General features: G+C 67.3%; 216 protein-coding genes, 1 tRNA gene and 1 pseudogene (2 of these 218 cut by a window edge). 118 read left to right on the top strand and 100 right to left on the bottom strand.

Going from position 1 to position 225,898, the window contains the following annotated elements:
- The 8 genes from RALTA_RS13015 to RALTA_RS12980 all read left to right on the top strand — a co-directional run.
- On the top strand, positions 1-294 hold the 3' portion of the coding sequence (locus RALTA_RS13015) for a DUF4123 domain-containing protein (RefSeq protein WP_012353904.1). Its footprint begins 210 nt before the window's first position; 294 of the gene's 504 nt are visible here — the last part of the coding sequence; its start codon lies beyond the left edge, outside the window; its stop codon occupies positions 292-294.
- Positions 278-625: a hypothetical protein gene (locus tag RALTA_RS13010; protein ID WP_012353903.1), complete on the top strand. Its 348-nt coding sequence runs from the start codon at positions 278-280 to the stop codon at positions 623-625. Before RALTA_RS13015 ends, RALTA_RS13010 begins: the two co-directional genes overlap by 17 nt.
- Positions 625-1,218, top strand: a complete 594-nt coding sequence (locus RALTA_RS29080; RefSeq protein WP_041232201.1) for a restriction endonuclease fold toxin 5 domain-containing protein — start codon at positions 625-627, stop codon at positions 1,216-1,218. Before RALTA_RS13010 ends, RALTA_RS29080 begins: the two co-directional genes overlap by 1 nt.
- A complete protein-coding gene (locus RALTA_RS13000) occupies positions 1,215-1,940 on the top strand; it encodes an Imm52 family immunity protein (RefSeq protein WP_012353901.1) in 726 nt (241 codons plus the stop codon). The genes RALTA_RS29080 and RALTA_RS13000 overlap by 4 nt, the downstream gene beginning before the upstream one ends.
- Positions 1,941-2,268: 328 nt before the next feature.
- Positions 2,269-3,207 (top strand): LysR family transcriptional regulator, encoded by a 939-nt coding sequence (locus RALTA_RS12995; RefSeq protein ID WP_012353899.1) that lies wholly within the window; start codon positions 2,269-2,271, stop codon positions 3,205-3,207.
- Positions 3,208-3,267: 60 nt separating this feature from the next.
- A complete protein-coding gene (locus tag RALTA_RS12990; RefSeq protein ID WP_012353898.1) occupies positions 3,268-4,233 on the top strand; it encodes a Bug family tripartite tricarboxylate transporter substrate binding protein in 966 nt (321 codons plus the stop codon).
- 59 nt (positions 4,234-4,292) lie between these two features.
- Positions 4,293-5,537, top strand: coding sequence for a CaiB/BaiF CoA transferase family protein (locus tag RALTA_RS12985; protein ID WP_041232381.1), 1,245 nt, complete (start codon positions 4,293-4,295; stop codon positions 5,535-5,537).
- On the top strand, positions 5,534-6,337 hold the full coding sequence (locus tag RALTA_RS12980) for an enoyl-CoA hydratase/isomerase family protein (RefSeq protein WP_012353896.1): 804 nt from the start codon (positions 5,534-5,536) through the stop codon (positions 6,335-6,337). The genes RALTA_RS12985 and RALTA_RS12980 overlap by 4 nt, the downstream gene beginning before the upstream one ends.
- Positions 6,338-6,428: 91 nt before the next feature.
- Here the strand turns inward: RALTA_RS12980 and RALTA_RS12975 are convergent, their stop codons facing one another.
- Both RALTA_RS12975 and RALTA_RS12970 read right to left on the bottom strand, forming a co-directional pair.
- Entirely contained in the window at positions 6,429-6,938 is a 510-nt protein-coding gene (locus RALTA_RS12975; protein ID WP_012353895.1) for a GNAT family N-acetyltransferase, read from the bottom strand.
- 110 nt (positions 6,939-7,048) lie between these two features.
- Complete coding sequence (locus RALTA_RS12970) at positions 7,049-8,575, bottom strand: M30 family zinc metallopeptidase (protein ID WP_050976458.1); 1,527 nt, start codon at positions 8,573-8,575, stop codon at positions 7,049-7,051.
- 310 nt (positions 8,576-8,885) lie between these two features.
- Here RALTA_RS12970 and RALTA_RS30785 point away from each other — a divergent pair.
- Positions 8,886-9,191, top strand: a pseudogene (locus tag RALTA_RS30785) (methyl-accepting chemotaxis protein); the annotation flags it as partial.
- 215 nt (positions 9,192-9,406) lie between these two features.
- On the opposite strand, the gene RALTA_RS12960 reads toward RALTA_RS30785, so the two are convergent.
- Positions 9,407-10,399, bottom strand: coding sequence for a Bug family tripartite tricarboxylate transporter substrate binding protein (locus tag RALTA_RS12960; RefSeq protein ID WP_012353893.1), 993 nt, complete (start codon positions 10,397-10,399; stop codon positions 9,407-9,409).
- A gap of 278 nt (positions 10,400-10,677) precedes the next feature.
- Here RALTA_RS12960 and RALTA_RS12955 point away from each other — a divergent pair, with 278 nt between their 5' ends.
- Complete coding sequence (locus RALTA_RS12955; protein ID WP_012353892.1) at positions 10,678-11,121, top strand: thioesterase family protein; 444 nt, start codon at positions 10,678-10,680, stop codon at positions 11,119-11,121.
- A 54-nt stretch (positions 11,122-11,175) separates the two neighbouring features.
- Here RALTA_RS12955 and RALTA_RS12950 read toward each other — a convergent pair whose 3' ends face one another.
- A complete protein-coding gene (locus RALTA_RS12950) occupies positions 11,176-12,075 on the bottom strand; it encodes a recombination-associated protein RdgC (RefSeq protein ID WP_012353891.1) in 900 nt (299 codons plus the stop codon).
- A 109-nt stretch (positions 12,076-12,184) separates the two neighbouring features.
- Entirely contained in the window at positions 12,185-12,763 is a 579-nt protein-coding gene (locus RALTA_RS12945) for a BPSL1445 family SYLF domain-containing lipoprotein (protein WP_012353890.1), read from the bottom strand.
- 200 nt (positions 12,764-12,963) lie between these two features.
- On the opposite strand from RALTA_RS12945, the gene RALTA_RS12940 reads away from it, so the two are divergent.
- On the top strand, positions 12,964-13,380 hold the full coding sequence (locus tag RALTA_RS12940; protein ID WP_012353889.1) for a hypothetical protein: 417 nt from the start codon (positions 12,964-12,966) through the stop codon (positions 13,378-13,380).
- A gap of 16 nt (positions 13,381-13,396) precedes the next feature.
- Here RALTA_RS12940 and RALTA_RS12935 read toward each other — a convergent pair whose 3' ends face one another.
- From RALTA_RS12935 to RALTA_RS12925, 3 genes are all read right to left on the bottom strand, one after another.
- A complete protein-coding gene (locus RALTA_RS12935; RefSeq protein ID WP_012353888.1) occupies positions 13,397-14,230 on the bottom strand; it encodes an aldo/keto reductase in 834 nt (277 codons plus the stop codon).
- Between the two features lie 100 nt (positions 14,231-14,330).
- Complete coding sequence (locus tag RALTA_RS12930; RefSeq protein WP_012353887.1) at positions 14,331-15,722, bottom strand: GntP family permease; 1,392 nt, start codon at positions 15,720-15,722, stop codon at positions 14,331-14,333.
- 201 nt (positions 15,723-15,923) lie between these two features.
- Complete coding sequence (locus RALTA_RS12925) at positions 15,924-16,316, bottom strand: tautomerase family protein (protein ID WP_012353886.1); 393 nt, start codon at positions 16,314-16,316, stop codon at positions 15,924-15,926.
- A gap of 132 nt (positions 16,317-16,448) precedes the next feature.
- On the opposite strand from RALTA_RS12925, the gene RALTA_RS12920 reads away from it, so the two are divergent.
- The gene (locus RALTA_RS12920) at positions 16,449-17,321 is read left to right on the top strand and encodes a LysR family transcriptional regulator (RefSeq protein ID WP_012353885.1); all 873 of its coding nucleotides are present in this window, start codon (positions 16,449-16,451) and stop codon (positions 17,319-17,321) included.
- 180 nt (positions 17,322-17,501) lie between these two features.
- Positions 17,502-19,610: a TonB-dependent receptor gene (locus RALTA_RS12915; protein WP_012353884.1), complete on the top strand. Its 2,109-nt coding sequence runs from the start codon at positions 17,502-17,504 to the stop codon at positions 19,608-19,610.
- A gap of 124 nt (positions 19,611-19,734) precedes the next feature.
- Here RALTA_RS12915 and RALTA_RS12910 read toward each other — a convergent pair whose 3' ends face one another.
- Both RALTA_RS12910 and RALTA_RS30270 read right to left on the bottom strand, forming a co-directional pair.
- A complete protein-coding gene (locus RALTA_RS12910; protein WP_012353883.1) occupies positions 19,735-20,199 on the bottom strand; it encodes a DUF2147 domain-containing protein in 465 nt (154 codons plus the stop codon).
- 299 nt (positions 20,200-20,498) lie between these two features.
- Entirely contained in the window at positions 20,499-20,756 is a 258-nt protein-coding gene (locus RALTA_RS30270) for a hypothetical protein (RefSeq protein WP_157877129.1), read from the bottom strand.
- Between the two features lie 1,004 nt (positions 20,757-21,760).
- On the opposite strand from RALTA_RS30270, the gene RALTA_RS12905 reads away from it, so the two are divergent.
- The gene (locus tag RALTA_RS12905) at positions 21,761-22,324 is read left to right on the top strand and encodes a histone H1-like DNA-binding protein (protein WP_012353880.1); all 564 of its coding nucleotides are present in this window, start codon (positions 21,761-21,763) and stop codon (positions 22,322-22,324) included.
- Positions 22,325-22,584: 260 nt separating this feature from the next.
- On the opposite strand, the gene RALTA_RS12900 is transcribed toward RALTA_RS12905, so the two are convergent.
- The 10 genes from RALTA_RS12900 to RALTA_RS12855 all read right to left on the bottom strand — a co-directional run bounded on the left by RALTA_RS12900 (position 22,585) and on the right by RALTA_RS12855 (position 31,347).
- Entirely contained in the window at positions 22,585-23,061 is a 477-nt protein-coding gene (locus RALTA_RS12900) for an outer membrane lipoprotein (protein ID WP_012353879.1), read from the bottom strand.
- Positions 23,062-23,099: 38 nt separating this feature from the next.
- A complete protein-coding gene (locus tag RALTA_RS12895) occupies positions 23,100-24,047 on the bottom strand; it encodes a carbohydrate kinase family protein (protein WP_012353878.1) in 948 nt (315 codons plus the stop codon).
- A 126-nt stretch (positions 24,048-24,173) separates the two neighbouring features.
- Complete coding sequence (gene tpx, locus RALTA_RS12890; RefSeq protein ID WP_025583809.1) at positions 24,174-24,674, bottom strand: thiol peroxidase; 501 nt, start codon at positions 24,672-24,674, stop codon at positions 24,174-24,176.
- Positions 24,675-24,772: 98 nt separating this feature from the next.
- Positions 24,773-26,203 carry a DUF3426 domain-containing protein gene (locus tag RALTA_RS12885; RefSeq protein WP_012353876.1) on the bottom strand — a complete coding sequence of 477 codons (1,431 nt, stop codon included), beginning with the start codon at positions 26,201-26,203 and terminating at the stop codon, positions 24,773-24,775.
- A gap of 9 nt (positions 26,204-26,212) precedes the next feature.
- On the bottom strand, positions 26,213-27,106 hold the full coding sequence (gene prmA, locus RALTA_RS12880) for a 50S ribosomal protein L11 methyltransferase (protein ID WP_012353875.1): 894 nt from the start codon (positions 27,104-27,106) through the stop codon (positions 26,213-26,215).
- Between the two features lie 39 nt (positions 27,107-27,145).
- A complete protein-coding gene (gene accC, locus RALTA_RS12875; protein ID WP_012353874.1) occupies positions 27,146-28,498 on the bottom strand; it encodes an acetyl-CoA carboxylase biotin carboxylase subunit in 1,353 nt (450 codons plus the stop codon).
- A gap of 249 nt (positions 28,499-28,747) precedes the next feature.
- Positions 28,748-29,215, bottom strand: a complete 468-nt coding sequence (accB, locus tag RALTA_RS12870; RefSeq protein ID WP_012353873.1) for an acetyl-CoA carboxylase biotin carboxyl carrier protein — start codon at positions 29,213-29,215, stop codon at positions 28,748-28,750.
- A 163-nt stretch (positions 29,216-29,378) separates the two neighbouring features.
- Positions 29,379-29,876 (bottom strand): type II 3-dehydroquinate dehydratase, encoded by a 498-nt coding sequence (aroQ, locus tag RALTA_RS12865; RefSeq protein ID WP_012353872.1) that lies wholly within the window; start codon positions 29,874-29,876, stop codon positions 29,379-29,381.
- Positions 29,877-30,073: 197 nt separating this feature from the next.
- Positions 30,074-30,622 (bottom strand): TlpA family protein disulfide reductase, encoded by a 549-nt coding sequence (locus RALTA_RS12860; RefSeq protein ID WP_012353871.1) that lies wholly within the window; start codon positions 30,620-30,622, stop codon positions 30,074-30,076.
- Between the two features lie 35 nt (positions 30,623-30,657).
- Complete coding sequence (locus tag RALTA_RS12855; protein ID WP_041232199.1) at positions 30,658-31,347, bottom strand: hypothetical protein; 690 nt, start codon at positions 31,345-31,347, stop codon at positions 30,658-30,660.
- A gap of 189 nt (positions 31,348-31,536) precedes the next feature.
- Between RALTA_RS12855 and mpl the strand changes: the two genes are divergently transcribed.
- From mpl to mtgA, 8 genes are all read left to right on the top strand, one after another.
- Positions 31,537-32,925 (top strand): UDP-N-acetylmuramate:L-alanyl-gamma-D-glutamyl-meso-diaminopimelate ligase, encoded by a 1,389-nt coding sequence (gene mpl / locus RALTA_RS12850; RefSeq protein WP_012353869.1) that lies wholly within the window; start codon positions 31,537-31,539, stop codon positions 32,923-32,925.
- Positions 32,926-32,939: 14 nt separating this feature from the next.
- Positions 32,940-33,554 (top strand): YqiA/YcfP family alpha/beta fold hydrolase, encoded by a 615-nt coding sequence (locus RALTA_RS12845; RefSeq protein ID WP_012353868.1) that lies wholly within the window; start codon positions 32,940-32,942, stop codon positions 33,552-33,554.
- Positions 33,551-34,216: a chorismate--pyruvate lyase family protein gene (locus tag RALTA_RS12840; protein WP_012353867.1), complete on the top strand. Its 666-nt coding sequence runs from the start codon at positions 33,551-33,553 to the stop codon at positions 34,214-34,216. Before RALTA_RS12845 ends, RALTA_RS12840 begins: the two co-directional genes overlap by 4 nt.
- Positions 34,213-34,953, top strand: a complete 741-nt coding sequence (fabG, locus tag RALTA_RS12835; protein WP_012353866.1) for a 3-oxoacyl-ACP reductase FabG — start codon at positions 34,213-34,215, stop codon at positions 34,951-34,953. Before RALTA_RS12840 ends, fabG begins: the two co-directional genes overlap by 4 nt.
- Before the next feature lie 227 nt (positions 34,954-35,180).
- Positions 35,181-37,283 (top strand): ribonuclease catalytic domain-containing protein, encoded by a 2,103-nt coding sequence (locus tag RALTA_RS12830; RefSeq protein ID WP_012353865.1) that lies wholly within the window; start codon positions 35,181-35,183, stop codon positions 37,281-37,283.
- Positions 37,284-37,407: 124 nt separating this feature from the next.
- Positions 37,408-38,340: an energy transducer TonB gene (locus tag RALTA_RS12825; RefSeq protein ID WP_012353864.1), complete on the top strand. Its 933-nt coding sequence runs from the start codon at positions 37,408-37,410 to the stop codon at positions 38,338-38,340.
- Positions 38,340-39,227: a shikimate dehydrogenase gene (aroE, locus tag RALTA_RS12820; RefSeq protein WP_012353863.1), complete on the top strand. Its 888-nt coding sequence runs from the start codon at positions 38,340-38,342 to the stop codon at positions 39,225-39,227. The genes RALTA_RS12825 and aroE overlap by 1 nt, the downstream gene beginning before the upstream one ends.
- An 89-nt stretch (positions 39,228-39,316) precedes the next feature.
- Complete coding sequence (mtgA, locus tag RALTA_RS12815; RefSeq protein WP_041232379.1) at positions 39,317-40,018, top strand: monofunctional biosynthetic peptidoglycan transglycosylase; 702 nt, start codon at positions 39,317-39,319, stop codon at positions 40,016-40,018.
- A 10-nt stretch (positions 40,019-40,028) separates the two neighbouring features.
- On the opposite strand, the gene corA is transcribed toward mtgA, so the two are convergent.
- A complete protein-coding gene (gene corA / locus RALTA_RS12810; RefSeq protein ID WP_012353861.1) occupies positions 40,029-40,991 on the bottom strand; it encodes a magnesium/cobalt transporter CorA in 963 nt (320 codons plus the stop codon).
- A gap of 555 nt (positions 40,992-41,546) precedes the next feature.
- Positions 41,547-42,446, bottom strand: coding sequence for a DMT family transporter (locus RALTA_RS12805; RefSeq protein ID WP_012353859.1), 900 nt, complete (start codon positions 42,444-42,446; stop codon positions 41,547-41,549).
- 208 nt (positions 42,447-42,654) lie between these two features.
- Here RALTA_RS12805 and pyrF point away from each other — a divergent pair, with 208 nt between their 5' ends.
- The gene (gene pyrF / locus RALTA_RS12800; RefSeq protein ID WP_012353858.1) at positions 42,655-43,473 is read left to right on the top strand and encodes an orotidine-5'-phosphate decarboxylase; all 819 of its coding nucleotides are present in this window, start codon (positions 42,655-42,657) and stop codon (positions 43,471-43,473) included.
- A gap of 77 nt (positions 43,474-43,550) precedes the next feature.
- Here the strand turns inward: pyrF and RALTA_RS12795 are convergent, their stop codons facing one another.
- From RALTA_RS12795 to thiL, 3 genes are all read right to left on the bottom strand, one after another.
- Positions 43,551-44,048: a CinA family protein gene (locus tag RALTA_RS12795; RefSeq protein ID WP_012353857.1), complete on the bottom strand. Its 498-nt coding sequence runs from the start codon at positions 44,046-44,048 to the stop codon at positions 43,551-43,553.
- A 46-nt stretch (positions 44,049-44,094) separates the two neighbouring features.
- Positions 44,095-44,661, bottom strand: a complete 567-nt coding sequence (locus tag RALTA_RS12790; protein WP_025583837.1) for a phosphatidylglycerophosphatase A family protein — start codon at positions 44,659-44,661, stop codon at positions 44,095-44,097.
- 125 nt (positions 44,662-44,786) lie between these two features.
- Entirely contained in the window at positions 44,787-45,767 is a 981-nt protein-coding gene (gene thiL / locus RALTA_RS12785; RefSeq protein WP_012353855.1) for a thiamine-phosphate kinase, read from the bottom strand.
- A gap of 391 nt (positions 45,768-46,158) precedes the next feature.
- On the opposite strand from thiL, the gene RALTA_RS12780 reads away from it, so the two are divergent.
- The 3 genes from RALTA_RS12780 (at position 46,159) to RALTA_RS12770 (ending at position 49,844) form a co-directional block, all read left to right on the top strand.
- Complete coding sequence (locus tag RALTA_RS12780) at positions 46,159-48,480, top strand: NADP-dependent malic enzyme (RefSeq protein WP_012353854.1); 2,322 nt, start codon at positions 46,159-46,161, stop codon at positions 48,478-48,480.
- A gap of 378 nt (positions 48,481-48,858) precedes the next feature.
- On the top strand, positions 48,859-49,230 hold the full coding sequence (locus tag RALTA_RS12775) for a ribonuclease domain-containing protein (RefSeq protein ID WP_012353853.1): 372 nt from the start codon (positions 48,859-48,861) through the stop codon (positions 49,228-49,230).
- A complete protein-coding gene (locus RALTA_RS12770; RefSeq protein WP_018006331.1) occupies positions 49,227-49,844 on the top strand; it encodes a barstar family protein in 618 nt (205 codons plus the stop codon). Before RALTA_RS12775 ends, RALTA_RS12770 begins: the two co-directional genes overlap by 4 nt.
- Before the next feature lie 82 nt (positions 49,845-49,926).
- On the opposite strand, the gene RALTA_RS12765 is transcribed toward RALTA_RS12770, so the two are convergent.
- Genes RALTA_RS12765 through RALTA_RS12755 form a run of 3 tightly spaced genes read right to left on the bottom strand, consistent with a single transcriptional unit; the run spans position 49,927 to position 51,793 of the window.
- On the bottom strand, positions 49,927-50,541 hold the full coding sequence (locus RALTA_RS12765; RefSeq protein WP_012353851.1) for a YidB family protein: 615 nt from the start codon (positions 50,539-50,541) through the stop codon (positions 49,927-49,929).
- A 56-nt stretch (positions 50,542-50,597) separates the two neighbouring features.
- Positions 50,598-51,359, bottom strand: a complete 762-nt coding sequence (locus tag RALTA_RS12760) for a 16S rRNA (uracil(1498)-N(3))-methyltransferase (protein WP_012353850.1) — start codon at positions 51,357-51,359, stop codon at positions 50,598-50,600.
- Positions 51,359-51,793 carry a VOC family protein gene (locus tag RALTA_RS12755; protein WP_012353849.1) on the bottom strand — a complete coding sequence of 145 codons (435 nt, stop codon included), beginning with the start codon at positions 51,791-51,793 and terminating at the stop codon, positions 51,359-51,361. Before RALTA_RS12755 ends, RALTA_RS12760 begins: the two co-directional genes overlap by 1 nt.
- 299 nt (positions 51,794-52,092) lie before the next feature.
- Here RALTA_RS12755 and tkt point away from each other — a divergent pair, with 299 nt between their 5' ends.
- The 4 genes from tkt (at position 52,093) to RALTA_RS12740 (ending at position 56,576) form a co-directional block, all read left to right on the top strand.
- Positions 52,093-54,126 (top strand): transketolase, encoded by a 2,034-nt coding sequence (gene tkt, locus RALTA_RS12750; RefSeq protein WP_012353848.1) that lies wholly within the window; start codon positions 52,093-52,095, stop codon positions 54,124-54,126.
- Positions 54,127-54,210: 84 nt separating this feature from the next.
- Entirely contained in the window at positions 54,211-55,209 is a 999-nt protein-coding gene (gene gap / locus RALTA_RS12745) for a type I glyceraldehyde-3-phosphate dehydrogenase (RefSeq protein ID WP_012353847.1), read from the top strand.
- A gap of 90 nt (positions 55,210-55,299) precedes the next feature.
- Positions 55,300-55,551, top strand: a complete 252-nt coding sequence (locus tag RALTA_RS30265) for a hypothetical protein (protein WP_147310647.1) — start codon at positions 55,300-55,302, stop codon at positions 55,549-55,551.
- Between the two features lie 29 nt (positions 55,552-55,580).
- Complete coding sequence (locus RALTA_RS12740; RefSeq protein ID WP_012353846.1) at positions 55,581-56,576, top strand: LysR family transcriptional regulator; 996 nt, start codon at positions 55,581-55,583, stop codon at positions 56,574-56,576.
- 89 nt (positions 56,577-56,665) lie between these two features.
- On the opposite strand, the gene fur is transcribed toward RALTA_RS12740, so the two are convergent.
- Entirely contained in the window at positions 56,666-57,097 is a 432-nt protein-coding gene (gene fur / locus RALTA_RS12735; protein ID WP_012353845.1) for a ferric iron uptake transcriptional regulator, read from the bottom strand.
- Positions 57,098-57,343: 246 nt separating this feature from the next.
- Between fur and RALTA_RS12730 the strand changes: the two genes are divergently transcribed.
- The 9 genes from RALTA_RS12730 (at position 57,344) to RALTA_RS12690 (ending at position 67,166) form a co-directional block, all read left to right on the top strand.
- Positions 57,344-57,982 (top strand): outer membrane protein assembly factor BamE, encoded by a 639-nt coding sequence (locus RALTA_RS12730; RefSeq protein WP_012353844.1) that lies wholly within the window; start codon positions 57,344-57,346, stop codon positions 57,980-57,982.
- A gap of 109 nt (positions 57,983-58,091) precedes the next feature.
- Positions 58,092-58,889, top strand: coding sequence for a 4-hydroxy-tetrahydrodipicolinate reductase (gene dapB / locus RALTA_RS12725; protein WP_012353843.1), 798 nt, complete (start codon positions 58,092-58,094; stop codon positions 58,887-58,889).
- Between the two features lie 171 nt (positions 58,890-59,060).
- Complete coding sequence (gene leuS, locus RALTA_RS12720) at positions 59,061-61,682, top strand: leucine--tRNA ligase (protein ID WP_041232197.1); 2,622 nt, start codon at positions 59,061-59,063, stop codon at positions 61,680-61,682.
- 44 nt (positions 61,683-61,726) lie between these two features.
- On the top strand, positions 61,727-62,242 hold the full coding sequence (locus tag RALTA_RS12715) for an LPS-assembly lipoprotein LptE (protein ID WP_012353841.1): 516 nt from the start codon (positions 61,727-61,729) through the stop codon (positions 62,240-62,242).
- Between the two features lie 14 nt (positions 62,243-62,256).
- On the top strand, positions 62,257-63,315 hold the full coding sequence (gene holA / locus RALTA_RS12710; protein ID WP_012353840.1) for a DNA polymerase III subunit delta: 1,059 nt from the start codon (positions 62,257-62,259) through the stop codon (positions 63,313-63,315).
- A 106-nt stretch (positions 63,316-63,421) separates the two neighbouring features.
- The gene (locus RALTA_RS12705; RefSeq protein ID WP_012353839.1) at positions 63,422-64,702 is read left to right on the top strand and encodes a glutamate-5-semialdehyde dehydrogenase; all 1,281 of its coding nucleotides are present in this window, start codon (positions 63,422-63,424) and stop codon (positions 64,700-64,702) included.
- Positions 64,703-64,766: 64 nt separating this feature from the next.
- On the top strand, positions 64,767-65,189 hold the full coding sequence (locus tag RALTA_RS12700; protein ID WP_012353838.1) for a CopD family protein: 423 nt from the start codon (positions 64,767-64,769) through the stop codon (positions 65,187-65,189).
- A gap of 54 nt (positions 65,190-65,243) precedes the next feature.
- A complete protein-coding gene (locus RALTA_RS12695) occupies positions 65,244-65,849 on the top strand; it encodes a 2-hydroxychromene-2-carboxylate isomerase (protein WP_012353837.1) in 606 nt (201 codons plus the stop codon).
- Positions 65,850-65,912: 63 nt separating this feature from the next.
- Entirely contained in the window at positions 65,913-67,166 is a 1,254-nt protein-coding gene (locus RALTA_RS12690; protein ID WP_012353836.1) for a THUMP domain-containing class I SAM-dependent RNA methyltransferase, read from the top strand.
- Between the two features lie 27 nt (positions 67,167-67,193).
- Here the strand turns inward: RALTA_RS12690 and RALTA_RS12685 are convergent, their stop codons facing one another.
- The 5 genes from RALTA_RS12685 to RALTA_RS12665 all read right to left on the bottom strand — a co-directional run bounded on the left by RALTA_RS12685 (position 67,194) and on the right by RALTA_RS12665 (position 72,005).
- Positions 67,194-68,240 (bottom strand): response regulator, encoded by a 1,047-nt coding sequence (locus tag RALTA_RS12685; RefSeq protein WP_025583858.1) that lies wholly within the window; start codon positions 68,238-68,240, stop codon positions 67,194-67,196.
- A gap of 241 nt (positions 68,241-68,481) precedes the next feature.
- Entirely contained in the window at positions 68,482-69,957 is a 1,476-nt protein-coding gene (locus RALTA_RS12680) for an NAD(P)(+) transhydrogenase (Re/Si-specific) subunit beta (RefSeq protein ID WP_012353834.1), read from the bottom strand.
- Positions 69,957-70,298, bottom strand: coding sequence for an NAD(P) transhydrogenase subunit alpha (locus tag RALTA_RS12675; RefSeq protein WP_012353833.1), 342 nt, complete (start codon positions 70,296-70,298; stop codon positions 69,957-69,959). The genes RALTA_RS12680 and RALTA_RS12675 overlap by 1 nt, the downstream gene beginning before the upstream one ends.
- Before the next feature lie 165 nt (positions 70,299-70,463).
- Positions 70,464-70,826 (bottom strand): aspartate 1-decarboxylase, encoded by a 363-nt coding sequence (gene panD / locus RALTA_RS12670; RefSeq protein ID WP_012353832.1) that lies wholly within the window; start codon positions 70,824-70,826, stop codon positions 70,464-70,466.
- A 57-nt stretch (positions 70,827-70,883) separates the two neighbouring features.
- Positions 70,884-72,005: a Re/Si-specific NAD(P)(+) transhydrogenase subunit alpha gene (locus tag RALTA_RS12665; protein WP_041232196.1), complete on the bottom strand. Its 1,122-nt coding sequence runs from the start codon at positions 72,003-72,005 to the stop codon at positions 70,884-70,886.
- 245 nt (positions 72,006-72,250) lie between these two features.
- Between RALTA_RS12665 and RALTA_RS12660 the strand changes: the two genes are divergently transcribed.
- The gene (locus RALTA_RS12660; RefSeq protein ID WP_012353830.1) at positions 72,251-72,742 is read left to right on the top strand and encodes an NUDIX hydrolase; all 492 of its coding nucleotides are present in this window, start codon (positions 72,251-72,253) and stop codon (positions 72,740-72,742) included.
- Positions 72,739-73,824 (top strand): tRNA 2-thiouridine(34) synthase MnmA, encoded by a 1,086-nt coding sequence (mnmA, locus tag RALTA_RS12655; protein ID WP_012353829.1) that lies wholly within the window; start codon positions 72,739-72,741, stop codon positions 73,822-73,824. The genes RALTA_RS12660 and mnmA overlap by 4 nt, the downstream gene beginning before the upstream one ends.
- A 61-nt stretch (positions 73,825-73,885) precedes the next feature.
- Here the strand turns inward: mnmA and RALTA_RS12650 are convergent, their stop codons facing one another.
- Positions 73,886-74,500 carry a glutathione S-transferase N-terminal domain-containing protein gene (locus RALTA_RS12650; RefSeq protein ID WP_012353828.1) on the bottom strand — a complete coding sequence of 205 codons (615 nt, stop codon included), beginning with the start codon at positions 74,498-74,500 and terminating at the stop codon, positions 73,886-73,888.
- A gap of 357 nt (positions 74,501-74,857) precedes the next feature.
- On the opposite strand from RALTA_RS12650, the gene purB reads away from it, so the two are divergent.
- The 8 genes from purB (at position 74,858) to RALTA_RS12610 (ending at position 83,635) form a co-directional block, all read left to right on the top strand.
- Positions 74,858-76,234, top strand: a complete 1,377-nt coding sequence (gene purB / locus RALTA_RS12645) for an adenylosuccinate lyase (RefSeq protein ID WP_012353827.1) — start codon at positions 74,858-74,860, stop codon at positions 76,232-76,234.
- 282 nt (positions 76,235-76,516) lie between these two features.
- Positions 76,517-77,071 carry a cytochrome b gene (locus tag RALTA_RS12640; protein WP_012353826.1) on the top strand — a complete coding sequence of 185 codons (555 nt, stop codon included), beginning with the start codon at positions 76,517-76,519 and terminating at the stop codon, positions 77,069-77,071.
- Between the two features lie 64 nt (positions 77,072-77,135).
- The gene (locus tag RALTA_RS12635; protein ID WP_012353825.1) at positions 77,136-77,717 is read left to right on the top strand and encodes a YceI family protein; all 582 of its coding nucleotides are present in this window, start codon (positions 77,136-77,138) and stop codon (positions 77,715-77,717) included.
- A gap of 76 nt (positions 77,718-77,793) precedes the next feature.
- The gene (locus RALTA_RS12630) at positions 77,794-78,384 is read left to right on the top strand and encodes a YceI family protein (protein ID WP_012353824.1); all 591 of its coding nucleotides are present in this window, start codon (positions 77,794-77,796) and stop codon (positions 78,382-78,384) included.
- Positions 78,385-78,740: 356 nt separating this feature from the next.
- Positions 78,741-80,132, top strand: a complete 1,392-nt coding sequence (locus RALTA_RS12625; protein ID WP_012353822.1) for a class I SAM-dependent methyltransferase — start codon at positions 78,741-78,743, stop codon at positions 80,130-80,132.
- Positions 80,133-80,154: 22 nt separating this feature from the next.
- A complete protein-coding gene (locus tag RALTA_RS12620) occupies positions 80,155-81,486 on the top strand; it encodes a sensor histidine kinase (protein ID WP_012353821.1) in 1,332 nt (443 codons plus the stop codon).
- Between the two features lie 5 nt (positions 81,487-81,491).
- Positions 81,492-82,631, top strand: coding sequence for a hybrid sensor histidine kinase/response regulator (locus RALTA_RS12615; protein ID WP_012353820.1), 1,140 nt, complete (start codon positions 81,492-81,494; stop codon positions 82,629-82,631).
- The gene (locus RALTA_RS12610) at positions 82,628-83,635 is read left to right on the top strand and encodes a response regulator (protein ID WP_012353819.1); all 1,008 of its coding nucleotides are present in this window, start codon (positions 82,628-82,630) and stop codon (positions 83,633-83,635) included. The genes RALTA_RS12615 and RALTA_RS12610 overlap by 4 nt, the downstream gene beginning before the upstream one ends.
- A gap of 70 nt (positions 83,636-83,705) precedes the next feature.
- On the opposite strand, the gene secF is transcribed toward RALTA_RS12610, so the two are convergent.
- The 5 genes from secF to queA form a co-directional block, all read right to left on the bottom strand.
- A complete protein-coding gene (gene secF, locus RALTA_RS12605) occupies positions 83,706-84,677 on the bottom strand; it encodes a protein translocase subunit SecF (RefSeq protein WP_012353818.1) in 972 nt (323 codons plus the stop codon).
- Positions 84,678-84,718: 41 nt separating this feature from the next.
- The gene (gene secD / locus RALTA_RS12600) at positions 84,719-86,590 is read right to left on the bottom strand and encodes a protein translocase subunit SecD (RefSeq protein WP_012353817.1); all 1,872 of its coding nucleotides are present in this window, start codon (positions 86,588-86,590) and stop codon (positions 84,719-84,721) included.
- Positions 86,591-86,799: 209 nt separating this feature from the next.
- Positions 86,800-87,126, bottom strand: coding sequence for a preprotein translocase subunit YajC (gene yajC / locus RALTA_RS12595; protein ID WP_012353816.1), 327 nt, complete (start codon positions 87,124-87,126; stop codon positions 86,800-86,802).
- Between the two features lie 262 nt (positions 87,127-87,388).
- The gene (gene tgt / locus RALTA_RS12590) at positions 87,389-88,519 is read right to left on the bottom strand and encodes a tRNA guanosine(34) transglycosylase Tgt (RefSeq protein ID WP_012353815.1); all 1,131 of its coding nucleotides are present in this window, start codon (positions 88,517-88,519) and stop codon (positions 87,389-87,391) included.
- A 16-nt stretch (positions 88,520-88,535) separates the two neighbouring features.
- On the bottom strand, positions 88,536-89,603 hold the full coding sequence (queA, locus tag RALTA_RS12585; RefSeq protein WP_012353814.1) for a tRNA preQ1(34) S-adenosylmethionine ribosyltransferase-isomerase QueA: 1,068 nt from the start codon (positions 89,601-89,603) through the stop codon (positions 88,536-88,538).
- A gap of 214 nt (positions 89,604-89,817) precedes the next feature.
- Here queA and recG point away from each other — a divergent pair, with 214 nt between their 5' ends.
- The 5 genes from recG to ubiA all read left to right on the top strand — a co-directional run bounded on the left by recG (position 89,818) and on the right by ubiA (position 96,574).
- Positions 89,818-92,010, top strand: coding sequence for an ATP-dependent DNA helicase RecG (gene recG / locus RALTA_RS12580; protein WP_012353813.1), 2,193 nt, complete (start codon positions 89,818-89,820; stop codon positions 92,008-92,010).
- A 121-nt stretch (positions 92,011-92,131) separates the two neighbouring features.
- Positions 92,132-93,082 (top strand): LysR substrate-binding domain-containing protein, encoded by a 951-nt coding sequence (locus RALTA_RS12575; RefSeq protein ID WP_012353812.1) that lies wholly within the window; start codon positions 92,132-92,134, stop codon positions 93,080-93,082.
- Between the two features lie 408 nt (positions 93,083-93,490).
- Positions 93,491-94,933 (top strand): catalase, encoded by a 1,443-nt coding sequence (locus RALTA_RS12570; protein WP_012353811.1) that lies wholly within the window; start codon positions 93,491-93,493, stop codon positions 94,931-94,933.
- 156 nt (positions 94,934-95,089) lie between these two features.
- On the top strand, positions 95,090-95,575 hold the full coding sequence (locus RALTA_RS12565) for a Dps family protein (protein WP_012353810.1): 486 nt from the start codon (positions 95,090-95,092) through the stop codon (positions 95,573-95,575).
- 141 nt (positions 95,576-95,716) lie between these two features.
- A complete protein-coding gene (gene ubiA, locus RALTA_RS12560; protein WP_041232195.1) occupies positions 95,717-96,574 on the top strand; it encodes a 4-hydroxybenzoate octaprenyltransferase in 858 nt (285 codons plus the stop codon).
- A gap of 76 nt (positions 96,575-96,650) precedes the next feature.
- Here the strand turns inward: ubiA and proC are convergent, their stop codons facing one another.
- Together proC and RALTA_RS12550 are read right to left on the bottom strand one after the other, a co-directional pair.
- The gene (gene proC, locus RALTA_RS12555; protein ID WP_012353808.1) at positions 96,651-97,487 is read right to left on the bottom strand and encodes a pyrroline-5-carboxylate reductase; all 837 of its coding nucleotides are present in this window, start codon (positions 97,485-97,487) and stop codon (positions 96,651-96,653) included.
- Positions 97,488-97,531: 44 nt separating this feature from the next.
- Positions 97,532-98,221 (bottom strand): YggS family pyridoxal phosphate-dependent enzyme, encoded by a 690-nt coding sequence (locus tag RALTA_RS12550; protein ID WP_012353807.1) that lies wholly within the window; start codon positions 98,219-98,221, stop codon positions 97,532-97,534.
- Positions 98,222-98,287: 66 nt separating this feature from the next.
- On the opposite strand from RALTA_RS12550, the gene RALTA_RS12545 reads away from it, so the two are divergent.
- The 3 genes from RALTA_RS12545 to RALTA_RS12535 all read left to right on the top strand — a co-directional run bounded on the left by RALTA_RS12545 (position 98,288) and on the right by RALTA_RS12535 (position 101,083).
- The gene (locus RALTA_RS12545) at positions 98,288-99,331 is read left to right on the top strand and encodes a type IV pilus twitching motility protein PilT (protein ID WP_012353806.1); all 1,044 of its coding nucleotides are present in this window, start codon (positions 98,288-98,290) and stop codon (positions 99,329-99,331) included.
- Between the two features lie 43 nt (positions 99,332-99,374).
- Complete coding sequence (locus tag RALTA_RS12540; protein ID WP_012353805.1) at positions 99,375-100,514, top strand: PilT/PilU family type 4a pilus ATPase; 1,140 nt, start codon at positions 99,375-99,377, stop codon at positions 100,512-100,514.
- A 74-nt stretch (positions 100,515-100,588) separates the two neighbouring features.
- Positions 100,589-101,083 carry a glutathione peroxidase gene (locus tag RALTA_RS12535; RefSeq protein WP_012353804.1) on the top strand — a complete coding sequence of 165 codons (495 nt, stop codon included), beginning with the start codon at positions 100,589-100,591 and terminating at the stop codon, positions 101,081-101,083.
- A gap of 3 nt (positions 101,084-101,086) precedes the next feature.
- Here the strand turns inward: RALTA_RS12535 and RALTA_RS12530 are convergent, their stop codons facing one another.
- The 11 genes from RALTA_RS12530 to RALTA_RS12480 form a co-directional block, all read right to left on the bottom strand.
- Positions 101,087-101,776 (bottom strand): helix-turn-helix transcriptional regulator, encoded by a 690-nt coding sequence (locus tag RALTA_RS12530; RefSeq protein WP_012353803.1) that lies wholly within the window; start codon positions 101,774-101,776, stop codon positions 101,087-101,089.
- Between the two features lie 22 nt (positions 101,777-101,798).
- The gene (locus tag RALTA_RS12525) at positions 101,799-102,170 is read right to left on the bottom strand and encodes a VOC family protein (RefSeq protein ID WP_025583878.1); all 372 of its coding nucleotides are present in this window, start codon (positions 102,168-102,170) and stop codon (positions 101,799-101,801) included.
- A gap of 98 nt (positions 102,171-102,268) precedes the next feature.
- Positions 102,269-102,994 carry an LrgB family protein gene (locus tag RALTA_RS12520; protein WP_025583879.1) on the bottom strand — a complete coding sequence of 242 codons (726 nt, stop codon included), beginning with the start codon at positions 102,992-102,994 and terminating at the stop codon, positions 102,269-102,271.
- Complete coding sequence (locus tag RALTA_RS12515) at positions 102,991-103,377, bottom strand: CidA/LrgA family protein (RefSeq protein WP_012353800.1); 387 nt, start codon at positions 103,375-103,377, stop codon at positions 102,991-102,993. The genes RALTA_RS12520 and RALTA_RS12515 overlap by 4 nt, the downstream gene beginning before the upstream one ends.
- Before the next feature lie 83 nt (positions 103,378-103,460).
- Positions 103,461-104,714, bottom strand: a complete 1,254-nt coding sequence (gene glcF, locus RALTA_RS12510; protein WP_012353799.1) for a glycolate oxidase subunit GlcF — start codon at positions 104,712-104,714, stop codon at positions 103,461-103,463.
- A 39-nt stretch (positions 104,715-104,753) separates the two neighbouring features.
- Positions 104,754-105,857: a glycolate oxidase subunit GlcE gene (gene glcE, locus RALTA_RS12505; RefSeq protein WP_012353798.1), complete on the bottom strand. Its 1,104-nt coding sequence runs from the start codon at positions 105,855-105,857 to the stop codon at positions 104,754-104,756.
- Between the two features lie 29 nt (positions 105,858-105,886).
- Positions 105,887-106,816 carry an ion transporter gene (locus tag RALTA_RS12500; RefSeq protein ID WP_012353797.1) on the bottom strand — a complete coding sequence of 310 codons (930 nt, stop codon included), beginning with the start codon at positions 106,814-106,816 and terminating at the stop codon, positions 105,887-105,889.
- Positions 106,817-106,824: 8 nt separating this feature from the next.
- The gene (locus RALTA_RS12495; RefSeq protein ID WP_012353796.1) at positions 106,825-108,342 is read right to left on the bottom strand and encodes an FAD-linked oxidase C-terminal domain-containing protein; all 1,518 of its coding nucleotides are present in this window, start codon (positions 108,340-108,342) and stop codon (positions 106,825-106,827) included.
- Between the two features lie 245 nt (positions 108,343-108,587).
- Complete coding sequence (locus RALTA_RS12490) at positions 108,588-109,136, bottom strand: GNAT family N-acetyltransferase (RefSeq protein WP_012353795.1); 549 nt, start codon at positions 109,134-109,136, stop codon at positions 108,588-108,590.
- Positions 109,137-109,148: 12 nt separating this feature from the next.
- Positions 109,149-110,039 (bottom strand): LysR substrate-binding domain-containing protein, encoded by an 891-nt coding sequence (locus RALTA_RS12485; RefSeq protein WP_012353794.1) that lies wholly within the window; start codon positions 110,037-110,039, stop codon positions 109,149-109,151.
- 24 nt (positions 110,040-110,063) lie between these two features.
- Positions 110,064-111,494, bottom strand: coding sequence for an FAD-binding oxidoreductase (locus RALTA_RS12480; protein WP_012353793.1), 1,431 nt, complete (start codon positions 111,492-111,494; stop codon positions 110,064-110,066).
- 307 nt (positions 111,495-111,801) lie between these two features.
- Between RALTA_RS12480 and RALTA_RS12475 the strand changes: the two genes are divergently transcribed.
- The 4 genes from RALTA_RS12475 (at position 111,802) to pabB (ending at position 117,964) form a co-directional block, all read left to right on the top strand.
- Positions 111,802-112,356, top strand: coding sequence for a cob(I)yrinic acid a,c-diamide adenosyltransferase (locus RALTA_RS12475; RefSeq protein ID WP_012353792.1), 555 nt, complete (start codon positions 111,802-111,804; stop codon positions 112,354-112,356).
- Positions 112,357-112,568: 212 nt separating this feature from the next.
- A complete protein-coding gene (gene dnaK, locus RALTA_RS12470; RefSeq protein ID WP_012353791.1) occupies positions 112,569-114,512 on the top strand; it encodes a molecular chaperone DnaK in 1,944 nt (647 codons plus the stop codon).
- Between the two features lie 171 nt (positions 114,513-114,683).
- Positions 114,684-115,817, top strand: a complete 1,134-nt coding sequence (gene dnaJ, locus RALTA_RS12465) for a molecular chaperone DnaJ (RefSeq protein ID WP_012353790.1) — start codon at positions 114,684-114,686, stop codon at positions 115,815-115,817.
- Positions 115,818-116,038: 221 nt separating this feature from the next.
- Positions 116,039-117,964 carry an aminodeoxychorismate synthase component I gene (gene pabB / locus RALTA_RS12460; protein WP_012353789.1) on the top strand — a complete coding sequence of 642 codons (1,926 nt, stop codon included), beginning with the start codon at positions 116,039-116,041 and terminating at the stop codon, positions 117,962-117,964.
- Between the two features lie 8 nt (positions 117,965-117,972).
- Here pabB and RALTA_RS12455 read toward each other — a convergent pair whose 3' ends face one another.
- The 9 genes from RALTA_RS12455 to RALTA_RS12415 form a co-directional block, all read right to left on the bottom strand.
- Complete coding sequence (locus RALTA_RS12455; protein WP_012353788.1) at positions 117,973-118,671, bottom strand: ATP-binding cassette domain-containing protein; 699 nt, start codon at positions 118,669-118,671, stop codon at positions 117,973-117,975.
- Positions 118,668-119,366 (bottom strand): ABC transporter permease, encoded by a 699-nt coding sequence (locus RALTA_RS12450; protein WP_012353787.1) that lies wholly within the window; start codon positions 119,364-119,366, stop codon positions 118,668-118,670. The genes RALTA_RS12455 and RALTA_RS12450 overlap by 4 nt, the downstream gene beginning before the upstream one ends.
- A gap of 4 nt (positions 119,367-119,370) precedes the next feature.
- Positions 119,371-120,192, bottom strand: a complete 822-nt coding sequence (gene panB, locus RALTA_RS12445; RefSeq protein WP_012353786.1) for a 3-methyl-2-oxobutanoate hydroxymethyltransferase — start codon at positions 120,190-120,192, stop codon at positions 119,371-119,373.
- Between the two features lie 102 nt (positions 120,193-120,294).
- Positions 120,295-120,936, bottom strand: a complete 642-nt coding sequence (locus RALTA_RS12440) for a deoxynucleoside kinase (protein ID WP_012353785.1) — start codon at positions 120,934-120,936, stop codon at positions 120,295-120,297.
- A gap of 55 nt (positions 120,937-120,991) precedes the next feature.
- A complete protein-coding gene (folK, locus tag RALTA_RS12435; RefSeq protein WP_012353784.1) occupies positions 120,992-121,531 on the bottom strand; it encodes a 2-amino-4-hydroxy-6-hydroxymethyldihydropteridine diphosphokinase in 540 nt (179 codons plus the stop codon).
- Positions 121,532-123,055 (bottom strand): polynucleotide adenylyltransferase PcnB, encoded by a 1,524-nt coding sequence (gene pcnB / locus RALTA_RS12430; RefSeq protein WP_012353783.1) that lies wholly within the window; start codon positions 123,053-123,055, stop codon positions 121,532-121,534.
- Position 123,056: 1 nt separating this feature from the next.
- A complete protein-coding gene (locus RALTA_RS12425; RefSeq protein WP_012353782.1) occupies positions 123,057-123,731 on the bottom strand; it encodes a histidinol-phosphatase in 675 nt (224 codons plus the stop codon).
- 62 nt (positions 123,732-123,793) lie between these two features.
- The gene (gene hda, locus RALTA_RS12420; protein WP_012353781.1) at positions 123,794-124,501 is read right to left on the bottom strand and encodes a DnaA regulatory inactivator Hda; all 708 of its coding nucleotides are present in this window, start codon (positions 124,499-124,501) and stop codon (positions 123,794-123,796) included.
- Between the two features lie 63 nt (positions 124,502-124,564).
- On the bottom strand, positions 124,565-125,635 hold the full coding sequence (locus RALTA_RS12415) for an AI-2E family transporter (protein ID WP_025583892.1): 1,071 nt from the start codon (positions 125,633-125,635) through the stop codon (positions 124,565-124,567).
- Positions 125,636-125,826: 191 nt separating this feature from the next.
- Here RALTA_RS12415 and purM point away from each other — a divergent pair, with 191 nt between their 5' ends.
- The 5 genes from purM to RALTA_RS12390 all read left to right on the top strand — a co-directional run bounded on the left by purM (position 125,827) and on the right by RALTA_RS12390 (position 132,201).
- Complete coding sequence (purM, locus tag RALTA_RS12410; protein ID WP_012353779.1) at positions 125,827-126,879, top strand: phosphoribosylformylglycinamidine cyclo-ligase; 1,053 nt, start codon at positions 125,827-125,829, stop codon at positions 126,877-126,879.
- A 330-nt stretch (positions 126,880-127,209) separates the two neighbouring features.
- Positions 127,210-128,538 carry an MFS transporter gene (locus RALTA_RS12405; protein WP_012353778.1) on the top strand — a complete coding sequence of 443 codons (1,329 nt, stop codon included), beginning with the start codon at positions 127,210-127,212 and terminating at the stop codon, positions 128,536-128,538.
- 40 nt (positions 128,539-128,578) lie between these two features.
- On the top strand, positions 128,579-130,015 hold the full coding sequence (gene hydA, locus RALTA_RS12400) for a dihydropyrimidinase (protein ID WP_012353777.1): 1,437 nt from the start codon (positions 128,579-128,581) through the stop codon (positions 130,013-130,015).
- Between the two features lie 42 nt (positions 130,016-130,057).
- A complete protein-coding gene (locus tag RALTA_RS12395) occupies positions 130,058-131,449 on the top strand; it encodes an amidase (protein WP_012353776.1) in 1,392 nt (463 codons plus the stop codon).
- Positions 131,450-131,457: 8 nt separating this feature from the next.
- Positions 131,458-132,201 carry an aspartate/glutamate racemase family protein gene (locus RALTA_RS12390; protein ID WP_012353775.1) on the top strand — a complete coding sequence of 248 codons (744 nt, stop codon included), beginning with the start codon at positions 131,458-131,460 and terminating at the stop codon, positions 132,199-132,201.
- Positions 132,202-132,238: 37 nt separating this feature from the next.
- Here RALTA_RS12390 and RALTA_RS12385 read toward each other — a convergent pair whose 3' ends face one another.
- From RALTA_RS12385 to mutL, 4 genes are all read right to left on the bottom strand, one after another.
- Complete coding sequence (locus RALTA_RS12385) at positions 132,239-132,982, bottom strand: GntR family transcriptional regulator (protein ID WP_012353774.1); 744 nt, start codon at positions 132,980-132,982, stop codon at positions 132,239-132,241.
- 97 nt (positions 132,983-133,079) lie between these two features.
- A complete protein-coding gene (locus tag RALTA_RS12380; protein ID WP_012353773.1) occupies positions 133,080-133,592 on the bottom strand; it encodes a GNAT family N-acetyltransferase in 513 nt (170 codons plus the stop codon).
- A 79-nt stretch (positions 133,593-133,671) separates the two neighbouring features.
- Positions 133,672-134,640, bottom strand: coding sequence for a tRNA (adenosine(37)-N6)-dimethylallyltransferase MiaA (miaA, locus tag RALTA_RS12375; protein WP_012353772.1), 969 nt, complete (start codon positions 134,638-134,640; stop codon positions 133,672-133,674).
- Positions 134,641-134,675: 35 nt separating this feature from the next.
- Positions 134,676-136,658: a DNA mismatch repair endonuclease MutL gene (gene mutL / locus RALTA_RS12370; protein WP_012353771.1), complete on the bottom strand. Its 1,983-nt coding sequence runs from the start codon at positions 136,656-136,658 to the stop codon at positions 134,676-134,678.
- 165 nt (positions 136,659-136,823) lie between these two features.
- Here mutL and RALTA_RS12365 point away from each other — a divergent pair, with 165 nt between their 5' ends.
- Positions 136,824-137,477, top strand: a complete 654-nt coding sequence (locus RALTA_RS12365; RefSeq protein ID WP_025583899.1) for a VTT domain-containing protein — start codon at positions 136,824-136,826, stop codon at positions 137,475-137,477.
- Between the two features lie 34 nt (positions 137,478-137,511).
- Here the strand turns inward: RALTA_RS12365 and RALTA_RS12360 are convergent, their stop codons facing one another.
- Positions 137,512-138,360 (bottom strand): SirB1 family protein, encoded by an 849-nt coding sequence (locus tag RALTA_RS12360; protein ID WP_012353769.1) that lies wholly within the window; start codon positions 138,358-138,360, stop codon positions 137,512-137,514.
- Positions 138,361-138,451: 91 nt separating this feature from the next.
- Positions 138,452-140,002, bottom strand: coding sequence for a murein biosynthesis integral membrane protein MurJ (gene murJ / locus RALTA_RS12355; RefSeq protein ID WP_012353768.1), 1,551 nt, complete (start codon positions 140,000-140,002; stop codon positions 138,452-138,454).
- A 321-nt stretch (positions 140,003-140,323) separates the two neighbouring features.
- Between murJ and rpsT the strand changes: the two genes are divergently transcribed.
- Positions 140,324-140,590, top strand: coding sequence for a 30S ribosomal protein S20 (rpsT, locus tag RALTA_RS12350; RefSeq protein WP_006579059.1), 267 nt, complete (start codon positions 140,324-140,326; stop codon positions 140,588-140,590).
- Positions 140,591-140,716: 126 nt separating this feature from the next.
- On the opposite strand, the gene RALTA_RS12345 is transcribed toward rpsT, so the two are convergent.
- A complete protein-coding gene (locus RALTA_RS12345) occupies positions 140,717-141,016 on the bottom strand; it encodes a DUF3579 domain-containing protein (RefSeq protein ID WP_012353767.1) in 300 nt (99 codons plus the stop codon).
- Positions 141,017-141,459: 443 nt separating this feature from the next.
- Between RALTA_RS12345 and argF the strand changes: the two genes are divergently transcribed.
- Positions 141,460-142,383, top strand: a complete 924-nt coding sequence (gene argF / locus RALTA_RS12340; RefSeq protein WP_012353766.1) for an ornithine carbamoyltransferase — start codon at positions 141,460-141,462, stop codon at positions 142,381-142,383.
- A gap of 79 nt (positions 142,384-142,462) precedes the next feature.
- The gene (gene ppnP, locus RALTA_RS12335; RefSeq protein WP_041232193.1) at positions 142,463-142,774 is read left to right on the top strand and encodes a pyrimidine/purine nucleoside phosphorylase; all 312 of its coding nucleotides are present in this window, start codon (positions 142,463-142,465) and stop codon (positions 142,772-142,774) included.
- A gap of 33 nt (positions 142,775-142,807) precedes the next feature.
- On the opposite strand, the gene murB is transcribed toward ppnP, so the two are convergent.
- Complete coding sequence (gene murB, locus RALTA_RS12330) at positions 142,808-143,827, bottom strand: UDP-N-acetylmuramate dehydrogenase (RefSeq protein ID WP_012353764.1); 1,020 nt, start codon at positions 143,825-143,827, stop codon at positions 142,808-142,810.
- A 123-nt stretch (positions 143,828-143,950) separates the two neighbouring features.
- On the opposite strand from murB, the gene RALTA_RS12325 reads away from it, so the two are divergent.
- Positions 143,951-144,436: a YajQ family cyclic di-GMP-binding protein gene (locus tag RALTA_RS12325; RefSeq protein WP_012353763.1), complete on the top strand. Its 486-nt coding sequence runs from the start codon at positions 143,951-143,953 to the stop codon at positions 144,434-144,436.
- Positions 144,437-144,483: 47 nt separating this feature from the next.
- On the opposite strand, the gene RALTA_RS12320 is transcribed toward RALTA_RS12325, so the two are convergent.
- From RALTA_RS12320 to RALTA_RS12310, 3 genes are all read right to left on the bottom strand, one after another.
- Positions 144,484-144,936 carry a DUF192 domain-containing protein gene (locus RALTA_RS12320; RefSeq protein ID WP_012353762.1) on the bottom strand — a complete coding sequence of 151 codons (453 nt, stop codon included), beginning with the start codon at positions 144,934-144,936 and terminating at the stop codon, positions 144,484-144,486.
- A gap of 167 nt (positions 144,937-145,103) precedes the next feature.
- Positions 145,104-145,304, bottom strand: a complete 201-nt coding sequence (locus RALTA_RS12315) for a hypothetical protein (protein WP_012353761.1) — start codon at positions 145,302-145,304, stop codon at positions 145,104-145,106.
- 107 nt (positions 145,305-145,411) lie between these two features.
- Entirely contained in the window at positions 145,412-146,074 is a 663-nt protein-coding gene (locus tag RALTA_RS12310; RefSeq protein ID WP_012353760.1) for a pseudouridine synthase, read from the bottom strand.
- Between the two features lie 275 nt (positions 146,075-146,349).
- Here RALTA_RS12310 and icd point away from each other — a divergent pair, with 275 nt between their 5' ends.
- Together icd and RALTA_RS12300 are read left to right on the top strand one after the other, a co-directional pair.
- A complete protein-coding gene (icd, locus tag RALTA_RS12305; protein WP_012353759.1) occupies positions 146,350-147,600 on the top strand; it encodes an NADP-dependent isocitrate dehydrogenase in 1,251 nt (416 codons plus the stop codon).
- Positions 147,601-147,744: 144 nt separating this feature from the next.
- Positions 147,745-148,206, top strand: a complete 462-nt coding sequence (locus RALTA_RS12300; protein WP_012353758.1) for a VOC family protein — start codon at positions 147,745-147,747, stop codon at positions 148,204-148,206.
- Positions 148,207-148,434: 228 nt separating this feature from the next.
- Here the strand turns inward: RALTA_RS12300 and RALTA_RS12295 are convergent, their stop codons facing one another.
- Positions 148,435-148,641: a cold-shock protein gene (locus RALTA_RS12295; RefSeq protein WP_012353757.1), complete on the bottom strand. Its 207-nt coding sequence runs from the start codon at positions 148,639-148,641 to the stop codon at positions 148,435-148,437.
- A 508-nt stretch (positions 148,642-149,149) separates the two neighbouring features.
- Between RALTA_RS12295 and clpS the strand changes: the two genes are divergently transcribed.
- The 4 genes from clpS to RALTA_RS12275 all read left to right on the top strand — a co-directional run bounded on the left by clpS (position 149,150) and on the right by RALTA_RS12275 (position 153,787).
- A complete protein-coding gene (gene clpS / locus RALTA_RS12290; RefSeq protein ID WP_010814998.1) occupies positions 149,150-149,476 on the top strand; it encodes an ATP-dependent Clp protease adapter ClpS in 327 nt (108 codons plus the stop codon).
- Positions 149,473-151,767, top strand: a complete 2,295-nt coding sequence (clpA, locus tag RALTA_RS12285) for an ATP-dependent Clp protease ATP-binding subunit ClpA (RefSeq protein WP_012353756.1) — start codon at positions 149,473-149,475, stop codon at positions 151,765-151,767. The genes clpS and clpA overlap by 4 nt, the downstream gene beginning before the upstream one ends.
- 119 nt (positions 151,768-151,886) lie before the next feature.
- Entirely contained in the window at positions 151,887-152,894 is a 1,008-nt protein-coding gene (locus RALTA_RS12280) for a tripartite tricarboxylate transporter substrate binding protein (RefSeq protein ID WP_012353755.1), read from the top strand.
- Positions 152,895-152,938: 44 nt separating this feature from the next.
- On the top strand, positions 152,939-153,787 hold the full coding sequence (locus tag RALTA_RS12275) for a VOC family protein (protein ID WP_041232378.1): 849 nt from the start codon (positions 152,939-152,941) through the stop codon (positions 153,785-153,787).
- Between the two features lie 56 nt (positions 153,788-153,843).
- Here RALTA_RS12275 and dut read toward each other — a convergent pair whose 3' ends face one another.
- The 5 genes from dut to RALTA_RS12250 form a co-directional block, all read right to left on the bottom strand.
- The gene (dut, locus tag RALTA_RS12270; RefSeq protein ID WP_012353753.1) at positions 153,844-154,344 is read right to left on the bottom strand and encodes a dUTP diphosphatase; all 501 of its coding nucleotides are present in this window, start codon (positions 154,342-154,344) and stop codon (positions 153,844-153,846) included.
- 26 nt (positions 154,345-154,370) lie between these two features.
- The gene (gene coaBC / locus RALTA_RS12265; RefSeq protein WP_012353752.1) at positions 154,371-155,573 is read right to left on the bottom strand and encodes a bifunctional phosphopantothenoylcysteine decarboxylase/phosphopantothenate--cysteine ligase CoaBC; all 1,203 of its coding nucleotides are present in this window, start codon (positions 155,571-155,573) and stop codon (positions 154,371-154,373) included.
- Between the two features lie 46 nt (positions 155,574-155,619).
- Positions 155,620-156,150, bottom strand: a complete 531-nt coding sequence (gene lspA, locus RALTA_RS12260) for a signal peptidase II (protein ID WP_012353751.1) — start codon at positions 156,148-156,150, stop codon at positions 155,620-155,622.
- Complete coding sequence (gene ileS / locus RALTA_RS12255) at positions 156,150-159,050, bottom strand: isoleucine--tRNA ligase (protein ID WP_012353750.1); 2,901 nt, start codon at positions 159,048-159,050, stop codon at positions 156,150-156,152. The genes lspA and ileS overlap by 1 nt, the downstream gene beginning before the upstream one ends.
- Positions 159,051-159,169: 119 nt before the next feature.
- On the bottom strand, positions 159,170-160,177 hold the full coding sequence (locus RALTA_RS12250) for a bifunctional riboflavin kinase/FAD synthetase (RefSeq protein WP_041232192.1): 1,008 nt from the start codon (positions 160,175-160,177) through the stop codon (positions 159,170-159,172).
- A gap of 257 nt (positions 160,178-160,434) precedes the next feature.
- Here RALTA_RS12250 and RALTA_RS12245 point away from each other — a divergent pair, with 257 nt between their 5' ends.
- A complete protein-coding gene (locus tag RALTA_RS12245; protein WP_415582997.1) occupies positions 160,435-162,240 on the top strand; it encodes a hybrid sensor histidine kinase/response regulator in 1,806 nt (601 codons plus the stop codon).
- Between the two features lie 49 nt (positions 162,241-162,289).
- Here RALTA_RS12245 and RALTA_RS12240 read toward each other — a convergent pair whose 3' ends face one another.
- Positions 162,290-162,949, bottom strand: coding sequence for a response regulator (locus RALTA_RS12240; protein WP_012353747.1), 660 nt, complete (start codon positions 162,947-162,949; stop codon positions 162,290-162,292).
- A 253-nt stretch (positions 162,950-163,202) separates the two neighbouring features.
- On the opposite strand from RALTA_RS12240, the gene purN reads away from it, so the two are divergent.
- From purN to nadC, 6 genes are all read left to right on the top strand, one after another.
- A complete protein-coding gene (gene purN / locus RALTA_RS12235) occupies positions 163,203-163,871 on the top strand; it encodes a phosphoribosylglycinamide formyltransferase (RefSeq protein ID WP_012353746.1) in 669 nt (222 codons plus the stop codon).
- Positions 163,868-165,271, top strand: coding sequence for an RsmB/NOP family class I SAM-dependent RNA methyltransferase (locus RALTA_RS12230; RefSeq protein WP_012353745.1), 1,404 nt, complete (start codon positions 163,868-163,870; stop codon positions 165,269-165,271). Before purN ends, RALTA_RS12230 begins: the two co-directional genes overlap by 4 nt.
- Before the next feature lie 58 nt (positions 165,272-165,329).
- Positions 165,330-166,724: a mechanosensitive ion channel family protein gene (locus tag RALTA_RS12225; RefSeq protein ID WP_012353744.1), complete on the top strand. Its 1,395-nt coding sequence runs from the start codon at positions 165,330-165,332 to the stop codon at positions 166,722-166,724.
- A 349-nt stretch (positions 166,725-167,073) separates the two neighbouring features.
- Positions 167,074-168,264 (top strand): DesA family fatty acid desaturase, encoded by a 1,191-nt coding sequence (locus RALTA_RS12220; RefSeq protein ID WP_012353743.1) that lies wholly within the window; start codon positions 167,074-167,076, stop codon positions 168,262-168,264.
- Positions 168,265-168,390: 126 nt separating this feature from the next.
- Positions 168,391-169,545, top strand: a complete 1,155-nt coding sequence (gene nadA / locus RALTA_RS12215) for a quinolinate synthase NadA (protein ID WP_012353742.1) — start codon at positions 168,391-168,393, stop codon at positions 169,543-169,545.
- Entirely contained in the window at positions 169,542-170,405 is an 864-nt protein-coding gene (nadC, locus tag RALTA_RS12210; protein ID WP_012353741.1) for a carboxylating nicotinate-nucleotide diphosphorylase, read from the top strand. The genes nadA and nadC overlap by 4 nt, the downstream gene beginning before the upstream one ends.
- A 73-nt stretch (positions 170,406-170,478) precedes the next feature.
- Here the strand turns inward: nadC and nadB are convergent, their stop codons facing one another.
- The 4 genes from nadB to radC form a co-directional block, all read right to left on the bottom strand.
- Entirely contained in the window at positions 170,479-172,071 is a 1,593-nt protein-coding gene (gene nadB / locus RALTA_RS12205) for an L-aspartate oxidase (RefSeq protein ID WP_012353740.1), read from the bottom strand.
- A 163-nt stretch (positions 172,072-172,234) separates the two neighbouring features.
- Positions 172,235-172,405, bottom strand: a complete 171-nt coding sequence (gene rpmG / locus RALTA_RS12200) for a 50S ribosomal protein L33 (protein ID WP_010814980.1) — start codon at positions 172,403-172,405, stop codon at positions 172,235-172,237.
- 13 nt (positions 172,406-172,418) lie between these two features.
- Positions 172,419-172,652 carry a 50S ribosomal protein L28 gene (gene rpmB, locus RALTA_RS12195; protein ID WP_006575661.1) on the bottom strand — a complete coding sequence of 78 codons (234 nt, stop codon included), beginning with the start codon at positions 172,650-172,652 and terminating at the stop codon, positions 172,419-172,421.
- A 190-nt stretch (positions 172,653-172,842) separates the two neighbouring features.
- Entirely contained in the window at positions 172,843-173,529 is a 687-nt protein-coding gene (gene radC, locus RALTA_RS12190; protein WP_012353739.1) for a RadC family protein, read from the bottom strand.
- A 102-nt stretch (positions 173,530-173,631) separates the two neighbouring features.
- Here radC and RALTA_RS12185 point away from each other — a divergent pair, with 102 nt between their 5' ends.
- The 7 genes from RALTA_RS12185 to RALTA_RS12155 all read left to right on the top strand — a co-directional run bounded on the left by RALTA_RS12185 (position 173,632) and on the right by RALTA_RS12155 (position 180,740).
- Positions 173,632-174,120, top strand: a complete 489-nt coding sequence (locus RALTA_RS12185) for an FKBP-type peptidyl-prolyl cis-trans isomerase (RefSeq protein ID WP_012353738.1) — start codon at positions 173,632-173,634, stop codon at positions 174,118-174,120.
- 37 nt (positions 174,121-174,157) lie between these two features.
- Positions 174,158-175,123 carry a 4-hydroxy-3-methylbut-2-enyl diphosphate reductase gene (ispH, locus tag RALTA_RS12180; protein WP_012353737.1) on the top strand — a complete coding sequence of 322 codons (966 nt, stop codon included), beginning with the start codon at positions 174,158-174,160 and terminating at the stop codon, positions 175,121-175,123.
- A gap of 547 nt (positions 175,124-175,670) precedes the next feature.
- Complete coding sequence (locus tag RALTA_RS12175) at positions 175,671-176,882, top strand: branched-chain amino acid ABC transporter substrate-binding protein (RefSeq protein WP_012353736.1); 1,212 nt, start codon at positions 175,671-175,673, stop codon at positions 176,880-176,882.
- A 212-nt stretch (positions 176,883-177,094) separates the two neighbouring features.
- A complete protein-coding gene (locus tag RALTA_RS12170) occupies positions 177,095-178,030 on the top strand; it encodes a branched-chain amino acid ABC transporter permease (RefSeq protein WP_012353735.1) in 936 nt (311 codons plus the stop codon).
- 13 nt (positions 178,031-178,043) lie between these two features.
- Positions 178,044-179,201, top strand: coding sequence for an ABC transporter permease subunit (locus tag RALTA_RS12165; RefSeq protein ID WP_012353734.1), 1,158 nt, complete (start codon positions 178,044-178,046; stop codon positions 179,199-179,201).
- A gap of 13 nt (positions 179,202-179,214) precedes the next feature.
- Positions 179,215-179,991: an ABC transporter ATP-binding protein gene (locus tag RALTA_RS12160; RefSeq protein ID WP_012353733.1), complete on the top strand. Its 777-nt coding sequence runs from the start codon at positions 179,215-179,217 to the stop codon at positions 179,989-179,991.
- 32 nt (positions 179,992-180,023) lie between these two features.
- Positions 180,024-180,740, top strand: coding sequence for an ABC transporter ATP-binding protein (locus tag RALTA_RS12155; protein WP_025583918.1), 717 nt, complete (start codon positions 180,024-180,026; stop codon positions 180,738-180,740).
- A gap of 252 nt (positions 180,741-180,992) precedes the next feature.
- Here RALTA_RS12155 and RALTA_RS12150 read toward each other — a convergent pair whose 3' ends face one another.
- Both RALTA_RS12150 and RALTA_RS12145 read right to left on the bottom strand, forming a co-directional pair.
- Positions 180,993-182,180 (bottom strand): acetylornithine transaminase, encoded by a 1,188-nt coding sequence (locus tag RALTA_RS12150; protein ID WP_012353731.1) that lies wholly within the window; start codon positions 182,178-182,180, stop codon positions 180,993-180,995.
- Positions 182,181-182,471: 291 nt separating this feature from the next.
- Positions 182,472-183,530 (bottom strand): CDP-6-deoxy-delta-3,4-glucoseen reductase, encoded by a 1,059-nt coding sequence (locus RALTA_RS12145; RefSeq protein WP_012353730.1) that lies wholly within the window; start codon positions 183,528-183,530, stop codon positions 182,472-182,474.
- Positions 183,531-183,539: 9 nt separating this feature from the next.
- On the opposite strand from RALTA_RS12145, the gene RALTA_RS12140 reads away from it, so the two are divergent.
- The 11 genes from RALTA_RS12140 (at position 183,540) to hutG (ending at position 195,810) form a co-directional block, all read left to right on the top strand.
- Positions 183,540-184,556 (top strand): NAD-dependent epimerase/dehydratase family protein, encoded by a 1,017-nt coding sequence (locus RALTA_RS12140; protein ID WP_012353729.1) that lies wholly within the window; start codon positions 183,540-183,542, stop codon positions 184,554-184,556.
- A 307-nt stretch (positions 184,557-184,863) separates the two neighbouring features.
- Complete coding sequence (locus RALTA_RS12135) at positions 184,864-185,832, top strand: ABC transporter substrate-binding protein (protein WP_012353728.1); 969 nt, start codon at positions 184,864-184,866, stop codon at positions 185,830-185,832.
- Between the two features lie 28 nt (positions 185,833-185,860).
- On the top strand, positions 185,861-186,727 hold the full coding sequence (locus tag RALTA_RS12130; protein WP_012353727.1) for an ABC transporter permease: 867 nt from the start codon (positions 185,861-185,863) through the stop codon (positions 186,725-186,727).
- Positions 186,724-187,503 (top strand): ABC transporter ATP-binding protein, encoded by a 780-nt coding sequence (locus RALTA_RS12125; protein WP_012353726.1) that lies wholly within the window; start codon positions 186,724-186,726, stop codon positions 187,501-187,503. Before RALTA_RS12130 ends, RALTA_RS12125 begins: the two co-directional genes overlap by 4 nt.
- Before the next feature lie 6 nt (positions 187,504-187,509).
- Positions 187,510-188,271: a histidine utilization repressor gene (hutC, locus tag RALTA_RS12120; protein WP_012353725.1), complete on the top strand. Its 762-nt coding sequence runs from the start codon at positions 187,510-187,512 to the stop codon at positions 188,269-188,271.
- 76 nt (positions 188,272-188,347) lie between these two features.
- Positions 188,348-189,922 carry a histidine ammonia-lyase gene (hutH, locus tag RALTA_RS12115; protein WP_012353724.1) on the top strand — a complete coding sequence of 525 codons (1,575 nt, stop codon included), beginning with the start codon at positions 188,348-188,350 and terminating at the stop codon, positions 189,920-189,922.
- 86 nt (positions 189,923-190,008) lie between these two features.
- Complete coding sequence (gene hutU / locus RALTA_RS12110; protein ID WP_012353723.1) at positions 190,009-191,709, top strand: urocanate hydratase; 1,701 nt, start codon at positions 190,009-190,011, stop codon at positions 191,707-191,709.
- The gene (locus tag RALTA_RS12105; RefSeq protein ID WP_012353722.1) at positions 191,706-192,308 is read left to right on the top strand and encodes a HutD/Ves family protein; all 603 of its coding nucleotides are present in this window, start codon (positions 191,706-191,708) and stop codon (positions 192,306-192,308) included. The genes hutU and RALTA_RS12105 overlap by 4 nt, the downstream gene beginning before the upstream one ends.
- Positions 192,305-193,558, top strand: coding sequence for an imidazolonepropionase (gene hutI, locus RALTA_RS12100; protein WP_012353721.1), 1,254 nt, complete (start codon positions 192,305-192,307; stop codon positions 193,556-193,558). Before RALTA_RS12105 ends, hutI begins: the two co-directional genes overlap by 4 nt.
- Positions 193,555-194,964, top strand: a complete 1,410-nt coding sequence (locus tag RALTA_RS12095) for a formimidoylglutamate deiminase (protein ID WP_012353720.1) — start codon at positions 193,555-193,557, stop codon at positions 194,962-194,964. The genes hutI and RALTA_RS12095 overlap by 4 nt, the downstream gene beginning before the upstream one ends.
- 33 nt (positions 194,965-194,997) lie before the next feature.
- The gene (gene hutG / locus RALTA_RS12090) at positions 194,998-195,810 is read left to right on the top strand and encodes an N-formylglutamate deformylase (RefSeq protein ID WP_012353719.1); all 813 of its coding nucleotides are present in this window, start codon (positions 194,998-195,000) and stop codon (positions 195,808-195,810) included.
- Between the two features lie 102 nt (positions 195,811-195,912).
- Here hutG and RALTA_RS12085 read toward each other — a convergent pair whose 3' ends face one another.
- The 3 genes from RALTA_RS12085 to loiP all read right to left on the bottom strand — a co-directional run bounded on the left by RALTA_RS12085 (position 195,913) and on the right by loiP (position 200,417).
- Positions 195,913-197,538 (bottom strand): bifunctional aspartate transaminase/aspartate 4-decarboxylase, encoded by a 1,626-nt coding sequence (locus RALTA_RS12085; protein WP_012353718.1) that lies wholly within the window; start codon positions 197,536-197,538, stop codon positions 195,913-195,915.
- 93 nt (positions 197,539-197,631) lie between these two features.
- Entirely contained in the window at positions 197,632-199,317 is a 1,686-nt protein-coding gene (gene aspT, locus RALTA_RS12080) for an aspartate-alanine antiporter (RefSeq protein WP_012353717.1), read from the bottom strand.
- A gap of 356 nt (positions 199,318-199,673) precedes the next feature.
- A complete protein-coding gene (gene loiP, locus RALTA_RS12075; RefSeq protein WP_012353716.1) occupies positions 199,674-200,417 on the bottom strand; it encodes a metalloprotease LoiP in 744 nt (247 codons plus the stop codon).
- A gap of 218 nt (positions 200,418-200,635) precedes the next feature.
- Here loiP and RALTA_RS12070 point away from each other — a divergent pair, with 218 nt between their 5' ends.
- Genes RALTA_RS12070 through RALTA_RS30780 form a run of 3 tightly spaced genes read left to right on the top strand, consistent with a single transcriptional unit; the run spans position 200,636 to position 201,415 of the window.
- Positions 200,636-200,986 (top strand): type II toxin-antitoxin system RelE/ParE family toxin, encoded by a 351-nt coding sequence (locus RALTA_RS12070; protein ID WP_012353715.1) that lies wholly within the window; start codon positions 200,636-200,638, stop codon positions 200,984-200,986.
- Positions 200,967-201,278 carry a helix-turn-helix domain-containing transcriptional regulator gene (locus tag RALTA_RS12065; protein WP_012353714.1) on the top strand — a complete coding sequence of 104 codons (312 nt, stop codon included), beginning with the start codon at positions 200,967-200,969 and terminating at the stop codon, positions 201,276-201,278. Before RALTA_RS12070 ends, RALTA_RS12065 begins: the two co-directional genes overlap by 20 nt.
- A 44-nt stretch (positions 201,279-201,322) precedes the next feature.
- Positions 201,323-201,415, top strand: coding sequence for a hypothetical protein (locus RALTA_RS30780; protein WP_240989961.1), 93 nt, complete (start codon positions 201,323-201,325; stop codon positions 201,413-201,415).
- Between the two features lie 60 nt (positions 201,416-201,475).
- Here RALTA_RS30780 and RALTA_RS12060 read toward each other — a convergent pair.
- Positions 201,476-201,560, bottom strand: a tRNA-Leu gene (locus RALTA_RS12060).
- 165 nt (positions 201,561-201,725) lie between these two features.
- Between RALTA_RS12060 and RALTA_RS12055 the strand changes: the two genes are divergently transcribed.
- On the top strand, positions 201,726-202,646 hold the full coding sequence (locus RALTA_RS12055) for an alpha/beta hydrolase (protein ID WP_012353712.1): 921 nt from the start codon (positions 201,726-201,728) through the stop codon (positions 202,644-202,646).
- Between the two features lie 20 nt (positions 202,647-202,666).
- On the opposite strand, the gene RALTA_RS12050 is transcribed toward RALTA_RS12055, so the two are convergent.
- From RALTA_RS12050 to RALTA_RS12035, 4 genes are all read right to left on the bottom strand, one after another.
- A complete protein-coding gene (locus tag RALTA_RS12050) occupies positions 202,667-203,584 on the bottom strand; it encodes an NAD(P)-dependent oxidoreductase (protein ID WP_407637503.1) in 918 nt (305 codons plus the stop codon).
- A gap of 16 nt (positions 203,585-203,600) precedes the next feature.
- On the bottom strand, positions 203,601-204,764 hold the full coding sequence (locus tag RALTA_RS12045; RefSeq protein ID WP_012353710.1) for an ABC transporter substrate-binding protein: 1,164 nt from the start codon (positions 204,762-204,764) through the stop codon (positions 203,601-203,603).
- Positions 204,765-204,846: 82 nt separating this feature from the next.
- The gene (locus tag RALTA_RS12040; protein ID WP_012353709.1) at positions 204,847-206,004 is read right to left on the bottom strand and encodes a methyltransferase; all 1,158 of its coding nucleotides are present in this window, start codon (positions 206,002-206,004) and stop codon (positions 204,847-204,849) included.
- 88 nt (positions 206,005-206,092) lie between these two features.
- Positions 206,093-207,034 carry a CysB family HTH-type transcriptional regulator gene (locus tag RALTA_RS12035; protein ID WP_012353708.1) on the bottom strand — a complete coding sequence of 314 codons (942 nt, stop codon included), beginning with the start codon at positions 207,032-207,034 and terminating at the stop codon, positions 206,093-206,095.
- A 161-nt stretch (positions 207,035-207,195) separates the two neighbouring features.
- Here RALTA_RS12035 and RALTA_RS12030 point away from each other — a divergent pair, with 161 nt between their 5' ends.
- The 7 genes from RALTA_RS12030 (at position 207,196) to cobA (ending at position 214,335) form a co-directional block, all read left to right on the top strand.
- Entirely contained in the window at positions 207,196-207,969 is a 774-nt protein-coding gene (locus RALTA_RS12030) for a sulfite exporter TauE/SafE family protein (protein WP_012353707.1), read from the top strand.
- A 28-nt stretch (positions 207,970-207,997) separates the two neighbouring features.
- Entirely contained in the window at positions 207,998-209,680 is a 1,683-nt protein-coding gene (locus RALTA_RS12025) for a nitrite/sulfite reductase (RefSeq protein ID WP_012353706.1), read from the top strand.
- Positions 209,681-209,698: 18 nt separating this feature from the next.
- Positions 209,699-210,283, top strand: a complete 585-nt coding sequence (locus tag RALTA_RS12020; protein WP_012353705.1) for a DUF934 domain-containing protein — start codon at positions 209,699-209,701, stop codon at positions 210,281-210,283.
- Positions 210,280-211,083 (top strand): phosphoadenylyl-sulfate reductase, encoded by an 804-nt coding sequence (locus RALTA_RS12015; protein WP_012353704.1) that lies wholly within the window; start codon positions 210,280-210,282, stop codon positions 211,081-211,083. The genes RALTA_RS12020 and RALTA_RS12015 overlap by 4 nt, the downstream gene beginning before the upstream one ends.
- Before the next feature lie 12 nt (positions 211,084-211,095).
- Positions 211,096-212,061, top strand: coding sequence for a sulfate adenylyltransferase subunit CysD (gene cysD, locus RALTA_RS12010; RefSeq protein WP_012353703.1), 966 nt, complete (start codon positions 211,096-211,098; stop codon positions 212,059-212,061).
- A 130-nt stretch (positions 212,062-212,191) separates the two neighbouring features.
- Complete coding sequence (locus tag RALTA_RS12005; RefSeq protein ID WP_012353702.1) at positions 212,192-213,496, top strand: sulfate adenylyltransferase subunit 1; 1,305 nt, start codon at positions 212,192-212,194, stop codon at positions 213,494-213,496.
- 38 nt (positions 213,497-213,534) lie between these two features.
- Positions 213,535-214,335 (top strand): uroporphyrinogen-III C-methyltransferase, encoded by an 801-nt coding sequence (gene cobA, locus RALTA_RS12000; protein ID WP_012353701.1) that lies wholly within the window; start codon positions 213,535-213,537, stop codon positions 214,333-214,335.
- A gap of 126 nt (positions 214,336-214,461) precedes the next feature.
- Here cobA and RALTA_RS11995 read toward each other — a convergent pair whose 3' ends face one another.
- The 3 genes from RALTA_RS11995 to lptF are packed head-to-tail and all read right to left on the bottom strand — an operon-like array spanning position 214,462 to position 217,171.
- Positions 214,462-214,857, bottom strand: a complete 396-nt coding sequence (locus RALTA_RS11995; RefSeq protein ID WP_012353700.1) for a sirohydrochlorin chelatase — start codon at positions 214,855-214,857, stop codon at positions 214,462-214,464.
- An 8-nt stretch (positions 214,858-214,865) separates the two neighbouring features.
- The gene (gene lptG, locus RALTA_RS11990) at positions 214,866-216,044 is read right to left on the bottom strand and encodes an LPS export ABC transporter permease LptG (protein ID WP_012353699.1); all 1,179 of its coding nucleotides are present in this window, start codon (positions 216,042-216,044) and stop codon (positions 214,866-214,868) included.
- Positions 216,041-217,171 carry an LPS export ABC transporter permease LptF gene (lptF, locus tag RALTA_RS11985; protein ID WP_012353698.1) on the bottom strand — a complete coding sequence of 377 codons (1,131 nt, stop codon included), beginning with the start codon at positions 217,169-217,171 and terminating at the stop codon, positions 216,041-216,043. Before lptF ends, lptG begins: the two co-directional genes overlap by 4 nt.
- Before the next feature lie 187 nt (positions 217,172-217,358).
- Here lptF and RALTA_RS11980 point away from each other — a divergent pair, with 187 nt between their 5' ends.
- From RALTA_RS11980 to RALTA_RS11970, 3 genes are read left to right on the top strand one after another with little or no spacing between them, the layout of a single operon-like run.
- Positions 217,359-218,909, top strand: a complete 1,551-nt coding sequence (locus RALTA_RS11980) for a leucyl aminopeptidase (RefSeq protein ID WP_012353697.1) — start codon at positions 217,359-217,361, stop codon at positions 218,907-218,909.
- Positions 218,910-218,943: 34 nt separating this feature from the next.
- Complete coding sequence (locus tag RALTA_RS11975) at positions 218,944-219,378, top strand: DNA polymerase III subunit chi (protein WP_012353696.1); 435 nt, start codon at positions 218,944-218,946, stop codon at positions 219,376-219,378.
- Entirely contained in the window at positions 219,375-219,875 is a 501-nt protein-coding gene (locus RALTA_RS11970) for a hypothetical protein (RefSeq protein ID WP_012353695.1), read from the top strand. Before RALTA_RS11975 ends, RALTA_RS11970 begins: the two co-directional genes overlap by 4 nt.
- 166 nt (positions 219,876-220,041) lie before the next feature.
- Here RALTA_RS11970 and ilvD read toward each other — a convergent pair whose 3' ends face one another.
- Positions 220,042-221,715, bottom strand: coding sequence for a dihydroxy-acid dehydratase (gene ilvD / locus RALTA_RS11965; protein ID WP_012353694.1), 1,674 nt, complete (start codon positions 221,713-221,715; stop codon positions 220,042-220,044).
- A 346-nt stretch (positions 221,716-222,061) separates the two neighbouring features.
- On the opposite strand from ilvD, the gene lgt reads away from it, so the two are divergent.
- On the top strand, positions 222,062-222,880 hold the full coding sequence (gene lgt, locus RALTA_RS11960; protein ID WP_012353693.1) for a prolipoprotein diacylglyceryl transferase: 819 nt from the start codon (positions 222,062-222,064) through the stop codon (positions 222,878-222,880).
- 33 nt (positions 222,881-222,913) lie between these two features.
- Here lgt and RALTA_RS11955 read toward each other — a convergent pair whose 3' ends face one another.
- Both RALTA_RS11955 and RALTA_RS11950 read right to left on the bottom strand, forming a co-directional pair.
- The gene (locus RALTA_RS11955; protein ID WP_012353692.1) at positions 222,914-223,933 is read right to left on the bottom strand and encodes a M48 family metallopeptidase; all 1,020 of its coding nucleotides are present in this window, start codon (positions 223,931-223,933) and stop codon (positions 222,914-222,916) included.
- A 6-nt stretch (positions 223,934-223,939) separates the two neighbouring features.
- Positions 223,940-225,031: a YjgN family protein gene (locus RALTA_RS11950; RefSeq protein WP_012353691.1), complete on the bottom strand. Its 1,092-nt coding sequence runs from the start codon at positions 225,029-225,031 to the stop codon at positions 223,940-223,942.
- 763 nt (positions 225,032-225,794) lie between these two features.
- Between RALTA_RS11950 and RALTA_RS11945 the strand changes: the two genes are divergently transcribed.
- Positions 225,795-225,898, top strand: the 5' portion of a protein-coding gene (locus RALTA_RS11945; protein ID WP_012353690.1) for a GntR family transcriptional regulator. 613 nt of this gene lie beyond the right edge of the window; the window shows 104 of its 717 coding nt (coding positions 1-104); it begins with the start codon at positions 225,795-225,797; the stop codon falls past the right edge of the window.

Below are 225,898 nucleotides of genomic sequence, written 5' to 3'. Positions count from 1 at the left end.
GCAGTCCTGCGTGACTTGACCTTGCTGGAGACGACCGCACCGGCCGTCACCTGGCTCATCGCTGAAGCCAACCTCACGGGGCTTTCACAACTGTTGCAGCTGCGACTCGACGTCAAGCTGCCCGACGGACGAATCGCACTCTTGCGGTTTTGGGATCCACGTGTGCTGGCAGCTCTCTTTCAGTTGATGGCAGGTGACCAACGAACGGAATTCTTCGGCCATATCTACGAATGGCACTTCCTGGACAAGGGCATCAGAGTTTGGATAGGGAGACAGCATGCTGACGCTCAGTGAAGCGCAATGGCAGGCGCTGCGGAAGACGGAAGTGCAGAACTTTGTCGGTGCGGTCTGTGAGCAGTTCCTGACTCTTCGGCAGGAGGTGTTGCGAGAACCGGGTAAGGAAGAAGTCCTTGGTCGAATGCTGGCCGCGCACGACTTCGCGGCACAAATTGGCCTGCAATCGACGCCGCATATCGTGAAGCTTCTCTATCTCTGCGCCGATGCGCCGCAATTGGCCTTTGATCACGAAATTCGAACATACCTCCTGAAACCCGACGCTAACCCGGAGCAGAGATTGGATGACCTGTGTGCGGTGGTGATGACTCTTCTGAAGGAGAAGCATTGATGGCATCGCTCGCGGCTCCGGCTATACGCTTGATTGCAACAAGGGTGATCCAATGGCTTGCTGCAGCTACCGCTGCCGGCGCAGCAGCTGAAGCCGCGCGGCAGCGTACGAAGGATGCAGACGACGCGAAAACTACGCCCATCTCGCGTGCCGAACCTCAGACGAAGACAAAAGAAAAATGCAAAGTATGCACGCCTGATATGGGTCGCCCTTTCGTGCGATCTACCGCAGGGTGGTCTCCGATCTCAATTGAGTATCAGGCGCGAATTGTGGGTATGCCAGTCGGACCTGGCGTGATTACGGAATGGCAATTCTCTGGTGTGACTTTCGATGGCTTCGCATCCACCGAGTGCCTTCTGAAAGAAGCCAAAGCGAAATACGACCAGTTTTTCGACGAATTTGGTGGGGTCTATGGGTGGTGGGAATCGAGCGCAAAGGTCATAGAGCTTGAAGCTTATCGTCAAGCATCGACAGCGGTGCCGAGACCACCAGTTCGGCTTCGATGGCATTTCATGCAGCCAGTCAGCTATCGATACTTCTCTCAGATCATTCAAGCAGCATTTCCCGACATTGAAGTGGTATTCCAGCCATGAACTCTATACCTGCACTCGAACTCTCATTCCGGCGCAAGGAAGATGGCCTCATCGACGTCCGGCGCCAGTTGGCAGAGCTTTATGAGTTTGCTCGGATTGTCGGAAGGTATTCGAAACTTCTCGACGAATGGTATCTGTCGTACGGCGACAGCAAAGAAGAAGCGCTTCGTTATCACGCTTTCGACGAAACCGGACCAACCACTGCGGCGCTGGCGGTCCTTGAGGAGCGCAATAGAGGTGTCACCGATATCCGTTCGATTGCTCTTTGGAATGGCGCGGAGAAGACTGCTCAGCAGGCTTCGCTCACGTCGCTCGTCAATGTGCTTGGCCCACCGGACAGGGTTGCGCTATCACTTCGCATTGAGCCTTCCTTCGCTGACTGGAAAGTGCCGCTACTCTGGTTGGAAGCCGCAGTTGCAATCTGGAGGCCGCTTGTCGCGAGCTTTGGTCCATTCTGGTACAACGAACACAAGGTATTCCGGGATCGTCCAGGCGTGAGTTGGCTGTTCTACCTGCCACGCATTCTTTCGGAGCAGCAGGTGCCAGAAGCAGGACTGTTGCATCCGGTACTGAACAAGGAAGGGAAGCAGATCGGCACGGTAGTCGTCAGCATCATCGACGAGCCCTTCTCTGAGCACAATCCAGAACATGTTCGTGTGGCAAACGCAATCGAGATCCGGCTGGCTGATCAGGATTTGCTGCCTCGGTATGCGGAGCTGTGACCCAGGCGCCTGCTCTCCCGTCTTGCTGCTTGCCGCGAACGGCGGGCCGGATACAAATACGTGAAGGCCGCTGAATTCCTCAGTGGTCTTCCGGGTAACGCCGTTGGGAAAATGCAGGAACTGCGGGCAGTGCCGTGATTATCGCTGGGTGAATGCCGCGAAGGTAAGTCGTAGGCGTTGCCCGGGACACGGGAAACCAGCAATTGCCGTGGCCCGACGTTGAGCAGAGAATAGGCAATCCCGCGCAGCATCCCTGTATTGCCGCGGGGGTTTCTCGAATTTCCCTTCGTAGCTCGCCCCAACGACGCCCACCAGCGCGCAGACCATCGTGACGTCCCCCGCCCACTCACGCAATTCAAGGCTGCATTTCGACCTCACGACCATCCAGCTCTTCATCGCCGTAGCCGACCAGGGCAGCATCACCCGCGGCGCCGAACGCCTCCACCTAGCGCCCGCCGCCGCTTCCCGCCGCATCCTCGAACTGGAATCCCAGCTCGGCGTCTCCCTGTTCGAGCGCCTGCCCCACGGCATGGCCTGTACCGAAGCCGGCCGCGCGCTGCTGGCCCACGCCCGCGGCATTACGCACACCGTCCAGCGCATGCAGGACGACGCCGCGTCCTTCGTCGGCGGCGACCTCGGCGTGGTGCGGGTGGCGGCCCCAAAGTCCGCCGTGATCCAGTTCCTGCCGTTCGACATCCAGCGCTGCGCCACGGAATGCCCGGGTGTCCGGATTGACCTGCAGGAGATGAACAGCCAGGAGGTCCAGCAGTCGCTGCGCCGTGGCACGGTCGACATCGGCATCTACGAGGGCAGCCTGGGCGTGGTCGACCTGCCGACCGCGCCGTACCGCAGTGACCGGCTGGTGCTGGTGGTGGCGCGCGGGCATGCGCTGGCGAAGCGCAAGAAGGTGACGACGGAGGACGTGCTGGACTGCGACCTGATCGTGCTGGGCGAAAGTTCGGCGATCTCGGTGGGGCTGGAGCGGCTGGCGGAGGATGCGGGGCGGGTGTTGCGGATGCGCATGCGGGTGAGCGGGTTCGACAGCATCGCGGCGCTGGTCGCGCAGAACCTTGGGGGCGGGGTGATGCCTGAGGCGATTGCGCGCGAGGTGGCGGGCGGCAGCCGTTTCGTGCGGTTGCCGATTGTTGGGGAGTGGGCGGCGCGGCATTTTGTGCTGTGCCATCGGCCCCACGGGACGCTGTCGTCGGCGGCGCTGAGCGTGCTGCAGGTGCTTGCGCAAAACGCGAAACCTGAATCCCGAAAATAGCGATAGCCCTGGACGGGTGCATTGCGCAAGATGGCTCCATAACGATAGAGGAGACACGCAATGCAGCGCAGGCAATTTCTTCTGGCGGCCGCGGCCGGGCTGGCGGTGCCCGGCCTGGTGCGCGCGGCCAATGTGCCGGGGCCGGTTCGTATCATGGTGGGCTTTGCGCCCGGCGGCGGCACGGATGTGCTGGCGCGGGTGATCGGGCAGAAGCTGGGCATGATGTGGAACACCAGCGTGGTGGTGGAGAACAAGCCCGGCGCCACCGGCGCGATTGCCGCGGCCTATGTGGCCAAGCAGCCGCCTGACGGTACCACGCTGCTGATGGCGCATGTGAACAGCCATGCGATCGCGCCGGCGTTGCTGGACGTCAAGTACGACCCGCGCACGGATTTCACGCCGATCTCGATGGTCGGCGTCACGCCCAATATGCTGACCTGCCGTCCGGAACAGAAGGTGCGCACGGTTTCGGACATCGTGGCGCTGTGCCGCAAGAACCCGGGCAAGATCTCGTTCGGCTCGTCGGGCATCGGCTCGGCGCAGCACCTGGCGCTGGAACTGTTCCGGATGCAGGCGAAGATCGACGTGGTACACGTGCCGTACAAGGGCTCGGGTCCGCTGGTGGCGGACCTGATGGGCGGGCAGATCGACTACGCCTTCGACACCATGACGGCGGCGACGCCGTTCGTCCAGCAGGGCAAGGTGATCGCCATCGCGCAGACGCGCCTGAAGCGCGCGGCCAGCCATCCAAATGTGCCGACGCTGGCCGAATCGGGCTTCCCGGGCCTGGATGCGGCGTCGTGGTACGGGCTGGTGGGCCCGAAGGGGATGCCGCCGGCGCTGGCGCAGCGCATGAACGAAGACGTCAACCGCGTGCTAGCCATGCCCGACGTAGCCGAGCGGCTGAAGAGCTTCGGCGCCGAGGATTCGGGCGGATCGAACCAGCAGTTCGCCGCCTACATCACCGCGGAATCGGCCAAATGGGCCAAGGTGATCAAGGACGCCGGCGTGAAGGCGGAGAGCTGATGGGCGACCGCCGACGCACCGATGCACGCAGCACGAACCAATTTCCCAGGATGCAACCGATGATGGATTCCCGCGACGCAAGCGCCGACACGACCCACGCCAACGCTGCGCGCCTGCCGCTTGCCGGCGTGCGCGTGCTCGATGTCAGCCAGGTCATGGCCGGCCCGTACGCCTGCATGCTGCTGGCGGACCTGGGCGCCGACGTGATCAAGATCGAGCCGCCCGAGGGCGGCGACCAGACGCGCGGCTCGATGGGGTTCAAGATGAAGGGCCCGGACAGCATGGGCTTCCTCAACATGAACCGCAACAAGCGCAGCGTCACGCTGGACCTGAAGACCGAATCGGGCCGCGAGGTGCTGTACCGGCTGGCGGAAACGGCCGACATCCTGGTCGAGAACTATCGCCCCGGGGTGATGAAGCGCCTGGGCATCGACTACGAGACGCTCAGCCATATCAACCCGAAGCTGGTCTATTGCAGCATCTCGGGCTTCGGCCAGAGCGGGCCGTGGGCGACGCGGCCGGGTTTCGACCTGATGGCGCAGGCGATGTCGGGCGTGATGAGCGTGACGGGCTATCCCGGTGGTGCACCGGTGAAGGCCGGCGTGCCGGTGGCCGATATCGGCTGCGCGCTGTTCGCGACCTACGGCATGCTGTCCGCCTATATCGGCGCCAAGGAGACGGGCAGGGGGCAGTATGTCGATGCGTCGCTGTTCGATTCCGCGCTGGCGTTCTCGGTGTGGGACACCTGCGAATACTGGGGCACCGGGCGCGAGCCCGAGCCGCTGGGCACCGCCAACCGCATGAGCGCGCCGTACCAGGCGATGAAGGCCGCCGACGGCTACTTCGTGATGGGCGCGACCAACCAGAAGCTGTGGCAGCTGCTATGCAAGACGCTGGACCGGCCCGACCTGCTGGCGGACGATCGCTTTGCCACGGTCGCACTGCGCCTGGCCAACCGGCAGGCGCTGATCGGTGCGCTGGAAGAGAGCTTCGGCAAGCAGAGCGCCGATTACTGGATCGATCAGTTGCTGGCAGTCGGCATCCCGGCGGGGCCCATCCTGACTTACCCGCAGGCGTTCGACAGCGAGCACGGCAGGCACCGCCAGATGCGCATCGAGATCGATCATCCGATCGAAGGCAAGGTGCCCAATATCGGCTTCGCGGTAAAGATGGGCGGCACGCCGCAGCAGGTACGGCGCCCGCCGCCGCTGCTGGGGCAGCACACCGCCGAGATCCTTGCGGAGCTGGGCATGTCGCAGGACGAACAGCAGTCGCTGGCGGCGGCCGGCGCGTTCGGCGCATGAGCGCCCCGCAGCAGGCGCCCGGCGAAGGGCGGGTCACGCTGACGCGGCAGGGCCGGATCGCGACGCTGACGTTCGACCGCCCGGCCGCGCGCAATGCGATGACGTGGGCGATGTACGGGCAACTCGCCGAACACTGCCGCGTGCTGGCCGCGGAAGGCACTGCCGGCGCGCGCGTGGTGGTGCTGCGCGGCGCCGGCGGGGAGGCTTTTGTCGCGGGGACCGATATCGCGCAGTTCCAGCAGTTCTCGGGCGGGGATGACGGGGTCGCCTACGAGGCGCGCATCGACGAGGGCATCGCGCTGGTCGAGCAGCTGCCGATGCCTAGCGTGGCGGTCATCGACGGCTGGGCGGTGGGCGGCGGGCTCGCCATCGCCACCGCATGCGACTTCAGGCTGGCAACGCCCAGTGCGCGCTTCGGCGTGCCGATCGCGAAGACGCTGGGCAATACGCTATCGGCGCGGAACCTGGCCAAGCTGCGCGCGGCATGGGGATTGCAGCCGGTGCGACGCATGCTGTTGCTGGCGCAGATTCTCGATGCCGATGCGGCGCTGGCCTGCGGCTTTCTCGAGGGCGTGCATGCGCCCGAGGTGCTGGACGCCGAAGTCGCCGCGCTGTGCGAGCGGCTCGGTGCACTCGCGCCGGTGACGCAGGCGGTCATCAAGGAGTCGTTGCGCCGCCAGACCGTGGCGGCGGTGGCCGATACCGACGATCTGGTGCGGCAGTGCTATGGCAGCGAGGATTTCCGGGAAGGGGTGGAAGCGTTCGTTGGCAAGCGCCCGCCGGTGTGGAAGGGGCGTTAACTCTTCGGTTCGCCCGGCGCTATAGATAGAAGTGTCGGGCCGATTCACTGGTCGGCAGGCATCGGTTGCTGATGCCCGTCCGGCGGTCCGACTACTTCACCGGCACCGAATACACCACCCGCACAAACTTCCGTGCCGGCTGCCGGTCCACCACGACGCCGCCCATCGCTTCCGCGATCCGGCGGCTCTTCCAGTTCTGCTCCGCGGCCGGATACACAAACCGCGCCGGCCGCAAGGTGGCTGTCGCCCAGCCCGCCACCGCCAGCACCGCTTCCTTGCCATAGCCGTGCCCGTGGGCATCTTCCCGGATCCAGATGCCGAACTCGGGCGCCGGCGTGTCGGCATGATGCAGGCCGGCCAGACCGAGGAAATGACCGTCAAGGGTTCGACGGACGGTGAAGACGAAGTCGGTCCCTTTCTCCATGGCCGGCAGCCATGCCTGCCAGGCGTCGCGAAACGCCTCGGGCGACGGGGCGGGGTCCCATTCCATGAAGCGGGCGAGCGTGGGGGTGATGCACGGCCACGCCTCGGCGGCGTCGTTTTCGCGGAAGGGCGACAGGGTCAGGCGGTCGGAGTGGATCAGCGGGGAGGACATAGGCATGGGGCAGGCCGGGTCGGGTCGGTCAATTGCGAACCGGTTCCCCACGCAGTGTACGCCTCCGTTCCTGCTTCCCGCTGCACGGCGCCGGGAGCGGGCCTCGTGTCCAAGACTCAGCGCACCACCACGGACAAGGTCGTACCGGCGGGCACCGTGACGGTCTCCGCGTACGTGCCACTCACGGCGCGCCGCACCGCGGGAAAGCTGCCCAACGGCGCCAGTTGCGCCGGCACTGTTGCCGGCAGCACGCGGTCTGCGAGGTATTCCGGGCCGTTGACCGCCACCAGGGTCACCCCATGCTCGATCCGTTGCGGCAGGCCAAAGCCAGCCGGCGTGCCGATGGCAGGCAGCAGTGCCGCGTTGAGCGCCGCACGCCGCACCGCCTCTGCCATGCCGTGGCCGCCGGCGTTGCGGATGGCCGCGTCCAGCAGGGCAATCGAGTCCGTGGAGGTGTTGCTGCGCAGCAGGTTGCGATAGAAGTCCAGCCCGTACTGCCGCAGCAGGAAGGCGCCGAAGCTGCCGGCCACGCTGTAGCCGAAACATGCCGATAACGCGTCGTCGTCCCAGGCGACCAGGTTGCAGTTGTAGCCGCCCTGGTTGAGATAGTCGGGGAAGCGGCCGTCACGGATCGGGTTGTAGGTTGGCGTCAGCCCATCGGCCAGCACGTCTTCCAGCATCAGCGCCGACATCTCTTCCATCCAGGTGTCGAAGGTGTTGTCCAGCAACACGCCGCGCTGGTAGAAATTCACCATATGCATGAATTCATGGGAGAGCGTGTTGTACTGCGTGGTTACGCCGACGCCGCTCATGGCGCGGTAGAAGGTCTCCGTGTCCAGGTACAGCGATAGCGATTGGTTGCTTTCCGGCGTGTCGGGACTCACCCGGAAGTTGTTGTAGGACCAGAAATAGCCCATCAGCCCGTATGGCTGGTCATCGTGGTCAAAGTTGACCAGAACGATATCGAGCGGGCCGCCAGGCGCGATCAGGTCGCTGTACTCGTGCGTGCCCCAGGGTTGCCCGACCAGGGCGGTAGCGCGCCCGTAGACCGCATCCGGGTCGGTGAAGAAGCGGGCCAGGATGCCGTCGAGCATGGCATCGGACACCCTGTCCGGGGCGGCCTCGCCGTCTTCCACCCAGAGATTGACCGTGACGCCGTCGCGTGTCGCGCTGCGCTGCAACGTGGTCTCGCGTGTTTCCATGGTTTCCACATGGACATGCCACGTGCGCCGGTCACCGACCGCGGCCGGTGCCGCGCGCATTGCGCGCCGCGGCGGTGCCAGCCGCTGGGTCTTCAGCAGAGCGGGCCCGTCGACGCGGTTGAATTCGCGGATCGCCGCCGGCACGGGCCGGATCGTCGGAGCGGTGCCAGCCTCCATCAACGAGCGGTACGGGGTCTGGCCGGCCCGGCGGGACGCCAGGGGAAGCGGATGCATGGGCTGCGGCGACATCGTGATGTTGGTGAAGACCAGTGTCACGTCCTGCCCGCTCAGCCCCTGGATCGACAGCGGCACGGCAACCGGGGCGGCGGTGTCGTTGACCACTTTCCAGATGCCGACACCGCTGCCGGCGTAGGTGCCGGGGCCGGTTGCCGCGCAGTCCAGTCCCACGCAGTCTGCCTTCAGGCCGCCAAGCGGCAGCACGACAGGTACGTTTTCTACCGGTGCCGCAGGCGCGGTATCGCCAGGCGGCGCAGACGAGACGGCGGACGCCGTCTCGTCCCCGCCGCCCCCGCATGCACTGAGCATCGCCAAGGACGTCAGCATGCAGGCCAGTGCGCGCCATGTCGCGCCCCGCCGGCCGGACCCGATTTTCCCCCGCATTATGGTTTTCCCGTTGGAAGTGATTATTGTGCGGGGATTGTCTGAGTGTGGCGATCTCTCTGCAATAGCCAGGAAGTGGGTTTGTGGCGGTTTTGCTGATTCCGGCGTGGGGCCGGGCGCGGGCCCAGGCTTAACTTACGGATCGGTCGAACGCGTCGCGGCCGACCACACGCTGGTCGCCAACGCCGGCGGCACCATCGAAGAGATGACCGTGGCCACGGCGCATGCCTCACGCATCGTGAACGAGATCGCCGCCGCGTCGGGCGAGCAGCGCCACGGCATCGAGCAGGTCAACCTGGCCGTCGGCCAGCTCGACGAGGTCACGCAGCAGAACGCGGCGCTGGTCGAGCAGGCTTCGGCGGCGACGCAGTCGATGGCTGAACAGGCGCGCGCGCTGCGCGATGCGGTGGCAGTGTTCCGGTTGGGTCGGGTGGCGCAAGCGAAGGGGTCGATGCCCCTCCGCTACCGCAGGTCTGAACGTCGTTTCTCTGCTGGCGTGCGCGCGCTCGACCGAGGTGTTGATCTAGCCGCGGATCTCGCGCGCGGCGACGCCGCAGCGGTGCGCCAGTTGCCGCACCTCGCCGGCCACCACGGCGAAGCCCTTGCTTGGCGGCGCAAGCGGCCAGGATGTTCCGTCCGCTCCGCCCCGCCTCAATCCAGCCGAATATTGTTTTCCTTGATCACATTGCCCCAGTACGCCTGGTCGGCACGCGTCGTCGCCGCGAAGGCCGCCGGCTGCGTGGTCTTGACGATCAGCCCGAGGTCGCCCAGGCGCTGGCGGATGTCGGGTGCAGCCATCACCGTTTCCACGTCGGCCGAGATCTTGTCGACGATGGACTGCGGCGTGCCGGCGGTGGTGAACAGGCCCAGCCATGCCGGGCCGTCGAGGCCCTTGTAGCCGAGTTCCTGGAAGGTGGGCACCTCGGGCAGCATCGGCGCGCGGGTATTGCCGGTCACCGCCAGCGGCTGCAGCTTGCCGGTGCGCGCATGCTGGCGCACCGTCATCGGAGACAGCGTGCCCAGCGAGATCTGGCCGCCGATCAGGTCGGTGGCGATCGGCGCTTCGCCCTTGTACGGCACGTGTACCAGCTCGGCGCCGGCGCCCTTCAGGAACACCTGCATGTAGAGATGGGCGCCGGTGCCGATGCCGTAGGTGCCATAGGAGAACTTGTCAGGATGGGACTTGGCCAGGGCCACCATTTGCGGCAGCGTGCGCGGCATGGCGCTGCTGCCGGTCAGCACCAGGCTGGAGGTGCACAGCTGGCCGATCGCGGTCAGGTCGCGCAGCGGGTCGAACGGCGGCTTGGCTACCATGTACGGGGTCTGCACCAGGCTGGGCAGGGCCAGCAGCAGCGTGTAGCCGTCCGGCTGCGCCTTGGCGACCACGTCGGCGCCGATCATGCCGCCCACGCCGGGCCGGTTCTCGACGATCACCGGGCGTTGCCACAGCTTGCCCAGCGGGTCGCCCAGCGCGCGCGCCAGCACGTCGGTGGCGCCGCCGGGCGGGTAGGGCACGACCAGGCGTACGGGCCGCGCCGGCCAGGCCTGCTGGGCCCGGGCCAGGCCGAGTCCCAGGGTTGAAGCGGCGGCGGCGAGGGATCCGGCTCCCAGCCAGTGCAGGGCCTTGCGGCGGTCGGCTTGCATGGTGTTTCCTCCTGTAGTTGACGTCGTGTCGGCATGCGGCCCTGGGTCAGTGCACCAGCGGCCACGGCAACGCGCAGCGTACGAGGCCGCGACGCATCGCGGCATCGGCGGGATGGACGAAAACGGTGGGGAGTACTTACCCGGATCGGGTGTGCGCAGGGGCAGGCGGCCGTGCCGCAATCCGAACCGCGGCATCGCTTATGATGGCGCCGCCGCTGCCGGCGCGTTCAGTCAGCCGGGTCAATGCGGCGCTCGATCCATTTCCTGCTTGAACCACCATGGCCCGCCTCAAACTCGACCTGCCCGCCGACCAGCTTTGCTACGCCACGCACCTCACCGTGCGCGTGACGGACATCAATTCGGCCAACCACCTTGCCAATGATTCGATGATCTCAATGATTTCGGAGGCGCGGGCGCGGTTCCTGTTCGAATTCGGCAGCGAGGATGTGCGCGAGGAAGGCGTCGGCATCATCGTCACCGACCTGGCGACGATGTACCGCAACGAGGCCCATGCGCGCGACCAGCTGCTGTTCGAGGTGGGCGTGATGGACTTCAACAAGTACGGCGGCGACATCATCTTCCGCATCACGCGGCCGGCCGATGGCGCGCTGATCGCGATGGCCAAGTCGGGCTTCGTCTTCTTCGACTACGTGGCCAAGCGCGTGGTGGAGATGCCGGCGGGATTCGCCGGGCGCTTCCCGAAGGTGAACTGGGTGGAATAGCCGCGGGCGTGGCGCGGTCCGCTGACCGCGCCACGGGTTAGCGAGGACGCCGGCTCAGGCCTTGCGCTCGCCGCCAAGCGCCTCGGTCAGGTCGACCAGCAGGCCCGACAGCTCGCCCGCCATCATGGTGAAGTCGGCGTCGAAGCGCTCGTCTTCATCGTGCGCGGTGCCGTCGGCCTGTTCCTTGATCACGTCGAGCGGCGCCACCTTCTTGACCACCAGTCCGTCGGTCAGCACGAACGAGACGCGGTCGTTCCAGGTCATCGCCAGGCGCGTGCAGCGCTTGCCGGCGGCGATATGGCGGCGCAGGTCTTCCGGGTCGAGCGGATGGCGCACGTAGCGTACCGTGGCCTTGCTTTCGGCGCCGGACTGCAGCTCGATTTCCTGGTCGACGGTAAAGCCGGCGGGCGCGGCATCGCCGGCCAGCCACTCGGTCATGGCCGCCACCGGCGACTGGTTGACGTGCAGGTTGATCAGCGGCAGCGGGTCCAGCGCCTTGAACAGCATGCCGCGCACTTCATCGGCCTTGGCCGCGGCGGCGGCGTCGATGGCGAGCCAGCCATTGTCAGGATCGATCCACACCCGCGTGTCGCGGCGAATGCTGAAGGCGCGCGGCAGCAGCTCTTCGGTGACCTGCTCCTTCAGTTCCTTCATTTGCTTGCGGCCCGGCTTGTAGCCTTGCTGCTCTTCGATCTCGGCGGCGCGGGCGCGCGTGACCTGGTTGACCACGGTGGTCGGCAGCAGCTTCTTTTCGGTGCGCAGGGTCAGCAGCATCTGGCGGCCGACGGTATGGACCAGCGGGCCGTTGTCACGGGGCGAGGCCCAGCCTTGCGTCTGCATCTCGAGGCTGGTGCCGGGAAAGAAGGCGTGCTTCGCCAGGCTGGCTTCGACCTCGTCGGCGCTCGGCGACCACGGGGCGGAGAAACGATGGACCTGCAGGTTCTTGAACCACATGGGGAATTCGGCCAAAGGGACGAATTCTAACGCCGCGGCGCACCATCGCGAAAAAATGCCCGACGCCGCGCGGCCCGACGGCCGCGCGGGCATCCACCGCAATCCGCTGCTACAGGTCGAGCCGGGTGATCTTGCTGCCCTCGAAGCTCAGGCCCGCCATCAGGCCCGCATTGGTCAGCACGAAGCCGACGATGGGCTGCTGGGCGGTATTGGTGTCAAGCACACCGTTTGCGCCAATCGTGGCCAGCGCCACGGTGGCATCGACGCCTGCGGTCCAGCCGCTGCTGCGCACGAACTTGTCGTAGGCTTCCTGCGTCAGGAACATCAGGATCACGGACTTGGACTGCGCGCCGATCTGCCAGCCGACCGAGCCCGAGACCAGCCGGTAATAGCCGCGCGTGGCGCCGCCGGAGCGCAGCACGCCGTCGCCATACTCGCCGCCGACGATAAAGCCGGCCGACAAGGTTTTCGGGAACACCAGGATGCCGCGCGCGCGGTTGCCGAGGTCGCGCGCGCCATTGACCGAACTGTACAGGCGCGACAGCGTGGCATCGGCGCCGGAGTCCAGTTCGCGCCGGCGCGCGCCCTTGTCGGCAGGGGCGTCGGGCTTGGTGGTGGTGCACGCGCCGGTGGCGAGCGTGCCGAGGGCCAGCCCCGCGCTGGCCGAAAGGAAGGTTCGACGTTTCATCTCGTCTCCTTGTTGTTGTTCCCTTTGAAGCATAGGCGCCGAAATCACCCCGGCAAATGATTCAGGACAATCAGACGTTTCCATTTGTGACGAAGGTGGTACGCGATGGCCGTTCGCGGCAAGAATAGTGGGCCTTGCGCCCGGTACGTCCCATGGCTGCCCCATGTGACGCCGCTGCGCCGTGACCGTAACGATTCGCCATGAAGACATTCCTTACCGCCCTGCCGTTGGCCTCGCTGGTCCTGCTGGCCGCATGCGCTTCCCAGCCTCCGCAGGCTTCCGCCGACGCCGCGGCCGCCGCGGCGGCCGACCCCAGCGGCTGGCAGGCGCTGCGCGCCCGATACATGGACTGCACGCAGAAGAAGGCCAACGACAACCTGTCGGCCAAGGGCCAGTCGAAGGACGTGGCCGACCTTGCGCTGGCAGCGTGCCAGCCTGAGCTGGACGCGATGCACACCGCGTTCCGCAGCTATCTCGACGCGCAGATGTCGTCGTCGCACGGCAAGAGCGGCGCGCGCCAGGCGGCGGCGCGCGTGACCACCGACACCCGCGACAAGGCGCGCAGCTACCTGGTGCGCTACGTCGAGCGAGAGCGCTACCTGGCCCGCCAGAACTGACAGGCCCGCCGCCCGATCAGAGCATTTCCAGCGGGCCCGGGCCGTCGGGCGGCGGAAACATGCGGTCGATCTCGGCCAGTTGCGCGGGCGACAGCGCCTTCGAGAGCGCGCCCAGGTTTTCCTGCAGCCGCTCGCGCCGGCCGGTCTTGGGGATGGCGATGACGCCGTCCTGGGCCAGCAGCCAGGCCAGCGCCGCCTGCGCCGCCGTCATGCCGTGGTCGCGCGCGAATCGCTTCAGCCCCGGATGCCCGAGCAGGCGCGACTGCTCGATGGGGGAGTAGGCCATCACCGGCACGCCGCGCTGGCGCAGCCAAGGCAACAGGTCCCATTCGATGCCGCGCCGCCCCAGGTTGTACAGCAGCTGGTTGGTGGCCACGCGGCTGCCGCCCGGCGCGTCCCATAATTCCTGCATATCGGACAGGTCAAGGTTGCTGACGCCCCAGTGGCGGATCTTGCCGTCGCGCTGCAGCGCCTCCATGGCCTGCACGGTCTCTTCCAGCGGCACGCCGCCGCGCCAGTGCAGCAGGTAGAGGTCGATGCGGTCGGTGCGCAGCCGCTTCAGGCTGCGCTCGCAGGCTTGCACGGTGCCGCGCCGGCTGGCGTTGAACGGGTAGACCTTGCTGACCAGGAAGGCGTCGTCGCGCCGGCCGGCGATGGCCTCGCCGATCATGTCCTCGGACTGGCCTTCGCCGTACATCTCGGCGGTATCGATCAGGCGCAGCCCCAGGTCCAGGCCCAGGCGCAGCGTGGCGATCTCTTCGGCACGCGCGGCGGGGGACTCGCCCATATTCCATGTGCCCATGCCGAGCGCCGGGACGCGCTCGCCGTCGGGCAGGGTGACTTGCTTCATCGGATGGCTTCCAGGTTGGCCGGGGTCGGACGCCCGGCGGCACCCAACCACACTAGTTAACAACACCGGCACTGTACAACCCGCGCGCACCGGGAATGCTTCAAACCAGTCCGGTCAGAAAATACAGCGCGATGACGAAGAACACCGCGGCGGTCTTGATCAGCGTGACCGCGAAGATATCGCGGTAGGACTCGCGATGGGTCAGGCCGGTCACGGCCAGCAGCGTGATCACGGCGCCGTTGTGCGGCAGGGTGTCCATGCCGCCGCTGGCCATCGACACCACGCGGTGCAGCACTTCCAGCGGGATCTGCATGGCCTGTGCGCCGGCGATGAAGCTTTGCGACATCGCCGCCAACGCAATGCTCATGCCGCCCGAGGCCGAGCCCGTGATGCCGGCCAGCGTGCTGACCGACACCGCGGCATTGACCAGCGGGTTGGGGATGGCGCGCAGTGCGTCGCTGACCACCAGGAAGCCCGGCAGCGCGGCGATGACGCCGCCGAAACCGTATTCCGACGCGGTGTTCATCGATGCCAGCAGCGCCCCGCCGACCGCGCCCTTGGTGCCCTCGGCAAAGCGTTCGCGCAGGGCGCCGAAGGCGGTGACCAGCACCACGGCGATGCCCAGCAGCAGCGCGCCTTCCACGGCCCAGATCGCGGTAACGCTGGCAATCTTGGTTTCGACCGGTTTGGCCAGTCCGGGCAGCGCCACGCTGTTGGATTCGCCGTACCACAGCGGGATCATCCGCGTCAGCCAGAAGTTGGCCACGCCCACCACCACCAGCGGCAGCAGTGCCAGCAGCGGGTGCGGCAGCTTGCCGGCCTGGCTGCGCTCCGGCTCGTTGCGCAGGTTGGTGCCATAGCCTTCGCCGCGCGCGGCCGCGGCGCGGCGACGCCATTCCAGGTAGCTCAGGCCTACCACCAGGATAAACAGCGACCCGGCCACGCCCAGCACCGGCGCGGCCCACGAGGTGGTGTTGAAGAAGTTGGTGGGGATGATGTTCTGGATCTGCGGGGTGCCCGGCAGCGAATCCATGGTGAACGAAAACGCGCCCAGCGCGATCGCGCCCGGCATCAGCCGCTTCGGGATGTTGCTCTGGCGATACAGCTCGGCGGCAAACGGGTAGACCGCAAACACCACCACGAACAGCGACACGCCGCCGTAGGTCAGCAGCGCGCACACCGTGACGATCACCGCATTGGCGCGCGTTCGTCCGATATAGCGAATCGCCGCCGCGACGATGGATTCGGAAAAGCCAGACAGCTCGACCACCTTGCCGAACACCGCGCCTAATAAGAAGACAGGGAAATACAGCTTCACGAAGCCGACCATCTTCTCCATGAAGATGCCGGTGAACACCGGCGCCACCGCCGACGGGTCGGTCATCAGCACCGCGGCCAGCGCGGCGATCGGTGCGAACAGGATCACGCTGTAGCCGCGGTAGGCGGCGAACATCAGAAAGGCAAGGGCAGCCAGTACGATCAGGAAAGACATCGGATCTCCTTCAGGGTTGCCTTCTCCTGAGGTGCGGTCCGTTGCCGCGGCGGTCCTGCGCTTGTGGCGCGTTGTCTCTTTCTGTGCGTCAGGAAAAGGGATCAGCCGGCGACTGTGCCACAGCTTGGCCCGCGGCGAAACCTTTGAGGCTCGCCGCGGGCGCCGCGGTGGCGGCCGCCGGCAGGAAGGAGCAGCCTGGCTTCACCGGTGCTGGTGGCGATACTCCTGCGTGCGCCCGCCGTAGCCGTACGCCGCGGCGCGCGCGTCGATCACGTGGACGTAGGAGACGGGATGCAGGTTGCCCAGCAGCCCGGACATGGCCTCGAACACGGCTGCGATGAACTGCGCCTTCTCCGCCTTGGTGTTGGTTTCATCGGTCACGCTGATGTCCAGGTGGAAGGCATTGCGGCCCTGCTCGGACAGCGGCGCGTCGGCGATGATCCAGCTGTCGTGCGGGATGTACTGGACCGTGACGGCGATGACGTCGCGCTGCTTGCCGAGCACGCGCTCGGTCAGGTCGGCGATGGCCCTGGCGCTGCGGCGGGTGAGGTCGGCATCGGGCTGGCCGGCCAGGTGCAGGACGATGTGGGGCATGGCGGGGCTCCTTGGTTTCGGGCGGGTTGGTGAAGCCATGGTAGGGCGTGGTGTAGTATCGGAAAAGCAGGAATAACAGATGCCTTCCATCGGCTATGCCGAAACGATTCCAACTCTGCCCGGAGGCTTGCCATGCGTGGATTCGACACCGACCAGTTGCGCACCTTCGTGACGGTTGCCGACAGCGGCAGCCTGTCGGCCGCGGCACCCCGGCTGTTCCTGTCGCAGTCGTCGGTCAGCGAGCAGCTGCGCAAGCTGGAAGAACGCGCCGGGGTGCCGCTGCTGACACGCGGCCGCCACGGCGCGCAGCCGACGCCGGCCGGTCAGCGGCTGCTGGAGCACGCGCGGCGCATCCTGGCGCTGCATGAACTGGCGCTGCAGGAGCTGCGCGGCCACGCGCTGGAAGGCGAGCTGCGCCTGGCGGTGACGGACTATTTCCGCCCCGCCGAGATCGCCGGCATGCTGCGGCGCCTGCGCGAGCGCTATCCGTACCTGCGCCTGCATGTGACGGTGATGAAGAGCGCGGCGATCGATGCCGCCGCCGGGCGCGACACCTTCGATATCGGGCTGAGCATGCGGCTGCCCGGCACGCGCGGCGCGGCCGCGCGCGGCACGGTGCTGCGACGCGAGCCGCTCGCCTGGGTAGCCGCGCCCGCCGAGGCCGACACGCTCCCCGCGACGCTGCCGCTGGTGCTGTTGCCAGACACCTGCTCGCTGCACCAGTACGTGGTGCAGCGGCTGCTGCGCAAGCGGGTGCCGTTCGAGATTGCCCATTCCGCGTCAGGCGTCGCAGGACTGCATCTCGCGCTGGCTGCCGGACTGGGCTTGTCATGCCTGAACGCTTCGGCGATCGGCCCTGGCGTAGCGCCGCTGGACGGTGCCACCGTCGCGCGGCTGGGGCTGCCGCGGCTGCCGGAGGCGGAGTTCTTCCTGCTGCCCGCGCGCCGGGGCGAGTCGGCATTCATTGCGCAAGCGCGTGATGCGCTGGCGGCGCAACTGGCCTAGCGCGACCGGCCCAAAAGTCAGAAAAGGATCACAAAACCGAAGCTGCCATCGGCCACGATTGTGTTGAAAGCAACATATCTTGATTGGGAATAGGAATAATTCGCAATCTCGTTGACCATGACAATTCCGTAATCGATAATTCGCCCGCTTTTCCAAATTATTACAGTCGATTACTGGCCAATGAGAATAAAACTTCACCCGATTTGTGCCGCGGTGGCGGGGAGCTTCGTATTTCAACCGATGCTGGTGTGGGCACAGTCCGCACCGGCGGCGACGCCGGCGCAGTTGCCGGAGGTCACCGTCAAGGCGGACGTCAGCCGTGAACTCGGCGCGGGCTACAACCCGCCCAACGCGGTCAGCGCGACCAAGACCGAAGCGCCGTTGCGCGACGTGCCGCAAACCGTCAACGTGGTCACAGCCGAGGTCATGCGCGACCAGCACGCCACCTCGATGCAGGATGCGCTGAAGAACGTGCCGGGCGTGTCGTTCTCCACAGGGGACGGCCAGCGCGACCAGGTCTCCATCCGCGGCTTCACCGCCATCGCCGACCAGTTCGTCGACGGCATCCGCGACGATGCGCTGTACTTCCGTGACCTGTCCAACGTCGACCGCGTCGAAGTCATCAAGGGACCGGCGGCGGTGCTGTACGGGCGCGGTTCGTCGGGCGGCCTGATCAACCGCGTGACCAAGAAGCCGGGCATCGACGTCACCGACTTCGCGCTCAGCTACGGCATGTGGGCCGACCGCCGGGCCGAGGCCGACGTCGGCCGCGTCTTCGCCGACGGCGCCGCGGCGTTCCGCATCACCGGCGCGGTGGAGAAGGCCAACAGCTACCGCTCGCAGCAGTTCCTGGACCGCAAGGCGATCGCGCCGTCGCTGGAACTGCGCGTCGCGCCCGAGACCACCGTGCTGTTCCAGGCCGACTACCTGGAAGACCGCCGCGTGACCGACTTCGGCATCCCGGCGTACCGCGGCCGGCCGGTGGATGTTCCCGCGTCGCGCTACTACGGCGCGGCCAATGCGCGCGACGCCGACTACTCACAGTCGCGTGTGTTCTCCGGCACTGCCACCATCAACCATCGCTTCAATGAGAACTGGTCGATCCGCAATGCGACGCGGTATTACCACTACTCGCTCGACCGGAACAACACGCTGACCTCCGCGGTCAACGAGGCGACGCAACGCCTGACCATGAACCACGGCAATGTCCGCCGCGAGGAACATGGCTGGTTCAACCAGACCGACCTGATCCAGAAGGCGACGCTCTTCGGCACCAAGCACGAGATCCTGTACGGCATGGAGGTCGGCCAGCAGAACAAGGACCAGGTCAACAACACCAAGCCCGTGCCGGGCACCTTCGACCTGTTCAACCCGGTGCTGCCGGTGCTGCCGCGCCAGGCACCGGGCAACCCGACCACCTCGAACCTGGGCATCTTCGACACGCTGGCCTTTTACACCCAGGACATGATCACCTTCAGCGAGCAGTGGAAGGCGCTGGTCGGGGTGCGCTACGACAACTTCCAGCAGGAGACCCGCAACCGCATCGCCGGTCAGCGCGACCTGTCGCGCAGCGACTCCGCCTGGAGCCCGCGTGCCGGCCTGGTGTGGCAGCCGAGCAAGACGCAGTCGTACTACGTGTCGTGGAGCAAGTCGTTCCAACCGTCCGGCGAAGCCTTTGCGCTGGCGGCCAACAATGCGGATCTCGGCCCCGAGAGCACCAGGAATACGGAAGTCGGCGCCAAGTACGACTGGCTGAACGGCAAGGCCAGCACCACGATCTCGGTGTTCCGCCTGGAGCGCAGCAATATCAAGGTCGCCAACGCCACCAACACGGCGCTGCTGCCGATCGGCGAGCAGCGCACCGACGGCGTGGAGCTCTCCGGCGCGGCCGAGCTGGGCAGCGGCTGGCGCATGCTGGCCGGCTACGCCTACCTGGACGCCACCATCACCAAGTCCAGCGCCGCGCTGCAGGGCAAGCGCGCCACCATCACGCCGCGCCACTCCGGCAACCTGTGGGTGACCAAGGACCTGGGCCACGGCTTCGGTGTCGGCCTCGGCGCCAACCTGGTAGGCGCGCGCTATGCCGACCCGCAGAACACCGTGACCCTGCCAGGCTATGTCACCGCCGACGCGATGGCCTGGTACCGCCGCGGCGCCTTCGAGGCCCAGCTGAACGTGTACAACCTGTTCGACAAGGGCTACATCGTCTCGGCGCACGGCACCAATCCCAACCTGAACATGCCGGGCGCTCCGCGCAGCGTCATGGCTACGCTGCGCTACCGCATGTAAAGCGCAGCATCGGGGACAAAAAAACCGGGCGGTTCATCACCGCCCGGTTTTTTTTCGCCTGCTGTTTCTCCTTAGGCAGGTCACCCACCGCAGGCCCCGGAGAAACCCTGAGTGCCGGCAGCGCTCAGCGCTCGCGCTCCCAGGTCTGGGTGCGTCCGATCAGGCTGATGCCGATGAAGCCGCGCACGTTGAGCTTGTTGCCATCCTCGGCCAGCGACATCTTGCTCTTGTAGACCTTGCCGTTCTCCGGATCGAGGATCTCGCCGCCGCTCCACTCGTTGTCGCCGGTCTTGCGCAAGCCGGACAGGATGGTCATGCCGATCAGGGGCTGGTCCTTGCGCGCGTCGGTGCACTTGTCGCAGACGCGCGGCTTGCCGTCACCCTCGACGAAGCTCTTGAGCAGGCGTCCGCTGTAGACGCCGTTCTTCTCGGTGATCTCCACCAGCCCGCGTGGCTTGCCGGTGTTGTCATCGATGGTCTTCCACGTGCCGCTGGGCGTGGCCTGCGCCAGCGCCGCGGCGCTGGCAAGCAGGGTGGCGGCAAGCACCGCGGCGCGCATGGTGCAGGCGATGGGGGAAGGGCTGCGCATGATGTCTCCTTTGAGGTTCGTAGCCACGCCAATCTACTGGCGCAACCGCCGCGCCGCAATCCGGCGCGGACTGGCGCGCGCCGTGCCGCGGCGCCAGTCCGCTGCCCGCCAGGCCGCATGCAGCGGGCGTTTGCGGGTTTTTGTGGCGCAGCAAAACACGCCTGCGCGCAAGCGCTGAAGCAATCCTCTAAGCGGACGTACGACGCGCCCGACGGCACCTCGGCGCGTCCTTGGCGACGGCGCGAACGCAGCCGCAATGCGCGGCGCGCGCGCTCCGGATCGGGCAGCGCGATGCGACCTCATCGCTGCGACTTCAGGAGTGTTGCCGCGACGCTTCGCTGTCGTCGGCGCTTGGCTCGATCGCAACGCTTCGATGCCTTCGCGATGCCTTCGCGATGCCCTTGCGATGCCTTCGCGATGCCTTCGCGATGCCCTTGCGATGCCTTCGCGAAGGCCATTCGACGTTGCGTCGATGCAAACCGTTGCGTGCACGCATCACTCTCGCGCGTGCGCGGTGATGGTGTCGCGCGGTGACCGACGCCGGTATCGTCGAACATCGAGCACGGCGTCGCGCGTGCGTACGGGGTCGAGCGTGTAAAGCATGCAGCGCGCGCGCCGGTGATCGCGTCGCGCGCGTGTCGAAACGTGCCGCCGCAGCGCTCGACGCGCGCCGCACGCGCATTGGTGCATCGCCCGCAAAGCCTTTGCCCATGCGGCTTTTCGGAAAGTGCGAGGACACGCGGCAGCGCTGTTCGCAGTCGTCGCGCGCATGCTGCGCGGCTTGTCATCGCTACGCGCGACGGTGTGTAAAAGCTGCGGTGCGCACGGTCGGCGAAGGGGCGCCGCGCGGCGTGCGCGAGCGCGCGTAGTGGGTCACGAGACGGGCATGCGCGCGACGCGTTGGCATGTCGTCGGCAACGTCTTCGTGACGACGCGCGTGAGAACTAGTTGGAGCGATGCATGCAGGCAAGTTTTTTTGCACTTTTTTCTTAACATCATCGTGCAAACGAATTATGATTCGCCTTGACAAGAGTCTCACTTCATTGCAGCGAAGCAGGAAGCAAGATGGAACCGAAAAGCGCGATGCGCGCTTCGATGCAATGACGAAGGTAGTAGCTGAGGAGCACGAGAACTTTGACGCAGACCAGGCCCGACCGGCTTCTTAAAACGCGTGCAGTCTCCCTTGGTCCATTAACGGGTTGGACCAGCTACCACCGAATGAATGCCGTCTGCCGTGCGCGAGGCCAAGCCCGCACCGCAGGCCAGCTGTCCGATATCTCCTCATTTCTGGCCGCGCGCCGGCTCAACGGGCGGTGCGGGCTGATCGAATATTCCAGGGCGCGGCAGGTGCCCGAGACCCGCTTGCGGGCTCGCGCCGGCCGCCAAGGCACCGCCATGGGCGGTGCGCCTGCAACCGAATTCATTAGCGTGCAGCAGTGGTCGGGCCGCACGCCGATGAATCGCTCGCTCGACTGGGGCTGCGCTGCTGTGGCGCGCCTCGGGTCGGTCGGGTCGCCAACTTAGGTCATTCGATATTCACTCTCTAGTGAAGGAGTTATCCATGGCAACTGCTGCAAAGAAAAAGCCGGCGGCTAAGAAGGCCGCCAAGCCGGCCGCCAAGAAGGCTGCTGTGAAGAAGGTCGCCGCCAAGAAGGCTGCACCGGCCGCCAAGAAGGCAGCCGCCAAGAAGGCACCGGCCAAGAAGGCCGCGGTGAAGAAGGTCGCCGCCAAGAAGGCAGCACCGGCCAAGAAGGCCGCCGCCAAGAAGGCAGCACCGGCCAAGAAGGCCGCGGTGAAGAAGGTCGCCGCCAAGAAGGCAGCACCGGCCAAGAAGGCCGCCGCCAAGAAGGCACCGGCCAAGAAGGCCGCGGTGAAGAAGGTTGCCGCCAAGAAGGCAGCACCGGCCAAGAAGGCTGCTGCCAAGAAGGCGCCCGCCAAGAAGGCCGCTGCCAAGAAGGCTGCTGCGAAGAAGCCGGCCGCCAAGAAGGCTGCTGCCAAGAAGCCGGCTGCCAAGAAGGCTGCTGCCAAGCCTGCCGCTGCGCCTGCCGTTGCTCCCGCTTCGGCTGCCAAGACCGCGCTGAACCCGGCTGCTGCCTGGCCGTTCCCGACCGGCAACCGTCCGTAAGCTGCGCCGCCACGGCGTGGACCTTACCTGTTCCGCAAGGAACCACAACGGCACGCATGTCGTGCCCGCATGACCGGATACCGCGTATCCGGTCCGCAAGACACCTGAGGTCTTGCCGACCCGCCGATGGCAACCGCCCGGCGGGTTTTTTCATGGGCGCGCGCGGCATGGCTGGGCCGGCGGATCGGCCAAAGAAAAAGCGCCGCACCCTTGCGGGTACGGCGCCTGGGGTGCGCCTTGGGAGAGGGCCTGTGCGGCCGTCAGTGCGTGACCCGGGTCACGCCGCCCGACGACAGCAGCCGCACCCGTTCGCCGGGGCGGAAGGCTTCGTCGGCCTCCTGCGTGATCGCGCGCATCTCGCCGTTGTCCAGGCGCACGGTGATCTCCAGCGCGCGGCGCTGGTTGATCTTGTTCTCGGCCGCGCTGCCGGCGATGCCGCCCAGCACCGCGCCGAGGATGCCCGCCGCCACCGCGCCGTTGCCGCCACCGATGGTGCTGCCGGCCGCGATGCCGCCGATGGCGCCGCCCGCCAGCGTGCCGGCGCCGGTCTGGCCGCCCTGGATGGTGACCTCGCGGATGCCTTCGACCACGCCGTAGCGTACGGTCTGTTCGCGTTGCGCCTGCCCGGTGCCGTAGACACTGTTGGAATTCGATTGCGTGGCGCAGCCGGCGGCCAGCGTGGCAACCAGGGTGGCCCCAAGGACGGCATGCGCGCCGCCGCGTAGCTTGTTGGTCATGTCAGTTCCCGAAAAATTCGCCACGCGCCGGCCGCAGGTCAGGCGTAGCGGTACCCGAATGCAGACTGGAACCGGTTGCCGATTTCGTCGCGCGACAACCAGTGGTTCTGCGGACCCTGCTGCGCGATCTTGACCGATCCCATCAGCGAGGCGAGGCGGCCGGTCGTTTCCCAGTCTAATCCGTTTTCAATGCCGAAGAGCAGGCCGCCGCGGAAGGCGTCGCCACAGCCGGTCGGATCGACGATGCGCTCGGCCACGACGGCCGGGATCGCGTACTGGCGGCCATCGGCAAAGATGCTGGCGCCGCGTTCGCCGTGCGTGACGATGAAGGCACGAACCTTCGCGGCAACCTCGGCGCTGGTCCATGCGGTGCGCGACAGCAGGACCTGCGCCTCGTAGTCATTGACTGTTACGTAACTGGCGAGTTCAACGAACTCCCGCAGGTCGTCGCCGTTGAACAGCGGCATGGCCTGGCCCAGGTCGAAGATGAACGGCACGCCGGCTTCGGCGAACTGGCGCGCGTGGTGCAGCATTCCTTCGCGGCTGTCGGGCGCAACGATGCCGAGGCTGGGCGCCTGGGCGCCGCCCAGCGCGTCCTTGACATGGTTCAGCTGCGACTGGCTCATTGCGCCAGGGTGGAAGGCGGTGATCTGGTTGTTGTCCAGGTCGGTGGTGATCATGGCCTGCGCGGTGAACGTCTCCGGCAGCACGCGGATATGGCCGGTGGGGATCTCCAGCTTGCGCAGGTATTCCAGGTACGGTTCGGCATCGATGCCGACGGTGGCCATCACCACCGGATCGCCGCCCAGCATCTTGAGCGTGTAGGCGATGTTGCCGGCGCAGCCGCCGAACTCGCGGCGCATGCCGGGCACCAGGAACGAGACGTTCAGCATGTGGATCTGGTCCGGCAGGATGTGTTCGCGGAAGCGTCCGTCGAACGTCATGATGGTGTCGTAGGCGACGGAGCCGCAGATCAGGCTGGCCATGCTCTCTCCAGGTGTCGGGTTGGTTTCGGTGGATCGGCGCCCTTGCGGGCAGAAGCAGTAACGCAAAAACAGAAGCGGCCGCCCCGTGGTCGCGGGCGGCCGCTGACATCGCAGGCGCGCCGCCTGTTACTTCAGCGCGGCCAGGGCGGCGTCGTAGTCGGGCTCGTTCTTGATCTCGGGCACCAGCTGGCTGTACTTGACGGTGTCGTTCTCGTCCAGCACCACCACGGCGCGGGCGGTCACGCCGGCGAGCGGGCCGGTCTTGATGTCGACGCCATAGTTGCCCTTGAACTCGGCACCACGCATGGTCGACAGCGGCACCACGTTGGCCAGGCCTTCGGCGGTGCAGAAGCGCCCCATGGCAAACGGCAGGTCGGCGGAGATGGTCAGCACCACGGTGTTGGCCAGGCCGCTGGCGGCTTCGTTGAACTTGCGCGCGGACGCCTGGCACACCGGCGTATCCAGGCTCGGGACGATGTTCAGCACCTTGCGCTTGCCGGCGAAGTCGGCCAGCGAGACATCCTTCAGGTCCTTGCCGACCAGCGAGAAGGCGGGGGCCTTGTCGCCGGCTTGCGGGAACTTGCCTGCGACTTCGATGGCGTTGCCGCCGAGGGTGACGTTGCTCATGTCTACTCCTTGATATCTGATGAGTTTCCGGTTGCAGTCCGGAGCGGGGGCAAGGCCTGCCGCAAGACTCGGATTCGGTCCGGCGGCGGGCCAGGAATTCAGGGGTAAAAAATCAGCACGCGATAGTTGGCTGGCGCCTGCTGCGTCCGGAATCGTACCCGAACCGGCAGCTCCATGCCCGCGCGCAGCCCTTGTAAGGCAAAGGCCTGCTGCGACGGCTCGAGGTATTCCGTGGGCAGCAGCACCCGGCGCAGCAGCAACTGGTCCTGCAGGTCGGTCATCACCAGCTCGATCGCCGGCAGCGCGGTGCTGGCGCGGCCCAGGTTGCGCAGCGTGACCGCCAGCAGGTAGGTGTCGCCGCCTTCATCCTGGCGCTGCAGCTGCGAGGTCTCGATGCGCAGCGCATCGATGTCGCGCCACGGCGGTACCGTGCAGCCGAACGGCGCGCATGCGGCCTCGAGTGCCGGGCGCAGCATCGGGAAGTGCCCGGCGAGCTGGCTGCGCCCCAAGTAGGCAAGCTGCAACAGCGCGGCGATGGCGAGTACCACGGCTGCCGCGCGCCAGGCAACACGGGGCACGGCGATGGGCCGGCGCGGCTGGCGTTCACGTTCGCGCTCGCGCGCGTGCCGCAGGAAGTCAGGGGCGAACACCGGGCCCGCCGGTGCTTCGGCGCGGACCCAGCGGCGGGTCGCCTGCTCGCGCGCGACCGCGCCGCCGGTGACGCTGGCAAGGGTGTCGGGGCCAGCGGAGCGGGCTTGGTCCTGCTCGCTGGCGGCGGGCACTGGGTTCGGCGGCGTGGCGGCCGCAGACTGGTCAGCCGGGCGCTGGGTGTGATCCGGCCACGGCGCTGGCTCGGATGCCTCATCGGCCGATGCCGCGCGCAGGAATTCGCTCGCGCTGGGGATGGCGCCTGGGGCCGCCGCCGCGGGTTTCCCGGCCGGGCTCTCGAGCGCGCCGTGGTCCAGCGCAGGCCAAGCGGCTGCCGGGGCGGGCGGCTGTTCCGACGGTGCTGGTGCCGGGGCCGGGGCTGCTTCGGCGAGCGGGCCTGCGGCCTGGCGCTGCGCGTCGCGCGCATCGCGGTCGGCGACGGCCGCGTTGGCTTCGCGCAGCGCGCGTTCGATCTCGGCATCGTCCATGCCGGCCTGTGGCGGCACGGCCATGTCCTCGGGCGACGACATCAGCATGGTCGGCGCATCCAGCGCCGGCACGTCGTAGCCGGGGTCGATGGTCGGGGTGAAAGCGGGAGTGGGGGCGGGCGTCGGCGCGGGTGCCGCTGGTGACGGTACGAGCGGCGCGCTGGTATCAGCGGTGGCGGAGGCAGGCGCTGCCGGCTTCGGTGCCGAGGCCGGGGCGCTGCCCGCGGTGTTGCCAGCCGGCAGGGGAATTTCGATCAGGTGCTCGCGCGCGTCGAACACCGTTTCGCACTGGCCGCAGCGCACCAGCCCCTGGCGCAGCCGCAACTGGTCGGCGACCAGCCGGAAGGCGGTGCGGCAGGCCGGGCAGCGCGTGACTAGCTTGACGGCGGCCATCGGGCGGAATCAGGGGCGGGTGCCGTGCAGGCAGACCCAGCCTTCCTCGCTGCGCCACACCGTCAGCGGCAGCCAGGGCGCGTAGGCCGCGGCGACTTCCTCGGCCTGGCGCTCCAGCACGCCGGACAGCACCAGCCGGCCGCCGGCGCGCACGCGCGCGCTGAGCATGGCCGCCATCAGCTTGAGCGGATTGGACAGGATGTTGGCGACCACCAGGTCGTAGCTGGCATCGGACACCGATTCCGGCAGCGCGAACGATGCCTCGACGTGGTTGCGCTCGGCGTTGTAGCGCGACGCTTCCACCGCGTTGGGATCGATATCGATGCCGACCGTGTCGCCCGCGCCCAGCTTGCGCGCGACGATCGCCAGGATGCCGGAGCCGCAGCCGTAGTCGAGTACGGTTTCGCCCGGCGTCAGGTTCTGCTCCAGCCACTGCATGCACAGCCGCGTGGTGGGGTGGCTGCCGGTGCCGAAGGCCAGGCCCGGATCGAGCTCCAGCACCACGGCGTCGGGTTCGGGCGCGTCGTGCCACGACGGCACCACCCAGATGCGCTCGCCCACGCGGATCGGCTCGAACTGCGACTGCGTCAGCCGCACCCAGTCCTGGTCCTCGACAGCGCGCAGCTGGTACGGCGGCACCGGGTCGATGCCCAGCTGGTTGGCGGCGGCCGCCACCACCACGGCCGGGTCGGCGTCGTCGCCGAACAGCGCGACCACGCGCGAGCGGTTCCACGCGAGTTGCTTCGGTTCCAGCCCGGGCTCGCCAAACAGCGGCTGCTCGTCGGGCGTGTCGGCGTCGGCGTCTTCCACCGAAACCGACAGCGCGCCGAGGTCGAACAGGGCGTCAGACCAGGCTTCGGCCTGGTCCTGCGCCACTTCGATCACACATTCCTGAAATGCCACGGGCTTCCTTCTGTTGCTGCGGGTTGCTCAGACCGGTGCTCAGGCCTTCGCGCGTTCTGCCAGCCGATGCTCGAGATAATGGATGCTGGTGCCGCCTTCGACGAAGTTGGCGTCCATCATCAGCTCGCGGTGCAGCGGCACGTTGGTCTGGATGCCGTCCACCACCATTTCCGACAGCGCGATGCGCATGCGGGCGATGGCCTGCTCGCGCGTGGCGCCGTAGGAGATGATCTTGCCGATCATCGAATCGTAGTTGGGCGGGACGAAGTAACCATCATACGCGTGCGAGTCGACCCGCACACCCGGGCCGCCGGGCATGTGCCAGGCGGTGATGCGCCCCGGCGACGGCGTGAACTTGAACGGGTCCTCGGCGTTGACGCGGCATTCGATGGCGTGGCCGCGGAACTGCACGTCCTTCTGGCGGAAGCGCAGCTTCTCGCCGAAGGCGATGCGGATCTGCTCCTGCACGATGTCGATGCCGGTGATCATCTCGGTGACCGGGTGCTCGACCTGCACGCGCGTGTTCATCTCGATGAAGTAGAACTCGTTGTTCTCGTACAGGAATTCGAAAGTGCCGGCGCCGCGGTAGCCCATCTTCTTGCAGGCCTCGGCGCAGCGGTCGCCGATGCGCTCGATCAGGCGGCGCGGAATATGCGGCGCGGGGGCTTCCTCGATCACCTTCTGGTGGCGGCGCTGCATCGAGCAGTCGCGCTCGCCCAGCCAGATGGCCTGCTTGTGCTGGTCGGCCAGGATCTGGATTTCCACATGGCGCGGGTTCTCGAGGAACTTCTCCATGTAGACCTCCGGATTGCCGAAGGCGCGGCCGGCTTCTTCGCGCGTCATGTTGACGGCGTTGATCAGCGCGGCTTCGGTATGCACCACACGCATGCCGCGGCCGCCGCCGCCGCCGGCGGCCTTGATGATCACCGGGTAGCCGACGCGACGCGCGGTCGCCAGGATTTCCTTGGGGTCGTCGGGCAGCGCGCCGTCCGAGCCGGGCACGCACGGCACGCCGGCCTTGATCATGGCCTGCTTGGCCGAGACCTTGTCGCCCATCAGGCGAATGCTGTCTGCGGTCGGGCCGATGAAGACGAAGCCAGACTTTTCCACCCGCTCGGCAAAGTCCGCGTTCTCGGACAGGAAGCCGTAGCCCGGGTGGATGGCCTGCGCATCGGTCACCTCGGCGGCCGAGATGATGGCGGGCATGTTCAGGTACGACAGCGGCGACGGGGCCGGGCCGATGCAGACGGCTTCGTCTGCCAGGCGCACGTACTTGGCCTCCTTGTCGGCCTCGGAGTACACCACGACCGTCTTGATGCCCAGTTCGCGGCAGGCGCGCTGGATGCGAAGAGCGATTTCGCCGCGGTTCGCGATCAGAATTTTTTCAAACATGGTCTCTCTCTGCGAGAAGAACAGTAGCTGTCCCGCTGCGTGGCGCAAGGGCACGCCGGGCGCGCTCCGTGATGGCCTGTGGCCACCCGGGCCGCGATACTGCGGGAACTGCATGGAACTGCACGGAACGGGCCGCGAAGCCCACAACGTCCCTGGCGCGGGAAGCGCCGTGGCATGCCGCCCGGGAAGGGCAGCGAGGGGCCGCTTGCGCGGCCGCCGCCGGCACTGGGCCCAGCATGCCGGTCAGGATCAGCCGATGACGAACAGCGGCTGGCCGTATTCCACGGCCTGGCCGTTCTCGACCAGGATTTCCTTGATGACGCCGGCCTTGTCGCACTCGATCTCGTTGAGCAGCTTCATGGCTTCGATGATGCAGACGGTCTGGCCTTCCTTGACCGCATCGCCGACGTTGACGAAGGGCGCGGCGCCGGGCGACGGGGCGCGGTAGAACGTGCCCACCATCGGCGAGGTCACCACATGGCCGGCGGGCAGCTGTGCAACCGGCTCGGCAGCCGGTGCGGCGGCGCTGGCGGGGGCGGCAGCGGCCGGCACGGCGGCGGGCAGGGCCTGCATCTGCGGCATCGCCATCGGCGCGGCGACGACTTGCGGCGGTTGCTTGACGATGCGTACCTTGCCGTCGCCTTCAGTGACTTCCAGCTCGGAGATGCCGGACTCGGCCACCAGGTCGATCAGCGTCTTCAGCTTGCGCAGGTCCATCTTTTTATCCTCCTGAATCGGGTTTTCCACCGCTGCCCGGGACGGGCCTGGCGGAGCAATCGTTGTGCCGGCCACCGGAATCCGGCGCCCGCCGTGCCGAGGCACGCCAACGGGCGCAGGCCGCCGGGCGGCGCGCGCAGGTTGTCGAAAAAATCCTTGGGGTTCAGCTCCCCGAACTCTCGGGTGGCGGCTGCTCCTGGCCCAGTACATAGTCCAGCGCCAGCAGGTAACCCTGCCAGCCCAGCCCGCAGACCACTCCGACCGCCACGTCCGAGAAGTACGAGTGGTGCCGGAAGCTTTCGCGACGGTGCACGTTCGACAGGTGCACCTCGACGAACGGGATCGCCACGCCGGCCAGCGCATCGCGCAGTGCCACGCTGGTATGCGTGTAGGCAGCCGGGTTGATGATGATGAACTCGATCCCTTCCGCGCGCGCGGCGTGGACCCGGTCCACCAGTGCACCCTCGTGGTTGGACTGGAACGTCTGCAGCGACATGCCGGCCTTCGCCGCACGTTCGGCCAGGGCCGCGTCGATATCGGCCAGCGTCGTGTGCCCGTAGGTCTCCGGCTCGCGCGTCCCCAGCAGATTGAGGTTAGGCCCATGCAGGACCAGCACCTTGCGGTAGCGGGGTGAGCGACGGATAGAGCGGGATGCAGTCACGGCGGCTCGACCAGATCAACGAAATTGCGCGGAGATTACCGTAGCTTAGAGGGATTTGTCTAGCACGCCATACAGGGCTTGCCGGCCCGGGGCACGCGTTCGGCGTCGCTTCAAGCACTTTCCCGCCGAAAGGATCCGCGTCTGAGCTAAATCCATCAAGAAAGGTCGTAATTCGCTGATTTTGGCGGAAGAAGTGCTCAGGCGCGCGGCAGCACGGCACGCAATTCGTCCGCGGTCACCCGCCCCATCTTGCGATATTTCACCGTTCCATCCGGATTGATGACCACGGTATAGGGCAGGCCACCGGCGCTGTTGCCGAAATTGCGCGATAGGTCAGTGCCGGCGAAGCCGGCGACGGCCAGCGGATAGGAAACCGGCACTTTCTTGGTGAACTGCTGGATGTTGGCCGCCGAATCGATACCAATCCCGACAAATTCCACCTGGCGGTGCTTGAGCTCCTCATGCAGGGCAGTCAGCTCGGGCATTTCCTCGACGCAAGGCCCGCACCACGGCGCCCAGAAGTTGACCACCACCGTCTTGCCGCGCAATTTGCCGAGGTCCAGTTCTGCCCCGGCGGGATCCGGCAGGCGCGACTGGAACAGGGTTTCGACGGCCTCATCGCTGGCGGGCTTCGGCGAGAACACGAAATGTCCGGCCAGCGCACCGGCGGCACAGGCAACCACGGCGACAGCGATCCACAGCCAGAGGCGCGAGCGGCGGGCGGGTGGGGCGACAGTTTCAGTCATGGAATGGCTTGACCAGTAAAAGAGAAGGTGTGGCTTCAGGCGTTGCCGGCGGCGTCGGCGGCATCGAGCAGCGCCTGCACGGCCTGCACGTCGGCGCGGGCGGCGCGCCCTGAGGCATCCGTGCGCACTGCGCCGCGTTCATCGACGGCATCATACAGTGCTATATGGATGCCGACTGGCGCACCCAGTTCCGCGCGGACCTCGCCCGCCAGCAGCCGCGTCTCGCGGCGGTCGGGCCACTGGCCTTTCCACAGGAAGCTCAGGGTCTCGACCTCGCCGCGGCCGCCGAAGTGGCGGCTCTCACTGGTCTCGAAGTCGACACCCGCGTTGATAAGGTGCAGCGCGGCATCCTTGGCGCTGTCGCAGAAACACTGCAAATAGATATCGGAGTGTTCCGTGGCGGTGCCGTTTAGCACGGCGCCGACCAGGTAAGGACGGAACGGCGCCAGGTCCTGCATGGCCATCACAGCCAGCCGGCGCAGCAGCGCCAGCACGCGCGGCTGGCTGTCGGCGTGGAACAGCGCCTGGTAGGCGCGCACTTCGGCCTCGACCTGCTCGTTGTCGGGCAGCCATTCGCCCGGAACGCGTTGCTCGCCCAACACCTGGCGCGCGGCCTTGCGCTTGGCGGTGGCGTAGTCGGCGCCATCCTCGGCGATCATGCGGGCGGCGGCCTGGGCGATTTCCTCGCGCAGGCGGGTGGGGTCTGGGGCGGTACGTCGGTTCATGCCCCATGATACCGGAGGCGTCCGCGCCCGCGCTGTGGGGCTGCCGCAGTGCAGCGAACGGCGCTGGCGGTCGGGTACAATCGTAGGCTTCCTGCCCGGCCGCCGCCGCGCCGCAAGGCTCTAAACCAGCCGCCGCGCCGCCGGGCCCGAATCCCCACGCCTGCGGGCTTCAAGTCTTTCCGGGAACCCATGCATATTCATATCCTCGGCATCTGCGGCACCTTCATGGGCGGCCTGGCGGTGCTGGCCAAGCAGGCCGGCCACCGCGTCACCGGCTGCGATGCCAACGTCTACCCGCCGATGAGCACCCAGCTCGAAGCCCAGGGCATCGAACTGATCGAGGGCTTCGACCCGGCCCAGCTGTCGCTGGAGCCGGACCTGTTCGTGATCGGCAACGTGGTGTCGCGCGGCAATCCGCTGATGGAAGCCATCCTCGACCGCAACCTCCCCTATGTGTCGGGCCCGCAATGGCTCGGCGAGCACGTGCTGGCGCGCAAGTGGGTGCTGGCGGTGGCCGGCACGCACGGCAAGACCACCACCACGTCGATGCTGGCCTGGATCCTCGAGGATGCCGGCTACAACCCCGGCTTCCTGGTGGGCGGGGTGCCGCAAAACTTCGGCATCTCGGCGCGGGTGACAGAATCGGACTTCTTCGTGATCGAAGCCGACGAATACGACACCGCGTTTTTCGACAAGCGCAGCAAGTTCGTCCACTACCGCCCGCGCACCGCCATCCTGAACAACCTGGAATACGATCACGCCGACATCTTCCCGGATCTGGCCGCGATCGAGACCCAGTTCCATCATCTGGTGCGCACCGTGCCGGGCCAGGGCCGGATCGTCGTCAACGGCGTGGAAGAAAGCCTGGCGCGCGTGCTGGAGCGGGGCTGCTGGAGTGAAGTGGAGCAGTTCGGCGTCGGCGACTGGCGCGAGAGCGACGCGGCCCGCACGCCGGCCGCGCCGGGCAAGGACGCGTTCGATGTCTGGTTCGGCGACGCTGTCGCCGGCACGGTGGTGTGGGACCTGCAGGGCACGCACAACCGCATGAACGCGCTGGCCGCGATCGGCGCCGCGCGCCACGTCGGCGTGCCGGCCGCGCAGGCGATCGAATCACTGTCGCGCTTCGCCAACGTCAAGCGCCGCATGGAAGTGCGCGGCGTGGCCGGCGGCGTCACGGTCTATGACGACTTCGCCCACCATCCGACCGCGATCCAGACCACGCTGGACGGGCTGCGCCGCCGCGTCGGCAATGCCCGCATCCTGGCGGTGCTGGAGCCGCGTTCCAACACCATGAAGCTGGGCGTGATGAAGGCGCAGCTGCCGGCCAGCCTGGAGCAGGCCGACCTGGTGTTCGGCTATGGCGCTCCCGCGGGCAAGGACGCTCTGGGCTGGGACCTGGCCGAAGCGCTCGCGCCGCTGGGCGCCACCGCCACCGCGTTCCAGGACCTCGGCACGCTGGTGCAAGCCGTGCGCGCCGCGGCGCAGCCGGGCGACCATGTGCTGGTGATGAGCAACGGCGGCTTCGGCGGCGTGCACCAGAAGCTGCTGGACGCGTTGGCCCAGCGCACGGCGGGCTGAGCGGACGCATCGCCATGCTGCTGTATCTGCACGGATTCCGCTCCTCGCCCCAATCGTTCAAGGCCCAGCTGGTGCAGGCGCGCATGCGCGAGTGGGGCGTGGGGCGCTACTACGCCTGCCCCACGCTCAATGTCTCGCCGGCGCTGGCCGTGGCCCAGGCGCAGGCGGCGATCCGCGCCGCGCAAGCCGGCGGCGACCAGGACATCGCCATCGTCGGCTCGTCGCTGGGCGGCTTCTATGCGCGCTGGCTGGGCGAGCAGCACGGCTGCAAGACCGTGCTGCTCAATCCCGCCATCCATCCCTGGACCGATCTCGAAAGCTACCTGGGCGAACAGCCGCTGTGGCACGGCGGCGGTTCGGTCACGGTCGAACGCCGCCACCTGCAGGAGCTGCTGGACCTGCGCGTGGACACCATCACCCGGCCCGAGCGCTACTACCTGATCGCCGCCACCGGCGACGAGGTGCTGGATTACCGCGAAATGGTCGATGCCTGCCCCGGCGCGAAGATCCGCGTGATCGAGGGCAGCGACCACGGCATCAGCGAATTTGCCGATTACGTCGACGATGTCCTCGCCTTCTGCGGCTATGGTCCCGGCGGCAAGGTGCCGGCCGGCGCCGGCGCGGCATGAGCGCGCAGTCCGTGCGCGGCTGCGGCTGGAGCCCGCACCTGGCTTTCGATGCGGCGATCCCGCCCAACCTGCGGCGCTGGGTTACCGGCGATGACGGCTCGCTGACGGCGCGGCTGGTGGCCGCCTCCGCGCGCTTTCGCGTGGCGCGGCTGCTGCAGGCGCCGCAGCGCCCGTTTGCCGACGAATGGCAGGCGCTGGGCCAGCCCGACCGCACCCCCGCGCTGACGCGCGAGGTGCTGCTGATCTGCGACGACATCCCCGCCGTGTTCGCCCATACCGTGGTGCGGCTGCGCCATGCGCGCCGCGACTGGCCGTTCCTGCGCGGGCTGGGCGAACGCCCGCTGGGCGGGCGCCTGTTCGTCGATCCGGCGGTGCGGCGCGAGCCGTTCCAGTTTGCGCGGCTGCTGCCGCACCATCCGCTGCGCCAGGCCCTGCACCGCGTGCTGCCGGCCATGGCGGCAGTGCCGATGCTGACCGCGCGGCGTTCGGTGTTCCGGCGCGGCGGCGGCGTCATGCTCGTGACAGAAGTGTTCCTGCCAGACCTGCTGTCGCGGCCATCCCCGGGGACCGAGGCGGTACCGCATCCCAAATATATGCGGACGACAGACCGAAGCCCTGTTTCGACACACACTACCGAAACCAAGAAAGAGACCACGAGATGAAACTGCAGGGTCGGGTTGCCATCATCACCGGTGCCGCCGCCGGCATCGGCTTTGCCACCGCGCAGCGCTTTGCCGAAGACGGCGCCATCGTCGTGCTGTGCGACGTACAGGAAGCGCGCGTGCGAGAAGCCGCCGCCAGGCTGGCGGCCACCGGCGCCACCGTATCGGCCTACCGCGTCGACGTGACGCGCCGTGACGAGGTCGACGCCATGGTCGCCGCCGTGCTGGCCGCGCACCAGCGTGTCGATATCCTCGTCAACAATGCCGGCATCACCAAGGACGCGCGCCTGGCCAAGATGACCGAGGCCCAGTTCGATGCCGTCATCGACGTCAACCTGAAAGGCGTATTCAACTGCGCGCAGGCCGTGGCCGGGCTGATGACCGAGCAGGGCAAGGGCGTGATCCTGAACGCCTCGAGCGTGGTCGGCCTGTACGGCAATTTCGGCCAGACCAACTACGCCGCCAGCAAATTCGGCGTGATCGGCTTCACCAAGACCTGGGCGCGCGAGCTGGGCCCCAAGGGCGTGCGCGTGAACGCGGTGTGCCCGGGCTTCGTCAATACCGAGATCCTGCAGACCGTGCCGGACAAGGTGCTGGACGGCATGACGTCGTCATGCTGGCTGCGCCGGCTGGCCGAGCCGGCCGAGATTGCCAGCATCTACGCCTTCCTGGCCAGCGACGACGCCAGCTACGTCAACGGCGTGGCAATCGAGGCCAGCGGCGGCATGTCGCTCTGAGCCGGGGGGCGGCAGGACCGGGGTGCGGTATCATGCCAGGTCTCAGGCCGGGTCTTTGCCAGTCACCGGCAGGCCACCGGCAGGCACACACGCCCCCCAGCCGTTGCCGTTCGCACGCGTCGATGGCGGGGTGCGCGCGGTGGCACCATTTCTCCCACAGGATCCGCTCCAGCGCTGGCCACAGGGCCGCCCGGCGCGGTTCCGCGCATAGTTGAAAGTACCGATCGATGCAGTTGCTGTTCGAAGAAGGCGGCGAGATCCGCGCCGGCACCGTGCTGAACCAGCAGGGCGAGGCTTACCAGGTGGAACTGCCGGCCGGCAAGCGCACCAAGGTCAAGTCGCGCGACGTGCTGCTGCAGTTCGCGCAGCCGTCGGCGCCCGAGCTGGTGCGCCAGACCGGCGACATGGTGGCCGAGATCGACCTGGACTTCCTGTGGGAATGCGCGCCCGAGGCCGAGTTCGGTTTTGCCGAGCTGGCCGCCGACTACTACGGGGCCGAGCCCGGCCCGGTGCAGCAGGCGGCGCTGGCGATGGCGCTGCACGGCAACCCGGTGTACTTCCGCCGCAAGGGGCGCGGCCGCTACCAGCGCGCGCCCGAAGACCAGCTCAAGGCCGCGCTGGCCGCGCTCGAGCGCAAGCGCCAGCAGGCGCTGGTGCAGGCGGAATATGAGGAGCAGCTGAAGGCGCTGACGCTGCCGGAATCGTTCCGCAACAAGGTGCTGCAGCTGCTGTTCAAGCCGGACAAGAACAGCCTGGAATACAAGGCCATGGATGCGGCCTGCACCGCGCTCGGCATGTCGCCGATGCGGCTGATGGTGGCAGCCGGCGGCGTGGCCAGCGCGCGCGCGCTGCACGAGGCCAAGTTCCTCGCAGAGTGCTTCCCCAAGGGCACCGGCTTTCCTGATACCGACGTGCCCGAGCCGCCCGCCGACCTGCCGCTGGCAGAGGTCCAGGCGTTCTCGATCGACGACGTCACCACCACCGAGATCGACGATGCGCTGTCGGTGACGCCGCTGCCCGACGGCAAGCTGCGCATCGGCATCCATATCGCCGCGCCGGCGCTGGGCATCCGCCGCGGCGAGCCGCTCGACGTGATCGCGCGCCAGCGTCTGTCGACGGTCTACTTCCCGGGCGACAAGATCACCATGCTGCCGGACCCGGTGGTGGAGCGCTACACGCTGCAGGAAGGGCGTACCTGTCCGGCGCTGTCGCTGTACGTGACGGTGGATCCGACGGTGTGGCTGGTCACCGCCAGCGAGACCCGCGCCGAGATGGTGCCGATCGCCGCCAACCTGCGCCACAACCTGCTCGACGACATCATCACCGAGGCCTCGCTCGCCGAAGGCACCGGCGACTACCCGTTCCGCGACGCGCTGACGCAGCTGTGGCACTTTGCCGGCTACCTCTACGACGAGCGCCAGAAGGCGCGCCTGGCCAGCGGCCTGCGTCCCGAGACCCACAACCGCGCCGACTTCAATTTCTACCTGGACGACCAGGCCGACGGCAGCCAGCGCGTGCGCATCGAGCAACGCAAGCGCGGCTCGCCGCTGGACAAGATCGTGGCCGAGATGATGATCCTGGCCAACAGCACCTGGGGCAAGCTGCTGGCCGACAACGGCGTGCCCGGCATCTACCGCACGCAAAAGGCCTGGGGCATGCACCGTACGCGGATGCAGACCTACCCGGCGCCGCACGAAGGCCTGGGCGTGGCGCAGTACGCGTGGAGCACCTCGCCGCTGCGCCGCTATGTCGACCTGGTCAACCAGTGGCAGATCCTGGCGGTCGCCCAGCACGGCGTGACCGCCAAGCTGGTGGCCCCGTTCAAGCCCAAGGACGCCGACCTGCTGGCTGCGGTGGCCGATTTCGAAGGGACCTACGCGGCCTATGCCGACCACCAGTCGACCATGGAGCGCTACTGGTGCCTGCGCTGGCTCAAGCAGGAAAACCGCGAGCGCATGGTGGCGACGGTGCTCAAGGAGGGCGCTGTGCGCTTTACCGAGATCCCGCTGGTCACGCGCGTGCCCGAGCTGATGCAGGCGCAGCGCGGCACCCAGGTACTGCTCGAAATCGGCGAGACCGACGAGATCACGCTGGAGGTCTCGTGCCGGGTGCTGGAGATCTTTGCCGGTGAAGGCGAAGTCCCCGAGGAAGAGCTGGAAAGCGACGAGGAAGCCGCTGAACTGTCCGCCGAAGCCGCAGCCGAGGCCGCGGCCGAGCAAGCCGCCGAGCAGGCTGCCGGCGTGGCGGAGCCAGCGCCGGCCGAGGCGGGCGGCGAAGACGCCGGCGAGGCGTCGGGCGAGCGCGACACCGGCACCCCGGCGGCCGGCTGAAGCCTTCGGAAATCCGCGAGGCTCCCTTACAATGCGGGTCTGATCCGGGGCCCGGTGCCCCGGTCTGCCAGCCGGCACCGGCGGTTGCCGCCGCGCTTGTCTCCCCAGCCCTCATCCAGCCATCGTGAACGCCACTCTTGCCGCTTCCCGCCCCTGGTGGCATGCCAGGTGGCACCACAGCAGTATGCTGGCCCGGGCGCTGGCCATTTCCGTGGCCGTGCATGCGCTGCTGCTGATGGTGCGGGTGGCCGCGCCGGAGGTGTTCGAGATCAAGCGCAGCGATGCCGCGCTGGACGTGGTGCTGGTCAATGCCAAGTCGGCGCAGAAGCCGCGCAACCCGACCGCGCTGGCACAGGCCAATCTCGACGGCGGCGGCGACCATGACCTGCAGCGTGCCACCACGCCGTTGCCGGCGCAGACCGTGACGCAGGAGGGAGACCTGGTGCGCCAGGTGCAGCGCCGGGTCGAGCAGCTGGAGCAGGAGCAGCAGCGCCTGCTGACCCAGGCGCGCGAAGCCTCGCCGGCGGTGCGCAACCAGCCGCTCAAGCCGGGCGAGAAGCGCCAGGACACGCCGCAGCGCGGCCAGGACGAGCGCACCTCGAGCGACGAGATGGCCCGGCTCGAAGCCGAGATCGGCCGCAACCTGGAGCACTACGCCAAGCGGCCCAAGCGCTTCCAGCTGACCGCCACCAGCGCGCAGGCGGTCGACTACGCGCAGTACTACGACCGGCTGCGCCGCAAGATCGAGGCGCGTGGCACCACGGACTTCCCGCAACGCAACGGCAAGCCGCTCTACGGCCAGCTGATCCTCGTGATCAACGTCAACCGGCAGGGCAAGCTCGGCTACAACCGCGATGGCTATAACGTCGACGCCATCGACGTGGTCAAGAGCTCGGGCGATCCCGCGCTGGACCGCCAGGCGGTGGCGATCGTGCGCGCGGCCGCGCCGTTCGGCGCCTTTACCGCCGAGATGGCGTCGCGCCAGGACATCCTCGAAGTCATTTCCACTTTCAAGTTTTCGCGCAGCGGGCTGGAAACCCGCTTGCAGGCACGCTGATGACATCCACTGACCCTTCCCAAGCCAGCGCCGACCGCTATGTGGTGATCGGCAACCCGGTCGCGCACAGCCGTTCGCCGTCGATCCACGCCGCCTTCGCGCGCCAGACCGGCGAGGCCGTGCACTATGACCGCCTCGAGGCGCCGCTGGACGGGTTTGCCGACACCGTGCGCCGGTTCTTCGCCGACGGCGGCTACGGCTGCAACGTCACCGTGCCATTCAAGCTGGAGGCCTATGATCTGGCCGATCGCCTGACCGAGCGCGCCGAGGCTGCCGGCGCGGTCAATACGCTGTGGATCGAAGAGGGTTTGATCCATGGCGACAATACCGACGGCATCGGCCTGGTGCGCGATATCCAGGACAACCTCGACACCCTGATCGAAGGCAAGCGTGTGCTGCTGCTGGGCGCCGGCGGCGCGGCGATGGGCGCGATGCTGCCGCTGATCGAGTGCCGGCCGTCGCGCATCGTGGTGGCCAACCGCACCGCGTCGCGCGCCAGCGACATGCTCGAAGCGTTCGTCGAGGCGGCCGACCAGTATGGCGTCGAGCTGTGGGGCGGCGGCCTCGATGCGCTCGAGGGCCTGTCCGAGGACGAGGCCGTCGACGTGGTGATCAATGCCTCGTCCAGCAGCCTGCAGGGCGAAGTGCCGCCGGTGCCGGAGTTCCTGCTGGGCGAGGGCGTGCTGGCCTACGACATGATGTACGGCGCCGAGCCCACCGTGTTCCTGCAGTTCGCCGCACGCTGCGGCGCGCGCGTGAGCGACGGGCTGGGCATGCTGGTCGAGCAGGCCGCCGAGGCCTTCTATATCTGGCGCGGCGTGCGGCCCCGCACCGCGCCCGTGCTGGCCGAGCTGCGCGCCGCGCTGCAGGCCGAACGCAAGGTCTGACCGGGGCGCCGCCAGCCGTGGTAAACCGCAACCGCACGGCCAGTGCCGCCCGCACCCACGCGGCGCCGGCGGGCGCCGTCTTCAATCCGGTGCGCTGGCTCGGCTACCTGCTGGGCTGCGTGGTTGCCGGGGTGGTGGCGATGCAGCTGTACTTCTTCGTGCAGATCGCCAGCTGGCAGTATCTCAATCCCACCACCACCACCTTCATGCGCGCCGAGCGCTGGCGCCTGTGCGGCATCAATGTGTGGCGCTGCGGCCTCGACCGTCAGTGGGTGCCGTACGACCGCATCTCGCGCAACCTCAAGCGCGCGGTGATCGCCAGCGAGGACGCCGACTTCGTCAATCATCCCGGCTATGAGCTCGATGCCATGCTCGACGCCTGGGAGCGCAACAAGAAGCGCGGGCGCATCGTGCGCGGCGGTTCCACCATCACGCAGCAGCTTGCCAAGAACCTGTTCCTGTCGTCCGAGCAGCATTACCTGCGCAAGGGCCAGGAGCTTGCCATCACGTGGATGCTCGAGTTCTGGCTCGACAAGCAGCGCATCTACGAGATTTACCTGAATTCGGTGGAGTGGGGCGAGGGCGTGTTCGGCGCCCAGGCGGCGGCGCAGCACTACTTCCGCACCAGCGCCGACAAGCTCAGCGTGGGCCAGTCAGCGCGCCTGGCCGCGGCGCTGCCGGCGCCCAAGTGCTTCGACAAGAAGGAATACTGCGCCAACGTGCGCGTGAACTTCCGCGCCAAGGCGGGCATCATCGCGCGGCGGATGGGGGCGGCGACGCTGCCCGATTAATCCGCCGGCCTCAGCTCAACCACCCCTTGCGGCGGAAATACACCAGCGGGATCGCCGCCGACACCGCCATCAGCGCAATCGCCCACGGATATCCGGCGCCCCAGTCCAGTTCCGGCATGAACTTGAAGTTCATGCCGTAGATGCTGGCGATCAGCGTGGGCGGCATCAGCGCCACCGACACCACCGAGAACAGCTTGATGATCTTGTTCTGGTTGATGTTGATGAAACCGACGGTGGCGTCCATCAGGAAGTTGATCTTGTCGAACAGGAACGCGGTGTGGTTCTCGATCGAGTCGATGTCGCGCAGGATCTGGCGTGCCTCGTCCTGCTGCTCGGCCGACAACAGCTGGCTGCGCATCAGGAACGACACCGCGCGGCGCGTGTCCATCACGTTGCGGCGGATGCGGCCGTTCAGGTCTTCCTCGCGGGCGATGGTTTCCAGCACGTCGGCCGCGGCGGCATCGGTCACGTTCTCGGCCAGCACGCGGCGGCTGGCTTCTTCCAGACGCTCGTAGACTTCCTCGATCGAATCGGCGGAGTATTCGGCGTCGGTCGCGTACAGGTCCATCAGCACGTCCTTGGCGTTGCGCACCGAGCCCGGGCGCATGCGCGCGCGCAGCCGCACCAGGCGGAACACCGGCAGGTCTTCGTCGTGGATGGAGAACAGGACGTCCTTGGTCAGCACGAAGGCCACGCGCACGTTGCGCGACACCTCTTCCTCGTCGAGCAGGAAGTCGGTGCGGATATGGATGTTCTCGTCCTCGCCCTCGAAATAGCGGGCGGACGCTTCCAGGTCGCCGAGGTCTTCCAGTTCAGGAAGGGCGACGCCATAGGCTTCCTTGATCCAGTTCAGTTCCTCGTCGTCGGGATTGACGACATCGATCCAGATCGGCTTGTGCTGCAGCAGCTCATTGCGCTCGTCGACCTGCTCCTGGGCAAGCCGGCCTTTTTGCAGGACGAACAGGTTGATCATCCCCGGGATTCCTTATTGCTGATTGCGACGAAAAACTAAGACAAGCGCGAAGACAAGCGCAGGCGGCTCGCCGCATTCCCAGGTATTGCGTCATGCCCCGTCATGGCCCGGCGGCAAGCCGCGCAAGGCCGGGCCACGGGCAAGCGTGATCGCGCTGTCCGGCGGCTGCACGGGGCAGGGCGGACAAGGCGATGGCGTTTGCCTGGGTTGGCTGGCTAGCCGGGAGAGGGAAGATCCGCCACGGTGGGCGCGCATGGAGGCGCCGCCGGTGGCATGGAAAGACACTCGCCCGCAGTTCTGACTGCGGGCAAGGCCGACGAAGCGCGGAGCCGGATGCTCCGGGCGGGTCGTCGTTACGCAGCCCGCAGTGACATGGCATTCGCAGAGGTCGCAGCGTTGCTGCGGCAACTCGAACACCCGATGCTACTGCCCACGTAATTTCTCCGGGATTGTGATGGCCGCGAGTGTAGCCCAACGGAGGGTGGCTTGTTAAGTGAAATCTCCGCGACGGGCGCGCGCCGTTGCCGGCCCGCGACCCCGGCATGGCCGCGCGTTTCAGCCCGGCACGCCGCGCAGGCGGCGCCACAGCAGCGGCGCCAGCATCACCGAGGACAGCGCCAGGAACATCAGCACGATCGCGGCGTAGTCCTGCCAGTGCGGCTGCTCGCCCAGCAGCCACATGCCTGAGAACACGCCGACCACCGGGATGAACATGATCGACAGGCTCGACACCACCGGCGGCAGGCTGCGCGCCAGTCCGAACCAGACCAGGTGGCAGAAGGCGAAGACCACCACCGCGTTGTAGGCGATCGCGGCCCATTCGATGGCCGTGGGCATGCGCCAGCCGTCTTCCAGCAGCAGCGTGCCCAGTGCCAGGAATGGCAGTGTCACGGCCAGCATCCAGAAGGTCATGGCGCCGATGGGCACGTCGGTCTGGGTGCGCTTCATCAGCTGGGTGCCGAAGCCCCAGCCGGCCGCGGCCAGCAGCATCAGCAGCGTGCCGGCCGGGCTGCCGGTCAGCGCGGCGAACTCGCCGGACAGCAGCAGCACCGTGCCCGCCAGCGCGCAGCCGATGCCCAGCCAGGCCCACGCGCCGATGCGCTCGCGGAAGAACACCAGGCCCCAGACCACCGCCCAGATCGGCATGGTGTAGCCCAGGATGGCGGCGCGGCCCGACGACAGCAGCTTGACCGCGCAGATGGCGAACAGGTGCCAGACCACCATGTTCGGCAGCGCCAGCCGGACCACCGTGCCCCATTCGCGCCGCGGCACGGCCAGCGAATCGCCTCGCAGCCGCAACGCCACCCCCAGCGCCACCAGGCCGCCGGCCATGCACAGCAGGCGAAAGCCCAGCGCCGGGAAGTGCGCCACGCCCACTTTCATGATGGGCCAGTTAATACCCCAGGCGAGGGTCAGCACGACAAGCAGGAAAAGACCGCGGCGATCGAGAGACATGACGGGGCGCGGCTGTGCGGGATGCCGCGCATTGTTTTGCGACGAAGCGCAAAACGATAGCACGCAGCGGGTAAAATTGCCGAAAGCGACATATGCTGCAGGGATGAAAGGTTTTCACGCCGCTGCGGCCAACCGCGCCGGCCGCGTCCATCGGCCAACGATGGCCTCACGATGAGGCGCCGGCGCCACCAGGATATTCCGAGTACCCATGACCTTCACCGAGCAGCTGGCTGCCGCCTGGCAGCGCAACGATTCCCTCCTGTGCGTCGGGCTCGATCCTGACCCGCACAAGCTGCCGCTGTCCCTGACGGGGGCCGGCGGCGCCATCTTCTCGTTCTGCCGCGAGATCGTCGACGCCACCGCGGACCTGGTCTGCGCCTTCAAGCCGCAGATCGCCTACTTCCATTCTCAGCGCGCCGAAGACCAGCTCGAGCAGCTGATCCACTATATCCACGATGCCCACCCCGGCATTCCGGTGATCCTGGACGCCAAGCGCGGCGACATCGGCTCGACCGCCGAGCACTATGCGCTGGAGGCCTTCGAGCGTTACAAGGCCGATGCGGTCACGGTCAGCCCGTACATGGGCTTCGACTCGATGCAGCCCTATCTGGCCTACCCGGAGCGCGGCGTGATCGTGCTGTGCCGCACCTCCAACCCGGGCGGTTCGGACGTGCAGTTCCTGCAGGTCGACGGCAAGCCGCTGTACCAGCTGGTGGCAGAAGCCGCGCGCGAGCGCTGGAATACCACCGGCCAGATGGGCCTGGTGGTCGGCGCGACCTTCCCCAACGAGATTGCGCGCGTGCGCCAGATCGTCGGCGACATGCCGCTGCTGATTCCCGGCATCGGCGCCCAGGGCGGCGATATCGAGGCCACGGTGAAGGCCGGGCGCACCGCCGACGGCACCGGCATGATGATCAATTCATCGCGCGCCATCCTTTACGCCAGCCGCGAGAAAGACTTCGCGGCGGCGGCGCGCAACGTCGCGCTGCAGACGCGGGAAACCATCAACCGCTACCGCCACGGCTGAGCGCCGCACGCGGCACGAAAAAAAACCGCGCCTGCTGGCGCGGTTTTTCGTTTGAGCGGCTTGCGACGGCATCGTCTTCAGGCCTCGTTGCGCAGCAACTCCACCAGGCCCCGCATCGCGTGCTCGGCCGCCTGGCGACGGATCTGTGCGCGGTCTCCAGGAAAGCGCTGGGTCTCGACGATGGTGGTGATGCGGTTGCTCCAGCCAAAGCACACCATGCCCACGGGCTTTTCCGGGGTGCCGCCGTTGGGGCCGGCGACGCCGGTGATCGACAGCGACACCTGCGCGCGGCTGTTCAGCAGCGCCCCTTCCGCCATCGCGCGTGCGACCTCTTCGCTGACCGCGCCGTGATCGCGGATCAGCTTGGCCGGCACCCCCAGCATGGTCGATTTGGCCTCGTTGGAATACGTGACGAAGCCGCGCTCGAACCAGCCCGACGAGCCTGACACGTCGGTAATGGCCGCGGCCACAAGGCCGCCGGTGCAGGATTCGGCGGTGGCCAGCATCAGGGATTTGTCGGCAAGGGCGACGCCGGCCTGGATGGCGAGCTGGTCGAGCAGGCGGCTGACGGACATGATGGGTGCAGGGGTTGTTTGGGGGAATCAGTTTGGCGTGCGCCGCTCAGAACGAACGCCACAGGGCAAACACCAGCAGCGTGTAGAACGCCGCGAAGATGTCGTCGAACATCACGCCGAAGCCGCCGCGCAGGCCGGGGCCTTTCAACGTGCGGTCATAGTGGCCGATCGGCGCCGGCTTGGCGATATCGAACAACCGGAACCACAGGAACGCGGCAAACTGGCCCCAGAAGCCGGTCGGCATGACAAAGGCCAGCACCAGCCAGAACGCCACGATCTCGTCCCAGACCATGCTGCCGTGGTCGTGCACGCCCATGTCGCGCGCGGTGCGGGCGCACGCCCACAGGCCCACGACGAAGCCGCCGCTGATGATCCACAGCCAGGTGGCGGGCTCGATCCACAGCGAAATCACCACGAACGACAGCCACGCGTAGAGCGTGCCCACGGTGCCGGGACCGACCGGCGACAGGCCCGAGCCGAAGCCGAAGGCGATCAGGTGTGCCGGATGGGCCAGCATGAAGCGCGCGCTCGGGCGCGTGACCTTGACGGTCTGGCCGGCTTCCAGGGTCAGGGCGGGGTCGCGCGGCGCGGCCCCGGGAGGGAATGTGGACATCAAAGTTGGCTCGTGTGATGCGGATACGGCTTATGGTTATGGCCGGCTTGCGCTGCAATGCGTGCGGGACTCCCGTACCCGCGCAGGCGCCGATGCCGGCATCATGACATGCCTGTGACCCGGTGTCAGGGGGCGGCGAAGTGGTCGAAGCTGGCGCCCTCGTAACGGGTCGGGTTGCCGGCGCGGTCGACCAGCCGCAGCCCGGGCTCGGGCGTGATCGCGCCGACGCGCGTCAATGGCAGCGCCAGCCGCTCGCCGATCGCGGCAATGGCGTCGCGTTGCCCCGCCGGCGCGGTGAAGCACAGCTCGTAGTCGTCGCCGCCGGCCAGCACGCATTCGCGCTGGATCGCCTCAGGCTGGCCGGCCAGCACGGCCGAGCGCGGCAGGGCGTCGACATCGACCAGCGCGCCCACCTGCGAACGCGACAGGATATGGCCGAGGTCGCCCACCAGGCCGTCTGAAATATCAAGTGCGGCGTGCGCCACGCCACGCAAGGCCATGCCCAGTGCCACCCGTGGCGTGGGTGTGTCCATCCGCGGCCGGACCTGGGTGAATTCGGGTTCGGGCAGCAGCCATTCGCCGCGGCAATCGCCCAGCGCCAGGCGCGCATCGCCCAGCGTGCCCGAGACCCAGATATCGTCGCCCGGGCGGGCGGCGTCGCGGCGCAGCGCCGCGCGCAGCGGCACGTCGCCGAATACCGTCAGCGACAGCGTCAGCGGCCCGCGGGTGGTATCGCCCCCCACCAGTTCGCAGCCGTGCTCGTCGGCCAGCGCCAGCATGCCGCCGGCCAGCTCGGCCAGCCACTCGGGCTCGGCTTCCGGCAGGGCCAGGGCCAGCGTGAAGGCGCGGGGCTCGGCGCCCATGGCGGCCAGGTCCGACAGGTTCACGGCCAGCGCCTTGTGGCCAAGCGCGCGCGGTGCGACATCCGGGAAAAAATGCCGGCCGCTGACCAGCATGTCGGTGCTGATCGCCAGGTGGTGGCCAGGACGGCCCTCGACCAGCGCGCAGTCGTCGCCCACGCCGAGCGCGGCCTTGCGTACCGGCCGGGTGAAATAGCGGCGGATCAGGTCGAACTCGGAAAGCTGGGCGGGCTGGACGTGGGGCATTGTAGACAGGCTGCCCGGGGCGGGCGGCTGGGATGACGGCGATTTTCGGGGGAGATCCATGGCGTTTGCCGGCGGATCCCGAAAAGGGAGCGCAGCGTCAGCATGGGTTGCAACCGGCGTTTCAGCAAGATACTGCCGCGCATCACAGCCATGACCGCCATGCGCTGCGCTGCTTCAGCGTACCGGCGCTACGCTTGCTGGTATTGCCCCGGAGGATGGGGCATATTGTACCGAATCGCAAAGGTGCCCCAAGCAAAAGGCTTATTGTGAAATAGTTTTTCACTATATAAAATGCGGGGTTCCAAAGGAAGAGAAGGGCGGACGCGTGGAGCCGGTCCGCCGATCGTCCCCGCCTTGTCAATGACGGCTCCACCGATTGGAAGATGCGCCGATGACCAGCCCACAGTCCCCGTCCCAAGACGATCTGAAACAGCAGCAGCGCGAGGCGCTGCGCAAAGCGGCGCTCGAGTATCACGAGTTTCCGACTCCCGGCAAGATCTCGGTCACGCCCACCAAGCCGCTGTCGAACCAGCGCGACCTGGCCCTGGCGTATTCGCCCGGCGTGGCCGCGGCCTGTGAAGAAATCGTTTCCGATCCCGCCAACTCGTTCCGCTACACCGCGCGTGGCAACCTGGTCGCCGTGATCACCAACGGCACCGCCGTGCTGGGCCTGGGCGACATTGGCGCCGCGGCATCCAAGCCGGTGATGGAGGGCAAGGCCGGGCTGTTCAAGAAGTTTGCCGGTATCGACGTGTTCGATATCGAAATCGACGAGAAGGACCCGGAAAAGCTGGTCCAGATCATCGCCGCGCTGGAGCCCACCTTCGGTGGCATCAACCTGGAAGACATCAAGGCACCGGAGTGCTTCTACGTCGAGCGCAAGCTGCGCGAGAAGATGAAGATCCCCGTCTTCCACGACGACCAGCACGGCACCGCCATCGTGGTGGCCGCGGCCATCATCAATGGCCTGAAGGTGGTCGGCAAGGACATCGCCAAGGTCAAGCTGGTGGCCTCGGGCGCCGGCGCCGCCGCGCTGGCCTGCCTGGACCTGCTGGTCGACATCGGCCTGCCGATCGAGAACATCTGGGTGACCGACCTGGCCGGCGTGGTCTACGAGGGCCGTACCGAGCTGATGGACCCCGAGAAGGCCCGCTTCTCGCAAAAGACCGACAAGCGCAAGCTGGGCGAAGTGATCGACGGCGCCGACATCTTCCTGGGCCTGTCCGCAGCGGGCGTGCTCAAGCAGGACATGGTCCAGCGCATGGCCGACAAGCCGCTGGTGCTGGCTCTGGCCAACCCGAATCCGGAAATCGCGCCGGAACTGGTCAAGGAAGTGCGTCCGGACGCGGTGATGGCCACCGGCCGCACCGACTACCCGAACCAGGTCAACAACGTCCTGTGCTTCCCGTTCATCTTCCGTGGCGCGCTGGACTGCGGCGCCACCACCATCACGCGCGAGATGGAAATCGCCGCGGCCAATGCGCTGGCTGAACTGGCGCGCCAGGAACAGAGCGACATCGTCGCCACCGCCTACGGCATCCAGGATCTGTCGTTCGGTCCGGAATACCTGATTCCGAAGCCGTTCGACCCGCGCCTGATCGTCAAGGTGGCGCCGGCCGTGGCCGAAGCCGCGATGAAGTCCGGCGTGGCCGCCCGCCCGATCGAGGACATGGACGCGTACCGCCTGCAACTGCAGCAGTTCGTGTACCACTCGGGCACGGTGATGAAGCCGATCTACGCCGCCGCGCGCAAGGTCGAGATGGACAAGAAGCGCATCGTCTTCGCCGAGGGCGAGGAAGAGCGCGTGCTGCGCGCCGTGCAGGTGATCGTCGACGAAAAGCTGGCCAACCCGATCCTGATCGGCCGCCCCGCCGTGCTGCAGCACCGCATCGAGCGCTTCGGCCTGCGCCTGCGCGCCGGCGTGGACTTCACCGTGGTCAACCCGGAACACGACGAGCGCTTCCGCGACTATTCCGACGCCTACTACCGCATGATGGCGCGCCAGGGCATCACGCCCCAGTACGCCAAGCTGGAAATGCGCCGCCGCACCACGCTGATCGGCGCGATGCTGGTGCACAAGGGCGAGGCCGACGGCATGATCTGCGGCACCGTCAGCAACACCGCGGCGCACCTGCGCTATATCGACCAGGTGCTGGGCGGCACCAACAAGGTCTATGCGGCGATGAACGGCCTGGTGCTGCCGGGTCGCCAGATCTTCCTGGTGGACACGCACGTCAACGTCGACCCGAGCGCCGAGGAACTGGCCGCGATCACGCTGATGGCCGCCGAGGAACTCAAGCGCTTCGGCATCGAGCCGAAGGTTGGCCTGTTGTCGCATTCGAATTTCGGCTCGTCCGAGGCGCCTTCGGCGCGCAAGATGCGTGAAACCCTCGCCATCCTGCGTGAGCAGGCGCCCGACCTGGAGATCGACGGCGAAATGCACGGCGACTGCGCCCTCGACCAGAAGCTGCGCGACCAGCTGGTGCCGGACGGCACGCTCAAGGGTGAAGCCAACCTGCTGGTGTGCCCGAACATCGACGCGGCCAACATCTCGTACAACCTGCTGAAGGTTGCCGCGGGCAACAACGTTGCGATCGGTCCGATCCTGCTGGGCGTGAAGGCACCGGTGCATATCCTGACCCCGTCGGCGACGGTGCGCCGGATCGTCAACATGACGTCGCTGGTGGTCGTCGACGCTGCCGCGAAGCGCTAAGCCGCGGGCGCTGGCTCCACGCGGGCCAATATGACGGAAAGCCGGGTTCGCCCGGCTTTTTTTGTCGCCGCGCGGTAGCGGTTAGTATGCGCACACATACGCTTAACATGTTGAAACAATTGAAGAAATCGCGCTGCAACAGAGCCGGGATTGATTAATTGCGTGCATGCGCGTAACCTTACGCCTTTGATACAGGCGCTCGCCATGAGCGCCCCGGTGCGGCCGGTATTCCTCGCGCGACGCTTCACGCAGCGCAGAGGGGCAGGCCAGGGTGGCCCGGACAGATCGTCTACCCAACCAGCGGCAGGCTCGATTTCCGGTTCAACCAAGACAAGCAACGTGGGTTTCCAAGTTTCTCCGACGCGGCAGGCAACGCGCATGCTGGCCCGGTCCCTGACCGGCGCGGCGCTGGTGCTGGCCCTGGCGCAGCCGACGCTGGCACGCCAGGCGCAGACCGAAGGGCTGGGAACCATTGCAGTGCAGCAGTTGCCCAATGAAGCACGGCAGACCCTGGAGCGCATCGAAGCCGGCGGCCCGTTCCCGTATGACAAGGACGGTTCCCGATTCGGCAATTACGAACGCATCCTGCCGCAAAGAGAACGCGGCTATTACCGCGAATACACGGTCAAGAGCGCCAGGAGCCGGAACCGGGGAGCCAAGCGGATCGTCTGCGGCGGGGAACAGCGCGCCGCCAACGATTGTTACTACACGGAAGACCACTACAACAGCTTCAAACGGATACTCAAATGATGACTGACATTTTCGGACTGGGCGACGCCCTTGCCGCCCGCGAAGAGCGCGGCGCCGGAGATGGCTGGCAGCGGGCTCAGCAGCAGGCCCAGAACCTATACGACAACGTGCTGATGATGCCGAGCCAGGAGCTCATGCAAAAACTCCCGCCCGCGACCGCGCCCGTGGCCATGCCCGCCGGTCCCGGTTGGAATGACGGCACCAGCGAGGGGGCCATGAACCTGTTCAAGACGGTGCGTCCGAACATCGTCCAGTCGATCCGCGCCTTCCGCGTGCCGGAACTGGCCCAGGCGGCGGCTGATCTCGGCCAGCATTTCCTCTACGCCAATTGCGCGCATTGCGCGAGCAAGGCGGAGATCCTGGAAACCATCGCCACCTCGTTCACCTTCCCCAAGCATTTCGGCAAGAATTTCGACGCGCTGGCCGACTGCCTGACCGACATGATCTACAAGGCCGGCCCCCAGCCGGGTTTCGTGATCGTGCTGGAGGGGCTGCCGATCGCGCAGAAATTCGACAAGGAAGCGCGCGAAGTGCTGCTCGACGTGTTCCGCGACGCCGCCGAGTTCTGGGGCGAACGCAAGGTGCAGTTCCGCGTGTTCTATTCGTTCGCCTGAGCGCGCCGGGTACGGTTCGGCGGCATATCTGGCAAAAAGCCCGCTGATGCGGGCTTTTTGCTTGTCAGGGCCGGTGTCGCAGTTATTCCTGCACCGGCACATGCCCATGCGGTGTGAGCCGGTCGATCAGTTCCGGCAGGCCTTCGCTCAGCTGCGCCGCCACGTCGTCCTGCGACATGCCTGTGCTCTGCGCCAGCGACTGCAGGGCGCCGGTGTCGTTCAGCGCATCGCTCAACGCCGAGGGCGTCACCGGCTGGTTGGCGCCGCTGCCGATCCAGGAATTGACCTGTTCGCCCAGTCCGGCCTGCGCCAGGATCTGCTGCAGCGCGCCGATGCCGCCGGCGGCCGCGCCCAGCGCCTGGCTGTTGGCCGGCGCGCCGCCCTGGCCGCCGAGCAGGCCGCCCAGCAGCGAGCCCAGGTCGAGCCCGCCAGTGGCTCCGCCGGGCGCGCTGGCGCCGCCGCCGAGCATGCCGCCCAGCAGTCCGCCCAGGCTGCCCAGCCCGCCCAGGCCATCATCGGCCGCCGGCGCGCCGCCGACGGCATCGCCGCCTTGCGCGCGGCCGCGCATGGCCAGCGTGGCCAGCAGGCCCAACGCCATCATCAGCTTGGGGTCGAGCCCGCCAGCCTGGCCGCTCTCTGTGCGCGCGCCGCCGAGCTGCCCGAGCACACCGCCCAGCACGCTATCGAGTAGTCCCATGGTCGACTCCTTTCAGTCAGGGTTGCAACGTAACGCAGGGCCGGGGTGCCCCGTCGTCAGAATCCGCCCAGCAAGGCATTCAGGGTTGCCAGGCAGGCGAGCCCGGCGGTTTCGGTACGCAGGATGCGCGGGCCGAGCGACACGCCGGTGAAACCCGCCTGCAGCGCGGCTTGTTCTTCTTCGGGCGCCAGGCCGCCTTCGGGGCCGATCAGCAACGTGACGCCATCGGCCAGCAAGGCCTCGCGCCGTTCTGCCACCAGCGCCGGCAGCGCTTGCGCGGCACGCGGCGATAGCAGCAGCCTGGTGCCGCCGTTGCCGGATTGGGCGACGCGCGCCAGCCACGTATCCAAGTTAGTGACCTCGGCCACTGCCGGCAAACGATTTCGGCCGCATTGCTCGCAGGCGGCCTGGACCAGCGCCTGCCAGTGCGACTGGCGCTTCTGCGCACGCTCGCCGGACAGGCGCACTACCGAGCGGCTGGCCTGCAGCGGCTGGATCGCCGCGACGCCCAGTTCGACGGCCTTCTCGATCAGCCAGTCCATCTTGTCGCCGCCGGCCAGTCCCTGTGCCAGCGTGACGCGGAAGGGCGGCTCGGCCTCGGCCGCGTCATGCGCGCCGATGCGCGCGAGCGCGTGGCGCTTGCCCAGTTCGACCAGCGTGGCGGCGTGGCTGCCGCCGCGGCCGTCGAACAGCGTAATGGCGTCGCCCGGCGCCAGGCGCAGCACCTGCGCGTGGCGCACTACCGGTTCGGGCAGCGGGAAATCCGACTCGGCAGCCAGCACGGCGTCAGCGCCGCCGACAAAAAATCGTGGCGCCATCAGTTTGCCAGGCCTGCCGGGTTGGCCTGGGCCAGCGGCTTGCCGAAGCCCCAGCGGTAGCCGTCGGGATCCTCGACCATGCAGTAGCGGTCGCCCCAGAACTGGTCGGCCGGCGCCATCAGGCTGACCGCGCCGGCGTCAACCGCGCGCTGGTGCATGGCGTCGACATCGTCGCAATAGACATAGAAGGTTTGCGGGCATTCCACGCCCAGCGAGCGCGGCGTGCGCGCGGTGCTGCCCCACGCGCCCTCGGGCGCGAACATCACCACCAGCTGGCCCTGGTAGTGCATCTCGGCGTGGGTGGGGACGCCGTTCTCGTCGACCACGTTGCCGGCGGTGAAGCCGAAGGCGCGGCCATAGAAGTCCAGCGCGGCGCGCCCGTTGGCGACGGTCAGGTACGGGGTGAGCCAGGGGGTGTTGGCCGGTCTGCTCATGATCGTCTCCTGGTTGCGGGAAACCCGGCGCGGCCATGTGCCGCGCGGTGCGAGAGTGCATCTTACGCGTGCCGCGCTACGCTGTCGAAGTGCCGCGCCACCGCGCGCGCGTGGCGCCGGGGTGAAGCATCAGGCATGCCGGAGCCCGGATGGTTCCGTTGCCGGCGTGTCGCCGACCGGACGGCTTGCGATGATCGCCCGGCCGTGCCGCACGGGGCGTCTGGGAGTCCGGAAAACCCCCTAGCTTCTGCTAAAATTGCGGTTTTCCTGCCGCCAAGGCTTACGCCGATTCCGCCCGCATGTCCGCCCTTGCCCATCCCGCCACAAGTCCTTTTGCTTCCCAGCCCGCCAAGCTGATGGCCGATGCCATCCGCGTGCTTGCCATGGACGCCGTCCAGCAGGCCAATTCCGGCCACCCCGGTGCGCCGATGGGCATGGCAGACATCGCCGTGGCGCTGTGGGGCCGGCATCTGAAGCACAATCCGAGCAACCCGCAGTGGGCCGACCGCGACCGCTTCGTGCTGTCCAACGGCCACGGCTCGATGCTGATCTACGCGCTGCTGCACCTGACCGGCTATGACCTGCCGATCGAAGAGCTGAAGAACTTCCGCCAGCTGCACAGCAAGACCGCAGGCCACCCGGAATACGGCATCACCCCGGGCGTCGAAACCACCACCGGCCCGCTTGGCCAGGGCATCACCAACGCGGTCGGCATGGCGCTGGCCGAGCGCCTGCTGGGCGAGGAATTCAACCGCCCGGGCTTCGACATCGTCGACCACTACACCTATGTGTTCCTTGGCGACGGCTGCCTGATGGAAGGCATCTCGCATGAAGCCTGCTCGCTGGCCGGCACGCTGAAGCTGAACAAGCTGATCGCGCTGTGGGATGACAACGGCATCTCGATCGACGGCGACGTGGTGCACTGGTTCAACGACGACACCCCGAAGCGCTTCGAAGCCTACGGCTGGAACGTGATCCGCGGCATCGACGGCCACGACGTGGTCGCGGTCGACAACGCCATCGCGCAGGCCAAGGCCAGCGACAAGCCCACCCTGATCTGCTGCCGCACCAAGATCGGCAAGGGCGCGCCCAACAAGGAAGGCGGCCACGACGTGCACGGCGCGCCGCTGGGCGGCGCCGAAGTGCTGGCCACGCGCGAGGCGCTGGGCTGGGCCCATGCCCCGTTCGAGGTGCCTGCCGAGGTCTACGACGCCTGGGACGCCAAGGCCAACGGCCAGGCGCTGGAGCGCGCCTGGAATGCGCTGTTCGAATCGTATGCCGAGCGCCACCCGTACGAAGCCGGCGAATTCACCCGTCGCATGAAGGGCGAACTGCCTGGCGCGTTCGACGCCGCCGTCGAGGCCTTCATCGCCAAGTGCGAGGAAAAGGCCGAGACCATCGCCACCCGCAAGGCCAGCCAGAACACCATCGAGGCCTTCGGCCCGGTCCTGCCCGAGTTCCTCGGCGGCTCGGCCGACCTGACCGGCTCGAACCTGACCAACTGGTCGGGTAGCAAGGCCGTGCGCGTGGACGCGTGGGGCAACCACATCAACTACGGCGTGCGCGAGTTCGGCATGAGCGCCATCATGAACGGCATCACGCTGCATGGCGGCTACATTCCCTACGGCGCGACCTTCCTGACCTTCTCGGACTACAGCCGCAATGCGCTGCGCATGGCGGCGCTGATGAAGATCCGCTCGCTGTTCGTGTTCACCCATGACTCGATCGGCCTGGGCGAAGACGGCCCGACGCACCAGTCGATCGAGCACGTTGCCAGCCTGCGCCTGATCCCGAACATGGACGTCTGGCGTACCGCCGACACCACCGAGACCGCCGTGGCCTGGGCCGAGGCGATCCGCCGCGAGAACGGCCCGAGCTGCCTGATCTTCAGCCGCCAGAACCTGCCGTTCCAGCAGCGCGACGACGCCACCCGCGCCAATATCGCGCGCGGCGGCTACGTGCTGCGCGACAGCGTCAATGCCGGCACCGGCCGTCCGGATGCGGTCATCATGGCAACCGGCTCGGAAGTGGGCCTGGCAGTCGGCGCCGCAGACGCACTGGCCGCGGAAGGCGTGCATGTGCGTGTGGTCTCGGTCCCGTCGACCACCGTGTTTGACAAGCAGGACACCGCCTACAAGGCCAGCGTGCTGCCGGCAGGCGTGCCGCGCGTGGCGGTCGAGGCGGGTGTGACGGACTTCTGGTGGAAGTACCAGGTCCAGGCGGTAGTGGGCATCGATACCTTCGGTGAATCGGCCCCGGCCGGCGTGCTGTTCAAGCACTTCGGCTTTACCGTCGACAACGTGGTCCGTACGGTGAAGGACACCCTTATCTAAGCATCCGGGCGCCTGTGCCGCGCGGTGCGCCGCGCGGCAGACGCGGCGCCCGCCGGTTTCAATCGATCCTCAGGAGAGACAGTCATGACCATCAAGATCGGCATCAACGGCTTCGGCCGCATCGGACGCATGGTGTTCCGCGCCGCCGCCGCCAACTTCAAGGACATCGAAGTCGTTGCCATCAACGACCTGCTCGAGCCCGACTACCTGGCCTACATGCTGAAGTACGACTCGGTGCACGGCCGCTTTGACGGCGAAGTGTCGGTCGACGGCAACACCCTGGTCGTCAACGGCAAGAAGATCCGCCTGACCGCGGTCAAGGATCCGGCCGAGCTGAAGTGGGGCGAAGTCGGCGCCGACGTGGTGATCGAGTCGACCGGCATCTTCCTGACCAAGGAAGGCGCGCAGAAGCACATCGACGCGGGTGCCAAGAAGGTGATCATGTCGGCGCCGTCGAAGGACGACACCCCGATGTTCGTGTACGGCGTGAACCACGACACGTACAAGGGCGAGGCGATCATCTCCAACGCGAGCTGCACCACCAACTGCCTGGCCCCGGTGGCCAAGGTGCTGAACGACAAGTGGGGCATCAAGCGCGGCCTGATGACCACCGTGCACGCTGCCACCGCCACCCAGAAGACCGTTGACGGCCCGTCCAACAAGGACTGGCGCGGCGGCCGCGGCATCCTGGAAAACATCATCCCGTCGTCGACCGGCGCCGCCAAGGCCGTGGGCGTGGTGATCCCGCAGCTGAACAAGAAGCTGACCGGCATGTCGTTCCGCGTGCCGACCTCGGACGTGTCCGTGGTCGACCTGACCGTCGAGCTGGAAAAGTCGGCGTCGTACGAAGAAATCTGCGCCGAGATGAAGGCCCAGAGCCAGGGCGCGCTGAAGGGCGTGCTGGGCTATACCGAAGACAAGGTGGTTGCCACCGACTTCCGCGGCGATGCCCGCACCTCGATCTTCGACGCCGAAGCCGGCATCGCGCTGGACGGCACCTTCATCAAGGTCGTGAGCTGGTATGACAACGAGTGGGGCTACTCGAACAAGTGCCTGGAAATGGCGCGCGTGGTGGCCAAGTAATCCGCCGCTTGCAGCCGGGGAAACGCGCCTTCGGGCGCGTTTTTCATTTTTCGGGCAGGATGGCGGCGTGGCGATGGCGCTGCCACAGGCGTGTCAGAAAAGAATGATAAAAGTGGAAGCTCGGGCGCCAAGTGGGCGGGAAACGAAGTGCTCGTTCCGCCGCCGGCAATGTACGCAACTGAGATCAATTGCAGCAAAAATGCGCAATTTATCTGGGTTATGTCGGGGCTGACCGTTTCAGAAATGCCGAATTTGCTTTCCGAGCTTGATTTTTCCTCTTACACTATTAAGACGCTGTTGAAATCTGATGTGCAGCCAGTGCAAGTGGTGGGGCCATCTTAGCTGTGAAAAATCTGACCGGGGGCCTGATCATGGTGAACGTAGACACAAAGCTTCTAGTGATCTTCACCGAGCTGCTGAGCAAGCGTAATGCCACCTACGTGGCTGAGAAGATGCACATGACCGCGCCGGCGGTCTCGCATTCGCTGGGCAGGCTGCGCGAAATCTTTGACGATCCACTCTTTATCCGCGTCCCGCACGGGCTGACGCCGACGCCGCGCGCGCTCGAGCTGGGCCCTAAGATCCGCGACATGCTGGACCTGTGGTCCTCGATCAACGAGGGCGACGCGGACAACTTCGATCCGGCCACCGCCACCGGCACGCTAAGCATCGGCTTTGCCGCGGAACTCGGCGATACGGTCTTCAACCGCTTCGTGCTGCGCATCAAGGCGCTCGCGCCGGACCTGCATATCAAGCTGGTCGAGTCCCACTCCTGGGAAACCGATGTGGCGTCGATGCGCGCCAATGAACTCGACCTGGCATTCTCGCCATTCCCGACCCGACATCCGGAAATCGTCGAGGAAATGGTGACGTCGCTGAACCTGTGGGTGTGCGCCCGCAAGGACCATCCGGTGCTGAAGGGCCACTGCACGCTCGAGCAATACCTGGACTGCGGCCATATCTTCATGGCGCATTCCGGTGGCTCCGGCCGTCCTGCCCCTTCGCTGATCCCGCTCGACTACGCGCTGCAGCAGCGCGGCCTGAAGCGCAATGCATCGCTGACGGTGCATTCGTGGCGTGCCCAGGCCGAACTGGCCTCGCAGACGGACATGATCTTCACGGTCAACGCGCTGACCAAGGACATGGCCTGCGAGACCTATGGGCTGAAGGCCTTCCCGCTGCCGGCGGAGCTGAACACCACGCTCGGCCTGAACATGTTCTGGCACCGCAGCCGCAACACCCACCCGATGCTGGTGTGGGCGCGCGGCCTGTTCCGCCAGGTGGTGGGGGAGTTCGTCGGCCTGCCGCCGGCACGCCCGGCACGGGTGGTGAGCGAGCAGGACCTGCAGGACCTGCAGGCGCGCTGACCGCAGCGGCGGCTGGCCTCCAACAAAAAACCGGCGCCTGGCGCCGGTTTTTTGTTGCCCTTCTGCGCTCCGCCCGGGGAGCGAGCGGCTTATCGTTTGGGTCTGTGGGGACAGTTGGTCTTGGTGCAGTTGCCGTACAGCGACAACGCGTGTTCCTGCAGGGTAAAGCCGCGCTCGCGCGCAATGCTTTGCTGGCGCTGCTCGATCTCGGAATCGAAGAACTCTTCGACCCGGCCGCAATCCAGGCACACCAGGTGGTCGTGGTGCTTGCCTTCGTTGAGTTCGAAGATGGCCTTGCCGGACTCGAAGTTGTTGCGCGACAGCAGCCCGGCCTGCTCGAACTGGGTCAGCACGCGGTAGACGGTGGCCAGGCCGATATCCATGTGCTCGTTGAGCAGGATGCGGTAGACGTCTTCCGCGCTCAGGTGCCGCTGTTCGCTGGTCTGAAAAATTTCAAGAATCTTCAGCCTGGGCACGGTGGCCTTCAGCCCGATATTCTTGAGGTCCGCCGGACTCGGCATGTGGGTGACTCCCTAGAGTACAATGTCTGGATAGTTGAATCATAAGGGTTTTGGCAGCAAAAGTCGCTCGCGCCGACGATGTCCACAGGTCGGCGTCGCGTGTCCGGCAAGCTTGCCGACCCATGTGGTTGCGGCGGCAGATGCCATCCGCTCGTGTGGTGCAATCGGCGCATTTTGCGCCGTTTTCATGCCCACACAGTCCGTTCTCTGCCGCGTTACTTTTCTTTCCCTCCGGAAACGAGATCCATGCGTTCTATCCGTTCGTCCGCCATGCGTCCGACGCTGGTTGTCTCCCTGCTCGCCGCGGCCCTGCTGGCCGGCGCCTGCTCGGCCTACGATTCCACCTCGCGCAAGGTAGCCAACGCCATCACGCCGTACCGGATCAACATCGTGCAGGGTAACTTCGTCTCGCGCGAAGCCGCTTCGCAGCTGCGCGAAGGCATGACCCGCGACCAGGTCAAGTTCCTGCTCGGCACGCCGCTGCTGACCGACGTGTTCCACGCCAACCGCTGGGATTATGTGTTTTCGTTCCGCCGCGGCAATACCTCGGTGGTGCAGCAGCGCCGCTACACGGTGTTCTTCGACGGCGACCGCCTGGTCAAGTTTGGCGGCGACGAACTGCCGTCCGAGTATGAGCTGATCGCCGAAATCGACGGCATGAAAAAGGCGCTCAAGGAGCAGACGCCGGGCAAGATCTCCACCAGCGCGGCCGCCGCCCCGGCACCGGCCGAGCAGCAGACCACGGTCGAGAACTTCGTGCCGCGCCAGGCGCAGCAGCCGGAAGCGCCCAGCGCCGCCGCACAACCGGCGCAGCCCGCCGCCGAACCGTCGGCGCCGGCCCAGGCGACCGCGCCCGCCGACGCGGCCAAGCCAGCCGCCAACTGATCTATCACGCGCGCCGGCCGCCGGCGCGCTGCCGGTTTTCCGGGCCGGCCAGGCATGGCCGGCTCGCTTCCCTTTCGCGCACCGCGCATATTCCGCAGAGCCAGACACCATGAACATCGCCATTGCAGGCGCATCGGGCCGCATGGGCCGCATGCTGATCGAACAAGTGCTGAACACCGAAGGCGTGACGCTGTCGGGCGCGCTCGACGTGCCGGGCTCGCCGGCGCTGGGCCAGGATGCCGGCCTGTTCCTGGGCCGCAACACCGGTGTCGCGATCACGGCGGACCTGGAAGCCGGGCTGGCCGGTGCGGACTGCCTGATCGACTTCACCCGTCCGGAAGGCACGCTGGTGCACCTGGCCGCGGCAAAGCAGCTGGGCGTCAAGATGGTGGTCGGCACCACCGGCTTCGACGAGGCCGGCAAGGCCGCGCTGGCCGAGGCTGCCAAATCGATCGGCATCGTCTTTGCCGCCAACTTCAGCGTCGGCGTCAATGCCACCTTCAAGCTGCTGGAAGTGGCGGCCAAACTGCTGTCGACCGGCTATGACATCGAGGTGATCGAGGCCCACCACCGCTTCAAGGTCGACGCCCCGTCGGGCACCGCGCTGAAGATGGGCGAAGTGATCGCCGATGCGCTGGGCCGCGACCTGAAGACCTGCGGGGTCTTTGCCCGCGAAGGCCATACCGGCGAGCGCGATCCCAATTCGATCGGCTTTGCCACCATCCGCGGCGGCGACATCGTCGGCGACCACACCGTGATGTTCGCCGGCATCGGCGAGCGCATCGAGATCAGCCACAAGTCGTCGAGCCGCCAGTCGTATGCCGACGGCGCGGTGCGTTCGGCCCGTTTCCTGGCCGACAAGCCGACCGGGCTGTTCGACATGCAGGACGTGCTGGGCCTGAAGTAAGGCCGGCCCCGGGGCGGCCAGCACTGCCGCCACGGTTATAATCGATTGCTTTAGCATTGCACGCCGGGCGGGCGCCCACACTGGCTCCCGCCGCTTACCTTCGAACGAATCTTCCCGGATGCCGGCAGGCCAGTTGCCGCGCAGACGCTGTCCTTGACCGCTGTCCCGACCATGCAAGACAAATACCTTCCTTCCGCCGTTGAACAAGCCGCCCAGCAGCACTGGCAAGCCATCGACGCCTATCGCGTGTCGGAGCATGCGGCCGGGCCCGACGGCAAGGAGAAGCCCAAGTTCTATGCCTGCTCGATGCTGCCGTACCCGTCGGGCAAGCTGCACATGGGGCACGTGCGCAACTACACCATCAACGATGTGATGGCGCGCTACCTGCGCATGAACGGCAACAACGTGCTGATGCCGATGGGCTGGGACGCCTTCGGCATGCCGGCGGAAAACGCCGCGCTGAACAACGGCGTGGCGCCGGCCGCCTGGACCTACGACAACATCGCTTACATGAAGAAGCAGATGCAGTCGATGGGCCTGGCGATCGACTGGTCGCGCGAGGTCGCCACCTGCAGCCCGGACTACTACCGCTGGAACCAGTGGCTGTTCCTGAAGATGCTGGAAAAGGGCATCGCCTACCGCAAGACCGGCACCGTCAACTGGGACCCGGTAGACCAGACCGTGCTGGCCAACGAGCAGGTCATCGACGGCCGCGGCTGGCGCTCGGGCGCGGTGGTCGAGAAGCGCGAGATCCCGATGTACTACCTGCGCATCACCGAGTATGCGGAGGAACTGCTGGGCGACCTGGACGGCCTGGGCTGGCCCGAGCGCGTCAAGGTGATGCAGCAGAACTGGATCGGCAAGAGCGTGGGCGTGCGTTTCGCCTTCACCCATGACATCCCGGGCGAAGACGGCAAGCCGATCAACGACGGCAAGCTCTACGTCTTCACCACGCGCGCCGACACCATCATGGGCGTGACCTTCTGCGCGGTCGCCGCCGAGCACCCGCTGGCCACGCACGCCGCGCTGAACAACCCCGAACTGGCTGCCTTCATCGACGAATGCAAGCACGGCTCGGTCATGGAAGCCGACATGGCGACCATGGAGAAGAAGGGCATGCCGACCGGCCTGCAGGTCGTGCACCCGCTGACCGGCGACAAGGTCGATGTGTGGGTCGGCAACTACGTGCTGATGAGCTATGGCGACGGCGCCGTAATGGGCGTGCCCGCGCACGACGAGCGCGACTTCGCCTTCGCCAACAAGTACAGCCTGCCGATCAAGCAGGTGATCGACGTGAAGGGCCAGCCGTACTCGACCGAAGCCTGGCAGGAATGGTACGGCGACAAGGAAAACGGCACCTGCATCCACAGCGGCAAGTATGACGGCCTCGGCTACCAGGCCGCGGTCGAAGCCATCGCCGCCGACCTGGGCGCGATGGGCCTGGGCGAGAAGAAGACTACCTGGCGCCTGCGCGACTGGGGCATCTCGCGCCAGCGCTACTGGGGCACGCCGATCCCGCTGATCCATTGCGACAGCTGCGGCGTGGTGCCGGTGCCCGAGCAGGACCTGCCGGTGGTGCTGCCCGAAGACCTGGTGCCGGACGGCACCGGCAACCCGCTGGCCAAGGATCCGCGCTTCCTGCAGTGCACCTGCCCGTCGTGCGGCAAGCCGGCGCGCCGCGAGACCGACACGATGGATACCTTCATCGATTCGTGCTGGTACTACATGCGCTATACCTGCCCGGACGCCGACACCATGGTCGATGCCCGCAACGACTACTGGATGCCGATGGACCAGTACATCGGCGGTATCGAGCACGCGATCCTGCACCTGCTGTATGCGCGCTTCTGGACCAAGGTCATGCGCGACCTGGGCCTGGTCAAGTTCGACGAGCCGTTCGCCAACCTGCTGACGCAGGGCATGGTGCTGAACGAGACCTTCTACCGCGAAGACGCCTCGGGCAAGAAGCACTGGTACAACCCGGCCGACGTCGACGTGCAGACCGACGAGCGCGGCCGCCCGATGGGCGCCACGCTGAAGGCCGACGGCCAGCCGGTGGTGATCGGCGGCATCGAGAAGATGTCGAAGTCCAAGAACAACGGCATCGACCCGCAGGCGCTGATCGACCAGTACGGCGCCGACACCGCGCGCCTGTTCGTGATGTTCGCCGCGCCGCCCGAGCAGCAGCTCGAGTGGAGCGGCTCGGGCGTGGAGGGCGCGTCGCGCTTCCTGCGCCGCGTGTGGAACTACGGCTATGCCAATGCCGCCGCGATCCGTGACGGCGCCGCCGGCGCGCCGGGCGCGGACGATGCCGAGCTGCGCCGCGAGATCCACGGCGTGCTCAAGCAGGCCAACTACGACTACCAGCGCATCCAGTACAACACCGTGGTGTCCGCCACGATGAAGATGCTGAACGCGCTGGACGACGCCAAGACCGCGTCGCCGGCGGCGCGCCGCGAGTGCTTCGGCATCCTGCTGCGCGTGCTGTACCCGGTGGTGCCGCACATCACCCACGGCCTGTGGGAGCAGCTGGGCTATGCCGCCGAGGCCGGCGACCTGCTTGACGCCCCGTGGCCGCAGGTCGATGAAGCCGCGCTGGTGCGCAGCGAGATCGAACTGGTGCTGCAGATCAACGGCAAGGTGCGCGGCAGCATTACCGTGCCCGCCGACGCCGACCGTGCGGCCATCGAGGCCACCGCCGCCGCCAGCGATACCGTGGCCAAGTTCGCCGAGGGCAAGGCCCCGAAGAAGATCGTGGTGGTGCCTGGCCGCCTGGTCAACGTGGTGCTTTGACAGCGCCGTCCGCCCGCCGGAACCTGACAAAGGAATCGCCAACCATGAAGCGACTGAACCTGGGACGCCGCAAGCTGCTCGCGGCCCTGCTGGCAGTGCCGGCCACGGGCCTGCTGGCCGGCTGCGGCTTCCATCTGCGCGGCAACTCGGACTTCGCCTTCAAGCGGCTGTATATCGGCATCCCGCCCAACTCGCTGATGGGCGCGGACCTGCGCCGCGCCATCCGCGGCGGCTCCGACACCCAGGTGGTGGCCGACCAGAAAGAGGCCGACGCGCTGCTGGACGTGCTGCAGGACACCCGCACCAAGACCATCCTGTCGATCACGACCGAGGGCGTGGTGCGTGAATACCGCCTGACCCAGCGCTTCACCTTCCGCCTGCGCGATGCCGCCGGCAAGGAGCTGATCGCGCCGTCGCAGCTGGTGCTGACGCGCGACCTGACCTACAACGAAGCCAACACGCTGGCCAAGGACTACGAAGAGCAGCAGCTGTACCGCGACATGCAGCGCGATATCGTGCAGCAGCTGATGCGCCGGCTGGCCGCGGTCAAGGCGATCTGAGCGCGCGGGCCGGCATGCAGCTCAAGCTCGACGGGCTCGACGCGCACCTGCGCCAGGCCAAGGCCAAGGGGCTGGCGCCGCTGTACGTGGTGCACGGCGACGAGCACCTGCTGGTGCTGGAGGCGGTCGACCGCCTGCGTGCCACGGCGCGGGAAGCGGGCTTCTCCGAACGCGAGGTGCTGGTGGCCGAGCGGGGCTTTCACTGGGGCCGGCTGGTCGAGGCGCAGCAGTCGATGTCGCTGTTCGGCGACCGCAAGATCGTCGAGCTGCGCATTCCGTCGGGCAAGCCGGGCAAGGATGGCGGCGAGGCGCTGCGCGCCGTGGCCGCGCAGCCGTCGCCCGATGTGGTGATGCTGGTGACGCTGCCGCGGCTGGACTTTGCCGCGTCCAAGTCGGCCTGGTTCCAGGCGCTGGAAGGCGCCGGCGTGTCGATCAAGGTCGACACCGTGGACCGCACCCGCTTGCCGGCGTGGGTCGGCGAGCGGCTGGCGCTGCAGCAGCAGCGCGTGCAAGGCGGTGAGCCTGGCCGGCGCGCGCTGCAGTTCATCGCCGACAAGGTCGAGGGCAACCTGCTGGCGGCGCACCAGGAAATCCAGAAGCTGGGCCTGCTGTACCCGCCCGGCGAACTGAGCTTCGAGCAGGTGCACGACGCGGTGCTGAACGTGGCCCGCTACGACGTGTTCAAGCTGTCGGAATCCATGTTGTCGGGCGACGTGCCGCGGCTGGTGCGCATGCTCGAAGGGCTGCGCGGCGAGGGCGAGGCCACGGTGCTGGTGCTGTGGGCGCTGACCGAGGAAATTCGCGTATTATCCAAGGTCCGGCAAGGGCTGGCGGCCGGCAAGCCGGCGGGCGTGCTGATGCGCGAACTGCGCGTCTGGGGCCCGCGCGAGCGGCTGGTGCCGCAGGCCGCGCAACGCCTGGCGCAGCCACGGCTGGAAGCAGCCTTGGCGCTGGCCGCGCGACTGGACCGCCAGGTCAAGGGCCTGCAGGACCTGCCGCCGCCAGGCGCCGCGCCGCTGCCGGCGGAGCCGTGGGACGGCTTGCAGCAGCTGGCGCTGATGATTGCGCGCTAGGAGTTGCGTTCCTGAGGCGTTTGCTCGCCGAAGGTTTGCTCCCCTCTCCCGCGCGCGGGAGAGGGGAGGAACACACACTGACACGGCCTTTCCCCCGGCCACTGACATGACCGAGTTCGACCTCAACCAATACATGGACCGCGTCGGCCGCCAGGCCCGCGCGGCGTCGCGCGCGATCGCGCGTGCCTCCACCGCCGACAAGAACCGTGCGCTGCTGACCATCGCCGCCGCGATCCGCCGCGATGCCGACCAGCTCAAGGCCGTCAACGCGCGCGACGTCGAGCGCGCCCGCGCCAACGGCCAGGACGCCGCCTTCGTCGACCGCCTGACGCTGTCGGACAAGGCCATTGCCACCATGGCCGCGGGGCTGGAGCAGATCGCCGCGCTGCCTGACCCGATCGGCGAGATCTCGAACATGAAGTTCCGCCCGACCGGCATCCAGGTGGGCCAGATGCGCGTGCCGCTGGGCGTGATCGGCATCATCTACGAGTCGCGCCCCAACGTGACCATCGACGCCGCCGCGCTGTGCCTGAAGTCGGGCAACGCCACCATCCTGCGCGGCGGATCCGAGGCGATTGAATCCAACACCGCGCTGGCCGCGCTGGTGGCCGAGGGCCTGTCCGCCGCCGGCCTGCCGCCGGAAGCCGTGCAGGTGATCGAGACCACCGACCGCGCCGCGGTCGGTCGCCTGATCACCATGACCGAATTCGTCGACGTGATCGTGCCGCGCGGCGGCAAGAGCCTGATCGCGCGCCTGATGGAAGAAGCGCGCGTGCCGATGATCAAGCACCTGGACGGCATCTGCCACGTCTACATCGACGCCGAGGCCGACCTGGACAAGGCCGTGCGTGTCTGCGACAACGCCAAGACCCAGCGCTACGCGCCGTGCAACACCATGGAAACGCTGCTGGTGTCCCAGGACATCGCCGCCGCCGCGCTGCCGCCGCTGTGCCGCATCTACCAGCAGAAGGGCGTCGAGCTGCGCGTGTGCCCGGCCACCCGCGCCACGCTCGAAGCGGCGGGCTTCAGCGGCCTGGTCGATGCCTCAGAGGAAGACTGGCGCCTGGAATACCTGGCGCCGATCCTGGCGATCAAGACCGTCGTTGGCCTCGATCAAGCCATCTCGCATATCAATGAGTACGGCTCGCACCATACCGACTCGATCATCACCGAGAACTACTCGGCGGGCATGCGCTTTATCCGCGAGGTCGATTCGGCCAGCGTGATGATCAATGCCTCGACCCGTTTTGCCGATGGCTTCGAATACGGCCTGGGCGCGGAGATCGGCATCTCCAACGACAAGCTGCATGCGCGCGGCCCGGTCGGGCTGGAAGGGCTGACCTCGCTCAAGTACGTGGTGTTCGGGCACGGCGAGGTTCGGACGTAAGTGCGGCATTCGCTTGCCAGTGGAATTTGGAAGTTGTCGAAAACAATAACGTCATCAGGCACCGATGCTCTGGGTCAAAGCGCTGCATATCGTCTTCGTCGTTTCGTGGTTCGCCGGCCTGTTCTACCTGCCGCGCATCTTCGTCAATCTGGCGATGGAAACCGAAGCCGCCAGCACGCAGCGCCTGCTGTTGATGGCGCGCAAGCTGTTCCGCTTCATGACCATGCTGGCAGTGCCGGCGGTGGTGTTCGGGCTGTGGCTGTACCTCGGCTATGGCATTGGCCGCGGCGCGGGGCAGGGTTGGATGCATGCCAAGCTGGCGCTGGTGCTGGTGCTGATCGGCTACCACCACGGCTGCGGCGTGCTGCTGCGCAAGTTCGAGGCGGGGCGCAACGCGCGCTCGCACAAGTTCTATCGCTGGTTCAACGAGCTGCCGGTGCTGGTGCTGCTGGCGGTGGTGATCCTGGTCGTGGTCAAGCCGTTCTGAGGCTGGCCGCGTTTCGCCTTTATATTGCTGCCTGATTTCGTCTCGGAAACCAACATGAGCAAGCTGGTCGACTACTACCTGACGCCGCAATCGCCGTACGTCTACATGGGCCATGCCCGGTTCAGCGACATCGCCGCGCGCCATGGCGCGCAGGTGAACCTGAAACCGGTCGACCTGGGAAAGGTGTTCTCTGTCTCCGGCGGGCTGCCGCTGGCGCAGCGCCCGCCGCAGCGCCAGGCGTACCGCCTGGTCGAGCTCAAGCGCTGGAGCGAGTTCCTGAACCTGCCGCTGAACCTGGAGCCGACGTTTTTCCCGGTGTCGGGCGACGCTGCCAGCAAGCTGATCATTGCCGCGCAACTGGCGCATGGCACCGCGCGCGCGATGGCGCTGACCGGCGCGATCGGCGCGGCGGTGTGGGCGCAGCAGCGCAATATCGCCGATGCCGCCACGCTGGCGCAGATTGCCGACGAGACCGGCCTGGATGGCGCCGGCCTGCTCAAGGCCAGCGAAGCCCAGTCGGTGCAGGCCGCCTATGCGCAGAACACGCAGGACGCGATCTCGGCCGGCGTATTCGGCGCGCCGTGGTACGTCTACGACGGCCAGCCGTTCTGGGGCCAGGACCGGCTCGATTTTCTCGACCGCGCGCTGGCCGCGGCCTGACCTAAGCTACCGATACTTCCCCGTCCGCCACGGCGGACGTTTTTGTTTGCAGGAATCCCTCTCATGACCCAAGCCTTCTTTGCCCCTTGCCCGCGCGGCCTGGAGAGCGCGCTCGCCGAAGAGCTGCGCGAGATCGCCGCGATGCCGGGCATGGCTGCGCTGGCGCCTTTTTCGGTGCACCAGGAAGTGCCGGGCGGCGTCAACTTCTCGGGCGAGATGGCTGCCGCCTATGCGGTCAACCTGCACTCGCGCATTGCCAGCCGGGTGCTGATGCGCGTGGCCGCGCGCGGCTACCGGCACGAGGACGACATCTACACGCTGGCGCGCGGCGTGCGCTGGGAGCAGTGGTTCTCGCCCGACGAGTCGCTGCGCGTGGACATTACCGCCCACAAGTCGCCGCTGCGCAGCCTCAATTTCACCGCGCTGCGGGTCAAGGACGGCGTCTGCGATGCCATGCGCGAGCGCCTGGGCGCCCGGCCCAGCGTCGATACCGTCAGCCCCGATGTGCGCATCTACGCCCACCTGACCGAGCGCGACTGCACGCTGTATCTCGACACCACCGGCGAGCCGCTGTTCAAGCGCGGCTGGCGCACCGAGAAGGGCGAGGCCCCGCTGAAGGAAAACCTTGCGGCCGGTATCCTGCGCCTGGCGGGCTGGGTGCCGGGCCAGACCTTCCGGCCCTTCTACGACCCGATGTGCGGCAGCGGCACCTTCCTGATCGAGGCCGCGCAGGTGGCGCTGGGCATCGCGCCGGGCGGCAGCCGCAGCTTCGCCTTCGAATGGCTCAAGGGCATGGACACCAAGGCGTGGCAGAAGCTGAAGTCGGACGCGCAGCGCGCCCGCATGCTGGCCTCGGCCGATGAACTGCAGGTGGTCGGTTCGGATATCTCCACCGACATGCTGGCGATCACGCGCGCCAACTGGGAGCGCGCCGGCCTGCCGGGCGAGGCGCGCACCAAGCAGGTGGACGCGCGCTTCGTGCAGCCGCCCTATGACGAGCCGGGCCTGCTGCTGATGAATCCCCCGTACGGCGAGCGCATCGCGGTGCGCGGCCAGCGCCGCGCGCCGGAGGACGAGCTGCCGCGGGATGAAGTCGAAGAGGCCGCCGCCAACCAGTTCGCCAGCGCCTTTGCCACCACCCTGAAGCAGCATTTCGCCGGCTGGCAGGCGTGGGTGTTCACCGGCGACCTGGGCTTTCCGCGCCGGCTGCGGCTGAAGGAATCGCGCCGCACGCCGCTCTACAACGGCAATATCGAGTGCCGGCTGTTCCGTTTCGACATGGTGCGCGGCGCCAACCGGGCACCGCAAGGGGACTGACCGGGGCCGCGCGCCGCCCCTGTGATGTCAGGGGCGCTTGCGCCCCGTCAGCGCGTCGGGGTTGCGGCTGAAATCCGCGAGGAAGCTCTGCAGGCTGACCACCGGCTCCTGCAGCAGGTGGCGCGGCAGGTCGAACAGCGCGTAGAAGAACTCTTCCCTGCCTTCGCAGCGCTCGGCCGGCAGGCAGTATTGCTCCCAGTCGACGCAGGCCGGCGTGTACATGCCGTTGCCGGGCCAGAAGAAGGGCACGAGCCGGCCTTCGCGCAGGCCTTCGATCAGCGCGGCGGGGGCGTCGTAGGCTTCGGCCGACTCCACCTGCGTCATCAGGCCGGCGCGGGTCTCGATCACCATCAGCGTGGCGTGGCCCTGCGCGGTCAGCAGCAGGATGCCGGCGGGATTCGGGTACAGGTAGTACTCGACGAAGCCGTAGCGCGCGGTCAGCTGGCGCACGCGCTCGGTCATGGCCGGATCGGACAGGAACGAGAACGAATGCCGCGTCAGCAGCTCGCGCAGCGTGCGCGACAGCGTGGCGAAGTACGCCTGCTGCATGGCCTCGATTTCCTGGTCCAGCCGCTCCACCATATTGCTGTCGTGCTTTTTCACATAGCGGTCGATCAGCCCGTGGTTGAAGCCCTGCACGGCGATGCTTTCGTCGGCGGTGCCGGTAAGCAGGATGGTCTTGCAGGGCAGGTCCTGCAGCGCCTGGCAGAATTCCAGGCCGTCCATCTGCGGCATCGAATAGTCGACCACCACCACGCCAGGCTGCAGGAAGCGGTTGACGTCGTGGATCTGGCGGTAGATGCGGTCGATATCCAGCTGCACCGTGCGCCGCTCAGTCAGGAAGGTGAGGTCGTCGTGCGTGACGCGCACCGGCAGGAAGCCGGGGAAGCGGGTGGCGTAGGCTTCGCGGATCCACTGCAGCGCTTCGCGCGGGTCGGTGAAGGTAATCACCCCGCGCGTGGCATCCATCTGGAACGCCAGGCTATCGATGAAGGACTTGCTGTCATCCACCAGCACAGTCAGGACCGGGTGATGGAAGACCGACAGGTTCCTGTCGTGCGGATTGAAGGTCATGGAGCGGCGGGCAGGGGTTGGCACAGGCATGGCGCAAGTGGCAAGCCAGCGTGCGTATTCGCAGGCCAGTATAGCGCGCCACGGCTGCCTTGCAAGGCACGCCTGGCTGGCAGCGCCCCCTGGCGGCTGGGCGGCGGGGCGGGCCGGCCCGTGTTTCCGCGGGGCCGCCGGGCGATGACCATGGCCCGCGCCAGGACCGGAAAGATCCCGGCCGGCGCGGAACCGGAGCGGCCTGGCGGCGTCAGTCGACCGCCTTGAACATGTCCTCGACCACCTTCTTGGCGTCGCCGAACACCATCATGGTCTTGTCCATGTAGAACAGCTCGTTATCCAGCCCGGCATAGCCTGCGGCCATCGAACGCTTGTTGACGATGATGGTCTTGGCCTTGTACGCCTCCAGGATCGGCATGCCGGCGATCGGCGACTTGGGATCGGTCTTGGCCGCGGGGTTGACCACGTCGTTGGCGCCCAGCACCAGCACCACGTCGGCCTGGCCGAACTCGCTGTTGATGTCCTCCATCTCGAAGACCTGGTCGTACGGCACCTCGGCCTCGGCCAGCAGCACGTTCATGTGGCCCGGCATGCGGCCCGCCACCGGGTGGATCGCGTACTTGACGGTCACGCCCTTCTCGGACAGCTTCTCGGTCAGCTCCTTCAGCGCGTGCTGCGCGCGCGCCACCGCCAGGCCGTAGCCGGGCACGATGATCACGGTCTCGGCGTTGCCCATCAGGAAGGCGGCGTCGTCGGCCGAGCCCGACTTGACGTTGCGCTGTGCCTGCGCGCCGGCCGCCGCGCCAGCCGACGCATCGCCGCCGAAGCCGCCCAGGATCACGTTGAAGAACGACCGGTTCATCGCCTTGCACATGATGTACGAGAGGATCGCACCGGACGAACCCACCAGCGAGCCGGCGATGATCAGCATCGGGTTGTTCAGCGAGAAGCCGATGCCCGCCGCCGCCCAGCCCGAGTACGAGTTCAGCATCGACACCACCACCGGCATGTCGGCGCCGCCGATCGGGATGATGATCAGCACGCCCAGCACGAAGGCGATCGCCAGCATCACCAGGAACGGCAGCCACTCCTGCGAAATGAAGAAGGCGATGCCGAAGCCGACCATGGCCACTGCCAGCGCCAGGTTCAGCATGTGCTGGCCGGCGAACACCACCGGCGCGCCCTGGAACAGGCGGAACTTGTAGCGCCCGGCCAGCTTGCCGAAGGCGATCACCGAGCCCGAGAACGTGATCGCGCCGACGAAGCAGCCGATAAACAGCTCGATGCGGTTGCCCAGCGGGATCAGGTGCGAGCCGGCCGGGCTGATGCCGAATGCCGCCGGCTCGGCCACCGCCGCCACGGCGATGAACACCGCCGCCAGACCGATCAGCGAGTGCATCGCCGCGACCAGTTCCGGCATCTTGGTCATCTGCACCTTGCGCGCGACGTAGGCGCCGATGCCGCCGCCGACCACCAGCGCGGCGAAGATCAGCACGATGCCGGTGCCCACTGAGGACTGGGCCGTGCCCGCCGCGAGGAAATCGTTCTTCAGCTTGACGATCAGCACCAGCGTGGTCACCACCGCGATGGCCATGCCGATCATGCCGAAGGCATTGCCCTTGCGCGCCGAGGCCGGGTGCGACAGCCCCTTGAGTGCCTGGATAAAGCAAACCGAGGCCACCAGGTAGAGCAGGGTGACGAGGTTCATGCTGACAAGGCCCGCCATCACGCGCCCTCCTTGGCCAGTGCCGGCTTGCCCTCGGGCGCCTTGGCCTTCGGTTCCTTCTTCTTGAACATCTCCAGCATGCGCTGGGTGACCAGGAAGCCGCCGAACACGTTGACCGCCGCCAATGCCACCGCCAGCGTGCCCATCACGCGCCCGACGCCGCCTTCGGTCAGGCCCGCGGCGAGCATGGCGCCGACGATGATGATGGCCGAGATCGCGTTGGTTACCGCCATCAGGGGCGTATGCAGGGCCGGCGTGACCGTCCAGACCACGTGGTAACCCACGTAGATCGCCAGCACGAAGATGATCAGGTTGATCACCGTGTGGTTCACCATCTCCATCGACTTCTCCTCCGTTGCTTTGAAACCGGGATGCTGCGTGTTGCTGTGATTGTTCTATGCAGTATGACGGTGGGGCACGCCAACGGCCCGTGGCTCTTGAATCGCCGGTGGCGTGCTCCCTCTCCCGCAAGCGGGAGAGGGGAGCAACCCCTCAGGGGTTGATATTCAGACCTTCTTGATTTCCTTGATGCCGTTCTTCTCGTTCACCAGGATGACCTTGGGCTTGTAGGTGGCGATCTCCTCGTCCGTCATCGGCGCATAGGTGCAGATGATCAGCTGGTCGCCCAGGTGCGCGCGGCGCGCGGCGGCGCCGTTCAGCGAGATCTCGCCGCTGCCGCGCTCGCCCTTGATGATGTAGGTGGAGAAGCGCTCGCCGTTGTTGACGTTGTACAGCTCGATCTTCTCGAACTCCTTCATGTCGGCAGCGTCCAGCAGGTCCTGGTCGATGCCGCACGAACCCTCGTAGTTGAGGTCCGCCTGCGTCACGGTGACGCGGTGGAGCTTGGCGCGGAGCATGATGCGTTGCATGGGTGATACGTCCTTATATCTGAAGCGAAAGCAGTGGGCGCGTGGCGCCCGTTGGGTTTACGCCGCCTCGCGCACGACCTGGCCGTCCCTGCACATCAGGCAGGCGGCGACGATGTCGTCTTCGAGGTTGAGCGTGAACTGGCCGTCCTTGTCGACGACCAGCTTGAGGAAGTCCAGCACGTTGCGGGCGTAGAGCGCCGATGCGTCGGCCGCCACCATGCTGGCCAGGTTGGTATGTCCGATCAGGATCACGCCGTTGTGGTTGACCACCTGGTCGGCCACCGTCAGCGGGCAGTTGCCGCCTTGCGCGGCGGCCAGGTCGACCACCACCGAGCCCGGCTTCATCTGCGCCACGGTGGCTTCCTGCAGCAGCACCGGCGCCTTGCGCCCGGGGATCAGCGCGGTAGTGATGACGATGTCGGCCTGGATCGCGCGCTGGTGCACCAGCTCGGCCTGGCGCTTCATCCAGTCAGGCGGCATCGGGCGTGCGTAGCCGCCCACGCCCTGCGCGATCTCGCGCTCTTCGTCGGTCAGGAACGGCACGTCGAGGAACTTGGCGCCGAGCGATTCGATCTGCTCCTTGACCGCGGGGCGCACGTCGGAGGCCTCGATCACCGCGCCCAGGCGCTTGGCGGTGGCAATCGCCTGCAGGCCGGCCACGCCGGCGCCCAGGATCAGCACACGCGCGGCCTTGACGGTGCCGGCGGCGGTCATCAGCATCGGCATGAAGCGCTGGTAGTGGTGCGCGGCCAGCAGCACGGCCTTGTAGCCGGCAATGTTGGCCTGCGACGACAGCACGTCCATGCTCTGCGCGCGCGTGGTGCGCGGCGCGGCCTCGAGCGCGAAGGCGGTGATGTTGGCGGCCGACATGCGCGCGTTGTTCTCGGCATCGAAGGGATTGAGCATGCCCACCAGCACCGCGCCGGGCTTCATCTGCGCCAGTTCGGCGGCGTCGGGCGCGCGCACCTTCAGCACCAGTTGCGCGCCGAGCGCGTCGGCGGCGCTGCCGATGGTGGCGCCGACCGCCTCATACGCGCCGTCGGGCTGGCTGGCGCCCAGGCCGGCACCGGCCTGAACCACCACCTTGTGCCCCTGGGCGACGTATTTCTTGACGGTCTCCGGGGTGGCGGCGACGCGAGTCTCGCCGGCCCGCGTCTCCTGCGGGATGCCGATGTACATCGTCAATTTCTCCTTTAGCTGGCGTCTTGTCTGGTTGGACGGACCGACGTCTGGCCCGTGCGCGCTGCCGGACCTGGCTTAAGCCGCAGCGCACAATTTTTCCGCAGCTTACAGGAATCTGACTTGCAATGGTGACCGGCTGGTCGGCTTTTGCCAGGCCCGGAACGGGGCGCCTGCACCCTCCGCCGCGCTGCACGATGGGCCCGCAACCGGTAAAATGCGGGATTGCCTAAAAATTGAGCATCATGTCAAGTGACTGGAATGCCAGCGTGACCGTTGCCGCCGTGATCGAGCGCGGTGGCCGGTTCCTGCTGGTGGAAGAAGAGACCGCCGACGGGCTGCGCCTGAACCAGCCCGCGGGCCACCTGGATCCGGGCGAAAGCCTGATCCGCGCCGTGATCCGTGAAACCCTGGAAGAAACCGCCCACACTTTCGAGCCGCGCGCGCTGCTGGGCTGCTACATGGGCCGTTCGCTGTCGTCGCGCACCGGGGGCGACGTGACCTACGTGCGCTTTGCCTTTACCGGCGACCTCGGCTCGCTCGACGCCGGCCGCCAGCTCGACACCGGCATCGTGCGTACGGTCTGGATGGGTGCCGATGAACTGCGCGCGTGCCCGGAGCGGCATCGCTCGCCGCTGGTGATGGCGTGCGTGGACGACTACCTGGCCGGCAAGCGCTTTGCGCTGGACGCGCTGTACACGCACCCCTCGGTGCTGCAATCGGGGGCGCAGTCGTGAGCGGTGCCGCAAAGCGTGTCGTGGTGGGGATGTCCGGCGGGGTCGATTCGTCGGTCACCGCGTGGCTGCTCAAGCAGCAGGGCTACGAGGTCATCGGCCTGTTCATGAAGAACTGGGAAGACGATGACGACAGCGAGTACTGCTCCACGCGCCAGGACTGGCTCGACGTGGTCTCGGTGGCCGACCTGATCGGCGTCGACGTGGAGGCGGTCAACTTCGCCGCCGAATACAAGGACCGCGTCTTTGCCGACTTCCTGCGCGAATACTCGGCCGGCCGCACGCCCAACCCGGATGTGCTGTGCAATGCCGAGATCAAGTTCAAGGCCTTCCTGGACCATGCCATGTCGCTCGGCGCCGAGACCATCGCCACCGGCCACTATGCGCGCGTGCGCCAGAACGCGGCCGGCCGCTTCGAGCTGCTCAAGGCGCTGGACCATACCAAGGACCAGAGCTACTTCCTGCACCGGCTGAACCAGGCGCAGCTGTCGCGCACGCTGTTCCCGCTGGGCGAGATCCCGAAAACCCGCGTGCGCGAGATCGCCGCCGAGATCGGCCTGCCCAACGCGAAGAAGAAGGACTCGACCGGCATCTGCTTTATCGGCGAGCGTCCGTTCCGTGATTTCCTGAACCGCTACCTGCCCACCAAACCGGGGCCGATGAAGACGCCCGAGGGCAAGGTGGTCGGCGAGCATATCGGCCTGGCGTTCTATACGCTGGGGCAGCGCAAGGGCATCGGCCTGGGCGGCAGCCGCGACGGCAATGGCGACGCCTGGTATGTCGCGCGCAAGGACATGGCGAACAATACGCTTTACGTGGTGCAGGGCCACGACCATCCGTGGCTGCTGACGCCGGTGCTGAACGCATCGGACCTGTCCTGGGTGGCGGGCGAGCCGCCTGCTGCGGGCGCGGCGATGGCCGCCAAGACCCGCTATCGGCAGAGCGATGCCGCCTGCACGGTGCAGGCGGTCGACGCCGATGCGCTTTCGCTGGGGTTTGCCGAGCCGCAATGGGCGGTCACTCCCGGCCAGTCGGCGGTGCTGTATGACGGGGATATCTGCCTGGGCGGCGGCATCATCCAGTAGCCGCGCTGCGGTCGGAAAAACACCCGCGCGAGCGGGTGTTTTTTTATGACGGGGCAGGCTTTCAGCCGCGTGGCGGCTCGGTATCGATGAACGACTGCCGCTTCGACAGCTTTTCTTCCAGCGCCGCCAGGTTCGGATGGCGCTCGCGCCAGGCGATCTCCGGGAAGCGGAAGTCCAGGTAGGACAGCGCGCAGCCCACCGCCACGTCGGCCAGTGAGTAGTGGATGCCGGTGCAGAAGGGGCGGTCGGCCAGGCCGTGCGCCATGGCCACCAGTGCCGCGTCGATCTTGCCGCGCTGGCGCTGCACCCAGCGCTCGCTGCGCTCGTGCGGCTCGCGCTGGGTCGCTTCCAGGCGCACCAGCAGCGCGGCGTCGAGCAGGCCGTCGGCCAGCGCCTCCCAGCAGCGCACTTCCAGGCGCTCGCGCCCGCCTTGCGGGATCAGCCGGCTGACCGGCGTGAGCGTGTCGACATATTCGACGATCACGCGCGAATCGAAGATCGCGCCGCCGTCTTCCATCACCAGGCAGGGCACCTTGCCCAGCGGGTTGTACTGGCCGATCCGGGTGTCAGGCGACCAGACGTCCTCTTCGATCAGCTGGCATTCGATCTTCTTCTCCGCCATCACCACGCGCACCTTGCGCGCGTACGGACTGGTCCGGGATGCATACAGCTTCATGTTCTCCCCTTGAGCTTGTTATGAAGTGCATCGTCGCTCGGCGGCAGCGGCAGCGGCGGGGAGGCAGCGATGGCTTGCCCGATGCACTTCATAACAGGCTACTGGAACGGCGTGCGCGAGTATACCCGCGGCGCATGGCGAATGCGGGGTCGCGCACCGATGCCCCGTGGCCGCGCTTTGCCGCTGCCCGGAGCGGGGGCAGGGGTGGTAAAATCGCGCGTTGCGCAGCGCCCGGCCGCCCGCCGAAGCGGCGTGACGGGCGCATCGGCCCGTTCGTACCCGCCAGCGCTGCTGGCGCCAGCCCCCGCGGCGCCCCTTGTTCGCCTTCTTCTATTCCTCCCTTTCCCGGTTTCCAGCATGACCTCCTCCTCGCTTTCGCCGCTCACCGCCCTGTCCCCGATCGATGGCCGTTACGCCGCCAAGGCCGATGCGCTGCGCGAATGGCTGTCCGAGGCGGCCTTCATGCGCAACCGCGTCAAGGTCGAAGTGCACTGGCTGATCGCGCTGGCGCAGACCGGACTGCCCGACATGCCGAAGTTCTCGGCCGCGTCCGAGGCCGCGCTGCTGGCGCTGGTGGACAAGTTCAGCGAGGCCGACGCCGCCCGCATCAAGGAAATCGAGGCGGTCACCAACCATGACGTGAAGGCGGTCGAGTACTGGCTCAAGGAGCAGGTCAAGGGCAACGCCGAACTGGAAGCCGCCAGCGAGTTCATCCACTTCGCCTGCACTTCGGAAGACATCAACAACACCTCGCACGGCATGATGCTCAAGGGCGCGCGCGAAGGCGTGGTGGTGCCGGCGCTGAAGCGCGTGCACGCGCGCCTGGTGGAGCTGGCCCGGCTCAATGCCGCGCAGCCGATGCTGTCGCGCACCCATGGCCAGCCGGCCAGCCCGACCACGCTCGGCAAGGAAATGGCCAACGTGGCCGCGCGCCTGGCGCGCGCGATCCAGCGCATCGAGCAGGTCGAGCTGCTGGGCAAGATGAACGGCGCCGTGGGCAACTACAACGCCCACCTGTCGGCCTACCCCACGTTCGACTGGGAAGCGTTCTCCAAGCAGGTCATCGAAACCCGCCTGGGCCTGACCTTCAACCCGTACACCATCCAGATCGAGCCGCACGACTACATGGCCGAGCTGTTCGATGCGATCGCCCGCGCCAACACCATCCTGCTGGACCTGAACCGCGACGTCTGGGGCTATATCTCGCTGGGCTACTTCAAGCAGAAGACCAAGGCCGGCGAGATCGGCTCGTCGACCATGCCGCACAAGGTCAATCCGATCGATTTCGAGAATTCCGAAGGCAACCTGGGCCTGGCCAACGCGGTGCTGCGCCACCTGTCCGAGAAGCTGCCCGTGTCGCGCTGGCAGCGCGACCTGACCGACTCGACCGTGCTGCGCAATATCGGCGTGGCCTTCGGCTACAGCCTGCTGGCCTACGAGGCCTGCCTGCGCGGCCTGGGCAAGCTGGAGACGAATCCGGAGCGCCTGGACGAGGACCTCGACAATTGCTGGGAGGTGCTGGCCGAGCCGGTGCAGACCGTGATGCGCCGTTTCGGCGTGCCCAATCCGTACGAGCAGCTCAAGGAGCTGACCCGCGGCAAGGGCATCTCGCGCGAAGCGCTGCAGACCTTCATCAACGGCCTGGCGATCCCCGACGACGCCAAGAAGCTGCTGCTGGAGATGACGCCCGCCAGCTATATCGGCAAGGCCGTCGTCCTCGCCGAGCGCATCTGACGCCACTTGTCGCCGCCCTGAACGGGCGGCCCTCACGGAAAGCCATCCCGAGGGATGGCTTTTTTGCTTGTTGGGCAGCCTCTCCGGGGCAGTAGCCATCCCGCTGTGACGCCTGCGCCGGAATGTCGCTTCAAAGCATTTGAATAACTTAATGAAGGACTGTCCTGCATGCGCGCACATCCCGCCGCAATAATGCGAGAATCGTAAGCGCACGGCGGTTGGATCGCGCCGTTGCCTTCCCCAAAATTGTGAAACGCCCGCGCTCCGGGCTAGAGGAATCCGATGCGTTCTACCGCCCCCGCTCCCGTCGGCTACGGTGCCACCGCGATCGCCCTGCACTGGCTGGTGGCGCTGGCCATATTCGCCGCGTTCGGGCTGGGCCTGTACATGACCGGCATCCCGGGGCTGACGCCGACCAAGCTCAAGCTGTACTCCTGGCACAAGTGGCTGGGCGTGACGATCTTCGCCATCGCCGTGCTGCGCGTGCTGTGGCGCGCCACCCACGCCGCGCCGGCGGTCGCGCCCGGCACCCCGGCGTGGCAGGCGAGGGCGGCGGCGGGGGCCCACCACCTGCTGTACCTGCTGATCGTGATCGTGCCGATCAGCGGCTACCTGTACAGCTCGGCCGCGGGCGTGCCGGTGGTCTACCTGGGCCTGTGGAAGATGCCGGCGCTGATCGAGAAAAGCGATGAACTGAAGGAAGTGCTCAAGTTCGCCCATATCTGGCTGAACTACCTGATGGCTGCCGTGGTCGTTGTCCATGCGGCGGCGGCGGTGAAACACCAGTTCGTCGACCGTGACGGCACGCTGGGCCGGATGCTGCCATTCCTGCGCTGAGCCGGGCGCGCCAACATTTTCGTTCCGCGGCGCGCATGCGCCGTCCCTGACAGGAGTTTTCCCGATGAAACGCAATTCCCGCCGCGGCTCGGCCACGCTTCGCGCCACCCTGGCCGCCGTGCTGGCAGCCACCGGCATCGCCGCCAACCTGGCCTGGGCCCAGGTCGACGCCGCCAAGAGCTCGGTGACCGCGGTGGCGCGCCAGATCGGCGTGCCGATGGAAGGCAAGTTCAAGAAGTTCGACGCCAACGTCAGCTTCGACCCCGCCAAGCTGGCGACATCGACGGCCAAGATCGAGATCGACGTGGCCAGCTTCGAGATCGGCGATGCGGAGACCACCAAGGAAGTGAAGGGCAAGGACTGGTTCGACGCCGCCAGGTATCCCAAGGCGGTGTTCCAGTCGACCAGCATCAAGAACGGCACGCCGGGCAAGTACGACGTCGCGGGCAAGCTGACCATCAAGGGCAAGACCGTGGACGTGGTGGTGCCCGCCACCTACCGCCAGGAGGGCGGCGCGCAGGTGTTCGAGGGCGCGCTGCCGATCAAGCGCACCGCGTTCAATATCGGCGACGGCGAATGGAAGGACACCTCCGTGGTCGCCGACGACGTCCAGATCAAATTCCGTATCGTGCTGGCCAGGAAGTAAGGCCGGCATTCCGCTGACGTACCCCCAGGACTTACCTGAACCGCTCCATCCCAACCCTGATTTGTCGGGAGACACCATGAAACTGCGTTCCCTCGTTGCCGCCGTCGCGGCCGTTTCCGCAACCGCCGCCTTTGGCGTGGCTTCGGCCAACACCGTGACGTACAACCTTGATCCGACCCATACCTACCCCAGCTTCGAAGCCGACCACCTGGGCGGCCTGTCGACCTGGCGCGGCAAGTTCGACAAGTCCAGCGGCGTGGTGACGCTGGACCGTGCCGCCAAGGCGGGCTCGGTCGAGGTCAAGATCGACCCGGCTTCGATCGATTTCGGCAATGCCAAGCTGAACCAGCACGCCAAGGGCCCGGACATGTTCGATGTCGAAGCCTTCCCCGAGGCCACCTACAAGGGCAAGTTCTCCAAGTTCAAGGGCGACGTGCCGACCGAGGTCGACGGCGTGCTGACGCTGCGCGGCGTGTCCAAGCCGGTCAAGCTGGAAATCCGCGACTTCAAGTGCATCCAGCACCCGATGCTCAAGCGCGAAGCCTGCGGCGCCGATGCCGTGGGCCAGTTCAACCGCGCCGATTTCGGCCTGGACTATGGCGTCAAGATGGGCTTCAAGCCCGAAGTGAAGCTTGCCATCCAGGTGGAAGGCGTGCGCGCCGACTGAGCGCGCGGCCCGCTGCGGCGGGCAAACTGCTGTCAAGGCCGGCCCATGCCGGCCTTTTTTGTTTGCCTTACCCCTTACCCCATGCGGGGGGGCTGCCACGGCACTTTGTTGTGCGAGTTGCGACGGGCACAGTACAATGACCCGCGGCAATTCACCATGATCCGGGGTGTTGCGACTCCTGCCAAGGCGGGGGCAGCCATGCCCGCAACCGGCCAGAGCGCATCACTATGAGCATTCGCTGCATGTCCCGATACCGGTAGCCACTCCCGCGACCCCCTCGCCCTCATGCTGTACCCGGCCGTTCTGCCCTGGCTGTATGGCCCGCAGCGTTTCCCGGTTTTCCCTGGCGCTATACCGTGTACTCCAAAACGCAAATCGATCCGGTAGTTAGTTTCCGCAACTCGCAGGGCGAGCAGGTGCGGGGCACGATCATCAATCTCCAGAGGAAATCTCTGGTGATGGAAATCTACAACCCGTATTCGATCGTGCAGGTCAGCGAGGTGCTGAGCGAGCTCAGCGTCCGCATGGGCGCCAAGAATGCCTATCTCGGCAAGGCCGTGGTGATGAGCCTGGTGAACACCGGTCTGACCGCGGTGGTGTCGCTGACGCTGATCGACGAGTGGCGCGAGCTGTCCGATCTCAACAACGAGCCCAAGTCGGTCGCGCGCGAAGCCGAGCTGTTCGTGCAGGATTGGGACACGCGTTTCAACATCCGGCGCGACTACCAGATCGTGGTCAACGAGATGCGCGCCTTCCTGTCCGAAGTGTCGCGCTGGGTCGAGCAGGTCGACCTGACCGAGTCGCTGCCCAAGACCGAAGGCAAGCTGCGCCAGGACGTCTTCTACGAGCTGGCCACGCCGATCATGGCCAAGACCAAGACCTACCTGGACTGGCTCGAGGGCGAGGCCCAGCGCGTGGACGCCGAAATCGCCCCGGTGCACCGCACCTACGCGCAGTCGGCGCTGCATCCCTTGCTGCTGCGCGCGCCGTTCGTCTACCGCACTTTCACCAAGCCGCTCGGCTATGCCGGCGACTATGAAATGGTGAACCAGATCCTGGGCGATCCGCAGCAAGGCCCGACTACCTACTTCCAGATCGTCAATACCGCCTTCCTGAAGGCGGCGGTGGCGACCGCGCACCGCAACCGCATCGACCTGCTGATCGATTTCCTCACGCGCCAGGCCGAACGCGCGCGCGCCGCCGGCCGGCCGTTCCGCGTGCTCAATGTCGGTTGCGGCCCGGCCTTTGAAATCCAGCGCTTCGTGCGCGAATACCCGAACCCGGAGCTGTTGTCGTTCCAGCTGGTCGATTTCAGCGAAGAGACGCTGGAATACACGCACAAGTCGATCGAGCGCTCGGCCAGCAGCGTCGGCAACAAGTTTGCCGTCGAGATGGTGCACCAGTCGGTGCACGAACTGCTCAAGCGGCGCATCTCCCCGGACGATGCCGCCGCGCGCGAGTTCGACGCGGTCTATTGCGCCGGCCTGTTCGACTACCTTTCGGACAAGGTCTGCGCCCGGCTGCTGTCGTACTTCGCCTCGCGCTCGCGCCCCGGCGGCCAGATCCTGGTGACCAACGTCCATGCCGACAATCCGGAGAAATTCGGCATGGAGCACCTCCTCGAGTGGTACCTGATCTATCGCGACGATGCGGGCATGGCGCAACTGCTGCCCGAACACTCGCATTCGCACCGCGTCTACGTCGACAGCACCGGGGTCAACGTATTCGCGGAGGCCACCATTGACTGAGGCTGTCCTCGCGGGTCACGCCATGAGCACCAACCAACTCTACGCCGGCTACCAGTCCGAACTGGTCGACTTCCGTCTGGCCTTCAGCCGCGGCGGCGCCTATACCGCGATCGTGCTGGTCCTGCTCGGCGTCGGGCTCGACTACGGACAGTATCCGCAGCAGCAGTTTCCCTTTGCGGTGGCACGCGTGGTGGTGTCGATGCTGATCGCCGGGGTCGTGGTGGTCCTGTACAGTGCCGCCGGCCGCCGCTTCGCGCCCTGGCTGACGCTGACCTGGCTGCTGTTGCCGCAGATCATGATCGCCTGGATGATCTCGCAGACCGAAGGGGTGCATTCGCCGTACTACGTCGGGCTGAACCTGGCCATCTTCGCATCAGGCATCGCGCTGCCGTTCGGGCTGTGGCAGAACCTGGTGTTCGGCGTGCTTTCCTACCTGCTGTATGTGCTCGCCTGCCTGTTTCACCCCGGCGGCATCGAGCCGCTCGGCACCTTTATCGTCAATTCGCTGTTCCTGTTGTTTGCCGCCGCCGCCAGCGCGGTCTACACCTATTTCAACGAGCGCGCGCGCTTTATGCTGTTCCGCCTGAAGGCGGAGGTGGCCGAGAAGAACGCCGAGCTCGAAGCCATCAACCGCAAGCTGGTCGACATCAAGGGCCAGATGCTGCAGCAGGAAAAAATGGCGGCGATCGGTACGTTGGCCGCGGGCTTGTTGCATGAGGTCAACAATCCGGTGAACTTCTGCCTGATGGCGATCGAGGTGGCGATGGAAGAACCCCAGGCCAAGGAAAGCGAATCGCTGACTGAATGCCTGGTGGATGCCAAGCAGGGGATGCAGCGCATCCAGCATATCGTCTCCGACCTGAAGACCTTTGCCTATCGCAAGCCGGGCGCGGAGGTGGAGGGCACGCCGTTCATGTTCGAAAAGGCGCTGGATTCCTCGATCCGCCTGACCGCGCATGAGTTGCGCGGCGTCAAGGTTACGCGCGAGTTACCTGCGGATACGCTGGTGCTGGGCGACGAAGCCGCCATCATCGGCGTGCTGATCAACCTGTTTTCCAACGCGGCTCTGGCCATGCGCAAGGCCGGCACCACCGCCCCCGCGATCCATACCACGGTGCGCTGGGCCGAAGGCCGGTTGCACGTGACCGTGCGCGACAACGGCCCCGGCATCGCGCCGGAACACCTAGCGCGGGTGTTCGAGCCCTTCTTCACCACCCGTGAAGTCGGGCAGGGCCTGGGCCTGGGGCTGTCGATCAGCTATGCCGTGATCGAGCGCCACGGCGGCCAGCTGTTTGCCGAAAGCGAGCTCGGCCAGTGGGCTGCGTTCAGCTTCGACCTGCCTCGCGCGGAGTAAGTCGCATGAGCGAACTCCAGCAAGCCCGGCCCAATGTCGTCCTCTATGTCGACGACGAAGACATGGCGCGCAAGTACTTTGCGCGCGCGGTCGGCAGCGAGTATGAGGTCCTGCTTGCCGCCGGCGCCGACGAGGCGATGGCGACGCTGCGCGCCGAGGGCGGGCGGATCGCGATCCTGGTCACAGATTTCCGCATGCCCGGCCGCGACGGGGGCGACCTGCTGCGCGAGGTCGCCCAGGCCTATCCGCAGATCGTGCGCATCCTGGTGACGGCCTACGCCGACAAGGACATGCTGTTGCAAACGGTCAACAGCGGCGAAGTCTTCCGCATCCTCGAAAAGCCCCTGAGTGTCGGCGACGTGCGCCAGGTGCTGCACCTGGCCGGCGAGCGCCACCTGGAGCGCGCGTTGCGCCAGCATCGCCTGATGGCGATCGACGAAACCCTGGCCTTCCTGGCGCATGAACTGAACACGCCGCTGGCCGCCATTGCCAACTTCGCGCGCGGCATCGAAAGCCGCGTCCAGGCCGACTACAGCGAGCAGCGGCAAGGCGAGATCGGGCAGGCTGCGGGCGCCATGCACGACAACGCGCAGTATTGCCTGGCGGTGCTGTCGTCGTTCCTGGAGTCGGTGCGCAACAGCGCGGGAGCCAGCAAGACGCCGGCGGCCGACGCCGGCACCGAGGTCAGTGCGGGCGCGCTGGTGGCGTCGCTGCTGGATACGTATCCGTTCACCGGCGGGCAGCGCCAGTGGGTCGACGTCGACATGCAGGGCGATTTCCCCGTGCAGACGCTGCCCAACTGCGTCGCGCTGGTCCTGTCGTCGGTGATGAGCAACGCGCTGCGCGCGCTCGCGGGCGTGGACCAGCCGTCCCTGCGCTTCGTGGTGACAACCCAGCCCAACCAGGAAATCCGCATCTGCGACAACGGCCCCGGCATCCCGCCAGAGGTGATGGGGCGGCTGCTGGTCGATCCGGTCACTACCCACGCCAGCGCTGGCGGCAGTGGCCTCGGCATGATTTTCTGCAACCGCGTCATGCAGTCTTTCGGCGGCGGCATCCGGATCGCCTCCGCCCCCGGTGCCGGGACCACAGTGACGCTGGACTTTCCAAATTTCAGGAATCGAATGATTAGGAGTGACCGATGAGCGAACCGATTGCCACCCAGGCACCACCCCCGGCGATTCTGTTCGTCGATGACGAGGCGACCGCCGTCAAATATTTCCAGCGGGCCATCGGCGCGCTGGCGCCGGTGGTGACTGGCGGCTCGGTGGAGGAGGGCAAGACGCTGCTGGACGCTCACGCCGACAGCCTGGCCGTGCTGGTCTCGGACCAGCGCATGCCGGGCGAGTACGGCAACGAACTGCTGCGCTATGCACGCGAGCGCTACCCGCATATCGTGCGCATCCTGACCACCGCGTACTCTGAACTCGACCAGACCGTCGAGGCGGTGAACCAAGGGCAGATCCACCGCTATATCAAGAAGCCGTGGGATATCACCGCGCTGCGCATGGAACTCAAGCAGGCGCTGGAAATGTCCGGCCTGCGCAAGGAGCGGGACCAGCTGGTGCGCGAGAAGCTGGCGGTGCTGCAGACCCAGACCGTGGCAACCCGCATCGGCATGCTGCACGCGCTGTGCGCGAGCCTGATCGGCCCGGGCCATTTCCAGCCGGTGGAGACTTACCTGGCGGCGGTCGACGTGGCGGGGGCCCGCAACGCCGAGCCGGACTGGCAGCGCATGGACTATGCCGACCTGGTTCGCGCCGAAGCTGAGCGCAGCGGTAGCTTCGGCCATGCCGTGGGCACACGCTTGGCCGGGCTGCGCAGCGCCAATGCGGGCCGGGGCGCTGCCGATGTCGCCGCCGTGGTTGCCGACGCGCTCGGCAGCGAGGTGGTGCGCCGCGACGGCGATACGGTGGTCTGGACCCAGCCGGCCGCGCTGGCCGAGTTCCTGGCCCAGCCCGTAGGCACGACGGTGTCGGCCGAGCATGCAGCCTGGCTGGCCAGCCTGCTGTGGCTGGAAGAAGCGGGCGGCGCGCTGAAGTTCGTTCGCGACGGCGACACCATCGTCTGCCGCGCCGCCCCGCGCAGCGAGAGCTTCGCCGCCGACCGCCTGGCCGCGTGGATCGAGCGCTTCTCGATGCCGGCCTGAGTTTTTTCGGGCTGGCCATGAAAAACGGCGCCCCGCGGGGCGCCGTTCTGTTTTTGCAGTCGGGCAGGGTTCAGGCCTGCGCGCCGTAGTTGGGGTCGTTGCGGTCGGTCGAGTCGGCCTTCTTCTCGCCCTTGACCAGGTCCTCGCGCTTCACGCCCAGCCACATCGCCAGCGCCGCGGCCACGAACACCGACGAATAGATACCGAACAGGATACCCACCGTCAGCGCCAGCGCGAAGTAATGCAGCGTCGGGCCGCCGAAGAAGAACATCGACAGCACCATCATTTCGGTCGAGCCGTGGGTGATGATGGTGCGCGACATCGTGCTGGTGATGGCGTGGTCGATGACCTCGTGGGTGGTCATCTTGCGGTACTTGCGGAAAGCCTCGCGGATCCGGTCGAAGATCACCACCGATTCGTTCACGGAGTAGCCCAGCACCGCCAGGATCGCCGCCAGCACCGAGAGCGAGAACTCCCACTGGAAGAAGGCGAAGAAGCCCAGGATGATGACGATGTCGTGCAGGTTGGCGATGATGCCCGCCACCGCGAACTTCCACTCGAAGCGGAACGACAGGTAGATCACGATCCCGATGATCACGCACAGCAGCGCCAGCAGGCCGTCGGTGGCCAGCTCCTTGCCGACCTGCGGGCCGACGAACTCGACACGCTGCAGCTTGACGTCGGGCGACGCCGCGGTGAGCGCGCCCATCACCTGCTCGCTCTGCTGGGCCGAGGTGGCGGGCTTGCCGTCCGGGCCCTTTTGCAGCGGCAGGCGGATCATCACGTCGCGCGAGGTGCCGAAGTTCTGCACCTGCACATCGGTGTAGCCCAGCTTGCTAACCTGGCCGCGGATCTTTTCCAGGTCGGCCGCCTGCTGGTAGCTGACCTCCATCACCGTGCCGCCGGTGAATTCGATCGACAGGTGCAGGCCTTTCTGCCAGAGGAAGAACACGGCCGCGGCAAACGTCAGGAAGGAGATCACGTTGAAGATCAACGCGTGCTTCATGAACGGAATGTCGCGCCGGATGCGGAAGAATTCCATGTTGAATCCTGTTCTGTACTACGTGTTGTGCCGCGGGTCGCTTACTTGGCGACCGGCGTGTCGGTGGTATTGCCGGGCTTCCAGATCTGGCCGATGGCCACGCTCTGCAGCTTCTTCTTGCGGCCGTACCAGAGGTTGACCAGCCCGCGGTTGAAGAACACCGCCGAGAACATCGAGGTCAGGATGCCCAGGCAGTGCACCACGGCAAAGCCGCGCACCGGGCCCGAGCCGAACGCCAGCAGCGCCAGGCCGGCGATCAGCGTGGTCACGTTGGAGTCCAGGATGGTGGCCCAGGCGCGGTCGAAACCGACCGCGATCGCCATCTGCGGCGACGCGCCGGCGCGCAGTTCTTCGCGGATGCGCTCGTTGATCAGCACGTTGGCGTCGATGGCCATGCCCAGCACCAGCGCGATGGCGGCGATGCCCGGCAGCGTCAGCGTGGCCTGCAGCATCGACAGCACCGCGATCAGCAGCAGCAGGTTCACGCCCAGCGCGATCACCGAGAACACGCCGAACAGCATGTAGTACAGGATCATGAACACGCCGATGGCGGCAAAGCCATAGGCGACCGAATCGAAGCCCTTCTCGATGTTGTCGGCACCCAGCGACGGGCCGATGGTGCGTTCCTCGATGATCTCCATCGGCGCGGCCAGCGAGCCGGCGCGCAGCAGCAGGGCCAGGTCGTTGGCGGCCTCGGTGGAGTAGGAGCCGGTGATCTGGAAGCTCGAGCCCAGTTCGGACTGGATCGTCGCCACCGTCAGCACTTCGCCCTTGCCCTTTTCGAACAGCACGATCGCCATCGGCTTCTTCAGGTTCTCGCGCGAGACGTCGCGCAGCACGCGGCCGCCCTGGGCGTCGAGCTTGATATTGACCGAAGGCTGCTGGTTCTGGTCGAAGCCGGCGGAGGCGCTTTCGATGCGGTCGCCGGTGAAGATGACCTGCTTCTTCAGCACCACCGGGGCGCCGTTGCCTTGCGTGAACAGCTCGCTGCCGAACGGGATCGGGTCGCCCGGACGCGGGCTGCGCGGCGCGTCGTTGTCGACCAGGCGCGCTTCCAGCGTGGCGGTGCGGCCGATGATGTCCTTGGCCTTGGCGGTGTCCTGCACGCCCGGCAGCTGCACCACGATACGGTCGGCGCCTTGCTGCTGGATCACCGGCTCGGCCACGCCGAGCTCGTTGACGCGGTTGTGCAGGGTGGTGATGTTCTGTTTGACCGCGGCGTCCTGGACGGCCCGGCGGGCGGCCTCGGTGAAGGTGCCGACGATGTTGTTGCCGTCCATGGCGAAGGCCACTTCGCGCACGTTGTCGGCCAGCAGCGTGCGGGCGCGGCTGGCATCGTCGGCATTGTTGAAGCGCACCGTCAGGCGTTCGCCGTCGCGGTCGATGCCGCCGTGGCGGATGTTCTTGTCACGCAGCAGCGTGCGCGCGTCGCCGGCCAGGCTGTCGAGCTTCTTGTCGACCGCGCCCTTCATGTCGACCTGCAGCAGGAAGTGCACGCCGCCGCGCAGGTCCAGGCCCAGGTACATCGGCAGCGCGTGCAGCGAGGTCAGCCAGCGCGGCGAGCCCGACAACAGGTTCAGCGCGACCACGTAGGCGGGGTCGGATGCGTCCGGGTTCAGCGCGCGCGACAGCACGTCCTTGGCCTTGAGCTGCTCGTCGGTGGTGCGGAAGCGCGCCTTGACCGAGCCCGACTGGCCGGAAATATCGAAGAAGACGCCGTCGGGCTGCAGCTGGTTCTGCGCCAGGATCTCTTCGACCTGCTTCTGCATCGACAGGTCGACCTTGACCGTGGCCTTGCCCGAGGACACCTGCACGGCAGGCGCCTCGCCGAAGAAGTTCGGCAAGGTGTAGATGATGCCGATGGCCAGGGCCACCAGGATCACGAGGTATTTCCAAAGCGGATAACGATTCATCTCGGGCCAGTCATTCAGCGGTTGGCGGGGCCGGCACAGGCGTGGCGCGCCACGTCGGCGGGGCCGAACCGGTTTGGCAAACAGCCGCCTGGCAGCCTCGGATCGAAGCGCAAAGGGCTTCGTCGGGCTGGATCAGGCGGCTGCCGGGGCATGCGCGAACAGGCATGCCGGAAAAGACAAAGGCGGGAGTCGCGCGCGCGATCCGGGGATCAGAGCGCCTTCAGCGAGCCCTTGGGCAGCACCGTGGTCACGGCATTCTTCTGCACCGTGATCTCGGTGCCTTCGGCGATTTCCAGGCTGACGTACTGGTCGGTGACCTTGGTCACGCGGCCCAGGATGCCGCCGGCGGTGACGACTTCGTCGTTCTTGGCCAGCGCTTCGAGCATTGCCTTGGCTTCCTTCTGGCGCTTCATCTGCGGGCGGATCATGATGAACCACAGCACACCAAACATCAGGATGATGGGCAGGAAGCTCATCAGGCCGCCAGCCGCGCCGCCGGCACCGGCGGTCTGGGCAAATGCGTTAGAAATCAGCACGTTGATTCTCCGTCACAAAAGTCAATCAATTAATCGAACATTCTACCATTCGCACCCAGCCCGCCCTTGGCATTCTAGGGCGGAATACGGGTTTGTTCGGGGTGATGCCGGGGCGACTCTCAGCTCGCATGTCGTTCGCGCTCAGGCGGGAACCCAGTGACTTCGAAAGACGCTGGATTCCCGCCTGCGCGGCAATGACGGTGGAAATGACCCCGCTATTCGACCGGCACGGCCGCGAAAGTTCTCGGACCGGCCGCGCCGGTCACTGCGTGCCGCGCGCGCGGTCGGCGGCGAACTGGCGGCGGAAGTCGGCAAAGCGGTGCTGCTCGATGGCCTCGCGCACCTCGCGCATCAGCTGCAGGTAGTAGTGCAGGTTGTGGATGGTGTTCAGGCGCGCGCCCAGGATCTCGCCCACGCGGTGCAGGTGGTGCAGGTAGGCGCGCGAGAAATTGCGGCAGGTGTAGCAGGCGCAGCTCTCGTCGAGCGGGCGCGGGTCGTTGCGGTGCGCGGCGTTCTTGATCTTGACATCGCCGTAGCGCGTGAAGAGCCAGCCGTTGCGCGCGTTGCGGGTCGGCATCACGCAGTCGAACATGTCGACCCCCGCGGCGACGCCGGCAACCAGGTCTTCGGGCGTGCCCACGCCCATCAGGTAGTGCGGCTTGTTGGCCGGCAGGCGCGGCGCCACGTGTTCCAGCACGCGCATCATGTCTTCCTTGGGTTCGCCGACGGACAGCCCGCCGATGGCAAAGCCGTGGAAGTCCAGCTCGGACAGCCCCGCCAGCGACTCGTCGCGCAGGTCTTCGTACATGCCGCCCTGGACGATGCCGAACAGCGCGTTCGGGTTGGCCAGCCGCTCGAATTCATCGCGCGAGCGCCTGGCCCAGCGCAGGCTCATGCGCATCGACTTGGCGGCCTCCTCGTGCGTGGCCGGGCGGCCGTCGATTTCGTACGGGGTGCATTCGTCGAACTGCATGACGATGTCCGAGTTCAGCGTGCGCTGGATCTGCATCGAGATCTCGGGCGACAGGAAGAGCTTGTCGCCGTTGACGGGCGAGGCAAAGGTGACCCCATCTTCGGTGATCTTGCGCAGATCGCCCAGCGAAAACACCTGGAAGCCGCCGGAGTCGGTCAGGATCGGCTTGTCCCAGCCGATAAAGCGGTGCAGGCCTTCGTGGGCGTTGACCACGTCCAGCCCCGGGCGCAACCACAGGTGGAAGGTATTGCCCAGGATGATCTGCGCGCCGATCTCGTTCAGTTCCAGCGGCGACATCGCCTTGACCGAGCCATAGGTGCCCACCGGCATGAAGATGGGCGTTTCGACCACGCCGTGGTTCAGCGTGACGCGGCCGCGGCGGGCGTTGCCGTCGGTGGTAATGAGTTCGAAGTTGAGCATGGCGAATAAGCTGAAATCAGGCCGCGGCGGCGTCCGGCTGCCGGGTCAGCAGCATGGCGTCTCCGTAGCTGAAGAAACGGTAGCGCTGCTCGACCGCATGGCGGTAGGCGGCGCGGATGGCTTGCACCCCGGCCAGTGCCGACACCAGCATCAGCAGCGTCGACTTGGGCAGGTGGAAGTTGGTGATCAGGGCGTCGACCAGGCGGAAGCGGTAGCCGGGCGTGATGAAGATATCGGTGTCGCCGCTGCCGGCGGCGAGCGTGCCGTCGGGCTGCGCGGCCGATTCCAGCGCGCGCAGCGAGGTGGTGCCGACCGCGATCACGCGGCCGCCGCGTGCCCGCGTCTCGCGCACGGCCTGCGCCAGGTCTTCGGAAATTGCGTACCACTCCGAGTGCATCTTGTGCTCGGCCAGGTTCTCGGTGCGCACTGGCTGGAAGGTGCCGGCACCCACGTGCAGCGTCAGGAAGGCGCGGCGCACGCCGGCGGCATCGAGCCGCGCGAACAGCGCGTCGTCGAAATGCAGGCCGGCGGTGGGCGCGGCCACCGCGCCCGGGCTGCGCGCGTAGACGGTCTGGTAGCGGGTCTCGTCGTAGGCGTCGGGGTCGTGCGTGATATACGGCGGCAGCGGCAGGCGGCCGTAGCGCTCGATCAGGTCCAGCGCCGGCTCGGGGAAGCGCAGCGTGAAGAACTGGTCCACGCGCGGGCCCACGGTCACGGCGAAGGCATCGTCGGCCAGGTGCAGGGCGCTGCCTTCGACCGGCGTCTTCGAGGCGCGCACCTGGGCCAGCACGGTATGGGTGTCGAGCACGCGCTCCACCAGCACTTCGACCTTGCCGCCGCTGGGCTTGTGGCCGAAGAAGCGGGCCTTGATCACGCGGGTGTCGTTGAACACCAGCAGGTCGTCCGGACGCAGGTAATCGACGATGTCGCTGAAGGCGCGGTCGGCCATGTGCACCGCGTCGGCGGTGTCGCCGGGGGCGAGCCGCTCCACCACCAGCAGCCGGCTGGCGCTGCGGTCGGGCAGCGCGCTCTGGGCGATCAGTTCGGGCGGCAGCGGAAAGTCGAAATCGGAAAGCGTCAACATCGTGGGAAGGGCGGGCTGCGCGGTCGGCAGGCTGTGGAGCATGGCGCATCACTCCGCTGCCCGGTTTGGCAGCCGGCATGGGTACAATCGGCGAATCCGATATTGTAAGGCCACGGGCGCGCTTGCCGCCGCGCCGGGCGTGATACCCGCCATTCGCCGGCGCCGCGCCAGCCAGTCCAGAAGCCCGCAGCGACTGCTGCCAACTGATTCGCCGATGCCCGGAACCGCCGCCGAACCGATCCAGGAACCTGCCGACGCCAACGACGCCAGCGACACGGCGGCGCCCGCGCGCGGCAAAGCTGGTGCGGCCAGGGGCAAGGCCGCCGGCTCGGGCGCATCCACGGCCGCCGCGCGGCTGGCCAAGCTGGGCCTGCGCCGCCCGGTCGACCTGGTGCTGCACCTGCCGATGCGCTACGAGGACGAAACCACGGTGGTGCCGATCGCCGAGGCCATCCACCGTGCCGGGCTCGGGCTGCCGGCGCAGGTGGAAGGCGAAGTCGTCTCCAACGAGGTCACGTTCCGGCCGCGCCGCCAGCTGGTGGTGAAGCTTGCCGACGACAGCGGCGAGCTGACCCTGCGCTTCCTGAACTTCTACGGCAGCCAGACCAGGCAGATGGCCGAAGGCGTGCGCCTGCGCGTGCGCGGCGAGGTGCGCGGCGGCTTCTTCGGCGCCGAGATGGTCCATCCGACAGTGCGCCCGGTGCTGGCCGGCGAGGCGCTGCCGGACCGCCTGACGCCGGTGTACCCGTCCACCGCCGGCATCCCGCAGGCCTATTTGCGCAAGGCCATCGGCGGCGCGCTGGCGCGCACGCCCTTGCCCGAGACGCTGCCGCAAGCGGTGCTGCAGGGGCCGCTGGCGCGGCTGCAGCTGCGCCCGCTGGCCGAGTGCCTGCGGTTGCTGCACGCGCCGCCGCCGCAGGAAAGCGAGGCAGCGCTGGCCGACCGTTCGCACCCGGCCTGGCAGCGCGTCAAGTTCGACGAGCTGCTGGCGCAGCAGATCTCGCTGCGGCGCGCGCACGCGGCGCGCCGCGACAAGACCGCGCCGACCATGCCGCGCCGCGAGGGCGGGCTGCTGACGCGTTTCCTGGCCGCCTTGCCGTTCCGGCTGACCGGCGCGCAGCAGCGCGTGGTCGGCGAAATCGCCGCCGACATGACCCTGCCGCATCCGATGCACCGGCTGCTGCAGGGCGACGTGGGCAGCGGCAAGACCATCGTGGCCGCGCTGGCGGCGTGCCAGGCCATCGATGCCGGTTACCAGGCGGCGCTGATGGCGCCGACCGAGATCCTGGCCGAGCAGCATTTCCGCAAGCTGTCGGCATGGCTGGAGCCGCTGGGCGTGCCGGTGGCGTGGCTGGCCGGCAGCCAGAAGGCGCGCGAGAAGCGCCATGCCGTGGCGCGCGTGGAATCGGGCGAGGCCCAGCTGGTGATCGGCACCCATGCGCTGATCCAGGACACCGTGCGCTTTGCCAAGCTGGGGCTGTCGGTGGTCGACGAGCAGCACCGCTTCGGCGTGGCGCAGCGGCTGGCGCTGCGCGGCAAGGCGGGTGTGGCCGAGGCGCCCGCTGCGATCAGCGCGGCCGAAACCGTGCCGCACCAGCTGATGATGTCGGCCACGCCGATCCCGCGCACGCTGGCCATGACGTACTACGCCGACCTCGACGTCTCGGTGATCGATGAACTGCCGCCGGGGCGCACGCCCATCGTCACGCGCCTGGTTAACGACGAGCGCCGCGACGAAGTGATCGGGCGCATCCACCATGCCGCCGCCGAAGGCCGGCAGGTCTACTGGGTGTGCCCGCTGATCGAGGAAAGCGAAGCACTGCAGTTGCAGACCGCGGTCGAGACCTACGAGACACTGGTGGCCGCGCTGCCCGACCTGCGCGTGGGCCTGGTGCACGGACGCCTGCCGCCGGCGGAGAAGGCGGCGGTGATGGATGACTTCAGTGCCAATCGCCTGCAGGTGCTGGTGGCCACCACCGTGATCGAGGTGGGCGTGGACGTGCCCAATGCCTCGCTGATGGTGATCGAGCACGCCGAGCGCTTCGGCCTGGCGCAGCTGCACCAGCTGCGCGGCCGGGTCGGGCGGGGCAGCGCCGAATCTGTTTGTCTGCTGATGTACCAGGCACCGCTGTCGCCCACCGCGCGCGAACGGCTGGCGACCATGCGCGAGACCACCGACGGCTTCGAGATCGCGCGGCGCGACCTGGAAATCCGCGGCCCGGGTGAATTCCTCGGCGCGCGCCAGTCCGGCGAGGCGATGTTGCGCTTTGCCGACCTGCAGACCGATGCCTGGCTGGTGGAGTATGCCCAGGCGGCGGCCGAGCTGATGCTGGCGCACTATCCGGAAGCGGTCGAAGCGCACCTGTCGCGCTGGCTCGGTGGACGCGAGCACTACCTGAAGGCCTGATTGAAGTCTTGCTGGCCGGCTTTGTGCGGAAGCCGTCGCATACCGGCTCGCGTGAAGTGGGCACTCTGACAGATCCGGCAATCGAAGGTAAAATCTATCGCTTACCCGGATTTGATAAGTCATGACGCTCACTGAACTCAAGTACATCGTCGCCGTGGCGCGCGAGCGCCATTTCGGCCGGGCCGCGGAAGCCTGCTTCGTCTCGCAGCCGACGCTGTCGGTCGCCATCAAGAAGCTGGAAGACGAACTCAACGTGCAGATCTTCGAGCGCGGCACCTCCGAGGTGTCGGTGACGTCGGTCGGCGAGCAGATCGTGGCGCAGGCCCAGCGTGTGCTGGAGCAGACCATGGCCATCCGCGAGATCGCCAAGCAGGGCAAGGACCCGCTGGCGGGACCGCTGCGCGTCGGCGTGATCTACACCATCGGGCCGTACCTGCTGCCGTCGCTGGTCAAGCAGATGATCGACACCGTGCCGCAGATGCCGCTGATGCTGCAGGAGAACTACACCCACAAGCTGATCGAGCTGCTCAAGCAGGGCGAGATCGATTGCGCGGTGATGGCCGAGCCGTTCCCCGATTCCGGGCTGACGGTGCGCCCGCTCTATGACGAACCCTTTGTCGTGGCCGTGCCGCGCGGCCACCAGCTGGCCCAGACGCAAGCGGTCGACCCCGAGGAACTGAAGCAGCAGACCATGCTGCTGCTGGGCAGCGGCCACTGCTTCCGCGACCACGTGCTGGGCGTGTGCCCCGAGCTGTCGCGCTTTTCGCAGGCGGCCGACGGCATCCAGAAGACCTTCGAGGGCTCGTCGCTCGAGACCATACGCCATATGGTGGCCAGCGGTGTCGGCATCACCGTGCTGCCGCGCACCTCGGTGCCCGACCTGAAAGCCAAGGGCGACATGCTGTCGTACGTCCCGTTTGCCGAACCCGTGCCTGACCGGCGCGTGGTGCTGGCGTGGCGCAAGAGCTTTACCCGGCTGCCGGCGATGGAAGCGCTGGCCAACGCCGTCGCCGCCTGCGACCTGCCCGGCGTGCGCAAGCTCGACGCCAAGGAACTGGCCGAAGCCGCCTGAGCGCTCGCGTCGAAGGACCTGGCCATGCAACGGCCGCAGCGGAGATGCCGCTGCGGCCGTTGTCGTTTCTGCTTCCCTGACCAGTCATTGCGCCAGGCTGTCTTTGGGTGGTCACCTGCCGGTGGCATAAGTTTCCCTAACCCCGAATAGCTTTGACCTAATACATAGGTATAAATAATTAAATTCTCAACTTAATAGATAATTTGTAGACTGGTTCCTGTCGATGCGGATGGCGTCGATGCAAGACAGGAACCGATGATGAGCACCAGCGCCCAGTCACTGAAAACCATACCGACCCAGCCCCGTTTTTCCTCCCGCATGGGGCGCTGCCTGCTCGATTGCCTGGCCTGCTATGCCGCTGCGCACTGACGCGGCATTCCCTTTCAGCCCACCCACAAAGAGGAAAAGATGAGCAAGAAGGACACCCTTACCACTGCCGCCGGCGCACCGGTCGCCGATAACCAGAACTCGCAGACCGCCGGCCCGCGCGGCCCGATGCTGCTGCAGGACGTCTGGTTCCTCGAAAAGCTGGCCCATTTCGATCGCGAAGTCATTCCCGAGCGCCGCGTGCACGCCAAGGGCTCCGGCGCCTACGGCACGCTGCGCATCACCCACGACATCACGAAGTACACCAAGGCCTCGGTGTTTGCCGGGATCGGCAAGGAAACGCCGCTGTTCATCCGCTTCTCCACCGTTGCCGGCGAGCGCGGCGCGGCCGACGCCGAGCGCGACGTGCGCGGCTTCTCGATCAAGTTCTATACCGACGAAGGCAACTGGGACCTGGTCGGCAACAACACGCCGGTGTTCTTCGTGCGCGACCCGCTGAAGTTCCCAGACTTCATCCACACGCAGAAGCGCAACCCGCGCACCAACCTGCGCGACCCGATCGCGGTGTGGGACTTCTGGTCGCGCCATCCAGAGTCGCTGCACCAGGTCACCATCCTGATGAGCGACCGCGGCCTGCCGCAGAACTACCGGCAGATGCACGGCTTCGGCTCGCACACGTACTCGTTCATCAACGCCAGTAACGAGCGCTTCTACGTCAAGTTCCACTTCAAGTCGCAGCAGGGCGTGGAAAACTGGACCAATGAGGAAGCGGCCAAAGTGGTGGCCAACGACCGCGAGAGCGCGCAGCGCGACCTATTCGACAATATCGAGCGCGGCAACTTCCCGCGCTGGAACCTGCGCGTGCAGGTCATGCCGGAGGCCGAGGCGGCCAAATACCACATCAACCCGTTCGACCTGACCAAGGTCTGGCCGCACAAGGACTACCCGCTGATCGACGTGGGCGTGGTCGAGCTCAACCGCAACCCCGACAACTATTTTGCCGAGGTCGAGCAGGTGGCGATGAACCCGGCCAACATCGTGCCCGGCATCGGCTTCTCGCCCGACAAGATGCTGCAGGGGCGGCTGTTCTCGTATGGCGACACGCAGCGCTACCGCCTGGGCATCAACCACGCCCAGATCCCGGTCAATGCGCCGAAATGCCCGTTCCACAACAGCTTCCACCGTGACGGCGCGATGCGCGTGGACGGCAACCAGGGCGGCAAGCTCAACTACGAGCCCAACCGCGAAAGCGCCTACGCCGCCAGCGAGCGCGCGATCGAGCCGCCGCTGGCACTGGATGGCGCCGCCGACCGCTGGGACCACCGCGTCGACACCGACTACTACAGCCAGCCCGGCGCGCTGTTCCGCCTGTTCGACGAGGGCCAGCGCCAGCGCCTGTTCGCCAATATCGCGGCGGCGATGCAGGGCGTGCCCGAGGAGATCGTGCGGGTCCAGCTGGAGCATTTCACCCGGGCCGACCCGGCCTACGGCGAGGGCGTGAAGCGCGCGCTCAACCTGCAATAAGCGAAAGCCAGGCAACGGCCGCCCGGCACGGGGTTTGGCCGGGACCGTTGCCGGGTGCAATAATGCGGGGTACCGCGCCGCCCGGCCCCGAATCGCCACGAATCGGCAAGCCCGGCGGCGCGCCTCGTGGCTATACCTGAACGGAGCGTATCTACTATGGCAAAGAAGAACGAGATGAGCGTGAATATCGGTATTTCCGACAAGGACCGCAAGAAGATCGCGGAAGGGCTGTCCAAGCTGCTGGCGGACACTTATACCCTCTACCTCAAGACCCACAACTTCCACTGGAACGTGACGGGTCCGATGTTCAATACGCTGCATCTGATGTTCGAGACCCAGTACAACGAACTGGCGCTGGCCGTGGACTCGATCGCCGAGCGTATCCGCGCGCTGGGTTACCCGGCCCCAGGCACGTACAAGGAATACGCGCGGCTGTCGTCGATTGCCGAGGAAGAAGGCGTGCCCGAGGCCACCGAGATGATCCGCAAGCTGGTCGAAGGCCAGGAAGCCGTGGTGCGCACCGCGCGCTCGATCTTCCCGGTGATCGATGCGGCCGGCGACGAGCCCTCGGCCGACCTGCTGACCCAGCGCATGCAGACGCATGAAAAGACCGCGTGGATGCTGCGCTCGATGCTGGCCTGACGCCTGCCTGCTCGCCGGGCGGCCGTGCCTGCGGCCGCCGGTACAGCGCGTCGCAGCCGTCCGGGCTGCGGCGCGTTTTCATTGAATCGCCCGCCCCGGATCCACGCCGTGCAGACCCTCTCGCCGTTGCCTCCCACCCCCATGCTTGAACGCCTTGCCCTCTACGCGCGCCTGGTGCGCATCGACAAGCCCATCGGCACGCTGCTGCTGCTGTGGCCGACGCTGTGGGCCATGTGGATGGCGGCCGACGGGCCGCCGCGCTGGAGCCTGTTCTGGATCTTCGTCGCCGGTACCTTCCTGATGCGCTCGGCCGGCTGCGCCATCAACGACTGGGCCGACCGCGACTTCGACAAGCACGTCAAGCGCACCCGCGAGCGGCCGCTGACCGCGGGCAAGATCGCCGCATGGGAGGCGCTGGCGGTGGCCGCCGTGCTGGCGCTGGTGGCGTTTGCGCTGGTGCTGCCGCTGAATGCGCTGACCAAGTGGCTAGCGGTGGTGGCGGCGGTGGTGGCGGGCACGTACCCGTTCTTCAAGCGCTTCTTTGCGATTCCGCAGGCCTACCTGGGGATCGCGTTCGGCTTCGGCATCCCGATGGCATTCGCGGCGATCCAGGACCAGGTGCCGCCGGTGGCCTGGCTGATGCTGCTGGCCAATGTGTTCTGGGCGGTGGCGTATGACACCGCCTACGCGATGGTCGATCGCGACGACGACCTGCTGATCGGCATGAAGACTTCGGCCATCACCTTTGGCCGCTTCGATGTGGCGGCGATCATGCTGTGCTACGCCGCGTTCTTTGCGCTGATGGCGTGGGCGGGCGTGCTGCTCGGATTGGGATGGCCGTACTGGGTGGGGCTGCTTGCCGCGATCGGCTGTGCCGGCTACCACTACACGCTGATCCGCGAGCGCGACCGGATGCGGTGCTTCGCCGCGTTCCGGCACAACAACTGGCTGGGGGCTTGCATGTTTGCGGGGACGGCGCTGGCGTATGCGGTGCGGTGACGTCGACGCTGACTGAGGGTTTGCTCCCCTCTCCCGCAGGCGGGCGAGGGGAGCTTGCTGCTGGCGTTGCAGTACCTCAATCCTTCCCGAACTCCGCCCCCATCTCCTTGCCGCGTGCCGCGGCCGCGTGCATCGCGCGCACGAAGGCATCGCCGATGCCGGAGGCCTCCATCGCGGTCAGCGCCGCATAGGTGGTGCCGCCCTTCGACGTCACGCGCTCGCGCAGCGTCGCCACCGGTTCGGGCGATTGCCCTGCCAATGTAGCCGCGCCGCGGAAGGTCTCCACGGCGAGTTCGCGTCCCTGTTCTGCGCTCAGCCCCAGTTCGGTGGCGGCGCGCTGCATGGCTTCGATGAAATAGAACACATAGGCCGGGCCGCTGCCGGAAATCGCGGTGACGGCGTCGATCTGGTCATCCCCATCCACCCACACGCACTTGCCGACGGCTTCCGCCACGGCGCTGGCAATGGCCCGGTCTTCGACCGACAGCCCGGCCGGTGCGGCCAGCCCGGTCATGCCCATGCCCGACAGCGCCGGCGTATTCGGCATCGCGCGCACCACGCGGTTGCGCCCGCCGAGCCAGCGCTGCATGTCCTGCAGCCGGATGCCGGCGGCCACGCTGATCACCAGGTTGCCCGGGCCATCGGCCGGCAGGTGCGGCAGCAATTGCGCCGCGGCGTCGCGGAACTGCTGCGGCTTGACCGCCAGCACCAGCACATCGCTGGCGCCGAAGGCGGCATCCGGCGCCCCGGCCGCATGCACGCCGAGGTCGCGCGCCAGGCGCTGCTGCGCTTCCGGAAACGGGTCGACCACGCGGATCGCGCCGGCGGGCACGCCGCGGGCGATCAGGCCGCCGATCAGTGCGGAAGCCATATTGCCGCCGCCAAGAAAGCCAAAGGTGAGGGTGTCGAGCATGAGGATTTCCGAAGTCTGAATTCGTTGGACCGTGGGCGCTGCGTTCAGCCGCGCGCGCCGAAGATGGCGGTGCCGATCCGCACCAGGGTCGCGCCCTCGGCGATGGCGGCCTCCATGTCGCCCGACATGCCCATCGACAGCGTGTCGAGATCCAGGCCGTCGGCGCGCAGCGCCTGCAGCATGGCGCGCATGGCGGCGAACGGGCGGCGTTGCGCGGCGGGATCGTCGGCGGGTTCGGGAATTGCCATCAGCCCGCGCAGCCGCAGGCCGGGCAGGGCCGCGACCGCATGCGCGAGCGCGGGCACCTCCGCCGGGGCGACGCCGCTCTTGCTGGCTTCGCCGCTGATATTGACCTGGATGCAGACCTGCAGCGGCGTCATGCCGGCCGGGCGCTGCGCCGACAGCCGCTCGGCGATCCTGAGCCGCTCGATGGAATGCACCCAGTCGAAATGTTCCGCCACCGGCCGCGTCTTGTTGCTTTGCAGCGGGCCGATGAAATGCCATTGCAGCCGGCCACGCAGGTCGGCCAGCGCGGCGATCTTGTCGAGGCCTTCCTGGACGTAGTTTTCGCCGAAAGCGAGTTGTCCGGCGGCGTATGCGGCCCTTATGCGGTCGGGGGAAACAGTCTTGGAAACGGCCAGCAGGGCGACGTCCGCGGGTTGCCTGCCGGCCTGTTGTGCTGCCGCCGCAATGCCCTGGCGCACGGCTTGCAAGTTGGCGGCAATCACAGACATAATCCGGCGAACATATATATAAGGTACGTCAAGTACCGATAACAAATCAGGGTGGGGTCATTATAGATGGACATCGCGCAGCTATTGGCTTTCGCCGTCAAGAACAAGGCGTCCGATCTTCATCTGTCCGCGGACATGCCGCCGATGGTGCGTATCCATGGCGACATGCGGCGCATCAACGTCGCCTCGATGACGCACAAGGATGTCCACGCCATGGTGTACGACATCATGAGCGACACCCAGCGCAAGGCCTACGAGGAACGCCTCGAAATCGATTTCTCGTTCGAGATCGCCGGCCTGTCGCGCTTCCGCGTCAATGCCTATAACACCCAGCGCGGCGCGGCCGCGGTGTTCCGTACCATTCCGTCCAAGGTGCTCACGCTGGAAGAGCTGCGCGCGCCGGCGGTATTTGCCGACCTGTGCATGAAGCCGCGCGGGCTGGTGCTGGTGACGGGCCCCACCGGCTCGGGCAAGTCCACCACGCTGGCGGCGATGGTCGACCATCGCAATGAAAACGACATGGGCCACATCCTCACGGTGGAGGACCCGATCGAATTCGTGCACAGCTCCAAGAAGAGCCTGATCAACCAGCGCGAGCTGGGGCCGCATACGCACTCGTTTGCCAACGCCCTGCGCTCGGCGCTGCGCGAAGACCCCGACGTGATTCTGGTGGGTGAGCTGCGCGACCTCGAAACCATCCGCCTGGCGCTGACCGCGGCCGAGACCGGCCACCTGGTCTTCGGCACGCTGCACACCAGCTCGGCGGCCAAGACCATCGACCGCGTGGTCGACGTGTTTCCGCCCGAAGAGAAGGACATGGTGCGCACCATGCTGTCCGAATCGCTCGAAGCGGTGATCTCGCAGACGCTGCTGAAGACCCGCGACGGCAACGGCCGCACCGCCGCGCACGAGATCATGATCGCCACGCCCGCGATCCGCCACCTGGTCCGCGAAAACAAGATCGCGCAGATGTACTCGATGATGCAGACCAGCAGCGGGCTGGGCATGCAGACGCTGGACCAGTGCCTGTCGGACCTGATCAAGCGCAGCGTCATCAGCTACAACGACGCCCGCGCGATTGCCAAGAACCCGGACGCGTTCATGGGCTGAGGCCCGTCTTGCGCCTTCGCCCTTTCTCCAGCAGGACACCGCCATGCTCGACCGCGAATCCGCCGCCAAGTACATCAACGACCTGCTCGAGCTGATGGTCAGCAACCGCGGCTCGGACCTGTTCATCACCTCAGATTTTCCGCCGGCGATCAAGGTCGACGGCAAGATCACGCCGGTGTCGCAGCAGCCGCTGAACCCGACCCAGGCGCTGGGCCTGGTGCGCTCGGTGATGAACGAGCGCCAGGTGCAGGACTTCGACACCAGCCGCGAATGCAACTTTGCCATCAGCGCGCCCAAGGCCGGGCGCTTCCGCGTGTCGGCCTTTATCCAGCAGGGCAAGGCCGGCATGGTGGTGCGCACCATCAATACGCGCATCCCGTCGGTGGCCGACCTGGACCTGCCGCCGACCCTGCATGACGTGGTCATGGCCAAGCGCGGGCTGGTGATCGTGACCGGGGCAACCGGCTCGGGCAAGTCGACCACGCTGGCGGCGATGCTGGACCACCGCAACGCGCATTCCTACGGCCACATCATCACCATCGAGGATCCGATCGAGTACGTGCACGCGCACCAGAACTGCATCGTCACGCAGCGCGAGGTCGGCATCGATACCGAGTCCTGGCACGTGGCGCTGAAGAACACGCTGCGCCAGGCGCCCGACGTGATCCTGATCGGCGAGATCCGCGACCGCGAGACCATGGAGTACGCGATGCAGTACGCCGAGACCGGCCACCTGTGCCTGGCCACGCTGCACGCCAACAATGCCAACCAGGCGATCGACCGCGTGGTCAACTTTTTCCCCGAGGAGAAGCGCCAGCAGCTGCTGATCGACCTGTCGCTGAACCTCAAGGCGATGATCTCCCAGCGGCTCCTGCCGCGCGCCGGCCGCAAGGGACGCGTACCGGCGGTGGAAATCATGATCGGCACGCCGCTGGTGGCCGACCTGATCTTCAGGGGCGAGATCCATGAACTCAAGGAAGTCATCAAGAAGTCGCGCGAGCAGGGCATGATCTCGTTCGACCAGGCGCTGTTCGACCTGTACGAGGAAGGCAAGATCACCTACGAGGACGCGCTGCGCAATGCCGATTCGCTCAACGACCTGCGCCTGATGATCAAGCTGCACAGCGCGCGGGCCAAGGACTCGGACCTGGGTGCCGGCACCGAGCATCTCAACGTCATCTGAGGGCTGCGCAGTGCTGACCATTGCTGCGCATTGCCGCGCGTGGCGCTATGCTTGGCTATCTACAGGAGTCTGCCATGAGCAATGTCTACCAGTTCGAAGCCAGTTCGCTCGCCGGCCAGCCGGTGCCGCTGTCGCAGTTCCAGGGCAAGGTGATGCTGGTGGTCAATACCGCCAGCGAATGCGGCTTTACCCCGCAGTACGAGGGCCTGCAGAAACTCTATGACGAGTACCACGGGCGCGGCCTGGAGGTGCTGGGCTTCCCGTGCAACCAGTTCGGCAAGCAGGAGCCGGGCGATGCGCAGCAGATCGGCCAGTTCTGCGAGACGCGTTTCGCGGTGCGCTTCCCGATGTTCGCCAAGATCGACGTCAACGGCCCCAACGCCCATCCGCTGTACCAGTGGCTGACCACCGAAAAGCGTGGCGTGCTCGGTACCCAGGGCATCAAGTGGAACTTCACCAAGTTCCTGCTGCGCCGCGACGGCACCGTGTTCAAGCGCTACGCGCCGACCACCAAGCCGGAAGAGCTGCGCGCCGATATCGAGCGGCTGCTGTCCGACCCCGCTGCCTGAGCCTCAGGCGCTGCTGGCGCGCACCGCGCGCAGGAAACCGTTGAGCGAACGCTCCGGGGTCTCATGGAAATGGTCGTCGAGCATGCGGATGGCGCGGCAGCGGTCCAGCCGGAAGCTGCGGTAGTCCTCGCGCGTGGTGCACCACGTCGCCAGCAGCCACGCATTGCCCCAGAAGAACAGCCCCAGCGGCATCACCACGCGCTCGGTGAGGCGCTGCTGCACGTCGCAGTAGTCCAGCTGCAGCAGCTTGTGCGCGCCCAGCGCGCCGTGGACCACGTCGAAGGCCTCGCGCACATGCGCCTGGTTGACGTACTCGGGCGCGAACACGCGGCTTTGCTGCGCCGCCAGCCGGCGCAGCGGCGGCAGCGCCGCCATCAGCTTCTCCAGCGCCGGATCTGCCGCGGCGGCGAGCGCGCCGCCGCCCCAGGCCTTCAGCAGCCGCAAGCCGGCGACCAGCGCTTCCACTTCCATGGCGGTGAACATCAGCGGCGGAACGTCGAAGTCGGCGCGCAGGCGGTAGCCGATGCCGGCCTCGCCCTCGACCGGCACGCCTGACAGCGACAGCGCCTGGATATCACGGTAGACGGTGCGTTCCGAGACCCCGAGCCGCTGCGCCAGCAGCGCCGCCGTGGTCAGGCGGCGGCCGCGCAGCACCTGCACGATCTGGAACAGGCGGTCGGCGCGGCGGCTCATCGGTCAGCGTGGTCCATGGCGGTCATCCGGCCACCGGTTCGTGCAGGCCGATGCGGTTGCCCTCGCTGTCGGTGATATGCGCGATGCGGCCGATCTCGCCCGGCAGGCGCAGCGGCCCGAACACGGTCTTGCCGCCGGCGCGGGTGGCGCGTTCCAGCAGCGCGTCGAGTTCCGGCGCGTGCAGGTACGGTACCGTGCCGTAGTAGTTGCTGGGCCGGTAGCCTTCGCCGGCGACCAGCGCGCCGCCGGGATCGGGATGCGGGAATACGGCCATGTCGACCTGGCTCATGGTTTCGCGGCGCAGCCGGATATCGAAGACCTGCTCGTAGAAGCCGACGGCGCGGTTCATGTCGACGACGGGGATTTCCAGCCAGTTGATCAGGCGTTGGTTCATGATGGGCTCCTGGGTTCCATGGGTAGGGGAGTGAGGAGCTCGCATCATGCGCGGGGGCTGCTGACAGCGTGCTGTCAGGAGGCTGTCAGTGGGGGAGGTCAGTGCGGCATCCAGGCCGCCATCACCGGCACCAGGATCGCGGTCAGCACGCCGTTCAGGCCCATGCCGAGCGCGGCGAACGCGCCGGCCTCCTGGTTGACCTGGAACGCCCGCGCGGTGCCGATGCCGTGCGCCGCCACGCCGGTGGCGAAGCCGCGCACGCTGTAGTCGCGGACGCGCAGCAGGTTCAGCAGCAGGGTCGCGCTGACCGCGCCGATGATGCCGGTGCCCATCACCAGCACCGCCGTCAGCGACGGCAGCCCGCCGATCTTCTCGGCCACGCCCATGGCGATCGGGATCGTCACCGACTTGGGCGCGAGCGAGCGCACCGTTTCCGGCGAGGCACCCAGCAGCCAGGCAATGCCCACCGCCGACACCACCGCCACCACCGAGCCCGCCACCAGCCCCGCCAGCAGCGGGAACACATGGGTGCGCAGCTTGGGCAGCTGCAGGTACAGCGGCACCGCCAGCGCCACCGTCGCCGGCCCCAGCAGGAAGTGCACGAACTGCGCGCCGTCGAAGTAGGTCTTGTAGGGCGTGCCGGTGACGGTCAGCACCGTGACCAGCAGCGCCACCGCGATCATCACCGGGTTGGCCAGCGGCGAGAAGCGCGATTTCTCGTAGATGCGGAAGGCGAACACATAGGCCAGCAGCGTCGCGGTGAGTCCCACCAGCGGGCTGGCGGCCAGGTAGACCCAGATCTCGTTCAGGCGTGGCGTCATCATGCCTGTTCCCCCCTGGCGTCGGCGGGCGGCGCGTCGGGCGTGCCGGAGCGCTTGCGCATCAGCATGCGCGTGACCACCGCGGTGGTGGCGATGGCCAGCCACGTGGACACCACCAGCGCGACGAGGATCGGCATCCACTCGCCCTCGATGCGGTTGGCGTGGACCATGATGCCGACGCCGGCGGGCACGAACAGCAGCGACAGGTGCTTGAGCAGCTCGGTGGTGGTGCCCTGGATCACGGGCAGCAGCCGGTCGTCGAAGACGAGCCAGCCGAACAGCAGGATCATGCCCAGCACGGGGCCGGGCACGGGCAGGGTCAGCGCGTAGCTGATCACCTCGCCGACGGACTGGAAAACCAACAGGATGGCAAAGGTCTGGAGCATGGGGCGTGTTTGGTTGGCGCTTCGTCCCCTCTCCCATTTATGGGAGAGGGGAGACAACCACAGGGCCTTGCTCCGGTCGGGGCTTATCCCAGCATCCGGTCGACCAGTTCGATCCAGTGCATGACCGGCGTATCGGTGCCGCCCTGCAGGTGCGAGATGCAGCCGATATTGGCCGAGACGATGGCTTCGGGCTGCGTCGCCTGCAGTTTGGCGAGCTTGTCGTCGCGCAGGCGCTGGGACAGTTCCGGCTGCAGCACCGAGTAAGTGCCCGCCGAGCCGCAGCACAGGTGGCTGTCAGCGCAGAGTTTGACTTCCACGCCGAGGCCGGTCAAGAGCGCTTCGACCTTGCCGCGGATCTGCTGGCCGTGCTGCAGCGTGCACGGCGGGTGGTAGGCCACGCGCCGGCCGTCGCGCGGCACCGCGCCGGCGGCGGCATGCAGGTCGTCGGCAAAGTCCGGCAGGATCTCGGACAGGTCGCGCGTCAGCGCCGAGATGCGGCGCGCGCGCTCGGCATAGGCGGGGTCGTTGCGCAGCAGGTGGCCGTAGTCCTTCACCATCGCGCCGCAGCCCGACGCGGTCATGACGATGGCTTCGGCGCCGGCCTCGACATGCGGCCACCAGGCGTCGATATTGCGGCGCATATTGTCGAGGCCGCCATCGTGGTCGCCGGTGTGGAAGCGGATCGCGCCGCAGCAGCCGGCCTCGCGCGCCACCACCAGTTGTACGCCGACACGGTCGAACACGCGCGCGGTGGCGGCATTGATGTTGGGCGACATCGCCGGCTGCACGCAACCGTCGAGCAACAGCATCTTGCGCGCATGCGTGTTGCGCGGCCACACGCCGGGCGCGGCGCTGGCCGACAGCGGCGGCACCTTGGCGCGCAGCGTGCCGGGCAGCAGCGGGCGCACCATCTGGCCCAGGCGCAGCGCCGTGCCGAACAACGCCGGGCGCGTCAGCCCCTCGCGCAGCACCCAGCGCGCGATGCGCTGGCTGGCCGGGCGCCGCACGCCTTCGGCTTCCAGCTTGTCATCGACCAGCTGGCGGCCGATGTCGACCAGCCGTCCGTAGCGCACGCCGGAGGGGCAGGTCGATTCGCAGTTGCGGCAGGTCAGGCAGCGGTCCAGGTGCAGGCGCGTGCTTTCGGTGATGGCATGGCCTTCGAGCACCTGCTTCATCAGGTAGATGCGCCCGCGCGGCCCGTCCAGTTCATCGCCGAGCAGCTGGTAGGTGGGGCAGGTGGCGGTGCAGAAGCCGCAATGCACGCATTTGCCGACGATGGACTTGGCTTCCTCGCCTTCGGGCGTGTCGCGGAGAAAATCGGCCAGGGTTGTTTGCATGATGTGGGGTGTAGTGCCTGGATGTCTTGGCCCGCGGTCTCAGAGCCCGGGGTACATGCGCTGCGGATTGAAGATGCCGGCGGGGTCGAAGGTCTCTTTCAGGCGGCGATGGATCGCGGCGAGCGGCGAAGCCAGCGGCGTGAACACGCCCATCGACTTGTCGCCATGGCGAAACAGCGTGGCATGGCCGCCGGCGGCCTGGGCCACCGCGCGCACGCTTTCGGCGTCGGCTTTGGCCGAGCCCTCTTCCGGCAGCCACCAGCGCTGCCCGCCGCCCCATTCGACCAGCTGTTCGCCGGGCAGCGCCAGCGGCGCGGCCACGGTCGGCACCGCCAGCCGCCACAGCGCGCGGCCGGCGTGGGCGGGGGCAAAGAACGGGTGGGTCTGCTCGCGCAGCGCTTGCCACAGCGCGGCGGCAGGCGCCGGGTCCAGGCGTTCGCCGCCCAGCCTGGCACAGGCCGCGCGCACCGCGGCGCTGGCGCCGGACAGGCGCACGTGCAGCACGCCCGCATGCCACACGGAAGACGCCAGCGGCAGCGGCTGCCCGCCCCACTGGTTCAGTTGTCGGATGGCTTCGGCCTGCGTCATCTCGAAGCGCAGCGTGGCCTCGTCGAACGGCGCCGGCAGCACCTTGACCGAAACCTGCAGGATCAGCCCCAGCGTGCCGAGCGAGCCCGTCAGCAGCCGCGACACGTCATAGCCCGCCACGTTCTTCATCACCTGGCCGCCGAAGTCCATCACCTCGCCACGGCCGTCCATCAGCTGCGCGCCCAGCACGAAGTCGCGCAGCGCGCCCACCGACTGCCGGCGCGGGCCCGACAGCCCGGCGGCGACGGCACCGCCCAGCGTCGCCACGCTGGGCCGGCCGGGCAGCGCGAAGTGGGGCGGCTCGAATGCCAGGATCTGGCGCTTTTCCGCCAGCGCGGCTTCGATCTCGGCCAGCGGCGTGCCGCAGCGCGCGGTGATCACGAGTTCGGCCGGGTCGTAGTCGACAATGCCGGTGTAGGCGCGCGTGTCCAGCAGCTGGCCTTGCGGCGGCTGGCCGTAGAAGTCCTTGCTGCCGCCGCCGCGCAGCCGCAGCGCGGTGCGGGTCTCGGTGGCTTGCCTGACGGCGTCGCGGAAGGCGTCGAGGGTGGCTTGCATAGTCGTGCGAATCGGGAAGGAGGTTCTGTTCAGGGGCCGGTCGCGCCATCGCGGCCGCCCGGGACTTCCGGCCGGTCGTTCTGATAGGCCGGCAGCTGGCTGCCGCAGTGCTTGCAATACTGCGCGTCGGGCTCGTGCCCCTCGGTCAGGCAATGGGTGCAGGTGCGCGTGGTCAGCGGCCGCTTCATGATGCTGGCGGCCAGCTCGGCGCCGACGATGCCGGTGGGAAAGGCGATGATGCCGTAGCCCAGCAGGATCGTCAGCGAGGTGATGAACTGCCCCAGCGGCGTCTTCGGCACCATGTCGCCGAAGCCGGTAGTGGTCAGCGTCACCACGGCCCAGTACATGCTGACCGGGATGCTGTGGAAGCCGTGTTCCGGGCCCTCGACCACGTACATCACGGTGCCGAGGATCACGGTGATGATGAACACCGCGGCCAGGAACACGAAGATCTTGCGCCGGCTGTTGACCAGCGCGCGGTACAGGATCTCGGCTTCCTCGAAGTACACGGTCAGCTTCAGGATCCGGAACACGCGCAGCAGCCGCAGCAGGCGCACGTCGATCAGGAAATGCAGTTCCGGCACGAAGAACGCCAGCCAGGTCGGCATGATCGAGATGAAATCGATGATGCCGTAGAAGCTCAGTGCATAGCGCCACGGCCGCCGCACCACCAGCAGGCGCATGACGTACTCGGCGGTGAACAGCAGCGTGAACATCCATTCCAGCGCCGTGAACACCCGGCCCAGGCGCTGGTTCAGCGCCGGCAGGCTGTCGAGCATCACGATCATCACGCTGGTGACGATGGCGAGCAGCAGCGCGACATCGAAGATGCGCCCCTCGCGGGTATCGGCCTCGAAGATGATGGTGTACCAGCGCTGGCGCCAGCCGGCCTCCGGCTGGCCCAGGCGCTGGCGCACCACCGCTTCCTGGTGCTGGCGCCGGCGGGGATTCTCTCGCATGGCGCGGCTCAGAAGCGCGGCAGCTCGGGATGCGGCAGCAGGCCCTTCTTCACGTGCATCTTGCCGTATTCGGCGCAGCGCGCCAGCGTCGGGATGGCCTTGTCCGGATTCAGCAGCCGCGCCGGGTCGAAGGCGGCCTTGACGCCGAAGAAGGCGTCGCGCTCCGCGGTCGAGAACTGCACGCACATGGAGTTGAGCTTTTCCACGCCCACGCCGTGCTCGCCGGTGACGGTGCCGCCCAGCTCGACGCAGGTTTCCAGGATGTCGGCGCCGAACAGCTCGGCGCGGTGCCATTCGTCCTGGTCGCCGCCGTCGAACAGCACCAGCGGATGCATGTTGCCGTCGCCGGCATGGAACACGTTGATGCAGCGCAGGCCGTACTTCGCTTCCATGGCCTCGATGCGCTTGAGCAGCGTGCCGATATGCTTGCGCGGGATGGTGCCGTCCATGCAGTAATAGTCGGGCGAGATCCGGCCCGCCGCCGGGAAGGCGTTCTTGCGGCCGCTCCAGAAGCGCAGCCGCTCGGCCTCGTTCTGCGAGACCACGATGCGGGTGCAGCCCGATGCCGTCAGCACAGCGCTCATGCGTTCGATCTCCTCGGCCACTTCCTCGGGGGTGCCGTCGGACTCGCACAGCAGGATGGCGGCGGCATCGAGGTCATAGCCCGCATGCACGAACTGCTCGACCGCGGCGGTGGCGGGCTTGTCCATCATCTCGAGCCCGGCCGGGATGATGCCCGCGGCGATCACGTCGGCGACCGCGTTGCCGCCCTTCTCGACATCGTCGAAGCAGGCCATGATCACCTGCGCCAGCTGCGGCTTGGGGATCAGGCGCACGGTGACCTCGGTGACCACGGCCAGCATGCCCTCGGAGCCGATCAGCACGGCCAGCAGGTCCAGCCCGGGCGCGTCGGGAGCCTCGGAGCCGAACACCACCACCTCGCCCGACATCGTCACCGCGCGCACGCGCAGCACGTTGTGCACGGTCAGGCCGTACTTCAGGCAGTGCACGCCGCCGGAGTTCTCGCTGACATTGCCGCCGATGGTGCAGGCGATCTGCGACGAGGGGTCGGGCGCGTAGTACAGGTTGTGCGGCGCGGCCGCGTCGGAGATGGCCAGGTTGCGCACGCCCGGCTGGACCACCGCGGTGCGCGAATACGGATCGACCGAGAGGATGCGCTTGAACTTGGCCAGCGACAGCACCAGGCCCTCGGCGATCGGCATGGCGCCACCCGACAGGCTGGTGCCGGCGCCGCGGGGCACGACCGGCACGCCCAGCTGATGGCACAGCCGCAGGATGGCGCAGACCTGCTCCTCGGTGTCGGGCAGCGCTACCGCCATCGGCACCTGCCGGTAGGCGGCCAGGCCGTCGCACTCATAGGGCACGGTGTCTTCCGGCTTCCACAGCACCGCGGCGTCGGGCAGGATCTGCGCCAGGCCGGCCAGCAGTGCGTCGCGGCGGCTGCCGGCCGCGGCCTGGGCATCATCGGCGGCGGCGAGGGTTTTGGCTTCGTGCGGGGCATTCATGAACGACTCCTGTGGGGTCTCCGGGGCGGCGGACGCCGGCAGTGGTTCGCCGGCCTGCCAGCCGGGTCGGTGCCAGGCGGCCCAGGGGGACGGGTGACTATAGCGCAGGCCAACTGGCGCGGGCACCACGCCAGACGTGAATTCCGCATGCCGGGCCGATCAAAAATGCTCATCATCGCCGGTGGCACGCGCCCCGGTTTCAGCGTAGCACCGGCGGCAGGATCCCGGAAAGCCGGGTGCCGGACTCAGCGTTGCGGCTGCGCCGGGGCGGCCGGCAGCCGCAGCACCATGTCCAGCTTGTCGTGGAAGTGCGGCGCGACGTACAACGCTTCCGGCTCCAGCCCGAAGCGTTCGAACCCGAGCGATTCGTACAACCGCACCGCGCCCGCGCTGCCAGCATTGACGCACAGCGTGACCTGGCGCACCCCCGGCATGGCGCCGGCCTGCTGCAGCGCGCGCAGCATCAACGCCCGGCCGAGCTGGCGCGCGCGCCAGGCCGGCGCCACGTACATGCCGAAGATCGAGGCCTTGTGCCAGTGCTTGCGCCGGGGCTCGCGCATCACGCCGACCATGCCGGCCAGCACGATACCGCCGGGGCCGCCCGGGCTGGTCTCGAAGGCGCCGAACACGGCCTTGTCCGCGCTCGGCGCAAGGCGTTGCGCCACCGCCTCCGGCGCCAGCTCCTGTTCTTCTTCCAGGCTGGCGGCAAAGGCTTCCGGCGCCTCGGCCAGTCCCTGCAGGCGCAGTGCGTGGAACGCGGCGGCATCGTCGGGGGTCAGCAGGCGGATTTCCATCGGCGCAGTCTCCTACCAGTCCAGGCTCAGCAGCCAGTCAACGAAATAGCGCGCCTCGGGCTTGAGCGGCGCCTGTTCGCGCTCGACGATGTAGTAGCCGTGCGGCGATACCGATTCCACATCGAGCAGCCGCACCATCTGCCCCAGCGACAGCCAGTGCCGCGCCATGCGCTGGCGCACCAGCGCCACGCCCTGGTTGGAGGCGATCGCCTCCAGCATCAGGCCGATGTCGTTGAACTGGGGGCCGGTCTGCGGCTCGGGCCAGTCCAGTCCGGCAGTCTCGAACCACGGCTTCCACGGCTCCAGCGGGCTGCGCAGCAGCACCAGGCCGTGCAGGTGCTCGGGTTTGGTGATGGCGCGGCCGTTGACGCGCTCGTAGTACTCGCGCCCGCACGCCGGGAACACCGGTTCCACCAGCAGCTTGGTGGTCTTCAGGTCGGGATAGCGGCCGGTGCCATAGCGAATTTCGACATCGGTGTCCTCGGCCTTGACGTCGAGGAACGGGATCGCCAGGTGCAGCTCGAGGTCGATATGCGGATACAGCGCACCGAACTCGGGCAGGCGCGGCACCAGGTGCTGGCGCCCGAAGGTGGGCGGGATCGCCACCCGCAGCCGCGTGCGCAACTTGTTGTACTCGGGCCGCGCCAGCTCGTTGAGCGACTTGAGCGCGTCCTGCACGTTGCGCAGATAGCGCGTGCCGGCCGCGGTCAGCCGCAGCGCGGCGTTGGCACGCACGAACAGGTCTTCGCCCCACAGCTCCTCGAGGTTCTTGATGCGGTGCGAGACCGCGCTGGGCGTCACCGACAGCTCCTCGGCCGCGCGCGCGAAGCTGCCCAGGCGCGCCGCCGCCTCGAAGGCGATCAGCAGGTGCAGTGGCGGCACGCGGTTGAACATGGAGGCCATCCCCGGGTTTGCCTGTCGGGCGCCTTACTGCGTGCCGGCGCGCGCGGCGCTGAAGATCTTGCCGGGGTTCAGGATGTGGTTGGGGTCGAGCGCATCCTTGATCGCGCGCATCAGGTCCAGCGCGTCCTCGCCGTGCTCCGCCACCAGGAAGCGCTGCTTGTGCAGCCCCACGCCGTGCTCGCCGGTGCAGGTGCCGCCCATCGCCAGCGCGCGTTCGACGATGCGCTGGTTGATGGCCTCGGCCTCGGCCATTTCCGCGGGCTTGGCCGGGTCGACCAGGATCGCCACGTGGAAGTTGCCGTCGCCGACATGGCCGACGATGGGGCAGGGCAGCGCCGAGGCGTTCAGGTCCTTCTCGGTCTCGGTGACGCAGTCGGCCAGCCGCGAGATCGGGACGCAAACGTCGGTGGTGACCGACTTGCAGCCCGGCTTGAGCTGCAGCATCGCAAAGTAGGCGGTATGGCGCGCGTTCCACAGGCGGCTGCGGTCTTCCGGACGCGTGGCCCACTCGAAGCCCTGGCCGCCGTGCTCGGCGGTGATCTGCTGCACGGTCTCGGCCTGCTCGCGCACGCCGGCCTCGGTGCCGTGGAATTCGAAGAACAGGTGCGGGGTCTCGGGCAGGGTCAGGTTGTCGTGGCGGTTGATGGCGCGGATCGCCAGCGCATCGACGAATTCCACGCGCGCCACCGGCACGCCCAGCTGGATCGTCTGGATCACGGCCTGCACCGCGCTGCCCATGCTGGGGAAGGCGCACACCGCGGCGGAGATCGCCTCGGGCTGCGGGTAGAGCCGCACCGTCACCTCGGTGATGATGCCCAGCGTGCCTTCGCTGCCGATGAAGAGCCGGGTCAGGTCATAGCCCGCCGACGACTTGCGCGCCTGCGTGCCGGTGCGGATCACGCGGCCGTCGGCGGTCACCACCGTCAGCGCCAGCACGTTCTCGCGCATGGTGCCGTAGCGCACCGCGTTGGTCCCCGACGCGCGCGTGGCGCACATGCCGCCCAGCGACGCGTCGGCGCCCGGGTCGATCGGGAAGAACAGGCCGGTGTCCTTGATCTCCTGGTTCAGCTGCTTGCGCGTGACGCCGGGCTGCACCGTCACGGTCAGGTCCTCGGGCTGCACCGCCAGCACCCGGTTCATCTGCGACAGGTCCAGGCTGATGCCGCCGGCCACGGCCAGCAGGTGGCCCTCGAGCGACGAGCCCGCGCCGTACGGAATCAGCGGCACGCGGTGCTGGTTGCACAGGCGCGCCACCTCGGCCACTTCCTCGGTGCTGTGGGCGAAGACCACCGCATCCGGCAGCGCCGGCGGGAACGGCGACTCGTCGCGGCCATGGTGCTCGCGCACGCCGGCGGAGGTGGTGAAGCGCTCGCCGAAGCGTGCCGCGAGGGCGTCGGACAGGGCCGGCGGCAGCGGACGGCGGGCGAGGGAGGCGGGCGGCGTGGGGTGGTTCATCGAGGGTCTCCGGCGGGTCGGTGCTGCGGCAGATCCGGCGAGGGTGCCGGCGCTGGCCTTGCGGTGGCGGCGTGCCGGCATGCCGGTGGCGGGGCTGGGGCGCGACCCGGTTATCGAATGGACGAATAACGGCATTCTACGCCGCGCGGCGGCTGGTACACCTCCCCGCACCGACTGCGCGGCCGATAGCCGCACAAGCGGATGGCGACGGAAACCGATGCCGCGGTTGCTGCGCATGGCGAATTCACCGGCTCTGGCGCGATAATGCGCCATTTCCCCAAGACAAACCGCTGACAAGGAGACCGGCATGGGCAACCGCCTGTCGAAGATCGCCACCCGCACCGGCGACGCCGGCACCACCGGCCTGGGCGACGGCAGCCGCACCGGCAAGGACAGCCTGCGCATCGCCGCGATCGGCGACGTCGACGAACTGAACTGCCACGTCGGCGTGCTGCTGACCGAAGACCTGCCCGCCGACGTGCGCGCCGCGCTGCTGCATATCCAGCACGACCTGTTCGACCTGGGCGGGGAGCTCTCCATCCCGGGCTACACGCTGCTCAAGCCCGGGCAGGTGGCGCAGCTCGACACCTGGCTGGCCGACTACAACGCCAACCTGCCGCGGCTGGCCGAATTCATCCTGCCCGGCGGCAGCCGTGCCGCGGCGCAGGCGCATGTGTGCCGCACCGTGTGCCGGCGCGCCGAGCGCGCACTGGTGGCGCTGGGCGCGGCCGAGGCGCTGAACGAGGCGCCGCGCCAGTACCTGAACCGGCTCTCGGACCTGATGTTCGTGCTGGCCCGGGTGCTGAACCGGGCGGCCGGCGGCTCGGACGTGCTGTGGCAGCGCGATCGCGATGCGTCGTAAGGGCCCGCAAAAGTAATTTAGGGTCCACAAAACACCGCTTACGGGCGCTGCCGGCTCAAGCCTGGGCAGTGCCTGCCGTTGAGAAAGGGCAGAAACCGAGAAAATTACTCGGATTTGCCGGTTCTGCCCTTGAAAAGCCCCCGGACGGCCACATTTCGGCCTCAGGTTGAATTGCAGCCGCGCGGATAGCGATGGCTCAAGAGGAGAGAATAATGGGTAAGATCATCGGTATCGACCTCGGTACCACCAACAGCTGCGTCGCGATCCTGGAAGGCAACACGCCCAAGGTTATCGAGAATTCGGAGGGTGCCCGCACCACCCCGTCGATCATCGCCTACATGGAAGACGGCGAGATCCTGGTCGGCGCGCCGGCCAAGCGCCAGGCCGTGACCAATCCGCGTAACACGCTGTACGCGGTCAAGCGCCTGATCGGCCGCAAGTTCGAAGAGAAGGAAGTCCAGAAGGACATCGGCCTGATGCCGTATTCCATCGTCAAGGCCGACAACGGCGACGCATGGGTGTCGGTGCGCGACCAGAAGCTGGCGCCGCCGCAGGTGTCGGCCGAAGTGCTGCGCAAGATGAAGAAGACGGCCGAGGACTACCTCGGCGAGCCGGTGACCGAAGCCGTGATCACCGTGCCGGCCTACTTCAACGACTCGCAGCGCCAGGCGACCAAGGACGCCGGCCGCATCGCCGGACTGGACGTCAAGCGCATCATCAACGAGCCGACCGCGGCCGCGCTGGCCTTCGGCCTGGACAAGAACGAGAAGGGCGACCGCAAGATCGCCGTGTATGACCTCGGCGGCGGCACCTTCGACATCTCGATCATCGAGATCGCCGACGTGGACGGCGAGAAGCAGTTCGAAGTGCTGTCGACCAATGGCGATACGTTCCTGGGCGGCGAAGATTTCGACCAGCGCATCATCGACTACATCATCGGCGAGTTCAAGAAGGACCAGGGCGTCGACCTGTCCAAGGACGTGCTCGCGCTGCAGCGCCTGAAGGAAGCCGCTGAAAAGGCCAAGATCGAACTGTCCAGCTCGCAGCAGACCGAGATCAACCTGCCGTACATCACGGCCGATGCCTCGGGTCCGAAGCACCTGAACCTGAAGATGACCCGCGCCAAGCTCGAATCGCTGGTCGAAGAGCTAATCACGCGCACCATCGAGCCGTGCCGCACCGCGATCAAGGACGCCGGCGTCAAGGTCAGCGACATCGACGACGTGATCCTGGTCGGCGGCATGACCCGCATGCCGAAGGTGCAGGAGCAGGTCAAGGAGTTCTTCGGCAAGGAAGCGCGCAAGGACGTGAACCCGGACGAAGCCGTGGCCGTCGGCGCCGCGATCCAGGGTTCGGTGCTGTCGGGCGACCGCAAGGACGTGCTGCTGCTGGACGTGACGCCGCTGTCTCTGGGCATCGAGACCCTGGGTGGCGTGATGACCAAGATGATCACCAAGAACACCACCATCCCGACCAAGCATGCGCAGGTGTTCTCGACCGCCGACGACAACCAGCCGGCCGTGACCATCAAGGTCTACCAGGGCGAGCGTGAAATGGCCACCGGCAACAAGCTGCTGGGCGAGTTCAACCTGGAAGGCATCCCGCCCGCACCGCGTGGCACGCCGCAGATCGAAGTGTCGTTCGACATCGACGCCAACGGCATCCTGCACGTGGGCGCCAAGGACAAGGCGACCGGCAAGGAAAACCGGATCACCATCAAGGCGAACTCGGGCCTGTCGGAAGACGAGATCCAGCGCATGGTCAAGGACGCCGAGGCCAACGCCGAGGAAGACAAGAAGGCCCGCGAGCTGGCTGACGCCCGCAACCAGGCCGATGCGCTGATCCACTCGACCAGGAAGGCGGTCACCGAATACGGCGACAAGCTGGAAGCCGGCGAGAAGGAAAAGATCGAAGCCGCGATCAAGGAACTGGAAGACGCCGCCCGCGGCGGCGACAAGACCGAGATCGATGCCAAGGTCAACGCCCTGTCGGAAGCCAGCCAGAAGCTGGGCGAGAAGGTCTACGCCGACATGCAGGCCAAGGCCGGCGAGCAGGGCGCGGCAGGCGCGGCAGGTGCCGGCGCGCAGCAGCAGGCCCAGCCGCAGGACGACAACGTTGTGGACGCCGAATTCAAGGAAGTCAACGACAAGAAGTAATCGGGATACGCGGGCGGCGGTGCAGGCACTGGCCGGCGCCGCTCCCGCCCCGACGCCGGGCGACGGCCATCAGACCCGCGGGAAACCGCCGTCGGATGCCGCGCTCGGCTTTTTTGCTATTCGCCGGCCCGTGCCGCTTGCACCCGCCGGCCAATGAGGTAAAGAGCCACCATGGCAAAACGTGACTACTACGAAGTGCTCGGGGTAGGCAAGAACGCGAGCGACGACGAGATCAAGAAGGCCTATCGCAAGCTCGCGATGAAATTCCATCCGGACCGCAATCCGGACAGCAAGGACGCCGAGGAAAAATTCAAGGAGGCCAAGGAGGCCTACGAGATGCTTTCCGACCCGGAGAAGAAGGCCGCGTATGACCAGTACGGCCATGCCGGCGTGGACCCGAACATGGCGGGCGGCTTCGGCGGCGCGCAGGGCTACGGCGGCTTCGCCGAGGCCTTTGGCGACATCTTCGGCGATATCTTCGGCCAGGGCGGCGGCGGCCGCCGCGGCGGGGGCCCGCAGGCCTACCGCGGCGCCGACCTGCGCTACAGCATGGAGATCTCGCTGGAGCAGGCCGCGCACGGCCACGAGGCCCAGATCCGCGTGCCCCACTGGGACGACTGCGACCACTGCCACGGCAATGGCGCCGAGCCCGGCTCCAGCGTCGAAACCTGCCCGACCTGCCACGGCGCGGGCCAGGTGCGCGTGTCGCAGGGCTTCTTCACCATGCAGCAGACCTGCCCGAAGTGCCACGGCAGCGGCAAGTTCATCCCCAAGCCCTGCACCAAGTGCCACGGGCAGGGCAAGCTGAAGTCGCAGAAGACGCTGGAAGTGAAGATCCCGGCCGGCATCGACGAAGGCATGCGCATCCGTTCGTCCGGCAACGGCGAGCCGGGCATCAACGGCGGCCCGCCGGGCGACCTATACGTGGAAGTCCACATCAAGCCGCACGCGGTGTTCGAGCGCGACGGCGACGACCTGCACTGCCAGATGCCGATCTCGTTCGCCACCGCGGCGCTGGGCGGCGACCTCGAAGTGCCTACGCTGAGCGGCAAGGCCACCTTCCCCGTGCCCGAGGCGACCCAGTCCGGCAAGACCTTCCGGCTGCGCGGCAAGGGCATCAAGGGCGTGCGCTCCGGCTATCCGGGCGACCTGTACGTGCATGTGAACGTGGAGACGCCGGTCAAGCTGACCGAGGCGCAGAAGGAAATGCTGCGCCAGTTCGACCGCTCGGTGCACGAGGGCGGCTCGCGCCACAGCCCGCAGGAGACCTCCTGGCTGGACAAGGTGAAGAGCTTCTTCAGCTGATCCGGCTTGCGGTAGGGAACCGGCCACGTGCGAGCGTGGCCGGTTTTGTTTTTGGGGGCATGACGCCGGCGCACCGCGGATTTGCACACCTCTCCCGCCTGCGGGAGAGGGGCCGGGGGAGAGGGCCGGCGTATCCATCGCCACCATCCCTGCACCGCGCGATAATGCATGCCTGCGCCCTGTCGGTATGCCGGCAATCCTGTTTTTCCTGACGAATTTCCGTGGTAGCAAGCATCCAGCGCCCCCCCTCTCCCCCAGCCCCTCTCCCGCAAGCGGGAGAGGGGGGCACGCAAGCGGGCGGCGTTGACGCCTACGTCCTGCTCGACGACGCCACGGCACCCGCCGGGCAAGCCGCATCCCGTCTCTACACCGGCTTCGTCCGAGAAGACCTGCTGCCGCCCGGCAGCGACATCGCCCGGCTCGACGCCATGCTTGCCGAAGGCTGGCGCCAGGGCTGGCACGCGACCCTGTTCGCGCCGTATGAATTCGGCGGTGCGCTGGTCGGTGCCCCGGTGCATACCGGCAACGCCATGCCGTTCCACGACGGCGCGCTGCGCCTGCTGTGGTTCCGGGAGCTGCAACGGCTCGATGCCGCGGCGGTGGGGGCGTGGCTGCAAGCCGAGGCGGACCCGCAGCCAGCGGGCCTGATGCATATCGCTTCCGATACGTCCCGCGCGGCCTTCGATGATGCGATTGCCCGCATCCACCAGTGGATCGAAGCCGGCGACACCTACCAGGTCAACTACACCCAGCGCCTGCGCTGCGATGCCTTCGGCGATCCGGTGGCGCTGTACGCGGCGCTGCGTGCCGCGCAGCCGGTGCCTTACGGCGTGCTGGCGCGGCTTCCGGGTGACGCCATGGTGCTGTCGCTGTCGCCTGAGCTGTTCGTGCGCCACGACGGCGAGGGCCATCTGCTGACGCGGCCGATGAAAGGCACCGCGCCGCGCGCCGGCGATCCCGCGCGCGATGCGCAGGCGGCCGCCGCGCTGGCTGCCGACGCCAAGAACCGGGCCGAGAACGTGATGATCGTCGACCTGCTGCGCAACGACCTGGGCCGCATCGCGCAGCCGGGCAGCGTGGCGGTGCCGGAGCGCTTTGCGGTGCAGCCGTTCGGCGCGGTGCTGCAGATGACTTCCACCGTGACCGCGACGGCGCGGCCCGGCACCAGCCTCGGTGCGCTGATGGCGGCGCTGTTCCCCTGCGGCTCGATCACCGGCGCGCCCAAGCGGCGGACCATGCAGATCATTGCGCAGCTGGAGCGCGCGCCGCGCGGGCTCTACACCGGCGCGATCGGCTGGATCGACGCGCCGTCCGGGGCCATGGCCGGACCGTTCGCGCTGTCGGTAGCGATCCGCACGCTGGTGCTGGCGCCGCGCGCCGCCAGCGGCTTGCGCGCGGGCGAGATGGGCGTGGGTGGCGGCATCGTCCATGACAGCGTGGCGGCGGAGGAATTCGCCGAATGCGGCTGGAAGGCCCGCTTCCTGACCCGCCACGATCCCGGCTTCACGCTGTTCGAGACCTTGCGCGTGCAGGACGGGGCCTGTCCGCAGTTGCCGCGCCACCTGGCGCGCATCGGCGCCTCGGCGCAGGCGTTCGGCTTTGCCTTCGATGCTGACGCCGCGTGCGAAGCCGTGGCCGCGGAGGCCGCCCGACTGGGGGCCGGCACCTGGCGCCTGCGCCTCAGCGTGGACAAGTCCGGCACGCTGGCGTTGGCCAGCGGCACGCTGGCGCCGTTGCCCGCGGGACCGGTTGGTGTCGACATCGCGCCGGACCCGCTGCCGCTTGCCGACCCGCTGCGCCGCCACAAGACCAGTGCGCGCGCGGTCTTCGATGCCGGCTGGCAGGCGGCCGAGCGCGCCGGCGGCTTCGACCGGCTGTTCTTCAACACCCGCGGCGAACTGCTCGAGGGCGGGCGCAGCTCCGTGTTCGTGCGCATCGATGGCCGCTGGCTGACCCCGCCGCTGTCGGCCGATATCCTGCCAGGCGTGATGCGGGCGGTGGTGCTGGAAGCGGGCGGCGCGGCGCTGGGCACGCCGGGCGAGCAGGTCGAAGAAGCCGTAGTCACGCGCGCGATGCTGGCGCGCGCCGAGGCCATCGTGCTGGTCAACGCCCTGCGCGGCGTGATGCCGGCCAGGTTGCAGGCCTGAGCCGGTGGCTAGGGGTGGTGGGTGTCGAGCACGCCGTCGCCGAGTTTCCAGCGCACCACGCCCGGCAGGTTGATCAGCTCGCGGTCGTGGCAGATCATCACCACGGTGCGGCCTTCGGCGGCGAGGTCGCCGACCAGCGCGATCACCTGCTCGCGCGCGTGGCCGTCCAGGCTGGAGGTCGGTTCGTCGAGCAGCAGCAACTCCGGTTCCAGCACCTTCGCGCGCGCCAGCGCCACGCGCTGGATCTCGCCGCCGGACAGGTATTCGGGCGCGGTGTCCTGCAGGTGCGAGACCCCGGCCCAGCCCAGCGCCTCGCCCACGCGAAGGTCGATCTCATGGCGCGGCAGGCCGCGCGCGCGCAGGCCGTAGGCGATGTTCTCGCGCACCGAGGTGCGGAACAGATAGGGATGCTGGTGCAGATAGGCAATGCGCCGGCGCAGCTCGGGCGGCAGCGGCGTCAGCAGTGCGCTGTGGTCGTGGCCCTGCGCATCGGTCCACTGCGCGACCGCGCCGGGCGCGGGCTCCAGCCCGGCCAGCATGCGCAGCAGCGTGGTCTTGCCGGCGCCGTTCATGCCGGTCATCACGATCGCGGTGGCGCGCGGGATCACCAGCCTGTCGATCGCAAACAGCCTGCGCAGGCCGATGCTGCGCGCCAGCCCGCGCACGGTCAGCAGCGGGCCATGGCTGGCGGCAACGGACGGTGTCATCGGCGAAACCCCCCGGCACCTTGCAGCCACGCCATGCCGATATTGACCAGCAGCGCCAGCGCCACCAGCACCAGGCCCAGCGCAATGCCCTGCGCGAATTCGCCCTTGCTGGTTTCCAGCGCGATGGCCGTGGTGATGGTACGGGTCGAGCCCTCGATATTGCCGCCGATCATCAGCGCCGAGCCCACTTCGGCAATGACCCGGCCAAAGCCGGCGACGACCGCCGCCATCAGCCCGAAGCGCAATTCGCGCAGCACCGTGACGAAGGTGCGCCAGCGGCCGGCGCCCAGCACCCAGGCGGTCTCGCGCAGGCGCACGTCGGCACCTTGCAGCGTCGACAGCGCAAACGCCAGCACCACCGGGAAGCCGATCACAGCCTGCCCCAGCACCATGCCCGCGGGGGTGAACAGCAGGTGCAGGCTGCCCAGCGGACCCTGGCGCGTCAGCAGCAGGTAGAGGATCAGCCCGACCAGCACGGTCGGGAACGACAGGAAGGCCTGCGCCACCACCACCACCGCGCGCCGGCCCGGGAACTGCCGCGTGGCGATCAGCCAGGCCGCGGCGATGGCCGGCACGGTGGCGATCGCCAGCCCCAGCACCGCCACCACCAGCGAGGTCCAGACGATGAACCACAGGCCGGGGTCGCCGCTGGCCAGCAGGCGGAAGGCGTCGGCGGTGGCGGTGCCGATCTCCACCGCGTCAGGCGGAGAAGGTGTGCTCGGCGGCGGGGAAGCTGCCGTCCTTGACGGCGGCCACGTAGGCGCGCACCGCGGCCTCGATCGAAGGCTGGCCGTCCATGAAGTTGCGCACGAACTTGGCCTTGCGGCCCGGGTAGATATTGAGCATGTCCTGCAGCACCAGCACCTGGCCCGAGCAGTCGGCGCCGGCGCCGATGCCGATGGTGGGCACCGCCAGCGACTGCGTGATCTCGCCGGCCAGTGCCGCGGGCACCGCTTCCATCAGCACCACCTGGGCACCGGCGGCCTGCAGGGCCAGCGCATCGCGCCTGAGCTGGGCCGCGCCGGCGTCGGTCTTGCCCTGCACCTTGAAGCCGCCCAGCGCATGGACCGACTGCGGCGTCAGGCCGATATGCGCGCACACCGGGATGCTGCGCTCGACCAGGAATTTCACGATCGGCGCGAGCCAGTCGCCGCCCTCGAGCTTGACCATCTGCGCGCCCGCCTTCATCAGCGTGACGGCGCTGGCAAACGCGGCTTCCGGCGTCGGATAGGTGCCGAACGGCAGGTCCGTCAGCAGCAGCGCGGTCTGGTTGCCGCGCGCCGCGCATTCGGTGTGGTAGGCCATCTGTTCCAGCGTGACCGGCAGCGTGGTCTGCTGGCCCTGCATCACATTGCCCAGCGAGTCGCCCACCAGGATCATCTCCACGCCGCAGTAGTCGAGCAGCGCGGCGAAGCTGGAGTCGTACGCGGTCAGCATGGCGATTTTCTCGCCGGCGTCACGCATCGCCTGCAGTTTGGGAATCGTGATGGTCTTGCGGGAGGGATCGAGGAGGTAGCTCATGGCAGTGCCCGTGTAGGACGGCTTTGCCGGTGCCGGGAGGGCAGCCCGCACGGCAGCGACAGCCGTCGTTATTGTGTTGTGTCTGGCAGGCGAGGGGGCCTGTCAGGGCGCGGCGAGATTGAGAAAGGCCTTGCGGCCGCGCATGTTTTCGATGCGCGACAGTAGTGTACGGAAATCGTCGTCATTGTCCACCGGATTGAAGTGGGCGGTGTCGACCACCAGCACCGGGGCGTCGTCGTAGCGGTGGAACAGTTCGCCATAGGCGCCGGCCAGGCGCTGCAGGTAGTGTTCGTCGATGCCGGCCTCGCCCGGCTCGCCGCGGCGCACGATGCGCTCGCGCAAGAGCGACGGGGTCGCCTGCAGCACGATCACCAGGTCGGCCCGCTGCGGCGGCAGCGCCAGCCGGGCGGCGATGGCGTCGTACAGCGCCAGTTCATCCTCCGACAAGGTCAGCGCGGCGTGCAGGCGGTCCCTGGCGATCAGGAAGTTTGTGACCATGCGCTGGCCGGCGGCGACGCCCGCCTGCCACTGCTGCAGCTGCGCCGCGCGCTGGGTCAGGCACCACAGCTGCAGCGCCAGCGCATGGCGCGCGGGGTCGCGGTAGAACGGCTCGAGGAAGGGGCTGCGGCGCGCGTGGTCGGGCAGCTCCTGGGCCTGCAGCGTGCGCGCCAGGCGCTGGGCCAGCGAGGTCTTGCCCGATCCGACGGGGCCTTCGACGACAATGCGGCGCAGGTGATCGAGCATGGCGCTCCGGCGTCAGTGTGGAGGAGGGCAGCGTCGCGGGCGCTGCCGGGCCGGCTTAGCCGGGCGTGCCGCCATGGTCGGGCTCGCCGGCGGCGGCCTGCAGGCGCAGGCACTTGCAGGTGGAGACCTTCTCGATGCGCTGCGCGCCCACGCCGGCCAGGTAGTCGGCGGCGCGGCCGCGCCCGGGGATCGCCAGCGCGGCGTCCAGCTCCAGCAGCGGCACCAGCGTGAAGGCGCGCTCGGTCAGGCGCGGGTGCGGCACGGTCAGGTGCTCGTGGTCATGCTGTTCGTCGCCGAACAGCAGCAGGTCCAGGTCCAGCGTGCGCGGTGCGTTGCGGAACGGGCGCTCGCGGCCGAACTGGTCTTCGATGTGGTGGCAGATGCGCAGCACCTGCGAAGCGGTGAACGAGGTCTGCACCTTGACCACCGCGTTGTAGTAGTCGTCGCCGCCGGCATCGACCGGCGCGGTGCGATAGAGCGAGGAGCGCGCCAGCACCGTGATGCCGACCTGCTGGGCCAGGCACACGATGGCGTCCTTGATGGCCTGGCGGGCATCGCCAAGATTTGCGCCGATGCCGATGAAGGCGAGAGTCATTTACGTTTCCTCCGGCTGGCCGGGGCCGGCATGTGCTGCCTCGCCCGCGTCCGAGTCGCTCCGGGAAGAAACTTTATCCGATTTCCGCGGACCGCGCCGGCGGCGCTTCTTGCGGGCCGGACCTTCGCCCTCGGCGCCCTGGGCGCCATGGCCACCGGCGCCGCGCGCGCTGCGCACCGCATCGATCAGGTCTTCGCGCTCATTCGGCTCGGCGTTCTGGAAGTCGTTCCACCAGGCGGCCAGCTCTTCCGGCAGTTCGCCGGACTGGCAGCGCAGCACGAGGAAGTCGTAGCCGGCGCGGAAGCGCGGCGACTCCAGCAGCCGGAACGGCATGCGGCCCACGCGCTTCTCGAAGCGCGGCTGCATGCCCCAGATATCGCGCATGTCGGTGACGAAGCGGCGCTGGATCGCCAGCTGGCCGGTCTGCTTTTCCAGCACCGAATCCATGGCGCTGTTGAGCGCGGCGATGGCGTGCTCGCCTTCCTCGCGCAGCTGGGTCCAGCGCTGCAGCACGTGGTGCCACAGCAGCGCGGCGAACAGGAAGCCCGGCGACACCGGCTTGCCGGCCTGCACGCGGCGGTCGGTGTTGTCCAGCGCCAGCTGCACGAAGCGCTGGCCCATGGGCTGCTCCAGCGCCACGTCCAGCAGCGGCAGCAGGCCCTTGTGCAAGCCCGCCTTGCGCAGTTCCTGCAGCGAGGCCCAGGCGTGGCCGGACATCAGCAGCTTGAGCATCTCGTCGAACAGCCGCGCGCTGGGCACGTTGTGGATCAGCTCGGCCAGGCCGGCGATCGGGTGGCGCGTGGCCTCGTCGATGTCGAAGCCGGTCTTGGCGGCAAAGCGCACCACGCGCAGCATCCGCACCGGGTCTTCGCGATAGCGCGTGGCCGGGTCGCCGATCATGCGCAGCGTGCGCGCGCGGATGTCTTCCATGCCGTGATGGTAGTCATGCACGGTCTGCGCGGCCGGGTCGTAGTACATCGCGTTGATGGTGAAGTCGCGGCGTTCCGCGTCTTCGGCCTGCGAGCCCCACACGTTGTCGCGCAGCACGCGGCCCGAGGCGTCGATCGCATGGGTCTTGCTGTCGAGCTCGGCGCGCTTCAGGCGGCGGCCCTCGGGCAGGGTCTCGCTGGCGATGGCATCGACCAGCGCGCGGAAGGTCGAGACCTCGATGATTTCCTGCTCGCGCCCGCCGTAGAAGGTCACGTGCACGATCTGGAAGCGCCGGCCGATGATGCGCGAACGGCGGAACAGCGACTGCACCTGCTCGGGCGTGGCGTTGGTGGCGACGTCGAAGTCCTTGGGCTTGATGCCGAGCAGCAGGTCGCGCACGGCGCCGCCGACGATATAGGCCTGGTAGCCGGCCTGCTGCAGCGTCGAGGTGACCTTGACGGCATTGCGCGACAGCAGCGTGGGGTCGATCCGGTGCTCGTCCACGTTGACGATGCGCGGCGTATGGGCACGGCCGGTGCGGCGCTGCTTGGGGCCGGGTTTGCCCAGCAGCCGGGTAATGAGCTTCTTGATCACGTCAGAACAGATCCATGATGCGCCAGCCGGCCGCGGCGGCGTGGTGGCGCAGGCGATCGTCCGGGTTGGTGGCGATCGGCTCGGAGACCTTTTCCAGCAGGGGCAGGTCGTTGGCCGAGTCGCTGTAGAAGGTGGTGGTCTCGAAGTTGTCCCAGGTCGCGCCCTGGGCCTTGAGCCAGGCTTCGACGCGGGTAATCTTGCCTTCGCGGAAGCTGGGCACGCCGAAGACCTCGCCGGTGAACTGGCTCTCGGGCTTGCCGTCGACGGTGGCCGGCTCGGTCGCGATCAGGTGCTTGATGCCGAAGGCGGCGGCGATCGGCGCGGTGACGAAGCTGTTGGTGGCGGTGACCACGGCGCACAGGTCGCCGGCTTCGAGGTGCTTGTAGACCAGCGCGCGCGCCTGCGGCGTAATCACCGGGTCGATCACCTCGTGCATGAAGCGCACCCGCATGGCATCGAGCCGGTCGCGCGGATTGGCCGCCAGCGGCGCCAGCGCAAAGCGCAGGAAGGCCTGGATATCCAGCGTGCCGGCCTTGTAGTGGCCGTAGAACTCGTCGTTCTTCTGCCGGTAGATTACCTCGTCGACGACGCCCAGGCGGACCAGGAAGCGGCCCCATTCGTGGTCGCTGTCGGTCGGGATCAGGGTGTGGTCGAGGTCAAAGAGTGCCAGATTCATGGGCGGCGATTTTACCTGAAGGCAGGATGAGGGGAGGGAGCGTGCGGGGCCGGGGCCGCCGCCTAGTCCCGGAATTCGGCGAACATCTCGCGCAGCAGCGGCAGCGTGACCGGCCGCTTGCGTTCGAGCGAGTAAGTATCGAGGGCGTCGAGCAGCGCCATCAGGCTGGGCATGTCGCGGTAGTGGCGCGTGACCAGCCAGTGCGTGATCTCGGGCGACAGCTGCAGGCCGCGCTCGCGTGCCGCATGGAGCACGGCGGCCTTCTTGTCGTCGTCCGACAGCGGCGCCACCTGGTACACCAGGCCCCAGCCCAGGCGCGTGCGCAGGTCCTCGCGCACCGGCATCGCGCGCGGCGCCAGGCCGCCCGCCACCACCAGCGCGGTGCGCCCGTGGGCGCGGACCTCGTTGTAGAGCGAGAACACCGCGATCTGGCGCGCTTCGTCGAGCAGCTCGACGTCGTCGACGGTGTAGAGCTGGCACCACGGGTCGAACAGGAAATCGGACAGCGGGTGGTGCGGGCTCAGGTAGCGGCAGCGGATGCCATGTTGCGGCCCGGCCTCGCACACCGCGTGCAGCAGGTGGGTGCGGCCGCAGCCGACCTCGCCCCACAGGTAGATCAGGCGGTCGCTGGCATGCTCCTGCGCCAGCGCGGGCGGCAGCTCGCGCAGCCGCTGCACCGCCTCGCGGTTGGACGCCACCACGAAATTCTCGAACGTCGAAGGCGGCGGGCTGCCCAGCTCGAGCGACAGTTGCTTGGGACGCGGAGACATGACGTATGGCTAACTTCGGCTAGATTCGTGGGGCGGGCAGCAGCGGGTAGCGGGCAGCAGCCGTTATTTTCGATAGAGATCGCTGGCCAGGTAAACCCGCCGCAGCTGGCGCGCCCCCACCAGCAGCACGGCGCAGGTTGGCAGGGCCAGCAGCACGCCGAAAAAGCCGAACAGCTGGCCGAAGGCAAGCAGCGCGAAGATCACCACCAGCGGGTGCAGGCCGATGCGCTCGCCGACCAGCCTTGGCGTCAGGTAGAAGCTCTCGATGAACTGGCCGAAGCCGTACACCACCGCCACCGCCGCCAGTCCGTACCAGTTGCCGAACTGCAGCAGCGCGGCCAGGACCGCCATCACCAGCCCGACGCCGAAGCCAATATACGGGATAAACACCGCCAGCCCGGTGAAGACCCCGACCGGCACGCCGATATCGAAGCCGGCTATGGTCAGGCCGATCGAATAGATCGCCGCCAGGATCACCATCACCAGGATCTGGCCGCGCAGGTATTGTGACAGCAGCGCGTCGGTCTCGTTGGTCAGCTCGCGCACCTTGGGCACCCATCGGCGCGGCACCACGCCCTCGATGCGGCGCATCACCATGTGCCAGTCCATCATCAGGTAGAACATGACGATGGGCACGATAAAGACGATGCCCGCCACCGTGATCAGCGCCGAACCCGACATCTTGACGTAGTTCAGCAGCACCACCAGCAGGTCTTCCGGGCTGGCGGCGAAGCGGTCCGACATCATGTTGCGCAGGCCCGGGAAGTCGAAGCGCACGCGCACGCCGAACTCGGCCAGCCGCGGCGACACCACCGAATTGAGCTTCTTCAGCAGGATCGGCAGCTGCTCGCGCACCTGCGGGATCTCGCGCTGGAGCACCGCGATCAGCAGCAGCACCAGCATCACGCAGACCACGGTCAGCAGCAGGATCATCAGCGTCACCCCGATCGCGCGCGGCACGCGACGGCGCTGCAGCCAGTCGACGCCGGGGTTGAGGATGTAGGCGAAGATGAATGCGAACAGGAACGGCGTCAGCACCGGCGCCAGCGCAAGGATGGCGGCGAACAGCGCCACGGCCACGACGATCCACAGCAGGATGCGCTTGGCCTCTTGGTTCAACAGCGGGGCATTCATCAAGGGTTGCAGGAGGGTGGCAGCGCGGTTTGCGGCGCGATCTCGCCGGAAACTGGAAGCGGGGGGCCTCTATCCGTTAAAATTGCGATTCTACTGGACTCGCGCCCGCCTTCCGATGCCAAGCGACGGAAGCGACGGTGGCCCGAGAGCCGAATTCCTCACTTTATTTCCTCCAGGACAAGCAGGTTCCCATGAGCGCATCCCCGACCGCCGGCCAGGCAGGCCTTTCCTACCGCGACGCCGGTGTTGACATCGATGCCGGCGACGCGCTGGTCGACCGCATCAAGCCGTTCGCCAAGCGCACCATGCGCGAGGGCGTGATGGCGGGCATCGGCGGGTTCGGTGCGCTGTTCGAGCTGTCGAAGAAATACCAGGAGCCGGTGCTGGTGTCGGGCACCGACGGCGTCGGCACCAAGCTCAAGCTGGCGTTCCAGCTGAACCGCCACGACACCGTCGGCCAGGACCTGGTCGCCATGAGCGTGAACGACATCCTGGTGCAGGGCGCCGAGCCGCTGTTCTTCCTCGACTACTTCGCCTGCGGCAAGCTGGACGTCGACACCGCCGCCACCGTGATCCAGGGCATCGCCCGCGGCTGCGAACTGGCCGGCTGCGCGCTGATCGGCGGCGAAACCGCTGAAATGCCGAGCATGTACCCGGACGGCGAATACGACCTGGCCGGCTTCGCCGTCGGCGCGGTCGAGAAGAAGAAGATCATCGACGGCAGCACCATCACCCCGGGCGACGTGGTGCTGGGCCTGGCCTCGTCGGGCGCGCATTCCAACGGCTATTCGCTGGTGCGCAAGATCATTGAAGTGGCCAAGCCGGACCTGGACGCCGACTTCCACGGCCAGCGCCTGCAGGACGCGATCATGGCGCCGACCCGCATCTACGTGAAGCCGCTGCTGTCGCTGATCGAAACGCTTCCGGTCAAAGGCATGGCGCACATCACCGGCGGCGGCCTGACCGAAAACGTGCCGCGCGTGCTGGCGCAGGACGTCACGGCGGTGCTGCATCGCGACGCCTGGACGCTGCCGCCGCTGTTCCAGTGGCTGCAGGCGCAAGGCCGCGTGGCCGACGACGAAATGCACCGCGTCTTCAACTGCGGCATCGGCATGGTCGTGATCGTCGCCAAGGAAGACGCCGAACGGGCCATCCGCCACCTGCAGGCCGCCGGCGAAGCCGTGTGGCAGATCGGTGAGATCCGCGAGCGGGCCGAGGGCGAGGCCCAGACCATCGTGATCTGACGCGACCTCAGCGTTTCACGCAGAAAACGGCGCATGCCTTCGGGCATGCGCCGTTTTTTTTCGTCCGTACCCTGGCGAATATGGTGGTTAGGTGTTTACCCCAATCCGCTGCCACCATTTTGTGGCAGATACCGCTTTAGTGCATCGCACCAAATTCCAGCATGCATATGCACCATATCTGACAAACAATATTTTGCTTGATTGTATGGCGGTTTATGGCCTAATGTACTGAGCAAAGGCGAGGCACATGCATGCCCCGTCGGAGACAACCCAGCGCGCATCCGGCGACCGGTGCGCAGCGGGCAGGCCAGGGACCATTGGAGGACCACCATGCAAGCAGTCAGCATCGACGCCGCGGACAAAGGCGCGTCGGCCAAGAAACAGTCAGTCGCGCGCGTCGCCGGGGCCAGCCTGGCCGGCACCACGCTCGAGTTCTACGACCACTTCATCTACGGATCGGCCGCCGCGCTGGTCTTCCCCAAGCTGTTCTTCCCGCAGAGCGATCCGCTGACCGCGACGCTGCTTTCGTTCGCCAGCTACGGCGTGGCATTCGTGGCGCGGCCGCTGGGCGCGGCGATCTTCGGCCACTACGGCGACAAGATGGGCCGCAAGTCGATCCTGATCATCACGCTGCTGATGATGGGCCTGGCCACGTTCGGCATCGGCCTGCTGCCGACCTATGCCGCAGCCGGCGCGCTGGCGCCGCTGCTGCTGGTGCTGCTGCGCGTGGTGCAGGGCCTGGCGCTGGGCGGCGAGTGGGGCGGGGCCGCGATCATGGTCAACGAGCTCGATCCCGAAGGGAAACGGCGCGGCATTCTCGGCAGCCTGGTGCAGCTGGCGGCGCCGATCGGCCTGCTGCTGGCCAACGGCATCTTTGCGCTGGTGACGTGGCAGGTATCGGAAGAAGCGTTCCTGAGCTGGGGCTGGCGCGTGCCGTTCCTGATGTCGGCGCTGCTGGTCGGGGTGGGGCTCTACATCCGCTCCAACGTGCGTGAATCCGGCATGTTCGAGAAGCTGGAGGAATCGCATGCCGAAGCGCGCGCGCCGATCATGGAAGTGCTGCGCAATTACAAGAAGCAGCTGCTGATCGCGTTCGGCGCGCGGCTGGGCGGCGACATCGCCTTCTATGTTTTCACGCTGTTCCTGCTGTACTTCGTGCCGACCAAGCTGGGCCTGCCCAAGAGCATCGCGCTCAATGCCGTGCTGCTGGGCGCGGTGGCGCAGATCCTGTTCATCCCGATCGCCGGCCTGCTGGCGGATCGCATCGGCCGCCGCCCGGTGCTGATGATCGGCGGCATCGGCGGCGCGGTGTGGGCGTTCGTGTTCTTCGCCATGGTCAAGACCGGCAGCCCGGCGCTGATCATGCTGGCCTCGTTCGTGGGCATGGTGCTGGTGTCGTTCATGTTCTCGCCGCTGGCGTCGTTCCTGCCCGAGCTGTTCGCCACCCGGGTGCGCGTGACCGGCGCCTCGCTGGGCTTCCAGTTCGCCGGCGTGTTCGGCGGCGCGCTGGCCCCGCTGATCGCCGTGGGCCTGCTCGACCGCTTCGGCAACACCATGCCGGTGGCGCTCTACCTGGCGGCGGTGTGCGCGCTGATCGCGGTGGCGGCGTTCGCGGCGCGTGAAACCGCGCGCATGCACCTGTCCGACGCCGACCGCTGAAGCGCGGCCGCTCTCCTTGTCCTCACAACAAAACCGTACCGTGAAACAGTTCGACCTCATCATCCGCAACGGCACCGTGGTGACCGCCAGCGACACCATGCAATGCGATATCGGCATCGCCGGCGGCCGCATCGTGCAGCTTGGCCATGACCTGGGCGAGGCCGCGCAGGTGATCGACGCCGGCGGCAAGCTGGTGCTGCCGGGTGGCGTCGATGCGCACTGCCACCTGGACCAGCCCATGCCGGACGGCCTCCGCATGGCCGACGACTTCCGCACCGGGTCGGTCTCGGCCGCTTGCGGCGGCACCACGACCGTGATCCCCTTCGCCGCGCAGGAGAAGGGCCATTCGCTGCGCGCGGCGGTAGACGACTACCATCGCCGCGCCGGCGGCAAGTCGGTGGTCGACTATGCCTTCCACCTGATCGTCGCCGACCCGACCGAGGCGGTGCTGAACGACGAGTTGCCGGGCCTGATCCGCGAAGGCTATTCGTCGTTCAAGATCTACATGACCTACGACGACCTCAAGCTGAACGACCGCGAGATCCTCGAGGTGCTGTCGGTGGCGCGCCAGGAAGGCGCGCTGGTGATGGTGCATGCCGAGAACTCGGACTGCATCGCGTGGCTGACCGACAAGCTCGGGGCCGCCGGCAATACCGCGCCGAAGTTCCACGCACTGGCGCGGCCGATGGCGATCGAGCGCGAGGCCACGCACCGCGCCATCACCTTCTCCGAGCTGGTCGACGTGCCGATCCTGATCGTCCATGTCTCCGGCAAGGAGGCGGTCGAGCAGATCCGCTGGGCGCGCAACCGCGGCATGAAGATCTTTGCCGAGACCTGCCCGCAGTATCTGTTCCTGACTGCCGAAGACCTCGACCAGCCCGGCTACCACGGTGCCAAGTGCGTGTGCAGCCCGCCGCCGCGCGACCGCAGCAACCAGCAGGTGATCTGGGACGGCCTGGCCGACGGCCTCTTCACCATCTTCTCGTCCGACCATGCACCGTTCCGCTACGAAGACGCGCAGGGCAAGAAGCCCGGTGGCCAGGAAGTCCCGTTCCAGTACATCCCCAACGGCATCCCCGGACTGGAAACGCGGCTGCCGCTGCTGTTCTCGGCAGGCGTGGTGGGCGGCCGCATCTCGGTCAACCAGTTCGTGGCGCTGACCTCGACCAACCCGGCCAAGCTCTACGGCCTGCATCCGCGCAAGGGCACCATCGCCATCGGCGCCGATGCCGACCTGGCGATCTGGGACCCGCAGCGCGAAGTGACGATCCGCAATGAGGGGCTGCACCATGCCGTCGACTACACCCCCTACGAGGGCCTGCGCGTGACCGGCTGGCCGGTGACCACGGTGGTGCGCGGCAAGGTGGTGGCGCACGAGGGCGAGGTCATGGCCGAGGCCGGGCACGGCGAGTTCCTGCCGTGCGGCCTGCCCGAGATGGCGCGGCCTCGCTACCGCACCTCGGGTGGCACCCTGTGACCACCGCCTTGCGTGACTGATGCCTTGACCGATACTGCAGACATGGAACTGACCAACCGCCTGGACGCCGCCACCATCGCGGCCCGCGTCGCCGCCGGGCGCCTCGACCCCGCCGAGGTGATCGCGGCGTTCCAGGCCCGCATCGCGGCGCGCAACGACCAGCTCAACGCCGTCTTCGAACAACGCCAGGAGCTGGTCGATGCCGACCTGGCGCAACTGCGCGCGCGCCTGGCCCAAGGCGAGCGCCCGCTGCTGGCGGGCGTGCCGGTGATCGTCAAGGACGTGATCTGGAGCCAGGGCCGGCGCGTGACGCAGGGCTCGCAGCTGTACCGCGACTTCATCGCACCCGCCGACGCGATCGCGGTCGAGCGGCTGCGCCGCGCCGGCGCGATCGTGCTCGGCATGGGCAACACCTCGGAGTTCGCCTGCAAGGGGCTGACCACCAACAAGGTCTATGGCCTGACGCGCCATCCGCTCGACGCCACGCTGACCGCGGGCGGCTCGTCGGGCGGCTGCGCGGTGGCGGTGGCGGCCGGCATGGCGCCGCTGGCGCTGGGCACCGATGGCGGCGGCTCCAGCCGGCGTCCGCCCGCGCATGCCGGCGTGGTCGGCTTCAAGCCCTCCTACGGCGCGATTCCCGACTCGGTCGGCTTTGCCCATGCCTTCAACGGCATCCAGGTGATTGCGCCGATCACGCGCACCGTCGCCGATGCCGAGCTGATATTCGAGGCGCTGGCCGGCACCGATCCGCGCGACCCCGACACGCTGGGCTTCTCGCTGGGCGCGGCGCGGCCGCTGCATACGCTGAAGATCGCGGTCAGTCCGCGCCTGGGCCTGGACACGCCGGTCGACGACGATGTCGCGCAGGCGTTCGAACAGGCCGTGGCCCGTTTGCAGGCCGCGGGGCTGAGCATCGAGCGCGCCGACCCGGCGTGGCCGCAGGGCGCCGACGAGGCCGCGCTGATGCCGCTGCAGCATGTCGGCCTGGCCAACCTCTATGGCGACGCCTGGCGCCGCGACCCGGAGGTGTTCGATGCCGACGTCGCGCGCCAGATCGAACGTGGCCTCGCCTGGACCGGCGCCGAGGTGGCGCGCGCGCGCGAAGCCAGCCGCCAGATCGCGCTGGCCGTGGCCGGCTTTTTTACCCGTTATGACCTGCTGCTGTGCCCAACCACGCCGTGCGTGGCCTGGCGCAACGATCGCCTCGGGCCGGAGCGCATCGGCGGCGTCGCGGTCGAGCCGCGCGCCCATGCCGTGTTCACCCCCTTCTTCAACCATGCGCTGGCGCCGGCAATCTCGGTGCCTTGCGGCAGCGGCCGCGACGGCTTGCCGGTGGGCCTGCAGATCGCCGGCCCGCGCGGCGCCGACCGCAGCGTGCTGGCCGCCGCCAGACTGGCCGAAAGCCTGCTGGCGTCCCTAGTCAACCCCGCCTGATCCCTGACATGCGAATCCTTGTTCTGAATCCCAACACCAGCGAAGGCATCACCGCGCGCCTGATGGCCGCGGCCACGGAAGCCGCCGCGCCCGGCACCGAGCTGGTGCCGCTGACCGCGAGCCGCGGCGTGCCGTATATCGCCACCCGTGCCGAGGCGCAGATCGGCGGCGCGATCGCGCTGGAAATGCTGGCCGAGCATCACGGCCAGTTCGACGCGGCGGTCATCGCCGCGTTCGGCGATCCCGGCCTGATGGGCGCGCGCGAGCTGTTCGACCTGCCGGTGGTGGGGATGGCCGAGGCGGCGATGCTGTCGGCGTGCATGCTGGGGCGGCGCTTTGCCATCGTCACCTTTGCGCGCGCGCTGGGCCCCTGGTACGAGGAATGCGTCGACATGCACGGCCTGCGCGGCCGGCTGGCCGGCATCCGCATGCTTGACGGCAGCTTTGCCTCGGTGTCGGACGTGCAGGAAGAGAAGGAGGCCGTGCTGGTGGAACTGGCCAACCGTGCGGTGGTGGAGGACGAGGCCGATGTGGTGATCCTGGCCGGTGCGCCGCTGGCCGGCCTGGCCGCGCGCGTGCGCGACCGCATTCCGGTGCCGGTGGTCGACCAGATGGCCGCTGCCGTCAAGCAGGCCGAGGCGCTGGTTGCGCTGCAGCCGCGCAAGGCCACCGCGGGCACCTTCCGCCGCCCCGACGCCAAGCCCACGCTGGGTTTGCCGGCGGCGCTGGCGGCGCGCATCGAGCACCGCTAAGCCGCGCAGCGGCTTGCTTTCAAGGTAACGCCGCGGTTCAGACCGCGGCGAACACCGCTTCCAGGTCGACCTTTTCTTCGGCCGGCAACTCCAGCCGCAGCGTGCTTTCGACGTGGCCGAGGTGCTCGGCCATCAGCCGCGCGGCGCGTTCGCCGTCGCCGGCCTCCAGTGCATCGACGATATCGTCATGCTCATGATGCGGGCACGACGGCACGCCCGGCGCGTCATACAGCGCGATGATCAGGCAAGTCAGCGAGCACAGCTCGCGCATGTACTTGCCCAGGTACTGGTTGCCTGTCATTTCCGCCAGCTTGCAGTGGAACTCGCCGGACAGCCGGATGATGGCGCGGCGGTCGTTGCTGTCGCGCGCCTGTGCTTCCTGGCGCGTGGTTTCGCGCAGCGCGCGCACGCCGCTGGCGCTGATCGCGCCGGCCAGGTCGCGCACCAGCGCGGGTTCCAGCAGGTGGCGCGAATGCAGCACCTGGCGCGCTTCGGCCACGCTCGGGCTGGAGACGAAGGTGCCGCGGTTGGGATGCACGGTCAGCACGCCCTCGTGCGCCAGCTTGGCGAAGGCAAGACGCACCTTGGTGCGGCTGACGCCGAACACGCCGCCCAGCTTTTCCTCGACCAGTTTGGTGCCGGGCGGCAGCCGGTGCTCCCAGATCGCGGTCAGGATACGGTCGGCGATGGCCTCGACCGATGCGCCGCGCGCACCGTCCGCGTCAGTGTCGGGGAGTCCGTCGGTGGGCCTGGCGGCCGGTTCGGCTTTGGTGCGTGGCATGGCGGTTGGCGCAGTCCGGGAAAAAGACAGTTGGTGCTGCCATTGTATGGCGGTTCGACGTCAAGTGTATAACACCGATGGTGGACCGGTTGCCGCCTTACTTCGCGCCGAGCTGGTCCAGCGCCGCGCCGGTCACACGGCAGATGCGCCAGTCGGGCAGCACGTCGGCGCCCATGGCCCGGTAGAAGTCGATCGACGGCTGGTTCCAGTCCAGCACCGACCATTCGAAGCGGCCGCAGCCGCGCTCGACCGCGAGCGCCGCCAGATGCTTGAGCAGGGCCTTGCCCAGGCCGTGCCCGCGCCAGGCCGGATCGACGTAAAGGTCTTCCAGGTAGAGGCCCGGCTTGGCCAGGAAGGTCGAGAAATTATGGAAGAACAGCGCAAAGCCCACCGCCTTGCGGACCGCCTTGCCATCGACATCGGTGTCGACTTCCACCAGCACAGCCTCGGCATGCGGCGTGGCGCCGAACAGCGCCGCCTCGATCTTCTGCGGCGTGGCGCCGACCAGATGGGTCAGCTTTTCGTATTCGGCCAGCGCCAGGATCAGGTTAAACAGGGTTTCGCTGTCGGCGGCGGTGGCGGGGCGCAGCGTGAAGGTGGGCTTGGACATGCGGGTCGGCCTTGTGGGTACGGGGATCGGCAATTATCGCCTGTCCGTCACTCGCCATGCGAGCCGGCACGCCGGCGGATCAGTGGCCGAAGTCCGCCAGCCTGCGCACCTGGTCGACATAATCGGTCGCCAGGCAATCGACCACCCGCCGCTCGGGCGTGCTGCGCAGCCAGGTCAGCTGGCGCTTGCACAGCTGGCGCGTGGCGGCGATGCCGCGCTCGCGCATGGTGGCGAAGTCGGCCTCGCCGTCCAGGTATTCCCACACCTGCCGGTAGCCGACACAGCGGATCGACGGCAGCCCGGGGTGCAGGTCGCCACGCGCACGCAACCGTTCGACCTCGTCGATAAAGCCTTGCGCCAGCATGGCGTCATAGCGCCGGGCGATGCGGTGATGCAGCGCCAGACGGTCCGACGGCTCGAGCGCGATCACGCGATAGCGCTGGTCGGCCGCGCCGGCAAAGGTGCGGCCCTCGGCCTGGCGCGCCAGCAGCGCCGACATCGGCTGGCCGGACAGCCGGTGGATCTCCAGCGCGCGCTGGATGCGCTGCGCGTCATTGGGCGCGAGCCGCGCCGCGGTGACCGGGTCGACCTCGGCCAGCATCGCATGCAGGGCCGGCCAGCCGCGCTCGGCGGCGAGCTGGTCGAGTTCGGCGCGCAGCGCGGCGTCGGCCTGCGGCAGGTCGTTGAGTCCCTGCGTCAGCGCCTTGTAATACAGCATGGTGCCGCCGACGATCAGCGGCACATGGCCGCGCGCATGGATCTCGCCGATCAGCCGCTCGGCATCTGCGACAAACTGCGCGGCCGAGTAGCTGTCGGCCGGGTCGATGATGTCGATCAGGTGGTGCGGCGCCACGGCCAGCTCTTCGCGCGTGGGCTTGGCAGTGCCGATATCCATCTCGCGGTACACCAGCGCCGAGTCCAGGCTGATGATCTCGACCGGCGCGTCGGCCGCCAGCGCCAGCGCGGCGGCGGTCTTGCCCGACGCGGTGGGGCCGAGCAGGCAGACCACGGGCGGATGCGCAGGGGAATCGTGAGGGACGGCGGACATCGAAAAGCCTTGTTGCGGAAGGGACGTGCGTGCGCTTATTGCCCGCGCAGGAACAGCCGGTCGAGCTCGGTCACGGTCAGCTGCACCCAGGTGGGCCGGCCGTGGTTGCACTGGTCGGCGCGCTCGGTCTGCTCCATCTGGCGCAGCAGCGCGTTCATTTCCTCGACGGTAAGCTTGCGGTTGGCGCGCACCGCGCTGTGGCATGCCAGGGTGGCAAGCAGTTCGTTGCGGCGCTCGGCCAGCACGCGCGAGCCGCCGTAGGCGTGCAGGTCGCGCAGCACGTCGCGCGCCAGCGCCTCGGCATCGGCCTGCTGCAGCAGCGCCGGCACCGCGCGCACCGCCAGCGTGGTCGGCGACACCGGCGCGATGTCGAAGCCCAGCAGCGTCAGCGTTTCCTGGTGTTCTTCGGCCACGCCGATCTCGACCGGGCTGGCGGGCAGCGTGACCGGGATCAGCAGCGGCTGCACGGCCAGCTCGCGCGCGTCCAGCGCGGCCTTGATCTGCTCGTAGAGGATGCGCTCGTGCGCCGCGTGCATGTCGACCAGCACCAGCCCGCGCGCATTCTGCGCCAGCACGTAGATGCCGTGGAGCTGGGCGATGGCATAGCCGAGCGGGTGTTCGTCGGCGGCGCCGGTCTCGTCGGGCGCCGGCGCCGGCGGCAGCCGGTCAAGCAGGCCGGGCGGATCTCCGGCGCGCGCGGCCTGGACGTCGGCCAGCCATGCCGGCGGTTGCGCCGACGCGCCGGCCCAGCCGCCGGCGCCGGAGGCCGGCGCGCCGTAGGGGCGTGGCGCCGGCGCGGTGGCCTCGCGCACCATGCCCAGGTAAGCCTGGCGCGGCTGGGCGATGCCCAGCTCAGTCTGGCGGGCCGCGGAATAGTTGATCCACTGGGCCGGGGTGCCTGCGCCAGGGCGCGCTGGACCCGCCGGCGTCGCGGCGCCTGGCGGCAGCGTGATCTCGCCGTCGGCATCGGTATGCAGGCTGTCGCCGTTGGCACCGGCCTGGCGGGCCAGGCAGCGCTGCACCGCGTGGTAGACAAACTGGTGCACGGCGCGCGATTCGCGGAAGCGCACTTCGATCTTGGACGGGTGCACGTTGACGTCGACCATCTCCGGCGGCAGGTCCAGGCACAGCACGTACGACGGGAAGCGGTCGCCGTGCAGCACGTCCTGGTACGCGCTGCGCACCGCATGGTTGAGCAGCTTGTCGCGCACGAAGCGGCCGTTGACAAAGAAGTACTGCTGGTCCGGCCGCCCGCGCGAGGCGGTGGGCAGCCCGGCAAAGCCGTACAGGCTCAGGGTATCGGCGTGCTCGTCCAGCGCCAGCCGGGCGCGGGCGAAGTCGTTGCCCAGCACCTGGGCGGTGCGGGTGGCCACGTCGCCGGCATTCCAGTGCTCCAGCGGCTTGCCGTTGTGGTGGACCGAGATGGTCACGTCCGGCCGTGCCAGCGCCACGCGGCGGACCATCTCCAGGCAGTGGCCCAGCTCGGTTTGTTCGGTCTTCAGGAACTTTCTGCGGGCCGGGGTGTTGAAGTAGAGGTGCTGCACGTCGACGGTGGTGCCGACGCCGCCGGAAGCGGGTTGCAGCGCGCCGGAGTCGGCGCTGACCTGGGTAGCGTGGGCATCGGCCGCGGTGCGGCTGGTCAGCGTCATCTGCGACACCGACGCGATCGAGGCCAGCGCCTCGCCGCGGAAGCCTAGCGTCAGCACCGATTCGAGTTCGTCGAGCGAGGCGATCTTGCTGGTGGCGTGCCGCATCAGCGCCACCGGCAGTTCTGCGGCGGGAATGCCGCAGCCGTTGTCGGTGATGACGATGCGCCGCACGCCGCCTTCCTCCAGCCGGATGCCCAGCTGCGTGGCGCCGGCATCGAGCGCGTTTTCCAGCAGTTCCTTGACCACGGACGCCGGCCGTTCGACCACTTCGCCGGCGGCGATCTGGCTGATGAGCTGGTCCGGCAGCGGCCGGATGGGGCGCGGCTGCTGGGTGGTGCGCAAGGCAGTGCTGGAAGGGGAGGCGGGCATCCGGCGATTATACGTGGACGTTCCCCCACGCAGACGGGTTGCGGAGCAGGGGGAAAGGCGCGGCCGCTCTTGTATGATTCAGGCCATGGCGGCGTGGATCGGACACCGGCGCCGCATGGAACGAAACCGTCAAACCATCACACGGGGAACGACTTGGATCTCGCTTTGCAGCTCATCGACATGCTGGTGCATGTCGACAAATACCTCGGCACGGTCATCGACCAGTACGGCCACTGGGTCTATGCCATCCTGTTCCTGATCGTTTTTGCCGAGACCGGGCTGGTGGTGCTGCCGTTCCTGCCGGGCGACTCGCTGCTGTTTATCGCCGGTGCCTTCTGCGCGACCGGCGCCATGAACGAATGGGGGCTGATCGGCCTGCTGCTGGTGGCGGCCATTTCCGGCAATACCGTGAACTACATGGTGGGCAACTGGATCGGGCCCAAGGTGTTCGATCACCAGTGGCGCTTCCTGGACCAGGATGCCTTGCGCCGCACCCATGACTTCTATGAGCGGCACGGCGGCAAGACGCTGGTGATGGCGCGCTTCGTGCCGATCGTGCGCACCTTCGCGCCGTTCGTGGCCGGCGTGTCGCAGATGACCTTCGCGCGCTTCCAGATGTTCAACGTGATCGGCGCGCTCGCCTGGGTGGTCGGGCTGGTGTTTGCCGGCTACTTCTTCGGCAACCTGCCGTTCGTCAAGCAGTACCTGAACCTGATCGTGCTGGCGGGGATCGGCGCGGCAGTGGTGCCGCTGGTGCTGGGCGGCCTGTGGAAGCTGGTGCGCGGCAACCGCCGCCGGCCCACGCGCGTGGAGCGCTGAGCCGCATCAGCGCTACAGTTTCAGCTGAGCCGCGTCAATTGAGGCTGCGGCTCATCATCCGCAGCGCTGGCATGCGCTCGCGGATCTGGCCGATATCGGCGGCGTCGGGGCGGGCCTGGACATAGGCTTCCAGGTCGGCCAGCGCGGGACGGAAGCACTCCAGGTTGGCATAGGCCAGGCCCCGGTCGCGCACTTCCTCGATCGAACCCGGCAGCAGGATCACCAGCCGGTTCTGCACCGCCAGCAGCCGCTGCCAGCGCGATTCCTGCAGATAGATCGCCTTCAGGTTGCGCAGCATGCGCGCGATGATCTCGCGGTGGCTGGCGGCGCGCAGGAACAGGCCCAGCGGCACCTGGCTGGCATCGCTGATACCCTCGCGCTCCAGGTACGGGTCCAGCATCTCCTGCAACTGCTCCTTCGACAGGGTCTCGCCGGTGAGCGGGTCCAGTATCACTTCGCCGGCCGGGATCGTCATGCGCAGCAGGAAATGGTTGGGGAACGACACCCCCTTGAGCGGCAGGCCGATCTGCTGGCCCAGCTCCATGTGCAGCACCGCGAGCGAGATCGGGATGCCGCGGCGCTGGCGCAGCACCACGTTCAGGTAGGAGTTGTCGGGATCGTAGTAGTCGTTCGCGTTGGCGCCGAAGCCCAGATCGCGATAGAAGAAATGGTTCAGCAGCCGCAGCCGCTGGATCGCGGGGGTGCCTTCGGCAATCCGGCGCTTCAGCCGCAGCGCCAGCACGTCCAGCGCCGCCAGTTCGCCCTGCAGGTCCAGGTCGGGATAGGCGTCCTGCGCGATGGACAGCGCGGTCTCGGTCAGCGGGATGCCGTTTTCGTCGGCCACGAGGCTGGCGAAATAGTCCAGGACTTTGGTCGATGTCATGTCGGTTTCCCGGTGCAGCCGCCGGCACCGCGCGCAGCGTTGGTCACCCATGCCAGGCGCTCAGCCGGCAATGGCAGTTGCCGCTGACCCATCAGCCGGCCCGGCGCCTGAAGGCAGAGTAGCGCAGTCCCATGAGCCACAGTGTACCGAAGTAGACCACCGCTGCAAGTACCAGGCACGAAGCCAGCAGTGCGATGCGCAGCAGCGGTGTCGCGCCCAGGCCGATCCAGTCGAAGTTGCGCGCGAACCAGAGCAGCATGCCCGACAGCAGCAGCACCGAAGCAGTCAGCTGCGCCAGGAACAGCCACCAGCCCGGCGCCGGGCGGTACAGCCCGCGCCGGCGCAGGCCGTAGAACAGCAGCAGCGCGTTGAGCGTGGCGCCGGCGCTGATCGACAGCGCCAGCCCGGCATGGCCGATCCAGGGCACGAACGCTACGTTGCAGGCCTGCGTGATCACCAGCACCAGCAGCGCGATCTTGACCGGCGTGCGGATATCCTGGCGCGCATAGAAGCCCGGCGCGAGGATCTTGATCGAAATCAGCCCCATCAGGCCCACGCCGTACGAGACCAGCGCCTGGCGCGTCATCTCGACCGCATGGGCGTCGAACTTGCCGTAGTTGAACAGCACCGCGGTCAGCGGCGCGCCGAACACGAACAGGCCGACCGCGCACGGCACGGCCAGCAGGAACGTCAGGCGCAGGCCCCAGTCGAGCAGGCTCGAGTATTCGGCATGGTCGCCCGAGGCGTTGGCCCTGGACAGGCTCGGCAGCAGGATCGTTCCCAGCGCGACACCCAGCAGCGCAGTGGGGAATTCCATCAGCCGGTCGGCGTAGGTCAGGTACGACACGCTGCCAGCCGCCAGCCGCGAGGCGATATTGGTATTGATGATCTGGCTGACCTGCGCCACCGATACCGCCAGCAGCGCCGGCCCCATCTGGCGCAGGATGCGGCGCACGCCCGGGTCCGACCACGCCGCGCGCAGGTTGAAGCGGATGCGCGGCATCACCCCCAGGCGCCGCAACGCCGGCACCTGGATCGCCAGCTGCAGCACGCCGCCGATCAGCACGCCCCATGCCTGGGCGTAGATCGGCTGCTCCATATGGGGGCCGACGAACAGCGCCGCCACGATCAGGCACAGGTTGAGAAGCACCGGCGTAAAGGCCGGCACCGCGAACTTGCGCCACGTATTGAGAATGCCCGACGCCAGCGCCACCAGCGAAATCAACCCGATATACGGGAACATCACGCGCGTCATGAACACGGCGGCGGTATAGGTATCGGCCTGCCCGCGAAAGCCCGTGGCGACCACCGTCATCACCAGCGGCGCGCCAATCACGCCCAGCAGCGACACGGCCATCAGCACCCAGGTCATCACGGTGGCGACCGCGTCGATCAGGGCCTTGGTCGGGGCGTCGCCGCGCTTGGTGTGGTATTCGCCAAGGATGGGCACGAAGGCCTGCGAGAACGCGCCTTCGCCGAAGATGCGGCGCAGCAGGTTGGGGATGCGGAAGGCCACGTTGAACGCGTCGGTCATGTCCGACGCGCCGAAGGCGCGGGCGATCAGGATCTCGCGCACCAGGCCGGTGATGCGAGAGAGCATCGTCAGGCTGCTGATGGTGGCGAGCGCTTTGAGCAGGTTCAAGGTGCGGACGGGTGCGGGACGGGTGGGCCGGTGCCCAGGAGCACCGCGAGCTCTTTGAGACGCGGTCCGGGCAGTAAAGTTGCCGGCGCGCCACGTGGCCCGGCACAATGTGGCGCTTATTATACGGATCACGCCCCGCCCCCTGCCTCTGGGCGGCAAAGTCCCAGCGGTCTTGTCACTTGCGTTGGCATCTGTGTATAATTGCCGATTCACAAGGACAGTTGCGTTCCGGATTCGTGTGTCAGTGCATCCCGGGTCGCTCGATATGACTTAATTGTTGTGTCCCCCGCGGCACGCATCTGAATTCAGGATATTTTTTACATGGCAAATTCCGCACAAGCCCGCAAGCGCGCCCGCCAGGCCGTTGCCCAGAACGCCCACAACTCCAGCCTGCGTTCGCGTCTGCGCACCGCCGTCAAGGCCGTCCGCAAGGCCATCGACGCTGGCGACAAGGCCGCTGCCGCCGAGATCTTCAAGAACTCGCAAGCCGTGATCGACAGCATCGCCGACAAGAAGATCGTGCACAAGAACAAGGCTGCACGTCACAAGTCGCGCCTGTCGGCCGCCATCAAGGCCATGGCTGCCTGATAGCAGCCTCGCAGCTGCCCGGGCCGCTCAGGCGGCCCAGCAGAGGCGGGTGCCCAGGGGCATGCCGCCGACAATAAAAAAAGCTCGTCATCCGACGAGCTTTTTTGCTTTCCGGCGCCGCCTGGCTTATTCGAGCGAGCAGGCTTCGACCAGCTGCAGGTTGTTGTCGCGGGCGAAGTTCAGCACGAAGTCCAGCGCCTTGGGTTCGATGTCGCGCAGGCGCACGTCCACCACCACGCATTTGACGTTGCCGGCAAAGATCGGCCGCACGTAGGGCGAGTAGGTCAGGCGGGGGTCGCCGCTGTCGCCCTCGGGACGGAACTGCGCCATCACGCCGCACAGTCGTTCAGCCCAGTCGCTCGGGCGGAAGGTCTTGCCTTCCTTGGTAATGCCTTGGATAAAGTATTCGCGAACGTTGGGGTTCATGAGGCTGGACACTGCGGGTGAGGCGGATGACTCGACGGTAAGCCCGCTTGGACGGGGCGCCCGTTTGACGCGGCCGGGACGCGATTGGTTCGCGCTGGTTCCAGCCGGAAGGCGGGGCGTCGGTGTCCTGCAGGGGCACTTTTGATGCCGGCGGCGGGCACTGGCATGGGTATGCCGGGCCCCGCGTGAATCAGCCAGTATTATATCTTATATAAGAGTTGCGCATAAGGGCAAAATCCTGTCAGGAAGCTGTCAGCGCAACGGTGCGGCAGGCCCCGGCCGGGTTGATCCGGGCTCGCCAAAGCAGAAATAATCCCTTATGATCCTTGCAGTTAAATTGCGTATGCGACGCGAAAGGCGGCTCCGCGACGCGCTTCGATCCTGGACAGTTTGCAAGAACAGTTCGTGACGGCGCGTCCCCACCGAGCCGCCTTCTTTGTTTTATGAGCTCAACCCCGATCAAGCATTACCTCCAGTTCAGCGACTTCACTCCCGACGAGTACGAGTACCTGCTGGACCGCGCACGGATCCTGAAGGCCAAGTTCAAGAACTACGAGACCTGGCACCCGCTGCATGACCGCACGCTGGCCATGATCTTCGAAAAGAATTCCACGCGTACGCGCCTGTCGTTCGAAGCCGGCATCCACCAGCTGGGCGGCCACGCGGTCTTCCTGAACACGCGCGACTCGCAGCTGGGGCGCGGCGAGCCGATCGAGGATGCGGCGCAGGTGATCTCGCGCATGGTCGACATCATCATGATCCGCACCTTCGGCCAGGACATCATCGATCGCTTCGCCGCGCACTCGCGCGTGCCGGTGATCAACGGCCTGACTAACGAATACCACCCGTGCCAGGTGCTGGCCGACGTCTTCACCTACATCGAGCAGCGCGGCAGCATCCGCGGCAAGACGGTGGCGTGGATCGGCGACGCCAACAATATGGCGTACACCTGGATCCAGGCCGCCGAGCGACTGGGCTTCACCTTTCACTTCTCGGCGCCCCCTGGCTATCAGCTTGACCCGGTCATGGTGCCGGCTTCCGCGTCTGGCCTGGTCAAGGTCTTCGACGACCCGCTCGCGGCCTGCCAGGGCGCCAGCCTGGTCACCACCGACGTGTGGACCAGCATGGGCTTCGAGGCCGAGAACGATGCCCGCAAGCGCGCCTTCAAGGACTGGATGGTCACCACCGCGATGATGGACCGCGCCGAGCCCGACGCGCTCTTCATGCATTGCCTGCCGGCGCACCGCGGTGAGGAAGTCGAGGCCGCCGTGATCGACGGCCCCAAGAGCGTGGTCTGGGACGAGGCGGAAAACCGCCTGCACGTGCAGAAGGCGCTGATGGAATACCTGCTCTGCGGCCGCTACTGAGCGCGTCCGGGGTGAACAGGGGAGGGGCCGCGATGGCCCCTCTTTTTACGTCCTATTCAAGACAGTGAAGGAGATGGAAGTGAGCCAGTTCGACAACGTATCGGTCGTCAAGAAAGCCAACCTGTATTTCGACGGCAAGTGCGTGAGCCACACCGTGCTGTTCCCGGACGGCACCCGCAAGACGCTGGGCGTGATTTTCCCGGCGTCGCTGACCTTCAACACCGGCGCTGCGGAAATCATGGAAATCAACGCCGGCACCTGCCGCGTGCGCCTGGCCGGTTCGGAAGACTGGCAGGCCTACGGCGCCGGCCAGCAGTTCAGCGTGCCGGGCAACAGCAGCTTCGATATCGAAGTGCAGGAGACGCTGGACTACGTCTGCCACTTCGAGTAACAGGCAGGGGGCCAGCCGGGCTGGCCCGCGGCGTTACAGCACCACCGGCTCGGGCTCGATGCGCACGCCGTAGCGCGCCTGCACGGTATCGGCAATACGGTTGGCCAGCGCCAGCAGCATCGCGCCGGTGCCGCCGCCATGGTGCACCAGCACCAGGGCCTGCTTGCCATAGACACCCACGGGCCCGTCGCTCACGCCCTTGAAGCCGCAGCGGTCGATCAGCCAGCCGGCCGCGAGCTTGTAGCTGCCGTCCGGCTGCGCATAGCTCACCAGGTCAGGATGCGCCTGCAGCAAGGCGTTGCGCTGCGTGGCGCTGACCAGCGGATTCTTGAAGAAGCTGCCGGCATTGCCCAGCTGCGCGGGATCGGGCAGCTTGCGCGAGCGGATCGCGACCACGGCGTCGCGGATGGCGGCCGCGTCCGGCGAGGCTTGTCCGTCCAGTTCGCGCGCCAGTTCGCCGTACGACAGCACGGGTTGCCAGCCCTTCGGCAGGCGCAGCGTGACCGCGGTAATGATGTAGCGGCCGGCGCCAGCGCGCTTGAACAGGCTGTCGCGGTAGCCGAAATCGCAATCCTGCAGATCCAGCCAGACGAAGGCGCCGGCCTGCCGGTCATAGGCCCGCACGCCGGCAAAGCGCTCGCGCAGTTCCACCCCGTAGGCGCCGATGTTCTGGATCGGCGCCGCGCCGGCGGTGCCCGGGATCAGCGCCAGGTTTTCCAGCCCCGGCATGCCGTCGGCGATGGTGCGGTTGACCAGCACGTTCCAGTTTTCCCCCGCGCCCACGGTGACCAGCCAGGCATCGCCGCCTTCGCTGGTGGCCTCGACCTGGTAGCCGGGGATTTCCATCAGCAGCACCAGCGCGTCGAGGTCGCCCGTCAGCACGACATTGCTGCCGCCCCCCAGCACCACCAGTGGCAGGCCTTCGGCGCGCGGGTCGGCGAGGGCTGCGCTCAGGTCGGCCTCGCTGCGCACATGCACCGCAAAACGCGCGCGCGCGTCGAATCCGAATGTATTGTGGCGACGCAGGGGATAGAATTCGTGGAAATCTGCCATGCAAGGGAAAGGTGACGCGGCCGCCGCTGGTGTGCGCGACCCGGAACTGCGAGGTAGGCTGGATTATACGGAAGGCGCCGTGCGCGGCTGGCTTCCGGGCATACGGATCACAAGGAGAATGCAATGCCGTCGTTTGACGTAGTGTGCGAAGCGAACATGGTCGAGGTGAAGAACGCCGTCGAGCAGGCCAACAAGGAAATCTCGACGCGCTTCGATTTCAAGGGCTCCGACGCCCGGGTCGAGCACAAGGAAAACGAACTGACCGCCTTTGCCGACGACGATTTCAAGCTGGACCAGGTCAAGGACGTGCTGATCAGCAAGATGGCCAAGCGCAACGTCGACGTGCGCTTCCTGGATTACGGCAAGACCGAGAAGATCAGCGGCGACAAGGTCAAGCAGGTGATCACCATCAAGAAGGGCGTGACCGGCGACCTGTCCAAGAAGATCGTGCGCATGATCAAGGACAGCAAGATCAAGGTACAGGCCAGCATCCAGGGCGACACGGTGCGCGTGTCGGGCACCAAGCGCGACGACCTGCAGAACGTGATCGCGATGCTGCGCAAGGATGTGTCCGAGGCACCGCTGGACTTCAACAACTTCCGCGACTGAGCGGCACCCGCGCCGGCTCCCGTGCCGGCGCCGCTCGCGGCCGCCGTTCAGCGCGGCTGCGGCAATCCCCCGATCTTCGCGCCGGCCTTGATGCCCTTCTGCGCGAACCAGCCCTGGTTCATCTCCAGCGCATAACGGATAGCCGCCTTCGGGCAATGGTTGTTTTCGGTCCGCGGCGCCATGTCTTCGATATTGACGATGGTGCCGTCGTCAGCGAGGAATGCAATCGACAGCGGCAGCTCGGTATTGCGCATCCAGAAGCAGTGGCCCGCCTTCTGCTCGAATACGAACAGCATGCCGGCATTGGGCGCCATCGATTTCCGGTACATCAGCCCTTGCTCGCGCGCGGCGGGCGAGGCGGCGACTTCGGCCTGGATTGCATACATGCCCGCGGTCAGCGGCGCCACCGGCAGCGCGCCTTGAGCGTTGGCAACGCCGGCGGCCAGTGCGGCGATCGCTAAGCAGCAGCTTGAGGTCAGGGTCTTCGACAACAGGGGCATGATGATTGGTCCGGGAAGGCTCGGCGTCGGGCAGCCGCAAGCATAACGCACGTTGCACCCGCGGCCGCGCGCGGTGCAACCGACGCGAAATAAAAAAGGCAGGCGCCCGGTGGCCGCCTGCCTTGCTTTCTACCGCCGGCTATTGCCCGGCAGTGGCGCCAGCCTTGTTACGCGGCCGGGGCAGAGGCAGCAGTGGTTTGCTTCTTCGTGCTGTGCTTCTTGTGGCTGGACTTCTTCTTGGTGGTCTTCTTCGGGGCTTCCTTGGTGGCCGCGGGCGCTGCCGGATCGGCAGGCGCAGGCGCCGCGGCCTGGGCGAAGGCGCCGGTGGCGAACAGGCCGACAACCAGTGCAGCGATCAGTTTTTTCATGGCGTATTACCTCGAAGGATAAGAACAGTCGGGAAAGGTGTGACGCGTTGATTGACGTGTCCCCGACAAGAACGAGGCTGCTGTTGCAAGCGTTGACGTTGTGTTTGTTATCTTTTGTAACGCAAGCGCCGCTTGGTGCCGTTCGCCTGTCTGGTCTTTGAGACATGGATGCGCGGGGCCGGTGCCGCGCGTCCGTTGGACGTCGCCAGGGCCATGCCCGACTCAGCGAGCGGGACTTCGCAGCTTTCGCCGGGCGCCAGGTTGAGAGAGCGCAGGTCGAGCGCGCCGATCCCCACCCGTATCAACCGCAGCGTCGGCAACCCTACCGCCGCCGTCATGCGCCGCACCTGCCGGTTCTTGCCTTCACGGATCTTCAGTTCCAGCCACGACGTCGGGATGGCGGCGCGGAAGCGCACCGGCGGGTGGCGCGGCCATAGCCAGTCGGGGGCTTCAACGGCACGGACTTTTGCCGGCCGGGTCACGAAATCGCCAAGGTCGACTCCGGCGCGCAAGCGGGCCAGGGCGTCGGCGTCGGGAATCCCTTCGACCTGGGCCAGGTAAGTCTTTTCCAGCTTATGCCGCGGATCCGCGATCCGCGCCTGCAGCACGCCATCGTCAGTCAGCAGCAGCAGGCCCTCGCTGTCGGCGTCGAGTCGCCCGGCCGGATACACGCCCGGCACGGAAACGCACGACGCCAGCGTCGGCCGCGTCGGGTGTTCCGAGAACTGGCTCATGGTGCCAAACGGCTTGTTCAGGGCAATCAGGGTCATGGGGCGCAAGTATGCCGCAGCGGGGCGCGCGCAGCGCGGTCAGAAGGGGGATGGGGGTCCGGCCCGATTGGCGGATGATGAAAAATTGCTGCATAATACAAAATTAGTCTTGTGTCTTATATAAGACTGAATCCGATCCGGCATGGCGCCGGCATGATGCACGGCAGTATGGGGGCGCATCCAGGCCAGCTACAATGCACAGCGCCATCCCTCCGAATCTCGCCGTCCGGCCACGAACCGGCGGCAGTCCTAACCGTTCCGTAACTGGAGACGTCATGTACCAACACATCAAGGTTCCGGCCGGCGAAAAGATCACGGTCAACCAGGATTTTTCGCTGAATGTCCCGGACAATCCGATCATTCCTTATATCGAAGGCGACGGTACGGGCCTCGATATCACCCCGGTGATGATCAAGGTGGTCGATGCGGCCGTGGCCAAGGCCTATGGCGGCAAGCGCAAGATCGCCTGGATGGAGATCTACGCCGGCGAGAAGTCGACCAAGGTCTACGGCCCGGACGTGTGGCTGCCGGATGAGACCCTGGACGTGCTGAAGGAGTACGTGGTGTCGATCAAGGGCCCGCTGACCACGCCGGTCGGCGGCGGCATCCGCTCGCTGAACGTGGCGCTGCGCCAGCAGCTGGACCTCTATGTCTGCCTGCGCCCGGTACGCTACTTCAAGGGCGTGCCCTCGCCGGTGCGCGAGCCGGAAAAGACCGATATGGTGATCTTCCGCGAGAACTCGGAAGACATCTACGCCGGCATCGAATGGGCGGCCGAGAGCGACCAGGCCAAGAAGCTGATCGCCTTCCTGCAGAACGAGATGGGCGTGAAGAAGATCCGCTTCCCGGCCACCTCGGGCATCGGCGTCAAGCCGGTGTCGCGCGAGGGCACCGAGCGGCTGGTGCGCAAGGCGATCCAGTACGCCATCGACAACGACAAGCCGTCGGTGACGCTGGTGCACAAGGGCAACATCATGAAATTCACCGAAGGTGGCTTCCGCGACTGGGGCTACGAGCTGGCGCAGAAGGAATTCGGCGCCGAGCTGGTGGACGGCGGCCCGTGGTGCAAGTTCAAGAACCCGAAGACCGGCAAGGACATCGTGGTCAAGGACGCCATCGCCGACGCCTTCCTGCAGCAGATCCTGCTGCGTCCGGCCGAATACTCGGTGATCGCCACGCTGAACCTGAACGGCGACTACATCTCTGACGCGCTGGCCGCGCAGGTTGGCGGCATCGGCATCGCGCCGGGCGCCAACATGTCGGACTCGGTGGCCATGTTCGAAGCCACCCACGGCACCGCGCCGAAGTACGCCGGCAAGGATTACGTCAATCCGGGCTCGGAAATCCTGTCGGCGGAAATGATGCTGCGCCACATGGGCTGGACCGAGGCCGCCGACCTGATCATCGCGTCGATGGAGAAGTCGATCCTGTCCAAGAAAGTCACTTACGATTTCGCCCGGTTGCTGGAAGGCGCGACGCAGGTGTCGTGCTCTGGCTTCGGGCAGGTGATGATCGACAATATGTAAGCACGGACTCCCGCCAAGACGGGCGAACTGTCTAGAAGACCCCGGTACCGGATCCACGGTACCGGGGTTTTTTCTTGCCGCCCGCCATTGCGTTGGCTAGAACGTCAGGACTGACTGACGGGCATCCTGCCCGGGGAGACTGGCATGGACGATCCCTTCCGCCGCACCGCCTTCGGCGCGGCCCTGTTCTACAAGGATCCGCTGGCGGCGCTGGACTGGCTGGAGCGGGCCTTCGGGTTCGAGCGGGTCATGGTGATCCGCGACCAGCAAGGGCAGCTGGTGCATTCCGAAATGCGTTTCGGCGACAGCTATCTGATGGTGGGCAGCGAGTGGGCCGACTTTACCGCCAGCCCGGCGTCGATCGGGGGCAAGAACACCCAGACCGTGCACGTGCATCTGCCCGAAGGGCTCGACCAGCATTGCGAGCGGGCCCGGGCCGCCGGGGCCGTGATCCTGCGCGAGCCGCAGGACGAATTTTATGGCGACCGCACCTACACTGCCCGCGATGCGGAGGGCCATGTCTGGACCTTCGGCCAGACTGTGCGCAAGGTCACCAAGGAGGAGGCCGAACAGGCCAGCGGGCTGAAGATCGACGGCTGGACCTGACCGGTGCGATCGGGCGGCGCAAGGAAAGGCCGGCCCAAAAACCAGAAAGCCCGGCGCCAGGCCGGGCTTTCGATGGGGTGTGCGTGCCGCTGATGCGAGCCGGTGCCCGCCGCGCCGCCCTTGGCGGCCAGCGGGCCGCTGGCATCGGTCCCGTCCCGGGGGAGTTCCCCCACACCCTGGTTGACCGCTCCGGTGGCTCTGCGGCCGGGGATGCGGTCGCGGCGCGCTTTAGCTGGCGTCCTGGATATTGGTGGCCTGCTTGCCCTTAGGGCCCTGTACCACCTCGAACGAGACGCGCTGGCCTTCCTTCAGCGTCTTGAAACCCGCCATCTGGATAGCCGAAAAGTGCGCAAACAGTTCTTCTTCGCCCTCGTCCGGCTTGATGAACCCGAATCCCTTGGCGTCATTGAACCATTTGACGATACCGCTTGCCATATACTCCCCCAACGAAATAGCAGATTTTCAAGCGGGGAAGCTTGCCAGCCAGACGGCACGGACTGCGGCGCCATGACCGGCCGCGTGCTGACTTGCGGCCGGCGATGACGCGCGGCGAGGTGCTGTCGCGAGGCGGCCAGTCTGTTTGCTGACTCGCCGCCGCGGGCCGTGGGCCTCCCTGCTCACGGATCACCCGCCTTGGCTGTTGCTTTGGCTCGCTGCCTTCGGTGGGTGTGCGACTGATTTTTCTGGCAAAGCCGGAGACTGTCAAGCTGGCGGATTCCCCACTGCCAGAAGGGTGTGGCAGGAACAGGACGGCGCCCGGTGTTACCGTTGCCATGAATTGGCGGCCGTCGGCGCGATTTTCGGCCGGCGCGGCGACGTGCCTTGCAAGGCCTTCCGCGGAACCATCCGCTCCCATAGACCTCGGAAAACCGGTGGCCGGACTCTTGAATCCACCGCCTTTTCCCCAAATTGCAGAGTTGCGAGTAAGGGTTAGAATAAAGCCATGGCTACACGGCTTGCGAATGTCCCACAACGCGAAGCGGGCACCATCCTGGAGCGGAAAGAGCAGGCGCTGAAACCGCCTGCCATGTTCAAGGTGGTGCTGCTGAACGACGACTACACTCCGATGGAGTTTGTCGTGATGATCCTGCAGCAGTATTTCAGCAGGGACCGGGAAACGGCGACGCAGATCATGCTGACCGTGCACCGGGAAGGAAAGGGCGTCTGCGGTATCTACACCAGGGATATCGCGGCGACTAAAGTCGAGCTGGTGTCAACGCACGCGCGGCAGGCGGGGCACCCCCTGCAGTGCGTGATGGAGGAAGCATGATTGCGCAAGAATTGGAAGTGAGCCTGCATATGGCTTTTGTCGAAGCCAGGCAGGCACGCCACGAGTTCATTACCGTGGAGCATCTGCTGCTGGCATTGCTCGACAATCCCACGGCAGCTGAAGTCTTGCGCGCCTGCGCGGCCAATATCGAGGACCTGCGCACCAGCCTTAAGAACTTCATCGCGGACAACACGCCGGTGGTGCCGGGTACCGACGAGGTCGATACCCAGCCCACGCTCGGTTTCCAGCGCGTGATCCAGCGCGCGATCATGCACGTCCAGTCCACTTCCAACGGCAAGAAGGAAGTGACCGGTGCCAACGTGCTGGTCGCGATTTTCGGCGAGAAGGACTCGCACGCGGTCTATTACCTGCAGCAGCAGGGCGTGACGCGCCTGGACGTGGTCAACTTCATCAGCCACGGCATCCGCAAGGACCAGTCCGAGCCGGCCAAGCATGGCGATGCGGCTGGCGAGGGTGAGGGAGGCGACGGCAAGGAAAGCCCGCTCGAGCAATACACCCAGAACCTGAACGCGCTGGCCAAGGCCGGCAAGATCGATCCGCTGATCGGCCGCGAAAGCGAAGTCGAGCGCGTGGTCCAGGTGCTGTGCCGCCGACGCAAGAACAACCCGCTGCTGGTGGGCGAGGCCGGCGTCGGCAAGACCGCCATTGCCGAAGGCCTGGCGTGGCGCATCACCAAGAACGAGGTGCCGGACATCCTGGAAAAGGCGACGGTCTACTCGCTCGACATGGGCGCGCTGCTGGCCGGCACCAAGTACCGCGGCGATTTCGAGCAGCGCCTGAAGGGCGTGCTCAAGTCGCTCAAGGACAATCCGAACGCGATCCTGTTCATCGACGAGATCCACACGCTGATCGGCGCGGGCGCGGCCTCGGGCGGCACGCTGGACGCCAGCAACCTGCTCAAGCCGGCGCTGTCGTCGGGGCAGCTCAAGTGCATCGGCGCAACCACCTTCACGGAATACCGCGGCATCTTCGAAAAGGACGCGGCGCTGTCGCGGCGTTTCCAGAAGATCGACGTGGTCGAACCGTCGGTGGACCAGACCGTGCAGATCCTGCGCGGACTGAAGTCGCGCTTCGAGGAGCACCATGGCGTCAAGTACGCGTCGTCGGCGCTGACCGCAGCGGCCGAGCTGTCGGCGCGCTTCATCACTGACCGCCACCTGCCGGACAAGGCGATCGACGTGATCGACGAAGCCGGCGCGGCGCAGCGCATCCTGCCGAAGTCCAAGCAGAAGAAGACCATCGGCAAGGGCGAGATCGAGGATATCGTCTCGCGCATCGCGCGCATCCCGCCGCAGAGCGTGAACCAGGATGACCGCAGCAAGCTGCAGACGCTGGAACGCGACCTGAAGTCGGTGGTGTTCGGGCAGGATCCGGCGATCGAGGCATTGGCCTCGGCGATCAAGATGTCGCGCGCGGGCCTGGGCAAAACCGACAAGCCGATCGGCTCGTTCCTGTTCTCGGGCCCCACCGGCGTGGGCAAGACCGAGGTCGCCAAGCAGCTGGCCTTCATCATGGGCATCGAGCTGCTGCGCTTCGACATGTCCGAATACATGGAACGCCATGCGGTGAGCCGCCTGATCGGCGCGCCGCCGGGATATGTCGGCTTCGACCAGGGCGGCCTGCTGACCGAGGCCGTCACCAAGAAGCCGCACTGCGTGCTGCTGCTGGACGAAATCGAGAAAGCGCATCCGGATATCTTCAATATCCTGCTGCAGGTGATGGACCATGGTTCGCTGACCGACAACAACGGCCGGCGTGCCGACTTCCGCAACGTGATCATCATCATGACCACCAACGCGGGAGCGGAGACCATGAACCGCGCCACCATCGGCTTCACCAGCTCGCGCGAGCAGGGCGACGAGATGGCCGACATCAAGCGCATGTTTACGCCGGAGTTCCGCAACCGGCTGGATGCCACCATCAGCTTCCGCTCGCTCGATGAGGAAATCATCCTGCGCGTGGTCGACAAGTTCCTGATGCAGCTGGAAGAGCAGCTGCACGAGAAGAAGGTGGAAGCCAGCTTCAGCGAGAAGCTGCGCAAGTTCCTGGCGCACAAGGGCTTCGACCCGCTGATGGGTGCGCGTCCGATGCAGCGCCTGATCCAGGACATGATCCGCAAGGCGCTGGCCGACGAGCTGCTGTTCGGCCGCCTGGTATCCGGCGGCAAGGTGGTGGTGGATCTGGACGAGCAGGACCAGATCAAGCTCGATTTCTCCGAGATCGAGCCCGAACCGCCCGAGGCGCCCGAGGAACAGCGCGCGGAAGCCTGAGCGATATTCGGCCGCGTTGCCAGCAACGGGGTCGATCATCGGGCAAAATAGCGGGGCGGCCACTGGCCGCCCCGTTCTCTTTTGTCCCGGCCGTGCCACGCCCCAGCCTGAAACCCCTGATGTCCTCTGCCGACCGCACGCGGCGCCGCCGCCTGCTGCTCAAGATCCTGCCGCTGGGCGCCTTGCCGGGCCCGATGCTCCATGCCGCCGCCGCAAGCGCTGCCGATGGCGCTGCCGGCAACCGTCCGATCGCACTGGTGCTGCCGTTCCCGCCGGGCGGCAGCGTCGATATCGTCGCCCGCCAGCTGCAGCCCGGGCTGAAGGCGGCGCTGGGTCAGACCGTGGTGGTGGACAACAAGCCGGGCGCGGGCGGGCTGATCGCGTCGAGCGCCGTGGCGCGCGCGAGGCCCGACGGCAATACGCTGCTGATAGCGTTCGACACGCATGCGATCAACCCCTTTGCCTACAAGCAGCTGCCCTACGACACCTTCCGCGATTTCTCGCCGATCTCGCAGCTGGTGCGCTTCCCGCTCGTGATCGCCGCCAACCCGGCGCTGCCGGCGTCCAATGTGCGGGAACTGGTGGCGCTGGCCAGGGCCAGGCACGACGGTGTGCGCTATGCGTCGTCGGGCATCGGCAGCCTGAACCAGCTCGCGGCCGAGGCGCTCGCGACCGAGGCCGGCGTGCATATGCTGCACGTGCCCTACAAGGGCGGCGGCCCGGCGGTGCAGGCGGTGCTGTCCAATGAGGTCGACATCTTCTTCAGCAGCTACGCCGCGGTGCAGGCGCACGTGGCCGCGCGCACGATCAAGGTGCTGGGCGTGACCGGCACCAGCCGGCTGCGCCAGTTGCCGCAGGTGCCCACGGTGGCCGAGCAGGGCATCAAGGGCTTCGAGGCGTATTCGTGGATCGGCGTGTTCGGTCCGGCCGACCTGCCGGCGGCGACGGTGGCGCGCCTCCACAGCGCGCTGGTCGAGTCGCTGCGCCAGCCGCGCGTGGTCGAGGCGCTCGGCGCGCAAGGCTTCGAAATCGTCGGCGGCAGCCCGGCCGAGCTCGGCCAGCTGGTACGCCGCGAGCATGACAAATGGCAGGCGGTGGCGCGCAAGGCCAATATCCAGTTCGAATAAACCAGTCCGGCGCCGCCGTGCGCCATGCGTCCGGGGGGATGCCGATGGCAACGCAAGCAGCTATGTTCGATCACGCCGTGGTGGTGTGCCCCGACCTCGATGCCGGGGCACAGGCCTGGCAGCGGCTCGGTTTCACGCTGACGCCGCGCGGCTACCACACGCTGGGCTCGCAGAACCACTGCATCATGCTGGAGCGGGACTACGTCGAGCTGCTGCACGTGACCGCGCCCAGCCCCAGCCGGCAGTATTACTGGGACGCCCAGCAGCGCGGCGGCGGCTGCGCGGCGATGTCGTGCAAGAGCGCCGATGCCTTTGCCACCGCGGCGCGGCTGCGCGCGGACGGCTGGCACACCTCGGATCCGATCGAATTCTCGCGCCCGGTGCGGCTCGACGATGGCAGCGAGCATCCGGCCACCTTTCGCGTGACCGCGCTCGACGACGCCCCGGGTGCCCGCTATTTCGTCTGCGAGCACCGCACCCCCGAGCTGCTGTGGCGGCCCGAGTGGACCCGTCATGCCAACGGCGCGCACAGCATCGCGGCCATGTTCCTGGTGGTGGCGCCGGCGCTGGTGGATGCCGCCGCGCGCGCCTATGCCGAGCTGACCGGCGGCGAACTGACGCAACTGAGCGAACATGTCAGCAGCCTGGCGCTAGACGACGCCACGCTGGTCCTCAGCACCCCGCAGGCGCTGGCGTCGGCCACCGGCACCGCGCATATCCGGCGCGACGGGCCGGGCTATGCCGCGATCCGCCTGCGCACGCGTGACCTCGCGGCGGCCCGCGCCGGATGGCGCGAGCAGGGCGTACCGGCCCACGACCTGGGTCCGCACGAAACGCTGGTGCCGGCCGATGTCGCCAGCGGCGTGGCCTTGCTGTTCGAGCAGCAGGGCTGAAATGCAAACTGGCGCCCCGCGGAGCGCCAGTCCTTCATGCCGGGGCCGACAACCCGTCAGGCGCTGGCCCTGGCGTGATGCACGCCGGTCGAGCCAAAGCCGCCCGCACCGCGTTCGCTGTCCTGGCTGAACTCCTCGACCGTCGAGAACACCGGCCGCAGCACCGGCACGAACATCATCTGCGCGATGCGCTCGCCCGGCTGGATCACGATCGGCTCGGTGCCGGGCGCGTTGCGGTTCCACACGCTGACCATGATCTGGCCCTGGTAGTCGGCGTCGATCACGCCGATCGAATTGCCCAGCACCAGCCCCTTCTTGTGGCCCAGGCCCGAGCGCGGCACGATGGTCGCGGCCATGTACGGGTTGCCCATGTGCACGGCGATGCCGGCCGGCACCAGCTGCGCGGGCGTGCCCGGCGCGATCGCGACGGGGGCGTCGACGCAGGCGTGCAGATCGATGGCGGCCGCCATCTCGCTCTGGTAGGCGGGCAGGCCCCATTCGTTCAGGCGCGCATCGAGCACCTTGATTTCGACGGTCGGGTTCAGAGGCTGGGTCATAACACTCTCGGGAATACGTTGCAAAGTCAGGGACGCGCGCGTCCGGGCAGGCGCGCGCCGATGGCGGCAACCAGCTGGCGTGCCAGCGACAGCTTGTCGGCGCGCGGCAGCCGCGTCATGCCTGCGGCGTCGAACAACACGATCTCGTTGTCGTCCAGGCCGAAGGTGTGGTGGCCGATATTGCCCACCAGCAGCGGCACGCCCTTGCGCTGGCGCTTCTGCTCGCCGTACTGCTCCAGGTTCTCGCTTTCGGCGGCAAAGCCGACGCAGTAGGGCGCGTCGGCGCGGCCCGCGACCGCGGCCAGGATGTCGGGGTTCTGCACGAACTGCAGCGTCGGCGTATCGGTATCGCTGGCCTTCTTCAGCTTCTGCTGCGCGACCTCGGACGGGCGCCAGTCCGCCACCGCGGCCACCGCGACGAAGACATCCACGCCGGGCAGCTGCGCCATCACCGCGTCATGCATCTGCTGCGCGCTGCGCACGTCGGTGCGCATCACGCCGCGCGGGGTCGGCAGGCCGGTGGGGCCGGCCACCAGCAGCACTTCGGCGCCGGCCTCGCGGGCCGCGCGCGCGATCGAGAAACCCATCTTGCCGGACGACAGGTTGGTGATGCCGCGCACCGGATCGATTGCCTCGAAGGTCGGCCCGGCGGTGATCAGCATGCGCTTGCCCTGCAGCGGCTTGGGCTGGAAGAAGGCGATGATGTCTTCGAGCAGCTCCTCGGGTTCCAGCATGCGGCCGTCGCCGACTTCGCCGCAGGCCTGGTCGCCGCTGCCCGGCCCCAGGATGACCACGCCGTCGGCGCGCAGCTGGGCGGCGTTGCGCTGCGTGGCGGGCGCGGCCCACATCTGGCGGTTCATCGCCGGTGCCACCAGCAGCGGACAGTCGCGTGCGATGCACAGCGTGCTCAGCAGGTCGTCGCACAGGCCGTTGGCCAGCCGCGCCATGAAGTCGGTGGATGCAGGGGCGATGACAATGGCGTCAGCCTCGCGCGAGAGGTCGATATGCGCCATGTTGTTGTCGATGCGCGCATCCCATTGCGACAGGAAGACCGGCCGGCCGGACAGCGCCTGCATCGTCACCGGCGTGATGAAATGCGTTGCCGCCTCGGTCATGGCCACCTGCACGGTGGCGCCGGCCTTGGTCAGCAGCCGGACCAGTTCGGCCGACTTGTAGCAGGCGATGCCGCCGGTCAGGCCGAGAACGATGTGCTTGCCGCGCAAATCCATGGTGGGAACCTGGCTGGGAAGGGAAGAGGAATGGTACCGGTGCCGCTCAGTGCTTGCGCACCCGCCGCAGCTCATCCACGATCAGCAGCACCGCGCCGACCGTAATGGCGCAGTCCGCGACGTTGAAAGCCGGCCAGTGATACCTGCCCACGTAGAAGTCCAGGAAATCGATCACATGGCCGTAGATCACGCGGTCGACCACGTTGCCGACCGCGCCGCCCAGGATCAGCGACACCGCGAAGCAGAACAGCCGCTGGCCGGTATGGCGGTACAGCAGCCAGACGATGAACGCGCCGACCACCACGCCCAGGCCGGTGAAGAACCAGCGCTGCCAGCCGCCGGCGTCGGCCAGGAAGCTGAACGCCGCGCCCTTGTTGTAGACCAGCACGAGGTTGAAGAAGCCGGTCACCGGGCGCGACTCGCCATAGGTGAAGCTGCGCACGATCACGATCTTGAAGAACTGGTCGAGCAGCACCACCAGCAGCGCAAAGGCCAGCCACAGCAGCGGAGTGGTGCTGCCGGCAGCCTTGTTGTTGCGGCGCGCGGGGCGCGCCGAACGGGACGTGGTCGATGCCATCAGGCATGGCTCCTGTGTTCGCCGGCGCCGAACAGGTTGCTGTCGCAGCGGCCGCAGAGGGTGGGGTGGTCGGGGTTGTGGCCGACGTCGGCGCGGTAGTGCCAGCAGCGCTCGCACTTGGCATGCGCCGACGGTGTCACCGTCACCAGCAGGTCGCCGGCCTCGGGCGCGGCCGTCACCTTGGCCGCCGACGTCAGCAGCACGAAGCGCAGGTCGTCGCCCAGGCTCTGCAGCGCCTCAAGCACCGGGCCGCCGGCCTGAATGGTCAGCTCGGCTTGCAGCGACGAACCGATCTCGCCTTCCACGCGCACCGCCTCCAGCTGACGGGTGACCTCGGCGCGCACCTCGCGCAGCGTATGCCATTTCTGCAGCAGGTCGTCGGCGTCGTCGACTTCCGGCACGGCGTAATAGGTGCTGGTGAAGATGGTGTCGGTGTGCGCGGTGCCATGGGCGAACACCTGCCACGCTTCCTCGGCGGTGAACGATAGGAACGGCGCCATCCAGTGCAGCATCGCCTGCGTGATGTGATACAGCGCGTTCTGCGCGGCGCGGCGCGCCTTCGAGTCCGGCGCGGTGGTGTACAGGCGGTCCTTCAGCACGTCGAGGTAGAAGCCGCCCAGGTCCTCGGAGCAGAAGGTCTGCAGCTTGGCCACCACCGGGTGGAATTCATAGGCCTCGTAGTGCGACAGCACTTCCTTCTGCAACTGCGCGGTCAGCGCGACGGCGTAGCGGTCGATCTCCAGCCACTCGGCGGCCGGCAGCGCGTGCTTGCCGTGGTCGTAGTCGGACAGGTTGGACAGCAGGAAGCGCAGCGTATTGCGGATGCGGCGATAGCTTTCCACCACGCGCTTGAGGATCTCGTCCGAGATTGACAGCTCGCCCGAGTAATCGGTCGAGGCCACCCACAGGCGGATGATCTCCGCGCCCATCTTGTTGGCGATGTCCTGCGGCGACACGGTATTGCCGATCGACTTGGACATCTTGCGGCCTTCGCCGTCGACGGTGAAGCCGTGCGTCAGCAGCGCCTTGTAGGGCGGCTTGCCATACAGCATCGAGGCGGTCAGCAGCGACGAGTGGAACCAGCCGCGGTGCTGGTCCGAGCCTTCCAGGTACAGGTCGGCCAGACGGCCGTCGGCCTCGTCGGCGGACGGGTCGTACAGGTCGTCGCGGTGCGAGCCGCGGATCACGGTCCAGTGCGTGGTGCCGGAATCGAACCAGACGTCGAGGGTGTCGCGGTTCTTCTCATACTGGCTGGCCTCGTCGCCCAGCAGCTCGGCCGGATCCAGCGTCTGCCAGGCTTCGATGCCCTGCTGCTCGACGCGCTTGGCGATCGCTTCCAGCAGCTCGGGCGTGCGCGGATGCAGCGCGCCGGTTTCCTTGTGCACGAAGAACGCCATCGGCACGCCCCACTGGCGCTGGCGCGACAGGGTCCAGTCCGGCCGGTTGGCGATCATGTTGTGCAGGCGCTGCTTGCCCCAGGCCGGGTAGAACTCGGTGGCGTCGATGCCGGCCAGCGCGGTCTCGCGCAGGGTCGGCACCGGCTTGCCGTTCTCCTCGGCCGGGTCCACGTCCATGCCGGCGAACCACTGCGAGGTGGCGCGGTAGATGATCGGCGTCTTGTGGCGCCAGCAGTGCATGTAGCTGTGGGTGTACTTGTGCGAGTTGAACAGGTTGCCCGATTCCTGCAGCGCCTCGACGATCCTGGGGTTGGCGTCCCAGATCGACAGGCCGCCGAACAGCGGCAGCGTGCCGGCGTACACGCCATTGCCCATCACCGGGCTGATGATGTCGCTGTCGGGCATGCCATGCGCCTTGCACGACTGGAAGTCTTCCACGCCATAGGCAGGGGCCGAGTGCACGATGCCCGAGCCGGTATCGGTGGTGACGTAGTCGCCGAGGTAGATCGGCGACAGGCGGTCATAGCCCCCGTCCATCTTGGCCAGCGGGTGATGGAACCGGATTTCCGACAGCGCGGCGCCGGTCGCGGTGGCGATCACCTTGCCTTCCAGTGCGTACACTTTCAGCTGTTCTTCGACACGCTCGGTGGCCAGGATCAGGTGGCCGCGCGGCGTATCGACCAGCGCGTATTCCACCTCCGGGTGCACGTTCAGCGCCTGGTTGCTCGGGATGGTCCACGGCGTGGTGGTCCAGATCACGATCCAGCCCGGCCTGGCGTCGATCTGCTCGACCGGCACCTTGAACGCGTGCGCCAGCTTGTCGGCCTCGGCGAACGGGAAGCCCACGTCGATCGACAGGTCGACCTTGTCCTTGTATTCGACTTCGGCCTCGGCCAGCGCCGAGCCGCAATCGAAGCACCAGTTCACCGGCTTCAGGCCGCGGAACACATAGCCCTTTTCCATGATCTTGCCGAGCGCGCGCAGTTCGTCCGCCTCGTTGCGATAGTTCATGGTCAGGTAGGGGTGGTCCCAGTCGCCGAGCACGCCCAGGCGCTCGAAGTCCACCATCTGCCGCTTGATCTGCTCGGTGGCATAGGCGCGCGCCTTGGCCTGGACTTCCTGCACCGGCAGGCCCTTGCCGAACTTCTTCTCGATCTGGATCTCGATCGGCATGCCGTGGCAGTCCCAGCCCGGCACGTAGACGGCGTCGAGGCCGGTCAGGCCGCGCGCCTTGATGATCATGTCCTTGAGCACCTTGTTGACGGCGTGGCCGATATGGATGTCGCCGTTGGCATACGGCGGGCCGTCGTGCAGCACGAACTTCTTCGCGCCCTTGCGCGCCGCGCGGATCTTCTTGTAGAGCTGCTTGTCCTGCCACTGCTTGACCCATTGCGGCTCGCGCTTGGGCAGGTCGCCACGCATCGGGAAGGGCGTGTCGAGCAGGTTGACGGGATACTTGTTCTTCTCGTTCTTATCGGATTTGGCGCGTTTGTCGTCGGACATTTCGATTCTCAGGGCAATTCGGTTGGCGCGCGGCCGGTGGTGGGCCGGCGGCGCGCGTGAAGACTGGAGCAGGCGGCGTGCGAACCGGGCCCGCGCAGCGGGGCGCGGGGCGCCGGCCGCTACCTAATTCGGTCGGTGGCCGAGGTGGCGAAATCGCGGCAGCCGCTGCCTTCCGCCTCCGCCGCAGCAGCGCCTGGCGCCGTCAGGCCGAAAAAGGCGCGCGCGTCGGCGCTGTCCTTGGCGATCGCGGCGGTCAGTTCGTCCAGGGAGTCGAAGCGCGCCTCGTCGCGCAGCTTCTTCATGAATTCGACCCGCACCAGCTTGCCGTACAGGCTTTCATTGAAATCGAAGAGATGGACTTCCAGCAGTACCCGGCCGGCGTCCTCGATGGTGGGGCGCACGCCGATGCTGGCCACGCCGGGCAGCGGATGATCGGCGATGCCGTGCACCTGCACCACGAAGATGCCGCTGACCGCCGGGCGCTTGTGCGAGATGCGCAGGTTCAGCGTCGGGAAGCCGAGGTCGCGGCCCAGCTTGCGGCCGTGGATCACGTGGCCGCTGATGGCGTAGCCGTGGCCGAGCAGGCGCCGCGCGTGTTCCAGGTCGCCATCGGCCAGCGCCTGGCGCACCGCCGAGCTGGAGATGCGGATCCCGCCTTCGGACACCGACCCCATCTGCTCGACATCGAAGCCGTAGCGGCGCCCGGCCTCCTGCAGGTAGGCAAAATCGCCGGCGCGTTTGGCGCCGAAGCGGAAATCGTCGCCGACCAGCAGCCAGCGGGTATGCAGGCCGTGCCAAAGCACGTTCTCGACGAATTCCTGCGGCGACTGGCCGGCAAAATGGGCGTTGAAGTGTTCCACCACCACGCGGTCCACGCCGTTGCGGCGCAGGCTTTCCAGCTTGTCGCGCAGCAGCGCGATCCGGGTAGGGGCCTTGTCCGGCGTGAAGAACTCGCGCGGATGCGGCTCGAAGGTCATCACGCACAGCGGCAGGCCGCGCGCATCGGCCGCCGCGCGCGCACGCGCGAGCAGCGACTGGTGGCCGCGATGCACACCGTCGAAATTGCCGATGGTGAGCGCGCAGGGCGCCCGGCTCTCGGCGTTGGGCAGGCCGCGGAAGACTTTCACGGGACGGCGGGAATCGATTCGGGTAAAGCGAGCATTATAAGGCGAATGGGTCGGCTTGCCGCTGCCGCCGCCCCCGGCCGGTCCCGGCGCTGCGGCTTTTGTGCCGCAACCGGCCCTCCCGCCATGGCGCGATACCGCAAAAGGCGGCATGATAGGCGCCACTTTGGCTCACTGCGGTGACTCGCTAGAGGCCTGCCGCCGGCTTGGCCGCGCGGCGTGTCCGAGCTTCGCCCATCCCTGATTCCCAGTTGAAAGCGCTGACCTATCGGTTCTTTTCCCGGCTCCTGCCCCGGGGCCTGCCTCAGGCGAGCGCTCAGCTCGACGTCGAGACGCGCGCCAAGCTGATGGCGATCGTGCACAAGAATGCGCCAACCGCCATCGTCGCCTCGGTGCTGCTGCCCGCGCTGACCGCCATCGGCTTCTGGAACGACGTCAGCCGCGGCGCGCTGCTGGGCTGGTGCGCGGTGATGCTGCTGCTCACGGCCGGAGGGCTGTGGTTCTACATCGGCTACCAGCGCGACCACGCGCTGATGAGCCGCTCCGCGCACACGCACAAGTGGTGGAACAACATGCGCGCGGTCGCTTTCCTGACCGGCATGACCTGGGGCAGTTCGGCGCTGCTGCATTTGTATACCGGCTCGCCGGTGTTCTCCAGCGTGCTGTACCTGCTGACCCTTGGCGTGCTCGCCGGCGGCGCGGTGTCGCAGGCCCCGGTGCCGTCCAACCTGGTTTACGCCGGCGTGCCCATCCTCGTGCCGAACCTGCTGATGGCGGAATTCGCCTTCCCCGGCCACGGCATCTATGTGCAGGTCCTGCTGGCGATCTACGCGCTGATGCTGTCGCGCCACGCCTTCAACCTGCAGGTCACGCTGGTGCGCGCGATCCAGCTGGAGGGCGACAGCCGGCGCCTGGCCAAGCAGTTCCAGGACGAAAAGGAGCGGGCGCTGCATGCCAGCGAAGAAAAGTCGCGCTTCCTGGCCGCGGCCAGCCATGACCTGCGCCAGCCGGTGCATGCGCTGGTGATGCTGGTCGAGGCGCTGCGCGCGCGCAACCAGTCGAGCGCGCTGCATCCGCTGGTGGAGCAGGTGGCCGCGGGCACCCAGACCATCGACCTGCTGTTCCGCTCGCTGCTTGACCTGTCCAAGCTGGAAGGCCGCAAGGTCCTGCCGACGCTGGAGCCCTGCGAGCTCGGCGCGCTGATCCGCGACGTGATGAGCCAGTTTGCCGCCGACGCGCGCGAAAGCGGGCTGACCCTGACCCCGCGCGTGCCGGACGAGCTGTACGCGATGGCCGAGCCGGTGCTGCTGCGCCGGGCCTTGTTCAATCTGGTGCAGAACGCGCTGCGCTACACCCAGCGCGGCGGCGTGCTGGTGACCGCGCGCCAGCGCCGCAAGAACGTGCGGCTGGAGGTATGGGACACCGGCGCCGGTGTCACGCCAGAGCACCTGCCGGACATCTTCTCGCCGTATTACCAGGTCCATAACCCGCAGCGCGACCCGTCGCAGGGCCTGGGCCTGGGCCTGGCGATCTTCAAGGAATGCGTGCGGCTGATGCGGGGCACCTATGGCGTGCGCTCGGTGCCCGGCAAGGGCTCGGTGTTCTGGTTCGCGCTGGCGCCGGTGCCGGCCGAGACCGTGGCCAGCGTGCGCGAGATGCGCGCCATGGCGCAGGCCGAGGAGGCCAAGCCCGATCGCCTGCAGGGCACGGTGCTGGTGGTCGACGACGACAGCCAGATCCGCAAGGCGTGGATTGCGCTGATGGAGGCCTGGGGCATCCGCGTGGCCTGTGCCGCGCACGGTGCCGAGGCCGACAAGCTGTTTGCCCAGGGCCTGCGCCCGGACATCATCTTCTGCGACCTGCGCCTGCCGGGCAGCGAAAATGGCCTGGACCTGCTCGAGCGCTGGCAGAACACCCAGCCGCAGGCACGCAGTGCATTGCTGACCGGCGATCTCAAGTCGGCCGCGCTGGCGGCGGCGGAGGAGGCGGGGTATTTCGTGCTGCCCAAGCCGGTGGATCCGGCCTCGCTGCGGATGCTGCTGCGGCGCTGGCTGCGGCCGGCGTAGGCAAAGCCGCCGGCGTGCCCGGGCGCGCCGTCGAAGGCGGTGGCTCGCCTTACTGGCGCAGCCGGAACCGTTCCATGCGCGACATCACCTGCATGCGGGTGCGCACGCCCAGGCGCTGCAGGATGGCGGAAACGTGTTCCTTGACGGTGTTCTCGGTCAGCCCCAGCCGCCGCGCAATCACCTTGTTTGGCAGGCCTTCCAGCACCAGCGCCAGCACCGAACCCTGGCGCGGCGTCAGGCCCAGTTCGGCGGGCGTGACCGGAATGCCGTGGGCGGGCCCGAACGACTGCGCACGCCCGTTGAGGGCCTCGTCGGTGGGGAAGGCGGTGTCGCCGGCCAGCACCTTGCGCACGGCGGCGGTGAAGGCGTTGGCATCCAGATGCTTGCCGACGAAGCCGCACGCCGACAGCGCGCGGGCGCGACCGACGATTTCAGGGGTGGCCTCCGCCGACATGAAGATAAAGCGCGCGCCCGGGATGACGGTCTTGAACGTCTGCATGGCATCGAAGCCGGTACCGTCGTTCAGCCAGATATCGAGCAGCACGATATCGGGGCGCAGGCCTTGCTGCAGGCTGGCCAGGGCCTCGCGGGCGCTGCCGGCGGCATGGACTGCCACATCCGGCATGACTTCGGCCAGGAAGGCGGTGGTCCCTGACAAGGCCATAGGATGATCATCGACCACCAACAACGTCGGTGCAGCGTTCGACATGCGAAGTCCCGTTCAAATATCCCGTTTCGTCCTTGTTGTCACCTCTCCGGAGAACCTGTGTCGTGCACAGGAATGGCGCGTGGACGTAGGGCCCACTCTATCAGAGGGGGCGAAGCGTCACAATCCATCAATCGGGTTATACGGCCTCGCTACCACAGGCCACCAATGCGGCGCCTGTCCGGATCACGTGAATTAAGCACGTACTGGTTTGGCTTTACCGGAGTTTAGCGCCTCGCCTTGGTAGAATTGCGCGATGAAAAAAATTGTCATCTTGATTTCCGGGCGAGGCTCCAATATGGAAGCCATCGTCCGGGCCTGCGCGGGGGGCGGCTGGCCGGCCCGCGTGGCCGCGGTCCTGTCGAACCGGCCGGATGCCGCGGGCCTGCAGTTTGCGCGCCAGCAAGGCATCGAAACCGGCGTGGTCGACCATCGCCAGCACCCTGACCGCGCCGCCTTCGACGCGGCGCTGGCCCAGGCCATCGACGCCTACGCCCCGGACCTGGTGGTGCTGGCGGGTTTCATGCGTATACTCACGCCCGGCTTTGTCGACCGCTACGCGGGCCGGCTGCTGAATATCCATCCGTCGCTGCTGCCGTGCTTCCCGGGGCTGAACACCCACAAGCAGGCGCTGGATGCGGGTGTCAAGCTGCATGGCGCCACGGTGCATTTCGTGACCCCGGAGCTGGATCATGGCCCGATCGTGATCCAGGCCGCGCTCGACGTGCAGCCGGCGGACACCCCCGAGACCCTGGCCGAGCGCCTGCTTGCGTGCGAGCACGTGATTTACCCCCGCGCCGTGCAGTGGTTCGTCGAGGACCGGCTGCAGCTCCAGAACGGCGTCGTCAATGTTATCAACCCGGCCGAACCGCAATTGCTGATGGCCGTCTCCGCCGCGACCCCGGCGGCAGGAGTCCAGGCATGAGCCGTACCCAGGCAGGAAACCGGTCCCCGCGCGGCGAGGGCCGCGCCCCCGCGCGCAGCAAGGGCAAGAGCAGCCCGATCCGCAGGTCGCCCAATGCCAGTGGCGCCAACGGCGCGCCGGCGCGCGCGCATGGCGGGCTGCATGCCACCCATATCCAGCATATCGATCGCCTGCTGGGCAAGGTCATGCTGTTCGCGAGACCCGCCGATGCGGTGGTCAGCTACTACTTCCGCGAAAACGCCAAGCTGGGCCATCGCGAGCGCGGCATCATTGCCGAAGCGATCTACGCGGTGCTGCGCCGGCGCGTCGAGTTTGCCCAGTTTGCCGAGAGCGGCACCGGCGCGGCCTCGCGCCGCCTGGCGCTGCTGGGGCTGGCGGCGACGCTGGGCCGCGATGCGCTGTCGCCGTTCCTCTACCCCGATGAGGCCGAGTGGCTGGACCGCCTGACCACCATCGAGCGCTCCAGCCTGGCGCCGCGCGTGCGCGCCAACCTGCCCGAGTGGCTGTACGACGAACTGGTGCGCCAGCATGGCGAAGCCTTTGCGGCGGCCTTGGGCGACGCCTGGCTGCGCCCGGCACCGCTGGACCTGCGCGTCAACCTCGGCAAGACCAGCCGCGAGGCCGCGCTGGCCGAACTGCAGGCCGCGGGCCTCGGCGCCGAGCCCACGCCGATGGCGCCGGCCGGCATCCGCATGACAGGCAAGCCGGCGCTGAACCAGCTGCCGATCTTCGTCAATGGCCTGGTGGAGGTGCAGGACGAAGGCAGCCAGCTGCTGTGCAGCCTGGTCGCGCCCCGGCGCGGCGAGATGGTGGTCGACTTCTGCGCCGGTGCGGGTGGCAAGACCCTGGCGCTGGGCGCGGCGATGCGCTCGACCGGCCGCCTCTATGCCTTCGACGTATCGGAAAAACGCCTGGCCAACCTGAAGCCGCGGCTGGCGCGCAGCGGCCTGTCGAACGTCCATCCGGTGCTGATCGACTCCGAACGCGACGCCAAGATCAAGCGCCTGGCGGGCAAGGCCGACCGCGTGCTGGTGGATGCGCCGTGCAGCGGGCTGGGCACGCTGCGCCGCAACCCGGACCTGAAGTGGCGGCAATCGCCGGAGTCGGTGCTGGAGCTGACCGCCAAGCAGAGCGCGATCCTGGACTCCGCGGCGCGGCTGGTGAAGGGCGGCGGCCGCGTGGTGTACGCGACCTGCAGCGTGCTCGAAGCCGAGAACGAGCAGATCGTGCGCGACTTCCTCGCCGCGCACCCGAACTTCCGCCTGGTGCCTGCGGCCGAGGTGCTGGCCGACCAGAAGATCGAAGTGCCGGGGCTGCCGGACAATGGCATGTTCGCCTTGTATCCGCACCTGCACCAGACCGATGGCTTCTTTGCCGCGGTGCTGGAGCGCACCAGCTGATCGCGGCTTGCGGCCGCGCCGCCCGCCGCGCGCGGGCGGCCCACACTGAATCGCCACCATGAACGGTGAAACCCTGTCCGACCTCGGCGGCCTGAAAGACCTGAAAGCCTCGCATTCGATGTTCGGCAAGATGCTGGACGACCTGGTCCGTGATGCGGGCGGCCCCGGCTTTTTCTGGCAATTGCTGGTGCTGGCCGGCTGCCTGCTGGTGGCGTGGCCGCTGGCGCGCTTCGTGGTGCGGCGGCTGGAGGCGCGCTACGAAGACTCGAGTTTCTCGGTGCGCTTCGCCGCCGCCAGCCTCGAGCGCGCGATGTTTCCGCTGGCCGGCTGGGCGCTGGTGCTGGTGGCCCGCTTTGCGCTGGCGCCGCTGATCCCGGTCAGCGTGCTGCGGCTCGCGCTGGTGCCGCTGTTCGGCATCACCGCGCTGAACTTCACCTTCTACGTGCTGCGCCGCGTGATGTCCGGCAGCGGCCAGCTGCACGGCATGCTGCTGCTGGTGGAAAAGGTGCTGACCACGCTGGTCTGGGTGGGCATGGCGCTGTACGTGCTGGGTGTGCTCGGCGACGTGGTGGGCTGGATGGAGAGCGTGCGCTTCTCTATCGGCGGCAAGCAGAAGATCAGCGTGGCCGATACCCTGATGGCGGTGGTCTGGATCCTGCTGACGGTGCTGGTGGCGCTGTGGTTCGGCTCGTGGCTGGAAGAGCGGCTGATGCGCTCGGCCAACCTCGACGGCAACCTGAAGGTAGTGCTGACGCGGATTTCCAAGGCCTTGCTGCTGCTGGTGTCGCTGCTGCTGAGCCTGTCTCTGGTGGGCATCGACCTGACCGTGCTGTCGGTCTTCGGCGGCGCGCTGGGCGTGGGCCTGGGGCTGGGTTTGCAGAAGATCGCCAGCAATTACATCTCGGGCTTCATCATCCTGCTGGACCGCTCGGTCAAGCTGGGCGACCAGATCACCGTCGACAAGTACACCGGCATCGTGTCGCAGATCCGCACCCGCTACACCGTGGTGCGCAACGGCGACGGCGAGACGCTAGTGCCGAACGAGCAGCTGGTGGCGCAGTCGGTGCAAAACCACTCGTTCTCGAATACCAATGTGCGCGTGGCGACACGCGTGCAGGCCGACTACAGCGCCGATCCCGAAACCGTGATCGCTCTGCTGACTGACTGCGTGCGCACCCTGCCGCGCGTGCTCCCGGACCCTGAGCCGGCGGCTTTCCTGGTGCTGTTCGCCGACAGCGGCATCGAGTACGAAGTCGCGGTGTTCGTGGCCGATCCGCAAAACGGCAAGCTCGGCGTGCAATCGGCGATGAACCGCGCCATCTGGCGCACGCTGCGCGAGCACGGCATCTCCATCCCGTATCCGCAGCGCGAGTTGCGTGTGATGCATGAGACGCTGCCTGGTCCTGGCGCACCGAAGGCGAACCCGTTGCCCGAGGCCGCCAACGCCTCCTGAGTGCCCGGCACCGCATCTGATTGGGCGGGCGACGGATCCGGCACCCGTGGAACGAAAACCGTTGCGCCCCGTCCAAATCCGGGAAATAGCGTATGCTTGCGCCCTCGGCGATCCGGTAGAATGCCGGGTTGTCGCGGGTTGAAATATCCCGCCCCCACATCAGACAGCCGCCAGATTGCAGCGGCTCGTACCTGGCTCGCACGATGAGCCGCTAGCCACGGCCGGCGCCAGACAGCTATCGCAATCAAATAGATTCGCAGCTATTTTTTCTGCGCGTTGTGTGTACCGGCCCTGCCGGCTTGCACGGGAAAATTCCCTGAAATTCCCTGTTTAACCGACGGAGAACAGTTTGTTCGACACTATTCTTGACTGGGCCGCCAACGGCCTTGCCAACTGGACCTGGTGGGAGATCGTCATCTACACGCTGGTGATGACGCATATCACGATCGCCGGCGTCACCATCTTCCTGCACCGCTGCATGGCGCACCGGTCGCTGGACCTGCATCCCATCGCGCAGCACTTCTTCCGCTTCTGGCTGTGGCTGACCACGGGCATGGTCACCCGCGAGTGGACCGCCATCCACCGCAAGCACCACGCCAAGTGCGAAACCGAAGACGATCCGCACAGCCCGCAGACCCGCGGCATCCGCAAGGTGCTGCTGGAAGGCGCCGAGCTGTACCGCGCCGAGGCCAAGAACAAGGAAACCATCGCCAAGTTCAGCCATGGCTGTCCCAATGACTGGATCGAGCGCAACCTGTACTCGCGCTTCACCTGGCAGGGCGTCGGCCTGATGCTGATCATCGATCTGGCGTTGTTCGGCGTGATCGGCATGACCGTGTGGGCGGTGCAGATGCTGTGGATCCCGATCCACGCCGCCGGCATCATCAATGGCCTGGGCCACTGGTGGGGTTACCGCAACTACGATTGCGAGGACGCCTCGACCAACGTGTCGCCGTGGGGCCTGATCATCGGCGGCGAAGAGCTGCACAACAACCATCACACCTACCCGACCTCGGCCAAGTTCTCGATCAAGTGGTATGAGTTCGACGTGGGCTGGGGCTATATCCGCGCGATGCAGGCGGTGGGGCTGGCCAAGGTCAAGAAGACCCCGCCCAAGGCGCGCCTGGTGGAAGCCCGTCCGGTCGACCACAACACGCTGGAAGCCATCATCGCCAACCGCTACGACGTGATGGCGCGCTACGCCAAGGCCGTCAAGGGCGCGTTCCGCCAGGAGCTGGACAAGCTCAAGGAAGGCGGCGTGGCCGAGTACCGCAGCTTCAAGCCCGCCAGCAAGTGGTTCCACCGCGAAGAAACCAAGCTGGCCGCGCAGCAGCGCGAGCAGCTGGCAAGCATCGTCGAGCAGAACAAGGCGCTGCAGACCTTCGTCGAAATGCGCCGTGAACTGGCCGCCATCTGGGGCCGTTCCAACCTGACGCGCGAGCAGCTGCTGCAGCAGCTGCAGGCCTGGTGCCACCGTGCCGAGGCCAGCGGGATCCAGGCGTTGCACGATTTCTCGCTGCGCCTGCGCCGCTACGCCTGATACAATTCGGCCGCGCCGTATGGTTTGACAAAGCCCCGCCCATGGCGGGGCTTTTGTTTTAGATAAACTCCCCCATGTTCTGGCCGGCCGCACCCTGTTGGCGGAGGTCTAGAGGAGTACCCGGAGATGACCCCACAATCGATCAAGACCGTCGAGTTCGAGAAGCCGAACCTGGCGGGTGCCCAAAACGCCGCTGGCGCCAGCTGTGTGGCCCATGCCTGGGCCAAGGTGCCGCCGGTGCTGTCGCCGGATGAGCGGCAGTCGCTGAAGGCGCGTATCCGCCGCTTGCTGAAGGAGCGCAACGCAGTGCTGGTGGCGCATTACTACGTCGACGCCGACCTGCAGGACCTCGCCGAAGAAACCGGCGGCTGCGTCTCCGACTCCCTCGAAATGGCCCGCTTCGGCCGCGACCACGAAGCCAGGACGCTGGTCGTGGCCGGCGTGCGCTTCATGGGCGAGACCGCCAAGATCCTCAGCCCCGAAAAGACCGTGCTGATGCCGGACCTGGACGCGACCTGCTCGCTCGACCTGGGCTGCCCGGCCGACGAGTTTGCCGCCTTCTGCGACGCGCACCCGGATCGCACCGTGGTGGTCTATGCCAACACCAGCGCCGCGGTGAAGGCGCGCGCTGACTGGATGGTGACCTCCAGCATCGGCCTGAAGATCGTCGAGCACCTGCACGCGCAGGGCAAGAAGATCCTGTGGGCACCCGACAAGCACCTGGGCAGCTATATCCAGAAGCAGACCGGCGCCGACATGCTGCTGTGGCAGGGCTCGTGCCTGGTGCACGACGAGTTCAAGGGCATCGAGCTGGACCTGCTGCGGCGTGAATTCCCCAACGCCAAGATCCTGGTGCATCCGGAATCGCCGGAAAACGTGGTGGCGCAGGCCGACGTGGTCGGCTCGACCTCGCAGCTGATCGAGGCCGCGCAGAAGCTGGACGCGACCGAGTTCATCGTTGCCACCGACAACGGCATCCTGCACAAGATGCGCATGGCTGCGCCCGGCAAGCACTTCATCGAAGCGCCGACCGCCGGCAACAGTGCCACCTGCAAGAGCTGCGCGCATTGCCCGTGGATGGCGATGAACGCGCTGACCAACCTGGCCGAGGTGCTGGAGACTGGCCGCAACGAGATCCATGTCGATCCCGTGATCGGCCGCCAGGCGGTAACGTGCATCAACCGCATGCTGGATTTCGCTGCCGCGCAGAAGCGCAATGTACGTCCGTCGGCCGACCTGGCCAACGAGCAGGCGCTGTTCCAGGGGATCGGCCCGGCATGAGCGTGAATCCGATTTTCGATAGCTACGGCCCGGCGCTGCAGGCAGCGCTGCAGGCCAACGTGCAGGCCGCCATCGCGGAGGATGTCGGCAGCGGCGACCTGACCGGCCTGCTGGTGCCCGCAGGCAAGGTGGCGCACGCGCGCGTGATCGTGCGCGAGTCGGCGGTGCTGTGCGGCCAGCCGTGGTTCGATGCGTGCATGCGCGCGGTCGACCCGGCCCTGGCAGTGCGCTGGCTGCACCAGGAAGGCGAGCGCATGGCGCCGGATTCGGTGGTGTGCGAGATCACGGGCCCGGCCCGCTCGCTGCTGACCGCCGAGCGCCCGTCGCTGAATTTCCTGCAGCTGCTGTCCGGCGTGGCGACCGCCACGCGCCGCTATGCCGACCTGATCGCCGGCACCCGTGCGCGCGTGCTCGACACCCGCAAGACGCTGCCCGGCCTGCGCCTGGCGCAGAAGTACGCGGTCCGTATCGGCGGCGGCGAGAACCAGCGCCTGGCGCTGTATGACGGCATCCTGATCAAGGAAAACCATATCGCCGCGGCCGGTAGCATCGGCGCGGCGATGCGGGCGGCGCTGGCGCTCGATACGCAGGCGTCGGTGCAGATCGAGGTCGAGAGCCTGGCCGAGCTGGAGGAAGCGCTGGCAGCCGGTGCCACGTCGGTGCTGATCGACAACTTCACGGTGCCGATGATGCAGGATGCCGTGAAGATCAACCAGGGCAGGGCGCTGCTGGAGGTATCGGGTGGCGTCAATGCCGATACCATCCGCACCTTCGCCGAGACCGGCGTGGATCGCATCTCGGTGGGTGCACTGACCAAGGACGTGCGGGCGACGGATTACTCGCTGCGGATCATCGGCTGAGAGTTGTTCCGGCCGAACGAATAACGGGGTGGGCCATGCGGCGCCACCCCGTTTTTGCCTGGCAAACGCTTCGTCAACGCTTGCGGACGGCGGGCGGCTGCATCACCGTCGGCAGCGCCTTGGGCAACGCCTCCGGATAGTCCCGGCTGAAATGCAGGCCGCGGCTTTCATGGCGCGAGTATGCGCTGTCCACGATCAGCGAAGCCACTTCCACCAGATTGCGCAATTCCAGCAGGTCGGTGGTGACGCGGAAATTGGCGTAGTACTCGGCAATCTCCTCGCGCAGCAGCACGATGCGGTGCTGCGCGCGTTCCAGCCGCTTGCTGGTGCGCACGATGCCGACGTAGTTCCACATCATGCGGCGCAGCTCGTCCCAGTTGTGCGACACCACGACTTCTTCGTCGGCGTCGGATACGCGGCTCTCGTCCCACGCCGGCAGCGTGATATTGGGCACGCCGGCCTTGTCCTGCGAGGCGATGTCTGCCGCGGCGGCGCGGCCGATCACCATGCATTCGAGCAGCGAGTTCGACGCCAGCCGGTTGGCGCCGTGCAGGCCGGTGCAGGCGGTCTCGCCGACGGCGTAGAGGCCGCCGATATCGGTGCGCCCCATGGTGTCCGTCACCACGCCGCCGCAGGTGTAGTGCGCGGCCGGCACCACCGGAATCGGCTCGCGCGTGATGTCGATGCCCAGTTCCAGGCAGCGCGCGTGGATGGTCGGGAAGTGTTCCTTCAGGAAGGCCTCGGGCTGGTGCGTGATATCGAGATAGACGCAGTCCAGTCCGCGCTTCTTCATTTCGAAGTCGATCGCGCGCGCGACCACGTCGCGCGGCGCCAGTTCGGCGCGCGTGTCGTGTTCGGGCATGAAGCGCGTGCCGTCGGGCAGCTTGAGCAGGCCGCCTTCGCCGCGCACCGCTTCGGAGATCAGGAAGGACTTGGCATACGGGTGGTACAGGCAGGTCGGGTGGAACTGGATGAACTCCATGTTCGACACCCGGCAGCCCGCGCGCCAGGCCATGGCGATGCCGTCGCCGGTGGCCGTGTCCGGGTTGGTGGTGTAAAGGTAGACCTTGCCTGCACCGCCGGCGGCCAGCACGGTGTGCGTGGCGGTGATGGTGTGCACCGCACCGGTGCGGTCATCCAGCACGTAGAGGCCATAGCAGCGGTTGCCCGGCAGTCCCATCTTGCGCGAGGTGATCAGGTCAATCGCGAAATGGTCTTCCAGGATGGTGATGTTCGGGTGCTGCGTGGCCTGCTGCAGCAGCGTGCTGACCACGGCATGGCCGGTGGCGTCGGCGGCATGGATGATGCGCCGGCGGCTGTGGCCGCCTTCGCGCGTCAGGTGGAAGCCCAGTTCGGCCTGCGCGTCGCGGGTGAACGGCACGCCGCGGTCGATCAGCCACTGGATGGCCTCGCGCCCATGCTCCACGATAAAGCGCGTGGCCTCTTCATCGCACAGCCCCGCACCGGCAACGAGCGTGTCCTGGGTGTGTTCGTCGTGGCTGTCGCCGGAGTCCAGCACCGCGGCGATGCCGCCTTGTGCCCAGTCGCTGGCGCCCTGCGTCATGGCGCGCTTGCTGAGGATGGCCACCCGGTGGGTGTCGGCCAGTTGCAATGCGACCGTAAGGCCGGCCAGGCCGCTGCCGACGATGGCGACGTCGAAATTCATGGTGCAAGGAGAGCGCCGGCTGGGCGCTGGGCAGATGGGGGAAACGGCAAAGTCTACACCCGGCGCGCGCTCCCGTGCATCAAGGTGCAGCGCCGCTGTGCCATCGATGGGCAACAAAAAGCCCCGCAACAGGGCGGGGCTTTCTGGCGGGATACCGGATCAATTACTTGATCTTGGTTTCCTTGTAAGCGACGTGCTTGCGGGCAACGGGATCGAACTTCATGATCTCCATCTTTTCCGGCATGGTGCGCTTGTTCTTGGTGGTGGTGTAGAAGTGACCGGTACCTGCGGTCGATTCCAGCTTGATCTTGTCGCGGCCGCCCTTGCTTGCCATGATGTGCTCCTAATTAGACTTCGCCGCGTGCGCGCAGGTCGGCGAGCACGGAGTCGATGCCTTTCTTGTCGATCAGGCGCAGGCCGGCGTTCGAGACGCGCAGGCTCACCCAGCGGTTTTCGGATTCAACGAAGAAACGACGATTCTGCAGGTTGGGCAGAAAACGGCGCTTGGTCTTGTTGTTTGCGTGGGAAACGTTGTTGCCGACCATCGGCGCTTTCCCGGTCACTTGACAGACGCGTGCCATGAAGCACTCCTAAATCTTCTATTCGTGGACAATGTTCGCAACAGATCAACAAAAGGCGCGCGGGCCCGGACTGCAGCGGTTGAGACTTCAGCAAAACGGGCATTATAGACCGGATTCCCCCGGCGAATCAATGCTTTCTGTGGCCCGGAACAGGCAGTGTTGCGGCCCGGCTCCTGTCGTGGCGTAGGCGTCACAGCCCGGGCAGGCGCTCGCACGACTCCGCCAGGGAACGGATTTCGTGCCCCGCCACGATGAAATGGTCCAGCAGCCGCACGTCGATCAGGTCGAGCGTGCGCGCCAGCTCGCGCGTCAGGTGGATGTCGCTCTGGCTGGGGGCGGTGGTGCCGCGCGGGTGGTTGTGGGCGACGATGATGCCGGCGGCGTTATGCGCCAGGGCCTGGCGCGCCACCTCGCGCGGATAGACCGAGGTCCGCGTGAGTGTGCCGCGGAACAGCTCTTCGCTGGCCACCATGCGGTTGCCGGGATCCAGGAACAGGCACATGAAGACCTCGTGCTGCAGCGGGGCCAGGGTCAGGCGCAAGTAGCTGCGCACCGAGTCCGGCGAGTCGAAGCCGGAAGGCAGCCGCAGCGACTCGGCCAGCGCGCGGCGGGCCAGTTCCGGGATGGCCTGCACCTGGGCGAACTTGGCCGCGCCCATGCCACGCACGCCGGCCAGTGCCTGTCCCTGCGCCGCGAACAGCGCGGTCAGCGAGCCGAAGCGGTGCAGCAGCTCGCGTGCCAGGTCCACGGCACTTTTGCCGGCGGCGCCCACGCGCAGCAGGACGGCCAGCAGTTCAGCATCAGACAGGGCGGCAGCGCCGCTTTCCAGCAGTTTTTCGCGGGGCCGCTCGCAGGCGGGCCATTTGGAAATGGTCATGGGCATCCAGGGAGGTCGCGTCGGGAACAGGGCCTGAGGCTCTGGGGCGGCGGGCCAGGGGCCAGTCGAATACAATACGGGTTGTTCCTTGGTTGATCACCCATGAATTTGCAAACTTTCGCGTCGGAAGCCGACGGCGGCACGGCTGGCCGCAAGACTGTCCAGGCCGACTCCTTCCTGACCCTGCACTACAGCATCGCGCTCGAGAACGGCACCGAGGTCGTCAGCACGTTCGAGGAAAAGCCCGCCACGCTGCTGCTGGGCCAGGGCCAGTTCGCGCCGACGCTGGAGCAGGCGCTGCTGGGCATGCCGGAAGGCGAGCGCATGACCTATCGCCTGGCGCCGGAGCAGGCCTTCGGCCCTCGCAACGCCGAACTGCTGCAGTGGGTGTCGCTGGCCACGCTGCGCGAGAACAGTTCGTTCGAGGAGGACTACAGCCCGGGCGACCTGGTGGAGTTCAACGCGCCCGGCGGCGGCAAGTACGCCGGCGTGCTCAAGGAGATCGGCGAGACCGCCGCCTTGTTCGACTTCAACCATCCGCTGGCTGGGCAGACCATCCTGTTCGACGTGCAGCTGATCGGCATTCTCTGACCCGTCGCCACGTCGAACCTGTCCCGGATACCGCAGCATGCCTGACCTGACCCCCGTACCCGACGCAGAAATCCTGATGGCGCAGCCACGCGGCTTCTGTGCCGGCGTGGACCGCGCCATCGAAATCGTCGAGCGCGCGCTCGAGCGCTTTGGCGCCCCCATCTACGTTCGCCACGAGATCGTCCACAACGCTTACGTGGTGGCCGACCTGCGCCGCAAGGGCGCGGTGTTCGTGGGCGAGCTCGACGAGGTGCCGGCCGGCGCCACCGTCATCTTCAGCGCCCATGGCGTGTCGCGCGAAGTGCGCGAAGACGCGGCACGGCGCGGACTGCACGTGTTCGATGCCACCTGCCCGCTGGTGACCAAGGTGCATGTGGAAGTCAGCAAGCTGCGCGCCCAGGGGTGCGAGATCGTGATGATCGGCCATCGCGGCCACCCGGAAGTCGAAGGCACGATGGGCCAGGCCAATGGCGGCATGGTGCTGGTGGAGTCCGTGGATGATGTCCAGGCGCTGCAGATCGCCGATCCGTCGCGGCTGGCCTACGTCACCCAGACCACGCTGTCGGTGGACGAGACCAGCGAGATCGTTGCCGCGCTCAAGGCCCGCTTCCCGGAGATCCGCGAGCCCAAGAAGCAGGACATCTGCTATGCCACGCAAAACCGCCAGGACGCAGTGAAGTTCATGGCGCCGCAGGTGGAGGTGGTGATCGTGGTCGGCAGCCCCAACAGTTCCAATTCCAACCGGTTGCGCGAACTGGCCGAGCGCCTGGGCGTGCCGGCCTACATGGTGGACGCGCCCGAGCAGGTGCGGCCCGAGTGGATTGCCGGCAAGCGCCGCATCGGCCTGACCGCCGGGGCCTCGGCGCCGGAGGCGCTGGCCCAGTCCATCGTCGAGCGCCTGCGCGAACTGGGTGCGCGTCAGGTGCGTCCGCTCGACGGTATCCAGGAGAACATGGCGTTCCCGCTGCCGCGCGGCTTGCTGCCCACCAGCGCGGCCGCCTGAGTGCGCCGCGGGCCCGCCGGCCTGAATGCCTTGCCTGATAAAAGGGCGCCGCAGTCGCGGCGCCCTTTTTGTTTCCCGCTTTCCGAATAATGCCCGCGCCTGGTGCCGGGAACGCCCGCCATTCGTGCCGCCGGGGCTAATCAGGGTAATCCCCGAAGCTGGGGTTTTCCCTATTATGGTGCGGCGCTACATTCTGCACATTAGAGAGAAGCGCCACGCTATATAAATGAAACGCCTAATTAATAATGGTGCATTATAGGTGGTGCCGGCGATGCTTCTTTGCCGCCTGGAGCCGCGCAGGCACGGTTCTTGTAAGCAGGAGGGGCGACCGCGTCATGTGGGCGGGAATTGCCGCAATCTGTGCATTGGGGAAATTCCCTAGCTCAAATGCGCGGTAAATCGTCAAGGATGTTGCGTCGCGTATTGCATCGACTAAGAAAGGGGATACAATGCGCGCGTTTCAAATTGAAACTAAACAAAGGCGGTCCAGGGAAACGTCCGGGAGGCGTTGCAAATCCCTGTTTTTGTGAATCCTAGGAGATCACTCATGCAAATCACGTTTGCCAAGATTCTGCCGATCGCGGCCGCAGTGGCGCTGGTCGCAGCTTGCGGCAAGAAGGAAGACAAGCCGGCGGATGCGGCCTCTTCGGCGCCGGCGGCAGCGGCTCCCGCGGCGCCCGCGGCCGGTGGCGGCGAGACCGTCGTCAAGATCGGCCACGCGGCCCCGCTGACCGGCGGCATCGCGCACCTTGGCAAGGACAACGAAAACGGCGCCCGCCTGGCCGTGGAAGAAGTCAACAAGTCCGGCCTGGAAGTCGGTGGCAAGAAGGTCAAGCTGGAACTGGTCGGCGAAGACGATGCGGCCGATCCGAAGACCGGCACCGCCGTGGCGCAGAAGCTGGTCGATGCCAAGGTCGTGGCCGTGGTCGGCCACCTGAACTCGGGCGTGTCGATCCCGGCGTCGAAGATCTACAGCGATGCCGGCATCGTGCAGATCTCGCCGTCGTCGACCAACCCGGACTACACCAAGCAGGGCTTCAAGACCACCTACCGCGTGGTGGCCACCGACGCCCAGCAAGGCCCGGCGCTGGCGAACTACGCCGCCAAGACCCTGAACGCCAAGAGCGTGGCGATCGTCGACGATGCCACCGCCTACGGCAAGGGCCTGGCCGACGAGTTCGAGAAGACCGCCAAGGCTGCCGGCGTGAACGTGGTCGCGCGGGAGGCCACCAACGACAAGGCCACCGACTTCAAGGCCATCCTGACCAAGATCAAGGGCAAGAAGCCGGACGTGATCATGTACGGCGGCATGGATGCCACCGGCGGCCCGTTCGCCAAGCAGGCCAAGGAACTGGGCATCGGCGCCAAGATCGTCGGCGGCGACGGCGTCTGCACCGACAAGGTGGCCGAGCTGGCCGGCGAAGCCGTGACCAACATCATCTGCTCCGAGGCGGGCCTGGCCCTGTCGCGCATGGAGCAGGGCGCGGACTTCGACAAGCGCTACCAGGCACGCTTCAACGCGCCGGTGCAGATCTACGCGCCGTTCACGTATGACGCCGTGATGGTCATCGTCGATGCCATGAAGCGCGCCAACTCGACCGAACCGGCTGCCATCCTCGCCGAAATGCCCAAGACCAACTACAAGGGCGTGATCGGCAACATCGCCTTCGACGAGAAGGGCGACATGAAGGAAGGCACCATCACGCTGTACGAGTACAAGGACAAGAAGAAGTCCGTTCTCGACGTCGTGAAGATGTAATCTGGGCTTACCGGCCCATCCGAACGGCACCGTGAGTATTTTGCGGTGCCGTTCTTTTTAGCCTCGCCTAATGTAGAAGCATCCTTACCATGGATGGAGCAGGGCAGGCCGCTCACCAGCAAAGCAACCACCGCAACGTTACCCATCACACACCAGGGTCCCCCCGGCATCCACACCATGCCGCAAGGTCAGGGACTGAAGCAGGAGTTTTCATGGATATCTTTATCCAGCAGATCGTGAACGGTCTGGTGCTCGGCAGCATTTATGCGCTGATCGCACTGGGCTACACCATGGTCTACGGCATTCTCGGGATCATCAACTTCGCCCACGGCGACGTGCTGATGATCGGCGCGCTGACCGCCCTGTCAGCCATCCTCGGATTGCAGAAGTTCGCCCCCGGCCTGCCTGAATGGCTGACGCTGGTGATCGCCACGCTGGTCGCCATGCCGGTCTGCGCGATCCTGTCCTATTCCATCGAGCGGGTCGCCTACCGGCCCTTGCGCAATGCGCCACGGCTGGCCCCGCTGATCACCGCGATCGGGGTGTCCATCATCCTGCAGACGGCGGGCATGCTGATCTGGTCGCGCAACCCGCTGACCTTCCCGCAGCTGCTGCCGTCGGACCCCATCGACATCGGCGCCACCGGCGCCACCATCACCGGCAAGGAGATGGTCATCATCGGCATGGCCGTGATGGTGATGTCCGGCCTGCTGGCCCTGGTCAACCGCACCAAGCTCGGCCGCGCCATGCGCGCCACCGCCGAGAACCAGAAGGTGGCCGGCCTGATGGGCGTCAACCCCAACTTCGTCATTTCCGCCACCTTCATGATCGGCGCCACGCTGGCCGCGCTGGCCGGCGTGATGATGGCCACCAACTATGGCAACGCCCACTTCTACATGGGCTTCATCCCCGGCCTGAAGGCGTTTACCGCCGCGGTGCTGGGCGGCATCGGCAACCTGGCGGGCGCCATGGTCGGCGGCATGCTGCTGGGCCTGATCGAGGCGCTCGGGGCCGGCTATATCGGCGACCTGACCAATGGCGTGTTCGGCTCGAACTACCAGGACGTCTTTGCCTTCATCGTACTGATTACCGTGCTCGTCTTCCGTCCGTCCGGCATCATGGGCGAACGCGTGGCGGATCGCGCCTGAGGAGAGCGAATCCATGAATACTCCGATTCCATCCACGGCCGCCGTCGCGGCACCGACCAAGGTGCCGGCCAAGACCCTGGCCGCACTGATTGGCTTCCTGGTGGTGGCGCTGTGCGCCCCGTTCATCGTCCAGACCCTGGGCGGCAATTACTGGGTGCGCGTGCTCGACTTTGCGCTGCTGTACATCATGCTGGCGCTCGGCCTGAACATCGTGGTCGGCTTTGCCGGCCTGCTCGACCTGGGCTATATCGCGTTCTACGCGGTGGGCGCCTACATGATGGCGCTGCTCGGCTCGCCGCACCTGGCGAACCAGTTCGAGTGGATCCAGCAGCTGTTCCCGACCGGCATCCATTTGTCGATGTGGTTCGTGCTGCCGCTGGCGATCCTGGTGGCCGCCACCTTCGGCGTGCTGCTGGGCGCGCCGACGCTCAAGCTGCGCGGCGACTACCTGGCCATCGTCACGCTAGGCTTCGGCGAGATCATCCGCATCTTCATGAACAACCTGGACCGTCCGGTGAACATCACCAACGGGCCCAAGGGCATCACGGCGGTGGACCCGGTCCACATCTTCGGCTTCGACTTCTCGAAGTCGCACGAGATCTTCGGGCTCAAGTTCTCGCCGGTGTTCATGTACTACTACCTGCTGGTGTTCCTGGTGATCGTGATCGTGTTCGTGTGCCTGCGCCTGCAGACCTCGCGCATCGGCCGCGCCTGGGTCGCCATCCGCGAGGACGAGATCGCCGCCAAGGCGATGGGCATCAACACCCGCAACATCAAGCTGCTGGCCTTCGCCATGGGCGCGTCGTTCGGCGGCGCCTCGGGCGCGGTGTTCGGCGCATTCCAGGGCTTCGTCTCGCCGGAGTCGTTCACGCTGTGGGAATCGATCTACGTGCTGGCGATCGTGGTGCTGGGCGGCATGGGCCATATCCCGGGCGTGATCCTGGGCGGCGTGCTGCTGGTGGGCTTCCAGGAACTGCTGCGCGTGGTGGCCGAGCCGATGCAGACCGGCCTGTTCGGCCACGTGATCGTCGATGCCGAGGTGCTGCGCCAGCTGCTGTTCGGCCTGGCCCTGGTCGGCGTGATGCTGTACCGCCCGGCAGGCATCTGGCCGTCGCCGCGCAAGGAAGACCGCCCGGTGGTGCGCCGCGCGGGCAACATCGGCCGTCTCTGAACCGGAGGAAGACATGAGCAACAACGATTTCCTCCTGTCCGTGCAGGGGGTCAACAAGCGTTTCGGCGGCCTGCAGGCCCTGTCAGACGTGGGCCTGCAGATCAAGCCGGGCGAGATCTACGGCCTGATCGGCCCCAACGGCGCCGGCAAGACCACGTTCTTCAACGTCATCACCGGCCTGTACACGCCGGATTCGGGCGAATTCGTGCTGGGCGGCAAGCCCTACCAGCCGACCGCCGTGCATGAGGTGGCCAAGGCCGGCATTGCGCGCACGTTCCAGAACATCCGCCTATTCGGCGACATGACCGCGCTCGAGAACGTGATGGTCGGACGCCACGTGCGCTCCAAGGCCGGCGTGTTCGGCGCGATCTTCCGCCCGCCCTCGGTGCGGCGCGAAGAAGAGGGCATCGAAGACATGGCGCATGACCTGCTCGACTACGTCGGCATCGGCAAGTACGCCAACTTCACCGCGCGCAACCTCTCGTACGGCCACCAGCGCCGGCTCGAGATCGCGCGCGCGCTGGCCACCGAACCCAAGCTGCTGGCGCTGGACGAGCCGGCCGCGGGCATGAACGCGACCGAGAAGGTGGAACTGCGCGGCCTGCTCGACAAGATCAAGAACGATGGCCGGACCATCCTGCTGATCGAGCACGACGTGAAGCTGGTGATGGGGCTGTGCAACCGCCTGACGGTACTGGACTACGGCAAGGTGATTGCCCAGGGCCTGCCGCACGAGGTGCAGAACAACCCCGCGGTGATCGAGGCCTACCTCGGCACCTCGGCGCACTGATGGCGGGAGCGGACGTAATGAATCAGCCTGCAATGAAACAGACAGTACTGAAGATCTCCGGCCTGAAGGTTGCCTACGGCGGCATCCAGGCCGTCAAGGGCATCGACCTGGAAATCCGCGACGGCGAACTGGTCACGCTGATCGGCGCCAACGGCGCCGGCAAGACCACCACCATGAAGGCCATCACCGGCCTGCAGGGCTGGGCCGGCGGCGACGTGGAATACATGGGCAAGTCGATCAAGGGCGTGCCCAGCTACGCGCTGCTCAAGCAGGGCCTGGCGATGGTGCCGGAAGGCCGCGGCGTGTTCGCGCGCATGACCATCACCGAGAACCTGCAGATGGGCGCCTACACGCGCAACGACGACGCCGGCATCAAGGCCGACGTCGAGCGCATGTTCGGCATCTTTCCGCGACTGAAGGAGCGCGCCAACCAGCTGGCAGGCACCATGTCCGGCGGCGAGCAGCAGATGCTGGCGATGGCGCGCGCGCTGATGAGCCAGCCCAAGGTGCTGCTGCTGGACGAGCCGTCGATGGGCCTGTCGCCGATCATGGTGGAGAAGATCTTCGAGGTCGTGCGCGACATCTCGGCGCAGGGCGTGACCGTGCTGCTGGTCGAGCAGAACGCGCGCCTGGCGCTGCAGGCCGCGCACCGGGGCTACGTGATGGAGTCCGGCCTGATCACCATGAGCGGGGAGGCCAGCCAGATGCTGGACGATCCCAAGGTGCGGGCCGCCTACCTGGGCGAGTAAGCGGCGCGCCGCCGCTCCGGCTCCGACACCCCGCTGCCGCAAGAGGGGTGAGGGAGAGGGCGGGCGCTCGCAGGCGCAAGGCCTTTCCCCTTGCCGCGGGGTCCCGGGCAGGCCGGCTCCGGCCGGCTGCACCGGTTCTGCGGCGCTGGCCCTCTCCCTCACTCCTCTGCGGCACGGATCCCGGATCCGGCCGCAAAGCAAAAAGCCTCGCGCAATGCGAGGCTTTTTGCTGTCCGCGGATACCCGCGAAGATCAGGCCAGCTTCTTCAGCAGCGTACGCAGCATGCCGATCATCTGGTCGATCTCTTCGCGCGTGACGTTCAGCGCCGGCATGAAGCGCAGCAGGTTGGGGCGCGGGGCGTTCAGCAGCAGGCCCTGCGGGGCCATGTCGCGCGCTTCCTCCACCAGTTGCGGGCCGATGTCCTTGCCCAGCAGCAGCGCGCGCAGCAGGCCTTCGCCGCGTTCGCCGCCCAGGCCGAACTCGGCCGACAGCGCCAGCAGCTGCTCCTTCAGGTAGTCGCCCTTGGCCTTGACCTCGTCCAGGAAGCCGGGCGCGGTCAGCTGTTCGATCACGGCGCTGCCGACCGCGGTCATCAGCGGGTTGCCGTTGTAGGTGCCGCCCTGGTCGCCGGCCTCGAAGCTGGCGACCTCGGCCTTGCACAGCAGCGCCGACAGCGGCACGCCGCCGCCGATGCCCTTGCCCAGCGTCATGATGTCCGGCTCCACGCCCGCCAGCTCATAGGCGAACAGCGTGCCGCAGCGGCCGCAGCCGGCCTGCACTTCATCGACGATCAGCAGCAGCTTGTGCTTGTCGGCCAGCGCGCGCAGGCTCTGCATGAATTCGCGCGTGGCGGGGATCACGCCGCCTTCGCCCTGCACCGGCTCGAGCATGATGCCGACGGTCTTGCCGGTGATCAGCTTTTCCACCGAGGCGAGGTCGTTCAGTTCGGCGCGCGGGAAGCCCGGCACCTGCGGCGCGAAGATGGTGTCCCAGCCGGCCTTGCCCGACGCGCTCATGGTGGCGAGCGTGCGGCCATGGAAGCTGTGGTCCATGGTGATGATCTCGAAGGCGCCATCCTTGTGCTTGCGGCCCCATTTGCGCGCCAGCTTGATCGCGCCCTCGTTGGCCTCGGCGCCGCTGTTGGCGAAGAAGACCTTGTCGAAGCAGCTGTGGTCGGTCAGCTGCTTGGCCAGCTTCAGCATCGGCTCGTTGTAGAAGGCCGGGCTGGGGTTGATCAGCTTGTGCGACTGGGCCACCAGCGCGTCGATCATGCCCTGGTTGGAATGGCCCAGGCAGTTCACCGCCCAGCCCTGCACGAAGTCGAGGTAGCGCTTGCCGTTGTGATCCGTCAGCCAGGAGCCCTTGCCTTCGGTGAACACGAGTTCGGGGCGGTTGGTGATGTACATCAGGGATTGGACGGGATACTCAGCAAATGCCATGGCGGACTCCAGGGGTCGGCGTGTAACGATGGACGGACGGGCGCGAAAGACGCAACAAGAACAAAAACAAAAACAAAAAGCCACGGGGGTTGCCCGTGGCTCGTTGACATGAACAGACGCAGTCGACGGTCAGCCGCGCGGCACCCCAGCGGGGAGCGACGTACGGAAGCTGCGGCGTCGGTTGAAGGTCATGTGCATGCGGGCAAATATAAGGCGCACGGCCCCGGGTGTCAAAACGAATTTTGGCGGGCCCGGGCATTGTTGCGCTGGCGGAACGGCGCGCGGGCGGCCTCAGGCCGCCGGCGGGGCCGCGTGCATGTCGGCCTCGGAGGTGAACGAGTCGGCGAAGAACGCGTCTTCGTGCAGCTTGCATTGCCGGGTGAAGTCGCCGCGCGCGGCGTTGATCATCACCGGCGCGCCGCAGGCGTAGACCTCGTGGCCCGACAGGTCGGGGAAATCGGCCATCACCGCCTGATGGACGAAGCCGGTGCGGCCCTGCCAGTTGTCTTCCGGCTGCGCGTCGGAGACCACCGGCACGTAGCTGAAGTTGGGCAGGTCGCGCGCCCACTGCTCGGCCAGCGCGTGCATGTACAGGTCCTTGGGCCGGCGGCCGCCCCAGTACAGCGTCATCGGGCGCTGGATGCCGGTGTAGGCGGCATGCTCGACGATGGCCTTGATGGGGGCGAAGCCGGTGCCGGACGCCAGCAGGATGATCGGCGCTTCGGATTCCTCGCGCAGGAAGAAGCTGCCCAGCGGGCCTTCGAAGCGCAGGATGTCGCGCTCCTTCATGGCCGGCTGGCCTTCCTTCGCGCCGAACACGTAGTCGGTGAAGGCGCCGCCCGGCATATGGCGGATATGCAGTTCGATCGGGCCGTCCTCGTGCGGCGGCGTGGCGATCGAATAGCTGCGGCGCTTGCCGTCGCGCAGCAGGAACTCGACATACTGGCCGGCCAGGTACTGCATGCGCTCGGTGGCGGGCAGCTGCAGCTTGATCGCGATCACATCGTCGGCCAGGCGCTCCAGCGAGGTCACGCGGCACGGCACCTTCTTGATGGGAATGTCGCCCGCGCCGTGAACCTCGCGGCATTCGATGGTGATGTCCGAGGCGGCATTGGCGCAGCAGAACAGCGCGCGGCCTTCGGTCTTTTCCTGGGCGGTCAGCGCCGACGGGGCATGGTCGCCCTGCACGATGCTGCCTTCGAGCACGCGGCCCTTGCATGACCCGCAGGCGCCGTTCTTGCAGCCGTAGGGCAGCCCGATGCTGTGGCGCAGGGCCGCGCCGAGGATGGTTTCGTCCGCGGCCACTTCAAACTTGTGGCCGCTGGGCATGACGGTTACTTGATAAGCCATAATCGGTCTATGAGCCAAATTCTGTCGAAGCTGCAGCCCGCGCGATTCCCCCAACCACCGCAACCCTCGCGGCTGCCGGCGCCATCGCGCCGGCTGGGCCGCCCGCGCCTGCTGATCGTCGGCTGCGGGGATGTGGGGACGCGCTGCCTGCGAATCCTGTCGTCGCGCATGCGTGTCTTCGCCGTGACCTCGCAGCCGGCACGCCGCGCCGAACTGCGTGCCGCCGGCGCGGTGCCGCTGGTGGCGGACCTGGACCGGCCGGCCACGCTGGCACGGCTGCGCGGGGTGGCCACGCGGGTGCTGGACCTGGCGCCGCCACCCGGGCAGGGCGAAGGCGATCCGCGCACGCGTGCGCTGCTCGCCATATTGCGTCGGACCGCGTGGCGCGGCGCCAGGACGGCCGCCGGCACGCTGCCCGGCGAGCCCGCCATTCTACCCGACCGTACCTGGCCCCGCGCTGCGTTTGTCTATGCCAGCACCACCGGCGTCTACGGCGACCGCCAGGGCGCGCGCGTGGCCGAATTCCATGCGGTGCGGCCGCAGACCGCGCGCGCGCGCCGCCGCGTGGCGGCCGAACAGGCGGTGCGGGCCTTCGGCCGCGACGCCGGCTGGCGCGCCAGCGTGGTGCGCATCCCCGGCATCTACGCCGAGGATCGCCTCCCGCTGGCGCGGCTCAGGCGCGGCACGCCGGCGCTGGTGCCGCAGGACGACGTCTACACCAGCCACATCCATGCCGACGACCTCGCGCGCATCATGGTGGCGGCGCTGTTCCGCGGCCGCCCGCAGCGCGTGGTCCATGCCAGCGACGATACCGAGCTGCGCATGGCGGACTATTTCGACCTCGTTGCCGAGCGCCGCGGCCTGCCGCGACCGCCGCGCATCACGCGTGGCGAGGCGCTCCAGGTGATCGACAAGACCCTGCTGAGCTTCATGAGCGAGTCGCGCCGACTCGACAACCGGCGGCTCAAGCGCGAATTGCGCCTGCGGCTGCGCTATCCCACCGTCGCCGACTTCTTCGGCGCCTGATACCTCCATCGTGGTGCCCGTGCCGCTGGCACGGGGCTTGCTGACTCACGGCGTCGTCTTGATCCTGTCTATACAGCAACACATTGCACGCGCCTGAGTGGTGCCGGCACTTCGCGGCCGGGCCCAGGGCGGTGCATCACCTGCGCCGGGTTCTGTGATGGAATGCGCTTTTTGAGGCGATTATCCGCCTGGTTGCTTGGTGGAAGCCCTACGTTGACTTGTATATACAGGCATTGTTTAATGCCCGAAAACGAGCACGGCCACACGCATGGCCTGCCGTCGACGGACACACCAAAGGAGCGTACAGATGAGGTATCCAAGCAGGTTTCGCGGTCGGATGGCAGCTCAGGTGGCGATGCTGGCTACGGCCCTGGCAGCCGGCGCGGCCCAGGCGCAGAACACGCCGGTGACGCTGGGCATGAGCGGCTGGACCGGCTTTGCGCCGCTGACGCTGGCCGACAAGGCCGGCATCTTCAAGAAAAACGGCGTCGACGTCGAAATCAAGATGATCCCGCAGAAGGACCGCCACCTGGCGCTGGCCTCCGGCGCGATCCAGTGCGCCGCGACGACCGTGGAAACCCATGTGGCCTGGAATGCGAACGGCGTGCCCATCACCCAGATCGTGCAGCTCGACAAGTCCTACGGCGCCGACGGCCTGGCCGTGCGCGCCGACGTGAAGAGCTTTGCCGACCTGAAGGGCAAGACCATCGGCGTCGATGCGCCGGGCACCGCGCCGTACTTCGGGCTGGCCTGGATGCTGAAGAAAAATGGCATGTCGCTCAAGGACGTCAAGACCACCACGCTGTCGCCGCAGGCGGCGGCGCAGGCCTTCGTCGCGGGCCAGAACGACGGCGCCATGACCTACGAGCCGTACCTGTCGACGGTGCGCCAGAACCCGGACAAGGGCAAGATCCTGGCCACCACGCTCGACTATCCGATGGTGACCGACACGCTGGGCTGCGCGCCCAAGTGGCTCAAGGACAATCCCAAGGCCGCTCAGGCGCTGGTCGACAGCTACTTCGAGGCGCTCGAGATGATTCGCAAGGAGCCGGCCAAGGCCAACGACATCATGGGTGCGGCGGTCAAGCAGACCGGCGAGCAGTTCGCCAAGTCGTCGGCTTACCTGCGCTGGCAGGACCGCGAGGCCAACAAGAAGTTCTTCGAGGGCGAGCTTGCCAGCTTCAGCAAGGAAGCCGCCGCGGTGCTGATGGACATCGGCGTGATCCGCCAGGTGCCTGACGTGACCAAGCTGTACGACGCGCGTTTCCTCAAGTAACCCGGCAGCTCTCAGGAGGCGTGACGTCATGACGCAAGCCCGTATTGGTTCACCCGCCCCGGCCGCCGCCGTGGCGGCCCCCGCCGGGGAAGCGCCGCAGCGCCGGCGCCATCCGTGGCTGGCACCGCTGGTGCCGGTGGCGCCCAACACCCGCTGGATGCTGGGCCTGTCCTTCTTCGTGCTGTTCTTCGGCGTGTGGGCCGTGGTGACGCTGGGCGGCTTCGTGCCGCGCACGTTCCTGGCCGACCCGATGACGATGGCCAGGGAGGGCATGACCCTGTTCACCGAGTACAACTTCATCGGCGACATCGGCATGACCGTGTGGCGCGTGGTCGGCGGCTTTGTGCTGGCGGCGGTGATCGCGGTGCCGCTGGGCATCTTCATGGGTGCGTACAAGGCGGCCGAGGCCTTCTTCGAGCCGTTCGTCTCGTTCTGCCGCTACCTGCCCGCGTCGGCCTTCATCCCGCTGCTGATCCTGTGGGCCGGCATCGGCGAGACCCAGAAGCTGCTGGTGATCTTCATCGGCTCGTTCTTCCAGATCGTGCTGATGGTGGCAGTGGCGGTTGGCGGGGCGCGCAAGGACCTGGTCGAGGCCGCGTACACGCTGGGCGCGAACAGCGCCGGCATCGTGCGGCGCGTGCTGATCCCGGGCGCGGCGCCGGAAATCGCCGAGATCCTGCGGCTGGTGCTGGGCTGGGCCTGGACCTACGTGATCGTGGCCGAGCTGATCGGCTCGTCGTCGGGCATCGGCCACATGATCACCGACAGCCAGGCGCTGCTCAATACCGGGCAGATCATCTTCGGCATCATCGTGATCGGCTGCATCGGCCTGGTCTCCGACCTTGTCTTCAAGCGCGCCAACCAGCGCCTGTTCCCGTGGAGTTCGATCCAATGAGCGCACTATCCATCCAGCAGGTCTCGCGGACCTTCTCCAACCCGCGCGGCGGCCAGACGCTGGCGCTGCAGCCGGTCGATTTCGAAGTGCGCGACAACGACTTCGTCACCATCCTGGGCCCGTCGGGCTGCGGCAAGTCCACGCTGCTGCGCATCGTCGCGGGCCTGGATACCCCGACCAGCGGGCGCGTGCTGCTCGACGGCCAGCCGGTGTTCGCGCCCGGCGCCGACCGCGGCATGGTGTTCCAGTCGTACACGCTGTTTCCGTGGCTGACCATCGAGCAGAACGTGCGCTTCGGCCTGCGCGAGCGCGGCATGAGCGCGGCCGAGCAGAAGGAGCGCAGCGACTTCTTTATCCAGCGCGTGGGGCTGCGCGGCTTCGAGCACCATTTTCCCAAGCAGCTGTCCGGCGGCATGCAGCAGCGCACAGCGATCGCGCGCGCGCTGGCCAACGATCCCAAGATCCTGCTGCTCGACGAACCGTTCGGCGCGCTCGACAACCAGACCCGCGTGCTGATGCAGGAGTTGCTGCTGGGCATCTGGGAGGCGTCGCGCAAGACGGTATTATTCGTGACCCACGATATCGACGAGGCCATTTTCATGGCCAACCGGGTGGCGGTGTTTTCCGCCAGGCCGGGTCGGATCAAGAGCGAGATCGCGGTCGATTTCCCGCACCCGCGCCATTACACGATCAAGACCACTCCGGAGTTCTCCGCGCTCAAGGCGCGGCTGACCGAGGAAATCCGCGCCGAGGCCATGGCCGCGGCCGAGCACTAAGCGCATATGAACCACGCCGCCGGTACCCCGACTTCCGCTTCTGCCTCTCCCACCGCGCTCTACCAGCAGGTGAAGGAGTACATCGCCCGCCAGATCCAGAGCGGCGCGTGGCAGCCGGGCGACCGGGTACCGTCGGAGCAGGAACTGGTGAACCGCTTCGGCGTCTCGCGCATGACCGTGAACCGGGCGCTGCGCGAACTGCAGGAGCAGGGCCGGGTGGTGCGCGTGGCCGGCGTCGGCACCTTCGTCGCGGAGCACAAGCCGCAGTCGACGCTGCTGTCGGTGGTCAACCTGCAGGACGAGATCCGCATGCGCGGGCATGACTACGCCTGCGACGTGATCCTGGTTGAGCGCGTCTCGGCGTCGATCGAGGTGGCCGCGGCGCTGGAGCTGCGCACCGGCGAGTCGGTGTTCCACTCCGTGTGCGTGCACCGCGAGGACGGCGTGCCGGTGCAGCTGGAGGACCGCTACGTCAACCCGCGCGTGGCGCCCGATTTCATCACGCAGGATTTCAGCGAGACCCAGCCCGGCGAATACCTGCTGCGCCACGTGCCCTATGACCAGGTCGAGCATGTGGTCGACGCCATCGCCGCCACGCCGGAGCAGGCCGCGCAGCTGGAAATGCCGCCCACGCAGGCGTGCCTGATGCTGACGCGCCGCACCTGGACCAACGGCGTGCCGGTGACCTTTGTCCGTTGCCTGCATCCCGGCAACCGCTATCGCCTCGGCAGCCGCTTCCGCGCCGACGGCAACCCCGCGTTCGGCTGATTCCACACGAATCCGCCTGCTAACTCAAATTTTTACCTAAGCTGTTTACCTAAGCTGTATAGACAGGAACATACAAATGACTGCCAGCCTACATGACCAAGCCTCCCGTCCGCTGCTGACCCTGCAGCCGGGCCAAGTCACCCTGGCCGAGCTGCGCCGCATCTACCGCGGCGAAGTGCGCCTGGCCATGGCTGACTCTGCCTGGGCCGGCGTTCGCGCCGCGCAGGCCACGGTGCAGGACATCATCGACGCCGACGCCGTGGTCTACGGCATCAACACCGGCTTCGGCAAGCTGGCGCAGACCCGCATCCCCAACGACAAGCTGGCGCAGCTGCAGCGCAACCTGGTGCTGTCGCACAGCGTGGGCACCGGCCCGGACCTGGCCGAGGACACGGTGCGGCTGATCCTGGCCACCAAGGCGGTCAGCCTGGCGCGCGGCCATTCCGGCGTGCGCCCGGAACTGATCGAGGCCTTGCTGGCGCTGGTCAACCACGGCGTGACGCCGTGCATCCCGGCCAAGGGCTCGGTCGGCGCCTCCGGCGACCTGGCGCCGCTGGCGCATATGTCGTGCACGCTGATCGGCGTGGGCGAGGTGATGGTCGGCGGCAAGCGCGTGCCGGCCGCCGAAGGCCTGGCGCATGCCGGCCTGCAGGCCTTCGAACTGGGCCCCAAGGAGGGCCTGGCGCTGCTCAATGGCACCCAGGTGTCGACCGCTCTGGCGCTGGCAGGGCTGTTCGCCGCCGAAGACGCGTTTGCCGCGGGCCTGGTCGCCGGCGCGCTGTCGCTGGAGGCGATCAAGGGCTCGGTCAAGCCGTTCGACGCCCGCATCCATGAAGCCCGCGGGCAGGCCGGCCAGATTGCCGTGGCCGGCGCGGTGCGTGCGATGCTGGACGGCAGCGAGATCGTCGACTCGCACAAGGCCTGCGGCCGCGTGCAAGACCCGTACTCGATCCGCTGCCAGCCGCAGGTGATGGGCGCGTGCCTGGACAACCTGCAGCACGCCGCCCGCATCCTGCAGATCGAAGCCAATGCGGCGTCGGACAACCCGCTGGTGTTCTCCGAGCAGGGCGACGTGGTCTCCGGCGGCAATTTCCACGCCGAGCCGGTGGCCTTCGCCGCCGACATCATCGCGCTCGCGATCGCCGAGATCGGCGCGATCTCCGAGCGCCGACTGGCGCTGCTGCTCGATACCGGCCTGTCCGGCCTGCCGCCGTTCCTGGTGCGCGACGGCGGGCTGAATTCGGGCTTCATGATCGCGCAGGTGACCGCGGCCGCGCTGGCGTCGGAGAACAAGTCGCTGGCGCATCCGTCCAGCGTCGACAGCCTGCCGACCTCGGCCAACCAGGAAGACCATGTGTCGATGGCCACCTACGGCGCGCGCCGGCTGGGCGACATGGCGGCGAATACCGCGGTGGTGGTCGGCATCGAGGCCATGGCCGCGGCGCAGGGCATCGAATTCCACCGGCCGCTGAAGTCGTCGCCGCTGGTGGAGCAGGAACTGGCGCGTATCCGTGCGCGGGTGGATTTTGTCGAAGGCGACCGCTACCTGGCGCCGGATATCGAAGCGATGAAGCAATGGGTGGTGCAGGGGGATGCCGGGGCGGGATGGCCCGCTGCCGTGCGGGCGATTCTGCCGACCAACGCGGGCTGATGCGCCAGCGCATCCAGCCGCAATCACGCACCAATTGGCAACAGCAAGCGATCGCGTCAAAAGCGCCATCCTAAGGAGAACAACACATGAATGCTCCCGAATCCCAATCCCTCCAACGCGGCCAGCGCGAGATCCGCGCTCCGCGCGGCACCCGGCTGCACTGCAAGAACTGGCTGATCGAAGCCGCCTACCGCATGATCCAGAACAACCTGGACCCCGACGTGGCCGAGCGCCCGCAGGACCTGGTGGTGTACGGCGGCATCGGCAAGGCGGCGCGCAACTGGGAATGCTTCGATGCGATCCTCGACAGCCTGCGCCGCCTGGGCGAGGACGAGTCGCTGCTGGTGCAGTCGGGCAAGCCGGTCGGCGTGTTCCGCACGCACCCGGACGCGCCGCGCGTGCTGATCGCCAACTCCAACCTGGTGCCGCACTGGGCCACCTGGGACAAGTTCAATGAACTCGACCGCGCCGGCCTGATGATGTACGGCCAGATGACGGCGGGTTCGTGGATCTACATCGGCACGCAGGGCATCGTGCAGGGCACCTACGAGACCTTTGTCGAAGCCGGCCGCCAGCACTACGGCGGCGACCTGTCGGGCAAGTGGATCCTGACCGCCGGCCTCGGCGGCATGGGCGGCGCGCAGCCGCTGGCCGGCGTGCTCGCGGGTGCCTGCGTGCTCGCCATCGAATGCCAGGAATCGCGCATCGACTTCCGCATCCGCACGCGCTATCTCGACAAGAAGGCCACCACGCTGGACGAGGCGCTGGCGATGATCGCCGACGCCACGGCAAAGAAGGAGGCGATCTCGGTCGGCCTGCTCGGCAACGCCGCCGACATCGTGCCGGAACTGGCCAAGCGCGCGCAGGCCGGCGGCATGCGGCCGCATATTGTCACCGACCAGACCTCGGCGCATGACCTGGTCAACGGCTACCTGCCGCAAGGCTGGACCGTCGCGCAGTGGGAGCATGCGCGCCAGCACGATCCCAAGTCGGTGGAAGCCGCCGCGCGTCCTTCCATCGTCAGGCACGTGCAGGCCATGCTCGACTTCCAGAAGATGGGCGTGCCGACGGTCGACTACGGCAACAACATCCGCCAGGTGGCGTTCGACGAGGGCGTGCAGAACGCCTTCGATTTCCCCGGCTTCGTGCCGGCCTATATCCGCCCGCTGTTCTGCCGCGGCAAGGGGCCGTTCCGCTGGGTCGCGCTGTCGGGCGACCCCGAGGACATCTACAAAACCGACGCCAAGATGAAGGAGCTGTTCCCCGAGGACAAGCACCTGCACCGCTGGCTCGACATGGCGCACGACCGCATCGCCTTCCAGGGCCTGCCGGCGCGGATCTGCTGGGTGGGGCTGGACGAGCGCCATCGCGCCGGGCTGGCCTTCAACGAGATGGTGAAGTCGGGCGAACTGAAGGCGCCGGTCGTGATCGGGCGCGACCATCTGGACTGCGGGTCCGTCGCCTCGCCCAACCGCGAGACCGAAGCCATGCGCGACGGCTCAGACGCGGTGTCGGACTGGCCGCTGCTCAACGCATTGCTGAACACCGCCGGCGGCGCCACCTGGGTCAGCCTGCATCATGGCGGCGGCGTGGGCATGGGCTTCTCGCAACACTCCGGCGTGGTGATCGTGTGCGACGGCACCGACGCGGCGGCAAAGCGCATCGAGCGCGTGCTGTGGAACGATCCGGCCACCGGCGTGATGCGCCATGCGGACGCGGGCTATGACCTGGCCATCGACTGCGCGCGCGAGAAGGGCCTGGACCTGCCGATGGTGAAGGGCGTATGAGTTCATCGCTGTTTCAATCCTTCGCGCTGGCCGACATCGCGCCCACGCGCTGGAAGAACGGCGGCGGCAACACGCGCGAGCTCGCGGTGTGGCCGCCGGCTGCCGGCATGGATGACTTTGTCTGGCGCCTGAGCGTGGCCGATATCGAACGCGACGGCCCGTTTTCGGCGTTTCCCGGCATCGATCGCCAGATCGTGCTGCTCGACGGCGCCGGCGTGACGCTGCGCGCGGACGACGGCAGCTTCAGCCATCGACTGGCAATCATCGGCGAGCCGTTCGCGTTTTCCGGCGATACCAGCCTGCAGGCGACGCTGCTCGACGGCGCCACGCGCGACTTCAATGTGATGACGCGGCGCGGACACTGCCGTGCGCGCGTCGAAGCGTTCCGCGCAGGGTTTGCGGTCAGCACCGGCAGCCACACGCTGTGCTTGCTGGCCATCGGCGGCACCTGGCAGGAAACGGGTGCCGCGCTGCGGCTGCAGGCGGGAGAAGGGGCGCTGTCGCGGGCTGCCGGTCCCGCCTCGATGCACGTGTTTGAACCTGATGGTGACGCGGCCCTGTGCCTGTGCGTCACCATCGAGCCGGAGCCTGGCCAATGACACCGAATTCCTTGCTGTCCGCGCCCAGCGCGGATGGCGTCTGGCACCACTGCCACCTGCTGCCCGATGCCGATCCCGCTCGCGCGATCCGCGATGGCGCGCTGGTGGTCGAGCATGGACGCATCGCGTGGCTGGGTGCGGCAGCGGACCTGCCCGAGGCCTGGCGCGGCGCACCGCGCCATGACGCCAACGGGGCCTGGATCACGCCCGGGCTGGTCGATTGCCACACGCACCTGGTCTACGGCGGCCAGCGCGCCGACGAGTTCGCCATGCGCCTGGCCGGCGCCGGTTATGAAGAGATCGCGCGCGCCGGCGGCGGCATCGTCTCGACGGTGCGCGCCACGCGCGGGGCCGACGAAGACACGCTGTTCGCGCAGGCCGCCGCGCGCCTGCAGCCGCTGCTGGCCGAGGGCGTCACCGCCATCGAGATCAAGTCCGGCTACGGACTGAACCTGGAATCCGAGCGCAAGCAGCTGCGCGTGGCGCGCCGGCTGGGCGAGCACTTCGGGATCTCGGTGTACACCACGTTCCTCGGCGCGCACGCCTTGCCGCCGGAATACGCGGACCGTGCCGACGACTATATCGAGCTGGTCTGCAACACCATGCTGCCGGCACTGGCCGACGAGGGCCTGGTCGATGCCGTCGATGCCTTCTGCGAGTCGATCGGTTTCTCGATCGCACAGACCGAACGCGTGTTCGACGCCGCGGCGCGCCATGGGCTGCGCGTCAAGCTGCATGCCGAGCAGCTCAGCAACCTCGGCGGCGCCGCGCTGGCGGCACGCCACCGCGCGCTCTCGGCCGACCATCTCGAGCATCTCGACGAAGCGGGCGTGGCCGCGATGGCCGAAGCCGGCACGGTCGCGGTACTGCTGCCGGGCGCCTACTACTTCCTGCGCGATACCAACCTGCCGCCGATCGCGCTGCTGCGCCAGTACGGCGTGCCGATGGCGATCTCCACCGACCACAATCCCGGCACGTCGCCGGTGACTTCGCTGCTGCTGATGATGAATATGGCGTGCACGCTGTTCCGGCTGACGGTGCCCGAGGCGCTCGCCGGCGTGACCGCGCACGCGGCGCGCGCGCTGGGCGCCGACGATCGCCATGGGCGGCTGGCCGTGGGGCGGGTTGCCGATTTCGCGCTGTGGCGCATCGACTCGCCCGCCGAGTTGGCGTACTGGTTCGGCCGCAATCCGGTCGCGACGGTGGTGCGCCAGGGTCGCGTCCACGCCGGCGCGGGAGCCGCGGCATGAGCGGCACGCAACTGTTCGCCCCGTATGCGCTGCTGCCGGAGGGCTGGGCCCGCGACGTGCTGCTGGCCTGGGATGCAGCGGGGCGCTTCACCGCCGTGCAGGCGGGGACGGCGCCCGGCGCCGGCGTGCCGCGGGCGGCCGGCCCGGTGTTGCCTGGCATGCCCAACCTGCATTCGCATGCGTTCCAGCGCGGCTTTGCCGGCCTGACCGAGTTCCGCAGCCGCCCGCAGGGCGACGATCCGGCCGGCGCCGATTCGTTCTGGAGCTGGCGCACGCTGATGTACCGCTTCGCGCAGCGGCTTTCGCCCGACACGCTGGAGGCGGTCGCCACACAGCTCTATATCGAGATGCTGTGCGCGGGCTATACCAGCGTGTGCGAGTTCCACTACGTGCATCACGACGAAGGCGGCAAGCCCTACGCCGATGCCGCCGAGATGTCGCTGCGGCTGCTGCGCGCGGCGCAGCGCGCCGGCATCGGCATGACGCTGCTGCCGGTGCTGTACCAGACCGCGGGCTTTGGCGGCAAGCCGCCGCTGGAAGGACAGCGGCGCTTCCTGCACGACACCGATGCGATGCTGAAGCTGCTGGAGCGGCTGCGCCCGGCGTGCGCGCAGGCCGGCGCGCGCCTGGGGCTGGCGCCGCACTCGCTGCGCGCGGTGCCGGAAGCAAGCCTGCTGCATGCGCTGGCGGGACTGCGCGCGGTTGACGCACAGGCGCCGGTCCATATCCATATCGCCGAGCAGCAGAAAGAGGTCGACGACTGCATCGCGTGGTCGGGCACGCGCCCGGTGACGTGGCTGTTCGACCATGTCGACGTCGATGCGCGCTGGTGCCTGGTGCATGCGACCCATATGGACTGGGACGAACGCCGGCGCCTGGCGCACAGCGGCGCGGTGGCCGGCATCTGCCCGACCACCGAGGCCAACCTGGGCGACGGCGTGTTCGAGGCCGCGCCCTACCTGGCCCAGCAGGGCGCATGGGGCATCGGCTCGGACAGCCATGCCAGCGTCAGCGTGGCGGAGGAGCTGCGGCTGTTCGAGTACGGGCAGCGGCTCGGACTGCAGCGGCGCAACGTGCTGGCGTCCGACACGCACGCGCAGGTGGCGGACCGTTTGTACCTGGAGGCGGTGGCGGGCGGCGCGCGTGCTTCGGGGCGCGCGGTGGCCGGACTGGCAGTGGGCCAGCAGGCCGACTTCGTGGTGCTGGACGGCGCGCATCCGACGCTGGCGGGGCTCGACGGGCCACAGGCGCTGGCCACGCACGTGTTCGCCGGCCACGGCCATGAGACACTAGCGGAAGTCCGCACCGCCGGCCGCAGCCGCGTGCAGCATGGCGCGCATCCGCTGCAGGCCGAAGCCGGGCGCCTGTTCATCGCGGCGCGCGCCAGCCTGCTGGCCGCCGACTGAAACCGGGCGCAAGCCCACTGCATCGCAACGACCATGTCTTTTTCCACCGATATCCCTGCCTTCACCCTGCACCGGGGCACGCGCCCCCTGCTGGTATCGATGCCGCATGTCGGCACGCACCTGCCCGCATCGGTCTCGCAGCGCCTGACCGCGGAAGCGCGCACCGTGCCCGATACCGACTGGCACCTGGAACGCCTGTACGACTTCGCCCGCGAACTCGGCGCTTCGGTGCTGGCAGCCACGCACTCGCGCTATGTGGTCGACCTGAATCGTCCGCCCGACAACGCCAACCTGTATCCCGGCCAGGACACCACCGGCCTGTGCCCGGTCGATACCTTCGACAAGACCCCCTTGTATGCCGACGGCAACGGTCCCGACGACACCGAGATCGCCGCGCGCCGGGACGCGGTCTGGCGCCCGTACCACCAGGCGCTGGCCGACGAGCTGGCACGGCTCAAGGCAGCGCATGGCACCGTCGCGCTGTGGGATGCGCACTCGATCCGTTCAGTGCTGCCGCGGTTCTTCGAAGGCAAGCTGACGGACTTCAATCTCGGTACCGCCAACGGCGACAGCTGCGACGCCGCGCTTGCCGGCCAGCTGCTGGAACAGGCCAGCGCAGTGCCGGGGCATACCGCGGTGCTCAACGGCCGCTTCAAGGGTGGCTACATCACGCGGCAATACGGCAAGCCGGCCGAGGGCGTGCACGCGGTGCAGCTGGAGTTGGCGCAGTGCGCTTACATGAACGAGGTGTATCCGTTTGCCTATGAAGAGGCGCGGGCCGCGGCGCTGCAGCCGGCGCTGCGGGGGATGCTGGCGACCGTGCTGGAGTTTGTCGAGGGTCGGTGAGGGGCGGCGGGTTGTTTGTCCCCGCGCACGTCACCCCGTCGTTCGGCACTGAACACAAAAAAGCCCGGCGCAATGCCGGGCCCCTGGCCTGCCGGTGCGGGCCTACTTCTTCACTACGTGCTTGTTCGCCTTGCTGCCGGTGACCTCGTTGTACTTCTCCACATAGGTCTCGAACAGCTTGCGGATTGCGCGGCCGATCTTGGCGTAGTCGGCTTCGTTCAGGTTTGCCAGCGAGACGCGCCCGGACGGATGGCGGGTGCCGAAGCCGCGGCCGGGCAGCAGCACCACGCCGGCTTCGTCGGCAAGTTCGAACAGCAGCTCGTTGGGCTCGACCGAATTCATCACCCATTTGACGAAATCCGGACCGATCGCCTTGCCGCCGAGCTGTTCGATATCCAGCAGCGTGTAGTAGTCGACGGCGTTGGGGTCGTCGCTGTCCGGCGCGATGCCGATCTCGCGGTACAGCGCGGCCTTGCGGCTGCGGATCAGGCGCTTCATCGCGTTCTTGTAGTCGTCCGGCGTATCCATCAGCGAGAACAGCGAGAACAGCACCATCTGTACCTGCTGCGGCGTAGACAGGCCGGCGGTGTGGTTCAGCGCCACGGTGCGGCTGTCGGCAACGAGGCGGTCGATGAACTTCAGCTTCTGCGGCTCGGTGGTGATCGAGCTGTAGCGCTTGTTCAGTTCCTGCCGGGTCGCTTCCGGCAGCTTGCCGATCTGCAGGTCGAAGATGTTGTCACGGTGCGTGGCGATCACGCCCAGGCGCCAGCCGGTCGCGCCGAAATACTTGGAGAACGAGTACACCAGGATGGTGTTCTTCGGGCACATCGCGAACAGCGAGACGAAGTTGTCGGCAAAGGTGCCGTAGACGTCGTCGGTCAGGATGATCAGGTCGGGGCGCTCTTCGATGATCGAGGCCAGGTATTCCAGGCTCTCGTCGCTCATGCGCACCGACGGCGGGTTGCTCGGGTTGACCAGGAAGAAGGCCTTGACCTTGGGATCGCGCAGCTTGTCGAGTTCCTTCTTCGAGTATTGCCAGCGCGAATCGGGATCGGCATCGACGGACAGCTCCACCAGCTGGTAGTCGTTCAGCTCCGGAATCTCGATGTACGGCGTGAAGATCGGCATGCCGAGCGCGATGGTGTCGCCGGCCTTGAGCAGGTGGTTCTCGCGGATGGTGTTGAACAGGTAGGTCATGGCCGCGGTGCCGCCCTCGACCGCGAACAGGTCGAAGTCGCCGATGAACGGATGGTCGCCGATCATCTCCTTGCGGATGTACTGGCCGACGATGGACTCGGACAGCTTCAGCATGCGGTCCGGCACCGGATAGTTGCAGGCGAGGATGCCTTCGCACATCTCGTAGAGGAAGTCGCCGGCATTCAGGCCGAGCTGGTCGCGCACGTACGATACGGCGCCCGCGAGGAACTTCACGCCCGGCGTGTCGGCGAATTCGCGCGCGAACAGGTCGAAGCGCTCTTCGATGCCGTCGCGGCGCGGGAACCCGCCGACGCCCTCGGGCATGTACGAGAACGAGCGCTCCGATTCGCGCATCGCGAACAGGCCGAGCTGCCAGAAGCCGTGGCGCGGCACCGTCGCCAGGAAATTGGGGTTGCCGCGGCCTGCGTTCAGCATCAGACGCTCGGCGTCGCTGCTGGCCAGCTTGATCAGTTCATCCTTCAGTTCGAACGGCGAGAGGCTGGACAGCTTGGAGATATCGAACTTGCTCATGGCTTGCTCCTGTGTAGACGCTTGTCGGTTGTTTGGCGGGCCGGCACCGGCGGCACGGCCCGCGCAGCAGCGGGGAGGGCAAAGAGGAATGCGCTAGACCAGGCCCACCACCAGCGGGCCCAGCAGCGTCAACAGCACGTTGGCGAGCGCGTAGGTAATGGCGAACGGCACCGTGGGCACCGGGCTTTCGGCCTTGTCGAGGATGCCGCCGAAGGCCGGGTTGGCACTGCGCGAGCCGGACAGCGCGCCGGCCAGCAGCGCGGCGTTGTCGTACTTCAGCACGTAGCGGCCGAACAGCATGGTCAGGAACAGCGGCAGCAGCGTCACCACCGCGCCCAGGATGAAGATGGTCAGACCGCTCTGGCGCAGCGTCGACACGGCCTGCAAGCCGGAGTTGATGCCGACGATGGCGACGAACGCGGCCAGCCCGAAGTCCTTCAGCAACTGGCACGCGGCCGTCGGCATGGCGCCGAACATCTTGTGCTTGGACCGCGCCCAGCCGAACACCAGGCCCGACAGCAGCGCGCCGCCGCCCGCGCCCAGCGTCAAGGGGATCGAGCCGATGCGCCAGACCAGCAGGCCGATCAGCAGGCCCACCAGCACGCCGGCGCCGAAGTAGACGAAGTCCGTCTTCTCGCTGGGCATGAGCTCGTAGCCCGCCATCCCGGCCGCGCGCTTGGTGTCGGCGGGCGTGCCATACAGCGTGATGACGTCGCCGTGCTGCAGTTTCAGTTCGGGCAGCAGCGGCAGCGGGTGGTCATAGCGCTCGATGCGCTCGATATAGACGCCATGGCGCATGTCCCGCCCAACCATGTCGACGATCTCCGCCACGGTCTTGTTGTTCATGCCCTTGGCGGTGAACACCACATTGCGCGACTGCATCACCGCGCCCATGCCGTCGGCATCGGCGACTTCCTCGCCGATCTGCGCGGCCGCCGGCACGATGGCATCGCGGCGGCCGACCAGCAGGACCAGGTCGTCGTGCTGCAGCACCAGGTCCTGCGTGACGTCGAGCTGCTTGCCCGCGCGCTGCACCTTTTCCACGGTGACCAGGTCCTCGCCACTCATCTCGAGCTGCGCGACGGTCTGTCCGGAAGCATCGTTGACGCGATACAGCCGGCCGACCAGCCGCGGCAGCGCGCCGCGCTGGCCCGGACCGAACTGGGGCAGGCCGCCATTGAGCTTGGCCTCGACCTTCTTGGCATCCGTCTTCAGGTCCGCCTTCATGAAGCGCGGCAGGATGTTGACGCAGACGATGATGGCGCCGAGCGAGCCGAACACATAAGTCACGGCATAGCCGATGGCGACGTTGGCCTGCAGGGTCTTGACCTGGTCGGGCGGCAGGCCCAGCTTGGTGATGGCATCGCCCGCGGTGCCGATGATGGCCGACTGCGTCATGCCGCCGGCGGCCAGGCCTGCTGCCAGACCCTTGTCGAGATGGAACAGCTTGGCGAGCACCACCACGGTGACCAGGCCGCACACCGCCATGAACACCGCCATGGCGATCTCGCGCAGCGAGCTGCGGTTCAGCGAGTTGAAGAACTGCGGGCCGCTTTCATAGCCCACCGCGTAGATGAAGACGGCGAACATCACCGCCTTGACGCCGTTGTCGATCTCGACGCCGACCTGGCTGATCACCACCGCGGCGAGCAGCGAGCCGGCGACACCGCCCAGCTGGAAACGCCCGAACGTGATCTTGCCGATCGCGTAGCCCACGGCCAGCGACAGGAACAGCGCGGATTCGGGCGATTTCTGAAAAATCTCATGCAACCAGTCCATCGAAGGCTCCTGGAACGAGTGAGGCAGGTTGGGCGAGTTGTGCCACCCGGGCGTGGAGGCGCTGGGGCGCTGGGGCGATCACGGCGACGCTGGCCGTTGGCGGGGTGCGCACGCGGCCAACACGTGTGACGGCATGGCCGTGTCGAGGCAGCGAGAGGGATTATCTCTGCCGCTCCGGGGCGGGCGTAGTGAAAGCTTTTGTCGGTGAATTAAGCGCAGTCAACAATGCGCGCCCGGGAGGGCGCGGCTGCGTCGAGCGGTGGAGGCGCGTGGCGCAACGATGCGCGCGCATCCCCGCAGGAGGGAAGGGGGGGCGCCACCCGGACGGGTGACCGGCAGCGGCGAATGTGCCGCGCTCAGCGCCCGCCGGCGAGGCGCGCTTCGATATGCTTGGCGCGCTCGAGCGAACCCGGGTGCGAACTCAGCATGCTCGACTGCCCGCCATCGAGTGTCGACATCTTGCGGAAGGCCGACGCCAGCGCCTGGCGGTTGGCGCCGTTCTTCGTCAGCAGGTCAAAGGAATAATCGTCGGCCGCGGTTTCCTGGCGCTGCGAGAACTGCGCATTGACGAACTGCTCGGCCAGCGCGCCGATCTGCGACGACGACAGCGCCGTCAGCGAAGCAATGCCGGTCGAGCCCAGCAAGCCGCGCGCCGCGGCCGCGGTGTAGGCCACCTGCATCGCCGCCTTGGTGTGGCCCAGCGCCACATGGCCGATCTCGTGGCCGACCACGCCACGCACTTCGTCGTCGCTGAGCAGGTCCATCAGCCCGCTGTAGACGCGCACACAGCCGTTGGCCATGGCCCAGGCGTTGATGTCCTTGGTCATGTAGACCTTGGCGTCGAGCGGCAGCCCGGTATTGCCCAGGCCGCTCATCACGGTGGCCAGCCGCCGCGCGTAGGGGCTGCTGGCCGGCGCGATGGTGTTCTTCTTGTCCATCTCGGCGCAGGACTGGTCCGACAGCGTCTTGACGTTGCTGTCCGACAGCGTGGCGGCGGTGAACAGGCTGCCGCCGGCCTGGGTCAGGCTTTCCATGTTGGCGCCGGCGCATCCGGCCAGCAGGGCGGCGCAGGCGAGGGCGGGTAGGGTCAGTCGGCTCATGGTCGCTCCGGGGATTAACGGGATGGCAATGCCATAGGATAGAAAGCCGCGCCCTGGGGCACCAGTGGGCGCTGTCCGACACACTTTGAAACGTTGGGGGGAAGGCATCGCAGGTAAAAGCGATGTGACCGAACCGGCTGGTGACAGGGCAGATTTCCAAAGCGGGCCTGAGCAACGCCCGAGTCGGTGGTTTGATCTTTATTCGTTTATAGACGAAAATGAATCTCTACCGAATCGAGCACTACTTGACGCCGGGCGAGCATCAGGATCTCTACCTGGAATGGCTTCGGCGGCTGCGTGACAGCCAGGCCAAGGTGGCGGTGATTCGCCGGGTGGCCCGGCTCGAGCTGGGCAATTTCGGCGATCACAAGTTCTGCCGTGACGGCGTGTGGGAGCTGCGTATCGACATCGGACCGGGCTATCGCGTTTATTACGCCGTGTCCGGTCATCGCGTGGTGCTGCTCCTGTGTGGTGGCGACAAGCGGACGCAGGACGCGGATATCGCCCGAGCGGTGGGCTGTTGGCACGACTGGCAACGGAGATCGGATGATGAGAAGCAGGCCCCATGACGAGGCGATGGCCGAGCTGTACCAGAGCGATCCGGCTCTGGCGCTGGAGGTCATCAATGGCATCCTGGCCGATGGTGACCAGGCAGAGTTGCTGGTCGTGCTGCGCCAGATGGCGCAGGCCTTTGGCGGTGTTCAGGCTGTGGCCGAGCGGGCGCACCTGAATCCTACCCAGCTCTATCGCACGCTGTCGCCAAAGGGCAATCCGGCGCTCAGCAGCCTGTCGGCCATTCTCGAGGCGATGGGAATGCGGCTGGCGGTGCAGCCATTGAACACATCTGCTCACGCGACCTGAAGACTGCCACGACGGTACGCGTCGATGACGATGTCCTCGAGGCGTTGAAGGCAAGCGGTCCACGCTGGCAAACGCGGCTCAATGTGCTGGTTCGCGACTGGCTGAAGACGCACAAGCTCGACGAAATCGAGGTCTGAGCATGCGCAGGTGCCGGCCTAGGTGGACGGCATAGTGGCCTGTTGCTTGGGAAAAAAATCTGGTGCCCGGGGTCGGACTCGAACCGACACGCCTTGCGGCGGGGGATTTTGAGTCCCCTGCGTCTACCTGTTTCACCACCCGGGCAGGTGTGACGGCATCGGAACCGATGCCGGGCTGAGCCGGGGATTATGCCGGAATTCCCGCTGCCGGACAACCGGCGCCGGGCCGGTCCGGGGTCGCGCGAATCCGGTAGCATGGCGTCCAGTCCTGCGCCCGCCGACCGTACCGATTGCGTTGACCCCGACCGCCATGACCGACCCAGACTTGCTTGCGCGCCTTGCCAGCCTGCCTTCGCAGGACCCCTCCTTCTATGACCGCGAGTACAACAACCGTGCCAATGTGCAGGACAACCCGGCGCATCTGGCGCGCTGGGCGCAGTGGTCGGCGCAGGTGCGCGCACGCGGCCACTTCCTCGCGGACCTGAGCTATGCCGGCGCGGGCTCGCGCCATGCGTCCGGCCAGACCCTGGACTACTTCCCCGCGCGGCGCGCCAACGGCGCCTTGCCGCCGCTGCTGGTGTTCGTGCACGGCGGCTATTACCGGGCGCTGGACAAGCACGACCACAGCTTCGTCGCCAGTGCGCTGCCGGCGCTGGGGGTGTCGGTGGCGGTGGTCAACTACACGCTGGTGCCGGCGGCGACGGTGCCGGAGATCGTGCGGCAGGTGCTGCGCAGCGTGGCCTGGCTGTATCGTCAGTCGGACCGCCTTGGCCATGACGCGCAGCGGCTGTTCGTGGCGGGGCATTCGGTGGGCGGCCACCTGGTGGCGATGCTGATGGCCGCGCGCTGGCCGCAGCTTGGCGCCGACCTGCCGGCAGGGCTGATCCGTGGCGGCCTCTCGGTGAGCGGGCTGTACGACCTGGAGCCGCTGCGGCGCGCGGCCTTCCTGCAGTGCGACCTGCAGCTGTCCGAAGCCGACGTCGCGCGGCTGTCGCCCGCGTACATGGCGCCGGCCGGCGGCGCGCCGCTGGCGATCGCGGTGGGAGAGCTGGAGGCGGCCGAGTACCACCGCCAGCATGCGCTGATCCGCGCGGCGTGGCCGGCCAAGGTGGCGCATCCGGCGGCGAGCGACCTGGTGCTGCCGGGCTGCCATCACTTCAACGTGCTGGACAGCCTGGCCAGCGCGGACGGCGCGCTGACGCGCGCGGTGCTGCGGCTGATGGAGCGCTGAGCCCCAGGCGCGCCGGCGCCTCAGTCCTCCAGCACGCGCAGCAGCGACGAGGTATCGTCCTTGCCCCAGCCTTTGGCCATCAGCGCGCGCAGTTGCGCCGAGGTGGCCTGCATTGCCGGCAGTTCCAGGCCGATTTCCTCGGCGATGTCGCGCGCCAGACCGAAGTCCTTGTCGTGCAGCCGGGCCTCGATGCCGGCGGCAAAGTTGCGGGCCACCATCTTGGGGCCCATCAGGTCGAGCATGCGGCTGCCGGCCATGCCGGTGGCCATGGCCTCGAACACGCGGCCGGTGTCGACGTTCTGCGCGGCGGCAAAGCGCATGGCCTCGGCAATGCCTTCGATATTGACCACCTGGGCGATCTGGTTGCACAGCTTGGCCACCTGGCCGGCGCCGTGGTCGCCGATATGGGTGATGGTCTTGCCCAGCCGCTCGAGCAGCGGGCGCACGCGCTGCAGCATCTCGGCCTTGCCGCCGACCATGATGGTCAGCGTGCCGGCCTCGGCGCCCATGGTGCCGCCCGATACCGGGCAGTCCAGCGCCTCGATGCCGCGCGCGGCCAGCGCCGCGGCGATCTCGCGCGTGACGATGGGCGAGATGGTGCTGTGGTCCACGCAGATGGTGCCCGGCGCGGCCCCGTGGATCACGCCCTGCGCGCCCAGCAGGACTTCGCGCACGTCTTCGGACGAGGTCACGTTGGTGAAGACGACGCTGGCGCCGCGGGCCGCCTCGGCGGGGGTGAAGAAGGGCTCGGCCCCCAGTGCGCGCGCGGCCTCGGCGGCTTCCGGGCGGCGCACGAAGGCGCGCACGGTGTGGCCGGAGGCCAGCAGGTGGCGCACCATGTGCGAGCCCATGGCGCCCAGGCCGATAAAGGCGACGGTAACGGGGGTGGGAGTGGTGCTCATGCCATGCTTCCTTTCGTGATGCGTTGTTGCCTTGATGCGTCGATGCGGCGGGCTACTTGTCGCCCGCGTAGGCAAACTTGCCGTTGCGGATCACCCCCATCACGCGCGAACGCTGGTCGAAGCCCTGGTGGTCCTTCGGGTTCAGGTTCATCACGCCGTTGGGGATGGTGAGGTTGGTGGTGGTTTCCAGCGCGTCGCGCATGGCCGCGCGGAACTCGCGCGTGCCGGGCTGGGCGCCGGTCTTCAGCGCGCGGCGGGCGGCGTCGTCGAGCAGCATCCATGCGCCCCAGGCATCGCCGGCGAACTGCGTCACGCTGTCGGCGCCGTACCTGGCTTCATAGCGGTTGACGAAGTCCAGCGCCACCTTGCGCACCGGGTGGCTGTCAGGCAGCTGGCGCGCGACCACCACCGGCCCGGTCGGGAACAGCGTGCCTTCCACGTCCTTGCCGCCCATGCGCAGGAAGTCCCAGGTGGCGATGCCATGGGTCTGGTAGACCTTGCCCTTGTAGCCTCGCTCGCCCAGCGTCTTCTGCGGCAGCACCGACGGCGTGCCGGCGCCTGCGATCAGGATCGCATCCGGGTTCGCCGCCATCAGCTTGAGCACCTGTCCGGTGACCGAGGTGTCGTTGCGCGAGAAACGCTCGTTCGCGACCACCCGGATCTTGCGCAGCTCGGCCAGCCTGGAGAACTCGCGCCACCAGCTTTCGCCGTAGGCGTCGGCAAAGCCGATGAAGCCAACGGTCCGCACGCCATGGTTGCTCATGTACTCGGTCAGCACGGTGGCCATGTGCGAGTCGTTCTGCGGCATCTTGAAGGCCCAGCGGCGCTTGGCGTCGGTCTGCGGCTCGACGATGGCGGCCGACGCGGCCAGCGCCACCATCGGGGTCTCGCCCTCGGCCACGGCGTCGAGCGCGGCGATGGCGGTGGGCGTGATGTTGGGGCCGACGATCACGTCGACCTTTTCCTCGGAGATCAGCTTGCGCACGTTGCGCACCGCGGCGGCGGGATCGGTGCCGTCGTCCAGGATGATGTAGTGCGCCTTCTGCCCGCCCAGCGTCTGCGGCCACATCAGCACGGTGTTCTTGGACGGGATGCCGATGGAGGCGGCGGGCCCGGTGGTGGACACATCGATGCCGACGCGGATGTCGGCATGCGCCGCGCCGGCGACGAACAGCGCGCCGGCAAGCAGCAAGGGGCGCAGGGGCAGCTTCAGCATCGTCTCCTCCGTTCTTATATGTGACGGGAAAGGATAGCCGAACTCGGCCGGCGGGGCACCCCTGGCCCCGGCTGCCGCCTTCTCAGCGTACGCCCAGGCGCCAGAGCGAGGTCACTTCCGCCGAGCGCGCCGCATGCAGCGGGTCGGCCGCATCGGCTGCGCGCGGGTGGCGCGGGCGGATGTCGGAGCGGCCCAGCACCCTCAGCCCGGCTGCCTCGATCCAGCCCATCAGCTCGTCGCGCTGGCGCAGGCCCAGGTGCTCGGCGAGGTCGGACAGCAGCAGCCAGCCCTCGCCGCCCGGTTCCAGGTGCTCGGCCAGCCCTTGCAGGAAGCCGCGCAGCATGGTGCTGTCGGGGTCATAGACGGCGCGCTCGACCGGCGAGCTGGGCCGTGCCGGCACCCACGGCGGATTGCATACCACCAGCGGCGCACGGCCGGCGGGGAACAGGTCGGCCTCGATCACCTCGACCTGCGCGGCGTAGCCGAGCCGGGCGATGTTCTCGCGCGCGCAGGCCAGCGCGCGCGCATCCTGGTCGGTCGCCACCACGCGATGCACGCCGCGGCGGGCCAGCACCGCGGCCAGCACGCCGGTGCCGGTGCCGATATCGAAGGCCAGCGTGGTGGCCGGCAGCGGCTCGGCAGCGACCAGGTCGATGTACTCGCCGCGCACCGGCGAGAACACGCCGTACCACGGGTGGATGCGGTCTTCCAGCGCCGGGATCTCGACGCCCTTCCTGCGCCATTCGAAGGCGCCGATCATGCCCAGCAACTCGCGCAGCGAGGCCACGTACGGCTCGCCGGCCGGGCCGTAGACCTGCGCGCAGGCGTCGCCCACATCCGGCGCGCGGCGCAGCGGAATCTGGTGGCCGGCCTCGAATGGCAGCAGCAGCATGCCCAGCGTGCGGGCGCGCTGCGATTGCGCCAGCCGGTGCAGGTGGAAGGCCTCGGTGGGCGACGCGGCCTGGCTCTTGTCCCGGGCCTTGTGGCCGGGGCGGCTGGCCTTTTTGGGCTTGCGCTCGGTGCGGCGCGCCAGCGCGTTCAGCAGCTGGCGCGCGTTCTGGAAATCGCCCCGCCACAGCAGCGCGGTGCCTTCGCAGGCCAGGCGATAGGCGGTATCGGCGCTGGTGGTGTCGTCGGCGACGACCACGCGCCGCGGCGGCGGCAGGCCGGCCTCGGAGCGCCAGGCGGCGCTGTGCTCGACGCCGTTTTCCGTCCAGTGGATGCGGGGCAGGTCGCTCACAGGACCTCCGGGCGGCAGGGTGGGGTGTGCAGGGCAGGCATCGTGCAATTCGGTTTTCTTATATAGGAAGGGCGGCCGCGTGGCCGCTTCAGAGTTCGTAGGCTTCGTGTTCGCCGGACATGGCCTGCTCGACCAGCTTGCGGTTGAGCGTCGGCGAGAACAGCTCGATGAAGGTATAGACAAAGCTGCGCAGGTAGGCCCCCTGCTTGACGGCCAGGTGGGTCACGTTGCTGCCGAACAGGTGCCCGGCGGCAATGCCGCGCAAGTTGCGGTCGCGCTCGGCATCATAGGCGACGCCGGCGACGATGCCCACGCCCAGCCCGATTTCCACATACGTCTTGATCACGTCCGCGTCGATGGCCTCGAGCACGATGTCCGGCGCCAGGTGGCGCAGCGCGAAGGCCTTGTCGATCTTGGTGCGCCCGGCGAAGTTGGCGTCATAGGTGATCAGCGGGTAGCCCATCAGGTCTTCCAGCGCCAGGTGCTTCTTGTCCAGCAGCGGGTGCTCGGGCGGCGTAATCACCATATGGGTCCACTGGTAGCCCGGCAGCGACACCAGGTTCTTGTCGCTGGAGATGCCTTCGGTGGCGATGCCGATGTCGGCCTGGTCGTGCAGCAGCATATCGGCGATCTGGGCCGGGTTGCCCTGCTGGATCGACAGCCGCACCTTGGGGTAGCGCTTGGTGAACTCGCTGATCACGCGCGGCAGCGCATAGCGCGCCTGGGTGTGCGTGGTGGCGATGGTGAAGTTGCCCTGGTCCTGTGCCGCATAGTCCATGCCGACCCGCTTCAGGCTTTCCACCTCCTGCAGGATTTTCTCGACCGAGCTGAGGATGCGGCGGCCCGGCTCCGTCAGGCTGCGGATGCGCTTGCCGTGGCGCGTGAAGATGTCGACGCCCAGTTCTTCTTCCAGCTCGATGATGGCCTTGGATACGCCGGGTTGTGATGTGTAGAGCGCTTTAGCGGCCTCGGTCAGGTTGTAGTTCTGCCGGACGGCCTCCCGCACGAAGCGAAACTGGTGCAAGTTCATATATCTGCGTTCGTATAAACAAACAACTTCTTATTAGTTTGAGGTATGAGGCCAGTTTATTACGATTCTCGAACTTTGTTAATGAACGGCCTGCCCTCGGTGCGCCTTCTCGCCGCGGCCAGCACGGCGAGACCCGCGGGCCACGCCACACCGAGTCCCCCATGTCCCTGGCCTATACCGTTTCTGGTCTGTTCGTAGGCGTCCTCGTCGGCCTGACCGGCGTGGGAGGGGGTTCGCTGATGACACCGCTGCTGACGCTGCTGTTCGGCTTCTCGCCCGCTACCGCGGTCGGCACCGACCTGGCCTTCGCATCCATCACCAAGGGTTTCGGCACCATTGCGCATCGCGCCCACGGCCACGTGCAGTGGCAGGTGGTGCGGCGCCTGTGCATCGGCAGCCTGCCGGCGGCGGTGGCCGCCATCCTGGTCCTGAAGAGCGCCGGCGAACTCGACGGCCGGTGGCTGCATGCGATCCGCGTGACCATCGGCGTGTCGGTGCTGCTGACGGTGCTGTCGCTGCTGTTCCGCCGCCAGATGCTGGCCTGGCTGGAACGCAACCCGCGCTTCCAGCTGCATGGCCGCAAGCAGGTCGTTGCCACCGTCATCGTCGGCGCGGTGATCGGCGTGCTGGTGACGGTCTCGTCGATCGGTGCCGGCGCGGTCGGCGCCACGCTGATCCTGCTGCTGTATCCCCACATGAAGCCGGCCGAAGTGGCCGGCACCGACATTGCCTACGCCGTCCCGCTGACGGCGCTGGCCGGGCTGGGCCACGTTTGGCTCGGCACGGTCGACTGGAATTTGCTGCTGGCGCTGCTGGTGGGTTCGATCCCCGGCATCTGGCTGGGCGCGCAACTGTCGCGGGCGCTGCCCGAGCGGCTGGTGCGTGCCGCCCTGGCGACGACGCTGACACTCGTCGCCATCAAGCTCGTTTCCTGAATTCAACGAATACTGAACGGACCCCGCCATGTATCAGTACGACCAATATGACCAGCGCATCGTCGCCGAGCGCGTCGCCCAGTTCCGTGACCAGGTGCGCCGCCGCCTGTCCGGCGAGCTGACCGAGGAAGAATTCCTGCCGCTGCGGCTGCAGAACGGCCTGTACATGCAGCGCCATGCCTACATGCTGCGCGTGGCGATCCCGTACGGCCTGCTGTCGTCAAAGCAGATGCGCAAGCTGGCCCATATCGCGCGCGAGTACGACCGCGGCTACGGCCACTTCTCGACCCGCCAGAACATCCAGTACAACTGGATGGAACTGGAGCGCGTGCCCGACGTGCTGGCCGAGCTGGCCAGCGTCGAGATGCACGCCATCCAGACCTCGGGCAACTGCGTGCGCAACATCACCACCGATCACTTCGCCGGCGTGGCGCCGGACGAGTCGGTGGACCCGCGCGTGCTGGCCGAGCTGCTGCGCCAGTGGAGCACGTTCCAGCCGGAATTCGCCTTCCTGCCGCGCAAGTTCAAGATCGCGATCTCGGCGTCGGCGGACGACCGCGCCGTGGTGCAGATGCACGACATCGGCGTCTACGCCTACAAGAATGCCGACGGCGAAGTGCGCCTGCGCATCCTGGCCGGCGGCGGCCTGGGCCGTACGCCGATCCTGGGCACGGTGATCAAGGACGACCTGCCGTGGCAGCACATGCTGACCTACATCGAGTCGGCGATCCGCGTGTACAACCGCTATGGCCGCCGCGACAACAAGTACAAGGCCCGCATCAAGATCCTGGTGAAGGCCATCGGCGCCGACAAGTTTGCCCAGGAAGTCGAGGAAGAATGGCAGCACAGCAAGGACGGCCCGGCCACGCTGACGCAGGCCGAATTCGACCGCGTGGCGCAGTACTTCACGCCGCCGGCGTATGAAAAGCTGGCCGACACCGACGCCTCGTACGAAAAGCACCTGCTCGAGGACAAGGCCTTCGCGCGCTGGGTCAGCCGCAGCGTGCACGGCCACAAGGTGCCGGGCTACGCCGCGGTGACGCTGTCGACCAAGCCGGGTTTGGTGTCGCCCCCGGGCGATGCCACCGATGCGCAGATGGAAACCGTGGCCGACCTCGCCGACCAGTTCGGCTTCGGCGAGCTGCGTGTCGCGCACGAGCAGAACCTGGTGCTGCCCGACGTGAAGAAGCAGGACCTGTACGCGCTGTGGCAACTGGCGAAGAAGGCCGGCCTGGCGACGCCCAACATCGGCCTGCTGACCGACATCATCGCCTGCCCTGGCGGCGACTTCTGCTCGCTGGCCAATGCCAAGTCGATTCCGATCGCGCAGGCGATCCAGGACCGCTTCGACGATCTCGACTACGTCCACGACCTGGGCGAGATCTCGCTGAACATCTCGGGCTGCATCAACGCCTGCGGCCACCACCACGTCGGCAATATCGGCGTGCTGGGCGTCGACAAGGACGGTTCGGAGTGGTACCAGGTCACGCTGGGCGGCGCGCAGGGCAACCAGACCGCGCTGGGCAAGGTGATCGGCCCGTCGTTCAGCGCCGAGGAAATGCCCGACGTGGTGAGCCGGATCATCGACACCTTCGTGGCCAACCGCATCGAAGACGAACGCTTTATCGAAACCCTGTCCCGCATCGGCATCGCCCCGTTCAAGGAGCGCGTCTATGCCGACAAGCAACCGCGCGAGCGCGCCGAAGCCTGAGGACCGGAGAGACTGAACATGGCAAAGATCATTCAACTGCAACGCGAGGGTGGGAACGTCACCCCGGTGATCGTCGAAGACAACTGGACCGTGCTGCGCGCCACGGAAGAGCAGCCGCTGACCGAAGAGCAGGTCGCTGCCGCAGCGCAGGGCCAGGACGCCGTGCTGTTCCCGCTGTCGGTGTGGAAGGCCAACGAAGCGCTGCTGGCGGGCCGTGACGCGGCCCGCACCGGCGTGTGGCTGGCGCCCGAAGACGAGCCGGGCGATGCCGCCGCGTACTTCGACCGCGTGTCGCTGGTGGCGGTCGATTTCCCGGTGTTCCGCGACGGCCGCGGCTTCTCTACGGCCTACCTGCTGCGCACCCGCTACAAGTGGGAAGGCCAGCTGCGCGCCATCGGCGACGTGCTGCGCGACCAGCTCAACTTCATGAAGCGCTGCGGCTTCGATGCATTCGCGGTGCGTGCCGACAAGAACATCGACGACGCCATCAAGGGCTTTACCGAGTTCACCGTGACCTACCAGGCGTCGGTGGACGAGCCGCTGCCGCTGTTCCGCCGCGCGCGCGCCGAAGTCGGTGCCGTGCAGTCGAAGGAAACGGCATGAGCACGGTGCTGAGCGAAATCGCGGTGGTCGATGCCGGTGCGGTGTCGGCGCTGCGTCCGCCGGCGCTGTGGGTCGCGCCGGAGTATACCGGCAGCATCGAAGCGCTGGAGCAGAAGGAGCGCGAGCTGGCCGAGCGCCTGGCGGGTATCGCCGGCCGTTTCTTCCGCGCGCGCTTTGCCTCCAGCCTGGCGGCCGAGGACATGGTGCTGACCGACGCGATCCTGCGCGGCAGCGAAGCCGTGCGCGCTGGCATCCGCGTGTTCACGCTGCAGACGGGGCGCCTGCACGCCGAGACGCTGGCGGTGCTGGACAAGGTGCAGGCGCACTACGGCTACACCATCGAGCAGTTCACGCCGGATGCCGAAGCGGTCGAGAACTACCTGAAGAAGCACGGGCTGAACGGCTTCTACGACAGCATCGACTTGCGCAAGGCATGCTGCGGCATCCGCAAGGTCGAGCCGCTCAACCGCGCGCTGTCGCATGCCGACGCCTGGCTGACCGGCCAGCGCCGCGAGCAGGCCGTGACGCGCGCCGAGCTGCCGTTCGAGGAAATGGACGAAGCCCGTGGCATCCCCAAGTTCAACCCGCTGGCGGACTGGAGCGAAGCCGAAGTCTGGGCCTACCTGAAGCGCCATCAGGTGCCGCTCAACGACCTGCATGCCAAGGGCTATCCCAGCATCGGCTGCGAGCCCTGTACGCGCGCCGTGCGCGCGGGCGAGGACTTGCGTGCGGGACGGTGGTGGTGGGAGAGCAAGGACTCGAAGGAGTGCGGGCTCCACGAACAGAACATCAAGCATTGAGGCCGTAAGAAAATGGGCATCATGAACGACATCGCAGAAGCCACCTCCAGCGTGGCGCACCTGTTGCAGGTACAGAACGACCATCTCGACCGCCTCGAAGCGGAATCGATCTACATCATCCGCGAGGTCGTGGCCGAGTGCCGCAACCCGGCGCTGCTGTTCTCCGGCGGCAAGGATTCGATCGTGATGCTGCACCTTGCGCTGAAGGCCTTCCGCCTGGGCGACCGCAAGATCGAGCTGCCGTTCCCGCTGGTACATATCGACACCGGCCACAACTACCCGGAAGTCATCACGTTCCGCGACCAGCGCGTGGCGGAACTGGGCGCGCGCCTGGTGGTGGGTCACGTCGAGGATTCGATCAAGCGCGGCACCGTGCGCCTGCGCAAGGAAACCGATTCGCGTAACGCGGCGCAGGCCGTGACGCTGCTGGAAACCATCGAGGCGCACAAATTCGACGCGCTCATGGGCGGTGCCCGCCGCGACGAAGAGAAGGCCCGCGCCAAGGAGCGCATCTTCTCGTTCCGCGACGAGTTCGGCCAGTGGGACCCGAAGGCCCAGCGCCCCGAGCTGTGGAGCCTGTATAACGCCCGCATGGCGCAGGGCGAGCAGATGCGCGTGTTCCCGATCTCGAACTGGACCGAGCTGGACGTGTGGCAGTACATCGCCCGCGAAAACCTGGCCCTGCCGCCGATCTACTACGCGCACCAGCGCGAAGTGGTGCGCAAGAACGGCCTGCTGGTGCCGGTCACGCCGATCACGCCCAAGCAGGACGGCGACGTCAGCGAAGTGCTGTCGGTGCGCTTCCGCACCGTCGGCGACATCAGCTGCACCTGCCCGGTGGCCAGCGTTGCCGATTCGCCGGAAGCGATCATCGCCGAGACCGCGGTGACCGAGATCACCGAGCGCGGCGCCACCCGCATGGACGACCAGACCAGCGAAGCCTCGATGGAGCGCCGCAAGAAGGAAGGCTACTTCTAAGTCCCCCGGCCAGAGATTGTCGTCATTCCCGCGAAGGCGGGAATCCAGTGTCTTACCAGCGCCCCGCGCGCGCAGAAAGTCGCTGGGCTCCCGCCTTCGCGGGAGCGACATGCGAATACAGGATTGCACCATGACCCACGAATCTAACCATCAAGGCCTGCTGCGCTTCATCACCGCCGGCTCCGTCGACGACGGCAAGAGCACGCTGATCGGCCGCCTGCTGTACGACAGCAAGGCCGTGCTGTCCGACCAGCTGACCGCGCTGGCCAACGCCAAGAACAAGCGCACCGCCGGCGAGCAGATCGACTTCTCGCTGCTGACCGACGGCCTGGAAGCCGAGCGCGAGCAGGGCATCACCATCGACGTGGCCTACCGCTACTTCTCGACCGCGCGCCGCAAGTTCATCATCGCGGATACGCCGGGCCACGAGCAGTACACCCGCAACATGGTCACCGGCGCCTCGACCGCGCATGCGGCCATCGTGCTGGTCGATGCCACCCGCGTTACCGTCACGGACGGGCGCGCCGAACTGCTGGCGCAGACCAAGCGCCATTCGGCGATCCTGAAGCTGCTGGAAATCCAGCACGTGATCGTCGCCGTCAACAAGATGGACCTGGTCGACTACAGCGAACAGACCTTCAACGAGATCCGCAGCGCCTACGCCGAACTGGCCGAGCAGCTGGGCCTGAAGGACGTGCGCTATGTGCCGGTGTCCGCGCTGCGCGGCGACAACATCGTGCATGAGAGCGACGCCATGCCGTGGTACCAGGGCGAGCCGCTGCTGCCGCTGCTGGAAGAGCTGCCGGTGGAAGAAGCCGCGCCCGAGGACGACGCCGCGCTGCGCTTCCCGGTGCAGCTGGTGATCCGCCAGGACGGTTCGCAGTCGGACGATTTCCGCGGCTATGCCGGCCGCGTGGAAGCCGGCACCGTGCGCGTCGGCCAGAAGCTGCGCGTGCTGCCCGCCAACCGCGAAGCGGTGGTGGCCGAAGTGCTGACCCCGAACGGCGCGGCGGAATCGGCCAACGTCGGCGACACGGTCACCGTGCGCCTGGCCGAGGATGTCGATGTATCACGCGGTGACATGTTCGTCGCCGCCGATGCGACCGCGGCTTCCGCCAAGAAGCTGCAGGCCGACCTGTGCTGGTTCGACGACGAGTCGCTGAACCCGTCGCGCAAGTACGTGCTCAAGCACACCACGGCCAGCGTGTTCGCGCGCGTGTCGGCGGTGGAGCGCGTGCTGGACGTGCACACGCTGTCGCACGAGACCGGCCGCCACGACATCCGCCTGAACGACATCGGTTCGGTGCAGATCTCGCTGCAGAAGCCGATCGTGTGCGATGCTTACGGCGACAACCCGGCGACCGGCGCCTTCGTGCTGATCGACGAGGCGACCAACCACACGGTGGCCGCAGGCATGATCCGTGCGTTCTCCTGATCGGTAACGAACGGGATCGACCGGACAAGGGGCTGGAGATGGGCAAGCAGGCACAGAAGACTTTCGGCAAGGTGTACCTGATCGGGGCAGGCCCCGGTGCGGCAGACCTCATTACGGTGCGTGGCGCACGGCTATTGGGCGAAGCCCAGGTGGTGCTGCACGACGCGCTGGTGTCGCCGGAGATGCTGGCCTGGTGTTCGCAGGCGGAGCTGGTCGAAGTCGGCAAGCGCTGCGGCCAGCGCTCCACCGCGCAGCTGTTCATCAACCGCCAGATCGTGGATCTGGCCAGCAAGTATGAGCGCGTGGTGCGCCTGAAGGGCGGCGACCCGATGCTGTTCGGCCGCGCCGACGAGGAGCTGCAGGCGCTGGAAGCGGCCGGCATCGAGTACGAGGTGGTGCCCGGCATCACCGCCGCGCTGGCGGCCGCTTCCGCTATCGGCAAGCCGCTGACCAAACGCGGCGTGTCGCGCAGCGTGGCCTTTGCCACGCAGGCCAAGGCCGCGGACGGCGAGGGCTCGGCCGATATCGAAGCCGCGGTCAGGGCCGATACGCTGGTCTACTACATGGGCCGCGACCAGGCCGCATCCATAGCCGCGCAGCTGATCGCGCACGGAAAGCCCGCCTCGACGCCGGCCTGGGTGGTGGAAGCCGCCACCACGCCGCAACAGCGCAGCCGCGAGTTCACGCTCGGACAGATGGCGGCCGGTGAAGCGGCCGCGTGGATCGATCCGGTACAGCCGAGCCTGCTGATGATCGGCGCCGCGCTGGCCGCGCGCGCGACCGAGGCGCCGCGGGAGGATGCGGACGTGGCCGAAGTACGCACGCCGCGCGCTGCCTGAGGTATTTCTCCCCTCTCCCGCAAGTGGGAGAAGGGAGCAGTGCAGCGGTCATTGATGTCTTGCAGAAAAAACTAACCCCGTGGCGGATACTCCGGCACGGGGTTTTTCATTGACGTCGTCAGTACCTCAGGCTTCCGGGGCAGCCCCAGGCAGCGACGCCACGCAATACGCCGCAATCGCCTCCAGCACCGCATCCGACTCGCCCACCGCCGCCGCGCAATGAATGCGCAAGCCGGGATGCGCCTGCCGGCATTGCTCGATCAGCGCCGGCAAATCGCGCCGGATATGTCCGCCCTGGCCGAAGAACACCGGCACCACGGTGACCTCGGTCACGCCTTCCGCCGCAAGTTGGGCCAGCGCATCCGCCAGCAGCGGCGACATCAGTTCCAGGAACGCCAGTCGTACCGCGCAGCCGGGCAGGGCGGCAACCAGCTTCTGCTGCAAACGCTCGAACGGCTCGCGCCAGCGCGCATCGCGCGCGCCATGCGCGAACAGGACCAGGGCGCGGTCGCCGCTTGCCATGGCCGTCCTCAGTGCCGGTCGACCCAACGCAGCGCCAGCAGCGCCACCATCAGGTAAAGCGTGCCCGGCACCAGCGCCGAGATGATCGGCGGCCACGTATGCAGCAGGCCGACGTGCGAAAACAGCGTGTTGGACAGGTGGAACGACAGCCCCAGCATGATGCCGCCGAACACCTTCACGCCCACCGCGCCGGCACGCGCGTGCAGGTAGGCGAAGGGCAGGGCCAGCGCCACCATCACGAACAGCGTGAGGGGGTAGATCACCTTTTTCCAGAATGCGATCTCGTAGCGCTGCGTGTCCTGCTTGTTATCGCGCAGGTGGCGGATATAGCGGAACAGGTCCAGCGTCGACATCCGCTCCGGCGTGACCAGCAGCACCGACAGGATCTGCGGGGTCAGCTCCGAATGCATGGCCACGCGCGGGAACTTGACCTGCTCGGCGCGGAAGTCCGGCGCCAGCGCGTCGCGCGGCGGCGTGGCGGCTGCCGGCTGGGCGCCCTGTGCGTGCGGGGCCAGCTCGACGAAGCGGGTCTCGCTGACGTTCTGCAGCTCCCATGACTGCCCGCCCTGGTAGCGACCCTCCTGCGCCACGCGGATCACGCGCAGCCGGTACTGGGGGTCGAACTCATACATGGTGATGCCGGTAATGGTCTGGTCCGGCCGCAGGCCGGCGACGTTGACGAAGCGGGTGATCTCGCCATCGCCGGCAGGATCCTTGTCGCGGTCCTTTACCCAGACCCCGGAGCGGAAGCCCGACGACACCGTCGCGCCGATCGCTTCCAGCTTGACCTTCTGCGCGTACTGCTCGGCGCGCGGGCCGATGAACTCGCCGAAGATAAAGGTCACCAGCGCCAGCGGCACCGCCAGCTTGAACAGCGAGAACAGCGCCTGGCGCGTGTTCAGGCCGGCGACGCGGAAGATGGTGTACTCGGACTGGCTGGCCAGCTGCGAAAACACATAGATCGCGCTGATCAGCACCGCGATCGGCAGCACCTCGTAGACCCGCGTGGGTGCCTGCAGCAGGACGTGGAACAGGGCGACCAGCGAGGTGTACTGGGCGTTGACGTTCTCCAGCTCGTTGAGCATGTCGAAGAACACGAACAGCGACAGCACCGCGAACAGGATGAAGGCGAACACGCCATAGACCAGCCGGCCGAAATAGCGTTCGTAGACGCGCAGGATCCTCATGCCCGGCCTCCGGCCGTGGCCGCGGCATCGCGCTTGCGCAGCCCGAACACGGCGCGCCAGCCACCCAGGCTGCGGTTCTGGCGATAGCGGAACAGCAGCAGCGCGCCCAGGAACACGGCCAGGTGGATCGGCCACCAGGCCAGCCAGAACGGGATCGAGCCGTTGCGCACCCAGGACTGCGACAGGTTGATCAGGTTGCTGTACGTCAGGTAGATCAGCACCGCGAACACCAGCGGCGTGTAGCGGCCCAGGCGCGGGTTAACGTAGGCCAGCGGGATCGCGATCATGACGAAGTTGAAGGCAAGGATCGGCAGCGAGATGCGCCACACCAGCTCGCCCAGGTTCTCGCGCGTGGGATTGCGGATCAGGTCGATGGTGTCGCGGCTCTTGGGCGGCAGGCTGGCCTCGGACTCGGGCGGCTTGTTGTCCACCTTGACCGCATAGCGCTCGAACTCGACGATGCGGTAGTCGATCTGGCCGGGCGTGCCGGAATAGCGGCGGCCATTCTCCATCACCACCAGGCGGTCGCCATTGGGCATGGTCTCGAACTGGCCCTGGTGCGCCAGCGCCACGCCGATCTTGTCGGCTTCGGCGTTGGCAACGAAGACATTGCGCGCATGCTTCATGTCGGCGTCGATGCCTTCGATGAACAGCACGTAGTTGGCCTTGGCCGGCTCGATGAAGCGGCCGGCGGCGATCATCGACATCACCCCGCGCTGCTCGAAGCGGTCGCGGAACAGCGCGCTCTGCTGGTTGGCCCACGGCCAGGCGAACAGGCCCAGCAGCAGCGCCAGCACGATGAAGGGGGCGGCGAACTGCAGCACCGGCTTGACCAGGTCGCGCAGCGAGATGCCGGCCGAAAACCACACCACCATTTCCGAGTCCTTGTACCAGCGCGTCAGCACGATCAGGGTGGAAATGAACAGCGTGGCCGACAGCAGGATCGACAGGTAGCCGATGGTGGCCAGGCCGATCAGCATCAGCACGTCGTTGGGGCTGGCCTTGCCGTTGGCGGCCATCCCCAGGATGCGGATCACGAGCGAGGTGAGCATGAAGGTCAGCATCACCAGGAACACCGCCCCGGCGGTGTAGGCAAGCTCGCGTCGCAGGGCTTGTTGAAGGATCATGCGGGTTCGGTTCCGGGCTGCCGGCCGGAGCGGGCGATGTGCCGTGCGAGGTGCCTGGCAGAACGGCTGGCTGACGGCACAGCGTGCTGTCAACGTGACCGGGGCGTATCAGCGGCGGCAGGTCGCGGGGTAAAAATCGCGGATAATGGAGGCTTTCGTGTCTAACGAGCCCCTGGAAGGAAGCGCGATGGAATTTAGCACAAAAGCCCTGGATTGGAGCAAAGCCGGCCAAAATGGTTTCCTGGCGACCAAGACCGACTGCCTGGTGGTCGGCCTGTTCGAAGGCCAGAACCTTGGCGGCGTCGCCAAGGCCCTCGATGTGGCCACCAAGGGCTTGGTGGGACGGCTGGTCAAGCAGGGCGACTTCGAGGGCAAGCGCGGCACCCACCTGATGCTGCACGAAGTCGCCGGCGTGGGCGCCGCCCGCGTGCTGCTGGTGGGCCTGGGCAAGGAAGCCGACTTCACCGACAAGGCCTTTGCCGATGCGGTGCGCACCGCGGTGCGTGCCTTGTCGTCCACGCGTGCGACCTCGGCGCTGTGGTGCCTGGCGCAACAGGCGCCGCAGCAGCGCGACGTATCGTGGGCCGTGATCACCACCATCACGCTGGTGCGCGAAGCCGGCTACCGCCTGCTCGAGCGCCATCCCGGACTGAAGCGCGCCAACGCCCAGAATGCGGCCAGCGGCAAGCCCAACGGCAATGACAAGTCCTCGCTGCGCAAGGTCGTGATCGCGGTCGACAGCGGCGATGCCCGCGCCGCCACCCAGGCCGCGGTGCGCGGTACCGCCATCGCCAACGGCATGGAGCTGACGCGCGACCTGGGCAACCTCCCCTCCAATATCTGCACCCCGACCTACCTGGCCAATACCGCGCGCAGCATCGCCAAGCGCCACAAGCTCAAGGCCGAGATCCTCGGGCGCAAGCAGATCGAAGCCCTGAACATGGGCGCGTTCCTGGCGGTGACCAAGGGCAGCGCCGAGCCGCCCCAGTTCATCGTGCTGCGCTACGACGGCGGCGGCGCCAGGCAGGCGCCGGTGGTGCTGGTGGGCAAGGGCATCACCTTCGATACCGGCGGGATCTCGCTCAAGCCGGGCGAGGGCATGGACGAGATGAAGTACGACATGTGCGGCGCCGCCTCGGTGCTGGGCACGATCCAGGCCGTGGCCGAGATGGGCCTGAAGCTCAATGTCGTCGCGGTGGTGCCCACCTGCGAGAACATGCCCAGCGGCGTCGCCACCAAGCCGGGCGACGTGGTCACCAGCATGTCGGGCCAGACCATCGAGATCCTGAATACCGACGCCGAGGGCCGCCTGATCCTGTGCGATGCGCTGACCTATGTCGAGCGCTTCAAGCCGGCCGCGGTGATCGACGTGGCCACCCTGACCGGCGCCTGCATCATCGCGCTCGGGCACGTCAACAGCGGCCTGTACGCGCGCTCCGACGCGCTGGCCGATGCGCTGCTGCAGGCTGGCCGCCGCGCCATGGACACCGCCTGGCGCATGCCGCTGGACGACGAATACCAGGACCAGCTCAAGTCCAACTTTGCCGACATGGGCAATATCGGCGGCCGTCCGGCCGGCAGCGTTACCGCGGCCTGCTTCCTGGCGCGCTTCACCGAGAAGTACGACTGGGCCCACCTGGACATCGCCGGCACCGCGTGGAAGAGCGGCGCGGCCAAGGGCGCCACCGGCCGCCCGGTGCCGCTGCTGACGCAGTTCCTGATGGACCGCGCGGCCTGACGGCGGCGCCACGGAGCAGGAGCGGCAACCGTCCATGACGCGAATCGACTTCCACAGCAACGTGCCGGACGTGCTCGGCTATGTCTGCCGGCTGGTCCGCAAGGCCTACGGCGCCGGGCAGAAGGTGGTGATCCACGGTGCGCCGGCGCAGCTGGCGGACCTGGACGCGCGCCTGTGGACCTTTTCCGCGCTGGACTTCCTGCCGCATTGCGGCCTGGAAAGCCCCAACGCGGCGGTCACGCCGATCCTGCTGGCCGCCACCACCGAGGGCGTGCCGCACCACCAGCTGCTGATCAACCTGGCTGAAGAAGCCCCGGCGCAGTTTGCCAGCTTCGAGCGGCTGATCGAGGTGGTGGGCGCCGGCGATGCCGCGCGCGAGGCCGGCCGGCAGCGCTACCGGTTCTACCGCGAACGCGGCTATCCGCTGACGCACCACGACATCGGCCAGCCCAAGGGAGACGCCGCATGAGCGAACGCACCACCTCGCGGGTGATCCCGCGGCCGGAACCGCACGACAGCATCCCGCTGCTGACCGAGGTCGTCGAACTGCCGGATGCCGGCACTGAAGCCGACACCGAAGCGCCGGCGCAGGCGGGCGCCGCGGCGGACGACGGCGTGATCGACACCTTTGGCATGGACGATGCCGGCATGGTGATGCAGGTGGGCGACACCGGCGACGCCGCGCTGGACGACGCGCTCGTGCCGGCCCCGGCCGTCGCGCAGACGGACGCCGGCGACGACGACCTGCGCGCGGTGCGCACCGAGCTGCTGAGCCGCGTGATGATGCGCTTTCGCACCGAATGGCCGCAGGTGGTCGCGGCGCACACCGAAGCCACGCTGCAGTCCCGGCTCCCGCAGCTCGCGGCCCAGCTCGCCAGCGAGCTGACGCAGTCGCTGGAAGCGCGGCTGGTCGAGTGGCTCGACGCGACGCTGGAGGAGATGGAGAAGGCGCCGGGTGGGGATTGAAGCTTGAGCTCCGGCTATTCTCCCCGCTCCCTCTGGGAGAGGGGCGGGGGAGAGGGCAGGAGCTTCCACGAAGTGAATACCGTCGTTCTTGCGTGCGCCGGCCCTCTCCCCCGGCCCCTCTCCCGCAAGCGGGAGAGGGGCGCAGACCGCCGGCATGCGAGACGCCTCAGTCCGTCACCGCGCCCTTGCTCGCTGTCGATGCCAGCCGCGCAAACTTCGCCAGCACCCCACGCGTATAGCGCGGCGCCGGTGCTTTCCAGTCGGCACGGCGCTTTGCCAGCTCTTGCTCCGATACATTTAGCTGCAGCAGCAGCTTGTGCGCATCGATGGTGATCGAATCCCCTTCCCGCACCAGCGCAATGGTGCCGCCGACGTAGGCCTCCGGTGCGACGTGCCCGACCACCATGCCCCAGGTGCCGCCCGAAAAGCGGCCGTCGGTGATAAAGCCCACCGACTCTCCCAGGCCCTTGCCGATGATGGCCGAGGTCGGCGCCAGCATCTCCGGCATGCCGGGGCCGCCCTTGGGGCCGAGATAGCGCAGCACCAGGATGTCGCCGGGGTTGATGCGGTCCGCCAGGATCGCGTCCATCGCGCTCTGCTCGTCCTCGAACACGCGTGCCGGGCCGGTGATGACCGGGTTCTTCAGGCCGGTGATCTTGGCGACCGCGCCCTCCTCGGCGAGGTTGCCCTTGAGGATGGCCAGGTGGCCCTCGGCGTAGAGCGCCCGCTCGATCGGCAGGATCACGTCCTGGTCGGCGCGCGGGGCGTCGGGCACGTGCTCGAGTTCCTCTGCCAGGGTGCGGCCGGTGATGGTGATGCAGTCGCCGTGCAGCAGGCCGGCCTTGAGCAGGATCTTCATCACCTGCGGGATGCCGCCGGCGCGGTGCAGGTCGGTCGCCACGTACTGGCCCGACGGCTTGAGGTTGCAGAGTACCGGCACCTTGCGGCGGATGCGCTCGAAGTCGTCGATGGTCCATTCCACTTCGGCGGCGTGCGCGATCGCCAGGTAATGCAGTACCGCGTTGGTGGAGCCGCCCGTGGCCATGATCAGCGCCACCGCGTTCTCGATCGAACGGCGCGTGATGATGTCGCGCGGCTTGAGGTCGCGCTTGACGGCCTCGACCAGCACGCGCGCCGATTCGGCGGCGCTGTCGACCTTCTCCTGGTCCGGATTGGCCATGGTCGACGAGTACAGCAGCGACATGCCCAGCGCCTCGAACGACGAGCTCATGGTGTTGGCGGTGTACATGCCGCCGCACGAGCCGGTGGACGGGCAGGCGTTCCGCTCCACCCCCTCGAAGTCTTCCTCGCTCATGCGCCCCGCGGTGAACTCGCCCACGGCCTCGAACGACGACACGATGGTCAGGTCCTTGCCCTTCCAGTGGCCGGGCTTGATGGTGCCGCCGTAGACATAGATGCCCGGCACGTTCGTGCGCGCCAGCGCGATCATGCCGCCCGGCATGTTCTTGTCGCAGCCGCCGATCACCACCACGCCGTCCATCCACTGGCCCTGGGCCGCGGTCTCGATGCAGTCGGCGATGACCTCGCGCGAGATCAGCGAGTACTTCATGCCCTCGGTGCCCATCGACATGCCGTCGGAGATGGTCGGGGTGCCGAACACTTGCGGGTTCGCGCCGGCGGCGCGGATCGCGTCGATGGCCGAGTCGGCCAGGCGCTGCAGGCCGGCGTTGCACGGCGTGATGGTCGAATGGCCGTTGGCGATGCCCACCATCGGCTTGTCGAAGTCCTCCTTCTGGTAGCCGAGCGCGTAGTACATCGAGCGGTTGGGGGAGCGCGCCACGCCTTGCGTGATGTGCCGGGAGCGCTTGTTGAATGCCATGGTGGGTGTCTCCTGGATCCTTGTTCTGTGCCCCGCGCGGGCGCGCGCCCGGCGCCGGGATGGGCCAAGAATGACGCTTGCGTTTTGGCGTGTCAAATGGATTGTTCGCGCACTGGCGGGCCCCGGCCGGCAGGCCGGGCTTGCCGGGCGCGGCGCGGATTTGTGACATCATTACGGGCTACGATGCGTGCGCGGGCCAGGTGTCGGCATTGCCGTGCAACCTTCGCCGCACCCGCGCGTCATACCTGGCGCTGCCCGATGCCGGCTCGCATGGCGCAGACCGGCGGCTCCCGGCAGCTGGCGCAGCCGGCATAGCCGCAGCCCCACAACCACCATTCACGCCAACATGCTGATTCATCCCCAGTTCGACCCGGTTGCCATCCACCTGGGCCCGCTTGCGATCCGCTGGTACGGGCTGATGTACCTGGCCGGGTTCATCATGTTCCTGTGGTTCGGCCGCCTGCGCATCCGCCAGCCGCATGTCGCCGCCAGGGGCTGGACCACGCGCGACCTGGACGACATGCTGTTCTTCGGCGTGCTGGGCGTGATCCTGGGCGGGCGGCTGGGCTATGTGCTGTTCTACAAGCCGTCGTACTACCTGTCGCATCCGATGGAGATCTTCAAGGTGTGGGAGGGCGGCATGGCCTTCCATGGCGGCTTCCTCGGCGTGGTGGTGGCGATGTGGCTGTTCGGCAGGCTGCGCCGGCGCCACTGGATGGAAGTGACCGACTTCATCGCGCCGATGATCCCCTGCGGACTGGCCGCCGGGCGCATCGGCAACTTCATCAACGGCGAGCTGTGGGGACGTGCCACCGACCTGCCGTGGGGCATGATCTTCCCGCAGGCCGGCGACAATATCCCGCGCCATCCGTCGCAGCTCTACCAGTTTGCCGGCGAGGGCGTGGCGCTGTTCGTCATCCTGTGGCTGTTCGCGCGCAAGCCGCGGCCGATGGGCGCGGTGTCGGGTGTCTTCCTGATCGGCTACGGCGCGTTCCGCTTCGCCGCGGAATTCGCGCGCGAGCCCGATAATTTCCTGGGCCTGCTGGCGCTGAAACTGTCGATGGGCCAGTGGCTGAGCCTGCCGATGATCCTGGCGGGCATTGCCATGGTGATCTGGGCCTACCGCCGCCAGCCCGGCGCCGGGGCGCCGCAGCCGGCGGCCTGAGCCCCGCCCCCCCCGCCGTGCCCGCGCGCCGTGCTAGCGGCCGGCGCGGCGCAACGTGTCGATGCGCGCCTGGGTATGCGGGTGCGTCGACAGGAAGTCTTCGCCACGACTGGCCTGCGCTTCGCCGGGCTTGCCCTCGCGCTGCTCCAGCGCGACCAGCACGTCGGCCAGCGCCGCCGGCGGCAGGCCGTTGCGCTGCATGACGTCGATGGCATAGGCGTCGGCCTCGCGTTCGTGGTCGCGCGAATAGCGCAACGTCAGCATGGCGGCGGGTACGCCCGCCAGCACTGACGAGATATCGCCGAACAGGTAGGCGGACAGTGCCGCCAGTGCCGATCCCTGGATCACCTGCTGCAGCCCGTGGCGGCGTGCCACGTGGCCCGCTTCGTGGGCGAGCACGCCCATCAGGCCGGCGCCGGTGCCCGCCACGCCGACCAGCTCGTCGGTGACGATGATGGTGCCGCCCGGCAAGGCCAGCGCATTGGCGCCGATCTCGCCGCCCTGGCGGAACAGGATCTGGTAGTCGTGCGCCGCGTCGCGCGGGCGCCGCAACGCCGCGAAGCCGGCGCGGATGCGGGCCTGCTCGGCGGCCGGCAATTGCGTCGGCCCGACCACGCCGTTGTCCAGGCTGGCCAGCGTCAGTTCACCCAGCCGCGCCTCCAGTTCGGCCGGCACCGCGCGTGCCATCATGCCCGCGCCCCACGGCAGCAAGACGTAGTAGCCCAGCACCAGTACCGCCACCAGGCCCGCCACGGCCATGCCTGCCAGGCGCCAGCTGTTCTGCGCGCGCGCCACCAGGCTGTCTCGGTGGCCGGTGGCGGCCAGCAGGCGGTCGAAAGCGGCATGGTCGGCGACTTCGCAGAAGGCGCCGTCGGCAAAGGTGACCAGCCGGGGCGCGCGCCGCACGCGTTCCGACACGCGCAGCTGCGACAGCGGCGCGCGCCGCAGTTCGGTGCCGTCGGCGTCGCGCAGCACGGCCTGCTGCGCCTCCACGGCGAGCGTGGCCGGATGCGCGCGCGACGAGCGGCCGTCGAAGAAGGTGACCGGAACCATGGCGCGTCAGAGCGCGATGTCGATGTCGTACCAGTCTACTGCCGCATCCCCCAGTGCGCCCACTTGCTGGACTTCGCCGGCGACGAAGCTGTCGAGCGAGCCGGCCGCCAGCATGGTCACGCACTGCAGGCGGTAGCGTGTTGCACGCACGCGCGCGAACGGCACGAACAGGCCCAGCGTCAGCGCGATGGCAATCAGGTTGGTGACGAAGATGAAGACCATGCGCGCGGCGCTCACCTCGCTGCGGAACGCGTGCGGCGCCAGCGTGGTGTGGCTCCACACCACGTTCTGCAGTCGCGCCATCAGGTAGGGGCTGACCGACAGCATGCCCAGGTAGAAGCCGGCGATGCCGAAGCCGAGCAGCGCCGCCGCGCCGAAATTGCCGATGCCCGGCGCCATCAGGAAGCCGGTCACGGCCATCACCAGCGTGGCCGCCAGCACCACGCCGAAGGCGCGCAGGTAGGCCTGGTAGAAATGCCCCGCCGTGGCATGGAAGCCGAACGGTGCGGTGCCGAAGCGCGTGTGGTTATGCTGGTAGCGCTTGAAGCGCTGGTGCGCCACCGGCCCCAGCAAGCCCAGCGTCGCCACCGCGGCCAGCGGCCACAGCACGAACACGCGGTAGGCCTCGGCATCGCCGCCGGTGAAGGCGAAGCGCAGCCCGCGGTAGCCCGAGTTGGCCATGCGGAACCGCAGCGAACGCACCAGCAGCAGGGGGAACACCGCCAGCAGCACCAGCAGCATCGCCAGTGCCAGGAACGGCGAGAAGGTCGAGGCAAACTGGAAGGCGAGCACCAGCGCGAACACGATGGCCCGGCCTCTCAGGATCGCCGACGGCTTGCCGTGGTAGTCGAAGCTGGCGCCGTCCAGCCGCGTATTGCGATAGAAGTACTGCAGCGTGCGCACCTTGGCCCAGGCCGAATAGATCCCAAGGGTAACGAGGGTCAGCAGCGCATTGACGATCCAGATCCGGAAATACTCCGAGCCCGAACCGGTAAAGCTCAGGGCGAGCGGTCGCAGCGCGGCAGGGTGTGGGGCGGTGGGTGATGCCGAGGCTGCCGGGGTGGGGGCCAGAGTGAAATCGCTGCTGCCAGCTTGCATGGCGTGAGCTCCAGGTGATGTGCGATCGATTCAGGAAAAAACCAGCCGGTAATCCGTGATGGCAAACGCTGTTTCAAAAACGCAACGATGCCAGCCGGGGCAATTGGGGCGACTGCCTCACATTCTGACATCGATAAATATCGCATACCGCACAATCCGCACAAGCGCTTGCTGCCGGCCTGTGTCTCAACGACATCACCATGGAAAACCCTCGTAACACTTCGGAAACATCCTGTTACACTATGACCATCCTGTAACAAATTTCGCTTGGGTGCCATCCATAAAATCAAGGGCTTAGCCCGACTGGCACGTAAATCGCTAGTGTTTTTGTTACAAGATGAGCGGCGAGCCACAGCCGCCACGGCAGTGCCAGGGGGGAGTACGGCTCTTCGGGTCGAGAGTTACGCTAGCCGCGCTGCACGGAGAAAGGGCACGGGAAAATCCACGCGCTTGGCGCGTTTGCAACAGGGGTGGCGCAGGGCCAGCGCCAGGTTAATCCATGGACCCACGCGGCGGATCCCACTCGGAACTCGCCAGCGATAATCACGCAGTACCGGCAGTTCTTTCAGGCGCGGGCGTTCCTTGCGGGGAGGCAGGGAACGCCCGCCGCACCTCATCTCTTCGTCCCCGGCTTTGCTTCAAGCGCCCGGCATTGCGGCGCAACATCGAAAGTTCTTGTATCGTTCGCGTCCTAATTCATAATTATGAATTATGGGATCCGGCGCAAACGCGCGTGTGCTCCCGAGGCGAGACAGGAGTGGGCATGCGCATCGTCCAAAAGGCGCTGTACCTGGAAGTGGCAGACCGGCTGCGCGCGATGATCGACGCGCATACGCTGGTGCCGGGCGCATGGATCGATGAGACCGC

Source organism: Cupriavidus taiwanensis LMG 19424, from assembly GCF_000069785.1.
Lineage (GTDB): Bacteria > Pseudomonadota > Gammaproteobacteria > Burkholderiales > Burkholderiaceae > Cupriavidus > Cupriavidus taiwanensis.
This window is presented reverse-complemented; position numbering and strand designations above follow the sequence as displayed.

Bases quoted from the DNA above. Each gene is read 5' to 3' on its own strand.
- RALTA_RS12240 (WP_012353747.1), bottom strand. From the start codon at position 162,949: ATGTCGAACGCTGCACCGACGTTGTTGGTGGTCGATGATCATCCTATG.
- RALTA_RS12015 (WP_012353704.1), top strand. From the start codon at position 210,280: ATGAGCACGGTGCTGAGCGAAATCGCGGTGGTCGATGCCGGTGCGGTG.
- RALTA_RS12935 (WP_012353888.1), bottom strand. From the start codon at position 14,230: ATGAAGCAAGTCACCCTGCCCGACGGCGAGCGCGTCCCGGCGCTCGGC.
- purM (WP_012353779.1), top strand. From the start codon at position 125,827: ATGAGCGCATCCCCGACCGCCGGCCAGGCAGGCCTTTCCTACCGCGAC.
- secF (WP_012353818.1), bottom strand. From the start codon at position 84,677: ATGGAATTCTTCCGCATCCGGCGCGACATTCCGTTCATGAAGCACGCG.
- RALTA_RS12230 (WP_012353745.1), top strand. From the start codon at position 163,868: ATGAGCCGTACCCAGGCAGGAAACCGGTCCCCGCGCGGCGAGGGCCGC.
- accC (WP_012353874.1), bottom strand. From the start codon at position 28,498: ATGTTTGAAAAAATTCTGATCGCGAACCGCGGCGAAATCGCTCTTCGC.
- RALTA_RS12405 (WP_012353778.1), top strand. From the start codon at position 127,210: ATGCAAGCAGTCAGCATCGACGCCGCGGACAAAGGCGCGTCGGCCAAG.
- RALTA_RS12520 (WP_025583879.1), bottom strand. From the start codon at position 102,994: ATGATGACGCCACGCCTGAACGAGATCTGGGTCTACCTGGCCGCCAGC.
- RALTA_RS12185 (WP_012353738.1), top strand. From the start codon at position 173,632: ATGAATTTGCAAACTTTCGCGTCGGAAGCCGACGGCGGCACGGCTGGC.
- RALTA_RS11980 (WP_012353697.1), top strand. From the start codon at position 217,359: ATGGAATTTAGCACAAAAGCCCTGGATTGGAGCAAAGCCGGCCAAAAT.
- nadB (WP_012353740.1), bottom strand. From the start codon at position 172,071: ATGAATTTCGACGTCGCCATCGTCGGCAGCGGCCTGGCCGGCCTTACG.
- secD (WP_012353817.1), bottom strand. From the start codon at position 86,590: ATGAATCGTTATCCGCTTTGGAAATACCTCGTGATCCTGGTGGCCCTG.
- RALTA_RS12045 (WP_012353710.1), bottom strand. From the start codon at position 204,764: ATGCTGAAGCTGCCCCTGCGCCCCTTGCTGCTTGCCGGCGCGCTGTTC.
- RALTA_RS12525 (WP_025583878.1), bottom strand. From the start codon at position 102,170: ATGAACCAACGCCTGATCAACTGGCTGGAAATCCCCGTCGTCGACATG.
- clpS (WP_010814998.1), top strand. From the start codon at position 149,150: ATGGCTACACGGCTTGCGAATGTCCCACAACGCGAAGCGGGCACCATC.
- RALTA_RS12150 (WP_012353731.1), bottom strand. From the start codon at position 182,180: ATGGCATTTGCTGAGTATCCCGTCCAATCCCTGATGTACATCACCAAC.
- RALTA_RS12945 (WP_012353890.1), bottom strand. From the start codon at position 12,763: ATGAAACGTCGAACCTTCCTTTCGGCCAGCGCGGGGCTGGCCCTCGGC.
- RALTA_RS12540 (WP_012353805.1), top strand. From the start codon at position 99,375: ATGCTCGACCGCGAATCCGCCGCCAAGTACATCAACGACCTGCTCGAG.
- RALTA_RS12360 (WP_012353769.1), bottom strand. From the start codon at position 138,360: ATGACATCGACCAAAGTCCTGGACTATTTCGCCAGCCTCGTGGCCGAC.
- hda (WP_012353781.1), bottom strand. From the start codon at position 124,501: ATGTCTCCGCGTCCCAAGCAACTGTCGCTCGAGCTGGGCAGCCCGCCG.
- RALTA_RS12900 (WP_012353879.1), bottom strand. From the start codon at position 23,061: ATGACCAACAAGCTACGCGGCGGCGCGCATGCCGTCCTTGGGGCCACC.
- RALTA_RS12650 (WP_012353828.1), bottom strand. From the start codon at position 74,500: ATGAAGCTGTATGCATCCCGGACCAGTCCGTACGCGCGCAAGGTGCGC.
- RALTA_RS13010 (WP_012353903.1), top strand. From the start codon at position 278: ATGCTGACGCTCAGTGAAGCGCAATGGCAGGCGCTGCGGAAGACGGAA.
- RALTA_RS11970 (WP_012353695.1), top strand. From the start codon at position 219,375: ATGAGCGAACGCACCACCTCGCGGGTGATCCCGCGGCCGGAACCGCAC.
- RALTA_RS12385 (WP_012353774.1), bottom strand. From the start codon at position 132,982: ATGCCACGCACCAAAGCCGAACCGGCCGCCAGGCCCACCGACGGACTC.
- RALTA_RS12310 (WP_012353760.1), bottom strand. From the start codon at position 146,074: ATGACCCTGATTGCCCTGAACAAGCCGTTTGGCACCATGAGCCAGTTC.
- RALTA_RS12885 (WP_012353876.1), bottom strand. From the start codon at position 26,203: ATGGCCGCCGTCAAGCTAGTCACGCGCTGCCCGGCCTGCCGCACCGCC.
- lptG (WP_012353699.1), bottom strand. From the start codon at position 216,044: ATGAGGATCCTGCGCGTCTACGAACGCTATTTCGGCCGGCTGGTCTAT.
- RALTA_RS12640 (WP_012353826.1), top strand. From the start codon at position 76,517: ATGCGTTCTACCGCCCCCGCTCCCGTCGGCTACGGTGCCACCGCGATC.
- tkt (WP_012353848.1), top strand. From the start codon at position 52,093: ATGTCCGCCCTTGCCCATCCCGCCACAAGTCCTTTTGCTTCCCAGCCC.
- argF (WP_012353766.1), top strand. From the start codon at position 141,460: ATGAGCTCAACCCCGATCAAGCATTACCTCCAGTTCAGCGACTTCACT.
- RALTA_RS12300 (WP_012353758.1), top strand. From the start codon at position 147,745: ATGGACGATCCCTTCCGCCGCACCGCCTTCGGCGCGGCCCTGTTCTAC.
- RALTA_RS12740 (WP_012353846.1), top strand. From the start codon at position 55,581: ATGGTGAACGTAGACACAAAGCTTCTAGTGATCTTCACCGAGCTGCTG.
- RALTA_RS12225 (WP_012353744.1), top strand. From the start codon at position 165,330: ATGAACGGTGAAACCCTGTCCGACCTCGGCGGCCTGAAAGACCTGAAA.
- RALTA_RS12790 (WP_025583837.1), bottom strand. From the start codon at position 44,661: ATGTCCACATTCCCTCCCGGGGCCGCGCCGCGCGACCCCGCCCTGACC.
- RALTA_RS12705 (WP_012353839.1), top strand. From the start codon at position 63,422: ATGACCGAGTTCGACCTCAACCAATACATGGACCGCGTCGGCCGCCAG.
- RALTA_RS12910 (WP_012353883.1), bottom strand. From the start codon at position 20,199: ATGCGCAGCCCTTCCCCCATCGCCTGCACCATGCGCGCCGCGGTGCTT.
- RALTA_RS12805 (WP_012353859.1), bottom strand. From the start codon at position 42,446: ATGTCTCTCGATCGCCGCGGTCTTTTCCTGCTTGTCGTGCTGACCCTC.
- RALTA_RS12950 (WP_012353891.1), bottom strand. From the start codon at position 12,075: ATGTGGTTCAAGAACCTGCAGGTCCATCGTTTCTCCGCCCCGTGGTCG.
- murB (WP_012353764.1), bottom strand. From the start codon at position 143,827: ATGGCAGATTTCCACGAATTCTATCCCCTGCGTCGCCACAATACATTC.
- ispH (WP_012353737.1), top strand. From the start codon at position 174,158: ATGCCTGACCTGACCCCCGTACCCGACGCAGAAATCCTGATGGCGCAG.
- RALTA_RS12665 (WP_041232196.1), bottom strand. From the start codon at position 72,005: ATGTACATCGGCATCCCGCAGGAGACGCGGGCCGGCGAGACTCGCGTC.
- proC (WP_012353808.1), bottom strand. From the start codon at position 97,487: ATGCTCGACACCCTCACCTTTGGCTTTCTTGGCGGCGGCAATATGGCT.
- RALTA_RS12660 (WP_012353830.1), top strand. From the start codon at position 72,251: ATGTCAAGTGACTGGAATGCCAGCGTGACCGTTGCCGCCGTGATCGAG.
- RALTA_RS11975 (WP_012353696.1), top strand. From the start codon at position 218,944: ATGACGCGAATCGACTTCCACAGCAACGTGCCGGACGTGCTCGGCTAT.
- RALTA_RS12415 (WP_025583892.1), bottom strand. From the start codon at position 125,635: ATGAATGCCCCGCTGTTGAACCAAGAGGCCAAGCGCATCCTGCTGTGG.
- RALTA_RS12275 (WP_041232378.1), top strand. From the start codon at position 152,939: ATGGCAACGCAAGCAGCTATGTTCGATCACGCCGTGGTGGTGTGCCCC.
- coaBC (WP_012353752.1), bottom strand. From the start codon at position 155,573: ATGGATTTGCGCGGCAAGCACATCGTTCTCGGCCTGACCGGCGGCATC.
- RALTA_RS12700 (WP_012353838.1), top strand. From the start codon at position 64,767: ATGCTCTGGGTCAAAGCGCTGCATATCGTCTTCGTCGTTTCGTGGTTC.
- loiP (WP_012353716.1), bottom strand. From the start codon at position 200,417: ATGAGCCGACTGACCCTACCCGCCCTCGCCTGCGCCGCCCTGCTGGCC.
- tgt (WP_012353815.1), bottom strand. From the start codon at position 88,519: ATGCTCAACTTCGAACTCATTACCACCGACGGCAACGCCCGCCGCGGC.
- RALTA_RS12155 (WP_025583918.1), top strand. From the start codon at position 180,024: ATGAAACAGACAGTACTGAAGATCTCCGGCCTGAAGGTTGCCTACGGC.
- RALTA_RS12530 (WP_012353803.1), bottom strand. From the start codon at position 101,776: ATGAGCCGCCGCGCCGACCGCCTGTTCCAGATCGTGCAGGTGCTGCGC.
- RALTA_RS12545 (WP_012353806.1), top strand. From the start codon at position 98,288: ATGGACATCGCGCAGCTATTGGCTTTCGCCGTCAAGAACAAGGCGTCC.
- RALTA_RS12575 (WP_012353812.1), top strand. From the start codon at position 92,132: ATGACGCTCACTGAACTCAAGTACATCGTCGCCGTGGCGCGCGAGCGC.
- RALTA_RS29080 (WP_041232201.1), top strand. From the start codon at position 625: ATGGCATCGCTCGCGGCTCCGGCTATACGCTTGATTGCAACAAGGGTG.
- RALTA_RS12425 (WP_012353782.1), bottom strand. From the start codon at position 123,731: ATGAATCTGGCACTCTTTGACCTCGACCACACCCTGATCCCGACCGAC.
- icd (WP_012353759.1), top strand. From the start codon at position 146,350: ATGTACCAACACATCAAGGTTCCGGCCGGCGAAAAGATCACGGTCAAC.
- rpmG (WP_010814980.1), bottom strand. From the start codon at position 172,405: ATGGCAAGCAAGGGCGGCCGCGACAAGATCAAGCTGGAATCGACCGCA.
- RALTA_RS12315 (WP_012353761.1), bottom strand. From the start codon at position 145,304: ATGAAAAAACTGATCGCTGCACTGGTTGTCGGCCTGTTCGCCACCGGC.
- RALTA_RS12930 (WP_012353887.1), bottom strand. From the start codon at position 15,722: ATGTCTTTCCTGATCGTACTGGCTGCCCTTGCCTTTCTGATGTTCGCC.
- RALTA_RS12915 (WP_012353884.1), top strand. From the start codon at position 17,502: ATGAGAATAAAACTTCACCCGATTTGTGCCGCGGTGGCGGGGAGCTTC.
- RALTA_RS12030 (WP_012353707.1), top strand. From the start codon at position 207,196: ATGTCCCTGGCCTATACCGTTTCTGGTCTGTTCGTAGGCGTCCTCGTC.
- miaA (WP_012353772.1), bottom strand. From the start codon at position 134,640: ATGTCCGCCGTCCCTCACGATTCCCCTGCGCATCCGCCCGTGGTCTGC.
- panD (WP_012353832.1), bottom strand. From the start codon at position 70,826: ATGCAACGCATCATGCTCCGCGCCAAGCTCCACCGCGTCACCGTGACG.
- RALTA_RS12620 (WP_012353821.1), top strand. From the start codon at position 80,155: ATGAGCACCAACCAACTCTACGCCGGCTACCAGTCCGAACTGGTCGAC.
- RALTA_RS12860 (WP_012353871.1), bottom strand. From the start codon at position 30,622: ATGACTGAAACTGTCGCCCCACCCGCCCGCCGCTCGCGCCTCTGGCTG.
- RALTA_RS12630 (WP_012353824.1), top strand. From the start codon at position 77,794: ATGAAACTGCGTTCCCTCGTTGCCGCCGTCGCGGCCGTTTCCGCAACC.
- RALTA_RS12390 (WP_012353775.1), top strand. From the start codon at position 131,458: ATGCGAATCCTTGTTCTGAATCCCAACACCAGCGAAGGCATCACCGCG.
- RALTA_RS12140 (WP_012353729.1), top strand. From the start codon at position 183,540: ATGAGCCAAATTCTGTCGAAGCTGCAGCCCGCGCGATTCCCCCAACCA.
- RALTA_RS12125 (WP_012353726.1), top strand. From the start codon at position 186,724: ATGAGCGCACTATCCATCCAGCAGGTCTCGCGGACCTTCTCCAACCCG.
- RALTA_RS12085 (WP_012353718.1), bottom strand. From the start codon at position 197,538: ATGAGCAAGTTCGATATCTCCAAGCTGTCCAGCCTCTCGCCGTTCGAA.
- mutL (WP_012353771.1), bottom strand. From the start codon at position 136,658: ATGCCCGCCTCCCCTTCCAGCACTGCCTTGCGCACCACCCAGCAGCCG.
- rpsT (WP_006579059.1), top strand. From the start codon at position 140,324: ATGGCAAATTCCGCACAAGCCCGCAAGCGCGCCCGCCAGGCCGTTGCC.
- RALTA_RS12755 (WP_012353849.1), bottom strand. From the start codon at position 51,793: ATGAGCAGACCGGCCAACACCCCCTGGCTCACCCCGTACCTGACCGTC.
- RALTA_RS12905 (WP_012353880.1), top strand. From the start codon at position 21,761: ATGGCAACTGCTGCAAAGAAAAAGCCGGCGGCTAAGAAGGCCGCCAAG.
- RALTA_RS12990 (WP_012353898.1), top strand. From the start codon at position 3,268: ATGCAGCGCAGGCAATTTCTTCTGGCGGCCGCGGCCGGGCTGGCGGTG.
- gap (WP_012353847.1), top strand. From the start codon at position 54,211: ATGACCATCAAGATCGGCATCAACGGCTTCGGCCGCATCGGACGCATG.
- RALTA_RS12830 (WP_012353865.1), top strand. From the start codon at position 35,181: ATGCAGTTGCTGTTCGAAGAAGGCGGCGAGATCCGCGCCGGCACCGTG.
- tpx (WP_025583809.1), bottom strand. From the start codon at position 24,674: ATGAGCAACGTCACCCTCGGCGGCAACGCCATCGAAGTCGCAGGCAAG.
- RALTA_RS12925 (WP_012353886.1), bottom strand. From the start codon at position 16,316: ATGCCCCACATCGTCCTGCACCTGGCCGGCCAGCCCGATGCCGACCTC.
- RALTA_RS12175 (WP_012353736.1), top strand. From the start codon at position 175,671: ATGCAAATCACGTTTGCCAAGATTCTGCCGATCGCGGCCGCAGTGGCG.
- nadC (WP_012353741.1), top strand. From the start codon at position 169,542: ATGAGCGTGAATCCGATTTTCGATAGCTACGGCCCGGCGCTGCAGGCA.
- RALTA_RS12325 (WP_012353763.1), top strand. From the start codon at position 143,951: ATGCCGTCGTTTGACGTAGTGTGCGAAGCGAACATGGTCGAGGTGAAG.
- RALTA_RS12765 (WP_012353851.1), bottom strand. From the start codon at position 50,541: ATGGGACTACTCGATAGCGTGCTGGGCGGTGTGCTCGGGCAGCTCGGC.
- RALTA_RS30270 (WP_157877129.1), bottom strand. From the start codon at position 20,756: ATGTTCGACGATACCGGCGTCGGTCACCGCGCGACACCATCACCGCGC.
- RALTA_RS12515 (WP_012353800.1), bottom strand. From the start codon at position 103,377: ATGCTCCAGACCTTTGCCATCCTGTTGGTTTTCCAGTCCGTCGGCGAG.
- RALTA_RS12955 (WP_012353892.1), top strand. From the start codon at position 10,678: ATGGCCCGCCTCAAACTCGACCTGCCCGCCGACCAGCTTTGCTACGCC.
- RALTA_RS12690 (WP_012353836.1), top strand. From the start codon at position 65,913: ATGACCCAAGCCTTCTTTGCCCCTTGCCCGCGCGGCCTGGAGAGCGCG.
- RALTA_RS12070 (WP_012353715.1), top strand. From the start codon at position 200,636: ATGAATCTCTACCGAATCGAGCACTACTTGACGCCGGGCGAGCATCAG.
- lspA (WP_012353751.1), bottom strand. From the start codon at position 156,150: ATGGCATCGACCACGTCCCGTTCGGCGCGCCCCGCGCGCCGCAACAAC.
- glcE (WP_012353798.1), bottom strand. From the start codon at position 105,857: ATGCAAGCCACCCTCGACGCCTTCCGCGACGCCGTCAGGCAAGCCACC.
- accB (WP_012353873.1), bottom strand. From the start codon at position 29,215: ATGGACCTGCGCAAGCTGAAGACGCTGATCGACCTGGTGGCCGAGTCC.
- RALTA_RS12475 (WP_012353792.1), top strand. From the start codon at position 111,802: ATGGGCAACCGCCTGTCGAAGATCGCCACCCGCACCGGCGACGCCGGC.
- hutG (WP_012353719.1), top strand. From the start codon at position 194,998: ATGTCTTTTTCCACCGATATCCCTGCCTTCACCCTGCACCGGGGCACG.
- RALTA_RS12495 (WP_012353796.1), bottom strand. From the start codon at position 108,342: ATGAATGCCCCGCACGAAGCCAAAACCCTCGCCGCCGCCGATGATGCC.
- dut (WP_012353753.1), bottom strand. From the start codon at position 154,344: ATGACCCAGCCTCTGAACCCGACCGTCGAAATCAAGGTGCTCGATGCG.
- RALTA_RS12535 (WP_012353804.1), top strand. From the start codon at position 100,589: ATGAGCAATGTCTACCAGTTCGAAGCCAGTTCGCTCGCCGGCCAGCCG.
- nadA (WP_012353742.1), top strand. From the start codon at position 168,391: ATGACCCCACAATCGATCAAGACCGTCGAGTTCGAGAAGCCGAACCTG.
- purB (WP_012353827.1), top strand. From the start codon at position 74,858: ATGACCTCCTCCTCGCTTTCGCCGCTCACCGCCCTGTCCCCGATCGAT.
- dapB (WP_012353843.1), top strand. From the start codon at position 58,092: ATGAACATCGCCATTGCAGGCGCATCGGGCCGCATGGGCCGCATGCTG.
- folK (WP_012353784.1), bottom strand. From the start codon at position 121,531: ATGACTCTCGCCTTCATCGGCATCGGCGCAAATCTTGGCGATGCCCGC.
- RALTA_RS12320 (WP_012353762.1), bottom strand. From the start codon at position 144,936: ATGCCCCTGTTGTCGAAGACCCTGACCTCAAGCTGCTGCTTAGCGATC.
- hutH (WP_012353724.1), top strand. From the start codon at position 188,348: ATGACTGCCAGCCTACATGACCAAGCCTCCCGTCCGCTGCTGACCCTG.
- RALTA_RS13000 (WP_012353901.1), top strand. From the start codon at position 1,215: ATGAACTCTATACCTGCACTCGAACTCTCATTCCGGCGCAAGGAAGAT.
- RALTA_RS12775 (WP_012353853.1), top strand. From the start codon at position 48,859: ATGCTGGCCCGGTCCCTGACCGGCGCGGCGCTGGTGCTGGCCCTGGCG.
- RALTA_RS12500 (WP_012353797.1), bottom strand. From the start codon at position 106,816: ATGCGAGAGAATCCCCGCCGGCGCCAGCACCAGGAAGCGGTGGTGCGC.
- RALTA_RS12165 (WP_012353734.1), top strand. From the start codon at position 178,044: ATGAATACTCCGATTCCATCCACGGCCGCCGTCGCGGCACCGACCAAG.
- thiL (WP_012353855.1), bottom strand. From the start codon at position 45,767: ATGCCCCACGTCCAGCCCGCCCAGCTTTCCGAGTTCGACCTGATCCGC.
- RALTA_RS12130 (WP_012353727.1), top strand. From the start codon at position 185,861: ATGACGCAAGCCCGTATTGGTTCACCCGCCCCGGCCGCCGCCGTGGCG.
- RALTA_RS12635 (WP_012353825.1), top strand. From the start codon at position 77,136: ATGAAACGCAATTCCCGCCGCGGCTCGGCCACGCTTCGCGCCACCCTG.
- RALTA_RS12490 (WP_012353795.1), bottom strand. From the start codon at position 109,136: ATGGAAATCCGCCTGCTGACCCCCGACGATGCCGCCGCGTTCCACGCA.
- RALTA_RS12105 (WP_012353722.1), top strand. From the start codon at position 191,706: ATGAGTTCATCGCTGTTTCAATCCTTCGCGCTGGCCGACATCGCGCCC.
- RALTA_RS12760 (WP_012353850.1), bottom strand. From the start codon at position 51,359: ATGGCGCCACGATTTTTTGTCGGCGGCGCTGACGCCGTGCTGGCTGCC.
- RALTA_RS12855 (WP_041232199.1), bottom strand. From the start codon at position 31,347: ATGAACCGACGTACCGCCCCAGACCCCACCCGCCTGCGCGAGGAAATC.
- RALTA_RS12025 (WP_012353706.1), top strand. From the start codon at position 207,998: ATGTATCAGTACGACCAATATGACCAGCGCATCGTCGCCGAGCGCGTC.
- glcF (WP_012353799.1), bottom strand. From the start codon at position 104,714: ATGCAAACAACCCTGGCCGATTTTCTCCGCGACACGCCCGAAGGCGAG.
- purN (WP_012353746.1), top strand. From the start codon at position 163,203: ATGAAAAAAATTGTCATCTTGATTTCCGGGCGAGGCTCCAATATGGAA.
- RALTA_RS12440 (WP_012353785.1), bottom strand. From the start codon at position 120,936: ATGCTCGATCACCTGCGCCGCATTGTCGTCGAAGGCCCCGTCGGATCG.
- lgt (WP_012353693.1), top strand. From the start codon at position 222,062: ATGCTGATTCATCCCCAGTTCGACCCGGTTGCCATCCACCTGGGCCCG.
- RALTA_RS12940 (WP_012353889.1), top strand. From the start codon at position 12,964: ATGAAGACATTCCTTACCGCCCTGCCGTTGGCCTCGCTGGTCCTGCTG.
- RALTA_RS12795 (WP_012353857.1), bottom strand. From the start codon at position 44,048: ATGTCCGTCAGCCGCCTGCTCGACCAGCTCGCCATCCAGGCCGGCGTC.
- RALTA_RS12715 (WP_012353841.1), top strand. From the start codon at position 61,727: ATGAAGCGACTGAACCTGGGACGCCGCAAGCTGCTCGCGGCCCTGCTG.
- RALTA_RS12020 (WP_012353705.1), top strand. From the start codon at position 209,699: ATGGCAAAGATCATTCAACTGCAACGCGAGGGTGGGAACGTCACCCCG.
- aspT (WP_012353717.1), bottom strand. From the start codon at position 199,317: ATGGACTGGTTGCATGAGATTTTTCAGAAATCGCCCGAATCCGCGCTG.
- RALTA_RS12065 (WP_012353714.1), top strand. From the start codon at position 200,967: ATGAGAAGCAGGCCCCATGACGAGGCGATGGCCGAGCTGTACCAGAGC.
- ubiA (WP_041232195.1), top strand. From the start codon at position 95,717: ATGCTTGAACGCCTTGCCCTCTACGCGCGCCTGGTGCGCATCGACAAG.
- RALTA_RS12455 (WP_012353788.1), bottom strand. From the start codon at position 118,671: ATGACACCGTCCGTTGCCGCCAGCCATGGCCCGCTGCTGACCGTGCGC.
- RALTA_RS11995 (WP_012353700.1), bottom strand. From the start codon at position 214,857: ATGGCAAGCGGCGACCGCGCCCTGGTCCTGTTCGCGCATGGCGCGCGC.
- RALTA_RS12695 (WP_012353837.1), top strand. From the start codon at position 65,244: ATGAGCAAGCTGGTCGACTACTACCTGACGCCGCAATCGCCGTACGTC.
- RALTA_RS12095 (WP_012353720.1), top strand. From the start codon at position 193,555: ATGAGCGGCACGCAACTGTTCGCCCCGTATGCGCTGCTGCCGGAGGGC.
- RALTA_RS12345 (WP_012353767.1), bottom strand. From the start codon at position 141,016: ATGAACCCCAACGTTCGCGAATACTTTATCCAAGGCATTACCAAGGAA.
- cobA (WP_012353701.1), top strand. From the start codon at position 213,535: ATGGGCAAGCAGGCACAGAAGACTTTCGGCAAGGTGTACCTGATCGGG.
- clpA (WP_012353756.1), top strand. From the start codon at position 149,473: ATGATTGCGCAAGAATTGGAAGTGAGCCTGCATATGGCTTTTGTCGAA.
- RALTA_RS12675 (WP_012353833.1), bottom strand. From the start codon at position 70,298: ATGGAGATGGTGAACCACACGGTGATCAACCTGATCATCTTCGTGCTG.
- panB (WP_012353786.1), bottom strand. From the start codon at position 120,192: ATGAGCTACCTCCTCGATCCCTCCCGCAAGACCATCACGATTCCCAAA.
- holA (WP_012353840.1), top strand. From the start codon at position 62,257: ATGCAGCTCAAGCTCGACGGGCTCGACGCGCACCTGCGCCAGGCCAAG.
- hutC (WP_012353725.1), top strand. From the start codon at position 187,510: ATGAACCACGCCGCCGGTACCCCGACTTCCGCTTCTGCCTCTCCCACC.
- RALTA_RS12975 (WP_012353895.1), bottom strand. From the start codon at position 6,938: ATGCCTATGTCCTCCCCGCTGATCCACTCCGACCGCCTGACCCTGTCG.
- RALTA_RS12485 (WP_012353794.1), bottom strand. From the start codon at position 110,039: ATGGCCTCCATGTTCAACCGCGTGCCGCCACTGCACCTGCTGATCGCC.
- RALTA_RS12145 (WP_012353730.1), bottom strand. From the start codon at position 183,530: ATGGCTTATCAAGTAACCGTCATGCCCAGCGGCCACAAGTTTGAAGTG.
- RALTA_RS12570 (WP_012353811.1), top strand. From the start codon at position 93,491: ATGAGCAAGAAGGACACCCTTACCACTGCCGCCGGCGCACCGGTCGCC.
- RALTA_RS12550 (WP_012353807.1), bottom strand. From the start codon at position 98,221: ATGTCTGTGATTGCCGCCAACTTGCAAGCCGTGCGCCAGGGCATTGCG.
- RALTA_RS12005 (WP_012353702.1), top strand. From the start codon at position 212,192: ATGACCCACGAATCTAACCATCAAGGCCTGCTGCGCTTCATCACCGCC.
- radC (WP_012353739.1), bottom strand. From the start codon at position 173,529: ATGACCATTTCCAAATGGCCCGCCTGCGAGCGGCCCCGCGAAAAACTG.
- RALTA_RS12055 (WP_012353712.1), top strand. From the start codon at position 201,726: ATGACCGACCCAGACTTGCTTGCGCGCCTTGCCAGCCTGCCTTCGCAG.
- RALTA_RS12780 (WP_012353854.1), top strand. From the start codon at position 46,159: ATGACCAGCCCACAGTCCCCGTCCCAAGACGATCTGAAACAGCAGCAG.
- ilvD (WP_012353694.1), bottom strand. From the start codon at position 221,715: ATGGCATTCAACAAGCGCTCCCGGCACATCACGCAAGGCGTGGCGCGC.
- rpmB (WP_006575661.1), bottom strand. From the start codon at position 172,652: ATGGCACGCGTCTGTCAAGTGACCGGGAAAGCGCCGATGGTCGGCAAC.
- RALTA_RS12380 (WP_012353773.1), bottom strand. From the start codon at position 133,592: ATGTCCAAGCCCACCTTCACGCTGCGCCCCGCCACCGCCGCCGACAGC.
- RALTA_RS11955 (WP_012353692.1), bottom strand. From the start codon at position 223,933: ATGGTTCCGGTCACCTTCTTCGACGGCCGCTCGTCGCGCGCGCATCCG.
- RALTA_RS12295 (WP_012353757.1), bottom strand. From the start codon at position 148,641: ATGGCAAGCGGTATCGTCAAATGGTTCAATGACGCCAAGGGATTCGGG.
- RALTA_RS12280 (WP_012353755.1), top strand. From the start codon at position 151,887: ATGTCCTCTGCCGACCGCACGCGGCGCCGCCGCCTGCTGCTCAAGATC.
- leuS (WP_041232197.1), top strand. From the start codon at position 59,061: ATGCAAGACAAATACCTTCCTTCCGCCGTTGAACAAGCCGCCCAGCAG.
- RALTA_RS12035 (WP_012353708.1), bottom strand. From the start codon at position 207,034: ATGAACTTGCACCAGTTTCGCTTCGTGCGGGAGGCCGTCCGGCAGAAC.
- hutU (WP_012353723.1), top strand. From the start codon at position 190,009: ATGAATGCTCCCGAATCCCAATCCCTCCAACGCGGCCAGCGCGAGATC.
- pyrF (WP_012353858.1), top strand. From the start codon at position 42,655: ATGACCTTCACCGAGCAGCTGGCTGCCGCCTGGCAGCGCAACGATTCC.
- RALTA_RS12480 (WP_012353793.1), bottom strand. From the start codon at position 111,494: ATGAACCACCCCACGCCGCCCGCCTCCCTCGCCCGCCGTCCGCTGCCG.
- ileS (WP_012353750.1), bottom strand. From the start codon at position 159,050: ATGTCCGACGACAAACGCGCCAAATCCGATAAGAACGAGAAGAACAAG.
- RALTA_RS12680 (WP_012353834.1), bottom strand. From the start codon at position 69,957: ATGGCGGGCCTTGTCAGCATGAACCTCGTCACCCTGCTCTACCTGGTG.
- queA (WP_012353814.1), bottom strand. From the start codon at position 89,603: ATGTTGACGCTTTCCGATTTCGACTTTCCGCTGCCGCCCGAACTGATC.
- RALTA_RS12730 (WP_012353844.1), top strand. From the start codon at position 57,344: ATGCGTTCTATCCGTTCGTCCGCCATGCGTCCGACGCTGGTTGTCTCC.
- cysD (WP_012353703.1), top strand. From the start codon at position 211,096: ATGGGCATCATGAACGACATCGCAGAAGCCACCTCCAGCGTGGCGCAC.
- RALTA_RS12160 (WP_012353733.1), top strand. From the start codon at position 179,215: ATGAGCAACAACGATTTCCTCCTGTCCGTGCAGGGGGTCAACAAGCGT.
- RALTA_RS11950 (WP_012353691.1), bottom strand. From the start codon at position 225,031: ATGCAAGCTGGCAGCAGCGATTTCACTCTGGCCCCCACCCCGGCAGCC.
- RALTA_RS12985 (WP_041232381.1), top strand. From the start codon at position 4,293: ATGATGGATTCCCGCGACGCAAGCGCCGACACGACCCACGCCAACGCT.
- RALTA_RS12920 (WP_012353885.1), top strand. From the start codon at position 16,449: ATGCGTGGATTCGACACCGACCAGTTGCGCACCTTCGTGACGGTTGCC.
- mpl (WP_012353869.1), top strand. From the start codon at position 31,537: ATGCATATTCATATCCTCGGCATCTGCGGCACCTTCATGGGCGGCCTG.
- RALTA_RS12895 (WP_012353878.1), bottom strand. From the start codon at position 24,047: ATGGCCAGCCTGATCTGCGGCTCCGTCGCCTACGACACCATCATGACG.
- RALTA_RS12135 (WP_012353728.1), top strand. From the start codon at position 184,864: ATGAGGTATCCAAGCAGGTTTCGCGGTCGGATGGCAGCTCAGGTGGCG.
- corA (WP_012353861.1), bottom strand. From the start codon at position 40,991: ATGATCAACCTGTTCGTCCTGCAAAAAGGCCGGCTTGCCCAGGAGCAG.
- fabG (WP_012353866.1), top strand. From the start codon at position 34,213: ATGAAACTGCAGGGTCGGGTTGCCATCATCACCGGTGCCGCCGCCGGC.
- hutI (WP_012353721.1), top strand. From the start codon at position 192,305: ATGACACCGAATTCCTTGCTGTCCGCGCCCAGCGCGGATGGCGTCTGG.
- RALTA_RS12395 (WP_012353776.1), top strand. From the start codon at position 130,058: ATGGAACTGACCAACCGCCTGGACGCCGCCACCATCGCGGCCCGCGTC.
- RALTA_RS12685 (WP_025583858.1), bottom strand. From the start codon at position 68,240: ATGACCTTCAATCCGCACGACAGGAACCTGTCGGTCTTCCATCACCCG.
- RALTA_RS12565 (WP_012353810.1), top strand. From the start codon at position 95,090: ATGGCAAAGAAGAACGAGATGAGCGTGAATATCGGTATTTCCGACAAG.
- RALTA_RS12960 (WP_012353893.1), bottom strand. From the start codon at position 10,399: ATGCAAGCCGACCGCCGCAAGGCCCTGCACTGGCTGGGAGCCGGATCC.
- fur (WP_012353845.1), bottom strand. From the start codon at position 57,097: ATGCCGAGTCCGGCGGACCTCAAGAATATCGGGCTGAAGGCCACCGTG.
- RALTA_RS12840 (WP_012353867.1), top strand. From the start codon at position 33,551: ATGAGCGCGCAGTCCGTGCGCGGCTGCGGCTGGAGCCCGCACCTGGCT.
- RALTA_RS12170 (WP_012353735.1), top strand. From the start codon at position 177,095: ATGGATATCTTTATCCAGCAGATCGTGAACGGTCTGGTGCTCGGCAGC.
- recG (WP_012353813.1), top strand. From the start codon at position 89,818: ATGCCCGGAACCGCCGCCGAACCGATCCAGGAACCTGCCGACGCCAAC.
- RALTA_RS12615 (WP_012353820.1), top strand. From the start codon at position 81,492: ATGAGCGAACTCCAGCAAGCCCGGCCCAATGTCGTCCTCTATGTCGAC.
- RALTA_RS12845 (WP_012353868.1), top strand. From the start codon at position 32,940: ATGCTGCTGTATCTGCACGGATTCCGCTCCTCGCCCCAATCGTTCAAG.
- RALTA_RS12610 (WP_012353819.1), top strand. From the start codon at position 82,628: ATGAGCGAACCGATTGCCACCCAGGCACCACCCCCGGCGATTCTGTTC.
- RALTA_RS12770 (WP_018006331.1), top strand. From the start codon at position 49,227: ATGATGACTGACATTTTCGGACTGGGCGACGCCCTTGCCGCCCGCGAA.
- RALTA_RS12980 (WP_012353896.1), top strand. From the start codon at position 5,534: ATGAGCGCCCCGCAGCAGGCGCCCGGCGAAGGGCGGGTCACGCTGACG.
- lptF (WP_012353698.1), bottom strand. From the start codon at position 217,171: ATGATCCTTCAACAAGCCCTGCGACGCGAGCTTGCCTACACCGCCGGG.
- aroE (WP_012353863.1), top strand. From the start codon at position 38,340: ATGACATCCACTGACCCTTCCCAAGCCAGCGCCGACCGCTATGTGGTG.
- dnaJ (WP_012353790.1), top strand. From the start codon at position 114,684: ATGGCAAAACGTGACTACTACGAAGTGCTCGGGGTAGGCAAGAACGCG.
- dnaK (WP_012353791.1), top strand. From the start codon at position 112,569: ATGGGTAAGATCATCGGTATCGACCTCGGTACCACCAACAGCTGCGTC.